The 216,014-nt window shown below is 73.4% G+C and carries 177 protein-coding genes and 2 pseudogenes; 75 read left to right on the forward strand and 104 right to left on the reverse strand.

Annotation, left to right across the window (positions count from 1 at the left end):
* Window positions 1-123: 123 nt before the first annotated feature.
* The 3 genes from ACLJOU_RS36235 to ACLJOU_RS36245 all read right to left on the reverse strand — a co-directional run bounded on the left by ACLJOU_RS36235 (window position 124) and on the right by ACLJOU_RS36245 (window position 3,102).
* Entirely contained in the window at window positions 124-483 is a 360-nt protein-coding gene (locus tag ACLJOU_RS36235; protein ID WP_410573787.1) for a hypothetical protein, read from the reverse strand.
* Window positions 484-715: 232 nt separating this feature from the next.
* On the reverse strand, window positions 716-2,200 hold the full coding sequence (locus tag ACLJOU_RS36240) for a CoA-acylating methylmalonate-semialdehyde dehydrogenase (RefSeq protein WP_410573788.1): 1,485 nt from the start codon (window positions 2,198-2,200) through the stop codon (window positions 716-718).
* Window positions 2,201-2,232: 32 nt separating this feature from the next.
* Window positions 2,233-3,102 carry an aldolase gene (locus ACLJOU_RS36245; RefSeq protein ID WP_410573789.1) on the reverse strand — a complete coding sequence of 290 codons (870 nt, stop codon included), beginning with the start codon at window positions 3,100-3,102 and terminating at the stop codon, window positions 2,233-2,235.
* Window positions 3,103-3,234: 132 nt separating this feature from the next.
* Between ACLJOU_RS36245 and ACLJOU_RS36250 the strand changes: the two genes are divergently transcribed.
* Window positions 3,235-4,011, forward strand: a complete 777-nt coding sequence (locus tag ACLJOU_RS36250) for a GntR family transcriptional regulator (RefSeq protein WP_410573790.1) — start codon at window positions 3,235-3,237, stop codon at window positions 4,009-4,011.
* Window positions 4,012-4,032: 21 nt separating this feature from the next.
* Here the strand turns inward: ACLJOU_RS36250 and ACLJOU_RS36255 are convergent, their stop codons facing one another.
* The 12 genes from ACLJOU_RS36255 to ACLJOU_RS36310 form a co-directional block, all read right to left on the reverse strand.
* Window positions 4,033-4,494, reverse strand: a complete 462-nt coding sequence (locus tag ACLJOU_RS36255) for a hypothetical protein (protein ID WP_410573791.1) — start codon at window positions 4,492-4,494, stop codon at window positions 4,033-4,035.
* Window positions 4,491-6,122: a cytochrome b gene (locus tag ACLJOU_RS36260; protein ID WP_410573792.1), complete on the reverse strand. Its 1,632-nt coding sequence runs from the start codon at window positions 6,120-6,122 to the stop codon at window positions 4,491-4,493. Before ACLJOU_RS36260 ends, ACLJOU_RS36255 begins: the two co-directional genes overlap by 4 nt.
* Window positions 6,123-6,147: 25 nt before the next feature.
* Window positions 6,148-6,348, reverse strand: a complete 201-nt coding sequence (locus ACLJOU_RS36265) for a hypothetical protein (RefSeq protein ID WP_410573793.1) — start codon at window positions 6,346-6,348, stop codon at window positions 6,148-6,150.
* The gene (locus tag ACLJOU_RS36270) at window positions 6,333-6,908 is read right to left on the reverse strand and encodes a hypothetical protein (RefSeq protein ID WP_410573794.1); all 576 of its coding nucleotides are present in this window, start codon (window positions 6,906-6,908) and stop codon (window positions 6,333-6,335) included. The genes ACLJOU_RS36265 and ACLJOU_RS36270 overlap by 16 nt, the downstream gene beginning before the upstream one ends.
* A 13-nt stretch (window positions 6,909-6,921) precedes the next feature.
* Window positions 6,922-8,061, reverse strand: a complete 1,140-nt coding sequence (locus tag ACLJOU_RS36275; protein WP_410573953.1) for a zinc-dependent alcohol dehydrogenase — start codon at window positions 8,059-8,061, stop codon at window positions 6,922-6,924.
* 55 nt (window positions 8,062-8,116) lie between these two features.
* Window positions 8,117-8,827, reverse strand: a complete 711-nt coding sequence (locus ACLJOU_RS36280) for an alpha/beta fold hydrolase (RefSeq protein WP_410573795.1) — start codon at window positions 8,825-8,827, stop codon at window positions 8,117-8,119.
* A 54-nt stretch (window positions 8,828-8,881) separates the two neighbouring features.
* Window positions 8,882-10,072, reverse strand: coding sequence for a PP2C family protein-serine/threonine phosphatase (locus ACLJOU_RS36285; protein WP_410573796.1), 1,191 nt, complete (start codon window positions 10,070-10,072; stop codon window positions 8,882-8,884).
* The gene (locus ACLJOU_RS36290; RefSeq protein WP_410573797.1) at window positions 10,072-11,064 is read right to left on the reverse strand and encodes a SpoIIE family protein phosphatase; all 993 of its coding nucleotides are present in this window, start codon (window positions 11,062-11,064) and stop codon (window positions 10,072-10,074) included. Before ACLJOU_RS36290 ends, ACLJOU_RS36285 begins: the two co-directional genes overlap by 1 nt.
* Window positions 11,061-11,483, reverse strand: a complete 423-nt coding sequence (locus ACLJOU_RS36295) for an anti-sigma regulatory factor (protein WP_410573798.1) — start codon at window positions 11,481-11,483, stop codon at window positions 11,061-11,063. The genes ACLJOU_RS36290 and ACLJOU_RS36295 overlap by 4 nt, the downstream gene beginning before the upstream one ends.
* Complete coding sequence (locus ACLJOU_RS36300) at window positions 11,473-11,865, reverse strand: STAS domain-containing protein (RefSeq protein WP_410573799.1); 393 nt, start codon at window positions 11,863-11,865, stop codon at window positions 11,473-11,475. Before ACLJOU_RS36300 ends, ACLJOU_RS36295 begins: the two co-directional genes overlap by 11 nt.
* Window positions 11,862-12,725 carry an STAS domain-containing protein gene (locus tag ACLJOU_RS36305; RefSeq protein ID WP_410573800.1) on the reverse strand — a complete coding sequence of 288 codons (864 nt, stop codon included), beginning with the start codon at window positions 12,723-12,725 and terminating at the stop codon, window positions 11,862-11,864. The genes ACLJOU_RS36300 and ACLJOU_RS36305 overlap by 4 nt, the downstream gene beginning before the upstream one ends.
* Before the next feature lie 70 nt (window positions 12,726-12,795).
* Window positions 12,796-13,221: a MarR family transcriptional regulator gene (locus ACLJOU_RS36310; protein WP_410573954.1), complete on the reverse strand. Its 426-nt coding sequence runs from the start codon at window positions 13,219-13,221 to the stop codon at window positions 12,796-12,798.
* Window positions 13,222-13,394: 173 nt separating this feature from the next.
* On the opposite strand from ACLJOU_RS36310, the gene ACLJOU_RS36315 reads away from it, so the two are divergent.
* Window positions 13,395-14,606 (forward strand): PP2C family protein-serine/threonine phosphatase, encoded by a 1,212-nt coding sequence (locus ACLJOU_RS36315; RefSeq protein ID WP_410573801.1) that lies wholly within the window; start codon window positions 13,395-13,397, stop codon window positions 14,604-14,606.
* 247 nt (window positions 14,607-14,853) lie between these two features.
* Here the strand turns inward: ACLJOU_RS36315 and ACLJOU_RS36320 are convergent, their stop codons facing one another.
* Both ACLJOU_RS36320 and ACLJOU_RS36325 read right to left on the reverse strand, forming a co-directional pair.
* Window positions 14,854-15,144, reverse strand: coding sequence for a hypothetical protein (locus tag ACLJOU_RS36320; protein WP_410573802.1), 291 nt, complete (start codon window positions 15,142-15,144; stop codon window positions 14,854-14,856).
* On the reverse strand, window positions 15,144-15,581 hold the full coding sequence (locus ACLJOU_RS36325) for an Hsp20/alpha crystallin family protein (RefSeq protein ID WP_410573803.1): 438 nt from the start codon (window positions 15,579-15,581) through the stop codon (window positions 15,144-15,146). Before ACLJOU_RS36325 ends, ACLJOU_RS36320 begins: the two co-directional genes overlap by 1 nt.
* 163 nt (window positions 15,582-15,744) lie before the next feature.
* On the opposite strand from ACLJOU_RS36325, the gene ACLJOU_RS36330 reads away from it, so the two are divergent.
* The gene (locus ACLJOU_RS36330) at window positions 15,745-16,587 is read left to right on the forward strand and encodes an SDR family oxidoreductase (protein WP_410573804.1); all 843 of its coding nucleotides are present in this window, start codon (window positions 15,745-15,747) and stop codon (window positions 16,585-16,587) included.
* Window positions 16,588-16,634: 47 nt separating this feature from the next.
* Here the strand turns inward: ACLJOU_RS36330 and ACLJOU_RS36335 are convergent, their stop codons facing one another.
* From ACLJOU_RS36335 to ACLJOU_RS36355, 5 genes are all read right to left on the reverse strand, one after another.
* Entirely contained in the window at window positions 16,635-16,862 is a 228-nt protein-coding gene (locus ACLJOU_RS36335; protein WP_410573805.1) for a hypothetical protein, read from the reverse strand.
* Window positions 16,850-17,125, reverse strand: coding sequence for a hypothetical protein (locus tag ACLJOU_RS36340; RefSeq protein WP_410573806.1), 276 nt, complete (start codon window positions 17,123-17,125; stop codon window positions 16,850-16,852). The genes ACLJOU_RS36335 and ACLJOU_RS36340 overlap by 13 nt, the downstream gene beginning before the upstream one ends.
* Window positions 17,103-18,875 (reverse strand): cytochrome c oxidase subunit I, encoded by a 1,773-nt coding sequence (gene ctaD, locus ACLJOU_RS36345; RefSeq protein ID WP_410573807.1) that lies wholly within the window; start codon window positions 18,873-18,875, stop codon window positions 17,103-17,105. The genes ACLJOU_RS36340 and ctaD overlap by 23 nt, the downstream gene beginning before the upstream one ends.
* 98 nt (window positions 18,876-18,973) lie before the next feature.
* Window positions 18,974-20,149 carry a zinc-dependent alcohol dehydrogenase gene (locus ACLJOU_RS36350; protein ID WP_410573808.1) on the reverse strand — a complete coding sequence of 392 codons (1,176 nt, stop codon included), beginning with the start codon at window positions 20,147-20,149 and terminating at the stop codon, window positions 18,974-18,976.
* Window positions 20,146-20,595, reverse strand: a complete 450-nt coding sequence (locus ACLJOU_RS36355; RefSeq protein WP_410573809.1) for a hypothetical protein — start codon at window positions 20,593-20,595, stop codon at window positions 20,146-20,148. Before ACLJOU_RS36355 ends, ACLJOU_RS36350 begins: the two co-directional genes overlap by 4 nt.
* A gap of 112 nt (window positions 20,596-20,707) precedes the next feature.
* On the opposite strand from ACLJOU_RS36355, the gene ACLJOU_RS36360 reads away from it, so the two are divergent.
* Window positions 20,708-21,019 carry a hypothetical protein gene (locus ACLJOU_RS36360; RefSeq protein WP_410573810.1) on the forward strand — a complete coding sequence of 104 codons (312 nt, stop codon included), beginning with the start codon at window positions 20,708-20,710 and terminating at the stop codon, window positions 21,017-21,019.
* 60 nt (window positions 21,020-21,079) lie between these two features.
* Here the strand turns inward: ACLJOU_RS36360 and ACLJOU_RS36365 are convergent, their stop codons facing one another.
* The 3 genes from ACLJOU_RS36365 to ACLJOU_RS36375 form a co-directional block, all read right to left on the reverse strand.
* The gene (locus ACLJOU_RS36365) at window positions 21,080-21,520 is read right to left on the reverse strand and encodes an SRPBCC family protein (protein ID WP_410573811.1); all 441 of its coding nucleotides are present in this window, start codon (window positions 21,518-21,520) and stop codon (window positions 21,080-21,082) included.
* A 73-nt stretch (window positions 21,521-21,593) separates the two neighbouring features.
* Window positions 21,594-23,777 (reverse strand): glycogen debranching protein GlgX, encoded by a 2,184-nt coding sequence (gene glgX, locus ACLJOU_RS36370; RefSeq protein ID WP_410573812.1) that lies wholly within the window; start codon window positions 23,775-23,777, stop codon window positions 21,594-21,596.
* A 147-nt stretch (window positions 23,778-23,924) separates the two neighbouring features.
* The gene (locus ACLJOU_RS36375; RefSeq protein WP_410573813.1) at window positions 23,925-24,791 is read right to left on the reverse strand and encodes a manganese catalase family protein; all 867 of its coding nucleotides are present in this window, start codon (window positions 24,789-24,791) and stop codon (window positions 23,925-23,927) included.
* A gap of 180 nt (window positions 24,792-24,971) precedes the next feature.
* Between ACLJOU_RS36375 and ACLJOU_RS36380 the strand changes: the two genes are divergently transcribed.
* The 4 genes from ACLJOU_RS36380 to ACLJOU_RS36395 all read left to right on the forward strand — a co-directional run bounded on the left by ACLJOU_RS36380 (window position 24,972) and on the right by ACLJOU_RS36395 (window position 30,115).
* The gene (locus tag ACLJOU_RS36380) at window positions 24,972-25,193 is read left to right on the forward strand and encodes a hypothetical protein (protein ID WP_410573814.1); all 222 of its coding nucleotides are present in this window, start codon (window positions 24,972-24,974) and stop codon (window positions 25,191-25,193) included.
* Between the two features lie 999 nt (window positions 25,194-26,192).
* The gene (locus ACLJOU_RS36385) at window positions 26,193-27,749 is read left to right on the forward strand and encodes an alpha-L-arabinofuranosidase B (protein ID WP_410573815.1); all 1,557 of its coding nucleotides are present in this window, start codon (window positions 26,193-26,195) and stop codon (window positions 27,747-27,749) included.
* A gap of 142 nt (window positions 27,750-27,891) precedes the next feature.
* Window positions 27,892-28,854, forward strand: a complete 963-nt coding sequence (locus ACLJOU_RS36390) for an arabinan endo-1,5-alpha-L-arabinosidase (protein ID WP_410573816.1) — start codon at window positions 27,892-27,894, stop codon at window positions 28,852-28,854.
* A 22-nt stretch (window positions 28,855-28,876) separates the two neighbouring features.
* Window positions 28,877-30,115, forward strand: coding sequence for a GDSL-type esterase/lipase family protein (locus ACLJOU_RS36395; protein WP_410573817.1), 1,239 nt, complete (start codon window positions 28,877-28,879; stop codon window positions 30,113-30,115).
* A 101-nt stretch (window positions 30,116-30,216) separates the two neighbouring features.
* On the opposite strand, the gene ACLJOU_RS36400 is transcribed toward ACLJOU_RS36395, so the two are convergent.
* Together ACLJOU_RS36400 and ACLJOU_RS36405 are read right to left on the reverse strand one after the other, a co-directional pair.
* Complete coding sequence (locus ACLJOU_RS36400; protein WP_410573818.1) at window positions 30,217-30,360, reverse strand: hypothetical protein; 144 nt, start codon at window positions 30,358-30,360, stop codon at window positions 30,217-30,219.
* A 133-nt stretch (window positions 30,361-30,493) separates the two neighbouring features.
* Window positions 30,494-31,510: a LacI family DNA-binding transcriptional regulator gene (locus tag ACLJOU_RS36405; RefSeq protein WP_410573819.1), complete on the reverse strand. Its 1,017-nt coding sequence runs from the start codon at window positions 31,508-31,510 to the stop codon at window positions 30,494-30,496.
* A 165-nt stretch (window positions 31,511-31,675) separates the two neighbouring features.
* On the opposite strand from ACLJOU_RS36405, the gene ACLJOU_RS36410 reads away from it, so the two are divergent.
* The 5 genes from ACLJOU_RS36410 to ACLJOU_RS36430 all read left to right on the forward strand — a co-directional run bounded on the left by ACLJOU_RS36410 (window position 31,676) and on the right by ACLJOU_RS36430 (window position 37,254).
* Window positions 31,676-32,899: an extracellular solute-binding protein gene (locus ACLJOU_RS36410; protein ID WP_410573820.1), complete on the forward strand. Its 1,224-nt coding sequence runs from the start codon at window positions 31,676-31,678 to the stop codon at window positions 32,897-32,899.
* Between the two features lie 8 nt (window positions 32,900-32,907).
* Window positions 32,908-33,855 carry a carbohydrate ABC transporter permease gene (locus ACLJOU_RS36415; protein WP_410573821.1) on the forward strand — a complete coding sequence of 316 codons (948 nt, stop codon included), beginning with the start codon at window positions 32,908-32,910 and terminating at the stop codon, window positions 33,853-33,855.
* Window positions 33,852-34,661 (forward strand): carbohydrate ABC transporter permease, encoded by an 810-nt coding sequence (locus ACLJOU_RS36420; RefSeq protein WP_410573822.1) that lies wholly within the window; start codon window positions 33,852-33,854, stop codon window positions 34,659-34,661. Before ACLJOU_RS36415 ends, ACLJOU_RS36420 begins: the two co-directional genes overlap by 4 nt.
* Window positions 34,662-34,684: 23 nt before the next feature.
* Entirely contained in the window at window positions 34,685-36,391 is a 1,707-nt protein-coding gene (locus ACLJOU_RS36425; protein WP_410573823.1) for an amylo-alpha-1,6-glucosidase, read from the forward strand.
* A 170-nt stretch (window positions 36,392-36,561) separates the two neighbouring features.
* Window positions 36,562-37,254 carry a glycoside hydrolase family 12 protein gene (locus ACLJOU_RS36430; protein WP_410573824.1) on the forward strand — a complete coding sequence of 231 codons (693 nt, stop codon included), beginning with the start codon at window positions 36,562-36,564 and terminating at the stop codon, window positions 37,252-37,254.
* 91 nt (window positions 37,255-37,345) lie between these two features.
* Here ACLJOU_RS36430 and ACLJOU_RS36435 read toward each other — a convergent pair whose 3' ends face one another.
* A complete protein-coding gene (locus ACLJOU_RS36435) occupies window positions 37,346-37,921 on the reverse strand; it encodes a TetR/AcrR family transcriptional regulator (protein ID WP_410573825.1) in 576 nt (191 codons plus the stop codon).
* 86 nt (window positions 37,922-38,007) lie between these two features.
* On the opposite strand from ACLJOU_RS36435, the gene ACLJOU_RS36440 reads away from it, so the two are divergent.
* Complete coding sequence (locus tag ACLJOU_RS36440) at window positions 38,008-38,904, forward strand: aldo/keto reductase (protein WP_410573826.1); 897 nt, start codon at window positions 38,008-38,010, stop codon at window positions 38,902-38,904.
* Between the two features lie 105 nt (window positions 38,905-39,009).
* Here ACLJOU_RS36440 and ACLJOU_RS36445 read toward each other — a convergent pair whose 3' ends face one another.
* The gene (locus ACLJOU_RS36445) at window positions 39,010-39,657 is read right to left on the reverse strand and encodes a GntR family transcriptional regulator (protein WP_410573955.1); all 648 of its coding nucleotides are present in this window, start codon (window positions 39,655-39,657) and stop codon (window positions 39,010-39,012) included.
* A gap of 115 nt (window positions 39,658-39,772) precedes the next feature.
* Here ACLJOU_RS36445 and ACLJOU_RS36450 point away from each other — a divergent pair, with 115 nt between their 5' ends.
* Together ACLJOU_RS36450 and ACLJOU_RS36455 are read left to right on the forward strand one after the other, a co-directional pair.
* Window positions 39,773-40,762, forward strand: coding sequence for a YbhB/YbcL family Raf kinase inhibitor-like protein (locus tag ACLJOU_RS36450; protein WP_410573827.1), 990 nt, complete (start codon window positions 39,773-39,775; stop codon window positions 40,760-40,762).
* 41 nt (window positions 40,763-40,803) lie between these two features.
* Window positions 40,804-41,745 carry a GlxA family transcriptional regulator gene (locus tag ACLJOU_RS36455; protein ID WP_410573828.1) on the forward strand — a complete coding sequence of 314 codons (942 nt, stop codon included), beginning with the start codon at window positions 40,804-40,806 and terminating at the stop codon, window positions 41,743-41,745.
* Window positions 41,746-41,787: 42 nt separating this feature from the next.
* On the opposite strand, the gene ACLJOU_RS36460 is transcribed toward ACLJOU_RS36455, so the two are convergent.
* Window positions 41,788-42,252: a VOC family protein gene (locus ACLJOU_RS36460; RefSeq protein ID WP_410573829.1), complete on the reverse strand. Its 465-nt coding sequence runs from the start codon at window positions 42,250-42,252 to the stop codon at window positions 41,788-41,790.
* Between the two features lie 93 nt (window positions 42,253-42,345).
* On the opposite strand from ACLJOU_RS36460, the gene ACLJOU_RS36465 reads away from it, so the two are divergent.
* Window positions 42,346-43,332 (forward strand): helix-turn-helix transcriptional regulator, encoded by a 987-nt coding sequence (locus ACLJOU_RS36465; RefSeq protein WP_410573956.1) that lies wholly within the window; start codon window positions 42,346-42,348, stop codon window positions 43,330-43,332.
* A gap of 278 nt (window positions 43,333-43,610) precedes the next feature.
* Here ACLJOU_RS36465 and larE read toward each other — a convergent pair whose 3' ends face one another.
* From larE to ACLJOU_RS36495, 6 genes are read right to left on the reverse strand one after another with little or no spacing between them, the layout of a single operon-like run.
* A complete protein-coding gene (larE, locus tag ACLJOU_RS36470; RefSeq protein ID WP_410573830.1) occupies window positions 43,611-44,405 on the reverse strand; it encodes an ATP-dependent sacrificial sulfur transferase LarE in 795 nt (264 codons plus the stop codon).
* Window positions 44,405-45,535: a nickel pincer cofactor biosynthesis protein LarC gene (gene larC, locus ACLJOU_RS36475; protein WP_410573831.1), complete on the reverse strand. Its 1,131-nt coding sequence runs from the start codon at window positions 45,533-45,535 to the stop codon at window positions 44,405-44,407. Before larC ends, larE begins: the two co-directional genes overlap by 1 nt.
* Window positions 45,532-46,203 (reverse strand): nickel pincer cofactor biosynthesis protein LarB, encoded by a 672-nt coding sequence (gene larB, locus ACLJOU_RS36480; protein ID WP_410573832.1) that lies wholly within the window; start codon window positions 46,201-46,203, stop codon window positions 45,532-45,534. The genes larC and larB overlap by 4 nt, the downstream gene beginning before the upstream one ends.
* The gene (gene larA, locus ACLJOU_RS36485) at window positions 46,200-47,480 is read right to left on the reverse strand and encodes a nickel-dependent lactate racemase (RefSeq protein ID WP_410573833.1); all 1,281 of its coding nucleotides are present in this window, start codon (window positions 47,478-47,480) and stop codon (window positions 46,200-46,202) included. Before larA ends, larB begins: the two co-directional genes overlap by 4 nt.
* Entirely contained in the window at window positions 47,477-48,319 is an 843-nt protein-coding gene (locus tag ACLJOU_RS36490; RefSeq protein ID WP_410573834.1) for an amidohydrolase family protein, read from the reverse strand. Before ACLJOU_RS36490 ends, larA begins: the two co-directional genes overlap by 4 nt.
* The gene (locus tag ACLJOU_RS36495; RefSeq protein WP_410573835.1) at window positions 48,316-49,167 is read right to left on the reverse strand and encodes a fumarylacetoacetate hydrolase family protein; all 852 of its coding nucleotides are present in this window, start codon (window positions 49,165-49,167) and stop codon (window positions 48,316-48,318) included. Before ACLJOU_RS36495 ends, ACLJOU_RS36490 begins: the two co-directional genes overlap by 4 nt.
* A 190-nt stretch (window positions 49,168-49,357) precedes the next feature.
* Here ACLJOU_RS36495 and ACLJOU_RS36500 point away from each other — a divergent pair, with 190 nt between their 5' ends.
* The 6 genes from ACLJOU_RS36500 to ACLJOU_RS36525 are packed head-to-tail and all read left to right on the forward strand — an operon-like array spanning window position 49,358 to window position 55,901.
* The gene (locus tag ACLJOU_RS36500) at window positions 49,358-50,671 is read left to right on the forward strand and encodes an enolase C-terminal domain-like protein (RefSeq protein ID WP_410573836.1); all 1,314 of its coding nucleotides are present in this window, start codon (window positions 49,358-49,360) and stop codon (window positions 50,669-50,671) included.
* Window positions 50,668-51,441 (forward strand): SDR family NAD(P)-dependent oxidoreductase, encoded by a 774-nt coding sequence (locus tag ACLJOU_RS36505; RefSeq protein ID WP_410573837.1) that lies wholly within the window; start codon window positions 50,668-50,670, stop codon window positions 51,439-51,441. Before ACLJOU_RS36500 ends, ACLJOU_RS36505 begins: the two co-directional genes overlap by 4 nt.
* Complete coding sequence (locus tag ACLJOU_RS36510; protein ID WP_410573838.1) at window positions 51,438-52,505, forward strand: sugar ABC transporter substrate-binding protein; 1,068 nt, start codon at window positions 51,438-51,440, stop codon at window positions 52,503-52,505. Before ACLJOU_RS36505 ends, ACLJOU_RS36510 begins: the two co-directional genes overlap by 4 nt.
* Window positions 52,506-52,529: 24 nt before the next feature.
* A complete protein-coding gene (locus ACLJOU_RS36515) occupies window positions 52,530-54,029 on the forward strand; it encodes a sugar ABC transporter ATP-binding protein (RefSeq protein ID WP_410573839.1) in 1,500 nt (499 codons plus the stop codon).
* A complete protein-coding gene (locus ACLJOU_RS36520; protein ID WP_410573840.1) occupies window positions 54,022-55,041 on the forward strand; it encodes an ABC transporter permease in 1,020 nt (339 codons plus the stop codon). The genes ACLJOU_RS36515 and ACLJOU_RS36520 overlap by 8 nt, the downstream gene beginning before the upstream one ends.
* Window positions 55,041-55,901 carry an aldo/keto reductase gene (locus ACLJOU_RS36525; protein ID WP_410573841.1) on the forward strand — a complete coding sequence of 287 codons (861 nt, stop codon included), beginning with the start codon at window positions 55,041-55,043 and terminating at the stop codon, window positions 55,899-55,901. The genes ACLJOU_RS36520 and ACLJOU_RS36525 overlap by 1 nt, the downstream gene beginning before the upstream one ends.
* Before the next feature lie 31 nt (window positions 55,902-55,932).
* Here ACLJOU_RS36525 and ACLJOU_RS36530 read toward each other — a convergent pair whose 3' ends face one another.
* The 3 genes from ACLJOU_RS36530 to ACLJOU_RS36540 all read right to left on the reverse strand — a co-directional run bounded on the left by ACLJOU_RS36530 (window position 55,933) and on the right by ACLJOU_RS36540 (window position 58,483).
* A complete protein-coding gene (locus ACLJOU_RS36530; RefSeq protein ID WP_410573842.1) occupies window positions 55,933-56,646 on the reverse strand; it encodes a FadR/GntR family transcriptional regulator in 714 nt (237 codons plus the stop codon).
* Between the two features lie 148 nt (window positions 56,647-56,794).
* The gene (locus tag ACLJOU_RS36535; protein ID WP_410573843.1) at window positions 56,795-57,226 is read right to left on the reverse strand and encodes an ATP-binding protein; all 432 of its coding nucleotides are present in this window, start codon (window positions 57,224-57,226) and stop codon (window positions 56,795-56,797) included.
* 375 nt (window positions 57,227-57,601) lie between these two features.
* Window positions 57,602-58,483 (reverse strand): hypothetical protein, encoded by an 882-nt coding sequence (locus ACLJOU_RS36540; protein WP_410573844.1) that lies wholly within the window; start codon window positions 58,481-58,483, stop codon window positions 57,602-57,604.
* A 1,034-nt stretch (window positions 58,484-59,517) separates the two neighbouring features.
* Here ACLJOU_RS36540 and ACLJOU_RS36545 point away from each other — a divergent pair.
* Complete coding sequence (locus ACLJOU_RS36545) at window positions 59,518-60,498, forward strand: hypothetical protein (RefSeq protein ID WP_410573845.1); 981 nt, start codon at window positions 59,518-59,520, stop codon at window positions 60,496-60,498.
* A gap of 31 nt (window positions 60,499-60,529) precedes the next feature.
* Here the strand turns inward: ACLJOU_RS36545 and ACLJOU_RS36550 are convergent, their stop codons facing one another.
* The gene (locus ACLJOU_RS36550) at window positions 60,530-60,673 is read right to left on the reverse strand and encodes a hypothetical protein (protein ID WP_410573846.1); all 144 of its coding nucleotides are present in this window, start codon (window positions 60,671-60,673) and stop codon (window positions 60,530-60,532) included.
* 194 nt (window positions 60,674-60,867) lie between these two features.
* Window positions 60,868-62,070, reverse strand: coding sequence for an ROK family protein (locus ACLJOU_RS36555; protein WP_410573847.1), 1,203 nt, complete (start codon window positions 62,068-62,070; stop codon window positions 60,868-60,870).
* Window positions 62,071-62,584: 514 nt separating this feature from the next.
* Between ACLJOU_RS36555 and ACLJOU_RS36560 the strand changes: the two genes are divergently transcribed.
* Window positions 62,585-63,607, forward strand: a complete 1,023-nt coding sequence (locus ACLJOU_RS36560) for a LacI family DNA-binding transcriptional regulator (protein ID WP_410573848.1) — start codon at window positions 62,585-62,587, stop codon at window positions 63,605-63,607.
* A 78-nt stretch (window positions 63,608-63,685) separates the two neighbouring features.
* On the opposite strand, the gene ACLJOU_RS36565 is transcribed toward ACLJOU_RS36560, so the two are convergent.
* Together ACLJOU_RS36565 and ACLJOU_RS36570 are read right to left on the reverse strand one after the other, a co-directional pair.
* A complete protein-coding gene (locus ACLJOU_RS36565) occupies window positions 63,686-63,760 on the reverse strand; it encodes a hypothetical protein (RefSeq protein ID WP_410573957.1) in 75 nt (24 codons plus the stop codon).
* A gap of 67 nt (window positions 63,761-63,827) precedes the next feature.
* Window positions 63,828-64,199: pseudogene (locus tag ACLJOU_RS36570) on the reverse strand (arabinofuranosidase catalytic domain-containing protein); the annotation flags it as partial.
* Window positions 64,200-64,342: 143 nt separating this feature from the next.
* Between ACLJOU_RS36570 and ACLJOU_RS36575 the strand changes: the two are divergent.
* Complete coding sequence (locus tag ACLJOU_RS36575) at window positions 64,343-66,355, forward strand: AMP-binding protein (RefSeq protein WP_410573849.1); 2,013 nt, start codon at window positions 64,343-64,345, stop codon at window positions 66,353-66,355.
* Window positions 66,356-66,422: 67 nt separating this feature from the next.
* Here the strand turns inward: ACLJOU_RS36575 and ACLJOU_RS36580 are convergent, their stop codons facing one another.
* Both ACLJOU_RS36580 and ACLJOU_RS36585 read right to left on the reverse strand, forming a co-directional pair.
* The gene (locus ACLJOU_RS36580; RefSeq protein ID WP_410573850.1) at window positions 66,423-67,814 is read right to left on the reverse strand and encodes an alpha/beta hydrolase; all 1,392 of its coding nucleotides are present in this window, start codon (window positions 67,812-67,814) and stop codon (window positions 66,423-66,425) included.
* Between the two features lie 278 nt (window positions 67,815-68,092).
* Window positions 68,093-68,482, reverse strand: a complete 390-nt coding sequence (locus ACLJOU_RS36585) for a histone-like nucleoid-structuring protein Lsr2 (RefSeq protein ID WP_410573851.1) — start codon at window positions 68,480-68,482, stop codon at window positions 68,093-68,095.
* 2,038 nt (window positions 68,483-70,520) lie between these two features.
* On the opposite strand from ACLJOU_RS36585, the gene ACLJOU_RS36590 reads away from it, so the two are divergent.
* The 6 genes from ACLJOU_RS36590 to ACLJOU_RS36615 are packed head-to-tail and all read left to right on the forward strand — an operon-like array spanning window position 70,521 to window position 112,161.
* Window positions 70,521-88,295 carry a non-ribosomal peptide synthase/polyketide synthase gene (locus ACLJOU_RS36590; protein ID WP_410573852.1) on the forward strand — a complete coding sequence of 5,925 codons (17,775 nt, stop codon included), beginning with the start codon at window positions 70,521-70,523 and terminating at the stop codon, window positions 88,293-88,295.
* Window positions 88,296-88,325: 30 nt separating this feature from the next.
* Window positions 88,326-88,526 (forward strand): MbtH family protein, encoded by a 201-nt coding sequence (locus ACLJOU_RS36595; RefSeq protein ID WP_013224966.1) that lies wholly within the window; start codon window positions 88,326-88,328, stop codon window positions 88,524-88,526.
* Between the two features lie 49 nt (window positions 88,527-88,575).
* A complete protein-coding gene (locus ACLJOU_RS36600; RefSeq protein ID WP_410573853.1) occupies window positions 88,576-89,934 on the forward strand; it encodes a serine hydrolase domain-containing protein in 1,359 nt (452 codons plus the stop codon).
* Between the two features lie 44 nt (window positions 89,935-89,978).
* Window positions 89,979-109,709: a non-ribosomal peptide synthase/polyketide synthase gene (locus tag ACLJOU_RS36605; RefSeq protein WP_410573854.1), complete on the forward strand. Its 19,731-nt coding sequence runs from the start codon at window positions 89,979-89,981 to the stop codon at window positions 109,707-109,709.
* Window positions 109,706-110,959 (forward strand): MFS transporter, encoded by a 1,254-nt coding sequence (locus tag ACLJOU_RS36610; RefSeq protein WP_410573855.1) that lies wholly within the window; start codon window positions 109,706-109,708, stop codon window positions 110,957-110,959. Before ACLJOU_RS36605 ends, ACLJOU_RS36610 begins: the two co-directional genes overlap by 4 nt.
* Window positions 110,956-112,161, forward strand: coding sequence for a cytochrome P450 (locus ACLJOU_RS36615; RefSeq protein WP_410573856.1), 1,206 nt, complete (start codon window positions 110,956-110,958; stop codon window positions 112,159-112,161). The genes ACLJOU_RS36610 and ACLJOU_RS36615 overlap by 4 nt, the downstream gene beginning before the upstream one ends.
* Before the next feature lie 4 nt (window positions 112,162-112,165).
* On the opposite strand, the gene ACLJOU_RS36620 is transcribed toward ACLJOU_RS36615, so the two are convergent.
* A complete protein-coding gene (locus ACLJOU_RS36620; protein ID WP_410573857.1) occupies window positions 112,166-113,338 on the reverse strand; it encodes an MFS transporter in 1,173 nt (390 codons plus the stop codon).
* A gap of 45 nt (window positions 113,339-113,383) precedes the next feature.
* Here ACLJOU_RS36620 and ACLJOU_RS36625 point away from each other — a divergent pair, with 45 nt between their 5' ends.
* The 3 genes from ACLJOU_RS36625 (at window position 113,384) to ACLJOU_RS36635 (ending at window position 115,797) form a co-directional block, all read left to right on the forward strand.
* Window positions 113,384-113,980, forward strand: a complete 597-nt coding sequence (locus ACLJOU_RS36625; RefSeq protein WP_410573858.1) for a CGNR zinc finger domain-containing protein — start codon at window positions 113,384-113,386, stop codon at window positions 113,978-113,980.
* Between the two features lie 43 nt (window positions 113,981-114,023).
* Window positions 114,024-114,887: a hypothetical protein gene (locus tag ACLJOU_RS36630; protein WP_410573859.1), complete on the forward strand. Its 864-nt coding sequence runs from the start codon at window positions 114,024-114,026 to the stop codon at window positions 114,885-114,887.
* A gap of 142 nt (window positions 114,888-115,029) precedes the next feature.
* Window positions 115,030-115,797 carry a sugar phosphate isomerase/epimerase family protein gene (locus ACLJOU_RS36635; RefSeq protein WP_410573860.1) on the forward strand — a complete coding sequence of 256 codons (768 nt, stop codon included), beginning with the start codon at window positions 115,030-115,032 and terminating at the stop codon, window positions 115,795-115,797.
* Here the strand turns inward: ACLJOU_RS36635 and ACLJOU_RS36640 are convergent.
* Both ACLJOU_RS36640 and ACLJOU_RS36645 read right to left on the reverse strand, forming a co-directional pair.
* Window positions 115,787-116,389, reverse strand: a complete 603-nt coding sequence (locus tag ACLJOU_RS36640) for an HD domain-containing protein (RefSeq protein WP_410573861.1) — start codon at window positions 116,387-116,389, stop codon at window positions 115,787-115,789. The genes ACLJOU_RS36635 and ACLJOU_RS36640 overlap by 11 nt on opposite strands.
* 59 nt (window positions 116,390-116,448) lie before the next feature.
* Window positions 116,449-117,120, reverse strand: a complete 672-nt coding sequence (locus ACLJOU_RS36645) for a lytic polysaccharide monooxygenase (RefSeq protein WP_410573862.1) — start codon at window positions 117,118-117,120, stop codon at window positions 116,449-116,451.
* Window positions 117,121-117,492: 372 nt separating this feature from the next.
* Between ACLJOU_RS36645 and ACLJOU_RS36650 the strand changes: the two genes are divergently transcribed.
* On the forward strand, window positions 117,493-117,816 hold the full coding sequence (locus tag ACLJOU_RS36650; protein ID WP_410573863.1) for a hypothetical protein: 324 nt from the start codon (window positions 117,493-117,495) through the stop codon (window positions 117,814-117,816).
* Between the two features lie 223 nt (window positions 117,817-118,039).
* Here ACLJOU_RS36650 and ACLJOU_RS36655 read toward each other — a convergent pair whose 3' ends face one another.
* From ACLJOU_RS36655 to ACLJOU_RS36680, 6 genes are all read right to left on the reverse strand, one after another.
* Complete coding sequence (locus tag ACLJOU_RS36655) at window positions 118,040-118,810, reverse strand: MBL fold metallo-hydrolase (protein WP_410573958.1); 771 nt, start codon at window positions 118,808-118,810, stop codon at window positions 118,040-118,042.
* Window positions 118,811-118,953: 143 nt separating this feature from the next.
* Window positions 118,954-119,598 (reverse strand): DUF3618 domain-containing protein, encoded by a 645-nt coding sequence (locus ACLJOU_RS36660; RefSeq protein ID WP_410573864.1) that lies wholly within the window; start codon window positions 119,596-119,598, stop codon window positions 118,954-118,956.
* Window positions 119,595-120,023, reverse strand: a complete 429-nt coding sequence (locus tag ACLJOU_RS36665; RefSeq protein WP_410573865.1) for a phage holin family protein — start codon at window positions 120,021-120,023, stop codon at window positions 119,595-119,597. Before ACLJOU_RS36665 ends, ACLJOU_RS36660 begins: the two co-directional genes overlap by 4 nt.
* The gene (locus tag ACLJOU_RS36670; RefSeq protein WP_410573866.1) at window positions 120,023-120,880 is read right to left on the reverse strand and encodes a hypothetical protein; all 858 of its coding nucleotides are present in this window, start codon (window positions 120,878-120,880) and stop codon (window positions 120,023-120,025) included. The genes ACLJOU_RS36665 and ACLJOU_RS36670 overlap by 1 nt, the downstream gene beginning before the upstream one ends.
* Before the next feature lie 76 nt (window positions 120,881-120,956).
* Window positions 120,957-121,781, reverse strand: coding sequence for a MerR family transcriptional regulator (locus ACLJOU_RS36675; protein ID WP_410573867.1), 825 nt, complete (start codon window positions 121,779-121,781; stop codon window positions 120,957-120,959).
* Between the two features lie 8 nt (window positions 121,782-121,789).
* Window positions 121,790-122,254, reverse strand: a complete 465-nt coding sequence (locus ACLJOU_RS36680) for an SRPBCC family protein (RefSeq protein ID WP_410573868.1) — start codon at window positions 122,252-122,254, stop codon at window positions 121,790-121,792.
* 124 nt (window positions 122,255-122,378) lie between these two features.
* Between ACLJOU_RS36680 and ACLJOU_RS36685 the strand changes: the two genes are divergently transcribed.
* Genes ACLJOU_RS36685 through ACLJOU_RS36695 form a run of 3 tightly spaced genes read left to right on the forward strand, consistent with a single transcriptional unit; the run spans window position 122,379 to window position 124,339 of the window.
* On the forward strand, window positions 122,379-122,771 hold the full coding sequence (locus ACLJOU_RS36685; protein ID WP_410573869.1) for an STAS domain-containing protein: 393 nt from the start codon (window positions 122,379-122,381) through the stop codon (window positions 122,769-122,771).
* Between the two features lie 30 nt (window positions 122,772-122,801).
* Complete coding sequence (locus ACLJOU_RS36690; protein WP_410573870.1) at window positions 122,802-123,611, forward strand: nucleotidyltransferase family protein; 810 nt, start codon at window positions 122,802-122,804, stop codon at window positions 123,609-123,611.
* Window positions 123,608-124,339 (forward strand): metallophosphoesterase family protein, encoded by a 732-nt coding sequence (locus ACLJOU_RS36695; protein WP_410573871.1) that lies wholly within the window; start codon window positions 123,608-123,610, stop codon window positions 124,337-124,339. The genes ACLJOU_RS36690 and ACLJOU_RS36695 overlap by 4 nt, the downstream gene beginning before the upstream one ends.
* Before the next feature lie 34 nt (window positions 124,340-124,373).
* On the opposite strand, the gene ACLJOU_RS36700 is transcribed toward ACLJOU_RS36695, so the two are convergent.
* Window positions 124,374-124,982 carry an SGNH/GDSL hydrolase family protein gene (locus tag ACLJOU_RS36700; protein ID WP_410573872.1) on the reverse strand — a complete coding sequence of 203 codons (609 nt, stop codon included), beginning with the start codon at window positions 124,980-124,982 and terminating at the stop codon, window positions 124,374-124,376.
* A 55-nt stretch (window positions 124,983-125,037) separates the two neighbouring features.
* Here ACLJOU_RS36700 and ACLJOU_RS36705 point away from each other — a divergent pair, with 55 nt between their 5' ends.
* The 4 genes from ACLJOU_RS36705 (at window position 125,038) to ACLJOU_RS36720 (ending at window position 128,519) form a co-directional block, all read left to right on the forward strand.
* Complete coding sequence (locus tag ACLJOU_RS36705) at window positions 125,038-125,853, forward strand: alpha/beta hydrolase (protein ID WP_410573873.1); 816 nt, start codon at window positions 125,038-125,040, stop codon at window positions 125,851-125,853.
* A 69-nt stretch (window positions 125,854-125,922) separates the two neighbouring features.
* Window positions 125,923-126,885 (forward strand): quinone oxidoreductase family protein, encoded by a 963-nt coding sequence (locus tag ACLJOU_RS36710; protein WP_410573874.1) that lies wholly within the window; start codon window positions 125,923-125,925, stop codon window positions 126,883-126,885.
* Window positions 126,886-126,999: 114 nt separating this feature from the next.
* Window positions 127,000-127,752: an SDR family oxidoreductase gene (locus ACLJOU_RS36715; RefSeq protein WP_378190036.1), complete on the forward strand. Its 753-nt coding sequence runs from the start codon at window positions 127,000-127,002 to the stop codon at window positions 127,750-127,752.
* The gene (locus tag ACLJOU_RS36720) at window positions 127,749-128,519 is read left to right on the forward strand and encodes an SDR family oxidoreductase (RefSeq protein ID WP_410573875.1); all 771 of its coding nucleotides are present in this window, start codon (window positions 127,749-127,751) and stop codon (window positions 128,517-128,519) included. The genes ACLJOU_RS36715 and ACLJOU_RS36720 overlap by 4 nt, the downstream gene beginning before the upstream one ends.
* Window positions 128,520-128,802: 283 nt before the next feature.
* Here the strand turns inward: ACLJOU_RS36720 and ACLJOU_RS36725 are convergent, their stop codons facing one another.
* From ACLJOU_RS36725 to ACLJOU_RS36735, 3 genes are all read right to left on the reverse strand, one after another.
* Window positions 128,803-130,032 (reverse strand): DUF222 domain-containing protein, encoded by a 1,230-nt coding sequence (locus ACLJOU_RS36725; RefSeq protein WP_410573876.1) that lies wholly within the window; start codon window positions 130,030-130,032, stop codon window positions 128,803-128,805.
* Window positions 130,033-130,110: 78 nt separating this feature from the next.
* Window positions 130,111-130,617 (reverse strand): dihydrofolate reductase family protein, encoded by a 507-nt coding sequence (locus ACLJOU_RS36730; protein ID WP_410573877.1) that lies wholly within the window; start codon window positions 130,615-130,617, stop codon window positions 130,111-130,113.
* 55 nt (window positions 130,618-130,672) lie between these two features.
* The gene (locus ACLJOU_RS36735) at window positions 130,673-131,461 is read right to left on the reverse strand and encodes an enoyl-CoA hydratase-related protein (protein WP_410573878.1); all 789 of its coding nucleotides are present in this window, start codon (window positions 131,459-131,461) and stop codon (window positions 130,673-130,675) included.
* A 166-nt stretch (window positions 131,462-131,627) separates the two neighbouring features.
* On the opposite strand from ACLJOU_RS36735, the gene ACLJOU_RS36740 reads away from it, so the two are divergent.
* Entirely contained in the window at window positions 131,628-134,702 is a 3,075-nt protein-coding gene (locus tag ACLJOU_RS36740; protein ID WP_410573879.1) for a glycoside hydrolase family 2 TIM barrel-domain containing protein, read from the forward strand.
* A gap of 41 nt (window positions 134,703-134,743) precedes the next feature.
* Here the strand turns inward: ACLJOU_RS36740 and ACLJOU_RS36745 are convergent, their stop codons facing one another.
* A complete protein-coding gene (locus tag ACLJOU_RS36745) occupies window positions 134,744-135,586 on the reverse strand; it encodes a hypothetical protein (protein WP_410573880.1) in 843 nt (280 codons plus the stop codon).
* Window positions 135,587-135,942: 356 nt separating this feature from the next.
* Here ACLJOU_RS36745 and ACLJOU_RS36750 point away from each other — a divergent pair, with 356 nt between their 5' ends.
* From ACLJOU_RS36750 to ACLJOU_RS36760, 3 genes are read left to right on the forward strand one after another with little or no spacing between them, the layout of a single operon-like run.
* Entirely contained in the window at window positions 135,943-137,595 is a 1,653-nt protein-coding gene (locus tag ACLJOU_RS36750) for an AMP-binding protein (protein WP_410573881.1), read from the forward strand.
* A complete protein-coding gene (locus tag ACLJOU_RS36755) occupies window positions 137,595-138,575 on the forward strand; it encodes a phosphotriesterase (RefSeq protein WP_410573882.1) in 981 nt (326 codons plus the stop codon). The genes ACLJOU_RS36750 and ACLJOU_RS36755 overlap by 1 nt, the downstream gene beginning before the upstream one ends.
* A gap of 14 nt (window positions 138,576-138,589) precedes the next feature.
* A complete protein-coding gene (locus ACLJOU_RS36760) occupies window positions 138,590-139,216 on the forward strand; it encodes a TetR/AcrR family transcriptional regulator (RefSeq protein WP_364275123.1) in 627 nt (208 codons plus the stop codon).
* Here ACLJOU_RS36760 and ACLJOU_RS36765 read toward each other — a convergent pair.
* The 12 genes from ACLJOU_RS36765 to ligA all read right to left on the reverse strand — a co-directional run bounded on the left by ACLJOU_RS36765 (window position 139,213) and on the right by ligA (window position 151,405).
* A complete protein-coding gene (locus ACLJOU_RS36765; RefSeq protein ID WP_410573883.1) occupies window positions 139,213-140,091 on the reverse strand; it encodes an alpha/beta fold hydrolase in 879 nt (292 codons plus the stop codon). The two genes, ACLJOU_RS36760 and ACLJOU_RS36765, sit on opposite strands and share 4 nt — an antisense overlap.
* A gap of 248 nt (window positions 140,092-140,339) precedes the next feature.
* Window positions 140,340-141,446 carry an acyl-CoA dehydrogenase family protein gene (locus ACLJOU_RS36770; RefSeq protein ID WP_410573884.1) on the reverse strand — a complete coding sequence of 369 codons (1,107 nt, stop codon included), beginning with the start codon at window positions 141,444-141,446 and terminating at the stop codon, window positions 140,340-140,342.
* The gene (locus ACLJOU_RS36775; RefSeq protein WP_410573885.1) at window positions 141,443-142,627 is read right to left on the reverse strand and encodes an acyl-CoA dehydrogenase family protein; all 1,185 of its coding nucleotides are present in this window, start codon (window positions 142,625-142,627) and stop codon (window positions 141,443-141,445) included. The genes ACLJOU_RS36770 and ACLJOU_RS36775 overlap by 4 nt, the downstream gene beginning before the upstream one ends.
* The gene (locus ACLJOU_RS36780) at window positions 142,624-143,847 is read right to left on the reverse strand and encodes an acyl-CoA dehydrogenase family protein (protein WP_410573886.1); all 1,224 of its coding nucleotides are present in this window, start codon (window positions 143,845-143,847) and stop codon (window positions 142,624-142,626) included. Before ACLJOU_RS36780 ends, ACLJOU_RS36775 begins: the two co-directional genes overlap by 4 nt.
* On the reverse strand, window positions 143,848-144,864 hold the full coding sequence (locus ACLJOU_RS36785; RefSeq protein WP_410573887.1) for a phosphotransferase family protein: 1,017 nt from the start codon (window positions 144,862-144,864) through the stop codon (window positions 143,848-143,850).
* 103 nt (window positions 144,865-144,967) lie between these two features.
* A complete protein-coding gene (locus ACLJOU_RS36790; protein WP_410573888.1) occupies window positions 144,968-145,420 on the reverse strand; it encodes a MaoC family dehydratase in 453 nt (150 codons plus the stop codon).
* Window positions 145,421-145,425: 5 nt separating this feature from the next.
* A complete protein-coding gene (fabG, locus tag ACLJOU_RS36795) occupies window positions 145,426-146,187 on the reverse strand; it encodes a 3-oxoacyl-ACP reductase FabG (RefSeq protein ID WP_410573889.1) in 762 nt (253 codons plus the stop codon).
* A gap of 201 nt (window positions 146,188-146,388) precedes the next feature.
* Window positions 146,389-147,522: a polysaccharide deacetylase gene (locus ACLJOU_RS36800; RefSeq protein WP_410573890.1), complete on the reverse strand. Its 1,134-nt coding sequence runs from the start codon at window positions 147,520-147,522 to the stop codon at window positions 146,389-146,391.
* 109 nt (window positions 147,523-147,631) lie between these two features.
* The gene (locus ACLJOU_RS36805; RefSeq protein ID WP_410573959.1) at window positions 147,632-148,039 is read right to left on the reverse strand and encodes a YkvA family protein; all 408 of its coding nucleotides are present in this window, start codon (window positions 148,037-148,039) and stop codon (window positions 147,632-147,634) included.
* Window positions 148,039-148,584, reverse strand: coding sequence for a Chromate resistance protein ChrB (locus ACLJOU_RS36810; RefSeq protein ID WP_410573891.1), 546 nt, complete (start codon window positions 148,582-148,584; stop codon window positions 148,039-148,041). Before ACLJOU_RS36810 ends, ACLJOU_RS36805 begins: the two co-directional genes overlap by 1 nt.
* Before the next feature lie 289 nt (window positions 148,585-148,873).
* Complete coding sequence (locus ACLJOU_RS36815) at window positions 148,874-149,311, reverse strand: hypothetical protein (RefSeq protein ID WP_410573892.1); 438 nt, start codon at window positions 149,309-149,311, stop codon at window positions 148,874-148,876.
* A 102-nt stretch (window positions 149,312-149,413) separates the two neighbouring features.
* Window positions 149,414-151,405: an NAD-dependent DNA ligase LigA gene (gene ligA / locus ACLJOU_RS36820; RefSeq protein WP_410573893.1), complete on the reverse strand. Its 1,992-nt coding sequence runs from the start codon at window positions 151,403-151,405 to the stop codon at window positions 149,414-149,416.
* Window positions 151,406-151,505: 100 nt separating this feature from the next.
* On the opposite strand from ligA, the gene ACLJOU_RS36825 reads away from it, so the two are divergent.
* The 5 genes from ACLJOU_RS36825 to ACLJOU_RS36845 all read left to right on the forward strand — a co-directional run bounded on the left by ACLJOU_RS36825 (window position 151,506) and on the right by ACLJOU_RS36845 (window position 156,224).
* A complete protein-coding gene (locus tag ACLJOU_RS36825) occupies window positions 151,506-152,345 on the forward strand; it encodes an LLM class F420-dependent oxidoreductase (protein WP_410573894.1) in 840 nt (279 codons plus the stop codon).
* Between the two features lie 158 nt (window positions 152,346-152,503).
* Window positions 152,504-153,913 (forward strand): DHA2 family efflux MFS transporter permease subunit, encoded by a 1,410-nt coding sequence (locus ACLJOU_RS36830; protein WP_410573895.1) that lies wholly within the window; start codon window positions 152,504-152,506, stop codon window positions 153,911-153,913.
* 4 nt (window positions 153,914-153,917) lie between these two features.
* Window positions 153,918-154,697, forward strand: coding sequence for an isocitrate lyase/phosphoenolpyruvate mutase family protein (locus ACLJOU_RS36835; protein ID WP_410573896.1), 780 nt, complete (start codon window positions 153,918-153,920; stop codon window positions 154,695-154,697).
* Window positions 154,675-155,247 carry a maleylpyruvate isomerase family mycothiol-dependent enzyme gene (locus ACLJOU_RS36840; RefSeq protein ID WP_410573897.1) on the forward strand — a complete coding sequence of 191 codons (573 nt, stop codon included), beginning with the start codon at window positions 154,675-154,677 and terminating at the stop codon, window positions 155,245-155,247. Before ACLJOU_RS36835 ends, ACLJOU_RS36840 begins: the two co-directional genes overlap by 23 nt.
* Entirely contained in the window at window positions 155,244-156,224 is a 981-nt protein-coding gene (locus tag ACLJOU_RS36845) for an RNA polymerase subunit sigma-70 (protein WP_410573960.1), read from the forward strand. Before ACLJOU_RS36840 ends, ACLJOU_RS36845 begins: the two co-directional genes overlap by 4 nt.
* Before the next feature lie 125 nt (window positions 156,225-156,349).
* Here ACLJOU_RS36845 and ACLJOU_RS36850 read toward each other — a convergent pair whose 3' ends face one another.
* Both ACLJOU_RS36850 and ACLJOU_RS36855 read right to left on the reverse strand, forming a co-directional pair.
* On the reverse strand, window positions 156,350-156,700 hold the full coding sequence (locus tag ACLJOU_RS36850) for a bacteriophage spanin2 family protein (protein ID WP_410573898.1): 351 nt from the start codon (window positions 156,698-156,700) through the stop codon (window positions 156,350-156,352).
* A gap of 2 nt (window positions 156,701-156,702) precedes the next feature.
* A complete protein-coding gene (locus ACLJOU_RS36855; protein WP_410573899.1) occupies window positions 156,703-157,626 on the reverse strand; it encodes a TerC family protein in 924 nt (307 codons plus the stop codon).
* Window positions 157,627-157,809: 183 nt separating this feature from the next.
* On the opposite strand from ACLJOU_RS36855, the gene ACLJOU_RS36860 reads away from it, so the two are divergent.
* Window positions 157,810-158,100 (forward strand): helix-turn-helix transcriptional regulator, encoded by a 291-nt coding sequence (locus ACLJOU_RS36860; protein WP_410573900.1) that lies wholly within the window; start codon window positions 157,810-157,812, stop codon window positions 158,098-158,100.
* Window positions 158,101-158,139: 39 nt separating this feature from the next.
* Here ACLJOU_RS36860 and ACLJOU_RS36865 read toward each other — a convergent pair whose 3' ends face one another.
* On the reverse strand, window positions 158,140-159,795 hold the full coding sequence (locus tag ACLJOU_RS36865; RefSeq protein ID WP_410573901.1) for a glycoside hydrolase family 13 protein: 1,656 nt from the start codon (window positions 159,793-159,795) through the stop codon (window positions 158,140-158,142).
* A gap of 38 nt (window positions 159,796-159,833) precedes the next feature.
* Here ACLJOU_RS36865 and ACLJOU_RS36870 point away from each other — a divergent pair, with 38 nt between their 5' ends.
* The gene (locus ACLJOU_RS36870) at window positions 159,834-160,778 is read left to right on the forward strand and encodes an RNA polymerase sigma-70 factor (RefSeq protein ID WP_410573902.1); all 945 of its coding nucleotides are present in this window, start codon (window positions 159,834-159,836) and stop codon (window positions 160,776-160,778) included.
* An 83-nt stretch (window positions 160,779-160,861) separates the two neighbouring features.
* Entirely contained in the window at window positions 160,862-162,034 is a 1,173-nt protein-coding gene (locus ACLJOU_RS36875) for an NAD(P)/FAD-dependent oxidoreductase (protein ID WP_410573903.1), read from the forward strand.
* A gap of 120 nt (window positions 162,035-162,154) precedes the next feature.
* On the opposite strand, the gene ACLJOU_RS36880 is transcribed toward ACLJOU_RS36875, so the two are convergent.
* From ACLJOU_RS36880 to ACLJOU_RS36900, 5 genes are all read right to left on the reverse strand, one after another.
* On the reverse strand, window positions 162,155-164,089 hold the full coding sequence (locus ACLJOU_RS36880; protein WP_410573904.1) for a DUF2264 domain-containing protein: 1,935 nt from the start codon (window positions 164,087-164,089) through the stop codon (window positions 162,155-162,157).
* Window positions 164,086-165,099, reverse strand: a complete 1,014-nt coding sequence (locus ACLJOU_RS36885; RefSeq protein WP_410573905.1) for a hydroxyacid dehydrogenase — start codon at window positions 165,097-165,099, stop codon at window positions 164,086-164,088. Before ACLJOU_RS36885 ends, ACLJOU_RS36880 begins: the two co-directional genes overlap by 4 nt.
* On the reverse strand, window positions 165,096-165,905 hold the full coding sequence (locus tag ACLJOU_RS36890) for a carbohydrate ABC transporter permease (protein ID WP_410573906.1): 810 nt from the start codon (window positions 165,903-165,905) through the stop codon (window positions 165,096-165,098). The genes ACLJOU_RS36885 and ACLJOU_RS36890 overlap by 4 nt, the downstream gene beginning before the upstream one ends.
* A 137-nt stretch (window positions 165,906-166,042) precedes the next feature.
* On the reverse strand, window positions 166,043-166,975 hold the full coding sequence (locus tag ACLJOU_RS36895; protein ID WP_410573907.1) for a carbohydrate ABC transporter permease: 933 nt from the start codon (window positions 166,973-166,975) through the stop codon (window positions 166,043-166,045).
* Window positions 166,975-168,288 (reverse strand): ABC transporter substrate-binding protein, encoded by a 1,314-nt coding sequence (locus ACLJOU_RS36900; protein ID WP_410573908.1) that lies wholly within the window; start codon window positions 168,286-168,288, stop codon window positions 166,975-166,977. Before ACLJOU_RS36900 ends, ACLJOU_RS36895 begins: the two co-directional genes overlap by 1 nt.
* Window positions 168,289-168,397: 109 nt before the next feature.
* Here ACLJOU_RS36900 and ACLJOU_RS36905 point away from each other — a divergent pair, with 109 nt between their 5' ends.
* From ACLJOU_RS36905 to ACLJOU_RS36915, 3 genes are all read left to right on the forward strand, one after another.
* A complete protein-coding gene (locus ACLJOU_RS36905) occupies window positions 168,398-170,218 on the forward strand; it encodes a heparinase (protein WP_410573909.1) in 1,821 nt (606 codons plus the stop codon).
* Entirely contained in the window at window positions 170,218-170,631 is a 414-nt protein-coding gene (locus tag ACLJOU_RS36910) for a DeoR family transcriptional regulator (RefSeq protein ID WP_410573910.1), read from the forward strand. Before ACLJOU_RS36905 ends, ACLJOU_RS36910 begins: the two co-directional genes overlap by 1 nt.
* Window positions 170,632-170,712: 81 nt before the next feature.
* The gene (locus ACLJOU_RS36915; protein ID WP_410573911.1) at window positions 170,713-171,324 is read left to right on the forward strand and encodes a substrate-binding domain-containing protein; all 612 of its coding nucleotides are present in this window, start codon (window positions 170,713-170,715) and stop codon (window positions 171,322-171,324) included.
* Window positions 171,325-171,883: 559 nt separating this feature from the next.
* Here ACLJOU_RS36915 and ACLJOU_RS36920 read toward each other — a convergent pair.
* From ACLJOU_RS36920 to ACLJOU_RS36930, 3 genes are all read right to left on the reverse strand, one after another.
* Entirely contained in the window at window positions 171,884-172,978 is a 1,095-nt protein-coding gene (locus tag ACLJOU_RS36920) for a LacI family DNA-binding transcriptional regulator (RefSeq protein WP_410573912.1), read from the reverse strand.
* Between the two features lie 126 nt (window positions 172,979-173,104).
* The gene (locus ACLJOU_RS36925; RefSeq protein ID WP_410573913.1) at window positions 173,105-174,481 is read right to left on the reverse strand and encodes a serine/threonine-protein kinase; all 1,377 of its coding nucleotides are present in this window, start codon (window positions 174,479-174,481) and stop codon (window positions 173,105-173,107) included.
* 193 nt (window positions 174,482-174,674) lie between these two features.
* Window positions 174,675-176,054 carry a protein kinase domain-containing protein gene (locus ACLJOU_RS36930; RefSeq protein ID WP_410573914.1) on the reverse strand — a complete coding sequence of 460 codons (1,380 nt, stop codon included), beginning with the start codon at window positions 176,052-176,054 and terminating at the stop codon, window positions 174,675-174,677.
* 310 nt (window positions 176,055-176,364) lie between these two features.
* Between ACLJOU_RS36930 and ACLJOU_RS36935 the strand changes: the two genes are divergently transcribed.
* On the forward strand, window positions 176,365-176,784 hold the full coding sequence (locus ACLJOU_RS36935; RefSeq protein ID WP_410573915.1) for an STAS domain-containing protein: 420 nt from the start codon (window positions 176,365-176,367) through the stop codon (window positions 176,782-176,784).
* Between the two features lie 42 nt (window positions 176,785-176,826).
* Here ACLJOU_RS36935 and nrfD read toward each other — a convergent pair whose 3' ends face one another.
* From nrfD to ACLJOU_RS36960, 5 genes are all read right to left on the reverse strand, one after another.
* Window positions 176,827-177,864 carry an NrfD/PsrC family molybdoenzyme membrane anchor subunit gene (nrfD, locus tag ACLJOU_RS36940; protein ID WP_410573916.1) on the reverse strand — a complete coding sequence of 346 codons (1,038 nt, stop codon included), beginning with the start codon at window positions 177,862-177,864 and terminating at the stop codon, window positions 176,827-176,829.
* Window positions 177,865-177,895: 31 nt separating this feature from the next.
* A complete protein-coding gene (locus ACLJOU_RS36945; protein WP_410573917.1) occupies window positions 177,896-178,927 on the reverse strand; it encodes a 4Fe-4S dicluster domain-containing protein in 1,032 nt (343 codons plus the stop codon).
* Window positions 178,924-182,205 (reverse strand): formate dehydrogenase, encoded by a 3,282-nt coding sequence (gene fdh, locus ACLJOU_RS36950; RefSeq protein ID WP_410573918.1) that lies wholly within the window; start codon window positions 182,203-182,205, stop codon window positions 178,924-178,926. Before fdh ends, ACLJOU_RS36945 begins: the two co-directional genes overlap by 4 nt.
* Before the next feature lie 81 nt (window positions 182,206-182,286).
* Window positions 182,287-182,577 (reverse strand): hypothetical protein, encoded by a 291-nt coding sequence (locus tag ACLJOU_RS36955; RefSeq protein ID WP_410573919.1) that lies wholly within the window; start codon window positions 182,575-182,577, stop codon window positions 182,287-182,289.
* A gap of 144 nt (window positions 182,578-182,721) precedes the next feature.
* Complete coding sequence (locus tag ACLJOU_RS36960; RefSeq protein WP_410573920.1) at window positions 182,722-184,230, reverse strand: MFS transporter; 1,509 nt, start codon at window positions 184,228-184,230, stop codon at window positions 182,722-182,724.
* A 192-nt stretch (window positions 184,231-184,422) separates the two neighbouring features.
* Between ACLJOU_RS36960 and ACLJOU_RS36965 the strand changes: the two genes are divergently transcribed.
* A complete protein-coding gene (locus ACLJOU_RS36965; protein ID WP_410573921.1) occupies window positions 184,423-184,836 on the forward strand; it encodes an STAS domain-containing protein in 414 nt (137 codons plus the stop codon).
* Between the two features lie 19 nt (window positions 184,837-184,855).
* Here the strand turns inward: ACLJOU_RS36965 and ACLJOU_RS36970 are convergent, their stop codons facing one another.
* The 4 genes from ACLJOU_RS36970 to ACLJOU_RS36985 all read right to left on the reverse strand — a co-directional run bounded on the left by ACLJOU_RS36970 (window position 184,856) and on the right by ACLJOU_RS36985 (window position 187,743).
* Complete coding sequence (locus tag ACLJOU_RS36970; protein WP_410573922.1) at window positions 184,856-185,410, reverse strand: class F sortase; 555 nt, start codon at window positions 185,408-185,410, stop codon at window positions 184,856-184,858.
* A 2-nt stretch (window positions 185,411-185,412) separates the two neighbouring features.
* Complete coding sequence (locus ACLJOU_RS36975) at window positions 185,413-186,114, reverse strand: choice-of-anchor P family protein (protein ID WP_410573923.1); 702 nt, start codon at window positions 186,112-186,114, stop codon at window positions 185,413-185,415.
* A 482-nt stretch (window positions 186,115-186,596) separates the two neighbouring features.
* Window positions 186,597-187,091 carry a hypothetical protein gene (locus tag ACLJOU_RS36980; RefSeq protein WP_410573924.1) on the reverse strand — a complete coding sequence of 165 codons (495 nt, stop codon included), beginning with the start codon at window positions 187,089-187,091 and terminating at the stop codon, window positions 186,597-186,599.
* 169 nt (window positions 187,092-187,260) lie between these two features.
* Window positions 187,261-187,743 carry a DinB family protein gene (locus ACLJOU_RS36985; RefSeq protein WP_410573925.1) on the reverse strand — a complete coding sequence of 161 codons (483 nt, stop codon included), beginning with the start codon at window positions 187,741-187,743 and terminating at the stop codon, window positions 187,261-187,263.
* A 387-nt stretch (window positions 187,744-188,130) separates the two neighbouring features.
* On the opposite strand from ACLJOU_RS36985, the gene ACLJOU_RS36990 reads away from it, so the two are divergent.
* A complete protein-coding gene (locus ACLJOU_RS36990) occupies window positions 188,131-188,709 on the forward strand; it encodes a helix-turn-helix domain-containing protein (RefSeq protein WP_410573926.1) in 579 nt (192 codons plus the stop codon).
* 59 nt (window positions 188,710-188,768) lie between these two features.
* Here ACLJOU_RS36990 and ACLJOU_RS36995 read toward each other — a convergent pair whose 3' ends face one another.
* Both ACLJOU_RS36995 and ACLJOU_RS37000 read right to left on the reverse strand, forming a co-directional pair.
* Complete coding sequence (locus ACLJOU_RS36995) at window positions 188,769-189,869, reverse strand: serine hydrolase domain-containing protein (RefSeq protein ID WP_410573927.1); 1,101 nt, start codon at window positions 189,867-189,869, stop codon at window positions 188,769-188,771.
* A 215-nt stretch (window positions 189,870-190,084) separates the two neighbouring features.
* The gene (locus tag ACLJOU_RS37000) at window positions 190,085-194,293 is read right to left on the reverse strand and encodes an HAD-IC family P-type ATPase (RefSeq protein ID WP_410573928.1); all 4,209 of its coding nucleotides are present in this window, start codon (window positions 194,291-194,293) and stop codon (window positions 190,085-190,087) included.
* Window positions 194,294-194,423: 130 nt separating this feature from the next.
* Here ACLJOU_RS37000 and ACLJOU_RS37005 point away from each other — a divergent pair, with 130 nt between their 5' ends.
* The gene (locus ACLJOU_RS37005; RefSeq protein WP_410573929.1) at window positions 194,424-195,278 is read left to right on the forward strand and encodes a TIGR03619 family F420-dependent LLM class oxidoreductase; all 855 of its coding nucleotides are present in this window, start codon (window positions 194,424-194,426) and stop codon (window positions 195,276-195,278) included.
* On the opposite strand, the gene ACLJOU_RS37010 is transcribed toward ACLJOU_RS37005, so the two are convergent.
* Entirely contained in the window at window positions 195,271-196,206 is a 936-nt protein-coding gene (locus ACLJOU_RS37010) for a LysR family transcriptional regulator (RefSeq protein ID WP_410573930.1), read from the reverse strand. The genes ACLJOU_RS37005 and ACLJOU_RS37010 overlap by 8 nt on opposite strands.
* Window positions 196,207-196,288: 82 nt before the next feature.
* Between ACLJOU_RS37010 and ACLJOU_RS37015 the strand changes: the two genes are divergently transcribed.
* Genes ACLJOU_RS37015 through ACLJOU_RS37025 form a run of 3 tightly spaced genes read left to right on the forward strand, consistent with a single transcriptional unit; the run spans window position 196,289 to window position 199,657 of the window.
* Complete coding sequence (locus ACLJOU_RS37015; protein WP_410573931.1) at window positions 196,289-196,993, forward strand: succinate dehydrogenase cytochrome b subunit; 705 nt, start codon at window positions 196,289-196,291, stop codon at window positions 196,991-196,993.
* A gap of 1 nt (window position 196,994) precedes the next feature.
* A complete protein-coding gene (locus tag ACLJOU_RS37020) occupies window positions 196,995-198,917 on the forward strand; it encodes a fumarate reductase/succinate dehydrogenase flavoprotein subunit (protein WP_410573932.1) in 1,923 nt (640 codons plus the stop codon).
* On the forward strand, window positions 198,914-199,657 hold the full coding sequence (locus tag ACLJOU_RS37025; protein WP_410573933.1) for a succinate dehydrogenase/fumarate reductase iron-sulfur subunit: 744 nt from the start codon (window positions 198,914-198,916) through the stop codon (window positions 199,655-199,657). The genes ACLJOU_RS37020 and ACLJOU_RS37025 overlap by 4 nt, the downstream gene beginning before the upstream one ends.
* A 116-nt stretch (window positions 199,658-199,773) precedes the next feature.
* Here the strand turns inward: ACLJOU_RS37025 and ACLJOU_RS37030 are convergent, their stop codons facing one another.
* The gene (locus ACLJOU_RS37030) at window positions 199,774-200,481 is read right to left on the reverse strand and encodes an ArsR/SmtB family transcription factor (RefSeq protein ID WP_410573934.1); all 708 of its coding nucleotides are present in this window, start codon (window positions 200,479-200,481) and stop codon (window positions 199,774-199,776) included.
* Window positions 200,482-200,600: 119 nt separating this feature from the next.
* Between ACLJOU_RS37030 and ACLJOU_RS37035 the strand changes: the two genes are divergently transcribed.
* Window positions 200,601-201,797, forward strand: a complete 1,197-nt coding sequence (locus tag ACLJOU_RS37035) for an MFS transporter (RefSeq protein WP_410573935.1) — start codon at window positions 200,601-200,603, stop codon at window positions 201,795-201,797.
* Between the two features lie 228 nt (window positions 201,798-202,025).
* Here ACLJOU_RS37035 and ACLJOU_RS37040 read toward each other — a convergent pair whose 3' ends face one another.
* From ACLJOU_RS37040 to ACLJOU_RS37055, 4 genes are all read right to left on the reverse strand, one after another.
* On the reverse strand, window positions 202,026-202,343 hold the full coding sequence (locus ACLJOU_RS37040; protein WP_410573936.1) for a lycopene cyclase domain-containing protein: 318 nt from the start codon (window positions 202,341-202,343) through the stop codon (window positions 202,026-202,028).
* Window positions 202,343-202,669 (reverse strand): lycopene cyclase domain-containing protein, encoded by a 327-nt coding sequence (locus ACLJOU_RS37045; protein ID WP_410573937.1) that lies wholly within the window; start codon window positions 202,667-202,669, stop codon window positions 202,343-202,345. The genes ACLJOU_RS37040 and ACLJOU_RS37045 overlap by 1 nt, the downstream gene beginning before the upstream one ends.
* A gap of 192 nt (window positions 202,670-202,861) precedes the next feature.
* On the reverse strand, window positions 202,862-203,230 hold the full coding sequence (locus ACLJOU_RS37050) for a hypothetical protein (protein WP_410573938.1): 369 nt from the start codon (window positions 203,228-203,230) through the stop codon (window positions 202,862-202,864).
* Entirely contained in the window at window positions 203,227-203,763 is a 537-nt protein-coding gene (locus ACLJOU_RS37055) for a MarR family winged helix-turn-helix transcriptional regulator (protein WP_410573939.1), read from the reverse strand. The genes ACLJOU_RS37050 and ACLJOU_RS37055 overlap by 4 nt, the downstream gene beginning before the upstream one ends.
* Before the next feature lie 165 nt (window positions 203,764-203,928).
* On the opposite strand from ACLJOU_RS37055, the gene ACLJOU_RS37060 reads away from it, so the two are divergent.
* Together ACLJOU_RS37060 and ACLJOU_RS37065 are read left to right on the forward strand one after the other, a co-directional pair.
* Entirely contained in the window at window positions 203,929-205,947 is a 2,019-nt protein-coding gene (locus ACLJOU_RS37060; protein ID WP_410573940.1) for a phosphocholine-specific phospholipase C, read from the forward strand.
* A gap of 120 nt (window positions 205,948-206,067) precedes the next feature.
* Window positions 206,068-206,364: a DUF1540 domain-containing protein gene (locus ACLJOU_RS37065; RefSeq protein ID WP_410573941.1), complete on the forward strand. Its 297-nt coding sequence runs from the start codon at window positions 206,068-206,070 to the stop codon at window positions 206,362-206,364.
* A gap of 43 nt (window positions 206,365-206,407) precedes the next feature.
* Here ACLJOU_RS37065 and ACLJOU_RS37070 read toward each other — a convergent pair whose 3' ends face one another.
* The gene (locus ACLJOU_RS37070) at window positions 206,408-207,385 is read right to left on the reverse strand and encodes a methyltransferase (RefSeq protein ID WP_410573942.1); all 978 of its coding nucleotides are present in this window, start codon (window positions 207,383-207,385) and stop codon (window positions 206,408-206,410) included.
* A gap of 63 nt (window positions 207,386-207,448) precedes the next feature.
* Here ACLJOU_RS37070 and ACLJOU_RS37075 point away from each other — a divergent pair, with 63 nt between their 5' ends.
* The 7 genes and pseudogenes from ACLJOU_RS37075 (at window position 207,449) to ACLJOU_RS37105 (ending at window position 213,381) form a co-directional block, all read left to right on the forward strand.
* Complete coding sequence (locus tag ACLJOU_RS37075) at window positions 207,449-208,057, forward strand: helix-turn-helix domain-containing protein (RefSeq protein ID WP_410573943.1); 609 nt, start codon at window positions 207,449-207,451, stop codon at window positions 208,055-208,057.
* 52 nt (window positions 208,058-208,109) lie between these two features.
* Entirely contained in the window at window positions 208,110-209,276 is a 1,167-nt protein-coding gene (locus tag ACLJOU_RS37080) for an NAD(P)/FAD-dependent oxidoreductase (protein WP_410573944.1), read from the forward strand.
* The gene (locus tag ACLJOU_RS37085; protein ID WP_410573945.1) at window positions 209,273-209,536 is read left to right on the forward strand and encodes a (2Fe-2S)-binding protein; all 264 of its coding nucleotides are present in this window, start codon (window positions 209,273-209,275) and stop codon (window positions 209,534-209,536) included. The genes ACLJOU_RS37080 and ACLJOU_RS37085 overlap by 4 nt, the downstream gene beginning before the upstream one ends.
* Window positions 209,533-210,816 carry an NAD(P)/FAD-dependent oxidoreductase gene (locus tag ACLJOU_RS37090; protein WP_410573946.1) on the forward strand — a complete coding sequence of 428 codons (1,284 nt, stop codon included), beginning with the start codon at window positions 209,533-209,535 and terminating at the stop codon, window positions 210,814-210,816. Before ACLJOU_RS37085 ends, ACLJOU_RS37090 begins: the two co-directional genes overlap by 4 nt.
* Window positions 210,813-211,724, forward strand: coding sequence for a dihydrodipicolinate synthase family protein (locus tag ACLJOU_RS37095; RefSeq protein ID WP_410573947.1), 912 nt, complete (start codon window positions 210,813-210,815; stop codon window positions 211,722-211,724). The genes ACLJOU_RS37090 and ACLJOU_RS37095 overlap by 4 nt, the downstream gene beginning before the upstream one ends.
* Window positions 211,725-212,726, forward strand: a complete 1,002-nt coding sequence (locus tag ACLJOU_RS37100) for a proline racemase family protein (RefSeq protein ID WP_410573948.1) — start codon at window positions 211,725-211,727, stop codon at window positions 212,724-212,726. It abuts the gene before it with no gap.
* A 47-nt stretch (window positions 212,727-212,773) separates the two neighbouring features.
* Window positions 212,774-213,381: pseudogene (locus tag ACLJOU_RS37105) on the forward strand (transposase).
* Here ACLJOU_RS37105 and ACLJOU_RS37110 read toward each other — a convergent pair.
* The 4 genes from ACLJOU_RS37110 to ACLJOU_RS37125 all read right to left on the reverse strand — a co-directional run.
* The gene (locus ACLJOU_RS37110) at window positions 213,378-213,731 is read right to left on the reverse strand and encodes a VOC family protein (RefSeq protein ID WP_410573949.1); all 354 of its coding nucleotides are present in this window, start codon (window positions 213,729-213,731) and stop codon (window positions 213,378-213,380) included. The pseudogene ACLJOU_RS37105 and the gene ACLJOU_RS37110 overlap by 4 nt on opposite strands.
* Window positions 213,732-213,806: 75 nt before the next feature.
* Window positions 213,807-215,195, reverse strand: coding sequence for a family 2B encapsulin nanocompartment shell protein (locus tag ACLJOU_RS37115; protein ID WP_410573950.1), 1,389 nt, complete (start codon window positions 215,193-215,195; stop codon window positions 213,807-213,809).
* Window positions 215,192-215,359: a hypothetical protein gene (locus ACLJOU_RS37120; RefSeq protein WP_410573951.1), complete on the reverse strand. Its 168-nt coding sequence runs from the start codon at window positions 215,357-215,359 to the stop codon at window positions 215,192-215,194. Before ACLJOU_RS37120 ends, ACLJOU_RS37115 begins: the two co-directional genes overlap by 4 nt.
* On the reverse strand, window positions 215,359-216,014 hold a 656-nt coding region (locus ACLJOU_RS37125; protein WP_410573952.1), incomplete at its 5' end, for a family 2B encapsulin nanocompartment shell protein. The genes ACLJOU_RS37120 and ACLJOU_RS37125, both read right to left, overlap by 1 nt.

Below are 216,014 nucleotides of genomic sequence, written 5' to 3' on the forward strand. Positions count from 1 at the left end.
GAACGCTGCTTCAACCGCCTCAAACAGTTCCGTGCCATCGCCACCCGTTTCGACAAGACCGCTACCTCCTACCGAGGGTTGATCGACCTGGCCACCCTGCTCCTCTGGCTTTGAGGACACGCCCTAGGCGTCGCCGTCGAGGTGGACGGTGACGGTGACCCGGCCCTTGGCATCCCGGCGCGCGACCGCGTGCCCGGTGCGGGCGGTGTCGTCGAGGTCGAGGGTGAGCGGGCCGCCGTCGCCGGTGAAGTTGCGCCACCACGACTTGGCGTCCGGCATCATCACGCCGATGGTCACGACCTCACCGGCCCGCCGATACCCGACGGGCGTGCGGAAGGTGCGGCCCGACCGCCGGCCGGTGTAGGTGATCTCGGTGAGGCGGCGACGGACCACCGGCCCCCAGCGCGGCGACATCCGGAGCGCGCCCACGCAACGGTTGTAGCGGGCGATGGCGGTTTTGGGGAGCGGGCCTCGGTATCCCACGGCAGCCTCCTTCGGCGGGCTGCCGCCACGGTACCGGAAAACGGAGAAGAGTGTTCCGGTTGTCTGAGAGCGGCCGATGGTGGCCGGCCCAGAGTGCGTGGGGGCGGTTGCGGCTCGAGGCTGGCTCGGCCGTGGGCTGGATGCGCCGGTTGCCGGAGGACTGGCCGGATGACCTTCGCCGGGGCCGGGCCGAGCCACCCCGGCTCCGGCCGGTCGTCGCTCGCCGGGTGGGCTAGCTGGACGTGGGGAACGTGAATGCCGCTTCCGTGTGGGGCCAGCGGGTGGTGACCACCTTCGCTCGCGTGTAGAAGCGGACTCCCGCCGGGCCGTGGATGGGGCTGTCGCCGATCAGGGAGTCCTTCCAGCCGCCGAAGGAGTAGTACGACATCGGGACCGGGATCGGGACGTTGATGCCGATCATGCCCACCTTCACCTCGCGCTGGAATCTGCGGGCCGCTTCGCCGCCGGCTGTGAAGAGTGCTGTGCCGTTGCCGTACGGGTTGGCGTTGATGATCGCGATTGCTTCGTCGAGCGTGGCGGCGCGGACGATCGACAGGACCGGGCCGAAGATCTCCTCGCGGTAGGCGTCCATCTCCGGGGTCACCTCGTCCAGCAGGGACGGGCCGACGAAGAAGCCCTCCTCGTGGCCTTCGACCGTCAGGCCCCGGCCGTCGACCACCACCTTCGCACCCTGCTCGGCGCCGCGGGCGATCGAGTGCACCACGCGCTCGCGGGCGGCCTGCGTGACCACCGGTCCCATGTCGCTGGCCGGGTCCGTGCCGGGGCCGACCTTCACCTCGGCCGCCTTGCGTTCGAGGATCTCCACCAGCTTGTCGCCGGCCGAGCCGACCGCGATGCCGACGGAGACCGCCATGCAGCGCTGGCCGGCCGAGCCGAACGCGGCCGCCGTGAGGTGGCCCGCCGCGTACTCGAGGTCGGCGTCGGGCAGGACGACCGCGTGGTTCTTCGCGCCGCCGAGGGCCTGGACGCGCTTGCCCGCCGCGGTGGCGCGCTCGTGCACGTACTTGGCGATCGGGGTGGACCCGACGAACGACACCGCCGCGATGCCCGGGTGGTCGAGGATCGCGTCGACCGTGGTCTTGTCGCCGTGCACGACGTTGAAGACGCCCTCGGGCAACCCGGCTTCGGCGTACAGCTGCGCGACGAAGTTCGACGCCGAGGGGTCGCGTTCGCTCGGCTTGAGCACGAACGTGTTGCCGGTGGCGATGGCGATCGGGTGCATCCACAGCGGGACCATGATCGGGAAGTTGAACGGCGTGATGCCGGCGACCACACCGAGGGGCTGGCGGAAGTCGTGCACGTCGACGTCCCGGGACACCTGGTCGGAGAAACCGCCCTTGAGCGCGTCGGCGATGCCGCAGGCGTACTCGACGACCTCACGGCCGCGGACTACCTCGCCACGGGCGTCCTCGACCACCTTGCCGTGCTCGGCGGAGATGATCCGGGCCAGCTCGTCTTCGTGCCGCACGAGCAGCTCGCGGAAGGCGAACATCACCTTGGTGCGCTGGGACAGCGAAGAGTCACCCCACGACTCGAACGCCTTGCCCGCGGCCGCGACCGCGGTGTCCACATCGGACGCCTCCGCCAGCAGGACCTGTGCCTGCCGCCGCCCGGTGGCCGGGTCGAAGACCGGCGCCGTGCGGGTCGAGCCCGCCGGGGTCGCGGTGCCGTTGATCCAGTGCTCGATGGTGTTCACGGAGTCCTCCGGGTAGTGGCGCCGGTGCGGGTTCACAGCAGTCCGACGGCGGTGTCGACGGCCCGCGCGACGTCGCCGTCGTGCGGGTAGAGCAGTGACCGGCCGACCACCAGGCCCTGGACCGTCGGCTGGGCCAGCGCCCGCTGCCAGGCGGCGAAGGCCGCTTCCGGGTCCGTGACCTCGCCGCCGAGCAGGACGGCCGGCAGCGTCGAGGACGCCAGCACGCGCTCCATGTCGTCGACGACCGGCAGCTTGAGCCACGTATAAGCCGAGGAGTGGCCGAGGCCCGCGGCGATGGTGATCGACTTGCTGACGGCGCCGGGGGACAGGTCGTTCCGGAGCCGCCCGTCGACCCAGGTCGACAGGAACGGCTCGACCAGCGCGATCAGCTTGCGGTCCGCCAGCTCGTTGATCGCCTTCGCGGTGTTCTCGAGGACGCTCGGCGTGGCCGGGTCGGCGAGGCAGATCCGGGTCAGCGTCTTGCCGCCGTCGAAGCCCATCCGTTCGATGGTTTCCGCGTCGTAGCCGGCGAAGCGGTCGTCGATCTCGAAACTCGACCCGGCCAGCCCGGTGCGGTTCATCGACCCCAGCACCGTCTTGCCGTCCAGCACGCCGAGCAGCAGCAGGTCGTCGATGACGTCCGCGGTCGCCAGGACACCGGTGACCCCCGGGCGCTCCAGGGCCAGGCACAGCCGCTCCAGCAGCTCGCCGCGGTGGGCCATCGCCGACGGATCGCCGCCCACCGCGGTCGCCCCCCGGGCGGGGTGGTCCGCCGCGATGATCATCGCGGCGCCCTTGGCGTTGAACGGCGACTCGGCCCGGACGCGGTTCGCGGCCGCCTCGGCGATCGCTTCCGGGTCGTGCACCCGCCGGTCGACGATGCGCCGCACCAAGTCGGTCACAGTCCCGCTCCCCGCTTCCGGTCCTCGAGGCACGCCCTTCGTGTCCCTGCCTGCGACGATTCCAGCGTCGAGGAACTTTGTCAAGACATATGGACATTAGGTCAGCCCGGTGGGGGACGATAGGCTCCGGGGATGAGGAAGCCGGACGTCAACTTTCCGGCCTGGGACGCGGGCCGCGAGATCGTCGTGGACCCGGGCAGCCCCGAGCCGCTGTACTTCCAGGTGTCCCGGCAGCTGCACGCCGCGATCGAAGACGGCAGGCTGCCGGCGGGCGCGCGGCTGGGCAACGAAGTCGACCTCGCCGCGAGCCTCCGCCTCTCGCGCCCGACGATCCGCCAGGCCATCCAGACGCTGGTCAACCAGGGCCTGCTCGTGCGGCGGCGCGGGGTCGGCACGCAGGTGGTCCGCACGAAGGTGGCCCGGCCGCTGCGGCTGAGCAGCCTGTTCGACGACCTCGCCGGGCTCGGCGGCCGGCCCGGGACGGCGGTGCTGGTCAACCGCGTCGAAGCGGCCGGCGCCGACGTCGCCGAGCTGCTGGAAGCACCCGGGCTGACGCAGGTGCGGCGGCTGAAGCGGCTCCGCTCGGCCGACGGCGAGCCGCTCGCCCTGATGAACAACTACCTGCCCGACGGCGTCATCGACCCGGCCGACGACGAGCTGCGCGAACGCGGGCTCTACCAGCTGCTGCGATCGGCGGGCGTGCGGCTGCACGCGGCCGAGCAGAACATCGGCGCGCGCCTCGCGACCGAAGAGGACGCGGAACTGCTGCAGGAGGAGCCGGGAGCCGCGCTGCTGACGACGCAGCGCACGACCTACGACGACGCCGGCCGAGTCGTCGAGTACGGGTGGCACGTGTACCGGGCGTCCCGGTACACGTTCAACCTCTCGCTGACCAACGGGCCCCAGTAGGCGGAAGCCGCACCGGCGGGGTCAGTGACCTCCCAGCGGGATGGTGCCGGCCAGGCAGCCGTTCCGCTCGGCGGGGCGGACCAGCCTGCTCACGTCGTCGATGATCAGGGTGTCTTCGGCCGCGTGGGGGCGGGGTGGCAGCAGCACGAACAGCACCTGCTGCTGCCGGCGCGCGGCCGCGAGCCAGGGCTGGGGCGGCTCCGCGAACCGGAAGCCGACCGTCAGGCAGTGCGCGCCGACGTGCACGGTCACCCCCGCCGGGCGCTCGGCCAGCGCGACCTCGCAGCCCGCCGCCAGCGGCCAGATCCCACGCTCCCACTCCCACGTCGACGGGGACGCCAGGCCCGCTCGGCCCAGGAGCCGGCGCAGCCGCCGGTGGTCGTCCGGGCGGCCCGGCTGCAGGAGCAGCACCGGGTAGGAGTAGTCGTCTTCGTAGACGAGGATGTCGACCTGCCAGCGGGACGGGATCGCCGCGCCGGTCACGACCGGGCCCGCCCGTCCTGCGGTTCGCCGCCGAGGCCGTGGCGCACGTCCCCGCGGCGGGCCGCCGCTTCCAGTGCCGCGGTCTCCTCCGGCGGGTCGGGCCGCAGCAGGCTGCCCGGGAGCGCGTGCCCGGCGGCGCCGAGCTTGTTCGGTTTCTTCGGCACGGACGTTCCCTGGTAGGCCAGGGCCTTGCCGTCGAGCGGCTGGTGAATCTCGACGTAGGTGCCGGCCGGAGAGCGGGTGATGATGCCCGTTTCCAAGCCGTGCTCGAGGACTTCGCGGTCCGACCGCTGCAGGGCGAGGCAGATGCGGTAGGTGATCAGGTACGCGACGGGCGGGGCGAGGACCAGCCCGATCCGGCCCGCCCAGGTGGTCGCGTTGAGCGAGATGTCGAACTGCAAGGCGATGATGTCGTTGAACGACGACAGCGTCAGGACGCCGTAGAGCGCCAGCGCCATCATGCCGATGCTGGTGCGGACCGGGGCGTCACGCGGCCGCTGGACGAGGTTGTGGTGGGCGGTGTCCCGGGACAGCTTCCGTTCGACCCACGGGTAGCTGAGCAGGGCGCCGAAGAGCACCGTCAAGCCGATGACGCCGGCGAAGAACGGCTGCGGGATGGTGTACTTGCCGAGGAACAGCTCCCACGGCGGGTAGACGCGCAGCAGGCCGTCGGCGAACCCCATGTACCAGTCGGGCTGGGAGCCGGCGGAGACCTTCGACGGGTCGTACGGGCCGAACAGCCACACCGGGTTGATCTGGAACAGCCCGGACATCAGCGCCAGCAGCCCGGTGACGAGCGCGAAGAACGCGCCGCCCTTCAGCGCGAACACCGGCAGGATCCGGACGCCGACGACGTTGGTCTCCTTCCGCCGGACCCCGGGGAACTGGGTGTGCTTCTGGTACCAGACCAGGGCGAGGTGCACGCCGACGAGCGCGAGCATGATCCCCGGGATCAGCAGGATGTGGATCGTGTACAGCCGCGGGATGATGACGTCGCCGGGGAATTCGCCGCCGAAGATCGCCCAGTGCAGCCACGTCCCGACCACCGGCAGGGACAGCACGATCCCGGACAGCGTGGCGCGGATGCCGGTGCCCGAGAGCAGGTCGTCGGGCAGGGAGTAGCCGAAGAACCCCTCGAACATGCCGAGGATCAGCAGCAGGGCCCCGATGACCCAGTTGGCTTCACGGGGACGGCGGAAGGCTCCGGTGAAGAAGATCCGGAGCATGTGCACCATCATGGCGGCGACGAAGATCAGCGCCGCCCAGTGGTGCAGCTGCCGCACGAACAGCCCGCCGCGGACCTCGAACGACAGGTCGAGCGTGGTGGCGAACGCCCTCGACATCGGCACGCCCTGCAGGTCCGCGTACACGCCGTGGTAGGTGACCTCCTGCATCGAGGGGTCGAAGAACAGCGTCAGGTACACGCCGCTGAGGAGCAGGACGAGGAAGCTGTAGAGCGCCACTTCGCCGAGCAGGAACGACCAGTGGGTGGGGAAGACCTTGTTGAACTGGTGGCGCAGGCCCGCCGCCACGTGCAGCCGCTGGTCGGCGGCATCGGCCGCCGAGCCTGCCGCACGGGTCGCGCGGCCCGGCCCGCGGGTGGGGGCGGGAACGTGGCTGGGGCTCATGGCCTCTCCCGGAAGTCGGTGACCGTCAGCCGTGCGTACCCGTGCCCGCCCGCCACAACCCCTTTTCTTCCCGGACTCCCGCCTCGGTGCTCAGCTTCCCCTCCACGGCGACGCCGTGCGCCGTCCCGGACGGCGTCGCCTGCCGGTCGAACGCCGGGGCGCAGGCCGCGCAGGCGAGCGAGAGGAGCCCCGCCACCGCGAGCCGTCCGATCACCGGCGACGCCACCGCACCACCTTCCGGGCCGCCGAGTACGCCAGCCCCGCCGCCAGCACCCACGGGCCCGCGACGATGATCGGGTCCACCAGGTGGTGCCCGACGTCCGCGCGCTTGCGGCCCACCCGCGAGGAGAAGCCGTGGCGGGAGAACTCGCTCAGCACGCCGGTCTCGGTGATCGGGTTGTCCGGGCGGAGCGTGGCGAACGAACGCAGGTGGCTCTCCCACGCGTCCACCCGGTCGGCGGCCAGCAGGAGCAGCCAGTGGGCGGCCCGCCCTTCGCTGTACTTGCGGTAGGAGAACTTGCGCAGCGCCCCGGACAGGCCCTTCGGCGGGCACGACGTCCCGAAGACCGGCGTCAGGAACTTGTGCTCGATCGAGCGTTCCCGCGGCCACTTCTCCGGCTGCCGCTCGGGGAAGTCCCAGTGCGCGCCGGTCTTGTCCTCCTGCCACTGCAGCTTCGGGACCGACGGCCGGTCCTTCGGGTCCAGGTCCGCGCCCCAGCCGGGGATCCGCGCGCGCAGGCTGTCACTCGATTCGGCGATCGGCGGCCGCTCCGACGTGTAGGTCATGGTCGTTCCTTCCTCAGCCGGCGTTCGGGACGATCAGCGGCTTGATGCAGCCGTCCAGCTTGGCGGAGAAGATGTGGTACCCCTCGGCGATGTGCTCCAGGGGGATGCGGTGGGTGACGATGTCGCTCGGCTTGAGGTAGCCGTTGCGGATGTGCTCGAACAGCCGCGGCCACTGCCGCTTCACCGGGCACTGGTTCATCCGCAGCGTGAGGCCCTTGTTGAGCGCGTCGCCGAACTTGACGGCGCTGAACATCGGGCCGTAGGCGCCCATCACCGAGATCGTGCCGCCCTTGCGGACGCCGTCGATGCACCAGTTGAGCGCCACCGGCGAGCCGCCCTGCAGCTTCAGCTTGGCCGAGGTGACGTGCTGGGTGAGGTTGCCGTCGGCCTCGGCGCCCACCGCGTCGATGGCGACGTCGGCGCCGAGGTGGCCGGTCAGCTTCTTCAGGTGCACCACGATGTCGTCGTACTCGGTGAAGTTGTACGTCTCGGCGTGCGCGAAGGTGCGCGCCTTCTCCAGGCGGTCTTCGAGGTGGTCGATCACGATGACCCGGCCCGCGCCCATCAGCCACGCCGACTTCGCCGCGAACAGGCCCACCGGTCCGGCGCCGAAGACCACGACCACGTCCCCTTCGACGATCTCCCCGAGCTGGGCGCCGAAGTAGCCGGTGGCGAGCGCGTCGGTGAGCAGGACGGCGTCTTCGTCGTCCAGCCAGTCCGGGATGATCGCGGGCCCGACGTCGGCGAACGGCACCCGGACGAACTCGGCCTGCCCGCCGTCGTAGCCGCCGCAGGTGTGGGAGTAGCCGTAGATGCCGCCGACGGCGGTCGCGTTCGGGTTGACGTTGTGGCAGTTGGAGTACAGCCCGCGCGCGCAGAACCAGCACGTGCCGCAGAAGACGTTGAAGGGCACCATGACGCGGTCGCCGCGCTTCAGGTTCTGCACCCCGGAGCCGACTTCTTCCACGACGCCGATGAATTCGTGGCCGAACGTCATGCCGACCCGGGTGTCGGGCATCATCCCGTGGTACAGGTGCAGGTCCGAACCGCAGATCGCGGCCAGTGTCACCCGGACGATCGCATCACCGGGGTGTTCGATCGCGGGGACGTCCTTTTCTTCGACACGGATCTTGTACGGGCCGCGGTACACCATCGCACGCACAGCGCCTCCTTCCGACGGGTCGTCGGCATACCCGGGGGCGTCGCGGCTAACCGCCGGCGAACCGCGTGATCAACGCCGACGTCGCGCCGCCGGCGCGGGCGGGGAAGGCGTGCGGGCCGGGGACGGTGACGAACTCGCCGCGCGAGGCGGCCGCCAGCGAGCGCGCCCAGGGCTCGGGGCTGAGCGTGTCCCGGCGGCCGCGCACGACCAGGACGGGGCAGCGCAGCAGCGGCATCGCCCGTTCCGGGGCGTCCCGCTGGGCCGAGCGGATCATCCGCAGGAGGCGCCGGGGGCCGGCGCGCAGGTAGTGGGGGACGGTGCCGGGCAAGGCGGACGGCGATTCGTGGACCACGTCGGCCAGGAACGCCGCGGCGAGGGGGCCGAGGCGGCGCAGCCGCGGCGGGAACGTCGGCCCGGCCAGCACGAGCGCCCGGACCAGGTCCGGGCGCCGCACCGCGACGGCGACGGCGACCTGCGCGGCGGTCGAGTGTCCGAAGAGGACGGAAGGGCGGTCCAGCCAGGCGGCGACGGTGCTGGCGATCGCCCCGATCTCCGGCTCGCAGGCGAGCGGCCCGGGCCCGCCGAAGCCGGGGACGTCGAGGAGGTGGGCGCGCGTGGCGGCGGCGCAGCCGTGCAGGGTGTCGGCGAGGTAGCCGGGCGCGCCGAGGCCCGGCAGCAGCACGACCGGCGGACGGCCCGGGCGTTCGGTGCCGGCGGAGAGGACGCGCACGCGGGCGGCGGTGGTCGAGGGAGGCATCGGGGCCGGGTTACCCGGGAACGGCGGGCCCACACGCCCGCGACCCGCCTCGGGTCACCGTGGTGTCGTCCGGCGGAGGACCAGGACCACCGTGTCGTCGGCGTGCAGCACCACGTCGTGCATCCGGGTCACCAGCTCCCGCGGCAGGGCGGCCACCGCCTCGGTGCGGTGGGCCTCCGCCAGCTTCAGCAGCCGGGTCTGGCCTTCGTCGATGTCCTTGCGGCTCTCCACCAGGCCGTCCGTGTACAGCAGCACCGTGTCGCCCTCGGCCAGGACCACCTCGACGAGCTCGCGGGTGCCGGGGTCGGGGAAGCCGACCCCGCGCCCGGGCACCGGGGTGGCGAGCAGCCGCGCCGGTTCGGCCGCCGTGACCAGCACCGGTTCCGGGTGGCCGCCGTTCGCGAACCGGGTGCGGCCCGTGGCCGGGTCGATCCGGGCCAGCAGCACCGTGGCCATCAGGCCCGGCTCGATCGCGGCCAGCGTGTGGGACGCGTGGGCGATCAGGTCGGGGAAGGGGTGTCCCTCCAGGGCGAGCGTGCGGATCGCGTGCGTGACCGTCAGGGCGTGCCGGGTCGAGGTCACGCCGTGGCCGACCGCGTCGACGAGGGTCACGTGGACCTGGCCGTCGGGCAGGACGAACCAGTCGTACAGGTCGCCGCCGGTCGGGGAGTCCTGGTCGGTCGGCGAATAGTGGACCGCCAGCTCCAGGCCCGGCACCACCGGCGGCCGCGGGCGCAGCGCGTCCTCCAGCTCGCGGAAGATGGCCGCGTGGGCGCGGCGGAGCTGTTCGTCCCGCTGTTCCAGCTCGACGTACATCGCCAGCACGCCGCTGTTGGTCTCCGCGAGCTCGTGCTTGAGGTCGCGTTGCTCCTGGGTGAGCGTGTCGGTGCGGGCCACCAGGGCCAGCATCTCCTCGCGCGTCGCCCGGTCGTCGTCGGGGTCGGCCGGGGCGGCCGGCCGCCCGCCGGTGAGGTGCCAGGTGAGCGTCCGGCCGTCGCCGCGCTCGGGCAGCAGCGGCAGGGCGTTGCGCGTGCCCTGGGCGACGGCGTGGTCGAGCTGCACCGTGACCGCCAGCCGCCGGTCCGAAGCCGCCGTCGCCACGTCCACCGTTTCCCCCGCGGTGAGGGCGGGTTCGGCGAGCAGGGTGACGGCGAGGACCAGCCGCCCGCGGTCGTCGGCGGGCACGCCGGCCTCGGTGCAGGCCGTGCGCAGCCGCCGCCGGATCCGGGCCAGATCGGGGCGCATCAGGCGGACCGGTCCGCGCTCAGGGCGAGCATCGCCGCGTCGTCGCGGGCGTTGCGGTGCCGGTGGGCGAGGTCCGCCGCGAGCAGCAGCAGGTCCGGGGCCCGCCCGGGGACGCGCCAGCCGGTGCCGACGCCGTCGGTGTGCAGGACGACGACGTCGTCCTCGGCCAGCGTCAGGTGCCGGACCGGCGCCGACGGCAGCGTGAACCCGACGATGCCGGGGGTGCTGAGCAGCAGCCGGGACGGCCCGCCGCCGATGCTGGCGCCGCTGACGTTGCCGACGCCGCAGAACTCCAGGCGCCGCGGCGCGATCCGCACGAGCGCGACCGCCGCCCCCCGCGTCGCGCGCAGAGCGCGGTGCATGTTCGTGAGCTGGTGGGGCAGCGGGCGGTCGGGGTTCTCGGTGAACACGCGCAGCGCGGCTTCCGCGGCTTCGGCGGCGTCGGGTCCGTGCCCGAGCCCGTCCGCGACCACGGCGGTCCGGCTGCCGGTGACGTCGGCCAGCGCGACGGCGTCACCGCAGTGCTCCTCGCCGTCGCGGGGCAGGCGGAAGTGCCCGATCGCCCGCCGGGGCGGGGGCACGGCGGGGTCGAGCAGGCGGGCGGCGGCGAGCGTGCCGGCCGCCGGCGAGGACGTGATCCGGAACTGCGCCGCCATCCGCTTCACGGCGCCGAGGCCGGTGCCCAGGGTGGCGGTGGTCGTGTTGCCGTCGAGCAGCCAGTGGTCGAGGTCGGCCATGCCCGGGCCGTCGTCGGCGGCCAGCACGTCGACGCCGGGGCCGGTCAGCGACCGCTGCACGAGCACCGAACCGCCGGCGGTGTGCTTGTCGATGTTGCCGGCGAGCTCGGCCGCCACCACCGCGGCGCGGTCGGCCAGCACGCCCGCGAGCCCGGCTTCGTACGCGGCTTCGCGGGCGACGCGGGCGGCGGCGTACGCCGCGCTGGGGTGGTCGACGCGGATCCGGCGCGTCAGGCCGGCGACGGTCGCGGTCATGGCTTCCAGCGCACGACCGTGACGGTGGTGCCGCGTCCGGGCGCGGTGTCGAGGTCGAACTCGTCGACCAGCCGCCGGGTGCCGCCGAGGCCGTGCCCGAGCCCGGCCCCGGTGCTGAACCCGTCGGTCATGGCCTGCTCGACGTCGGCGATCCCGGGACCCTCGTCGCGCACGCACAGCCGGAGCCCGAGCCGTCCGCCCGGGTCCCGCACCTCCTCGACGGTCATCGTGCCGCCCCCGCCGTGGATGTAGGCGTTGCGGACGAGCTCGCTGGCCGCGGTGACGATCTTCGTCTGGTCGACGATCGAAAAGCCGGCGCCGACCGCGGCCGCCCGCACGGCGTGGCGGGCCGCGAGGAGGTCCTCCTCCGCCCGGACCGGGTGCTCGCCGGACGGGACGGTCCGTTCGTCAGGAAGCATGAGGCGCCTCTTCGGCGGCCTCGGCGGGACGGCGCCAGCCCAGCAGCTCCATCGCCTGCTCCGCGTTGAGGGCGGTCCGGACGCCGGTGAGCTGGAGCCCGAGCTCGGTCAGGGTCAGTGCGACGGCCGGGCGCATGCCCGCCACGACCATCCGCGTGCCGAGCAGCCGCCCGGTGCCGGCCAGCTGCATCAGCACGCGCGCGACGAACGAGTCGACGATCTCCAGCCGGGAGATGTCGATGATGACCCCGCGGATGCCCTCGTTCGCGATCCGCTCGGTCAGCTCGTCGGTGAACGCCAGGGCCGTCTTGTCGTCCAGATCGCTCAGCAGGCCGCTGAGCAGGATGTCCCCGAGCCGCAGGATCGGCAGGCCGGCGTTCACCCGGTCACCGCGCCCGGGCGGGCGCTGTCGCCGAGCAGCTGCATCGCCGTCGCCAGCGCGTCGGCCAGCGAGCCGCGGGTGACGATGTGCGAGAGGTCGATGCCCAGCTGGGTGATCGTCTGCGCGATGGACGGGCGGATGCCGCTGATCACGCACTCCGCGCCCATCAGCCGGACGGCGCTGACGGTCTGCAGCAGGTGGTGGGCGACGGCGGTGTCGACGGTCGGGACACCGGTGATGTCGATGATCGCCACCCGCGCCTCGTTCGCCTGGATCGACTCGAGGAGGCTGTTCATCACGACCTGGGTGCGGGCGCTGTCCAGCGTGCCGATCAGGGGGACCGCGAGGACGTGGCGCCACAGCCGCACGACCGGCGTGGACAGCTCGAGCATCTGGCTGTGCTGCTCGCGGATGATCGATTCGCGGCCGGTCGAGTAGACCTCGAACGTGAGCACGCCGGCCCGGTCGAGCAGCTCGTTGACCAGCAGCGCGGCCCGGTAGCGCAGGGCGGAGTCGTCGGTGTGCCGCTCGATCGCGCTCAGCATCGTGCGCTTGAGCGCGAGGATCGCCATGGCGGTGGCCGACGGCTGGGCGCCCGCGCGGGCCCGGCGCTCCGAAAGCGACGTCAGCGCGTCACGCACCGCGGGCTCCTGGTCCACGATCCGGGACACCGGCAGGGTGCCGCTCAGCGCTTCGCGAAGGGCCTCGAGCAGCTCGACGGCCTCGCGCCGGAGTTCCTGCCCGGTCCGGTCGCCTTCGCGCGGCTCCTGCCCGGCCCAGTCGCGGGCCAGCGCCGTGCGGTCTTCCGCCAGCATGCGCGCCAGGACCGTGCGGACCTGGCTGTCGTCCGTGCCCAGCACCGACGCCTCCTCCGTTCGGGGCGCGCTCTGCTGTACGCCGACTAATCATTGCTATATAACAACAGTATTATCAGGCGTGCAAATCCGGGGGATCACCGGCCGCCTCCGCCAGGGCCCGGTACTCCTCCAGCCCGGCGGCCAGCGCGAGCCGCCCCGCGGGGCTCATCTTCGCCAGCAGCGCCTGGACGCGGTCGCGCCGCCGGGCCCGCAGGTCCTGCAGGTAGGCGCGGCCGCGGTCGGACAGCCGCAGCGTCAGCTCCCGGCGGCTGCGGGCGCTGGGCAGGCGCTCGAGGAACCCGACCGCCTCCAGCCGGTCGCAGAGCCTGCTGACCAGCGGCGGCGTCGAGCCCAGCTGCTCGGCCAGTTGCCGGAGGTTGACCCCGTCGTGGCGATCCAGCGCGACGACCGCCCGCAGCTGCGACACCGACAGCGGCCGCGGCGACACGTCCCGTTCGCCCTCGATCACCGACTCGAAGAGACGGGCGAGGTTCGACACGGCAGGCGTCCCGTCCGGGGCGGGCTGCTCGCGGGATCGATCCACGGCGTCCACTCTGGCATCCCTATGCTGAACCGGCAGCACAGCTCGCGCGACTCGCCGTGGACCGGCGCGCCGGAGCGGCGCAGACTCTACGGAACCGGCCCGGCGCGGGCGCGAGCAGGAGGCAGGCGTTGGACAGATCCCTGGCGGTGGAGCGTCTCCTCCGTGACGTACCGCCGCACGACCTGCCCGGCGCCCTGCGCTCGGGGCTCGGCGAGCACTTCGGCGCGGAAGCGGTCGAGCTGCTGATGGCCGACTACGCCCTGACCGAGCTGTGCCAGGTGGGTGAGCAGCCGTACACGGCGGAGCCGATCCCGGTCGAGGGCACGATCCCGGGGACGGCGTTCCTCACGCAGACGGCGACCTTTTCCCGCGACGGCGAGCGCGTCACCGGCTACCTGCCGGTCAGCGTCCGCGGCGACCGCCTGGCCGTGCTGGCCGTCACGCTGTCCCGCGAACCGGAGCCACCGGTGTGGGCCGAGCTCCAGCGGTTGGCCGAGGCGGTGGCCCACGAGCTGTTCGTCGCGGACCGGGACACCGACCTCTACATCCAGGCGCGGCGGTCTTCGCGGCTGACGCTGGCCGCGGAGATGCAGTGGCAGCTGCTGCCCGGGCGGGCCTGCACCCGCGCCGAGTTCGCCCTCGGCGGTCAGCTGGAGCCGGCGTACGCGATCTACGGCGACTGCTTCGACTGGTCGGCGTCCGCGCGGAAACTGGCGGTGACGCTGATCAACGGGATGGGGGAGGGCAGCGAAGCGGCGCTGCTGACGAACCTCGCGGTGAACGCCCTGCGCAACGCCCGGCGTGCCGGGATCCCGCTCGACGCGCAGGCGGAGCTCGCCGACCAGGCGCTCTACGCGCACTACCGCGGCACCGAGCACGTGGCCGCGCTGTTGCTGGAGTTCGATCTGGGCACCGGCGCGGTGGCGGTGGTCGACGCGGGCTCGCCGCGGCTGTGGCGGCTGCGGGACGGGAAGGCCGAGCGGATCATGTTCGACGAGCAGCTCCCGCTGGGGACGTTCGACGGCACGATCTACGTGGTCGAGGGCTTCCAGGCCGTCGAAGGCGACCGGTTCGTGTTCGTCAGCGACGGCGTGTACGACGCCGTCGGCCCGCACGGGGAGCGCTACGGCGACCGCGAACTCGCCGAAGCGGTGACGGCGACGGCGGAGCTCCCGGCGGCGCACGTGCCGGGCGCGGTGCTGCGGGAGCTGTCGACCCGCCGGCACGGCAGCCAGGCCGAGGACGACGCGATGGTGGTGTGCCTCGACTGGTTCGGGTCGACGCCGCTGTCGGGGACGGGCCAGGAGCCGGCCGTGACGGTGCGGCGGACCGAGGGGTAGGCGGCTTGCTCACTCGGGCGGGACGGCCTTGGTTGCGGGCGCTTGGCGGGTGAGCCGGGTCCGGTGTACGGGATGTCGGGCGGCTGAACGGCATCCGTCGCGGTAAGCGGACCCGGATGCGAGGGCGCCCGGCGGAAGACACGGACTCGCGGGGGCGCCCCCCGTTTTCCACGCTACCGGTGACCACCGACAGTTTCGGGCGCCCACCCACGCCGACCCCGCCGCCGGGAACCTCGGCCGGCCCCGGTCAGGCGGCCACCGACGGCTGCCGCTCGCGGGGTGCCGTTCGGCCCACCTCGACGACCGCCGTCAGGACCTCGTCCGCGTTCAGGGCCGGGTCCCACAGCTCGCAGCCGACGACGTGGGCCAGCTTGCGCCGCCGGTGCTGCGGGGTGTCGGTCAGGGCGACCTCGGTCGGGCGGCCCTTCTTCACCGCGTGGACCGCCCGGGTCACCAGGATCGCCTCCTGGCGGGTGGTGCCGAGGTCGGCCGCCGCGGCGAAGATGCGCTCCGCCGCGGCTCGGGCCTCTTGGCGCATCAGGCCTGGATTTCCCTGCGGTCGGACTGCGCGCCGGTGATCTCGATGCGCCGCGGCTTGGCCTTCTCGGCCACCGGGATGCGCAGCGTCAGCACGCCGGCCTCGTAGTCGGCCGCGATGTGGTCGGTGTTGAGGCTCTCGCCCAGGAACAGCTGGCGGGAGAAGACGCCCAGCGGCCGCTCGGAAACCTGCATCTCCACGTCGTTGCCGCCGGGGAGCGGGCGGCGCTCGGCCTTGACCGTCAGCACGTTGCGCTCGATGTCGAGCTCGATGGCGTCCGGGGCGACGCCCGGCAGGTCGAAGCAGACCACGAACTCGTCGCCGGCGCGGTAGGCGTCCATCGGCATCGCCGCCGGCTTCGACCAGGTTCCGGCGGTGCCCAAAACCTGCTGGGTGAGGCGGTCCAGCTCACGGAACGGGTCGGTGCGCATCAACATCGGTGTCCTCCTCCTCACTTCGACGGTGGGTGTCAACACGCACTACTTTTCTAGCATGTCATCCAAACGATGACAAGTGGGAAGTCATCATCAAGATGACGGACTGTTCGGCCGGGGGCCGGGAACACGGAGGGCGATCCGTCACCGCACCCGAGGAGCCACCGTGTCCCAGCAGCCCGCCCAGCAGCAGACCCCGCCCGGGACGACCGCCGCGATGACCCCGCGGCCCGACCACGGCGAGCACACCTACCGCGGCTCCGGCAAGCTCACCGGCAAGGCCGCGCTGATCACCGGGGCGGACAGCGGCATCGGCCGCGCGGTGGCGATCGCCTACGCGCGGGAAGGCGCCGACGTCCTGATCTCCTACCTCGACGAACACGAGGACGCCGAAGAGACGCGGCGCTGGGTGGAGGAGGCCGGGCGCAAGGCGGTCGTCGTGCCCGGTGACGTCGCCGATCCGGCGCACTGCCGGGCCCTGGTCGCCCGGGCGGTCGAGGAGTTCGGCCGGCTCGACGTCCTGGTGAACAACGCCGCCTTCCAGATGACCCACGAGACGCTCGAAGAGATCCCGGACGAGGAGTGGGACCGCACCCTCGCCATCAACCTGAGCGCGTTCTTCCACCTCGCCAAGGCGGCGGTGCCGCACATGAAGCCGGGGGCGTCGATCATCGGCAGCTCCTCGGTGAACTCCGACAACCCGAGCCCGCAGCTGCTGCCCTACGACGTGACGAAGGCCGGCATCGCGAACATGTGCGCGGCTCTGGCGCAGCTGCTGGGACCGAAGGGGATCCGGGCCAACAGCGTCGCGCCCGGGCCGATCTGGACGCCGCTGATCCCGTCCACCATGCCGGAGGAGCAGGTGAAGTCCTTCGGTGAGCAGGTGCCGCTGGGCCGCGCCGGCCAGCCGGCCGAGCTCGCGCCGGTGTACGTGCTGCTGGCCTCCGACGACGGCAGCTACGTCTCCGGGGCCCGCGTCGCGGTGACGGGCGGCGCGCCGATCCTCTGACCCGCCGGGACAGCCGCGGAACCCTGGCTCCGGCGGCTGTCCCGCGCTCAGCCCCCGCGCTGGACGATCGCCGTGGAGAGCGTCGCCGCGATCAGCTCCAGCGGGCGGTCGGCGAGCTGCTCGCGCAGGTCGCCGCGGGTGATCACCTCGCTCGCGCCCGCGGTCCGGTCGCCGGACGGCTCGACCACCAGCCGGCCGCCGGTCAGCACCAGCACCGGGTCCGGCACGCCGGACTCGAGCAGCCCGTTCAGGTCCTCGACGGTCACCTCGGCCATGCGTTTCCTCCTCTGCTGCGCCGGCTCGCCGGCTCCAGGTGCGCGCAGACGGCGAGGTTGCCGGCCACGCAGGCCGCGAACAGCCACGGCAGCGCCACGAAGATCCCGGCGGCCAGCAGCGCGAGCGCGACGGCGTCCAGTGCCGCGCACAGCAGCCGCCGGGCCCGTACGTCCGGCTCCAGTCCCCGCTCGATCCCGCGCAGCCGCCGCCGTTCCCACGCACGCAGCGGCGGCCCCGCGTCAGCGGCCGCGGGGGTCGTCACTGTCGCCCTGTTCGCTGGGCTGGATGGCGCCGGCCACGACCTCCGCCGGGGACGCCTTGCCCTTCGGGTGACCGCGGGTGATGTGGCCTTCGGCGCGCATCCGCTCGACCATGTGCGGGTAGTGCAGCTCGAACGCGGGGCGTTCGGAGCGGATGCGGGGCAGCTCGAGGAAGTTGTGCCGCGGCGGCGGGCTGGTCGTCGCCCATTCGAGCGAATTGCCGTAGCCCCACGGGTCGTCGACCGTGATCGGTTCCCCGTAGCGGTAGCTCTTGAAGACGTTCCAGATGAACGGCAGCACCGACAGGCCGAGGATGAACGCGCCGATGGTGGACACCATGTGCATCCAGGTGAATCCGTCGCTCGACAGGTAGTCGGCGTACCGGCGCGGCATGCCCGCGTCCCCCAGCCAGTGCTGGATGAGGAACGTCGTGTGGAAGCCGATGAACGTCGTCCAGAAGTGCCACTTCGCCAGCCGCTCGTCCATCATCCGGCCGGTGATCTTCGGGAACCAGAAGTAGATGCCGGCGAAGGTCGCGAACACGATCGTGCCGAAGAGCACGTAGTGGAAGTGGGCGACGACGAAGTACGTGTCGTGGATGTGGAAGTCCAGCGGCGGGGACGCGAGGATGATCCCGGTCAGCCCGCCGAGCAGGAAGGTGACGAGGAAGCCGACCGACCACAGCATCGGCGACTCGAAGGTGATCGAGCCCTTCCACATCGTGCCGATCCAGTTGAAGAACTTGATCCCGGTCGGCACCGCGATGAAGAACGTCATGATCGAGAAGAAGGGCAGCAGCACGGCGCCGGTGGCGAACATGTGGTGGGCCCACACCGCCGCCGACAACGCCGTGATGCCGATCGTCGCGAACACCATCAGCTTGTAGCCGAACAGCGGTTTGCGGCTGAACACCGGGATGATCTCGGTGACGATCCCGAAGTAGGGCAGCGCGACCACGTACACCTCGGGATGGCCGAAGAACCAGAAGAGGTGCTGCCAGAGGATGGCGCCGCCGTTCTCCGGGTCGAACACGTGCGAACCGAGGTGCCGGTCGGCCAGCAACCCGAACAGCGCGGCGGTGAGGATCGGGAACGCGAGCAGGATCAGGATCGAGGTGAACAGGATGTTCCAGGTGAAGATGGGCATTCGCCACATCAGCATCCCCGGACAGCGCAGGCACACGATCGTGGTGATCATGTTGACCGCGCCGAGGATGGTGCCGAGGCCGGTGACGATCAGCCCGGCGATCCACAGGTCCCCGCCGACGCCGGGGGAGTGGATGGCGTTGGACAGCGGGGTGTAGGCGGTCCAGCCGAAGTCGGGCGGCCCGCCGGGGGTGGCGTAGGCGGAGAGCACGACCGTGCCGCCGAAGAGGTAGAGCCAGTAGGAGAACGCGTTCAGCCGGGGGAAGGCCACGTCCGGCGAGCCGATCTGCAGCGGGAGGACGAAGTTCGCGAACCCGAACAAGTTGGGCGTGGCGTAGAGCAGCAGCATGATCGTGCCGTGCATGGTGAACAGCTGGTTGTACTGCTCCGGCGACAGGAACTGCAGGCCCGGCCGGGCCAGCTCGCCGCGCATCAGCAACGCCGTCAGGCCGCCGATCAGGAAGAACCCGAACGACGTCGTCAGGTAGAGCACGCCGATCGTCTTGTGGTCGGTGGTGCGGATGGTCTTCAGGATCGTCGCGCCCCGCTGCCCCCGCCACACCGGCCGGTGCGGGATCGGAGCCGGGCGTGTCACCGTGTCGGTCATGGGACTCCCACCTGCTGCGGCCGGGGAATGGACTGTGGGCCGCGCGTACCCCGGGCCCGGCCGGGTTACACGCGGCGAACGGGTTGTCCGGGACGGGTTCAGCCGCCCGGGTGCAGGACCGCGCGCAGGCAGTCGTCCTTCTTGTGCTTGAACAGGTCGTAGGCCCGCGGTCCCTCGGCCAGCGGCAGCCGGTGGGTGGCCAGGTGGCCCGTCGGCAGCTCGCCGCGGGCCATCCGGTCGAGCAGCATCGGCACGTACCGCTGCCCGTGCTGCTGGGCCCCGCGCACGGTGAGGCCCTTGTTGATGATCGCGCCGAGCGGGAACTTGTCGACGACACCCGCGAAGACGCCGAGGACGAACACCGTGCCGCCCTTGCGGCAGGCGTGGATGGCCTCGCGGACGGCGTCCGGCCGGTCGGTCTCCAGCCGCAGCTGCTGCTTGACCTGGTCGTAGGCGTGGTGGACACCGGCGCTGTGCGCCTCCATGCCGACGGCCTCGATGCAGACGTCCGGCCCGCGGCCGCCGGTGCGTTCGCGCAGCTCGGCGCCGACGTCGGTGTCCGAGTAGTCGATCGGCTCCGATCCGATGTGCTGTTCGGTCAGCCGCAGCCGGTAGCCGTACCGGTCGATCGAGAAGACCCGCTCGGCGCCGAGCAGCATGGCCGCCTTGGCCGCCATCTGCCCGACCGCGCCGCACCCCCACACGGCGACGACGTCGCCGGGCCGCACCCCGCCCAGGTCCGCGCCCATCCAGCCGGTCGGGACCGCGTCGGAGGCGAACAGCGCGGTGTCGTCGTCGAGGCCTTCGGGCACCGGGAAGGCGCCGTGGTCGGCGAAGGGGACGCGGACGTACTCGGCGTGGCTGCCGCGGAAGCCGCCCATGGCGTGCGAGTAGCCGAAGATGCCGCCGGGTTCGTAGCCGAACAGCGCCGAGCCGATGCCCGGGTTCGTGTTGCTGTTGTCGCACAGCGACCACAGGTCGTGGGCGCAGTACCAGCAGCGGCCGCAGCCGATGAACGAGCAGACGACCACCCGGTCGCCCACCTTGTGCTTGCGCACCTGCGAGCCGACTTCGACGACCTCGCCGAGGAACTCGTGGCCGAGCACGTCGCCCGCCTGCATCGCCGGGATGTAGCCGCCGATGAGGTGCAGGTCGGAACCGCAGGTGGTGGTCGCGGTGACCTTGAGGAGCACGTCCTGCTCGTTGCGGATCTCGGGGTCGGGGACGGTTTCCACGGAGAGCTGGTTCACGCCCTCCCAGCACAGTGCCTTCACAGCCGTCCCTCCCCGCCCGCGCGCCGGGTCGCCAGGCGCAGGAGCAGCCCGCCGGGGGTCGGCTGCCCGGTCGTCGGCGGGTCCGTGCGGATCACCTCCCCGGTCTCCAGCACGGACTTGATGTCCCGCAGCGCGCTGCGCACGGGCTGCCGGGGGTCGCGGCCGGCCAGCCGCCGGGCGACGCCGGCCGGCCCGGGCACCACCGGCTGCCGCGGCCGGGCCGCCAGTTCCGTGCCGCGCCCGCCGGGGGCGGGACGCACCCGCGTTTCGGCGTCTTCCGAAAGTTCCGCGAAGGCCTCCATCAGCCGCGGGTCGTTTTCGACCGCGTCCGGCGGCAGGTTGACGGTCACGCCGAGCCACCGGTTCGGTGCGGGGGACTTGCGCCGCGCCGCGGCGGTGCCCGCCGCGATCCCCGCCGCGGCGAGTGCGCCGATCGGCCATTTCATGCCGGGTCCTCTCCTCGGGTGCCACGGTCCGGTCTCCGGCTTCCCGGATCGCCGCCGGACACACCCGGGAGCACCGTCCGTTTGCCGGGCGGGGGAGCGGGTACCGGGAGGCATGACCCTGAGCGCATCGAGCACGGTCTGGCAGGTGCGGCCGGCCGGTGGCCTGCGGTACCGGGTGGAGTTCTGCTGCCGCGGCGGCCCCGCCGGCGCCTTCGACGTCGTGCTGACGCCGGGGCTGCGCGAACTCGCCGGGGACACCGGGCTCGTGCTGGGCGCGGCGGGGGTGCTGCTGGACAGTCTGCTGCCGCTCGGGCGCGGCCTCCCGGCCGAGGTGGACCTGGGCACGGCCGACCCTGGCCTGCTCGACGAACTGACCCGGCGCCTGGGCGTCCGCGACCGGCGGGCCACCCCGATCGGGGCCTGACCCGGCCGGCCGGGGACGGCCGCCCGGCTGAGCGCCGTCGTCGCCCGGCCGGTGCCGGCGCTACCGGGTCTCGATGATCCGCTTGAACTCGGTGCAGGCCCGCTCGACCTTGTGCTGCGGGTTCGCCAGCAGGTTGGCGACCGCTTCGCCGAGTTTTCCGCCCGGAAGGGCGTATTCGAGCTCGACTTCCAGCCCGGTGCGGCTGTCGCCCAGGTCTTCGAACCGGACGACGCCGGCGTTGGTGACGTCCGGGTCGGCCTCCGCCACCGTCGTCCAGGCGAGCCGGTGCGGCGCGGAATCCTCGGTGATCCGCGCCTCCCACTCGACGGTGGAGCCCACCGGGCCCGCCACCTTCCAGCGCGTCCGCGTTCCGTCGCCGGTGATCGCCTCGACGGATTCGACGTCGGAGAAGATCTCCGGCAGCCGGGTCAGCGGCCGCCACCAGTCATAGCAGGCCTGGGCCGGGGCGTCGACTTCGATGCGGTACGCCGCCTTGTCCATGGGTGCCTCCCGTTTCACGCGGCGGTAGCCGGGTCGCCCGCCGCCGCGACCCGGCTACCCCCCGTCGACGGCCTTACGCCTCCTGCTCCTTGGTGCGCAGCAGCACGGTCAGCGACCGGCCCGCGACGACCAGTTCGCCGTGGCCCTCGAGCGTGCGGGGCGTGGCCAGCTGATCGCCCGCGACTCCGCCGACCAGGACGCCGCCCACGGACCGGTGGAAGACCTCGCCCGTGGCCGTCTCCAGCACGATCGCCCACTCCGAGCCGTACTCGCCGTCGGGGATCGTCATCGTGATGTCGTCGTCGTGGGCGTTGAAGCAGAGCAGGAACGAGTCGTCCACCACGCGCTCGCCGCGCGCGTCGAGGTCGGGGATCGCCGTCCCGTTGAGGAACACCATGATGCTGCGGCCGAAACCGGCCTCCCAGTCCTGGTCGGTCATCTCGTCGCCGGCCGGGGTGAACCAGGCGATGTCGCGCAGTTCGTCGCCGCGGCGGATCGGGCGGCCGGCGAAGAACCGGCGGCGGCGGAACACCGGGTGCTGGTGGCGCAGGTCGACCACCGCGGAGGTGAATTCGAACAGCTCGCGGTGGCGTTCCAGCTGGGACCAGTCCACCCAGGACAGCTCGTTGTCCTGGCAGTAGGCGTTGTTGTTGCCCTGTTGCGTCCGGCCGAGCTCGTCGCCGTGCAGGAGCATCGGCACGCCCTGCGACAGCAGCAGCGTCGCGATCATGTTCCGGCGCTGGCGCGCCCGGAGGTCGAGGACCTTTTCGTCCTCGGTCGGGCCCTCCGCGCCGCAGTTCCACGACCGGTTGTCGTCGGCGCCGTCGCGGCCGTCCTCGCCGTTGGCCTCGTTGTGCTTCTCGTTGTACGACACGAGGTCGTTCAGCGTGAAGCCGTCGTGGGCGGTGACGAAGTTGATCGACGCGAACGGGCGGCGGCCGTCGTTCTGGTAGAGGTCCGAGGAACCGGTGATCCGGGAGGCGAACTCGCCCAGCGTCGCCGGCTCGCCCCGCCAGAAGTCGCGGACGGTGTCCCGGTAGGCGCCGTTCCACTCGGTCCACAGCGGCGGGAAGTTGCCGACCTGGTAGCCACCCGGGCCGACGTCCCACGGCTCGGCGATCAGCTTCACCTGGCTGACCACCGGGTCCTGCTGCACCAGGTCGAAGAACGTGGCCAGCCGGTCGACGTCGTAGAACTCGCGGGCGAGGGTGGCGGCGAGGTCGAACCGGAAGCCGTCGACGTGCATCTCGGTGACCCAGTAGCGCAGCGAGTCCATGATCAGCTGCAGCGTGTGCGGCTGGCGGACGTTGAGCGAGTTGCCGGTGCCGGTGTAGTCCATGTAGTACTGCGGGTCGTTCTCGACCAGCCGGTAGTAGGCCTGGTTGTCGATGCCGCGCATGGACAGCGTGGGCCCGAGGTGGTTGCCCTCGGCCGTGTGGTTGTAGACGACGTCGAGGATGACCTCGATGCCGGCCTCGTGCAGCGTCCGGACCATCGCCTTGAACTCGTGCACCTCGCTGCCCGGGGTCGCGGACATGATCGAGGCGGCGTACTCGTTGTGCGGCGCGAAGAAGGCGATGGTGTTGTAGCCCCAGTAGTTGGCCAGGCCGCGCTCGGTGAGGGCGTGGTCGTGCAGGAACTGGTGGACCGGCATCAGCTCGACGGCCGTGACGCCGAGGGTCTTGAGGTACTCGACCATCACCGGGTGCGCCAGCCCCGAGTACGTGCCCCGCAGCTCCTCCGGGATGTCCGGGTGGAGCTTGGTCAGGCCGCGGACGTGGGCTTCGTAGACCACGGTCTCGTTGTACGGCACGTTCGGCGGCCGGTCGTTGGCCCAGTCGAAGTACGGGTTGACGACGACCGCGCGGACGGTGTGCGCCGCCGAGTCGTCGTCGTTGCGCTCGTCGGGGTTGCCGAACCGGTAGCTGAACACCGACTCGTCCCAGTCGACCTTGCCGGTGACCGCCTTGGCGTACGGGTCGAGCAGGAGCTTCGCGGGGTTGCAGCGCAGCCCGCGGGCGGGGTCGTACGGGCCGTGGACCCGGAAGCCGTACTCCTGGCCGGGGCCGACACCGGTCAGGTAGCCGTGGTGGACGAAGCCGTCGACCTCCGGCAGCCGGATCCGGGTTTCGGTTCCGTCCGGGGCGAACAAGCAGAGGTCGACGTGGTCGGCGACCTCGGAGAAAAGCGCGAAATTGGTGCCGACGCCGTCGTAATCGGCCCCGAGCGGGTAGGGGGAACCGGGCCAAGGCTGCACTGGGCCTCCACAGGTGCGAGTGATCTTCGACCGGGATACCCAGGCTGACCCCTCCGGACACCGTGACGTCGCCCTCCTCACCCGGACGCACCACCCGGCGCGGGACCGCTGGGGTTCGACGGTCCCGCGCCGATGCGCCGGCAGGCGTCAGGTGAGCTTGTTCTTGATTTCCTTGGCCTTGCCCTTGGCCGTGCCCTTGGCGTCCTGGAGGGGCGCGTAGGTCCCGAACAGGGCCGGGTCCGGCTTCGGCGCGGTGCCCGGGCCGCCGAGCGGTTCGGGGTCCATCAGGTACTCGATGCCGGCGCCGGTCGTCCAGCTGGTGCCCTTGGCGCCGTCCGGGCCGTCGGACAGGTGCCAGATGGTGTGGTTGTGGGTCTGGTCTTCTTCGTCGAGCAGGGCGCCCGGGGCGATGTCGCCTTCCAGCCCGTCGGCCTTGAGCTCTTCGATGGCGGCCAGCCACTGCTTCTGGTGCACGGTGTCGCGGGCGAGGTTGAACTTCAGCATCGCCTTGACACCGGGGTCGTCGGTCATGTTGTACAGCCGGGCGGTCTGCAGACGGCCCTGGGCTTCGGCCGCGACGTTCGCGCGGAAGTCGGCCAGGAGGTTGCCGGAGGCGACGATGTACTTGCCGTTCCACGGGTAGCCGTTGCTGTCGGCGGGCAGCGCGCCGCCGCCGCCGACGATGGCCTGCTGGACGTCCATCCCGCCGATCATCGCGGCCATCACCGGGTCCTTGACCGCTTCGGCCGTGACGGTCGAGGGAGCGCCTTCGAGCAGGCGGGCGACCATGGTGGCGAGCATCTCGACGTGCCCGATCTCTTCGGTCGCCGTGTCCATGATCAGGTCTTTGTACTTGCCTTCGATGCGGCAGTTCCAGCCCTGGAACAGGTACTGCATGGTCACGGTCATCTCACCGAACGCACCGCCGATCAGCTCCTGGAGCTTGCGGGCGTAGACGGCGTCCGGCTTTTCGGGCTTGGCTTCGAACTGCAGCAGCTTCGTGTGACGGAACACGAGGATCCCTCCGTCGTCCGGGTGGTGCCGCCGGGAGGCGGCGGTCCGGGGGGCTTTCCCGGTTAGCGGATGGTTAACCACATCGATCCGGGACGGCCGGCGAGGATGCTCGAGGATCGACAACGCACCGTGGCTGTGATAGTTGAACGCGGAACGTTCGATGGCGAGTGGAGCGATTACGTGAGCGATCACCAGGAGCGGAGGCCGACCTGCCGGCGGTACCAGTGCGACGAGCCGGCCCTCTGGCGGAGGATGTGCGCGGCTCACTGGGCTCGCTGGCAGAACGGGACGGACCCGCTCGACCAGCCGGGGGACGACGGCGAGTCCCCGGCACCCCGGGTGTGGCAGCCGCCGCTGAGGGAAAACAGCGTTTCGCAGCGCAAGCCCGGCCGGCCGGTGTGACGCCGGCGGGGTGCTCCGGCTCGGGGTGCCCCGCCTCGGCGCCGGTTTGAGCGCTCCGCGGGCGGAATGGCCGCCGCCCGGGCTGCCCTGCCTCGGCGACGGCCGGACCGCGCCGGCGCCCTCCGCTCCGGTGACTCCGGGTAGCCGCCGCCCGGGGAGCGGCCATCGTCGCGGCGGTGACTTCCGCGCCCGGTGACCTCGGCCGTGGTGATCCCGGGCGGCCGACGGGGGTGCGTGGGTGATCGGTGGCCCGGCGCCGCGGGCAGAGCCGCGGGACTTCCTGCCTCCGTGTCCGCGGTCTCGGCCCCGGTGACCTCGGGCGGTCGATGGGGTGGGTGGATCGCCGGTGGCCCGGCGCCGCGGGCAGGTCGGCCTCCGCACCGGCGGCCGACGCCGCGAGCGGACCCGCCTCCGCGTCGGCGAGCCCGACCCGATGACCTGAGCGGCCGATGAGAGTGCCGGGTCATCCACAGTCCGGGCGAGCAGCCAGGCCTTCGCCCCGGCGCCCGGCGCCGCGGACAGATCCCGCCCCGAACCGGCGGTCTCGACCCGGATGCTCCCGGGGCGGCCGATGGGGAGTGCGCGGTTGTCGGTAGCTCGGGCGAGCGCGCCCCTCTCCGCGCCGGCGACCTCGGCCCGGTGACCTCAGGCGGTCGATGAGAGCCGGTGGCCCGGATGAGCAAGCCGCCCGGGCGGGCTCATCGGACGGCCGGGCTGAGCGCAGGTGGTCCCGCGGGCGCATACGCTAGGCGCCCTCCCCGGCACTGCGGCTCGACCCCTTGCGGGACAACGGGTTTGCGCCGGTACTCGAAACCGTCGAAGGATCCGAGCGGGAAAACCGGCTCTTGCACCGCCTCGGAGCGAGAGTTATGTTAGCGCTCACAATCGCTCCGCCTGTGCCGTTCCTGCGTGTCGGTGATCGAGGAGGAGGTTGGCACCGTCGCCGGCCCGCGCACCTGTCGATTCGACGTTTCTCCGTACCCCAGCGGGAGATCACCCATGGCACGACAGCCGAGATACGCCCGTCCACGCGCCCTCACCGCGGCCCTCGTCACCGCCGGCACGTTCGTCACCGGTCTGCTCGCCGGTGGCGGCAGTGCCCAAGCGGCCACCCAAGGGCCGTGCGACATCTACGCCGCAGGCGGGACCCCGTGCGTGGCCGCGCATTCCACGACCCGGGCCCTGTACGGCGCCTACACCGGGCCGCTGTACCAAGTGCGGCGCGCGTCCGACAGCGCCACGCGCGACATCGCGCCGCTGGCCGCGGGCGGGGTGGCCAACGCCGCGGCGCAGGACTCCTTCTGCGCCGGGACCACCTGCCTGATCACGGTCATCTATGACCAGTCCGGCCGGAACAACCGCCTCACGCAGGCGCCGCCCGGTGGCTTCAACGGCCCGGCCGCGGGCGGGTACGACAACCTCGCCAACGCCACCTCCGCGCCGATCACCGTCGGCGGCCACAAGGCCTACGGCGTCTACATCGCGCCCGGAACCGGTTACCGCAACAACAACACCAACGGGATCGCCACCGGTGACCAGCCGGAGGGCATGTACGCCATCTTCGACGGCACGCACTACAACGGTGGCTGCTGCTTCGACTACGGCAACGCCGAGCGCAACAGCCGCGACAACGGCAACGGCACCATGGAAGCGATCTACTTCGGCAACATCAAGGTCTGGGGCTACGGCGCCGGCAACGGCCCGTGGATCATGGCGGACCTGGAGAACGGCCTGTTCTCCGGCGTCAACCAGCACTACAACGCCAACGATCCGAGCATCAGCCACCGCTTCCTGACCGCCATCGTCAAGGGCGGTCCGAACCACTGGGCGATCCGCGGCGGCAACGCCCAGTCCGGCGGCGTTTCCACCTTCTACGACGGCGTGCGCCCGAACGTTTCGGGCTACAACCCGATGAAGAAGGAAGGCGCCATCATCCTGGGCATCGGCGGCGACAACAGCGTCGGCGCCCGCGGCACCTTCTACGAAGGCGTCATGACGTCCGGATATCCGTCCGACGCCACGGAAAACGCGGTGCAGGCCAACATCACCGCGGCCGGCTACACCACCGGTTCCGCGGGCACCGGCCTGACCCCCGGCTCGACGGTTTCGCTGCAGGCGACCACCGGCTGCTGCACCGACCGCTACATCCACCACAACGGGTCCGCTGTGGACATCGGGGTCATCACCAGCGGCAGTTCGGCCACGGAAAAGGGCAACGCTTCCTGGACCGTCCGGTCCGGGCTGGCCGACAGCTCGTGCGTGTCCTTCGAATCCCGCAACACGGCCGGGCAGTACCTGCGGCACCAGAACTACCAGGTTTCCCTCCAGGCCAACGACGGGAGTTCGCTGTTCGCCCAGGACGCGACCTTCTGCCCCGAGGCCGGGCGCAGCGGGCAAGGCACTTCGCTGCGGTCGCTGAACTTCCCGGACCGGTACGTGCGCCATTACAGCTACAACGTCTACATCGCCGCCAACGGCGGTTCGAACACCTTCGACAACACCAACGCCTACAACGATGACGTGAGCTGGCTCGTCAGCTCACCGTGGGCAGCCTGATCGCGGCCGCTGTCACGCGCCCGGCCCGCCCGGGCGCGTGACAGCGCTTTCTCGAATCTGTTGCCGCACCGGTTGTCACTGCGTTACCCTCGGCCCGGAGCGCTCCAGCGGAAAGTGTTGTCCTGACCAGGTTGGAGGCAGCATGCTGTCCGCTCGAAGCTCTTTTTCCGCCGGCTCGGCCGCCGTCGCGCTACTGCTGGCCACGGCGCTGCCCGCCGCGGCCGCCTACCCCGATCCCGGCCGCGTCACCGGTGATACCGGCGTGCACGACCCGAGCGTGGTCAAGCGCCCGGACGGCAGCTACCTGGTGGCGCACACCGGGGACGGCATCACGCTGGAGACCTCCACCGACCGCATCGCCTTCCGCGGCGCCGGTTCGGCGTTCCCGGGCGGCGCACCGTGGACCACGTCCTACACCGGAGGCGATCGCCGGCTGTGGGCCCCGGACCTCTCCTACCACAACGGCCAGTACTACCTGTACTACTCGGCTTCGACGTTCGGCTCCAACCACTCGGCGATCTTCCTGGCCACCAGCCCGTCCGGCGGCGCCGGCACCTGGACGAACCGGGGCCTGGTCGTCGAATCCCGCGCGGGTGACGACTTCAACGCCATCGACCCGAACCTGGTCGTGGACGACCAGGGCCGGTGGTGGCTGGACTTCGGCTCGTTCTGGTCGGGCGTCAAGCTGATCCAGCTGAACCCCGCGACGGGACTGCGGCAGGGCAGCGGCCTGACCGGCATCGCCGGCCGCGGCGGCGGCGCCATCGAGGCCCCTTTCATCGTCAAACGCGGCCAGTACTACTACCAGTACGTGTCGTTCGACCTCTGCTGCCGCGGCGCGGCGAGCACCTACCGCGTCATGGTCGGCCGGTCCACAAGCATCACCGGGCCCTACGCCGACCGCTCCGGCGTGCCGATGACCTCCGGTGGTGGCACCGAAATCCTTGCCGGGCACGGCAGTGTCCACGGTCCGGGCCACGAGGCCGTGCTCGCCGACAACGACGGCGACCTGCTCGTCTACCACTACTACGCCGACAACGGCACTTCCCGCCTCGGCATCAACCGCCTGACCTACGACGCGGCCGGCTGGCCGGTCGTCGTCTGAGCACCGGAAAGGACGCTTCGGGATGCCCATCCGCCGAACCGTGCTGGTCCTGGCCGTTTCCGCGTCGCTGCTGAGCCCGGCACCGGCGGGGGCATCGCCCACGGGCGGTGCGCCGCCGGGCCCGGTGACCTTGACCGAGTCCGCGCTGGAAGGCGTGCACGGCACGAGCCCCGACGTCACGATCCGCAACGTGCTGACGGTGACCGCGCCCGGGGCGGCCCTGCGGGTGCGGCTGAGCAACCCGTTCGGCGGCACCGCGATGACCGTGCGGTCGGTGTGGGTCGGCAAGCAGCCGTCGACGAACGCGCCCGCGCTGGTGCCGGGGTCGAACCACCGCGCCACCTTCGGTTTCCGGCACGCGGTGACGATCCCGCCCGGCGCGAGCGCGTGGACCGACCCGCTGCCGCTGGCGGTCCGGCGGGGCGACCACGTCGCGGTGAGCGTGTACGCGCCGGGGGCGCCGGTCAACGACCACACCTTCCCGCCACCGGAGACCGCCACGCCCGGGTCCTTCACCTCCGCCGGACCGGGCGACGCCGGTGGTGACGAGTCGGGGAGTGCGTACGGGCCCTTCGCGCCCGGCGTCCTGTGGTGGGCGGACGCGATCAGCGCCTTCTCACCGGCGCGCGGCACGATCGTCGCCCTCGGCGACTCGATCACCGACGGCTACAACGCCTTCGGCGGCGGCCCGCGCTGGACCGACGTGCTCGCCGAGCGCATGGCGGCCCTCCCGCCGTCGCGGCGGCTGTCGGTGGCCAACGCGGGCATCAGCGGCAACACCGTCAGCGTCCAGCCGAACCCGTACGACCCCACCGGGCAGTGCTGTGGGCCGCCCGCGCCGGCCCGGCTCGACCGGGACGTGCTGTCCCTGCCCGGCGTGCGGTACGTGCTGCTGCTCGAGGGGACGAACGACCTCGGTGGCGGCGACAACGCGCCCCCGGCGCCGGCCGCGCAGGTCATCGCCGCGATGAAGACCATCGCCGGGCGGGTGCACGCGGCCGGCCGCCGGATCGTGGGCGCGACGATCCTGCCGATGTGCAACGCCGCCGGCGGCCCGAAGGAACAGGCCCGGCTCGCGGTGAACCAGTGGATCCACACCTCCGGGACGTTCGACGCGGTGCTCGACTTCGACGCCGTGCTGCGCGATCCGGCGGACCCGACGGTGATCCGCGCGGACCTGCGGACCGACTGCTACCACCCCAACGCCGCGGGCGACCGGCTGCTGGGGGATTCGATCGACCTGGCGGTCTTCGCCCGCTGAGCCGCCGAGCCGCTGAGCCGCTGAGTCGCTGGGTTCCGGGGTGCCGGCCGTCGAGGACCGGCGCCCCGGTGAAGAGTCCAGCGAGGCCGGAGACAGGCCCGCTACGGGGTGCCGGGCGTCGAGGACCGGCGCTCCGGCGGGGAGTCCGGTGGCCGCCGGCCGGGCGCCGGGACGGGCCGCTGCTCCCGGGCCTGGGCCCGGCGGTGGCCGAGGACGGTGACGATCAGGTGGTCGATGGGCGACATCGAGGCCTCTCCGCGAGTCGGTGACCCCCCTCCCGATGTCCAGTTTCCCGTGCCGGGCAAGTGGAAAACGGTGCGGGTGCGCACACCCGGGACGCTCGGACGTTCGGTCGAACCGGTTCGACCATTCGGCGCGTCAGCCGCGGTACCGCCGGGCGCCGGTGCTCGACCGCAGGGAGATCGGCGGCTCCAGGAGTGCGTGCCGCGGTTGCGCTTCCGCGTCCGCGATCTGCGCCAGCAGCAGGTCCACCGCCAGCCGGCCCAGCTCCACCGCCGGAACGTCCGCCGCCGTCAGCGGGGGGTGGAAATCCTCCGCCAGGCGCTCGGCGATCACCCCGGTCAGCGAGAAGTCGCGGGGCACCTCGAGCCCGGCCCGGTGCAACGCGCGCTGGACGCCCGGCAGGGCCGCTTCGTTGATCGTCACCGCCGCCGTCACCGCGGGCCACTGCGCCCGGAGCTGCTCGAAGCAGGCCAGCCCCGCCGCCGCGTCGTCCGCGCAGCACACCGTGCGGGCCGTCAAGCCCCGCGCCTCGGTCGCGTCGAGGAACCCCGTCGCCGAGCGCAGTGCCGGCCCGTACCCGGCCGCGACGAGCTCGGCCGACCGGTTGATCAGCACCACCTCCTCGTGCCCGAGGTCCGCGAGGTGGTGCACGCACCGGGTGATCAGGGCGCCGTAGTCGACGTCGACCCACCAGGACGCGCCCGGGTGCTCCACGTGCCCGATGGTGACGTACGGCAGGCTCGCCTGGCTCAGCCGCTCGACGCGCGGGTCTTCGAGGAGGATCTCCATCAGGATCACGCCGTCGACCCGCCGCCCGGTCACGATGCGTTCGAACGAGCGGTCGTGGTCGCCGCCGCTGGGGGAGAGCAGGACGTCGAGGTCGTGGGCGGCGGCCGCGTCGACGACGCTGCCGACGAACCCCAGCTGGACGTCGGTCAGCCGCCGGCTGGCCGGCGGGACGACCAGGCCGAGCGTGCGGGTCCGGCCTTCGGCCAGGGCGCGGGCGCTGGCGTTGGGCCGGTAGCCGAGCTCGGCGATGACGTCGTTGATGCGCTGCACGGTGGCCGCCGACACCGGGCGCTTGCCGCTCAGCGCGTACGACACGGTGCTGCGCGAGACCCCCGCGCGCCGCGCGATCTCCCCGATGTTCATGCCACTCCTGACCCCGGTGCTCGAAACCGGTTCGATCGTAGTACACGCAGTATTGCGCAGGAGGGTTCGCGGGGTTTACGGTGACGCGGCCTTCGCCATCGAACCGGTTCGATGACGGATCGACCGCCGCCAGGTCGGCGCTGGTGCCGACAGGAAGGACCCCCCATGCCGCGTCATCCGATCGTCCGGCTGCTGTCCGTGGCCGTCACCGCGACGGCACTGGCCGCCTGCTCCTCCGGGACCGCCCCCGCCGCCGGTGCCTTCACCGTGTGGGACCCGTACCCGCAGTTCGACGCGGGGTCCGCGTGGGCGAAGGTCGTCGACAAGTGCGGCGCCGACGCCGGGGTCAAGATCACGCGGCAGGCGTTCGACACGACCGACCTGACCAACAAGGTGCTGCTCGCCGCCCAGCAGAACACCGCGCCCAACGTCCTCGTGGTGGACAACCCCGTGGTGTCCACCCTGGCCGAGGGCGGGGTGCTCAAGTCCAACGCGGACACCGGGCTCGACGCCACGCAGGTCGCGCCCAACCTGCTCGCCGCCGGCGACGTGAAGGGTCAGGTCTACGGCGTCCCGGTCGGGGCGAACACGCTCGCCCTCTACTACAACAAGGCCGTCCTGACCGCGGCCGGCGTCGACCCGGCGTCGGTGAAGGACTGGGCGGGTCTCGACGCGGCGCTGGCCAAGGTGCACGCGGCGGGCAAGAAGGGCATCACGTTCTCGGCGATCGGCACCGAAGAGGGCAGTTTCCAGTTCCTGCCGTGGTTCTGGGGCTCGGGCGCGAACCTGACCGACCTGGCTTCGGCGGACGCCGTCTCGGCGCTCGCGCAGTGGAAGTCGTGGCTGGCCAAGGGATACGCGCCGAACTCGGTGGTCGGCAACACGCAGACGACCAGCTGGCAGGAGTTCGCGACGGGTGAGTACGCCTTCGCCGAGAACGGTACCTGGCAGCTGCAGAACGCGAAGAAGGCCGGCTTCGACTACGGCGTCCTCCCGATCCCCGCGCGCACCGGGGGCGCGGCCCCGGCGCCGACCGGCGGCGAGTTCGTCACCGTGCCCGTCCAGAGCAGCCCGGACGCCGAGAAGACCGCGGGCCGGATCGCGTCCTGCCTGACCAGCCCGGCCAACGTGCTCGACTCCGACACGGCGCTGACCTACGTCTCCGCCGTGCCGCCGGTGCAGGAGAAGCAGGTCGCCGCCCAGCCGGAGCTCAAGGTGTGGGTCGACGCGGTCAAGGTCGCCAAGGGCCGCACCGGCGACCACCTCGGCACGCGGTACCCGCGGATCTCCGAACCGCTCTGGGGTGCCGTCCAGGCCGCGCTCACCGGCGCGAAGGCCCCGGACGCCGCGCTCGCCGCCGCGCAAGCGACCGCCGCGTCGGCGAAGTAGGCGTGGTCGTGCTGGACACCCGCCGACCGGTCACCGCCCGTCCGGCCGCGCGAGCGCCCGGGCGGGCCGGGCGGCGCCGCCGGCAGCAGCTGCTCGCGTGGGCGTTCCTCGCGCCGCTCGTCGCCTACCTCCTGCTCTGCTACGGCTATCCGCTCGCGACGAACATCGATCTCAGCCTGCGCAGCTACACGGTCCGCACCTTCGTGCACGGTGGCGCGCCGCTCGTCTGGTTCGACAACTACGCCGCAGTGTTCACCGAGCCGACCTTTCGCACGGCGCTGGTGAACACGCTCGTCTTCACCGCCGCGTCGCTGCTCTTCCAGTACGGCATCGGCCTGGCGATGGCGGTGTTCTTCGCCCGCCACTTCCGGCTGGGCCCGACGTTGCGCGCTCTGTTCCTCGTGCCGTGGCTGCTGCCGCTGATCGTGTCGGGCTCGACCTGGGCGTGGCTGCTCAACAGCGAATCCGGGGTGGTCAACGCCGTGCTGGGCTGGTTCGGTGCCGGCCGGGTCGACTGGCTGACGTCGCCGTCGTGGTCGCTGGTGTCGGTGATCATCGCCAACATCTGGATCGGCGTGCCGTTCAACCTCGTCGTGCTGCACAGCGGCCTGCAGAACATCCCGGCCGAGGTGTACGAGGCGGCGTCGCTCGACGGCGCCGGGGCGTGGCAGCGGTTCCGGCACGTCACCTTCCCGCTGCTGCGCCCGGTTTCGGCGATCACCCTGCTGCTGGGGCTGGTCTACACGCTGAAGGTGTTCGACGTCATCTGGATCATGACCCGCGGTGGCCCCGACGGGGCGTCGACCACCCTGGCCACCTGGTCCTACCAGCTCGGGTTCGGCAGCCTGCTCCCGCGGTTCGGCCCCAGTGCGGCCGTGGGCAACGTGCTCATCCTGCTGGCCCTGGCGGCCGGCCTGGCCTACATCCGCGCGCAGCGCAGGCAGGAGGAGGCGTGAGCCGCCACTGGCGCACCGCGGTGGGGCTGGTCCTCACCGCCGTGATGCTGTTCCCCGTCTACTGGATGGTGAACGTGTCGCTGACGCCGGCCGGGCGGATGCGCAAGTCGCCGCCCGACTGGTTCCCCGCCGCGCCGACGTTCGAAGGCTACGAGCGGGTGCTGCGCGAGCAGCTCCCGTACTTCGCCACCAGCCTGCTCGTCGCGCTCGGCACAGTCGTGCTGACGCTGGCCCTGGCCGCGCCTTCGGCTTACGCGCTGGCCAAGCTGCGCCCGCGCGGGCACCGGGCGCTGGGTTTCGTGCTGCTCGTCGCCCAGATGATCCCCGGCATCATCATGGCGCTGGGTTTCTACGGCAGCTACGTCTCGCTGGGGATCACGAACACGGCGTGGGGCCTGGTCCTCGCCGATTCGACGATCGCGGTGCCGTTCGCCGTGCTCATCCTGACCTCCTTCATGGCCTCGGTGCCGGACGAGCTCGTCCAGGCGGCCACGATCGACGGCGCCGGCGCGGTGCGCGCGTTCTGGTCGGTGGTGCTGCCCGCGAGCCGCAACGGCGTCGTCACCGCGGGCCTGTTCTCGTTCCTGTGGGCCTGGTCGGACTTCGTCTTCGCGGCGACGCTCGACGGCGGTGGCTCGATGCGGCCGCTGACGCTGGGCATCTACCGCTACATCGGCAACAACAACCAGGAGTGGAACTCCATCATGGCGACGGCGGTGGTGGCCTCCGTGCCGGCCGCGGTGCTGCTCGTGCTGGCGCAGCGGTTCGTCGCCGCCGGCGTCACCGCGGGCGCCGTCAAGGACTGAACCCCTCGGAAAGGACGGTTTCTGTGCCCACGGGCGAGTTTTCGCTGCGCGAGATCCCCTTCAGCCACCCGGGGTCGTGGTTCGGCGTCTCCCCGGTGGTGGCCCAGGCCACCTACGCCGACGACCTGCACCTGGTGTCGCACCGCCACGGCATGCACGCCGTGCTGGCACTGGTGCCCGAACGCGACGGGCAGCGCGTGGCGGTTCCGGTCACCGCCACGCCGTCCGCGCTCACGTGGGGCGGCGGCGAGCAGCGGATCACGGCGGCGTACGCGGCGCCGGACGCGCTCCGGATCGCCGGACACGGCCTCGAACTCCGGATCCGCGCGGCGGAGCCCACGCTGACCCCGTTCACCGGGACGTACTCCTTCGCCGACCCGGTGGGCGGCGCCGCCGTCTTCACCTCCTACGAAACCGGCCAGCGCTACCGCCTCACCGTCCTTTCCGGACACCTGCGGCACGTCGGGGCCGAAGCGCTGGGGACGGCCGAACGCGCCGTCGTCGTGAGCGGTGCCGGCTGGGAGGTGGTGGTCGAGGAGCTGCCCGGCGCCCGGGAGCCGTACGTGCCGTCGGCGACGTTCGACGACGTGGTCACCACCGCCCGGACCGCGTTCGCCGCGTTCGCCGATTCGGTGGCGCCCTGGCGCGGCGAACGCGCTCCCGCGGCGGAGCTCGCCTGTTACGTGCTGTGGTCGGCCATCGTGGCGCCCGCCGGGTTCGTCGGCCGCCCGGCCGTGCTGATGTCGAAGCACTGGATGGACAAGGTGTGGAGCTGGGACCACTGCTTCAACGCCCTCGCGCTGGCCGGCGGACGGCCCGAGCTGGCCTGGCACCAGTTCCAGGTCGTCTTCGACCACCAGGACGACCAGGGCGCGCTGCCCGATTCGGTCACGCACGCCGAGGTGCTGCGCAACTTCGTCAAACCACCCGTCCACGGCTGGGCGCTGAGCCGCCTGCGCCGCCGCCTTCCCGGCGGCCTGCCGGAAACCGGGCCGGCCTACCGGCAGCTGGCGGCGTGGACGACGTTCTGGCTCACGCACCGCCGCGTGCCCGGCCGGCCGCTCGCCCACTACGAACACGGCAACGACAGCGGCTGGGACAACGCGACGCCGTTCGCCGCGCAGCGGCTCGTGCAGACCCCCGACCTGGCCGCGTTCCTGGTGCTGCAGCTGAAGGAACTGGCCGTGCTGGCCGCCCGCGAAGGCGATCCCGAGGCGGCGGCGCGGTGGGACGCCGAAGCCGAGCGCATGCTGGCGGCGCTGCTGGAGGAGCTGTGGGACGGCACGAAGTTCGTCAGCCGCTCGGCCGCGACCGGGGCGGTGCACTCCGGGGCGAGCCTGCTGGAGCTGATGCCGATCGTGCTGGGCGAACACCTCCCGCCCGGCGTCCGCGACCGGGTCGTGGCCGGGCTCGAGGCGCACCTCACCGGCATCGGGCTGGCGACCGAGCGGCCCGCGTCGGCGTTCTACGAAGCGGACGGCTACTGGCGGGGTCCGGTGTGGGCACCCGTCACCGTGCTGATCGAGGACGGTCTCCGCCGCGCGGGTGCCGCCGACCTCGCCGACCGCGTCAGCGCGCGGTTCCGTGCCGTGTGCGAGAAATCGGGGTTCGCGGAGAACTTCGACGCGCTGACCGGCGACGGCCTGCGCGACCGCGCCTACACCTGGACCGCCGCCGCGTACCTCCTGCTCGCCGGCGACGCCGAACAACGGCTGACCTGCGAAGGATAATGCGCCCTGTTGTTCGATCAAATCGACGATCGCCGCGATTGAAATCGTCGATTCCATTGTTCTTCCGGGCCGCGTGTCGGCAAATCACGCACCGAATCTTGACCGGTGCACAACCGGCTGCAATAGTCGTCACCGTCTCCCGTTCCGATTTCCGGGAAAGGACGATTCCCATGCACAACGTGGTGCGTTCGTTGCTCGTCTCACTGACCGCGGCCGCCGTGGTGGCGACCACCGCCGGGGTGGCCGAAGCGGCCACCTGGTCCTCGTCCGACAAGTGGGCGACCTGGTCCAACGGCGGCTACACCGTCCGAAACGACGTCTGGGGCAGCGGTGCCGGCCCGCAGACCATCTGGGCGAACTCCTACAGCAACTGGGGAGTCTGGGCGGACCACCCGAACACCGGCGGCGTCAAGTCGTACCCGCACTCGGCGAAGAACGTCGGCCGGACGCTGAGTTCGCTGCGGCAGGTCTCGAGCAGCTTCAACGTCAACCGGCCGGGCAGCGGCGCGTACGAGACCGCGTATGACATCTGGGCGAACAACAACGCCTACGAAATCATGCTGTGGGTCAACAAGCAGGGTGCGGTCGGCCCGATCGGCAGCAAGCAGACGACGGTGACCGTCGGCGGCCACACCTGGGACGTCTACAAGGGATCGAACGGCTCGAACGCGGTGTTCTCGTTCCTGCGCACGTCGAACACGAACGCCGGCACGGTCGACGTGCTCGCGGTCCTGAACTGGATCAGGGCCCGCGGGTGGTTCGGTGACGTGACCCTCGGCGAAGTGCAGTTCGGCTTCGAGATCACGTCGTCTTCCGGCGGGCTGAACTTCACGTCCAACAGTTATTCCGTTTCCGCGTCCTGACCGCCGTCGCGGGCGCAGCGAAAGCCGATTTTCCCCGAGTCGCCGGGCTGTTCGCGCGCGCTTTCCGGAGGAAAGCGCGCGCGGCAGGCGTTCAGCTTCGCACCCGCAGGGCGTCGACGATCAGGTCGAGCATCCGGCCGGTCCGCTCGGCGTCGGTTTCGCCCGCCGTCGACAGGAACACGCCGAGCACGAGCAGGGTGACGTCCTCCGGGTCGGTGCCGGCTCGCAGCGTGCCCGCCTTCGCTCCCGCGTCGAGGATCGCGCCGATCGCCGCCGTGATGCGCTGCCGGGTCGCGGGGGTCGCGATGCGGCCCGACGCCACGCTCGCCCGCAGGACGTCCGCCATCCCGCGCTTGGTCGCCACGAAGGCCGCGTAGCGGTTCATCCACGCGCGGAGGGCGGCTTCGGGTGCGAGTTCTTCGAGCAGGGCGGGTGCGCCGGCCGTGACGTCGTCGAGTTCCGCCGCGTAGACGGCTTCGACGAGCGCTTCGCGGGTCGGGAAGTGCCGGTACAGGGTGCCGATCCCGACGCCGGCTCGGCGGGCGACGGCTTCGAGCGCGACCGGGCCGTCGGCGGCGGCGAACGCGGCGCGCGCGACCGCGAGAAGCTTGTCCCGGTTGCGGCGCGCGTCGGAGCGCACCGGACGGGCCGGTTCGGGCGAGGACAAAGCGGAGGCACCTCCGGTTGTGCTACGGTCGGGCTTGAGCGGAGGCTCCTCCGCTTCGCCATCATCGCACGAGGACGGGGACACCCATGCCTTCCACCGAACGCGGCGCGCTCGCCGGCCGCTCCGTTTCCCGCGTCGGGTACGGGGCGATGCAGCTCGAGCGCCTGCACGACGACCGCGCCGCGGCCGTCGGCCTCCTGCGCCGGGCGGTCGAGCTCGGCGTCGACCACGTCGACACCGCGCAGTTCTACGGCAACGGCTTCGTCAACGGCGTCATCCGCGACGCCCTCGGCTCCGGCGACGACGTCGTGATCGCCACCAAGGTCGGCGCCGACCCCGACCCCGGCGCCCCGCTCCCGATCCGCCTCGCGCAGCGACCCGAACAGCTGCGGGCCAGTGTCGAGGACAACCTGCGCACGCTCGGTCTCGACCGGATCCCGCTGGTCAACCTGCGCCGGGGCGACCGGCTGCCCGGGCTGGTCGCCGAAGGTGACCAGCGCGTCCCGCTCGACGACCAGCTCGCGGTGCTGACGGCGCTGCGCGACGAGGGCAAGATCGGCGCGCTCGGGCTGAGCGCGGTGACCCTCGACACCCTGCGCCACGCGCTCCCGGCGGGGATCGCCTGCGTGCAGAACGCCTACAGCCTCGTTTCCCGCGACGACGAGGAGCTGCTCGGGCTGTGCGCCGCCGAGGGTGTCGCGTGGGTCCCGTTCTTCCCGCTGGGCGGTGCCTTCCCCGGGGTGCCGAAGGTGACCGACGAGCCCGCGGTCCAGGCGGTGGCGCAGGCGCTCGGCCGCACGCCGGAGCAGATCGGCCTGGCGTGGCTGCTGCACCACGCCCCGAACGTCCACCTCATCCCGGGCACCGCGAGCGCGGCGCACCTGGAGGCGAACCTGGCGGTGGCGGGCATCGCGCTCGACGACGAGGCGCTGGCCGCGCTGGCCGCGGTCCCGAGCCGTCCGATGGACGTCAGCCTGCGTTAGGGGCTCCTCCGTACCGGCTTCGCCCTTGTCCCGGAGGGCTGTGCCCGAGTCGGGGCGCTCTCGCCAGTGGCCGGCCGGCACCGCCCCGAATCCCGGAACGCACGGTCATTCCGGCGGTTCGCCGCCGGTCAGGGCCGTCGTGGTCAGGGTGAGGTGGCGGGTCAGCGCCTCGGCCGCGGCGTCGGCGTCGCGCGCCAAAGCCGTCTGCTCCAGCAGGGCGTGTTCGGCGAGGTGGTCGCGGCCGGGGCTGCGGTGGGCCGACCAGCGGCGGGCCAGTTCGCTCGCCGTCCACATGCGGTCGAACGTGTCCAGCAGCACCGGGTTGCCGCAGCCCTCCAGCAGGGTGCGGTGGAAGATCCGGTGGGCCTCGGCCCATTCGGCGCTGTAGTGGCGGTCCTCGCCGGAGGTGAACGCCGGGGTGCGGGCCAGCCGGTGGTGCGCGGCCCGCACCCGGGTTTCCCAGGCGAGGTCGCCGCGTTCGAGGGACAGGCGCAGCACCAGCGGCTCGACCGTCCGGCGGGCCTCGGCGACTTCCTGCCAGCGGCGGTCGGTGACCGCCGGGACCGCGAAGCCGCGGTTGGGCAGGCGGTCGGCGAGGCCGTCGCCGACCAGCCGGACGAGGGCCTCGCGCACGACGGCCAGGCTCACCCCGTGCCCGGTGGCCAGGTCCTGCGGCTTGAGGGCCTCGCCGGGGGAGTGGCGCCCGCTCAGGATCGCGTCCCGCAGGTGGGCGTAGACCTGCTCGGAGAGCATCTGCCGCCCCGGTGAAGCCGTCTCAGTCACCTCCTCAGCATAGACGATCGGAGAGATAATCGATTATTGGTGTTATGGTCGATGGTGACCGTCAGACCCGGCAGAAAGTGATCCGATGAACGACCCCTTCGCCCGCCTGCCCGAGGTGCCTTCCTTCACCGTCACCAGCACCACGATCACCGAGGGCGCCGCCCTGCCCGCCGAGCACCGGTCCGGGACGGACCGCTCGCCGCAGCTGTCCTGGCGCGGCGCGCCGGCGGGCACGAAGAGCTACGCCGTCACCGTCTACGACCCGGACGCCCCGACCGGCTCCGGGTTCTGGCACTGGGCGGTCGCCGACATCCCCGCCACCGTCACCGAGCTGCCCGAGGGCGCGGGGGACGCCACCGGCGCCGGCCTCCCGGAAGGCGCTTTCCAGCTGCCCGGCGACACCCGCGAAGCGCGCTTCCTCGGCGCGGCGCCGCCGGCCGGGCACGGCCCGCACCGCTACTTCTTCGTGGTGCACGCCCTCGACGTCGAGTCGATCGGCGTCCCGGCCGACGCGACGCCCGCCGTCCTCGGCTTCACCATGGCCGGGCACGTCCTGGGCCGGGCGGTCCTGACCGCCACCGCGGAAACGCCGGGCGAGGACGCCGAACGCCTCGAGGTGTCCCGCGTCGTCCCGGCGCCCGCGGACGCCGTCTTCGCGGTCTTGACCGACCCGAAGGGGCACGTCGACATCGACGCGTCGGGCATGCTCATGGACGCCGAAGGGCCGACGGTCGAGCGGGCCGGCGACCGGTTCGTCGTGCACATGGACCGGGAAGCCCTCGGCGACCTCCCCCTCGGCCGGTACGACGTCGAGGTCGTCATCACCAAGTTCGTCCCGGGCGAGGAGATCGCCTGGACCGTCGAGGGCCGGACCGGCTCGCACGTCCGCCACGTCTACGGCTACCGGCTCGAGCCGGCCGACGGGGGGACGCGGGTGACCTCCTACTACGACTGGTCGGAGATCCCGCCGGAGTGGAAGCGGCGCCTCACCTTCCCGGTGGTGCCGGAGTCGGCCCTCAAGGCGACGCTCGGCATCCTGGACCGCACGGTCCGGCGCCGGTTGGCCAACGGGTAACCGAACGCCTGGATCACGCCACCCGGAGTACCTTCGCCGGCATGTACACGGTGGCGGTGCTGGCCCTCGACGACGTCATCGCGTTCGATCTGGCCACGCCGATCGAGACGCTGGGGCGGGTGCGGCTGCCGGACGGCCGCGGGGGGTACCGGATCGTCGTCGCCGGGCCCGAGCCGGTGGTCGGCGCCGGTCCGGTGCGGCTGGCCGTCGACGTGAGCCTCGACGAGGTGGAACGAGCCGACCTGGTCGTCGTTCCCGGGCGGAACGACCCGGACCGGCCGACTCCCGACGGCGTGGCGGACTTCCTGCGTGCCGCGGTGGCGCGCGGGACGCGGGTCGCCTCGATCTGCGTCGGGGCCTTCACCCTCGCCGAGGCCGGGCTGCTCGACGGGCAGCGGGCGACCACGCACTGGCTCGCCAACGAGAAGCTGGCCCGGCGGTACCCGGCCGTCGACGTCGACCCGGACGCCCTCTACGTCGACAACGGCCAGATCCTGACGTCCGCGGGCGCCTCGGCCGGGCTGGACATGTGCCTGCACATCGTGGAGCGCGACTACGGCGCCGCCGTCGCCGCCGACACCGCGCGGCTCGCCGTCGCGCCCCTGCAGCGCACCGGCGGGCAGGGCCAGTACATCCTGCGCAACCGCCCGACGTACCAGACCGCGACGCTGGAAAAGGCCCTGGTGTGGATCGAAGAGAACGCCCACCGCCCGCTCACCCTCGCCGACATCGCCGACGCGGCGGGCATGAGCACCCGCACGCTGACCCGCCACTTCCACGCCGAGACCGGGCAGAGCCCGATCCAGTGGCTGACCGGCGTGCGCATCCGGCACGCCCAGGAGCTGCTGGAGCTCACCGACCACACGATCGACCGCATCGCCGGGCAGGTGGGCTTTCCGTCGCCGAGCAACTTCCGCGTCCAGTTCGCGCAGACCGTGCGGGTCAGCCCGAGCGCGTACCGGAAGACCTTCCGGCCGCGGTGAAGGGCGGGGTGCGTCCGGGAGCCGGCCGCACCCCGCGCGGGGTCAGCCCCGGTACTCCGCGGCGACGTCGACGATCCAGGTGACGCCGAAGCGGTCCGTCAGCATCCCGAACGCCGGCGCCCACTGAGCCGGGCCGAACTCCTCGATGACGGTCGCGCCCTCGGCGAGGCCCTTCCACACGGGGGAGACCTCGTCGACCGTCGTCCCGCGGACGGACAGGAAGAACGGCTCCTTCGTGATCGTGGTGCCGTTTTCGCGGCGGGTGGTGGGCGCGGCCGGGGCGGCCGGGCCGGTGGTGCCCGGGACGTCGTAGGCCATGACGGTGAAGCCGTTCTCCGCGGTGACCTGCCCGAACACCACCTTTCCGGCGTCGGGCAGCTCGGCAGGCATGCCGAAGTCGCCGTAGGTGACGATCGTGGCCTGGCCGCCGAAGACCGACCGGTAGAACTCCAGGGCCTCGCGGGCCTGGCCGGTGAAGTTGAGGTGGGCGGCAGCGCTGAGCGACATGGTTGTTCCCGTTCTTCAGTGTGTTCCGACGAGACCCACAGTGGCAGCAGTAGCGGTCAGGGAACGTCCGCTTCTCGTGGCATCATGAACGGCGTGCCGGTCGCGTCCTCGACGGCGACTTCGGGTCGCCTGCTCTCGCTGCTGTCCCTGCTGCAAGCCCGCCGGGACTGGCCGGGCGCGCTGCTCGCCGGCCGCCTCGGGGTCAGTGAGCGGACCGTGCGCCGGGACGTCGACCGGCTGCGCGAACTCGGCTACCCCGTCCAGGCGGTGAAGGGGCCCGACGGCGGCTACCGGCTCGAAGCCGGGGGCCGGATGCCGCCGCTGCTGTTCGACGAAGAGCAGGCGGTCGCGCTCGCGGTGGCGCTGCGGATCGCCGTCGGAACCGGCGCGGGCATCGAAGAAGCCGCCGCCCGCGCCCTGGCGACGGTGCGCCAGGTGCTGCCCGCACGCCTGCGGCAGCGCGTCGACGTGCTCGAGATCGCCGCCGCGGGCGGGTCCGCCGTCCAGGTCGCCCCGGACACCCTGCTCGCCCTGAGCTCGGCGATCCGCGCCACCGAAGAAGTCCGGTTCGACTACGAAACACCATCCCGACCGGTGGACGGCGCGCCGCGCCGGATCCAGCCGCACCACCTCCTCGTCCGAAGTGGACGGTGGTACCTGGTCGGCTGGTCCGCCGAGCGCGCGGACTGGCGGACCTACCGCGTCGACCGGATGCGGCTGCGCGTGCCGAACGGGCCGCGCTTCACCCCGCGGGAGGTGCCCGGTGGCGACGTCGCAGTGTTCCTGTCCGCTCGGTTCAAGGGGTCCGACACCGACCGCTGGCCGTGCCGCGGCGAGGTGCTCCTCGACCGGCCGGTCGCCGAAGTGGCCCCGTTCGCCGGGGACGCCGTGGCGGAGGAGGCCACCTCCGGAAGAACGCGGTTGCTGAGCGGATCCTGGTCGTGGGCGGCGCTGGCCGCGAGCCTGCTGCGGTTCGAGTGCGAGATCGAGGTGGTGGGACCACCGCAACTGCGGGCGGCGTTCGCCGAGCTGGCCGCCCACGCAACGAAGGCGGCGGGTGAGGTCAGCCGTCCACGCTGACACGGGCGGCGCACAGCACGCCTGCGGCAGCGCGAAGAGGGCAGAAACGGCACGCGAGGGACAGCAAACAGCGTGACTGGCGCGCCGAAGCATGACCGGCGCCCCCATCCAGACCTCCGCCGCCACCCCGATACGAAGCCGGAAACACCGTCCGTAGTCACAATCGCGCTTCGGGGTGGAGAGGCAGACACAGCCGTGGCGCGGACCTGGGCCGCCGTCGCGTGCCCGGGGCCCACGGCGAGGCAGAGGGCGACCCGCGAGGGCACGCGGCGAGGAGGTCAGTGGTTGAGGGCGCCGGACCGGAAGGTCGTGACGATGACCTCGGAGAACCCCAGTGCCCGCACGGCCCCGAGCAGCCGCTCGTCGTCGTGGACCGCGGCGGCCACGGCGGCGTCGAGCTCGATCCGGGCGGTGCCGCCGAGGTCGCGGACCCGGACGTCCCGGCTGGGCACCCCGCACCCGGCCAGGAACGCACGCACCGCCGCTTCGGCCTGTTCCACCCGCGCGAGCGTGGCCGTGGTGATCGGGATGCCGTAGCGGACGCGGCTCGCCAGGCACGGCGCCGCCGGTTTGTCCGCCCAGTCGAAGCCCCAGCCCCGGGCGATGGCGCGTACGTCCACCTTGGACAGACCCAGTGTCCGCAGTGGAGCGTGTACGCCGAGTTCGTCGCCCGCGCGGATACCCGGCCGGAACGGGTCGGTCGCGTCGTCGGCGTTCGTGCCGGTGGCCAGGGCCGGGAAACCGTGGGCGGCGGCGACTTCGGCGATCGTCGCGAGCACGGTGGACTTGCAGAAGTAGCACCGCTGACGGCCGTTGGCGGCGTACCCGGGCTCGGCCAGTTCGCCGGTCTCCGGGGTGAGGTGGCGGACCTCCAGGTCGGCGGCGATCCGCCGGGCGCCGGCCAGTTCCACCGCGGCCAGGCTCGCGGAGTCCGCCGTCACCGCGAGCACGTTCGCCGGGCCGAGGGCGCGCACGGCGGCCGCGAGCACCAGCGCCGAGTCGGCGCCGCCGGAGAACGCCACGGCGAGCCGGCCGAGGCCGGCCAGGTGCGTGACGAGCCGGGTGCCGTCCATCAGCGCCCCGCCGCGATCGCCGCGACGACCCGCGCCGGCAGTCCGAGCTCGCGGGCGGCGGCGACGACGTCGTCGTGCTCGGGTTTCGCGCCGTGCGGCCCGCGCTTGCGCCGCACCGGGAAGCCCAGGACGTCGACCGTTTCGGTCTCCCGCGCGAGCGCCGTCCGGTGCACCGGGTACTCGCGCAGCCCGAGACTGCCGGTTTCGGCCAGGACCAGCTCGCCCAGCCGGCCGGCGTGCTCGGGGGCCGCGAGCACGTGCAGGACGTGCGCCGGGCGGCCCTTCTTCATCGTCACCGGGCTGATCCACGCGTCGAGTGCGCCGGCCGCCAGGAGTTCGGCGACGACGTGCCCGAGCACTTCGCCGGTGACGTCGTCGAGGTTGGTCTCGAGCACCACCAGGGCGCGGGGCCCGGTGTCCGCCGGCTCGCCGAGGTGCACGACCGCGACGTTCGGGCGGTCCGGCAGCGACCGGGTGCCCGCGCCGTAGCCGGTGACCCGCAGGCGGAATTCCGGCGGCGGCTCGAAACGGGCGTCGACGGCCTTCAGCAGCGCCGCCGCGGTGGGGGTCACGGTTTCGCCGGTCAGGTCGCTCCCGGTCGTCCGCGCGCCCTTCAGCAGCTCCGCGGTCGCGGGGGCGGGGCAGGGGAGGAGGCCGTGCGCGGTCCGGACGGTGCCGGTGCCGAGGGGCAGCGCACCGCAGTACACAGTGGACACGTCGAGGGCGTGGAGTGCGGCGCAGACGCCGACGATGTCGACGAGCGTGTCGTGCCCGCCGAGTTCGTGCAGGTGGACGCGATCGGGAGCCGCCCCGTGCAGTCGCCCTTCCGCCTCGGCGATCGCCCGCAGCGCGGCGACCGCCCGTGCCGCGACCGGCGCGGGTTCGACCCGCCCGGCCATGGCGATGAGTTCGGCCGCGCGGCGGCTGGTGGCGTGGTCGGTGACGGCCACGTGCGCGCGAGCCGCCGTCAATCCGTGGGTGAGCAGGGATTCGACGTGCAGGTCCCACCCGGTCAGCCCGCTCGAGGCGATGGCGGTGCGGACGGGTTCCCGCGGCGCGCCGGCGTCGAGGAGGGCGGCCAGCAGCATGTCTCCGGCGAGGCCGGTGAAGGGGGAGATAACGCAGATCATCGCGGCCGCCGCGTGACCTGGGCGAGCCGGAACGCCGCCATCGCCGCGCCGAAGCCCGAGTCGATGTTGACCACCGTGATGCCCGCCGCGCAGGACGCGTGCATCGCCAGCAGCGCCGTCACGCCTTCGAGGCTCGCGCCGTAGCCGGTCGAGGTCGGGACCGCGATCACCGGGCCCGCGACCAGGCCGCCGACCGCCGAAGCCAGCGCGCCTTCCATGCCCGCGACCACGATGACCGCGTCGGCCTCGCGCAACCGGTCCCGCTCGGCCAGCAGGCGGTCGATCCCGGCCACCCCCACGTCCGTGACCGCCCGCACCGCAAGACCGACGGCCGCGGCGACTTCCGCGGCTTCCTCGGCGACCGGGCCGTCGGACGTGCCGGCCGCGGCCACCGCGACCGTGAAGGCCGTCGCCGGAGCCGGGCGCCAGACCAGCAGCCGCGCGCCCGCGGCGTAGCGGCCGCCGAGCACCTCGGCCAGCACGGACCGGGCCGGCTCGGCTTCGATCCGGGTGACCAGCACCGGACCGGTGTTGTGCGCGAGCAGCGTCCGCACGATGGCCGCGATCTGCGAAGCGGTTTTCCCCGGCCCGTAAACGACTTCCGGAAGTCCTTGGCGGTCTTCGCGGTCCAGGTCGACGCGCGCGAACCCGAGGTCGGCGGCGCTCATGCCGGCACGTACGGGATCGTCAGCGGCCCTTCCGGGAGCACGCAGGCCCGCGCGCCCGGCCCGGCCCGGTCGAGGGCCTCGGCCACCGTGGCCGCGATGTCGGTGGTCCCGGTCAGGTGCGCCGTCGCGAGGTCGGCCTCGCTCAGGAAACCGGTGTGCATGACGACCCGGCACTCGTCCTGGATCTTCGCCTGGATCTGCACCTGCCACTGGTCGGGCACGGTCACCGGGCGGGCCGCGATCTCCGCGAGCAGGGCCGCCGGGGAACTCGCCGAAGCGAGGACCTCGCGGTAGGAGCCGTGGTCGGGGAACCCGTCCCGGCACTCGGCCGCGCAGACGATCGTCCCGCCCGGCCTGGTGATCCGGTGCGCCGCCGACATCCCTTTGACGGCCTGGTAGAGGTTCTGGTCGAGGGGGTACCCGGAGTTGGTCGTCACCACGACGTCGAAGGGCGCCGGCACCGGCCGCATGGCGACGGCGCGGGCCGCGCGGGCCGCGGCCGCGTGCATGTCCGGGAGGTCGCCGCCGAAGGCGCCGATGACTTCCTTGTCCCGGTTGAGGATGACGTCGAGGGCGAAGGTGACGCCGGTGGCCGCGGCGATCGCGCGGACGTCGTCGTGCACGGGGTTGCCTTCGGTGATCCCCCAGGTGGCGTCGGCGTGCCCGATCCGGCGGGCGTCGTGCAGGACCAGCACGGTCTCCAGGGCCGCGAGCCCGGGCGCGACGAGCTTGGGGCCGCCCGAAAAGCCGGCGAAGAAGTGCGGTTCGACGAACCCGGTGGTGATCCGGACGTCGGCGGCCACCCACTCGCTGTTGAGCCACACCGGGACGTCGTCGCCGTGCCGTCCCAGCCAGGTCAGGCTCGCGCGGTCGCGGGCGTCGTGGTTGACGATCCGGACGGCGTCGAAAACCTCGTCGCCGAACATGGCCCGCAGCTCCGCGTCGGTGTTGCCCCGGTGGGTGCCGGTCGCCACCAGGATGACGACGTCCTCGAGGCGGACGACGCCGTCGAGTTCGGCGAGGATCGCCGGGATCATCAGCTCGCGTGGCTGCGGCCGGGTTCCGTCGCACGCCGAGATGGCGACCGTCTGCCCCGGCCGCACCCGGTCCCGCAGCGGCGGCCCGGCGACCGGTTCGCGCAACGCCCGGCGCAGCAGCACGGCCGCGGGTTCGGTGACCGGGTGGTGCACCGGGGTCACCACGGTGGTGACCGCCGGGTCGATGGCCAGGTCGAGGCCGGTCTCGCCGTAGGCGAGCCGGACCGTCGGGGCGGTCATGACGCCAGCCCGTAGACGCGGCTCGCGGTCCCGCCGCGGACGGCGTCGCGTTCGGCCGGGGTCAAGCCGTCGAGCAGACTGTCGGCGGCGTCCATCACTTCCGCGTACGTGCCCGCGAGCAGGCACACCGGCCAGTCGGACCCGAGCATCAGCCGGTCCGGGCCGAACGCGGTGAGCGCGGTTTCCGCGTACGGCCGCAGATCCTCGACGCGCCAAGGGCGGCCGGCTTCCGTCACCAGACCGGACAGCTTCGCGACGACGTTGGGTTCGGCGGCCAGCGTGGCCAGGTCGGTCGCCCACGGTTCGAGCTCTCCGGTGGCGACCGGCGGTTTCGCGAGGTGGTCGAGGACGAAGGTGAGGTCCGGCAGCGCACGGACCGCCGCGGTGGCCGCGGGGAGCTGGTGCGGCAGCACGAGCAGGTCGTACCGGAGCCCGGCGTCGCGCACCGCCGCGAGCCCGGCCAGGACGTCTTCGCGTTCGAGCCAGCGCGGGTCGGGCTCGGCCTGGACGAGGTGCCGGATCCCGGTCAGCAGCGCACCGCCGGGCGCCGACCGCAGCCGGTCGAGGTCCCGGGACGGCGAGCCGGTGAGGTCGACCCAGCCGACGACACCGGCGATGAGCGGCTCGGCGGCGGCGATCGCGAGGAACTCCACCGACTCGGCGAAGTCCGGCAGGACCTGGACGAGCACCGTCGCGTCGATCCCCGCGGCGGCCGCGCGCAGGTCGGCCGGTGTGAAGTCGCGGCGGATGGCCGCGGTTCCGTCGCCGTCCAGCCACGCGTGGCGGCGGACGGAGGTCTGCCACAGGTGGTGGTGCGCGTCGACGCGCCGGCCGGTCACGCCCGGCCGATCCGGTGGTGCTGGCGGCCGAGGCCGTCGATCTCCACGGTCACTTCGTCCCCTTCGGACAGATAGGGGAAGTCGTTGGCGCCGAACGCCACCCCGGCCGGCGTGCCGGTGTTCACGACGTCGCCCGGCTCGAGCACCATGAACTGGCTGAGGTACCAGACGACGTGCCGGACGCCGAAGAGCATGTTTGCCGTGGTGCCGTCCTGGCGCGGTTGCCCGTTGACCGCCAGGCGCAGGCCGAGGTCCTGGGGATCGCCGAGCTCGTCCGGGGTCACCAGCCACGGGCCCAGCGGGTTGAACGTCTCGCACGACTTGCCCTTGGTCCACTGGCCGCCGCGTTCGTGCTGGAACTCCCGCTCGCTGACGTCGTTCGAGACGGCGTACCCGGCGATGACCGCGTCGGCGTCCTCCGGCGTCGCGAGGTACCGCGCGCGCCCGCTGAGCACCACGGCGAGTTCGACCTCGTAGTCGGTCCGGGTGCTGGTCCGCGGGATGAGCACGGAGTCGTGCGGGCCGACGATCGTGTTGGTGGCCTTGAGGAACACCACCGGCTCCGCGGGCGGCTGCGCGCCGGTTTCCGCGGCGTGGTCGGAGTAGTTCAGCCCGATGCAGACCAGGAGGCCGGGCCGGGCCACCGGTGCCCCGACGCGCAGGCCCGCCGGATCCAGCTCCGGAAGGGTGCCTTCGCGCAGCGCCGTCCGGGCCCGCGCGACGCCGTCGGCGGCGAAGAACGCGCCGTCGACGTCCGGCGTCAGCGCCCGCAGGTCCCGCGCCGCACCGGTTTCGTCGAGGACGACGGGGATCTCGTGGCCGGGGTCGCCGAGGCGTTGGAAGCGCATGGCGGGACCGTAGCAGACATATGATGTCTCCTTCAAAGGCTGATGCAGTCAACATACGTAAAAGCACTTTGAGTAGTCGATAGTGACTTAACGTCCAAGTTATTGCCGTGTTACGGACCGAGTCTGGACAATCGCCGAGCCGACGCGTAGCCATACATATGCTGTCTGCGCCGAATGAGAGGGGCCCCCGTTGGCCGAAGTGATCAGCGCCATCGACGCCGTGGACGTGCGCTTCCCGACTTCACTGAGCCTGGACGGGTCGGACGCGATGAATCCGGAACCCGACTACTCGGCGGCGTACGTGACCATCCGCACGAGTGCCGGCGAAGAGGGCTACGGCCTCGCTTTCACCGTCGGCCGCGGCAACGACGTCGAGGTGGCCGCCGTCCGGGCGCTCGTGCCCCTGGTCGTCGGGATGCCGGTGGCCGACGCGCTCGCCGACCTCGGCGGCTTCTCCCGCCGGCTGACCGGGGACAGCCAGCTGCGGTGGCTGGGCCCGGACAAGGGCGCGATCCACATGGCCGCGGCCGCGATCGTGAACGCCGCCTGGGACCTGCGGGCCCGCCGCGAAGGCAAGCCGGTCTGGCGGCTCCTGGCCGAGCTGCCCCCGGAGGAACTGGTCGACCTCGTCGACTTCCGGTATCTGCAGGACGCCCTCACCCGCGACGAAGCCCTCGACATCCTCCGCCGCGCCGAACCGGGCCGCGCGGCCCGCCAGGCCGAACTCCTGGAAACCGGGTTTCCCGCCTACACCACGACTCCCGGCTGGCTCGGGTACTCGGCGGAGAAGCTGGCGGCGCTGTCGGCGGAGGCGGTCGCCGACGGCTTCACCCAGATCAAGCTCAAGGTCGGCGCCGACCTCGAGGAAGACGTCCGCCGGCTGCGGCTCGCGCGGGACGTCGTCGGGCCCGATGTCCGGATCGCCATCGACGCCAACCAGGCCTGGGGCGTCGGCCAGGCGATCGAGTGGCTGCGCCCGCTGGCGGAGTTCGACCCGTACTGGATCGAGGAGCCGACCTCGCCCGACGACGTGCTCGGCCACGCGGCCATCCGCCGGGCGGTCGCGCCGATCAAGGTGGCCACCGGCGAGCACACGCACAACGCCGTGATGTTCAAGCAGCTGCTGCAGGCGGAGGCGATCGACGTCCTCCAGCTCGACGCGAGCCGGGTCGCCGGCGTCACCGAAAACATCGCGATCCTGTTGCTGGCCGCGAAGTTCGGCGTCCCGGTGTGCCCGCACGCCGGCGGAGTGGGACTGTGCGAGATGGTGCAGCACCTGGCGATGTTCGACTTCGTCGCGGTCAGCGGCACCCAGACCGACCGGGTCATCGAGTACGTCGACCACCTGCACGAGCACTTCGTCGACCCGGTGCGGATCGAGCGGGGCCGCTACCTGGCCCCGCGGGAGCCGGGGCTCGGGGCCCGGCTGCACGCGGAATCCGTGGCGCAGTACCGGTTCCCCGACGGGCCGGTCTGGCAGCGGGACGCGGTGGTGGTCGCGTGACGGGCGGTGAGTTCGACGGCGTCCGCGCCGTCGTGACCGGCGGGGCGTCCGGGATCGGGCTCGCCACCGCGACGATGTTGTCCCGGCGGGGCGCGCGGGTCGTCTGCCTCGATCTGAACGACGAGGTCGAGGCGCCGCTGCTCGGCGTGCGGGCCGACGTCTCGGACGACGCTTCGGTACGGGCCGGGATCGCCGCGGCGGTCGAGCGCCTCGGCGGCCTGGACGTCCTGGTCAACAACGCCGGGATCGGGGCACAGGGAACGGTCGCCGACAACGACGACGCGGAGTGGCACCGCGTGTTCGACGTCAACGTGGTGGGGATGGTGCGGGTCAGCCGCGCGGCCCTGCCGCACCTGCGCGAGTCGCCCGCGGCGGCGATCGTCAACACCTGCTCGATCGCGGCCACCGCCGGGCTGCCGCAACGAGCGCTCTACAGCGCCACGAAGGGTGCGGTCCTCGCGCTCACCCGCGCGATGGCCGCCGACCACCTGGCCGAGGGGATCCGCGTGTGCTGCGTGAACCCCGGCACCGCGCACACGCCGTGGATCGACCGGCTGCTCTCGCAAGCCGACGATCCCGACGCCGAGCTGGCCGCGCTCGCCGCGCGCCAGCCCACCGGCCGGCTCGTCACCGCCGACGAAGTCGCCGCGGCGATCTGCTACCTGGCCGGCCCGGCCGCCGGCGCCACCACCGGCACCGATCTCGCCGTGGACGGCGGGATGGCCGGCCTCCGGCTCCGCCCGAAACCTGTCAACGAGGAGAGGTCATGAAGTTCCAGCACCTGCGCGCCGCGACCGTCGTCACCGCCGGCGTCCTGACCGCGGCCGCTCTGGCCGGCTGCAGCGGTGGCGGCTCCACCGCCGCTTCCGGCGGCAAAACCGTCGTGGGCGTCGACTACCCGCGCTCGGACACCGACTTCTGGAACGCCTACATCAAGTACGTGCCGCAGTTCGCCGGGCAGTTCGGGCTCGACCTCAAGACCACCAACTCGCAGAACGACGTCGCCAACCTGACGGCGAACGTGCAGACGATGATCAGCCAGGGCGTCAAGGGCGTGGTGATGGCCCCGCAGGACACCGCGGCGATCATCCCGACCCTGCAGCAGCTCGCGGGCAAGAAGATCCCCGTCGTGTCCGTCGACACCCGCCCCGACCAGGGCAACGTCTACATGGTCGTGCGGGCCGACAACCGCGCCTACGGCGAGAAGGCGTGCCGGTTCCTCGGCACCAAGCTCGCCGGCAAGGGCAAGGTCGTCATGCTGCAGGGCGACCTGGCCTCGATCAACGGCCGCGACCGCACCGAGGCGTTCAACGACTGCATGAAGAAGGACTTCCCGGGCATCACGGTGTTCGGCGAGGCCACCAACTGGGACGCCAACACCGCGGCGCAGAAACTGCAGACCCGGCTGACCGCGAACCCGGACATCAAGGGTGTCTACATGCAGTCCAGCTTCGCCCTCTCCGGCACGCTGCAGCTGCTGAAGCAGCGCGGCCTGGCGGTCCCGGCGAGCGACCCGAAGCACGTGTTCATCGTGTCCAACGACGGCATCCCCGAGGAACTGGCCAAGATCCGGGCGGGGGAGATGGACGCGACCGTGTCCCAGCCCGCGGACCTGTTCGCCAAGTACGCCCTGCAGTACGTCAAGGACGCCATCGCCGGCAAGACGCCCACCCCGGGCAAGACCGACCACGACAGCACCATCATCCAGGTCCGCGACGGCCTGATGGAGGACCAGCTGGCCGCGCCGCTGGTCACCGCGGACGGTGCCACGTTCGGGCCGGTGAGCAGCGTCAAGGTCGACGACCCGTCCCTGTGGGGCAACAGCAAGAGCTGACCCGGCCGGCGAGAGGAAGCGAACATGAGCACCGTGCCGGTCGTCGAGGCGCGCGGAGTGGTCAAGCGCTACGGCGCCACGGTCGCGCTGGACCACGCCGACCTGACCGTCCACCCGGGACAGACGCATGCGCTGGTCGGCCGCAACGGGGCCGGCAAGTCGACCCTCGTGTCCGTCCTCACCGGACTGACCGAGCCGGACGCCGGGACCGTGCGGCTGAACGGGGAACCGGTCCCGGCCCTGGCCGACCGGGACGCCTGGCGGTCCCGGGTGGCGTGCGTGTACCAGCGGTCGACGATCATCCCCGAGCTGTCGGTGGCGGAGAACCTGTTCCTCAACCGGCAGGAGACCCGCGGCGGGTTCGTCCGCTGGGCCGCGCTGCGCCGCTCGGCCGCCGAGCTGCTCGAACGCTGGTCGGTGGCCGTCGACGTGCACCGGCCGGCCCGGGAGCTGAGCGTGGAGCAGCGGCAGTTCGTCGAGATCGCGCGGGCCCTGTCGTTCGGCGCCCGGTTCGTCATCCTGGACGAGCCGACCGCGCAGCTCGACGGGGCCGCCATCACCCGGCTCTTCGGCCACGTCGCCGAGCTGCAGCGCCAAGGCGTCACCTTCCTGTTCATCAGCCACCACCTGCAGGAGGTGTACGAAATCTGCGACACGGTGACGGTGTACCGGGACGCGCGGCACGTCCTCACCGCGCCGGTCTCCGAGCTGCCGAAGGCCGACCTCGTCGCGGCGATGACCGGGGAGAACGCGGTCACGACGCAGGACCGGGCGTCGTCGGCCCGGTACGGCGACGAACCCGTGCTCCGCGTGGCCGGCCTGACCCTCGCCCCGCACTTCGAGGACGTGTCGTTCGACATCGCGCCCGGGGAGGTCGTCGGGCTGGCCGGCTCCGGCAGCAGCGGCAAGACCGAGCTCGCCGAGGCACTGGCCGGGCTGCGCAAACCGACGTCCGGCACGGTGGTCGTCGGCGACCGACGACCCCGGCCCGGTGACGTCCCGGCCGCGCTGGCCGCGGGGGTCGGGTTCGTCCCGGAAGACCGGCACCACCAGGGTTTCGTGCCGGAGATGTCCATTGCGGACAACACGACGATGAGCGTCATGGACCGGCTCGGTCCCGGCATCTTCGTCCGGACCGGCCGGCGCGACCGGCTCGCCGGGTCGCTGATCACGCGGCTGGCGGTGAAGACCCCGGGCCCCGAGCTGCCGGTGTCCGCGCTGTCCGGCGGCAACCAGCAGAAGGTCGTCATGGCCCGTGCCCTGGCGGGTGATCCGCGGCTGCTCGTGCTCATCACCCCGACGGCCGGGGTCGACGTGCGGTCGAAGGAGTTCCTCCTGGGCAAGGTCGCGGAGGCCGCCGCGGCGGGCACCGCGGTGCTGATCGCCTCGGACGAACTGGACGACCTGCGCGTGTGCGACCGGCTGCTGGTCGTGGTGCACGGCCGGCTCGCCACCGAAATCCCCGCAGGCTGGCCGGACCGCGAGGTCGTGGCCGCCATGGAAGGAGTCGACCTCGATGCCTGACAGCCCCGCCGCGGTGGGAGTCCCGCCGCGGACCGGATCTCCCGCCGCACCCCGGCGCATCGCCCTGGCACGCCTGCGCGACTTCGCGCTGGTGCCCGGGATCATCGCGATCGCCGTCGTCGGCCAGCTGGTGAACCCGGTGTTCCTCCAGTACGACAACGTGATCAACATCCTGCAGACGATGTCGGAGATCGCGCTGCTGGTGCTCGCCCAGACGATGGTCCTGGTCGTCGGCAAGATGGACCTCTCGCTGGAATCGACCTTCGGCCTCGCGCCCGGTGTGGCCGCCTGGCTGACGATCGGCGGCGGCCATTCGCTCGGGCTGCTGCCGTCGTGGACCGCGGTGCCGGTGGTCCTGCTGGTCGGCGTGGTGGTGGGAGCGCTCAACGCCCTGCTGATCGTCCGGTTCGGGCTGAGCGGGTTCGTCGTCACCCTCGGCATGCTGATCGTGCTGCGCGGCCTGCTCACCGGGATCTCCGGCGGGCAGACGTTCTTCGGCCTGCCGGATTCGGTGCTCTACCTCGGCACCACGCTGTGGGCCGGGATCCCGGCGTCGATCTGGATCTGCGTGCTGCTGTTCGCCGCCGGGATCGTCCTGCTCGGCTACACCCGGTTCGGCCGCAGCCTGTACGCGATCGGCGGGAACGAGGACGCGGCGAAGGCCGCGGGCATCCGCACCGACCGGATCGTGTGGATCGTGCTGATCGGGGCCAGTGTGCTGGCCGCGCTCGGCGGGCTGCTGCTCTCGGGGCGGCTCGCCTCGGTGGCCGCGGCGCAGGGCAACGGCTACATCTTCACGGTGTTCGCCGCCGCGGTGATCGGCGGGGTGAGCCTGAACGGCGGCCGCGGCACGCTCTTCGGCGCGTTCACCGGCATCCTGCTGCTCTACATGATCCAGAACGTGCTGACCCTGGCCGGGGTGCCGGCCCAGTGGATCGGCGCGCTCAACGGCGCGATCATCCTCATCGCGCTGGTGATGTCCCGCATCACCAGCGGCAAGCGGCAGAGCTGATGGCGGACCTCGGCCTGGGCACCGCGGGCCTGGGCGACGTCTTCGGCGAGGTCGACGACGAAGCCGCCGCGGAGGTCGTCGCCGCGGCGGCCGGTGCCGGGATCCGGTACTTCGACACTGCGCCCTACTACGGCTTCGGGCGGGCCGAACGCCGGCTGGGCCGGGCACTTTCCCGGCTGCCCCCAGGCTCGTTCACCGTCTCGACGAAGGTGGGCCGGACGCTCACCGACGGCGGCTGCGTCTTCGACTTCTCCGCGGCCGCCGTCCGCCGGGGGATCGAAGGCAGTCTCGACCGCATGGGCCTCGACCGCGTCGACGTCGTCTACCTGCACGACCCCGACGATCACGAAGAGGAAGCCGCATCCGAGGCCTGGCCGGAGCTGTGCCGGCTGCGCGACGAAGGCGTGGTCTCCGCGATCGGCGTCGGGATGAACCAGTGGGAAATGCCCGCCCGCTTCGTCGAACGGTTCGACGTCGACGTGGTCCTGCTCGCCGGCCGCTACACGCTGCTCGACCGCAGCGGCGAGCGCCTGCTCGACCTGTGCGGCGAGCGCGGGGTGGACGTCGTGCTCGGCGGCGTGTTCAACTCCGGCCTGCTCATCGATCCCCGGCCCGGCGCCTGGTTCGACTACGCCCCCGCTCCGGCGGACCTGCTGGCCCGCGCGCAGCGCCTGCGGGAAATCGCCGCCTCGGCGGGGTACGACCTGGCCGCGTGCGCGCTCGCGTTCGCCGCCGCGCACCCCGCCGTCTCCTCGGTCCTGGTCGGCGTCACGAGCGCCGGCCAGCTGCGGGCGAACCTCGCCGCGTTCCGCCGCGAGGTGCCGCGCGAACTGCTGCACCGGTTGACATCCGGTGGGTGACGTGCGTCCGGGTGCCGTGACCGGTCGGCGGTCACGGCGCTCCGCCGTCGAACTCCCGGACCTCGGCCAGGTGGGCCCGCAGCCAGCGTTCGGACGTGTCGACGTGCATCAGCGCGGCCGCGGTGGCCACCGCGGGGTCGCGGTCGGCGAGCGCGTCGTAGATGGCCTTGTGCTGGGACAGCGTCACGTGCGTGGCGCCGCGTTCGACGGTGCCGCGCCAGACCCGCGCCCGCAGGGTGCGCGAGGAGATCCCGTCCAGCAGGGCGGTGAGGGTCTCGTTGCCCGTGGCGGTGACGACGGCCCGGTGGAAGGCGGCGTCGAGCACGGTGAGGCGTTCGACGTCCTCGACCGCGTCGTGCATCGCGTCGAGCAGCTCGCCGACGTTCCGCAGCTGCGCGTCGGTGATCCGGGTGGCGGCCAGGCCGGTGGCCGCGGGCTCCAGCAGCCGGCGCACCTCGGTCAGCCCCAGGACGCTGCCGTCCTGCATGAGCGCCACGGCGTTGCCGAGGCCTTCCAGGAGCAGGCTCGGCGCGAGGCTGGTGACGTACGTGCCGTCGCCGCGGCGGACTTCGAGCACCCTGGCCAGCTCGAGCGCCTTCACGGCTTCGCGCGTGGGGCTGCGGGAGATCCCCAGTTCCGTGGCCAGCTCGTGCTCGGGAGGCAGCTTGGCGCCCGCCGGGAACCGGCCGGACCGGACGAACTCCCGGATCCGGTCGATCGCTTCGTCGGTCAACGACCTGGCCATGGCCCTCCTTGGACAGCACACCTGAGCGCTCACTCTAGCAGCCATATGATGTCTGCTCGCGAGGGAGTCGGCTGTGGTCCGCGAGGGGCGGAGATTCACCGGTTTCGAGGGGTAAGTCCGGAGACAGACATGTGATGTCTGCGGTGCCTCAGGTCTGCGCGTCCGGCTGGGCCTCGGGTCCGTCGCAGGCCACGTCGGCCCACACCGTCTTGCCGCCCGTTCCGGGACGGTCCCGCACGCCCCAGCCGACGGCCAGCTTCTCGACGATCAACATGCCCCGGCCGCCGGGGGTGGTGTGCCCGGGGGCCGCGACGACCGGGTGGTCCGGGCAGCTGTCGTCGACTTCGATGTGGACGAGGCACGGCGTCCGGCGGTAGTCCATCCGGACTTCCAACGGCCCCTGCCCGTGGTCGTAGGCGTTGGTGACCAGCTCGGTGACGACCATCAGCACGTCGCCCAGGTGGACGTCGTCGACCTCGGTCAGCGTGCGCGACGCCCACCGGCGCACCTGCACCAGAGCCGGGGCCGAGGACCCGCGCAGATCCCACGACCAAGGCGGCGCTTCCGTCCCGTCGGGCATGGTGACTCACCCTTTCCGGGCTCTGGCGTCCTCGGTGCTGAAGACGTCCGCACCAGGGCGATACCCGAGGGACCGGGCGGCCAAACGCGCCGTTCGGCTGCGCCGATCGGCCGTCACGCCGGACGTCCGGCGGAGCGCGGGCACGGAGTGGTGATCACGCGACCGCCGCGGGTACTCCACCGTGGCGAACGCGGGCCGCGTCCGCCCGGTCATCGGAGGATCCACTGTGGACGATGCCTGGCTGGAGGTGCGCGCCCGGCCGGCGATCGACCGTCGAGCCGGATCGGCCGAGCCGGGCGGCGCCGGGCAAGCCCGGCTCGGGGTAGGTGCGGCGACCGTCCAGTCGCGACCCCTGCCCGCCGCCGCACCGCTCGCTCAGGTCAGCAGCTCCAGCAGGATCCGGCGGGCGTGGGCCAGGCCCGGCGCGTCGGGGCTGCCGATGTCGCGGGCGGTCTGCTCGGCGCGCGCGAGCGTGGCGAGTGCGGTGTGCACCAAGGGGTCGTAACCGGCGCGGGCGGCCAGCACCGGCGCGCCGGGCGGTGGCCGCATGACCTCCCGCCACACCTGCAGGGTCTCGGCCGTGCGCCGGCGGACCTGCTCGTCACCGGCCGTGGTACCCGCCTGTTCGGCGTACAGCACGGCCAGCAGGATGGTCACGACCGTTTCGCTCGTCGGCGGTTTGTTGTTGCGCAGGTTCTCCGAGAGGGTGCTGCGGCAGGACACGGCCCGGTGGTCCAGCCGGCGGGTCTGGTCCTCGATCGCCCGGTAGGTCAGCCCGCTCTCGTCGACGAGCGCCTTGAGGTAGCGGGCGAAGTCCGACCGGCTGGTGATCTGCCGCAGCCGGGGCGCCGCCGGTTCCGGCCGCGGCCGGCGCGTCAGCGGGACCGGCAGCTGCAGCCGCGGGATCGTCGGCGGGTCGTCCGGCGGGGGCGGGGGCGCCGGGGTGCCGTCGAGCCGGCCCCGGGCCGGCGGGTCGAGCACGGCCGCGCCGCGGTCCCGTTCCGCCTTGGCCGCGAGGTACCGGGTGAACACGACCTTGGCTTCGGCTTCCCCGGCCCCGCAGGCCTGCACGATGCCGCGGTAGACGGGCCAGGCCAGCAGCCGCGGCGAGGCGGGGTCGCACGCGGCGTGCAACACGCTGGGCTGGACTTCCGGCATCGTGGAGATGATCGCGAACACGTGGCTGTCGACGGGGAACGTCGCCATCGCTTCGTGCAGGGCCCGCAGCGCCGGGCCGGGCGTGGCCACCGCGGTCACCGGCGCCGCCCCGGGCGGTTCCGGTCGCGCGCGGCGGTGAACACGGCCGCGCGGCCGGGAGCCGGTCCCCGGACCACGAGCAGGGCCGCGGCCCGGGTGCGCCGGGGCCGGTGCGGGGCCGGTGTCCGGCGGGCCACGCCCGGGACGGGGTAGCGGGGAACCCAAGGGGGCATGATCAACCCAATCTCGATGTCTTCGGTGCGGGTGAGCACGTCACCGGCAATGGCGCCCGGCCGTCCGCGGGGCAACGCGGGTTCGACGGCTGGGCGCATTCCGGTGGCGTTCTGAGTTGCCGTTGATCGAACACGAAGAATCGGGTCCGGCACAAGCGCCGAGGTGTCCGGATCTGTCCGGGCCGTAACGGCAGGAAAACCGGCGGAAACCCCACCGCGGCGACCCCGTGATGCGGATCACTCGCCGATTATTCCGTTTCAGCGCTGCCCTCCGGGGTTTTTGCTGGTCAAGCTCGCGGTTGCCAAAAAGGTGACAGACGGTGGTCCCCGGGCCTTGTCCGGTGCCCCGGACGGCGTCTGGCCAGGCGGACACCGGCGCCCTAGATTCGGGACCACGTCGAGGATGTGGACCTCCGCGTCGTCCGACGTCGGCTCGATGCTCCTCCAGCGGGTGGGAATCGAGGGGCCGGGCACTGGAGTACCCCGGGCAAGGGGAACTCCAGCCGCCCGGCCGTTTTGGCGTCCCGGCCCGGCCGGCCCCCGGCAGGCGGCCCGCCGTGCGGTCCGGCATCCGGCAAGTGACCGGCAGGTGACCGCCCGAAGATCGGCAACGGATTTCCGTTCTTTTCCGCCGGGGTCTACGTGCGGTAGTCCCGCCGGGGGAGTACCTTGTCCCAATTCACCGGATACGGTTGCTCTCCCCGGCGGGGCGGCCACCCCGGGTCACGACTCTGTTCCTGAGGGCGCCCGCGCGTGAAGATCCACAATTGAATCTCCCTTGCTCGCAGCCGGGGCGAAGGGGGCCGGAAAAGGGGGGATCCGGTTCGGGGGAGCACGGCCTGGAGTGCGAGGAAAACTGTCATGACCGACCCGGTCGCCGGGTTTCCCCTGGTGCGAGCGGACTGCTCGAGCCGCAAGCGAGGTCAGTCGGCGTTGAGCAGGCTGCCGCACACCGACGCGTTCACCAACCACCGCGTCCTCGGGGTCGCGGACCGGATGCTGATCCTGTTCCTGCTGGTCGTGCTGGCCGACGAGCACGGACGGCTGGCCACGCTGCACCAGCGGCTGGCCCTCGCGGCGGCGCGCGACCCGGACCACTGGGCCGCCGGACGGCCGGCGGACAAGCTGCCGAACTCGACCGCGAAGTGGCTGGGCAAGGCGGCCGTCCGCCGCCCGCCGTGGCCGCGGATCGAGGAGTTCCTGCGGCTGCAGGTGCCGCCGCGGCACCTGGCCCCGGTCCGCGCGACGGCCGCGGGCCTGTTCTGCAAGGCCGACGGCAAGGACCGCCCGGACCCGGACTCCACGGGGCCGGTTCACCTGCCGCCGTGGGCCCGGCACACGCGCGTGACCACCGAGGCGATCATCGCCGACGTGGCCGCCATGCTGGCCCCCGGGCCGGAAACCGCCGCCGGGGAACCGGCGGCAGCTGATCCGGAACCGGCCGCCGTCCGCGCCGACAGTGCCCACCTTGAAACGACGAAGCTGCTCCTCAGCCAGGTCCTGCGCGAATACATGCAGCTGCAACGCGACCACGACCGGCTGCGCCGGGAAGCGGACTACTGGGAAGGCGCGGTCACGGCGCAGGGCGAGCAGTTCGTCGAGCACCACCAGCAGCGGCAGCAGCTGAGGCTGGTGAACCGGCAGTTCCGGGCGTTGCGCCGGCTGCACGTCGACCTGCTGCTGAAGCTGCACCCGGGCCTGTCCGCCGCGACCGCCGAGTCGATCGTCGACGAGCAGCTGCAACCGGCCGCCGTCCCGGGGCCGCGCCCGGACTGGGAATTCACCGGCACCGCCCTCGCCGCGGAAGGGGCACCGGACGAACCGGCGGCCGCGGCCCGGTAGTCCTTCACTTGCCGCGGCCCGGTTCCCGTGGTCAGCCGGTCGTCGAGGTGAGCAGCACGGGAAACAGCTGCCGCTGAACGTGTGGGCCGCCCATTCGCGCCGGGCCGGTGAGCCCGAGGCCGGCGTGGTGGGCCGTGATGGTGGCCGTCGTGCCGCCGCGGTTGAGCAGGACCACCGCCGGCAGTAGCCGCAGCCGTGGCGGCCCGCGTCGGTGGGGATGCCCGCCTCGGCACGGCCGAGGCCGTGAAAGCCAAGGCACAGAAGGTGATCCGGGCCCGGCGCCGTCCGGGGGCACGGAAAGCGGGCGGACCCGCCGGGACCTGCACCCGGCTTCCGGCGGGGAACGCTTCGCCCGGCTGGAACTTCCGGTCAGCGCGAGGCCGCGGCCACCGCGCGGGCGCGGTCGGCCAGCCGCGCGGTGGCGTGCAGGACGGTCACGACCGAGCCGAGCGCGACCGCCCGGTCGCCCAGCTGTCCTTTGCAGACGGTCACCTGCGCACCGGCGAAGGGCAGCGCGTCGCGCATCAGCGCGCTGCGCAGCGGTGGCAGGAGGATTTCGTACGCGGCGGCCAGTTCGCCGCCGAGGATGACCCGGTCCGGGTTGACGAGGTTGCCGAGGACGGCGATCGCGGTACCGAGGCGGTGCCCGGCGTCGGTCAGGACGCGGACGCAGGCGCGGTCGCCCGCGGCGGCGTGCCGGATCAGGTCGCCGGCCGTGAGCTCGGTGCCGTGGCGCGCCCGCAGCTGGTCCAGCAGCGCGGGCAGGCTCACGTAGGTTTCGAGGCAGCCGCGGTTGCCGCAGCGGCAGATCCGCCCGGCCGGGTCGACGGTCATGTGCCCGAACTCCGCCGCCGTGCCGCAGGACCCGCGGAACAGCCTGCCGCCCAGCACGAACCCGGCGCCGACACCGGTGCCGAGCTTGATGTAGACGGCGACCTGGGCGCCCCGGCCCGCACCCCAGGTGACTTCGGCCAGCGCGCCGAGGTTGCCGACGTTGTCGACCACCACGGGCAGGCCGAGCAGGGCGCCGAGCTCGTCGCCCGGGCGCAGCCCGACCCAGCTCGGCGCGATGCTGGACGACCCGACCGTGCCCGTCAGCGAGTTGACCGGGCCCGGCAGCCCGGCGCCGACGCCGATCACCTTGCCCGGCTTGACGCCGGCGGCGGCGAGCGTGTCCCGCGCCAGTGTGGCCGCGATCCGCAGCGAGTCCCGGGCGTCGTGGTCCCGGTCGAGCGGGCGCAGCTGCTCGGCGAGCACCGTGTGGGCCAGATCGGCGACGATCACCCGGATGTGGGTGTGCCCGAAGTCGATGCCGACGACGGCGCCGGCGGCGGGGTTGAGGGTGAGCAGCGTGCCCGGCCGCCCCTGTTTCGGCGGCCCGGGCGGCTCCGGGCCGGCGCTCTCGACGATCAGGCCGTCCCGGTACAGGGCGCCGACGACGTTCGACACCGTCGCCCGCGAAACGTCCAGCAGCCGGGCGATCTCCGCCCGGGTCAGCGGACCGCGGGTGCGCAGGAGCTCGACGACCCGTTCGTGGTTCCCCGGCCGCGCTGCCGGGTGCGGTGGCGCCACACCCGAGATGTACACCGTCACCGCCCGGGGCGACAAGCGCTGAACAAAACCGGTTGCCGGGATTTCCCCCGGACAGCGGGCTGTCGGACGGCGGCGGCGCGGGGCCGGCGGCGGAACTCGACGGCATTTCGACGGAATTCGACGACGGCTTCCGACTTTTCGGGCAGTTTCGTCCAGCCCGTTGACACATTGGGGCCCGGGGTTCCAGCATCAATGCTGCCGAGCGCGGGTCAAAAGATCACCGGATGTGCGGTGGCGGCCGCGGCTCACCCGTTCGAACCACTCTCGCCCGAGGATGTGCGGATGTGACCGAGAACCGGTATCCCGGCGCCCATCGCGCCGGTCCCCCCTAGCCCCGTGGTGAACGCCCGGACCGCCGACACCCCCTCGGTGGCCCAGCTCGTTCTTTCGCTGGAATGTTAGCGCTAACACCGGACGTTTTCCCGTCGAATCCGCGGAACGGGAGCTGTGTTGTTCCCGCGCGCCGGTGCTCGCCGTCCCCACGGAGGTGACCATGACTGTCCTCGACTTTCCCGGTCCGCGGCCGACCCTGGCCGACGTGGCCCGCGCCGCCGGTGTCTCGTCGGCGACGGCGTCGCGGGTGCTCAACGGATTTCCGCAGGTCCGCGCGGAAACCCGGCGTCAGGTCGAACAAGCCGTCCGCACCCTCGGCTACGTCCGGCAGCGCGCGGCCCGGACCGGCGACGGCGCCGCGACGGGCACGGTCGCCGTCGTGGTGTGCGAGGACGGGCTGCGCCTGTTCTCCGACCCGTTCTTCGGCCGGATCATGCGGGGCATCGACCGGGAATGCACCGCGGCCGGCCGGCAGGTCGTGGTGCTGATGATGCAGGCGTCGGCGCAGGCGCCCGCCTTCCGGTACCTCGGCGGCGGGCACGTCGACGGCGCGCTGTTCGTGAGCACGCACGCGCGCTGCACGACGGCGTTGTCCCGGGCCGATTTCCCGGTCGTCAGCGCCGGGCGGCCGATGGTCCCCGACCCGGCCCGCTACACCTACGTGGACGTCGACAACCGCGGCGGCGCCGCGGCGGCCGTGCGCTACCTGCAGGCCGCCGGGCGGCGGCGGATCGTCACCGTGGCGGGCCCGAAGGACATGGCCCCGGGCCAGGACCGCCTCGCCGGCTACGCCACGGCGATCTCCGGAACCCGGGTGGTCGACCCGGGATCGGTCGCCCACGGCGACTTCGGCCAGGCCTCCGGCGAGCACGCGATGTACCGCCTGCTCGACCGCCGGCCGGACCTCGACGCGGTGTTCGCGGCGTCCGACGTGATGGCGGTGGGCGTGCTGCGCGCCCTGCGCCGGGCGGGCCGCCGCGTTCCCGACGACGTCGCGGTCGTCGGCTTCGACAACTCCCCGGTGGCCCTGACGACCGACCCCCCGCTGACGACGGTGAGCCAGCCGGTCGAGGCACTGGGCGCCCGGGCGGCGAGCGAACTGCTCGCGGTGATCGACGGCACGGCGAGCCGGCCGCGGCGCGTGGTGCTGGGGACGAAACTGGTGGTCCGCGAGTCGGCGTGAGGTGCTGTTCGGCTGGACCGCGTTCGCCGTCGCCGTGGCCGAAGCAGCAGTCGCCGCAGACGGGGCCCGGATGCCGTCTCAGCGGTAGCCGGCCGCGGCGACGTCCGCCCCGACCGCGGCGTCGGTCGCGTCCGACGGGTAGCCGGCCACCATCGCGCCCTCGGACGTGCGTGCCGCTGGTCACCAGGTACATGCCTTCCGGCGCGCTGCCCTTCGGGACGCCGGGGGCGGACCCGTCGCGCCGGTAGCTGTTCTTCGGGGCGAGGTAAAGTGAGTACACTTTGGACCCGCCGACGGTCAGCGCTTCGCGGTTCGCCACGGCCGGGGTGTCCTGGCCGCCCGCGCCGCCGGCGCAGAAGGAATCCTGGGCCGCGGCGTCCGCCTGGCCCCCGGTCGTGCGGACGCCGATGTTCCGGGTGGTGCCGTCCGATGAACGGCGGATCTGGTACAGCCAGCCGGTGTAGGCGGCGAACAACGCCCGTTTCGGGGACGCTGAGACTTTCAAGCGGCCACCGTGGTTGTTCGGCGTGAGAAGCGTGTGAAGCATTCCGCGGGTCCCTGGTCTTTGCGCGGGCTTCACGATTGAATACATCGAATCGGGCGACCGCGTGTTGACACGACCGTCCGCGCAAACGGATGCTCGGCGTACCGGCCGAAAGGCCGAACCCCGGACCGACAAGAGGGAGACAGCCGAGCCATGACCACCGTGCCGGCGAACCCTCCCGGTGCGTCCTGATGGAGCCGGACCTCATCGAGATCACCGTCACCGTGCCGCACACCCCCGCGGCCGTGTGGACGATCGTCGGCCGTCCGCACCTGTACCCGCGGTTCGTCCGCGGGATCACCGCGTGCGAGCTGGTTTCCGAGGCCACCGGCCGGGGCGCCCGCTACCGGTACCGCGCCGGCGGCGAGGGCGAGGCCGAGGTCTTCGTCCACCGCCGGGACGAGCACCTGGCGTGGTCGGGCCCGCAGCACCGGATGTCCGTCGTGCTGCGCCCGGTGCCCGAGGGCTGCGCGCTCACCATCCTGCTGACGCTGCTGGACGGCCGGTCGACGGCGGCCCCGCGGATCCGGCAGCGGATCCTGGACGCGGTCGCGGCGATCAGCGACCACCTCGGCGGCGTGCCCGCGGCGGATCCCCTGCCCCCGCGCCCGTCGAAGCGCGAACTCGCGCGGATCCTCGTCCGGGCCGGGGTCCTCACCCCGGCCCAGCCCACCGGGACACTGCGGCAGCTGCGGTCGGTGGGCCGCTGGGGCTCGACGCTGGCCGGCGGCTACGAAGCGGTGGCCCGGCGCGCGCCCGACGCCCTCGCGCTGTGCGACGAGCGGTCCGAGCGGACCTTCGGCGAGGTCGACGACCGCACCACGCGGCTGGCCGCGGTCCTGAAGCGTCACGGCACCACCGAGGGTTCGCGCGTGCTCCTGATGTGCCGCAACCACAACGCGATGGTCGAGGCGATGATCGCCTGCAGCAAGCTCGGTGCGGACGTCGCCCTGATGAACACCGGCCTGGCGCTGGGACAGGCCGCCGAGTTCGCGCTGCGGCACGGATCCCGGCTGGTGCTCGCCGACGCCGAATTCGCGGCCCTGCGCGGGCGGCTGCCGTCGGAGATCCCGCAGTTGTGGACGTGGCCGCCCGGCGGCTGGAACGGGCCCACCATCGAAGAACTCATCGAGGCCGAGCCGCCCGCCCGGATCGCGCCACCGGCGAAGCCCGGCCGGCTCGTCGTGCTCACCTCGGGCACCTCGGGCCCGCCGAAGGGCGCGCGCCGCCCGACGCCGAACAACGTCGCGGACGCCGCCGCGGTGCTGTCGGAAATCCCGCTGCGGGCCGGGGAACCGATCCTGGTGGCCGCGCCGCTGTTCCACACGTGGGGCCTGGCCGCGCTCCAGCTCGGCATGGCGCTGCGCGCCGGGCTGGTGCTGCTGCGGCGGTTCGACCCGGAAGCGACGCTGGCGATGGTCCAACGGCAGCGCTGCACGGCGTTGTTCGCGGTCCCGACGATGCTGCGGCGGCTGCTCGACCTGCCGGAGCGGACCCGCGCCCGCTACGACCTTTCTTCGCTGCGCGTGGTCGCCAGCTCCGGCGCGACCCTGCCGGGCCGGCTGGCCGAGGAGTTCATGGACGCCTTCGGCGACATCCTCTACAACCTGTACGGCTCCACGGAGGTGTCGTGGGCGGCGATCGCCGGGCCGCGCGACCTCCGCGCGGCCCGCGGCACGGCCGGCCGGCCGCCGATCGGCACGGCGATCCGCGTCCTGGACCGCGCGGGCACCCCGGTGCCGCCCGGTGCGACCGGCCGGCTCTACGTCGGCAACCGGCTGCTGTTCGACGGGTACACCGACGGCGAGCAGCTCGACGTCCGCGACGGCCTGATGCACACCGGCGACCGCGGGTACGTCGACGCGAACGGCCTCCTGTTCGTCCAGGGCCGCGAGGACGAAATGATCGTGTCCGGCGGCGAGAACGTGGCCCCGGCCCCGGTGGAAGAGGTCCTGCTCACGCTGCCGGAGGTCCGCGAGGCGGCGGTGGTCGGGGTGCGCGACCCCAAGTACGGCCAGCGCCTGGCGGCGTACCTGGTGCTCGTTCCGGGCGCCCAGCTGGACGCCGACACGGTCCGGTCCCACGTCCGTGAGCGCCTGGCCCGGTTCGCCGTGCCCCGCGACGTCGTGTTCGTCGAGGAGCTGCCGCGCAATGCGACGGGCAAGGTCGTGAAGCGCGCCCTGCGCCGCAGCTACCGCTGGTGACCGGACCGGCCCGTGGCGGTCCCGGCGGCAGTGTCGTGAGTGGACGCCCGAGTACCGGGAGCCGGCGTCAGGCCGGGCAGCTGACGTCGTGCTCAGGGGCCGCCAGCGTGAGCAGGTAGCGGTCGGCGGCCGAGCGGGCGCAGGCGTTGCGCGGGTAGACGCCGTGGCCGGCGCCTTCGTAGGTCAGCAGCGTCGTGTTCGAAGGTGCCTGGCGGTGGATGGCCAGCGCCCAGGCGTACGGGGTCGCCGGGTCGTACCGGGAGTTCAGCAGCAGGATGCGCGGCGCCCGCGGGATGTCCAGCCGGTGCGGCGGGTTCGCCGGCGGACCGTGGACGCCGAGGCACGCCATCGTTTCGCTGTGGCTCAACGTGCTGCCGCGCATGATCGGCCCCCGGCGCAGCTCTTCGGCGTGCAGCGCGGAGTACTGCGCGAAATCCCGGATCCGGAGGTCGAAGTCCTGGCAGACGACGGCCAGCCGGATCGAGGCGTAGTTGTAGGAGAACTGCGCGGTCACCGGCGGGTTCCCGGCCGCGGTTTCGGCGATCGCCTGGGCCGCGTCGGGCCAGTCCGGGCCGTACATGTCCTTCAGCACGCGGTCGCGCAGGTCGCTCCGCTCCGGCGCTTCGGTCACCGCGAGGGCTTTCTGCCAGACGGCGAAGACGTCCTGGCCGTGCAGCGCGCAGGTCGTCGTCCGGTCGCACCACGCGGCGAACCGGCGGAACGCCCCGTCCGCGGCGGCGGCCCGGTCACCCAGGAACCGGTCGAGGCCGGCGCTGTGGTCGATGGAGCTGTCGAGCACCATCGCCCGGACCCGGTCGCCGTGCAGTTCGGCGTACTGCTGACCGAGCAGCGTGCCGTAGGAGAGGCCGAGGAAGCTGAGCCGGGGCTCGCCGAGCGCGCGGCGGAGCGCGTCCATGTCCCGGGCGTTGGCCGCGGTGTCCGCGTGGTCGAAGACGGGCCGGTTGCGGGCCCGGCAGGTGGAGACCGCCCGCTCGCTGTACTCGCGGAGCGCGGCGAACGCGGCGCGGTCGGCGGGCTCGTCGCCCGGCGGCCTGCCGGTGTCCGGGCACTCGATGAACTCGCTGTGTCCGGTGCCGCGCACGTCGAAGCCGACGACGTCGAACCGGGCCTGGACCTCCGGGCTGAAGAAACCGGGTGTCAATGCGAATTCCGCATTCGACGAGCCGGGGCCCCCGAGATCGGCCAGCAGCACTCCCATGCGGTGCGCGGAATCCGTGGCGCGGTGCCGGGCCACCGCGAGTGCGATCGACGGCCCGCCGGGGGAGTTCCAGTCCAGCGGCACCCGCAGCGTGCCGCACTCGCCGTCCGGCGGGCCGGGGCTGTCGGGGTCGTCGGGGCAGGCCGTCCAGACGATCGGGGCCGGTGTCCAGTTTTCGCCGGTCACGGCGGGAATGGCGCCGGTGAGCAGGAGTGCGCTCGCCAGAACGGTTCCCAGCACCCCGCGGCTCCTCTCGGCGCAAACCCCGACTTCGCCGACCGTAGGGCGTCCGGGGTCCGGCCTGCAAGAGCCGATCGGCCGGTGGGAGCGTTCCCGGCCGTCGGCTGCGGTGCTATTCCGGCGCGGTCGTTTCCCGGGGCACGCTCAAGCGCCCGCTGTCATCCGGTGATCGGTGACATCGGAGCGAAACGGTCTTCTTCTTTCCGGCCTCGCTTCTTTCCGGCGCCGCGCGACACCGTTCGTGCGGTCCGCGCGGCAGGAACTGCCGTAATCGGGAGTCAGGCGGCGGCTTTCCTGCGCTTTCGCGAAGAGGGCGCGGACGATTCCGGCTCGCTGCCGTGCACCCGCTCGAAGGCGGCGACGACTTCGGAGGAGAGCCGGCCCCGCTCGGAGACGTCGTAGCCGTTCGCGTTCGCCCAGGCCCGGATCCGCTGGTTGCGCTCCCGATCGGCGGCCGTGGTGGACTGCCCGGTGGCCACGCGCACCTTCCGCCCGCCGACGCGCCGGCCGGCGCCGATGTAGCGCGCCAGTTCGTGCCGCAGGGCGGACGCGTTCCGGTCCGAGAGGTCGATTTCGAAGGTGACGCCGTCGAGGCTGAACTGGACGGTCTGGGCGGCGGTGCTGCCGTCGAGGTCGTCGAGGATCTCGACCGAGACTTTCTGGGCCACTTGGGTGCTCCTCCGGTGGATGTGCGCTCGAGAACGCGAACAGCACAATGCGTTCGCCGGAAGTGTATCCACAACCGGCGCGAAAGGGAATTCAACTCACAGGGAAAGGGTGCGGTCCGTTCGGCGTAATTGCCCGGCATCGGACCAGGAAGCAGGCACGGGAGCCGATCAGCGCGGCGGCGGGGAAATGGGCGAAGTCGCCTCAATGGGTGAAGAACGCCTCCGGCTGGGGGCCGCGGGCCGGGGTCGCGGCGTGGCTGTCGCGGGGGTGAACGTGCTGGTGGGATGGGTCTACTGTGGACGTCCATTCGGGATCGTGGCCGGTGACGATCGGGTGGAGGCTGAGTCTTTTGCGGCATTGCGTTCCCGGAATGTCGCTGGGGGTGGGTGACGGGTGGGAGTGCGGAAACGGGGAGGTGGTGGGCCCGTCGCCGCTGCGGCGGGTGCCCGGGGTGCGCCCGCCGGGCGTGCCTTGCGTCGGCTCGCGTCGACCGTCCGCAGCCTCGGTGGCGATCTGTGGGGCCGGGTGCCTCTGCCTCCGCCACCCCGCGGACTTCGCCGAGGCGCCCATGGCTACACCGAGATGCGGCGCCGGGTGTCGCAGACAGCCGTTCGCGTTCCGTCACCCCGCCGGCGCCGCCCGCGGCCCCGTCACCTCCCGGCGCTGCCCGCGGCCCCGTCACCCCGCCGGCGCCGCTCGCCGCCCCGTCACCCCGCCCGCGGCCGCGCCGGGCCCGGTGGCTCCGCGCTGCCGCGTCGGTTGCCCGAGCTCCGCGCCAGCCCCTGTGGGGGTCCTGCGGATCCATGGGGCACGCAGGTCCGCACGCACGCGGCGCCCCGGCCGAGTCCTTCCGGGTCTCTCGCCGACTCTCGCCCGCGCTGCGGTCCCATGCCCTCATCCGTGGCCGCTTCCCTACTGGCCGCGCGCCCCCGGCGCCCGGGGCGTTCCGGGGTGCTCGCCGGCTACCGCGCGGGGCCGCTCTCGATCCACGCGGCCCTCCGTCCGTCGCGCGAGCTCTGCGTCGGTCCGGGTGGCGGCACCCTCACTCGTCCCCGGGGCGGCCGGGGGTGACGACAGGCGGACCGGCTCGGAGATCAATATCCCCGTGGCCGCCGAACGGAGACGCCCCGCGATCTTGGGCGCGCTACCGAACCGGGCGCGGACTCCAAGCGGGCGAACGGGTCCCGCTGCGGAAGGGGACGTTAACCTTCCGGTTCGCCGATCCGAACCGAACTGGATGCCCAAGGCCGCCGCCGTTCAAACCGCTTCCCACGCCATTCCCGCGTCACCTTTGTCCGCTTGACGACTTCCCGTGCAGGATCTGCGCCTGCGGCCTGTTGGATCGATCATTTCACCGAACTGGCCCTTCCTTCCGCGTTACCCGCCAATCGGGTGACGTGCAGTAAGCTGAAGCACAACTGTCGAAACTTGCGTACCTTGCCCCGTGGGGCCGGTAGCCACCCGAGTGCCGAGGTGTCTTCGCAGGTGAGCGCCTTGCCGTAAAGTCAAACCTCCCAATCGAGGTAACATTTTCCGGCAGAAGAGTGAACATTAATCAACGGTGTACTACTCGCTGTCCGGGTAAAGCCGCGCGATTTTTGGACATTTTCGCCAATGCTCCGTTCGGCGGTACGAGCAACGCGTTCACTCGGTAGCGTGATGCCAATCCGGCTGGTCTTGGGGGTTCTCGACTGCCGGGTGACCGACCTGTTGCACGAAGAACGCCGGTTGTCGCGAGCGTTCGGCGGTCGCTGGGGCCTAATCGGCACAGCGGGGGTGCCGTCGAAAACGGAACTGTTTCCGGGTGTCGCCACGCGGCTGTCACGGTGGAAAGGATCAATGTGTCTCGCGCTCGTTCCTGCAGGTTCGCCCGGTGGGGGGCACCCCGGGCGGATTTGTTGAACGAGTGGCAAAAAGCCGCCCGCCGGGGTGGGGGCGAAGGCCCGGTTTTCCCGGTCGCCGGCCACACCTGCGTGTCGTCTCCCAGCGCCCGGACGCGCCTGCGCTGACCTCATCCGTGCTCGAAAGGTTCCTGCAATGCCGCGATACGACGTCTCGGTTCCCGACGCCGACGACGACAGATCGGTCCCCGCGCGTACCCTCGCCGGGCTGTTCGAAGCGCAAGCCGCGCGCACCCCGGCGGAACCGGCCCTGACCGGCGCCGACGGCACCCTGACCTACGCGGCGGTCAACGCGCGGGCGAACCGGCTGGCGCGGCTGCTGATCCGGCACGGTGCCGGCCCGGAACGGGTCGTCGCGCTCGTTTTGCCGCGGTCGGCCGACCTGGTCGTCGCCGAGCTGGCGGTGGCCAAGGCCGGGGCCGCCTTCCTGCCCGTCGACCCCGACCAGCCCGCCGAGCGCATCGCCTTCGTGCTCGACGACGCGGACCCCGTGCTCGTGGTCACCCGCGAAGCCACCCACGAAGTCACCCGCGAAAGAACCGGCAGCACCACCCTCGACCTCGGCGAACCGGGCCTGCTCGACGACACGGGAAGCGATCCCGACGCCGACCCCACCGACGCCGACCGCGCCCGCCCCCTGCACCTCGACCACCCGGCCTACCTCATCTACACCTCCGGCTCGACCGGCGTGCCCAAGGGCGTGCTCGTCACCCACCGCGGCCTGGCCGGCTTCTTCGCCGCGATGCGCGAGCACTACGACGTGCGCCCCGGCGACCGGGTCCTCGAGTTCTCCTCCCCGAGCTTCGACGCCGCCATCCTCGAGCTCGGCATGGCGCTGCCCCACGGGGCCGCCCTGGTCGTGCCCCCGCCCGGCCCGCTGCTGGGCGACCGGCTTGCCGACGTCCTGGCCGAACACGAAGTCACCCACGCGCTCATCCCGCCCGTCGCGCTGGCCACGCTGCCGAAGCACGCGCTGCCGGCCTTCCGCACGGTGATCGTCGGCGGGGACGCCTGCCCGCCCGAACTGGTCCGGACCTGGGCGCCCGGCCGCCGGATGATCAACTCCTACGGCCCCACCGAGTTCACCGTCGTGGCCACCTGGAGCGACCCGCTCGTCCCCGGCGGCACGCCGCCGATCGGCCACCCGCTGCCGGACGCCACCGCGTACGTGCTCGACGAGGCCCTGCGCCCGGCCGCCACCGGCGAGCTCTACGTCACCGGCCCGGGGCTGGCCCGCGGCTACCTCGACCGGCCCGGCCTGACCGCGAGCCGGTTCGTCGCCGACCCCTTTGGCGAGCCCGGCGCCCGGATGTACCGCACCGGCGACATCGTCCGCCGGACCGCGGACGGCGAGCTGGAGTTCGTCGGACGGGCCGACCACCAGGTCAAGATCCGGGGCTTCCGGATCGAACCCGGTGAAATCGAAGCGCTGCTCCTGCAGCAGGAAGGCGTCCGCGAGGCCGTCGTCGTCCCCCGCGAGGACCGCGTCAAGCGCCTGGTCGCCTATTTCGTCGGGGACGCCGATCCGGCGGACCTGCGCGCCGCCGCGGCCGACCGGCTGCCGCCGTACATGGTCCCGGCCGCCTTCGTCGTGCTCGACGCGATGCCGCTGACCCACCACGGCAAGCTCGACCGCGACGCGCTGCCCGAACCCGACTGGCAGGCCCAGGTCCGCGCGGCCCACACCGCGCCCCGGACCCCGGCCGAGCACGCCCTCGCCGAGATCTGGGCCGACGTGCTCGGTGTACCGGAGGTCGGCGTCGACGCGGACTTCTTCGAACTCGGCGGCGACTCGATCCTCGGGGCACGCGCCCTCGCCCGCATCCGCGCCCGCTTCGGGGCGGAGCTCTCCCCGCGGGTCGTGTTCGACGCCCGCACCATCGCGAAACTCGCCGAGCTGCTGCCCGACGACGGCGTCCCGGCCGGCGGGATCGAGCCGGTGACCCACGACGCCGTGGTGCCGCTGTCGCCGGTCCAGCGCCGCCTGTGGGTCCTCGACCAGCAGAACCCCGGCAGCACCGAATACAACGCCGGGGTCGGCCTCACCCTCGAAGGCCCGCTGGACCGCGACGCCCTGCGCGCCGCGCTGGACGCACTCGCCGCGCGGCACGAGTCACTGCGGACGACGTTCCGCACCGTCGACGGCGAGGGCGTCCAGGTCGTCGCCGACGACGGCACCATCCCGCTGCAGGAGGCCGACGCCGAGGCGGACCTGGACGCGCAGCTCGCCGCCGAGCTGGACCGCCCCTTCGACCTGGCCACCGGGCCGCTCACCCGCGCCCTGCTGATCCGCCGCGGCCCGGACGAGCACCTGCTCCTGCTCTGCCAGCACCACATCATCACCGACGGCTGGTCGGTCGGGCTGCTGGTCGACGAGCTCGCCGCGCTGTACGCGGGGGAGAAGCTCGATCCCCTGGAGATCGGCTACCGCGACTTCTCCCGCTGGCACCACGACCGGCTGGCCGGCTCCCTGCGGGAGGAGCAGCTGGGGTACTGGCGCGCGCAGCTCGCCGGCCTCGAACCGCTCGACCTGCCCACCGACCGGCCCCGCCCGCCCGTGCGGGCCACCGAGGGCGCGATCCGCCGGTACACCCTGCCCGCGGACCTCGCCGGGCAGCTCGCCGAACTCGGCCAGGACACCGGCGCGACCCTGTTCACGACGCTGACCGCGCTCGTCCAGGTGCTGCTGGCCCGCTACGCCGGGCAGGACGACGTCGCCGTCGGCACCGCGGTGTCCGGCCGCGACCACGACCAGCTCGAACGGCTCGCCGGGTTCTTCGTCAACACCCTCGTCCTGCGGTCCGCGGTGGACCGGGGAGAACCGTTCGACCACTTCCTCGGCCGGGTCAAGGAGACGACGCTGGCGGCCTTCGCCGCCGCCGAAGTCCCCTTCGACCAGGTCGTCGACGACCTGCGGCCGGCCCGTGACCCGAGCCGGACCCCGCTGGTGCAGGTCCTGCTGGTACTGCAGCAGGACCTGGTCCGGCCCCGGGAGGCGGGCGCCCTCCGCCTGGGCGAGCACGACCTGCCCCGCCCCCGGGCCCGGTTCGACCTCGTGCTGGAGTTCCAGCCGCAGGGTCGCAGCTTCGCGATCGAGTACGACACCGCGCTCTTCGACGCCTCGACGATCGACCGCTTCGCCGGGCACCTGCGGGTGCTGGCCGAGGCCGTGGTCGCCGAGCCGCACCGGCCGGTGGCCGAGCTGCCGCTGATGGGGGCCGCCGAGCTGGCCCACCTGCGCGAGCTGGCGCACGGGCCGGTGCTCGAAGCTCCGGCCACCACGCTGCCGCAGCTGTTCGAGGCCCAGGCGGCCCGCACCCCGGACGCGGTCGCGGTCGTCTGCGACGGCCGCTCGCTGACGTACCGGGAGCTCGACGCGCAGGCCAACCGGCTCGCCCGGGTCCTCGTCGAGCGGGGCGCCGGGCCCGAACGGTTCGTCGCCGTCTCGCTGCCGCGCACCGAGCGCATCCTGGTGGCCCTGCTCGGCGTGCTGAAGTCGGGCGCCGCTTACCTCCCGGTCGACCCGGCCTACCCGGCCGACCGGAAGGAGCTGATCCTCGAGGACGCCGCCCCGGCCCTGCTGCTCACCCCGGACGGCCGCGGCCCGGGCTCCGTGCCCGCCCTCGCGTTCGACGACCCCGCCCTGCTCGACGGCCGGGCGGACTCGCCGCTGGGCCGCGCGACGAACCCGGACCACCCCGCCTACGTGATCCACACGTCCGGCTCGACCGGCCGGCCCAAGGGCGTCGTGATCGCCCACCGCAGTGCCGCGAACCTGATGGCCTGGGCCGAACGCGACTTCAAGGACGTCTTCCGCCCCGGGTCCACCGTGGTCGCGTCGACGTCGCTCAACTTCGACGTCTCCGTGTTCGAGGTCTTCGCGCCGCTGATGACCGGCGCCACCGTCGAGGTCGTGCGGGACGTGCTGGCCCTCGGCGAAGGCGAGCAGGACGGCCGGCCGGTCGGCCTGGTCAGCGGCGTGCCTTCGGCGTTCGCCCAGCTGCTGGCCCAGGGCGCGGTGTCGGTGCGGCCGTCCACTGTGGTCCTCGCCGGTGAGGCACTCACGCTGCACGCGCTGCACGACATCCGGAAAGCCCTGCCGGACAGCCGGATCGCGAACATCTACGGGCCCACCGAGTCCACTGTGTACGCCACCGCGTGGTACCACGACACCGACCGCACGCCGCCGATCGGCCGCCCGATCGCCGGGATCCGCGCGTACGTGCTCGACCGCGGGATGCGGCCGGTCCCCGTCGGCGTTCCCGGCGAACTGCACCTCGGCGGCGCCGGCGTGGCCCGCGGCTACCTCGGCCGGCCGGGCCTGACCGCCGGCCGGTTCGTGGCCGACCCGTTCGGCGAGCCGGGGATGCGGATGTACCGGACCGGCGACGTCGTGCGCTGGACCGCCCGCGGCGAGCTGGAGTACCTCGGCCGGGCCGACGACCAGGTCAAGATCCGCGGGTTCCGGATCGAGCCCGGCGAGGTGGAAGCCGCGCTGCGGAAGCACCCGGACGTGACCGAGGCGGTCGTGGTCGCGCGCACCGACGCCGGGCACCAGCGGCTGGTCGCCTACGTCGTGCCCGCCGCCCCCGCCGACCTGCGGGAGTTCCTCGGCGCTTCGCTGCCCGCCCACCTCGTCCCGTCGGCGTTCGTGCCGCTGGACCGGCTGCCGCTCAACCCCAGCGGCAAGCTCGACCGGCGCGCCCTGCCCGCCCCGGACTTCACCGGCGGCGCCACCCGCGTCGCGCCGCGCACCGAGACCGAACGGCTGCTGGCCGCCATCTGGGCCGACGCCCTCGGCCTGCCCGAGGTCGGCGTCGAGGACAACTTCTTCGAACTCGGCGGCGACTCGATCCTCAGCATCCGGCTCGTGTCCGAGGCGGCCAAGGCCGGCCTGCGGATCACCACCAAGGACGTCTTCCGGCACCAGACGATCGCCGCGCTCGCCGCGGCGGCCGGGGTGGCCGAGCCCGCGGCGCCCGCGGCCGAGCGGCCCGCGGCGAGCGGCGAGGTGGTCGTCACCCCGATCCAGCACTGGTTCCTGGACACCGACCCGGCCGACCCGGACCACTTCGTCCAGCAGCTGAGCGTCCGGCTCGCCGACGACGTCGACGAAGACCGGCTGCGGGCCGCGGTGAACGCGGTCGTCGCCCACCACGACGCCTTCCGGCTGCGGTTCCGCAAGACGGCCGGCGGCTGGACGCAGGAACACGCCGAACCGGGCGAGGCCGACGTCTTCGGCGCGGAGATCGACGTCGAGCACGGCCCGCTGGTCAGCGCCGAGCTCACCGGCACGACCCTGCGCCTGGCCGTGCACCACCTCGTGGTGGACGGCGTCTCGTGGCGGATCCTGCTGGAGGACCTCGACCACGCCTACCACGGCCGCGACCTCGGCCCCCGGACGACGTCGTTCCAGGAGTGGGCCGCCCGGCTCGCCGGGCACGACTTCGACGGCGACCTCCCGTACTGGCGGGCGGTCGACGGCGCCCAGATCCCGCTGGACACCGACGGTGCCGGCACGGTCGCGAGCACCCGGACGGTGACCACCCGCCTGGACGCCGAGCTGACCCGGGCGCTGCTGCAGGACGTCCCGGGCGTGTACCGCACCCAGGTCAACGACGTGCTGCTGACCGCCCTCGGCGGGGCCCTGCGCCGCTGGACCGGCGCCGGGAAGGTGCTGGTCGACCTCGAAGGCCACGGCCGGGAGGACCTGTTCGACGACGTCGACCTGTCCCGCACGGTCGGCTGGTTCACCTCGATGTTCCCCGTCGCGCTCGACGTCCCGGGCGGCGACATCCCGGACGGCGACATCCCGGACGGCGACGTTGCGGCGCGGCTCAAGTCCGTCAAGGAGCAGCTGCGGGCGATCCCGGCCCGCGGCCTGTCCTACGGCGTGCTGCGCCACCTCGCCGGGACCGCGCCCGCGGTGACGCCCCGGCTCAGCTTCAACTACCTGGGCCGCTTCGAGGCCGAGGGCGAGCTCTACCGCGGGCTCGAGCGGGAACTGGAACTCGAGCAGCACCCCGCCGACGTCCGCGCGCACGCCGTCGACGTCGTCGCCCGGGTCACCGACGGCTGCCTGGAGATCTCCTGGTTCTACTCCGACCGGCTGCACGACGAAGCCACGATCCGCACGGCCGCCGACGATCTCGTCGACGGGCTGGCCGGGATCGTCGCGCACTGCACGCGACCCGGGGCCGGCGGCCGCACGCCGTCGGACTTCCCGCTGGCCGCCCTCGACCAGGCCGCGGTGGACCGGCTCGCCGGCGACGGCCGCGACGTCGAGGACATCTACCCGCTCACCCCGGCCCAGGCCGGCATGCTCTTCCACCGGCTCACCGGCGGCGGCCGGCACGCCTACCTCCAGCAGGTGACGTTCGTGCAGAGCGACGTCCCCGACCCCGAAGCGCTGGGCCGCGCCTGGCAGCGGGTGGTGGACCGCACCCCGGTCCTGCGCACCCGGGTGGTCTGGGACGGCCTCGACGAGCCCGTGCAGGTGGTCCACCGGCAGGTCATCCTGCCGATCGAGTACCGCGACTGGACGAGCGAGGCCGCCGACCTCGACGCCGTGCTGGCGGCCGACCGGGACGCCGGCCTGGACCTGGGCGCACTGCCGCTGATGCGGCTGCTGCTCGCGCGCGTCTCGGCGACCGAGGTCCGCGTGGTCTGGACGTTCCACCACCTGCTGCTCGACGGCTGGAGCCTCTTCCAGGTGCTCTCCGACGTCGCGGCGGCCCACGCCGGGCGCGAGCTGCCGTCGCGGCGGCCGTTCCGCGACCACGTCCGGTGGCTGTCCGAACAGGACGGACTGGCGGCGGAATCCTACTGGCGCGAACGGCTTTCCGGGCGGCCGGAGCCGGCCCGGCTGCGCACCGACCGCGCGCCGGGCGGGCACGCGGTCGAATCGACGGCCTCGCTGCGGATCGAGCTGCCCGCCGGGCCGCTGCGCACCGCCGCGCAGCGCCACGGGCTGACCCTCAACACGCTCGTCCAGGGCGCCTGGGCGGTGCTGCTGGCCCGCCACACCGGACGGCCGGAGGTCTGCTTCGGCACGACCGTCGCCGGACGGCCCGCGGAACTGCCCGGGGCCGGCGAGATCACCGGCATGTTCATCACCACGCTCCCGGTCGTCGCCGACGTCGACGAGCGCGCGGCGGCCGTGGACTGGCTGCGCGCCCTCCAGGACACCCAGGCCGAGGCCCGGCGGTTCGACCACCTTTCCCTGGCGCGCCTGCAGAACTGGGGCGGGGAGTTCGACACGCTGCTGGTGTTCGAGAACTACCCGGTCACCGCGGAACTCGGGCTGCGCGACCTGCGGGGCGTCGAGACGACCAACTACCCGCTCAGCGTCGTCGCCTACCCCGGACCGGAGCGCCTGGAGTTCCTGTTCGGCTACGACCCGCAGCTGTTCGACGCCGAGACGGTCGCCGGGTTCGCCGGGCACCTGCAGACCCTGCTGTCCGAGTTCGCGACCCGGCCGCAGGAGCCGCTCGCCCGGCTGCGCATGCTCACCGGCCCCGAACAGCAGGACGTCCTGGGCCTCGGGACCGGTGCCGCGCTGGACCTCCCGGACGCGACCGTGCCGTCGCTGTTCGCCGAGCAGGTCCGCCGCACGCCCGACGCCGTCGCCGTCACCGGCGGCGAAACCCTGACCTACGCGGAGCTGGACGCCCGGGCGAACCGGCTGGCCCACCGCCTGCTCGCCCTCGGCGCGCAGCGGGACGGACTGGTCGGGGTGCTGCTGGGCCGCTCGGCCGACGTCGTCGTCGCCGAACTGGCGGTCCTCAAGGCCGGGGGCGCGTACCTGCCGCTGGACGCCCGCGCGCCGCGGAGCCGGCTGACGGCGCTGCTCGACGGCGTCCGCGTGCTGGTCACCGACGACGCCGGCCGGGCGCTCGCCGAAGACGTCCACAGTGGACCGGTGGTGGCGGTCGACGAGGCCGGCGACGAGCCGTCCGAGGCGCCGGATGTCCCGCTGCGGCCGGAAAACCTCGCGTACGTCATGTACACCTCGGGGTCGACGGGCACGCCCAAGGGCGTCGCCGTCAGCCACCGGGCCGTCGTCGGCCTGGCCGGGGAGCGGTCCTTCGCCGACCCGGCCCACCGGACCGTGCTCATGCACTCCGCGCTGGCCTTCGACGCCTCTACGTACGAGCTGTGGGTGCCGTTGCTGAGCGGCGGCCGGGTCGTCGTCGCCCCGCCGGGGGACGTCGACGCCGACGTGCTGCGCCGCGCGATCACCACGCACGGCGTGACCGCGCTGTTCATCACCGCGGGGCTGTTCCGCGTGCTGGCGCAGGAGGACCCCGGCTGCCTGCGCGGGGTCCGCGAGGTGTGGACCGGCGGCGAAGTGGTCCGCCCGGCCGCGGTGCACCAGGTCGCGGAAGCCTGCCCGGGCCTGACCGTGGTGGACGTCTACGGGCCCACCGAGACCACGACGTTCGCCACCCGGTTCCCGCTGCCGCCGGGCGAGCCGGTGCCGGACGTGCTGCCGATCGGGCGGCCGCTGGACGACACGGCGGCCCACGTCCTCGACCACGGGCTGCGGCCGGTGCCGCCGGGTGCCGTCGGCGAGCTGTACCTGGCCGGCAGCGGGCTGGCCCGCGGCTACCTCGGGCAGCCGGGGCTGACCGCGGAACGCTTCCTGGCCGACCCCTTCGGCACGCCGGGCGCGCGGATGTACCGCACCGGCGACCTCGTGCGGTGGACCCACGCCGGGGTCTTGGAGTTCGTCGGCCGCGCCGACGACCAGGTGAAGATCCGCGGCTTCCGCGTCGAGCTCGGGGAGATCGAGACCGCGCTGACCGCGCACCCCGAGGTGACCGAGGCCGTCGTCGTCGCGGTGGAGTCCGGCGGGACCAAGCGGCTCGTCGCCTACGTCGTCGCGACCGGAACGCCGGACCTGCGCGAGTTCCTGCTGCGGTCGCTGCCGGACTACCTCGTCCCGGCCGTGTTCGTGCCGCTGGAGGCGTTGCCGCTCAACCGGAACGGGAAGGTCGACCGCCGGGCGCTGCCGGCCCCGGACTTCGTCTCCGGGCTGGGCTACCGCGCGCCCGCCACCGAGGCCGAGCGGCTGCTCGCCGGCATCTGGGCCGAGGTGCTGCGGGCGGAGCGGGTCGGCGCCGACGACAACTTCTTCGAACTCGGCGGCGACTCGATCCTGAGCATCCAGGTCGTCTCCCGGGCCCGCCGGGCCGGCCTCGACCTGATGCCCGGCCAGGTCTTCGACCACCCGACCGTCGCCGCGCTCGCCCTCGCCGCCACCCCGGCCGCCCCCGCCGCGGCCGTCGCCGACGCCGGGCCGGTGACCGGCGAGGTCCCGCTGACGCCGGTGCAGCACTGGTACCTCGACCCGCGGCCGGTGCACCCCGAGCAGTTCGTCCAGTCCGTTTCGGTGGAGCTGCCCGCTGCGCCGGACCCGGCGCTGCTGCGCCGCGCGCTGCGCGATCTCCAGCTGCACCACGACGTCCTGCGGCTGCGCTTCACCGCCGACGGGCAGCACCACGCGCCCGACGCCGTGGACGTCCTCGACGCCACCATCGACCTCGAGCAGGGCCCGCTGCTGCGCGCCGAACTGTCCGGCACGACGCTGACGCTGGCCGCCCACCACCTGGTCGTCGACGGCGTTTCGTGGCGGATCCTCCTGGAGGACCTGGAAACCCTGCTGGCCGGCGGCGAACTCCCGGCCAAGACGACCTCGTTCCGCGACTGGGCCCGCACGCTGGCCCGGCACGCGGCCGACGGGTTCTTCGACGACGAACTCGCCCACTGGACGGCGATCGACGCCGACCCGGCCCTGCCGGTCGACGCCGGCGGCGAGAACACCTACGGCGCGGCCCGCTCGGTGGTCGTGCGGCTGCCCGCCGGGCCCACCCGCGCGGTGCTGCACGACGTGCCGGGGGCGTACCGGACGCAGGTCAACGACGTCCTGCTGACCGCACTCGGCCGTGTCCTGGGGGACTGGACCGGCCGGGACCGCGTGCTCGTCGACCTCGAAGGCCACGGCCGCGAGGACCTGTTCCCCGGGATCGACCTGTCCCGCACGGTCGGCTGGTTCACCTCGATCTTCCCGGTCGAGCTGACCTCGTCCGGCGAGGACTGGGGCGACGCCCTGAAGACGACGAAGGAACGGCTCCGCGCGATTCCCCGCCGCGGCCTCGGCTACGGCGCCCTGCGTCACCTCACCGGCACCGCCCCGCGCCTCGAACCCCGGATCAGCTTCAACTACCTGGGCCGCTTCGACCACGGCGGCGGCCTGGGCGGCGCCGCGCACCCCGCGCAGACCCGCGCGCACCAGCTCGACGTCGTCGGCGCGGTCGTCGGCGACGAGCTGGAACTGACCTGGCACTACGCGGAAGGCGTGCACACCGAGGCCACCGTGCGCCGGCTCGCCGAGGCCCTCCTCGAAGCGCTCGCCGGGATCGTCGCGCACTGCGCCCGGCCGGACGCGGGCGGCCGCACGCCCTCGGACTTCCCCCTCGCCCGCCTCGACCAGGCCGCGGTGGACCGCCTCGCCGGCACCGGCCGGACGGTCGAGGACATCTACCCGCTCACCCCGATGCAGTCCGGCATGGTCTTCCACAGCCTCGTCGACGGGGCGGGTGGGACGTACCTCAACCAGGTGCGGCTGCGGCTGACCGGTGTCACCGACCCGGAGCGGTTCGCCCGGGCCTGGCAGCAGGTCGTCGCGGACACGCCGGTGCTGCGCACCCGGGTCGTCTGGGACGGCCTCGACGAGCCCGTGCAGGTCGTCGAGCGGTCCGTCACCGTCCCGGTCGTGCACCTCGACTGGACCGCACTGGACGACGACGAGCGCGCCCGGGAGCAGGAGCGGTACCTCGAAGCCGACCGCGCCGAGGGCTTCGACCTGACGGCGGCCCCGCTGCTGCGGCTGGCGTTCGCCCGGCTGCCCGGCGGCGACGTCCTGCTCCTGTGGACCTTCCACCACGTGCTGCTCGACGGCTGGAGCGCCGCGCAGGTGTTCGGCGAAGTGTGCGCGCGCTACGCGGGTGCCGCCGGGACCGGGCACCGCCCGCCGTTCCGCGAGTACCTGCGCTGGCTCGGCGAGCAGGACACCACGGCCGCGGAAATCCACTGGCGCGAGCAGCTCGCCGGCCTGCGGACCCCGACGCCGCTGCCCTACGACCGCCGTCCGGTGGAGGCCCACCGCGCGCGGTCGGCCGCATCGGTCCGGGTGTCGGCACCCGCCGACGGGCTGCGGGAGCTGGCGCGGCGCGCCGGCCTGACGCTCAACACGATCGTCCAGGGCGCCTGGGGCCTGGTGCTGTCCCGCTACAGCGGCGAATCCGCCGTGGTCTTCGGCACCACCGTGTCCGGGCGGCCCGCCGAGCTGCCCGGCGTCGAGTCGATGGCCGGGCTGTTCATCAACACCCTGCCCGCGCCGGTGACCGTCCACGACGGACTGACCGTGGCGGACTGGCTGCGTGACCTGCAGGCGGCCCAGGCGCGCTCGCGCCGGTTCGACTTCGTGTCACTGGCCCAGCTGCAGACCGGGGCCGGCGGCAGCACGCTGTTCGACAGCATCCTGGTCTTCGAGAACTACCCGTTCGACACCGAAGCCGTGGCCGCCTACGGGATCGGCCTGCACGAGGACGGCGAACTGCAGCCGACCAACTACCCGCTCAGCGTCGTCGTCGCGCCGGGGGAGCGGCTGACGGTGTCGTTCGACCACGACCCGGACCTGTTCGACCGGGCCACGATCGAGCGCCTGGCCGGCCAGCTCGTGCTGGCCTTGGAAAGGCTCGGCGCGAACCCGGAAGCGCGGGTCGGCGAGCTCGACCTGCTCACCGAGGACGACCGCGAGCGCGTGCTGCGGACGTTCAACGACACGGCCCACCCGGTGGCCGGCGCCACGGTCGTCGGCCGGTTCGCCGAGCAGGTCCGCCGGACGCCGGACGCCCTCGCGGTCGACGACCTGACCTACACCGAGCTGGCCGCCCGCTCCGACGGGCTCGCGTGCCGGCTGGCCGAGCTGGGGGTCGGGGCCGAGGACCGGGTCGGGCTGCTGCTCGAGCGGTCGGCCGACGTCGTCGTGGCCGAGCTGGCGGTGCTCAAGGCGGGCGCGGCGTACGTGCCGGTCGACCTGCGGGCCCCGGCGGCCCGGATGCGCCTGGTGCTGGCCGAAGCCGACGTCGCCGTGGTGATTTCCGACCGGTCCTGTTCGGACGTCCACACCGGACCGGTGGTCCGGGTCGGCGAAACCGGCCACGGTGCGGTGCCGGAGGTCACCGTGCGCCCGGAAAACCTGGCGTACGTGATGTACACGTCCGGATCGACGGGCCAGCCGAAGGGCGTGGCGGTGACCCACCGCGACATCGTGGCCCTCGCCTCGGACCGCTCGTTCGCGGGCGCGGCGCACCGGACGGTGCTGCTGCACTCGCCGCAGGCGTTCGACGCCTCCACCTACGAGGTCTGGGTGCCGCTGCTGAGCGGCGGCCGGGTGGTCGTCGCCCCGCCCGGCGATGTGGACGCCGACGTCCTGCGCGAGGTCGTCGCCGGGCGGGGGGTCACCGCGCTGTGGCTGACCGCCGGGCTGTTCCGCCTGCTGGCGCAGGAGGACCCGGCGTGCCTGCGCGGGGCCGGGGAGGTGTGGACCGGCGGTGACGTCGTCCCCGCCGCCGCCGTGCGCCAGGTGCGCGAAGCCTGCCCCGGCCTGACCGTCGTCGACGGCTACGGCCCCACCGAGACGACCACCTTCGCCAGCCGGTTCTTCGTGGCGCCGGAGGACGCGGTGCCGGAGGCGATGCCGATCGGCCGGCCGCTGGACAACATGGCCGCCTACGTCCTGGACGCGGGGTTGCGGCCGGTCGCGCCGGGCGTGGCGGGCGAGCTGTTCGTCGCCGGGGCCGGGGTGTCCCGGGGGTACCTCGGCCGGCCGGGACTGACCGCGGACCGGTTCGTGGCCGACCCGTTCGGCGCGCCCGGCGCCCGGATGTACCGCACCGGAGACGTCGTGCGCTGGACTTCGGACGGCGTGCTGGAGTTCGTCGGCCGCGCCGACGACCAGGTGAAGATCCGCGGTTTCCGCATCGAGCCGGGCGAGATCGAAACGGCACTGGCCGCCCACCCGGAGGTCGCCGAGGCCGTGGTGATCGTCCGCGACCGGCGCCTGATCGCCTACGTCGTGACGGCCGGGCAGCCGGACCTGCGCGGGTGGCTGCAGCGGGACCTGCCCGACTACATGGTGCCCTCGGCGTTCGTCACGCTCGACGCGCTTCCCCTGAGCGCCAACGGGAAGGTCGACCGCAAGGCGCTCCCGGAACCCGCCGCCGAGCCGGCGGCCGGGTACGTGCCGCCGCGCACGGAGACCGAACGCGTGCTCGCCGGGGTCTGGGCCGACGTGCTCGGCGTGCCCGGCGTCGGCGTCGAGGACAACTTCTTCGAGCTCGGCGGCGACTCGATCCTGTCCATCCAGGTCGTCTCCCGGGCCCGGCGGCACGGTCTCGCGCTCACCCCGCGGGACCTGTTCGCCCACCAGACCGTCGCCGCGCTGGCCGTCGCGGCGGGCTCGGCCGCGGTGACCGTGGCCGAGCAGGGCCCGGTCACCGGCTCCGCCGCGCTGACCCCGATCCAGCACTGGTTCTTCGCCGGGGACTTCGGCGACCCGAACGGGTTCACGCAGTCGGTGCGGATCGAGCGGGCCGAGCCCTTCGACGTCGACACCCTGCGCGCGGCCCTGGCCACCCTGGCCGGGCACCACGACGCCCTCCGGATGCGGTTCACCGGCGGTGGCCAGGAGAACGCCCCGATCGAACCGGCCGAGTTCCTGGGCGCCGGGATCGACGTGACGAGCGGGCCGCTGCTGACCGCCGAACTGCTGGAGCCCGCGATCCTGCGGCTGACGGTCAACCACCTCGTCGTCGACGGCGTCTCGTGGCGCATCCTCCTGGAGGACTTCGAAACCGCCTACCGCGGCGGCCCGCTGCCGCCGAAGACGACGTCGCTGCGCGACTGGGCCAACCGGCTCGCGGAGCACGCCGAGGCGGGCGGGTTCGACGACGAACTGCCGTACTGGCGCACCGCGCTCGCCGTCGACCCGGCCCTGCCGGTCGACAGCGAAGCCACGGGCGAAGGCGCCGGCACGGTGACCACCCGCCTGGACGCCGAGCTGACCCGGGCGCTGCTCCAGGACGTCCCGGGCGTCTACCGGACGCAGGTCAACGACGTGCTGCTGGCCGCGCTCGGCCGGGTGCTGGCCCGCTGGACCGGCCGCGACGGCGTGCTGGTCGACCTCGAGGGGCACGGGCGCGAGGACCTGTTCGCCGACGTCGACCTCTCCCGCACGGTCGGCTGGTTCACCTCGCTGTTCCCGGTCGCGCTGCGGATCGAGGAGGGCTGGGGCCCGCTGCTCAAGTCGGTGAAGGAACAGCTGCGCGCGGTGCCCCGCCGCGGTGTCGGCTACGGCGCGCTGCGGTACCTGACCGGGACCGCGCCCGCGCTCACGCCGGAGATCAGCTTCAACTACCTGGGCCGCCTCGACGGCGCGGCCGGCAGCCTCGACTCGGCGGTCGGGGACGGCGCGGGCCGGGCGCACCTGCTCGACGTCGTCGGCCGGGTGGACCGGGACTGCCTGGAACTGACCTGGTACTACGCCCGCGACACGCACACCGCCGCCACGGTGGAACGGCTGGCCGCCGAACTGGTGGCCGCACTGGGCGAAGCCGTCGCGCACTGCGCCGAGCCCGGCGCGGGCGGCCGCACGCCGAGCGACTTCCCGCTGGCCCGGCTGGACCAGCGGCAGGTCGACCGGATCGCCGGCGACGGCCGCGGGGTGGCCGACATCCACCCGCTCACCCCGATGCAGGCCGGGATGGTCTTCCACGGGCTGTCCCAGGAGTCCCAGGGCGTCTACTTCGAACAGGTCACCGCGGTCCTCGACGGCGTCGCCGAGCCACGGGTCATGGCCGAAGCCTGGCAGCACGTCGTCGACCGGACGCCGGTGCTGCGCGGCGGCATCGTCTGGGAGGACGTCGCCGAGCCGCTGCTCGTGGTCCACCGCGAAGCGCGGGTGCCGGTCACCGAGCTCGACTGGCGGGACCGCGACCGCGAGGAGGCCTTGCGCGAGCTGCTCGCCGAAGACCGCGCGCGGCCGTTCGACCTCGCGGCGGCCCCGCTGCTGCGGGTCACCCTGGCCCGGCTGCCCGGGGACGCCGTCCAGCTCGTCTGGACCTTCCACCACGTCCTGCTGGACGGCTGGAGCGTCTTCCAGGTGCTGTCCGACGTCTGCACCGCCTACGCGGCCCTGCGCGACGGCACGCCGCCCGCCCTGCCGCACCGCCGCCCGTTCGGGGACTACGTCACGTGGCTGAGTGGCCAGACCGCCGAGGGCGCCGAAGAGTACTGGCGCCGCGAGCTCGCCGGCGTCACCGAGCCGACACCGCTGCCGTACGACCGCGTGCCCGCGTTCGCCCACGAGACGAGCTCGTCGACGTGGGTGGGCCGCGACCTCGGTGAGGCGGCGACCGGCCGGCTGGCGGCGTTCGCCCGGCGCGAGCGGCTCACCGTCAACGCCGTCGTGCAGGGCGCCTGGGCGCTGCTGCTGGCCCGGCACAGCGGCGAGGACGACGTCTGCTTCGGGGCCACCGTGTCCGGGCGCCCGGCCGGGCTGGCCGGCGTCGACGACATCACCGGGATCTTCATCAACACGCTGCCGGTGCGGGTCACCGCCGACCCGGCGGCCCCGGTCGCCGGCTGGCTGCGCGGCCTGCAGACGGCCCAGGCGGAATCGCGCCGGTTCGAGCACGTCCCGCTGACCGCGGTGCAGGCCTGGAGCGGCGTCGAGGGCGGCCGGAACCTGTTCGACAGCCTCGTGGTCTTCGAGAACTACCCGGTCACCGCGGACGACGTGGCGGCGCACGGGGTGCGGCTGCGCGAGCTGCAGGCGATGGAAACGACCAATTACCCGCTCACCGTGGTGGCCGCGCCCGGCCCGCGCCTGTCGCTCGGCCTCGGCTACGACCCGGCGCTGTTCGACGAGAGCACCGTCGAGCGGCTGGCCCGGCAGCTCGAACACCTGCTGGAAGCGATCGCCGACGACCCGGCCCGGCCGCTGCGGGAGTTCGACGTCCTCGACGCCGCCGAACGCGAGCAGGTCCTCGTGGCGTTCAACGACACCGCCCACGAGGTGCCGCCGGTCACGCTGACCGAGCTGATCGAGGCCCAGGCGGCCCGCACGCCCGACGCCGTCGCGGTGGTTTCGCGCGAGGAGCGGCTCACCTTCGCCGAGCTCGACGCGCGCGCCGACCGGCTGGCCCGGCTGCTGGCCGCCCGCGGAGCCGGGCCGGAGCGGATCGTCGCGCTCGCGTTGCCGCGATCGGTGGAGATCGTCGTCGCGCAGCTGGCCGTGCTGAAGACCGGCGCCGCCTACCTGCCGGTCGACCCGGACTACCCGCCCGAGCGGATCGCGTTCATGCTCGCCGACGCGAAACCGGTCGTGGTCGTGGCCCGGCCGGGCACGCCGCTGCCCGTCGACGACGTGCTCGTCCTCGACGGCCCAAAGGTGGACGGCCCAGAGGTGGACGGCCCAGAGGTGGACGGCCCCGGGGCCCAGGGCCCGGCTGCCCCCTTGGGCCGGTCGGTGCCGCTCTCCGCACCGGCGTACGTCATCTACACCTCGGGCTCGACCGGCACGCCCAAGGGCGTCGTCGTCACCCACGCCGGCCTGGCGAGCTTCTCGAGCGCCGAAATCGCCCACTTCGACGTCCGGCCGGGCGACCGCGTGCTGCAGTTCTCCTCGCCGAGTTTCGACGCTTCGGTGCTGGAACTGTGCATGGCGCTGCCCGCGGGGGCCGCGCTGGTCGTGCCGCCGCCCGGGCCGCTGCTCGGCGACCACCTGGCCGCCGTGCTGCGCGACGAAGGCGTCACCCACGCCCTCGTCCCGCCGGTGGCCATGGCGAGCGTGCCGGACGTCGAGCTGCCCGCGTTCCGCACCCTGGTGGTCGGCGGCGAAGCCTGCCCGGCCGACCTGGTCGCCCGCTGGGCACCGGGGCGCCGGATGATCAACGCCTACGGGCCCACCGAAACCACCGTGGTCGCGACGTGGAGCGAACCCCTCGAACCCGGGGCCACCCCGCCGATCGGCCGCCCGATCCGCAACACGCGCGTCCGCGTCCTCGACGCGGCCCTGCGCCCGGTGCCGATCGGGGTCGCGGGGGAGCTGTACGTCTCCGGCGCCGGCCTCGCCCGCGGGTACCTCGACCGGCCGGGGCTCACCGCCTCGCGGTTCCTCGCCGACCCGTTCGGGGCGCCGGGGACGCGGATGTACCGCACCGGCGACCTGGTGCGGTGGCGGGCCGACGGGACGCTGGAGTTCCTCGGCCGGGCCGACGACCAGGTCAAGATCCGCGGCTTCCGGATCGAGCCCGGCGAAATCGTGGCCGTGCTGCGCAAGCACGAGGGAGTCCGTGACGCGGCCGTCGTCGCGGACGGCCAGCGGCTGATCGCCTACGTCGTCGGCGAAGCGGGTCCCGGCCTGCGCGAACACGTCGCCGCCACCCTGCCGGCCCACTACGTGCCCGCCGCCTTCGTCCCGCTCGACGCGCTTCCGTTGACGGCCAACGGAAAGCTCGACCGGCGCGCGCTGCCCGCCCCGGAGGTTCCGGTGGACAGCGCGGAGTACGCGGCCCCGGAAACCGAGACCGAAGAGGTCCTCGCGGCCATCTGGGCCGAGGCGCTGGACCTCGACCGGGTCGGCGTCCTGGACAACTTCTTCGCCCTCGGCGGCGATTCGCTGCGCAGCCTGCGGATCACCTCGATGACGAAGTCCGCCTTCGACGTCGAGCTCACCCCCAAGGACGTGCTCACCGCCGGCACCGTGCTGGCACTGGCGGAGCTCGTCGAAGAACGGGTCCTGCAGGACCTCGAGCGGCTCGCCGCCGGCCAAGACCACTGAGCAAACCCCGTTACGGAAAGGAACAGACCCATGCAGGACGACGCCGAATTCCAGGTGCTGGTCAACGACGAGGGCCAGTACTCCCTGTGGCCGGTGGCGAACGAGGTACCCGCGGGCTGGCGCGCCGACGGGTTCCGCGGCGGCCGCCAGGAGTGCATGGACCACGTCGACGAGGTGTGGACCGACATGCGGCCGCTGAGCCTGCAGCGCCAGATGGCCGCCGACGGCTGAGCCGCCGCCCCTGCCGTCCCCACCGAACCGACGCGGAAGGTCCCACCCCATGCCCTCGCCATCGACGTTCTTCCAATCCATACCCGTGGTCCGGGACGTCCCGGGCCAGCGCTCCACCCCCGACGGGCGGCTGCAGCGGCTGCTCACCGGCCTCGCCCACAAGCACGGCGTCCCGGCCGCGCAGCTGGTCGTCGCCGACGGCGGCCGGACGGACTCCGCCACGGCCGGCGGGATCACGGCCGCGGCGAAGGTTCCGGCCGGCTCCATCACCAAGGCCTTCACCGCGGCACTGGCGATGCTGCTGGTCGCCGACGGCGACCTGGACCCGGACGACTCGCTGGGCGAGCACCTGGACGGGCTCGGCCCGCAGGTCGGCAGACCCACGATCCGGCAGGTGCTCAGCCACACCGGCGGGCTGCCGGCCGCGCTCGGCGCCGCCGCCGACGGGGCCGGGTCGGCCCGCCGGTACCTGCGGGCCTGCCGCGACGCCGGGCTCGTGCAGCCGCCCGGGCTGGGCTTCTCCTACTCCAACGTCGGGTACGTGCTCGCCGGCTACGTGGTCGAGGCCATCACCGGGATGAGCTGGTGGGAGGCGATGGACACGCTGCTGCTCGGCGAACTCGGCATCGACGCCGCGTTCGTCGTGGAGCCGGGTGCGCGGCACCGGACCGGCGCCCACCTCGGCGGGCACGCCGTGCACGCGGCGACCGGCCGCGCCCGGCCGGTCGCGCAGACCCTGACCGCCGCCGAGGCCGCGGCCGGGGCGCTCGCCTTGAGCGCCGAGGACCTCGCCGCCTTCGGCCGGATGTTCTGCGGCGGCGAGAGCCCGCTGCCGGCGGACCTGCTCGAGCTGATGCGCCGTCCGGTGCCGGGCGCGGAACCGTTCGGGCTGGCCGACACCTGGGGCCTGGGCCTGGCCGGCTACCGCGGCGCCGACGCCGACTGGACCGGCCACGACGGCACCGCGGACGGCACCTCCTGCCACCTGCGGATCGACGCCGAGCACGGGCGGATCGTCGCGCTGACCACCAACGGCAGCACCGGTTCGGCGCTGTGGACGGACCTGGTCGCCGCCCTGCGCGCCGACGGTCTCCCGGTCGGCGACTACGAGCTGCCCGGCGAGCTCGACCGCGCCGCCCGCCCGGTCGCCGACCTGACCGGCCACTACACCAACGGCGACCTGGAGTACCGGGTGGACGTCCGCGCGGACGGCGGCACCGTGCTCGTCGTCGACGGCGAGGTCTACCCGGAACTGGCGCTGCTGCGCGACGGCTCCTTCTCGGTGCGCGAACCGGGCACCGGCCGCCGGATCATCGGCGGCCGGTTCCTGACCGACCCGGCCACCGGCACCGTCAGCGCGATGCAGGCCGGCGGCCGCGTCGCCCGGCGGCACCGCCGCGCCTCCTGAGCTCCTCGTCCCACCCCGACTCGTGTTGTGAGGAAAAGAAACCGATGACCACCTCGAGGAAGAGCCGCATCGACGCGCTGCCCGCGGAACTGCGGGAGACGCTCAAGCGCCGGCTGGCCGGGCGGGCGGAGCGGTCCGACGTCATCGGCCGGGCGCCGCGGGAGCACGCCCTGCCGCTGTCGTTCGCGCAGCAGCGCCTGTGGTTCCTCGACGAGTTCCGCCCCGGGGACGCCGAATACAACAGCGCCGTGGCGCTGCGGCTGACCGGGCCGCTGGACACCGGTGCGCTCACCGGTGCGCTGGCGGAGCTGGTGGTCCGCCACGAGGCCTTGCGCACGACGATCGACGACGCCGGCGGCACCCCGGTGCAGGTCGTCCACCCGGCGCCGGAGGTCCCGGTGCGCACGGTCGACCTCACCACCGATCCCGCGCTGCGGCCCGCCGACCTCGACGAGGTGCTCGGAACCGAGTACAGCCGGTCGTTCGACCTCCGCCGCGGCCCGCTCGTGCGGCTGCTGCTGGTGCGGGTGGCCGAGGACCACCACGTCCTGCTGATCACCGCCCACCACGTCGTCACCGACGGCGAATCGATGGGCATCCTGGTCGGCGAGCTCGGAGCGCTGTACGCGGCCGCCGTCCGCGGCGAACCCGCGGACCTGCCCGAGCCGGCGGTCCAGTACGCCGATTTCGCCGTCTGGCAGCGGAACCGGCTCACCGGGCCCGCCCTCGACCGGCACCTCGCCTACTGGACGACGCAGCTGGCCGGCGTGGAACCCCTGGACCTGCCCGCCGACCGGCCGCGCCCGGCGGTCCGCACGACCGCCGGGGCCGTGCACCACTTCAGCGTCCCGGCCTCCGTCGCGGCCGGGCTGGCCGAGCTGGCCCGCGTCCACGACACGACGCTGTACACCGTGCTCGTCGCGGCCTGCCAGGTGCTCTTCGCCCGCTACACCGGCCGCAGTGACATCGCCGTGGGCACCGTGGTCTCCGGCCGCAACCGGCCCGAACTGCAGCGCACGGTCGGGTTCTTCGTCGACACCGTCGTCATCCGGTCCATTGTGGACCGGGCCGCGCCCTTCGGGACGTTCCTCGACGCCGTCCGCGGCACCGTGCTGGAGTCGTTCGAGCACGCCGAAGCCCCGTTCGAAAAGCTCGTCGAAGCGCTGCGGCTCGAGCGCGACCCCAGCCGCACCCCGCTGTTCGACGCGATGGTGCTGCTGCACGGGAGCCAGGGCGGCCCGATGGACTTCGCCGGGCTGACGGCCGAGCCGGTCGAGGTGGCCCGCCGCGCGGCCAACTTCGACCTGACCGTCGAGTTCCAGCCGGCCGCGGACGCGCTCGAAGGTTCCCTCGAGTACAACACCGACCTGTTCGACGAGCGGACCGCCGTCGCGCTGGGCGAGCACCTCACCGTGCTGCTGACCGCGATCGCCGCCGACGCGCAGCGGCCCGTCGGCGACCTGCCGCTGCTGACCGGACCGGAGCGGGACCGGCTGCTCACCGGGTGGAACGACACCGCGCTGGACGTCCCGGCGGCGACCGTCACCGAGCTGTTCGAGTCGCAGGCCCAGCGCAACCCGGACGAGACCGCGCTGGTCGCCGGGGACATCGCGCTCAGCTTCGCCGAGCTCAACGCGATGGCGAACCGCCTGGCCCGCCACCTCGTCTCCCTCGGCGCCGGGCCCGAACGGGTGGTGGCGCTCGCCCTCCCGCGCACCGCCGACGCGATCGTGGCCTTCCTCGCCGTGCTGAAGGCCGGTGCGGTGTACCTGCCGATCGACCCCGCGCTCCCGGAGGACCGGAAAGAGCTGCTGCTGCGCGACTCCGGTGCCGAGCTGGTGCTCGGGCCGGCGGACCTCGCGGCCGTGCCGCCGGAGTACTCCGCCGCCGACCTCACCGACGCCGACCGGACCGCGCCGTTGCGGCCGGACAACACGGCCTACGTCATCTACACGTCCGGCTCGACCGGCCGGCCCAAGGGGGTGGCGGTCCCGCACCGCAACCTCACCAACCTGCTCTTCAACCACCGCAACGACTTCGCCGTGCCCGGGCGGCGGCTGCGGGTCGCGCTGACCGCGACGCTGTCGTTCGACACGTCACTGGAAGGCCCGCTGCTCATGGCCGACGGCCACGAGCTGCACCTGATCGGCGACGACGTGCGCCTCGACGCCCACGCGCTCGTCGACCACATCGCCGAGCACCGGATCGACTTCCTCGACCTCACCCCGACCTACCTGCGCCGGCTGATCCCCGCCGGGCTGCTGACCGACCCGCGGCACCGGCCGAAGATCCTCATGCTCGGCGGCGAAGCCCTCGACGACACGCTCTGGCGCGAGCTGGCCGCCGCCGAAGTGACCGTGGCGCACAACTTCTACGGCCCGACCGAGTACACAGTGGACGCCGTCTCCTGCCGGGTCGGCGCAACGGCCCGCCCGGTACTGGGCCGTCCGCTGGCGAACACCCGCGCCTACGTCGTCGACGAGGACCTGCGGCCGGTGCCCACCGGCGTGCCCGGCGAGCTGTGCCTCGCCGGGGCCCAGCTCGCGCGCGGCTACCTCGGCCGGCCGGGCCGGACCGCCGGCAGCTTCGTCGCCGACCCCTTCGGCGCGCCGGGGGAGCGGATGTACCGCACCGGCGACCGGGTCCGCTGGACCGCCGACGGGCAGCTGGAGTACCTGGGCCGCCTCGACGACCAGGTGAAGATCCGCGGCTTCCGCGTCGAACCGGGCGAGGTCGAGGCCGCGCTGGTGCGCCTGCCGGACGTCGCCGCGGCCGTCGTCGTGGCCAACCGGCCCGACGGCGGGCACGCCCGGCTGGTCGCCTACGTCGTCGGCGCCGGCGAGGTCGCGCCGACCGCCGACGGGCTGCGGGCGGCGCTGCGCGCCACGCTGCCGGACTACCTGGTGCCCTCGGTGTTCGTCCCGATCGACGCGATCCCGTTCACCCCGCAGGGCAAAGTCGACCGCCGGGCCCTCCCCGCCCCGGACGCGCCCCCGGACGGCGGGCAGACCTACGTCCCGGCACGGACCGCCGTCGAGCACCAGCTGGTGGCGATCTGGTCCGAGGTGCTCGGCCAGGACCGCATCGGCGTCGAGGACAACTTCTTCGGCCTCGGCGGCGACTCGATCCTCAGCATCCAGGTGGTCGCCCAGGCCCGCCAGGCCGGCCTGCGGCTCACCTCGCGGGACATCTTCCTGCACCAGACCATCGCCGGGCTCGCGACCGCCGTGCAGACGGCCGCGGTCCACGCGCCGGCGGCGGGGCCGATCGCCGGACCGGCGCCGCTCACCCCGATCCAGCACTGGTTCTTCGCCACCCACGGGCCGCAGAACCACTTCACCATGTCGCAGCTGCTGGAACTGCCCGCCGACGTCGACCAGCAGGCGCTGCGGACCGCCCTCGACGCCGTCGTCGCCCACCACGACGCCCTGCGCACCCGGTTCTTCACCGTCGACGGGCAGTGGCGGCAGGAGGTCGTGCCGGAGCCGCCGACCGGCATCCTGCGGATCCGCGACCTGGCCTCCCTCGGCGACGCCGGGCAGCGCGCCGGCATCGAGGCCGCGGCCGCGCAGGTGCGCGCCGGCCTGGACCTGGCCACCGGCGCCCTGATCGGCGCGGCGTTCCTCGCCCGCGGCACCCGGCCGCCGCTGCTGTTCCTGGCCGCGCACCACGTGGTGACCGACGGCGTGTCGCTGCGGCTGCTGCTCGGCGACCTCGAAACCGCCTACGGCCAGGTCGTCGCCGGTGCGCCGGTCCGGCTCGCGGCCACGGCGACGCCGTTCACCCAGTGGGCGCACCTGCTGGAGCAGCACGTCCGCGGGGGCGGGTTCGACGACGACCTCGAGCACTGGACGCGCGTGGCGAGCCGGGTCCCGGCGGCACTGGTGGCCGACCACGCGGGTGCGGGCACCACCGGCTCGGCCCGCACCCTGACCGTCACCCTCGGCGCCGAGGACACCGACGCGCTGCTGCACCGCGTGCCCGCCGCCTACCGGACCCAGGTCAACGACGTGCTGCTGAGCGCGCTCGGCCGCGCACTGGCCGACCGCACCGGGCAGGACGGCGTCCTGATCGCGCTGGAAGGCCACGGCCGCGAGGACGTCCTCGACGGCGTCGACCTCTCCCGCACGGTCGGCTGGTTCACCACGCAGTTCCCGGTGGCACTCGACCTGCCGCCGTCGCGGGACTGGGGCGCCACCCTCAAGGCGGTCAAGGAACAGCTGCGGGCCGTGCCGCGCCGCGGCCTCAGCTACGAGGCGCTGCGGTACCTCGGCGAACCCGGTGCGCCGGGGCACGCGCTGCAGGCGTTCCCGCTGCCGCAGATCTGCTTCAACTACCACGGCCGGTGGGACGCCCAGGGCGCGGCCGACGGCCTGTTCCGCGGCCGGCACGACAGCCCGGGCGCGGACATCGCCCCGGACGAAGCCGGCACCTACCAGCTCGACGTGACCGGCGTGGTCGAGTCCGGCGCGCTGTCGCTGACGTGGTCGTACTCGGACCAGGTCAACGACGAGGCCACCGTCCGCGACCTGGCCGAAGCGATGCTGACGGCGCTGCGGGAGATCGTCGCCCACTGCGCGCAGCCCGGCAGCGGCGGCCGCACGCCGTCGGACTTCCCGCTGGCCCGCCTCGACCAGGCGGCCGTGGACCGGCTGGCCGGCGACGGCCGCGAGGTCGACGACATCTACCCGCTGACCCCGCTGCAGGCCGGGATGCTGTTCCACAGCCTGCTCGATCCCACGGCCGACGCCTACGTCGACCAGGCCCGGATGCTGCTCGACGGCGTCCGCGACCCCGACGCGTTCGCCCAGGCCTGGCAGCAGGTCGCCGACCGGACCCCGGTCCTGCGGACCGAACTGGTCTGGGACGGCGTCGAGGAACCCCTGCAGGTCGTGCGGCACCGGGCGGTCGTGCCGATCACCCGCCACGACTGGCGCGGGCTGTCCGAAGCCGAGCAGGAGGAACAGCTGGCCCGGCTTTCGGCCGAGGACGCCGCCACCGGCCTGGACCTGAGAACCGCGCCGCTGATGCGGCTGGCCGTCATCGCGTTGACCCACGACCGGGTGCTCCTGATGTGGACCTCGCACCACATCGTCCTCGACGGCTGGAGCCTCGCCCAGATCTTCACCGAGGTGTGCGAGCAGTACGCGGCCCTGACCGAACACCGGGCGCCGCGGGTGCCGGCCCACCGGCCGTTCCGCGACTACCTCGGCTGGCTCGCCGCCCAGGACGTCACGGCCGCCGAAGACCACTGGCGCGCGGTGCTGTCCGGCTTCGCCGCCCCGACCCCGCTGCCCTGGGACCGGTCGCCGGACCGGGCCCACCGGACGCGCTCGTCGCGGACCACCCGCACCTCATTGTCCACGGAGGACACCGCCCGGCTGCGGGCCGTGGCCCGGCGCCACAGCCTGACCGTCAACACGCTCGTGCAGGGCGCGTGGGCGCTGCTGCTGGCCCACTCCAGCGGCGAGTCCGACGTCGTGTTCGGCACCACCGTCTCCGGCCGCCCCGACGACCTGCCGGGTGTCGAGACGATGATCGGGATGTTCATCAACACCGTCCCGACGCGCACGCACGTCGACAGCGGCGAGCCGGTGCTGGCGTGGCTGCAGCGGCTGCAGGACGAGCAGAACCAGGCGCGCCGGTACGACTTCGTCGCCCTCGGGAAACTGCGGGCGCTCAGCGACGTCCCGTCGGGCGAGAACCTGTTCGACAGCATGGTCGCGTTCGAGAACTACCCCTTCGACGAGAACGCCGCCGCGCAGGCGGGCGTGACGCTGCGGGAGGTGACCGCGCTCGACGCCACGACGTTCCCGGTCACCCTGCGCGCGTACGTCGACCGGCGGCTGGGCTTGGAGCTGGCCACCGACCCGGCCCTGTTCGACGACGAAACCGCCGCCGCACTGGCCGCCCGGCTGGAGACCCTGCTGCTCGGGATCGCCGAAAACCCGGACCGCCCGATCGCCCGGCTGCCGTGGCTGTCGGCCGGGGACCGCGCGCAGCTGGTGGCGGACGAGCCCGGATCGCTGCCCGCGCCGACCATCACCGAGCTGTTCGCTGCCCAGGTGAGCGCGAACCCGGACGCCGTCGCGCTCACCGCCGAGGGCACCGCGCTGACCTACGCCGAGCTCAACGCGCGGGCGAACCGCCTGGCGCACCGGCTGATCGAGCTCGGCGCCGGACCGGAACGGTTCGTCGCACTGCGCCTGCCGCGCTCGGCCGCGCAGGTCGTCGCCATCCTCGCGGTGCTCAAGGCCGGGGCCGCGTACCTGCCGATCGACCCCGCCATCCCGGCCGAACGCGTCGAGCGGATGCTCGCCGACACCGATCCGGTCGCCGTTCTCGCGCCCGAAGACGTCGACGTCGAAACCGGTCCGGACACCGACCCGCCGCTGCGCTGCACGCCGGAGCACCCCGCCTACGTCATCTACACCTCCGGCTCGACCGGGCTGCCCAAGGGCGTGGTGATCCCGCACCGCAACGTCACCCGCCTGCTCGCCGCGACCGCCGCCCGGTTCGGGTTCGGCCGCGACGACGTCTGGACGCTGTTCCACTCCTACGCCTTCGACTTCTCCGTGTGGGAGATCTGGGGGCCGCTGCTGCACGGCGGCCGGCTCGTCGTCGTCCCGCACGCGGTGTCGCGCTCGCCGCGGGAGTTCCTGCGCCTGCTGGCCGACGAGCGGGTCACCGTGCTCAACCAGACGCCGTCGGCGTTCTACCAGCTCATCCGCGCCGACGAAGACGACCCCGGCGCCCGGCTCGCGCTGCGGTACGTGATCTTCGGCGGCGAAGCCCTCGACACGCGCCGGCTGACCGGCTGGTTCGCCCGCCACGGCGACCGCGCGCCGCGGCTGGTGAACATGTACGGCATCACCGAGACCACCGTGCACGTCACCCACCACGACCTGGCGTCTGATGTGGACACTCCTGGTGTCATCGGCGAGGTGCTGCCCGACCTGCGCGGGTACGTCCTCGACGCCGACCTGAACCCGGTCCCGGCGGGCGTGCCGGGCGAGCTCTACGTGGCTGGCGACGGCCTGGCCCGCGGCTACCTCGGCCGCCCCGGGCTGACCGCCGCCCGGTTCGTCGCCGACCCCTTCGGCGCCCCCGGCACCCGGATGTACCGCTCGGGCGACCGCGTCTCCCGCACCCGCGACGGCGCCCTGCGCTACCACGGCCGCGCCGACCAGCAGGTGAAGATCCGCGGCTTCCGGATCGAACCGGGCGAGATCGAGGCCACCCTGCTCGCCCTGGCCGACGTCGGCTCGGCCGCGGTGCTGGCCCGCGAGGACGAACCCGGCCGCAAGCGGCTGGTCGCCTACGTCGTCCCGGCGACACCGGACGCCCCGCCGAGCGCGGCCCGGCTGCGCGAGCACCTGGGCCGGACGCTGCCGGAGTACATGGTGCCGTCGGCGTTCGTCACGCTCGGCGAACTCCCGTTGACCCGCAACGGGAAGCTCGACCAGCGGGCGTTGCCCGCGCCCGCCGCGACGGGGGTGGAAAGCGCCGAGTTCGTCGAGCCCCGCACGGAAACCGAACGCACGGTCGCGGCGGTCCTGGCCGCCACCCTCGGCCTGGACCGGGTCGGGGCGGACGGCAACTTCTTCGAGCTGGGCGGGGATTCCATCCTCAGCATCCGGTTCACCTCCGCGCTGCGCGAGGCCTTCGGCGTCGAGGTGTCCCCGCGGACGGTGTTCGACCACCCGACGGTGGCCGCCCTGGCCGCGGCCCTGCCCGCCGCGTCCGCCACGCCGCTGTCGGCGTCGATCACCCCGGTGGGCCGCGACGGCGAACTGCCGCTGTCGTTCGCCCAGCAGCGCCTGTGGTTCCTCGACGACTTCGCCCCCGGCAGCACCGACCACGTCACCGTCTTCGGCGTGCGGCTGCGCGGAGACCTGCGGCCGGACGCACTGGCCCGCGCGCTCACCGCGCTCGTCGCCCGGCACGAGTCGCTGCGCACCACGTTCCCGGCCACCGACGGACGGCCCCGGCAGGAAGTGGGCGAGCCGTGGCAGGTCGCGCTGCCGGTGACCGACGCCGCCGGGCCGGAAGACCTGCAGCGGCTGCTGGCCGAGGACCTCGCCCGGCCGTTCGACCTGGCCCGTGGCCCGCTGCTGCGTGCCCGGCTGGTCCGCCTGGCCGCCGACGACCACGCCCTCGTCCTGGCGCTGCACCACATCATCACCGACGGCTGGTCGATGGGCGTCCTGGTCGGCGAGCTGGCCGCGCTCTACGGTGACGAGCGGGCCGAACTGCGCCCGCTTCCGGTGCAGTACGCGGACTTCGCCGCGTGGCAGCGCGAGCGCCTCACCGGCGAGTTCCTCGACGAACAGCTGGGTTTCTGGCGGCGCCAGCTCGACGGCCTGCGTCCGCTCGACCTCCCCACCGACCGCCCGCGGCCGGCCACCCGGACGGCGAACGGCGCCGAACACGAGTTCACCCTGGGCGCCGAGGCCCTCGCCGGGCTGCGCCGGCTGAGCCACGACCGCGACACGACCCTGTTCACGGCACTGGTCGCGGCCTGCCAGCTGGTGCTGCGCCACTGGTCCGGCCAGGACGACGTCGCCGTGGGCACGATCACCTCCGGCCGGGACCACCCGGAGGTCCAGGACATCGTCGGCCTCTTCGTCAACACCGTCGTGCTGCGGTCGCAAGTGGACGGACGACGGGGTTTCGGGGAGCTGCTCGGCGCCGTCCGCCGGACCGTCCTCGACGCGTTCGCCCACCAGGAGGTGCCGTTCGAGCGGATCGTCGACGAGCTGAGCCCCGACCGCGACCCCAGCCGCACCCCGCTGTTCGAGGTCCTGGTCACCCTGCAGAACGCGGGCAACCGCCTGCCCGCCCTCGCCGGGCTCACGGCGAGCGAGCTCACGCTGCCGATGACCACCGCCGGGTTCGACCTGAGCGTCGAATTCGAAGAGCGCCCGGACGGCCTGCGCGGCCTGCTGAACTACAACACCGACCTGTTCGACGCCGCGACGATGCGCCGGTTCGCCGAGCACCTCACGGTCCTGCTCACCGCCGTCACGGCCGACCCCGGCACGCCCGTCGACGCGCTGCCGATGCTGCCCGCGGCCGAGCGGGAATCGGTCGTCGGCACGTGGAACGACACCGACCGGCCGGAGCCCGGCGCCACCGTCGTCGAGCTGTTCGAATCCCTGGCCGCCCGGACGCCGGACGCGACCGCCCTGGTCTGCGGCGGGACGACGCTGACCTTCGCCGAGCTCAACCGGCGGGCCAACGGGATCGCGCGCGACCTCGTCGCCCGCGGCGCCGGGCCCGAGCGGCTCGTCGCCGTCGTCCTGCCGCGCTCGGCCGACCTGGTCGTCACCCTCCTCGCCGTCCTCAAGACGGGTGCCGGGTACCTGCCGCTGGACCCGGAGCTGCCCGCCCGGCGGCGGGAAGCGCTGCTGGCCGACGCCCGGCCGGTGCTGGTCGTCGACGAACCGGTCGCCGCCGACGAAGCGGACCGGGACCTCACCGACGCCGACCGGCTCGCGCCGCTCACCCCGCACCACGCCGCCTACGCGATCTACACCTCCGGCTCCACCGGAACGCCGAAGGGCGTGGTCGTCACCCACCGCGCACTGGCCAACTTCGCCGTCGACCACGCGGACCGGTTCACCGCGGCGGCCGGGAAGGACCGGCTGCGGGTGGCGCTGACCGCCGCGTTCACCTTCGACGCGTCCTGGGAAACCGTGCTGCTGATGCTGACGGCCGGGCACGAACTGCACGTGATCGACGCCGACACCCGGCTCGACCCGGCCGTGCTCGCCGGCTACGTCGCCGAGCACCGGATCGACCTGGTCAACTCGACGCCGTCGTTCGTCCGCCACCTCCTCGACACCGGGTTCGGGGACCACCGGCCCTCGGTGCTGCTGATCGGCGGGGAAGCCGTCGGCGAAGCGCTCTGGCGCGAGCTGAGCCACCTCGACGGCGTCACCGCGTTCAACCTGTACGGCCCCACCGAGTGCACGGTCGACGCCACCCTGTGCCGGATCGGCGAGACCGCCCGCGAAGTGATCGGCCGCCCGCTCGGGAACGTGCGGGCCTACGTCCTCGACGAGCAGGTGCGCCCGGCTCCGATCGGCGTGCCCGGCGAGCTCCACCTCGCGGGCGTCCAGCTGGCCCGTGGTTACCTCGACCGGCCGGGACTGACCGCGGATCGCTTCCGCGCCAACCCGTTCGGGCCGCCCGGGAGCCGGATGTACGCCACCGGTGACCGGGCCCGCTGGACCGCCGATGGCCACCTGGAGTACCTCGGCCGCGCCGACGACCAGGTCAAGATCCGCGGCTTCCGGATCGAGCCCGGCGAGGTCGAGGCGGCCCTGCGCGCGCTGCCCGAGGTCGCCGACACGGTCGTCGTCGCCCGCCGCGACGACGGCCACGCCCGGCTCGTCGCCTACGTCGTCCCGGCCGACGGCTCGGCGGCGGACGCGGCCCGCCTGCGGACGGCGCTGAAGTCGACCCTCCCCGACCACCTGGTGCCGTCGGTGTTCGTCGCCCTGGACCGGCTGCCGCTGGCCACCAGCGGCAAGGTCGACCGCCGCGCGCTGCCCGCGCCCGCCGTTCCGGCGACCCCGGCCGCGGGGCGGACCGCCCCGCGCACGGACACCGAACGGCTGCTGGCGGCGATCTGGGCCGACGTCCTCGGCGCCGCGGAACCGGGCGTGGACGACAACTTCTTCGCCCTGGGCGGGGATTCGATCCTCAGCATCCAGGTCGTCGCCCGCGCCCGGCGGCACGGCCTGCGGCTGACCTCCCGGGACGTCTTCCGCCACCAGAGCATCGCCGAGCTGGCGCTCGTCGCCGGCGCCGAAGCGGCCGCCGAGCCCGAGACCGGCTTCACCGGCGCGGCGCCCCTCACGCCGATCCAGCGGTGGTTCTTCGAGACCGGCCACCACGACCACTTCACGATGTCCACGCTCGCCGAACTCGACCCGGACGTGGACCTGCCCGCGCTCGAGACCGCGTTGGGGGTGGTGCTGGCCCGGCACGACGCCCTGCGCACCCGCTTCACGCGCACCGATGGCGGCTGGCGGCAGGAATTCCGGCCCGACGCGGAGATCCCGGCCCTGCGGCACGTCGAAGGGTCCGATGTGGACACCCGCGTGGTCGCGGCCGGAGCGCGCGCCACGCTGCGGGCCGAGCACGGCCCGCTCGTCGCGCCCGTGCTGATCACGTCGCCCGGGCGGCCGCCGCGGCTGCTGCTGGTCGTCCACCACCTGGTGGTCGACGGCGTGTCGTGGCGGATCCTGTTCGACGACCTGGACACCGCCTACCGCCAGGTGGTTTCCGGGCAGCCGGCCGACCTCGGCCCGGCGCCGGTCAGCTACCTCCGGTGGGCGGACCGCCTCGCCGGGCACGCGTTCGACACGGAACTGCCGTACTGGACCCAAGCGCTGGACGGCGTCGACCCGGACCTGCCGGTGGACGCGGCGGGGGAGAACACCGCCGGGAGCGCCCGCACGGTCACCGTCCGCCTGGACGCCGACACCACCGACGCCCTGCTGCACCACGTACCCGAGGTCTACCGGACGCAGATCAACGACGTCCTGCTGAGCGCGCTCGGCCGGGTGCTGGCCCGCTGGACCGGCCGCGACCGCGTGCTCGTCTCGCTGGAGGGCCACGGCCGCGAGGAGATCTTCGACGACCTCGACCTCTCCCGCACGGTCGGCTGGTTCACCGCCGAGTACCCGGTCGCCCTCACCCTGCCGGCGGACGGCGACTGGGGCCCGACGCTCAAGGCGGTCAAGGAACAGCTGCGGGCCATCCCCGGCAAGGGCATCGGCTACGGCGCCCTGCGCTGGCTGACCCCCGATTCGCCCCTGCGCGACGGCCCGGTGCCGCAGGTTTCCCTGAACTACCACGGGCAGTGGACCGCCGGCGGTGACGGCGACGGCCTGTACCGGGGCTGGGGCGGCGACCTCGGCGACGACATCGACCCCGCGCGGCCGCGGACGGCGCTGCTCGACGTCGTCGGCATCGTCGACGGCGGCGCGCTCGAACTGGCCTGGACCTACGCACCCGGCGTGCACCGCGAGGACACCGTGCGCGGGCTCGCCGAGCAGGTCCTCACGGCGCTGCGCGAGATCGTCGCGCACTGCGCCACCCCGGGTGCCGGCGGCCGCACGCCGTCGGACTTCCCGCTGGCCCGGCTGAGTGCGGCCGAACTGGACACCGTGGCCGGCGACGGCCGCGCGGTCGAGGACGTCTACCCGCTCACGCCGCTGCAGGCCGGGATGGTGTTCCACACCCTGGTCGACGACGGCTCCCCGGCCTACTTCGAGCAGGTCCGCATCCGCCTCGCCGGCGTCACCGACCCGGCCGCGCTCGCCGCCGCCTGGCAGCGGGTGGTCGACCGGACCCCGGTGCTGCGCACCCGGCTCGTCTGGACCGGTGTCGAGGAGCCCGTCCAGGTGGTGGACCGCACCGCGACCCTGCCGGTCACCCAGCACGACTGGCGCGATCTCGGCCCGGCCGAGCGGGAAGCCGCACTGGCCGACGCCCTGGCGGCCGACCGGGCGGTCCCGTTCGACCTGACGCGGGCCCCGCTGACCCGGCTGACGATCGCCGCCCTGCCCGGCGGCGAAGTCGACCTCGTGTGGACGTCCCACCACGTGCTGTTCGACGGCTGGAGCTCCGCGCAGGTGTTCGCCGAGGCCTGCGAGCTGTACGCCGCCACGACCGCCGGCGTCCGGCCCGCGCTGGTCAGCCGGCGCCCGTACCGGGACTACCTCGGCTGGCTGGCGGCCCGCGACCAGGCCGCCGCCGACGAGTTCTGGCGGGCCGCCCTGGCCGGCTTCGACGCGCCCACGGCGTTGCCCTACGACCGCCCGCCGGCCGAAGCCCACCAGTCCCGGTCCACCGACTCGGTCCGGATCGAGCTGCCGCCGGCCGCGACGCTGCGGCTGCGGGAGTTCGCCCGGGCGCAGGGCCTGACCGTCAACACCGTCGTGCAGGGCGGCTGGGCGCTGCTGCTGGCGATGCTCTCCGGCGACCGTGACGTCGTCTTCGGCACCACGGTTTCCGGGCGCCCGGCCGACCTGGCCGGCGTCGAGACCATGATCGGGTTGTTCATCAACACCATCCCCACCCGCGTCCGGGTGGACGCCGCGCTGCCGGTCGCGCGGTGGCTCGGGCAGCTGCAGACGGCCCAGAGCGAGGCCCGCGACCACGACTTCGTGTCGCTGGCCCGGCTGCGCCCGCTCAGCGACGTCCCCGCGGGGCAGAACCTGTTCGACAGCATGGTCGTGTTCGAGAACTACCCGATCAGCGAGCCGGCCACCGCGGGCGCGCCGCGGGTGGTCGAGGTCGCCTCGGCCGACGCCACGAACTTCCCGCTGTGCCTGCGCGCGTCGCTGGACGACGGCCTCGCCCTCGACCTCGCCTACGACCCGGCGCTGTTCGACCCCGCCACCGTCACGGCGATGAGCGACCGGCTGGTGCTGCTGCTCGACGCCGTCACCGCGGACGCCGACCGGCCGCTGGCCCGGGTGCCGTGGGTCGGCGCGGCCGAACGCGCCCGGGTGCTCGCCGACGCCCACGGCCCGGGCGCCGCCGGGACGCCGTCCACCGTGCCCGCGCTCTTCGCCGCGCAGGTGCAGCGCCGTCCCGACGACCCGGCCGTGCTCGCCGGCGACCGGACCCTGACCTACACCGAGCTCGACGAGCGGGCCAACCACCTGGCCGGGCGGCTGGCCGAGCTCGGCGTCGGCGTCGAGGACCGGATCGGGCTGCTGCTCGAGCCGTCGGTCGAGCACGTCGTCGCGGAACTGGCCGTGCTCAAGGCCGGTGCGGCGTACGTGCCGCTGGACACCCGGGCGCCGCACGAGCGGCTGCGTGCCGTGCTGGCCGAGGCCGGGGTGTCGGTCGTGGTGGCCGGGGACACCTGGGTGCCGACGGCCGAAGCCGTCCACAGTGGACCGGTGCGGACCGTGGGCGAACAGCGGTCGCGCACCGCACCGGAACCGTCCGTGCGGCCCGAAAACCTGGCCTACGTCATGTACACCTCCGGGTCGACCGGCGTCCCCAAGGGTGTCGCCGTGCGCCACCGCGACATCACCGCGCTGGCCCAGGACGGCCGGTTCGCCGGCGGCGCCCACACGCGGGTGCTCGCGCACTCGCCGCTGGCCTTCGACGCCTCCACCTACGAGCTGTGGGTCCCGCTGCTCAACGGCGGCGCCACGGTGCTGCCCGACGGGCCCGACCTGACCGTCGAAGCGTTGCGGCGCGCGGTTTCCACCCACGACGTCACGGCGGCGTGGCTGACCGCCGGGCTCTTCCGGCTGCTCGCCCAGGACGCCCCGGACGGCCTGCGCGGCCTGCGCGAGGTGTGGACCGGCGGCGACGTCGTCCCGCCCGCCGTGGTGCGCGCGGTCCAGGCCGCCTGCCCCGGCCTCGTCGTGGTCGACGGCTACGGGCCCACCGAAACCACCACCTTCGCCACCTCCTACCGGATCACCGGCGAGCACGTGCCCGAGCCGGTGCCGATCGGCCGACCGCTGGACGGCATGCGCGCCTACGTGCTCGACGCCGAACTGCGCCCGCTGCCCGCCGGCGCCCCCGGCGAACTCTGCCTGGCCGGCGCGGGCCTGGCCCGCGGTTACCTCGGCCGGCCCGGCCTGACCGCCGAGCGGTTCGTGCCCGACCCGTTCGGCGCGCCGGGGGAGCGGATGTACCGCACCGGCGACGTCGTCCGCCGCGGGCCCGACGGCGAACTGGAGTTCCTCGGCCGCTTTGACGACCAGGTCAAGCTGCGCGGGTTCCGGATCGAGCTCGCCGAGGTCGAGGCCGTGCTGGCCGCGCACCCGGCCCTCGCCCAGGCGGTCGCCACGGTGCACACGGACAGCGCCGGCACCCGGCGGCTGATCGCCCACGTCGTCCCTGCACCGGGACGGGCCGCGGACCCGGCCGAGCTGCGCGCGCACGCCGCGGCCGCCCTGCCGGAGTACATGGTCCCGGCCGTCGTGCTGGTGCTGGCCGAACTCCCGTTGAACCGCAACGGGAAGGTCGACCGCCGGGCCCTGCCCGCCCCGGACGGGCCGCTGACGGCACAGCGGCCCTACGTCGAGCCGGCCACCCCGACCCAGCGCGCCGTCGCCGGGATCTGGCAGCGGCTGCTCGGCGTCGAGCGGGTCGGCGCGACGGACAACTTCTTCGAGCTGGGCGGCGATTCGATCCTCAGCATCCGGCTGGTGTCCCGGCTGCTGGCCGAATGCGGCGTGTCGCTCTCGCCGCGGGCGGTGTTCGCCCACCCGACCGTCTCCCGGCTCGCCGCCGCGATCGAAACCGTCGGGGCCACCGCGCAGGACCCGATCCCGGCGGTGCCCCGCGACGGCGAGCTGCCGCAGTCCTTCGCCCAGCAGCGGCTGTGGTTCCTCGACGAGTTCGAGCCGGGCGGCACCGAGTACGTCACCAGCTCCGCGGTCCGCCTGCGCGGCGCACTGGACGTCGACGCGCTCGCCGGGGCGTTCACCGCGCTGGTCGCCCGGCACGAGCCGCTGCGCACGACGTTCGGCTCGGCCGACGGCCACGGGGTCCAGATCGTGCACCCGCCGTCGCCGGTCCCGCTGCCGGTCGTCGACGCCCGCGAAGAGGACCTCGCGGAAATCCTGCGCGCCGACGGCGAACAGCCCTTCGACCTGAGCGATGGGCCGCTGCTGCGGGTGAAGCTGATCCGGCTCGCGCCCCAGGAACACGTGCTCACGGTGGCCGTGCACCACATCGTCACCGACGGCTGGTCGAACGGCCTGATCGCCGAAGAGGTCGGCGCGTTCTACGCGGCCGCGCTGCGCGGCGAACCGGCGGACCTGCCGCCGCTGCCGGTGCAGTACGCGGATTTCGCGGCCTGGCAACGCGGCCGGCTCGCCGAGCGGGTGCTGGCCGGCCAGACCGAGTACTGGACCGAGCGCCTGCGCGACCTCACCCCGCTGGAGCTGCCGACCGACCGGCCCCGCCCGCCGGTGCGCACCACCCGCGGCGCGACGCGCGAACTCGTCGTCCCGGCGGGGGTGACCGCGCGGCTCGAGCAGGTGAGCCGCCAGCGCGAGACGACCCTGTTCACCACGCTCGTCGCGGCGTGCCAGGTGCTGCTCGGCCGCTGGGCCGGCCAGGACGACGTGGCCGTCGGCACGGTCACCTCCGGCCGCGAGCGACCCGAACTCGAGGGTCTCGTCGGGTTCTTCGTCAACACGCTGGTGCTGCGGTCGCAGGTCCGCCCGGACCTGGCCTTCACGACGTTCCTGGACGAGGTCGGCGCGGGCGTGCGAGCGGCGTTCGACCACCAGGACCTGCCGTTCGACCGGGTCGTCGACGCGGTCCAGCCGGGCCGCGACCCGAGCCGCACCCCGCTGTTCCAGGTGATGGTGGTGCTGCAGAACGGCCCCCGCGAGACGGCGAAGCTGCCGGGCTTGGAGACCGAAGAGCTCCCGCAGCCGGCGACGGCCGCGAACTTCGACCTCACCCTGGAGTTCCAGCCGGACGGGGAAGTGCTGCGCGCGGCCCTGACCTACAACACCGACCTGTTCGACGCGGCCACGATCGACCGGCTGGCCGCCCACCTGGGCGTCCTGCTCGCGGGTGTCGCCGACAACCCGGACCGGCCGCTGTCCCGGCTGCCGCTGATCGGCGCGGCCGAGCGCGAACTGGTCCTGGGCGCCTGGAACGACACGGCCCGCCCGGTGCCGCCGCACACGCTGCCCGAGCTGATCGCGGCCCGTGCCCGGCGGACGCCGGACGCCCCGGCGGTGATCGCGGGCGAGACGCTCACCTACGCCGAACTGGACGCCCGCGCTTCCCGGCTGGCGCGGGTGCTGGCCGGGCACGGCATCGGCCCGGAGCGGATCGTGGCGCTGGCGCTGCCGCGGTCGGTGGAGATCGTGGTCGCGCAGCTGGCCGTGCTGAAGGCGGGCGGAGCGTTCGTCCCGGTCGACCCGACCTACCCGGTCGAGCGCATCACGTTCATGCTGGCGGACGCCCGGCCGGCCCTGGTCCTGACCCTGCCGGAGCTCGCGCCGCCGGTGCCCGACGGCGTCGAAGTGCTGACGCTGGACGACCCGCGGCTGTTCGAGGGCGAGCCCGCTGCGCCGGTCCCGGTGCGGCCGGAGCACCCCGCCTACGTCATCTACACCTCCGGTTCCACCGGGCGGCCCAAGGGCGTCGTCGTCACCCACGCCGGGCTGGCGTCCTTCGCCGCCGCCGAAGCCGAGCACCTCCAGGTCGCCGAGGACGACCGGGTCCTGGCGTATTCGTCGCCCAGCTTCGACGCGTCCATCCTGGAACTCTGCCTGGCGCTGCCCGCGGGTGCCGCGCTCGTCGTCGTGCCGCCCGAGCCGCTGCTGGGCGAACCCCTCGCCGAGTTCCTCGCCGCCCACCGGATCAGCCACACGCTGATCCCGCCCGCCGCGCTGGCCACCGTCCCGGCGGTGGACCTGCCGGACCTGCGCACGCTCGTCGTCGGCGGGGACGCGTGCCCCCCGGAGCTCGTCGACCGGTGGGCCCCCGGGCGGCGGATGATCAACGCCTACGGCCCGACCGAGTCGACGATCGTGGCCACCTGGAGCGAACCCCTCGTCCCGGGCACGCCGCCGCCGATCGGGCGGCCGATCCCGAACACGCGGGTCTACGTGCTCGACGCCGCCCTCCAGCCGGTGCCGGTCGGCGTGGCGGGGGAGCTGTACGTCGCCGGGCCGAGCCTGGCCCGCGGCTACCTCGACCGGCCGGGCCTCACGGCCGACCGGTTCACCGCCAACCCCTTCGGCGCGCCGGGCGAGCGGATGTACCGCACCGGCGACGTCGTCCGGTGGACCGCCGCCGGGCACCTGGAGTTCGGCGGCCGGGCCGACGACCAGGTCAAGGTCCGCGGCTTCCGCATCGAGCTCGGCGAGGTCGAGTCGGCGCTGACCCGGCACCCCGGGGTGGCCGCCGCGGTGGCCGCCGTCCAGCAGGACTCCTCGGGCCACAAGCGCCTGGTCGCCTGCTTCGTCGCCGCACCGGGGACGGACCCGGTCGGCGCCGGAGAGCTGCGCGAGTTCCTGGCCCGCTCGGTGCCCGGGCACCTGGTGCCCTCGGCGCTGCTGGAACTGCCCGCGCTGCCGCTCGGGCCCTCCGGCAAGGTCGACCGCCGCGCCCTGCCCGTGGTCGCCGCCGCGGCCGAGCCGGCCGGCCGCCACGTCGAGCCGGTGACCCCGGCCGAGCGGGTGCTCTGCGAGATCTGGGCCCAGGTCCTCGGGCTGGACCGGGTGGGCACCGCCGACAACTTCTTCGAGCTGGGCGGCGATTCCATCCTCAGCATGCAGGTCGTGTCCCGGGCCCGGCAGGCCGGGCTGCAGCTGTCCACAAAGGACATCTTCCTGCACCAGACGGTCGCCGCACTGGCACCCGAAGCGGGCGCGGTGGCCGAGCAGGCGGAACCGGACGGCCCCGTCGTCGGGCCGGCGCCGCTGACCCCGATCCAGGACTGGTTCTTCGCCACCCACACCGTCAACCCGCACCACTTCAACCAGTCGATGCTCGTCGAGCTCGCGGACGGCTTCGACGCCGCCGCCCTGGCACAGGCCCTCGCCGCGGTGTGGACCCACCACGACGCCCTCCGCATGCGGTTCACCCGCACCGAAGCGGGCTGGGAGCAGCACAACGCCGACGTCGACCCGGTGCCCGGGCTGCGCCACGAGGACCTGACCGCCGTGCCCGCGGCCGACCGGGCGGCCGCGCTGGAGCGGATCGCCGACGGCGTCCACGCCGGGTTCGACCTCACGCGGGGGCCGCTGCTGGCCGCCGTCCTGGTCACCGCCGATCCGGCGTGGCGGCCGCGGCTGTTCCTGGCCGCGCACCACGTCGTGGTCGACGCCGTCTCGTGGCGCATCCTGCTCGACGACCTCGACACCGCCTACCGGCAGGCCGCCCGGGGCGTCCCGGTCGACCTCGGCCCGCGCACGACGTCGTTCCGCGACTGGGCGCACCGCCTGCGCGAGCACGTCCGCGCCGGCGGCTTCGACGACGAACTGGCGTACTGGACCGGCCTGCCCGCCGCGGGCGCGCTGCCGGTCGACCACGACGGCACCGGCACCGGCACCGGCACCGGCACCGCGGAGGTCACCGTGGCGCTGGACGCCGCCGACACCGACGCCCTGCTGCGCGCGGCACCGGCGGCCTACCGCACGCGCGTCAACGACGTCCTGCTCACCGCCCTGGCGTGGGCGCTGGCCCGGTGGACCGGGCGCCCGGACGTGTCGATCGCGCTGGAAGGCCACGGCCGGGAGGACGTCCTCGACGGCGTCGACCTCAACCGGACGGTCGGCTGGTTCACGACGCTGTTCCCGGTGGCGCTGACCGTCGAGGACACCGACTGGCGGACGCTCGTCAAGGCGGTCCGCAAACAGCTGCGGGCCGTGCCGGGCAACGGGTTCGGCTTCGGCGCCCTGCGCCACCTCGGCGACCCGGAGGTCCGGGAGCGGCTGGCGGGCCACCGGCCGGAGATCTCGTTCAACTACCTCGGGCAGTGGGACGGGGCCGGCGGGACGACGGCGGCCGACAGCCTCTACGCCGCGGTCCGCGGGTCGCTCGGCCGCGACCACGACCCCGCCGAGCACCACCCGCACCTGCTCGACCTGGTCGGCGCGGTGCAGGACGGCGAGCTCGTGTTCTCCCTGATCTACCAGCCTGCCCGGCACGACCGGCGGACCGTCGAAGCGGTGGCCGGCGACTTCGCGGCCGCGCTGCGGCAGATCGCCGCCGACGCGAAGGCCCCGGCCCGCCGGAAGGAGCGGCGGTGACCACGCGGCTTTCCCGTAACCGCAACTACGGCCTGCTGTGGGTCAGCCAGGCGCTGTCCGAAGCCGGGTTCAGCGCGTCGATGATCGCGTTGCCGCTGCTGGTCCTGGCGGTGACCGGCTCGCCGGCGCTGTCCGGGCTGGTGCTCGGCGTGGACGCGATGGCCCAGCTGGTCGCGGGGCTGCCCGCGGGCGCGCTCGCCGACCGGTGGGAGCGCAAGAAGATCCTGCTCGGCTGCGAGGCGGTGTACGCACTCGCGGTGGCGAGCCTGGTGGCGGCGATCTGGTGGAACGGGGTGAGCGTCCCGCACGTGGTCGCGGTCGCGGCGGTGATGGGCTGCTGCCGCTCGCTGTTCGGCCCGGCCGAAGGCGCCATGCTGGCCGGCGTCGTCCCGGCGGCCCAGCTGCCCACGGCGGTGGCGATGAACTCCGCCCGCGGCGCGCTCGGCCAGCTCTCGGGCACCGCGGTCGGCGGGTTCCTCTACGGCGTCGCGCGGGCCGTCCCGTTCGCCTTCGACGTGCTCGTCCACCTCGTCTCGCTGGTCGCGCTGATGTTCGTCCGGGCGCCGCGCCGCGAGGCCCCGCCGGCCGGTGGTGGCCACCTCCTCAAGGAGATGGCCGAAGGGCTGCGCTGGGTGTGGAGCGAACGGCACGTGCGCGTGACGGTGGCGTGCGCGGTGAGCCTGAACTTCTTCTTCAGCGCCTACTACATCGTCATCATCGTGCTGGCCAAGGAGCGCGGCGTCACCTCGGGCGAGATCGGCGTGATGGCCGCGATGCTCGGGGTCGGCGGCGTGGTGGGGTCGCTCATCGCGCCCTACCTGCAGCGGCGGCTGCGGCCCTACATCTCGATCGTCAGCGTGTTCTGGGTGCTGACCCTGCTCACCCCGCTCGCGGCCGTCATCCACGACGGCTACCTGCTGGGCGCGCTGTTCGTGGCCATGGCCCTGCTCCCGCCGACGGCCAACACGACGATCGGCACCTACCAGCTGCTGCTCACCCCCGACCGGCTGCGCGGCCGCCTGACCAGCGTGATGGGCGTGATCGGCGGCGTGTCGGCCGCGACCGGGCCCGCCTTCGGCGGCGTGGTGGTGCAGGCGTTCCCCGGCACCGACGCGGTCCTGTTGTGCGCGGCCGGGATCGCCCTGGTGACGCTGGTCGTCACGGTCAGCCCCACTCTGCGCCGGTTCCCCCGCGCCGACACGCTCGTTCCCGCCCCTGAGCCGACGACGACCGAGGAGAAAACCTCATGACAACCCAGGAATCCGGCCTCTCCTTCGCTTTCGAGGAGCTGCTGGCCCGTGCCGCCGAGCTGCGTGAACGCGGCCCGGTGCACCACGACGAGGAGCGCGGCCTGTGGCGGGTGCTCGACCACGCCTCCGTGTCGCGGGTGCTGTCCGACCCGGCGGTGTTTTCGTCGGACTTCAGCGGGCTCACGCCGGTCCAGGAGGACTTCGAGACCTTCCGCAAGGGCAACTTCGTCGGGATGGACCCGCCGGACCACCGCAAGCTGCGCACGCTGGTCAGCCAGGCGTTCACCCCACGTGTGGTGGCCGGCCTCGAGCCCCGGATCCGGGACATCACCGGCGAACTGCTCGACGAGGTCGCCGGGGAGTCCCGCTTCGACCTGGTCGACGTGCTCGCGTACCCGCTGCCGATCATCGTGATCGCCGAGCTGCTGGGCGTGCCGGTGGCGGACCGCCCGCTGTTCACCCGCTGGGCCCAGGTGCTCTTCAGCGGCGACCAGCTGGGCGAATCGGCGGACATGGCGGACATCCAGCGCGCGCTGGACGCGATCGCGCCGACGATCCGCGAGATGAACGCCTACATCCTCGACCACATCCGCCACCACCGCGCCCACCCCGGGCCGGGCCTGACGAGCCGGCTCGTCGAGGCCGAGTTCAACGGCGAGCGCCTCGAGGACCAGGAGATCGTGGGGTTCGTCGCCCTGCTGCTGATCGCGGGCCACATCACGACGACGGCCTTGCTGGGCAACGCCGTGGTGACGTTCGACCGCAACCCCGCCGCGGCGGCCGGGTTGCGGTCTTCAGCGGCCGCCCTGCCGCCGGCGCTGGAGGAGGTGCTGCGGATGCTGCCACCGTTCCCGGAGCTGGGCCGCCGCACGACCCGCGAGGTCGAGCTGGGCGGCCACCGCATCCCGGAGAACTCGATCCTGATGGCGGACCTGGCGGCGGCCAACCGCGATCCGGCCTCCTTCGACCGGCCGGAGACGTTCGACCCCGCGCGGAACCCCAACCCGCACCTGACGTTCGGCCACGGCATCCACTTCTGCTTCGGCGCCCCGCTGGCGCGGCTGGAGGGCCGGATCGCGTTCGAGGTGCTGTTCGAGCGCTACCGGGACATGGCGGTGGCCACGGACGCGCCGGTGGTGTTCCAGAACCCGTCGGTGATCGTGAGCGTCCGGCACCTGCCCCTGGACGTGCAGCGCGCCTGACCCGTCAGGGCGCCGGGACGAACGCGGGGGCGAGCTTCCCGTCGACCCGGGCCGCGACCACCGCGAGACCGGTGGTCGCGGCCGCGGCGAGCAGCAGGGCCTGGCCGCCGAAGCCGCTCGCCGCACCCGCGAGGGCGGCCCCGGCCGCCGCCGACGTCACCTTCAGGCCCGCGCTCGTCACGAACACCTGCGCCTGCGCGCCCGCCGGGGCGTAGGCGCCGCGGGCGGCCAACGTCGCCGTGAACGACACGGCGTTGAGCACGCCCAGCACCGCGAAGCCGGCGATCGCGACGGCGTAGCCGGGGGCGAACGCGCACGCCGCCGTGGCCACCGCCATCGCCGCGAACAGCCGCGCGGCCTGCACTTCCGGCTCGCCGCGCAACGGCCACGCCGTCACCAGGGCCGAACCCAGGAGACTGCCCGCGCCGTAGGCGACCGTGAGGGTCGCGCCCGCCGCGGCCGTGCCGTGCAGCTCCGTGCCGAAGCGCACGGCCACGACCGGGAGCGCCCCCAGTTGAAGTGCCGCCAGCAACGTCAGCAGCGTCACCCGGCGCAGCGGCCCGCGCCGGATCAGGACCGCCAGCCCGGCGCGCAGGCTCGCCGCCTCCTCCGGCCGGGCCGCGCCGGCCGCCGGCAGCGTCACGACCAGCGCTCCGGCGGCCACGGCCGCGACGGCCAGGGCGAGCACGGCGCCGAGGGGACCGGCCGACGCGGTGAGCGCCGCGGCCGCCGCCGGGCCGGCCGTGCCGCCGACGCCGTAGGTCAGCGCGTCCCAGCCCCGGCCGCGCCGGCTGCGGGTGACGTCGTCCAGCACGCTGCTCAGCCCGCCGGTGAGCAGCGGTCCGCAGCAGCCGGCGACCGCCACCGCGGCGAGCGCCGCGGCCGCGGGCAGCCGTCCGACCGCCAGCGCGCCCGTGGTCAGCGCGACCCCGTACACCAGGTACGCGAGCGCCAGCAGCCGGCGCCGGTCGCGCGCGCGGTCGAGGCGCACGGCCAGCCACGGGCCCACCAGGTGCGGCGCGGTGAGCGCGGCGACCAGCAGCCCGCCGGTGGCCGCGGACTGGTGCCGGTCCGCGGCGAGCAGGAGCAGCCCGACCGTCGCGCCGCTGTCGGCGCCGCGGACCAGCACCGCGGCGGTCAGGTACCGCGTCAGCCCGGACATCGCACCCCCCGTCATCCCAGTCGTCACCCCAGTCGTCACCTCACTGTCTGGTGACGCAGCTTGGCAGACATCCGCGTCACCGGTCAATATGGTGACGTGTTCACCTTCCTCGCCGGCCGCCCCTGTCTGGACCTGACGACCACGCTGCAGGTCCGCCACCGGGAGCACCCGCGCGAGCTGCTGACCGCGCCCGCCGACGTCACCCGCTGGCTGGCCGAAGCCGGGTTCGGCACCGGCATCGCCGTCGACGACGACGGGCTCCGCCGGACCGTCGCGCTGCGCGAAACCGTCAACCGGCTGTGCCGGCGGGCCCCGCGGGACACCGATCGCGCGGAGCTGAACGCGTTCGCCGCGCGGCCGCCGCTGGTGCCGCACTGGACGGGCGCGGCGGTCGAGTACCGCGGCGACCTCGGCCAGGCCCTTTCGACGCTCGCCCGGGACGCGATCGACCTGCTCACCGGCCCGCACGCGTCCCGGATCCGAGAGTGCGCCCACCCGGACTGCAGCCGCCTGTTCCTCGACGCCTCGCACGCGGGCCGCCGCCGCTGGTGCGACATGACCGCGTGCGGCACGAAGGCCAAGTCGGCGGGGTACCGGCAGCGCCGTCGGATGGCCGACGTTCCGGATGCGCCTTCTCTGGGTAGCCCCCGGGTGTGAGCTGAGCAGGTGACGCCTGCTGCGACGAGTGAGAGGTGATCACATGAGCCAGGGCGACGCCCCGGTCGGGCGATCGGTGAAGACGGCGGCGGCCGGCGTACGGGACCTCGCCGCGGAAGCCGCGCGGGTGGGTGCGGCCGCGGCCGCACGGGCGGTCGAAATCACCGACCGGAAGCTGGCCGAGGGCAAGGACGAACTCGCGAAGGTCGGCCGGGCGGCGACGAAGGACCTCGACAAGAGCACGCGGTCGTCACGCCGCGACGTGGTGTCCCACTCGGGCGCCGCTCGCGACGAGGTCCTGGCCCGTGCGGCGAAGCTGCGCGACCCGGGCCGCAAGGCGGCCCAGGCGGTGGCGACGGTGGTGAGTTCCGCGGGCGAGTCCGGCCGCAAGCGCCGCAAGACCGTGGCGACGGCGAAGCGTGACTTGGCGGTCGCGCTGCAGGAGGCCAAGAGCGTGGCCCGCGGCGAGCGGACGAAGCGGTCCCGTTGGCCGTGGCTGGTGGCGTTCGGCGCGGTGGCCGCGGCGATCGTGGCGGTGGTCAAGATCCGCCGGCCGAACCCGTTGGCGGAGGCGGAGAAGAACGCCTCGGTCGATACGGAGAACAAGCCGGCCCCGACCCCCGCTACCCCGACCCCCGCTACCCCGACCCCCGCAGCCCCGACCCCCGCGGCCGGGACCCCCGCGGCCGCGAAGCCGGCTGCTGCGACGCCGACCCCGGCCGCCGCGGCCCCGACGACGCCGGAGGTCAAGCCGGCTACCCCGGCTGCCCCGGTTGCACCGAAGCCGGCGCCCGCACCCGCGCCGGCCAAGCCGTCGGCGGAGAAGCCGGCCCAGCAGGCGGCCAAGGCCGCCGACGGAGCGAACGGCCGCGCCCCGGCCGGTCGTGGGCAGAACAAGGCCCACTAGCCAGGGGCCCGGTGCCCGCACCCGAGGTGATCACGGGTGCGGGCACCGCCATGCCCGGGACGAGCGAGCCCGAAGGTCCGTAGGGGCCGCCCTGCTCCCTGAAAGCGCTTACACTTCCCTCACCCGAGCGGGGAGGTCGTCGATGGGCTGGCAGTTCGCCGTGAGCACCCTGGGCATGCCCGGCGTCCCCGTCCGCGAAGCCGCGCGCATCGCGCGCACCCATGGCTGCGCCGGCCTCGAACTGCGCGTGCACCCCGACGAAGAGGTCCACTTGGGACTCTCCGGGCCCGCCACCGATGCCGTCCGGGCGCTCCTCGACGGCGAAGGCCTCGCCGTCTCCTGTCTGGCCGGATACGCCAAAGTCGCCGCTCCCGGGGCGGACCGGCCCGTCGTCGACGAACTCAAGGCCCTGATCGCCCTCGCGCACCGGATCGGCGCGCCCGCGATCCGGGTCTTCCCGGGCGGGGACGGCGGGGACGGGGATGCCCGGCCCCGCATCGCCGCCGTTCTCGACGAGTTGCGGGCGGCCCGGGTGCGGCTGCTCGTCGAGACGCACGACTCGCACCCCACCGGCGCCGCCGCCCGGCGGCTCGTCGACGGGTTCGAGGCACCCGACCTGGCCGCCGTGCTCTGGGACGCCGTCCACCCGTGGCGGGCCGGTGAGGCACCGGCCGCCACCCGGGCCGCGCTCGGGCCCTACCTCGGCTACTTCCAGGTCAAGGACGTCGGCCGCCGCGAAGACCCGACGCCGGTGCCGCCGGGGGAGGGCGCCGTGCCGCTCGGGGAGTGCCGTGAACTGCTGCGGTCGTGGTCCGGCTGGGTGTCACTCGAATGGGAGAAAGCCTGGTACCCCGACCTCCCTCCGGTCGACGTCGCGTTGCGCGCCGCCGCGGAGTGGGTCAGCCGGTGACGGTCCGCCCCTCCAGCGGGTTGGCGGCCATGCGGGTGGCGAGGTCGTTGCGCATCGCGGCCGCGGCCAGGCTCTGCGGCTTGCGGGCCGCCTGGTCGCCGAAGCAGCGCAGGAACTCCGTCACCAGGTCCAGCCGCGGGTAGCGCTCGAGCACCTCCGCGCGGAAGTCCGCGGGCAAATCCGCCACGTCGCGCCCGGCGATGTCGGCCGCCGCCGCGCGGGACAGCAGGAAGCCTTCCGGGTCCTCGGCCGGGTCGACCTCCGCCTGCATGTGCCGGACGATCACCTCCGCCAGCCGCGCCCGCCGCTGCGGCGGCCAGCCCGCCCCGGCGGCGAACACCCACCCGACGTGCCCGCCGGCCACCTCGAACGGCTCGGTGTGGCTGTCGAACACCGCGGCCAGCCCAACGTCGTGCAGCATGGCCGCGACGAACAGCAGCTCGGGATCGAAGTCGACGTGGTGGACGCCACCCAGCGCGACCGCCCAGGCGTACACCCGCAGCGAATGGTTGAGCAGGGACGGCGACGAGTAGGCCGTCGCGACCTCGGTCGCGTGCTCGCACGCCGGGCCGCCGGGCAGCGTGAGTTCCATGCCCCGCAGCTTACGACCGCCGACCGGCCCCGCGGGCGGACCCGCGGGGCCGGAGACGATCAGCGACCCGAGAAGTTCACGTCACTGCAGAAGTAGTACGACTGGTCGAGGTGGCTCGCCTGCCAGATGGTGTAGACGACGTGCCGTCCGGTCCGGGTGCCCGCGTTCACCGCGACCTGGTACTGCCCGGCGGGCGCGTAGCGGCCCGTCTGGGCGACCAGTTCCAGGTTGCCCCAGCCCAGCGGCTGGGTCGCGGGGTCGAAGCCCTGTTTGGTGATGTACACCAGCAGGTAGTCGGCACCGTGGTGCGCCTGGTCGGTGACGGTGAGGGTGAACCGGTTGTCCTTGTTCGCCATCTGCCACGCCCCCACCGTGTCGAGGGCGTTGTACCGGGGCGCCTGCGTGCGGCCGCCGCTGCACAGCGTCCCGTCCGGGATCGCGCCCTGGTGGTTGCCCTTGACGCCTTCGCGGTAGAGCCCGTTCCAGTTCCACATCGCGTTCGGGTCGGCCTGCCAGGCCTGCCAGCACATCGGGTCCTTCGTCGCCATCGCCGGGTTCTGGAAGTCGCTGCCCCAGCGGTTCCAGCAGCCGTAGTTGCGCGAGGGCGGATCGGTGGCGGACCCGTGCGCGTCGGCGACGCCGGTGAGCACGCCGCCCAGCAGCACGGCGGTCACGGCCGTCACCACCAGGGAGAGCAGGGTCTTGCGGGGGCGGATCCGTCGGGGAACCACACTGTCCTCCTTCGTCGGGGCCGGTTTCGGGGAGCGCTCCCGAGGTCGTGACCATACGCCCCCGGCCGGTGCGTGCTCTCCCGAAACCGTTGCGGTGCGCCGCTTTCCGCCGACGAACCCGGACTGAACGGTCACTGAACGGCGCAGGTGCGCGGGTGCCGGGCCGCCCGATCGGTCCCGCGCCGGGAACGCCTGGTGAACGCCGGCCCGGCCGGCTGCTCCGCACGGGTGCATCCGGAAAAATCCTCACCGCCGGGTGCGCTGGGCCGCCGTCGGTTGCCGTCCTTTGAGGACTTGAACCGATCTCCGTCCGGTGCTATACGAATACCAGGACCTGGTGACATCGCGAGACGATCCGGGGAGTGGACGACGATGCCGGACAAGAGCGCCCGTTCGGCCGCGGCCGACGCGTTCAGCGAGCTGGTGCTGGCCGACCCCGAGTGGGTCCGGGCGGAGTTCGACGCGATCGTGGCCGCGAACTTCCGCCCACCGCCACCGCCACCGCCACCGCCGGTGCCGCCCGCCCGCCGCGGTCCGGGGCTGCCCCGCCGCCCGGCCGCGGTCGCCGGTGGGCCGCGCCGGTGCCCGGGTGCCCGGCGGCTCGCCGGGAAGGGGCCGCGCCGGGAGCGAGCCCCGCCGCGGCGCACGGAAAGCGCGCAGGGAACGAAGAACGAGGAAAGGGGAGTGATGCCGTGACGGCACCCGGCTGCACTCCGTCGCCGGCGTACGCCGCCTGCCCCGACAGCGGCCGGTGAGACCCAGCGAAGGCCCGGCCACCGCGCCTCCAGGCGCATCCTGCGGCAGCGACGCCGGCGTGCCGGGAGCCGTCGAGTTCGCGCAGGGCACGGACAACGGTTTCGACACGCAGGTTCCTCCGGAGGTCCCGGTGCCGTCCACCGGCACCGGGACCGCACCGGGTTCACAGGGAGAGGAATTCGCCCCGCTGCAGCAACTGCACCCGCGTCGGCGGGCGCCGCTGCCGGACCTCTTCGAGGAAGTTGGACACCGGCGAGTGGAACAGGCCGTAGTCGTCGAAGTGCACGGGGACCGCACGCCGGGGTTCCAGCAGGTTCAGCAGGTCCACCCCGCCGCGGTGGTCGAGCGTGACCAGCACGCCGAACGCGCGCGTGCCACCCAGGTGCACCACCGCGAGGTCGAGGTCGGGGAAGTGCTCCCGGATCCGCCGGAGTTCGTCGTGGATCACCGTGTCGCCGCTGAGGTAGATCCGCAGCGGGCCGGTTTCCGGCGTCGCGCGGTACTCCAGGACGCTGCCCATGACCGGCGGGAGCAGCCGCCGCACCGGGCCCGGGGCGTGCCGCGCCGGCACGGACGTCACCGTCAGCCGCGCGTCCCCGTCGGTGAAGGTCTCCGTGGTCCACGTCGGCAGCGGGAGCGGGGCGTGGAAGCCCCGCCGCAGCAGCCGGGTGGCCGCGTGCTCGGTGGTCAGGATCGGGGTGTCGCGCGGGAGTTCACGCGAGGCGATCCGGTCGAAGTGGTCGCCGTGCAGGTGCGAAAGGATCACGGCGGTGAGCGGCGGCAGGTCCGCCGGCTGCAGCGCGGGTTCGGTGCGCCGCCGGGAAAACAGGCCCTGGCCGAAGTAGGACCACTGGCCGCGGTGCAGGAAGTTGGGGTCGGTGAGCAGGGTGAACGGGCCCAGCCGCAGCACCGTGGTCGCGGTCCCGACGAACATCAGCGAGTCACCGCCGGGCGGGTCGAACGCGGGCGGGTCCAACGAGGGCGGGTCCAACGAGGGCACGGGCAGTCCTTTCCACCGGTACTCCGGGTACCCGGGGATCCGGGTGGGGCGCGGCCGGGGTGGCCGCGCCCCGCGGCTCAGCTCTGCGACCGCACGTTTTCCCGGGCCTCCTGGGCGCGATCGGTGACGTCCCCGGTCGCCGACTGCGCTTCGTCCTTGACCGTCGACACGGCGTCGGCGGCTTCGGACTTCACCGACTCGGCCGCCTGCTGCGCGGGTTCGCGCAGGTTCTCCTTCAGCTCCTCGGCCGCGTGCTGGGCCACCGGGGCCACGTGCTCGCGGGCGAGGTCGGTCGCCTGGCTCGCGAGCTTGCGTTCCGGCTCGCTCGCGGGCAGCAGCGACGACACGAGCCAGCCGGCGCCGAAGGCGATCAGGCCCGCGGCCAGCGGGTTGCCCTGCGTGCCGCGCTGGATCGCCGCCGGGGCCTCGCCGACGGCGTCGGCGGCGGAACTGACCTTGTCGCCGACGGTGCCGGCGGCGGAACTGACCTTGTCCCCGGCGGTGGACGCGACCGAACCCACCTTGTCGCCCGCCGCGGAGGCGTGGTCGGTCGCGGTGCCCATGACGCGGTTCCGCGCGTTGCCGAACGCCGTGCGCACCCGGCCGACGCGGCGTTCGACGATCCGGCCGGGGCTCACCTTTTCGGTGAGCGCGTTGACGTCCGTGCTGAGATTGCGTTGCGTGCCTTCGATTTCACGCCGGATGCGCTCCGGTTCGGTCATGGTCGTTCGCCTTTCAGTGCGTCCGGGACCTGCTGGAGGGTCTCGACGGTGCGTTCGGGTTTCGGGTTGACCCGGCGGACTTCGCGCCGCCCGGTCGTGTAGAGCACGGCGCCGGCGATCGCCCACACGACCGCGACGATCAGGGCCGCCCAGCCCGCGTCCATCACGTTCGCCAAGCCCTGCCACAGGGCGATGGAGAGGAACAGCAACACCATGTAGCCGGCGAACCCGGCCCCGCCGAGCATGCCCGCGCCCTTCGCGGCCTTGCCCGCTTCGGCCTTGACTTCGGCCTTCGCCAGCTCCGCTTCCTGCCGCACCAGGGTGGAAATGTCCTTCATGACGTTCGACATCAGCTCGCCGACCGAGGTGTCGGCGACGTCGACGGGTTCACCGGCGCGGGGCGCGGGTCCGGGTGCCTGGGTCATCACGGCACCTGCCCCGGCCCGGAGAAGCGGGGACCCGGCTGCGGAAGGTGTTCCGGCGGCTGCGGCGCGTTGTACCCGCCCGGCGCGGCGCCCGGACGGCTCGGCTGCGGAAGGCCTTCCACCGGCTGCGGCGCGTTGTAGCCACCCGGGGTGGCATAGCCCGGCTGGGGGAGACCGCCGGCGGGCTGGGACGCGGGGTACCCGCCGGAGGCCGCGTAGCCCGGCTGCGGGAAACCCTGCTGGGGCGTCGCGTACTCGGCGTCGGCCGGCTGGGGCACCGGCGGGGTCGCGGCGGGACCGGCGTGCTGCGGCGGGATGCCCGCCCCGGTGTCCGAGGAGTCCTCCTTATGCTGCGCGACGACGCCGCGGGTGAGCCGCCCGACGAGGGCACCGGCGACGGCCGCGCCGACCAGGAACGTGCCGGGACGGCGGCGGGCGAAGCGCCGCACCTCGTCGAGGAGGTCACCGGGTTCGCGGTGCTCGAGCCAGTCGGCGACCGTCCGCGTCCGGTCGGACACCTGGCGGGCGACGTCACCGGCCAGGCCGGGCGAGTCGGTCTGCTCCGCCATCCGCTCGAGCTGACCGGCCAGCTGGTGGAGGCTCTCGGCCGCCTTCCGCTGGCCGTCCCTGGCCTGCGCCTGCAGCTGGTCCCGGCCCTCGCGGACCAGGTCGCGGGCTTCCTGCTGGGCGTGCGCGGCGACGTGTTTCGCTTGGTCCGCGGCCGTCTGCGCGACTTCGCCACCCCGGTCGGCGGCCGTGGTGGCCACCTCGCGGGCTTCGTCCTTGGCGGTTTCCGGCATCGACGGCGATCCGGAGGCGTGCTGCGGCGGTGACTGACCACCGGGTCCCTGAGTCATCTCGACCTCCTGCGCGAGAGGCACTTGGCGCGCCTTCGTGGTGCCGATGCGAGCATCGGCCTGGTAAGGCGGCTGGCTACCCGGGTGGCCGTGGCATAAACCGGACGGCGGCGTCGCTCGTCAGCAGCGACACGGCGTCGCGGAGGCTGCCCGGCCCGCCGGCTTCCGCCGGCCACCCGGGGCCGGCCAGGACGAGCCGCGGCACCGGGAGGCCGCGCGGGGGCGTTGCCGGCTGGCTGCTCCACAGCACGAGCGCGGCGGGCCGGACCCGGTCGATCGCGTGCCGGAGGGCGGTTTCCGGCACGGAAGCGCCCAGGAAGAGGGCCTCGCGGCCGTGTTCGGCGAGTGCCGCGCGCAGGGCCTCGAGCGGCAGCGTGTGCCGATCACCGTCCACACAGGCCAGCAGGGCCGCGGGCGCGGCGCCGGTGGGTGGCGGAATGCGGTGCAGGGCGGCGGCGATGGCCCAGGCCAGCCCGTGCACGAGGTCGATGCAGCGGTCGGCGTCCGGGCCGCAGAGTGCGGTCAGCGCCGGGCGGCAGAGGTCGTCCCAGGTGGCCGGGACGCCGCGGTCGGCCAGGTGCGCGTCGAGGAGCGCGGCCACGGTGTCGATCTGCAGGCGCCGGACGGCGGTCAGCAGCGTGCCGACGTCGGTCGCGCCGGGGTGGAACGCCCGCGCGGCCGCCGTTTCCGTGCTGAGCCCGTGTTCGATGAGGTGCTGCATGCGCAGCAGCGCTTCGATGTCCGCCCGGCCGTAGCGGCGGTGGCGGCCGGGCTGCGGTGCGGACAGCGGGAGGTCGTAGCGGCGGTGCCAGGCGCGCAACGTCGACGCGGGCACGCCCAGCATGCGCGCGACCGCCCCCGCCGTCCAGGTGACGGCGGGGGCGGTCGCGGGCCGGTCCACCGGCAGGCTCAGTTCCCGGGGCGGGCGACATCACCCCGCCAGGCGCCGGTCTCCCGGCCGCCGCGCTCCTCGATGAAGGTCTTGAACCGGCCGAGGTCGCCCTTGACCCGCCGGTCGAGGATGCCGAGCTTGTCGGCGACGTTCTCGACGAAGCCGTCCGGGTCGATGTCGAGCTGGACGGTGACGCGGGTCTGCCGGTCGTCGAGGCGGTGGAACGTCACGACGCCGGCGTGCGTCGGGCCGGAGTCGGCTTTCCAGGCGACGCGCTCGTCCGGGTGCTGCTCGGTGATCGTCGCGTCGAACTCCCGGGTCTGCCCGCCGACGCTGATCTTCCAGTGGGTGTGGGTGTCGTCGAGCTGCCGGATCTCGTCGACGCCCTCCATGAACTGCGGGAACGACTCGAACTGCGTCCACTGGTTGTAGGCGGTCGTGACGTCGGTCTCGACGTCCACGGATTCGGTGACGGTGCTCATCGCGGCTTGTCCTCTCCTCGTTCGGTCGTACTGCCGGTCTGGTCCCCGGGTTACCCGGGCAAATCGATGACAAAACGATGCAACACCTTTAGGGTCGAACATCAGCGACGGAAAGGAGCCCCCCGTGACCGACGAACGGACGTCCGCACTGACGGTTCGCGTCCGCACCGTGCCCGAGGCCGTCGTGGTCGCGGCGGCCGGCGACCTGGACCTCGGCACCGCGCCGGTGCTGCGCACGCGGGCGCGCGACGCGCTGGCCGGCCGGCCGGGCGCGCTCATCGTGGACCTCGGCGCGATCACGTTCTGCGGCTCGGCCGGGCTGCAGGTCATTATCGAACTCGCCGGCGAAACGGCGGCGGCCGACCTGCCGTTCGCGGTGGTCGCCGCCGGGCGTCCGGTACTGCGGTCCCTGCAGGTCACCCGGCTGGACGGCGCCCTCGCGCTGCACCCGACGGTGGACCGCGCCTGCGCGTGGATCCGGCAGCGGCCCGGCGCTGCCGGGGTGGCCGGCGGTTAGGGCGGGGCCGGTCGCGGGTAGTCCTCCGCCATGGAAGCGGAGGCGCTGCTGCAGAGCCTGACCCGCGTGGTGACCGCCCTCGACGGCACCGGCATCCGGTTCGCCGTCGCCGGCGGCCTCGCCGTCTACGCCCGCGGGGGCCCACCGTCGGACCACGACGTCGACCTGTTCCTCAAGCCCGGTGACGCGGACCGCGCGGCGGAGGTGCTCACCGCCGCCGGGCTGCGCCGCGTGCACCCGCCGGAGGACTGGCTGACCAAGGTCTACGACGGCGACATCCTCGTCGACCTCATCCACGGCCCCAACCACCGGCCGGTGACCGACGAACTGCTCGACCGCGCCGCGCTGATGCGGATCGGGTCCACCGCGGCGCCGGTCGTCTCCGGCACCGACCTGCTGGTGGACAAGCTGCTCGTGCTGAGCGCGCACCGGTGCGACTTCGCGCCGCTGCTGCGGATCGCCCGGGACCTGCGCGAACAGGTCGACTGGACCGACGTCGCCGTGCAGGTGTCGGCGTCCCCCTACGCCCGGGCGTTCCTGGCGCTGCTCGGCGACCTGGCCGTGATCGACCCGAAGGAGGCACTCGTGCCCGAACCACCGCAGTACCTCGTCGCCCGGCTCAGCCGGGCCCTCGCCGAAGACCCGCGCACCGCCGAGCTCGGCGTGCACGTGACAGTGCGGGGCGAGCACGTCCACCTGACCGGCGAAGTCGTCTGCTCCGAGCGCAAGGCGGAGGTGGACGCCGTCGTCGGCGAGTACCTGACCGGGGAGCTGGTGCACAACGACGTCCGGGTCGCCGACGTCCGCGAACCGGCGAGCGCGGAGGAGATCGGCCGATGAGGATCGCCGCGGTCGGGGACGTGCACCTGGGCGAGGACTCCCGCGGCCTGCTCCGGCCGGCCCTGGAGCACCTCGCGGGTACCGCCGACGTCCTGCTGCTCGCCGGGGACCTCACCCGGCACGGCACCGTCGAGGAGGCCCGCGTGGTGGCCGAGGAGCTCGCCGGGCTCGGCGTGCCGGTCGCCGCGGTGCTGGGCAACCACGACCACCACAGCGACCGGGGCGAGGTCATCGCGAACCTGCTCCGGGAGACCGGCGTCGAGGTGCTGGAGGGCGACGCGGTCCGCTTCGACCTGCCGGACGGCTCCCTGGGGGTCGCCGGGGTCAAGGGCTTCGGCGGCGGGTTCGCCGGCAAGTGCGCCAGCCGCTTCGGCGAGCGGGAGATGAAGGACTTCGTCGAGACCACCATGGCGTCGGCGGATTCGCTGCGCAAAGCGTTGCAAAGCCTCGACACGGACGTCGTCGTCGCGCTGACGCACTACGCGCCGATCCCGGGCACCCTGCACGGCGAGCCCCCCGAAATCCACCCGTTCCTCGGTTCGTACCTGCTGGGCGAGCCGATCGACGAGGTGGGCGCCGACCTGGCCCTGCACGGCCACGCCCACTTCGGGTGCGAGCAGGGCGTGACCCCCGGCGGCGTGCGCGTGCGGAACGTGGCGCAGCCGGTGATCCGCAAGGCGTACGCCCTGTACGAGCTGCACCCGGCGGAGCTGTCCACGCGCCGCTGACCCGGTCACGAGACCGGCGTGCCGCGGAACTCCCTCAGGCCGCGAGGTGCGCGGCCGCGGCGAGGACGTGCGGCGCCAGGCCTTCGGCGATCGCGGCGTAACCGGCCGAAGAGGGGTGAAAGCGGTCGGCGGAGAACAGGGCCGGTTCGGCGGCGAAGCGGGCGGCCAGTTCGGGACCGGCGGTGGCCACCGCACCCCCGGCCCGGATGGCCGCTTCGGCCTGGGCCTGTGCGTAGTGGCCGCTGGCCGCGGAGACCAGCTGCCGGTACGGCCCGGGCACCCGCGCCACGATGCCCAGGTCCGGCGCCGGGACCACGATGACCCGGGCGCCGGCGCGGACCAGCCGCGCGACGGCGTCGTGCAGCTGCCGCGCGCCGACGGCGGGGGAGACGAACCCGGCGAGGTCGTTCGCGCCGATCACGATCAGCGCCAGGTCCACGCCCTCGCCGAGGGCGACGCCGACCTGGCGCTCGAGGTCGGCCGAGCGGGCCCCGGGTACGCCGAAGTTCCGCAGGTGCACGGGGTGACCGGCGTCGCGCAGCCGTCGGGAGAGCCGGCGGCCGAGGGTGTCGTCTTCCCGGCTGCTGCCGACGCCGGCCGCCAGCGAGTCCCCGAGGACGCAGAATCGGAGTGGTTGAGTCATCACCGGGTACAACGTGGCCGGCCCGCCGTTGTTTCCCGTCGCGCTGGAGGTCACGGTGACCAGGACCGTGTTGCTGCGCCTGCTGCTGGTGGTCGTCGTGGTCGTGGTGCTGCTGCTGGCCGCCTTCTGGGCGGTCCAGCGGCGGCTGATCTACGTCCCGGACGCCGCGCCGGTGCCCGCGGCCGCGAGCGTGCTGCCCGGTGCCGAGGACGTCCGCCTCCGCACGGCCGACGGCCTCGAGCTGGGCGCCTGGTACCTGCGGCCGGCCGGCCGGGATCCGGCGGCGACGGTGCTGGTCGCGGGCGGCAACGGCGGCAACCGGGCGGGGCGCACCCCGCTGGCCGCGAAGCTCGCACAGGCCGGACTGGCCGTGCTGCTGCTCGACTACCGCGGGTACGGCGGCAACCCCGGCAGCCCGAGCGAGGACGGCTTGGCCCTCGACGTCCGCGCCGCCCACCGCTTCCTGACCGAGGACCGGCGGGTGCCGCCCGGGCGCCTGCTGTACTACGGCGAGAGCCTCGGCTCCGCCGTCGTGACCGGGCTGGCCCTCGAGCACCCGCCGGCGGGGCTGCTGCTGCGGTCGCCGTTCACGGACCTCGCGGCCGTCGGCGCGCGGCTCTACCCGTACCTGCCGGTGCGCCTGCTGCTGCGTGACCGCTTCCCGGTCGAGGAGCAGGCGACCCGCCTGCGCGTGCCGGCCGTGGTGGTCGTGGGCGCGCGTGACTCGCTCGTCCCGCCGTCGCAGAGCCGGGCGGTGGCGGTCGCGGCGTCGGCCCGGCTGGTGGAGGTCCCCGGCGCCGACCACAACGACCCGGCGCTGCTCGACGGTCCGCAGCTGGTCGGGGCGGTGCTCTCGCTGGTTCCGCGCTGAACCTGGTCCTGGCGGACCCAGGCTGAGCCGGACCTGGCCCGGTGCCCGCGGCCGCCGCAGGATCAGGGCATGACGAACAGCATGAAGGCGATCACCATCCCCGAGTTCGGCCCGGCCGAGGTCCTGCGGCTCGACGCCGTCGCGGTCCCGGAACCGGGCCCGGGCGAGGTCTCGATCGACGTCGCCTACGCCGGCGCGAACTTCGCCGAGGTCCTCTACCGGCAGGGCGTCGTGGACGTCCCGCTGCCCTTCGTCCCGGGCATCGAGGTTTCCGGCCGGATCCGCGCGCTGGGCGAGGGAGTCTCGGGCCTGACGGTGGGACAGCCGGTCGCCGCGTTGACGATCGTGGCGAGCGGCGGCTACGCGGAGGTCGTCACCACCACCGCCGACCTCGTCGCGCCCCTGCCCGGGACCGGGTTCGAGGTGGCGGCCGCGGTGCCGTCCAACAGCACCACGGCGTTCCTCGTGCTGGAGCGGGTGGCCCGGCTCGCGCCCGGCGAGCGCGTGCTCGTGCACGCCGCCGCCGGCGGGGTCGGCAGCCAGCTGGGCCAGGTCGCGCGGCTGCTCGGGGCCGGCCGGGTGGTCGGCACGGTCGGGAGCGCCGCGAAGATCGCCGCCGCGAAGGCCTTCGGCTACGACGAGGTCGTCCTGCGCGACGAGGTCGAGGGCACCGGCGAGTTCGACGTCGTGGTGGACATGGTCGGCGGGCCGGCGCGCCGCGCGAGCCTGGACCGGCTGGCCCCGATGGGACGCCTGGTGGTCATGGGCAACGCTTCGGGCGCCGAGGACGTCGGCATCCCGGCCAACGAACTGTGGTTCACCAACAAGACGGTGTCCGGCTTCAACCTGGCGGCCTTCGCCGGCTTGGCGCCGGCCACCGCGGGGCAGGCCCTGCGCCGCGCCGTCGCGGCGGTCGCCGACGGCACCTTGCGCGTCGACGTCGAGCCCCTGCCCCTGGCGGACGCGGTGACCGCGCACCGCCGCATCGAATCGGGATCGACGACCGGCAAGCTGGTGCTCCGCGTGCGGTGAACGGCCGGATGTGACGGGCGTCCGGCTTGAGACCGCGGCCGCATCGCGCATAATGGGCCACTGACCGACTGCTTGGTATGTGCCGGGCACCACAGCCGAAGGAGACACCCTGCCGTGAACTCGTTCAAGGATCGCGTCGCGATCGTCACCGGGGCCAGCCGGGGCATCGGCCTGGGGATCGCGAAGACGCTCGTCGAGCGCGGCGCCAAGGTCTGCCTCACCGCGCGCAAGCCGGAGGCCCTGGAGGAGGCCGTCAGCTCGCTCGGCGGCCCCGACGTCGCCATGTTCGTGGCCGGCAAGGCCGACGACACCGACCACCAGGACGAGACGGTCGCCAAGACGATCGAAACCTTCGGCCGGCTCGACTACCTGGTGAACAACACCGGCATCAACCCGGTCTACGGCCCGACTCTGGACATCGATCCCGCCGCGGCGGCGAAGATCCTCGGCGTCAACGTCCTGGCCCCGCTGGGCTGGACCAAGCGCGCCCGCGACGCGTGGATGGGGGAGCACGGCGGCGCCGTGGTCAACGTCGCCTCGGTCGCCGGGCTCGGCGCTTCGCCGGGCATCGGCATGTACGGCGTCAGCAAGGCGGCGCTGATCCGGCTGACCGTCGAGCTCGGCGCCGAGCTGGGCCCGAAGATCCGCGTCAACGCCGTCGCGCCGGCTGTGGTGAAGACGAAGTTCGCGACCGCGCTGTACGAGGGCCGCGAAGAGGAGGTCGCCTCGGCGTACCCGATGAAGCGGCTCGGCGTGCCGTCGGACATCGCGGGCGCGGTGGCGTTCCTGCTCTCCGACGACGCGGGCTGGATCACCGGCCAGACGGTGGTCCTCGACGGCGGCGTGACCCTGGGCGGTGGCCTGTGACCGGCGTCGTCGTCACCGGGGGTGGCGGCGGCATCGGCGCGGCGCTGGCCCGCCGGTTCGCCGCGGACGGAGCGCGGGTCGTCGTGGCCGACCTCGACGGCGACAAGGCCGCGGAGGTGGCCGCCGAAGTGGGCGGGACGGCGTTCGCCGGAGACGTGGCGAGCCTCGAAGGCGTCTCGAAGCTGATCGACAGCGCACGCTCGACGCTGGGCGAGATCGACGTCTTCTGCGCGAACGCGGGCATCGCGCCCTTCGGCGGCGCCGAAAGCGGCGAGGAGGTGTGGGCGCGCACCTGGGAAGTCAACGTGATGTCCCACGTCCGCGCGGCGAACCTGCTGCTGCCGGCGTGGCTCGAGCGCGGCCGTGGCCACTTCATCGCGACGGTGTCGGCGGCGGGCCTGCTGACCAGCCTGGGCTCGGCGCCGTACTCGGTGACCAAGCACGGCGCGTTGGCGTTCGCCGAGTGGCTGTCGGCGACCTACCGGCACCGCGGGCTCACGGTGCAGGCGATCTGCCCGCAGGGCGTGCGCACGGCGATGCTGGAGAGCACCGGCACGGCGGGCCAGCTGCTGATGGGAGCCTCGGCGATCGAGCCGGAGCAGGTGGCGGACGCGCTGTTCGCGGCCATCGAGGAGAAGCGGTTCCTGGTGCTGCCGCACCCCGAGGTAGCGGGCTACTACGCGGCGCGCGCCACCGAGACCGACCGGTGGCTCGGCGGGATGAACAAGCTGCAGCGCAAGGTCGAAGAGGCCGTCGGAGAGCTGTGACGCGTCGGCCGTTCCTGCCCTCCGGCCGGATCGGGAAGTGACAACCCGGATCGAGGACGCGGCGACGGCGGTGTACCGGGCCAGGTGTCGATGGCGGACGTGATCGTCTCCCGCGAGACACGAGCCCGGTCGTGCGAGTGGTGCACCCTGACGCGACACTGCCGAAGCCGGATGGGCGGCCGTCGCTTCGGTATGCGGCCGCAAACGGGGTCCCGGAGTGTCTTCTTGGGTGCGCACGTGGGTGTGGGCCCGTAGCCGTCTGGCTGCGGGCCTTTCCCGTTGTTCAGGCTGCGTGTGGGAGTGGTTGGTGGAGGTTGTTGCGTCGGGGTTTTCGGCGTTTGTCGAGGAACACCGGCGGCAGGAACTCGGGCAGGCCGTCAGGGGCGATGCGGACTTCCCAGCCGGAGCGGTGCAGGAGCCGGTGGTGGTGGGCGCACATCAGGACGAGGTTCGCCAAATCGGTGGGGCCGCCGTCGGCCCAGTGGTGGATGTGGTGGCCCTGGCAGTGGCGTGGTGGGCGGTGGCAGCCGGGGAACGCGCAACCACGGTCGCGCAGGAACAGGGCCCGGCGTAGGCCGGGGGAGATCAGGCGGCGCAGTCGGCCGAGGTTGAGGGGTTCGCTTTTCTCCCCCAGTACCGCGGGGATGATCATCGCGTCGCAGGCGTGCACCCGCGCCTCAGCCGCCGTCATCTGCCCGGTGTCGCCGAGGGTGGCCTGGCCGAGGCCGGTCTTCAACGAGTCGAGGGAGACCGCGACCATGACGTGGGCTCGTTCCCCGGCTTGCATCGGCAGGGTAGGGGACTTCAACGCGAGGTCGATCGCGTCGGAGAAGGCATCACCGTAGCGTTGGGGGTGGGTGCGGGTGTCGGGCCCGTCGTCGCTGGTGCGGCGTTCGGCCAGGGCATCGAGGAGGGCGCTGGCGCGGGTGCCGGTTTCGTCGTCGAACCGGCCGGTCAGCTCCCACACCCCGGTTCTTTTCCGGCGCAGGAACAGTTCCCGCGTGGGAACGGCAGGTTCGGTGTCGTCGGGCTCGGCGCCATCGGGAACCAGATGGGCCAGAATCCGGGCCCCAAGAGCAGCGACCTGCCTGTATCCGGCGGTTTCGGCGAAGGTCAGCAGGTGCTGCTCAGCACTGTCCTGATGCTCGGCCGGGACTTGGGTGAGGACTCCGGTGATCACGTCGATCATCGGGTCACTCAACCGCCCCGCCAGTGCCGCAGCACCGGTGGCGGGAGCGACCGCGGGAATCGGGGTCCCGTCCAAAGCCCGGCCTGGGTTGAGTGTCCGAGCCCGTTGCACCAGCCGCTCCGCCGCTGACTTCGGGATATCGGCCAGGTGTTCCAGCAGCTGCGTGACGGACCGGTAGCCGAACAGCTCCAGCACGCCACGCTGCTCGATCTCCACTACGAGCGCGCCGATTTCGGCTTCGGTGGCCCGCTTGCGCGCGAGCAGCTCACCGAAACGGTCGGCGAGAGCCACCGCTTCAGGCGAGGGAGCCGCGTTGCTGGTCATACCGCCAAGCTACCGGGATTCGAACACCTGTCATCACTCGATCGGGCAAAGAATCCACGCCACGGCGAAGCCGTATCTCTAAGAAACGACCCGATACCAGCAAGGTCCCACTTGAGAGAGCCGAACAGCAGGACCGACCCGCGAGAACACCCGGACCCCGGACCCCAGCAGAACCGGCACAGGCAAAGCCAGCACCTCATCGAGCAAACCGGCATCGAGACACTGCCGAGCAACATCAGCCCCGAGAACGTTGACGTACTTCTCCCCGGCAGCAGCGGAAGCGGCGGAAACAGCCGAAGCCAGATCGCCGACGAAACTCACCCCGGCAACCGGCTCGGCCGGCCGATGGGTGAGCACGAACTGCGGCCCCTCCCAGCCACCACCGAAGGCCTGCCCCTCACCCGGCCCACCCCGGTGCGGATCGTCGCCGTCGAAGGTGTGGCGGCCCACCAGCAGGGCCCCGATGCGGGGGACGAGGTCCACCGGCGGCGGCCCCAGGTACGGCGTCAGCCACGACATGTCCCCACCCGGGCCGGCGATGAAACCGTCGATCGAACAGCTGAACGCGTAGAGCAGTTTGGCCATGGAACCCACCTCCGTGTCGTCGGACGCAGGTACTGACGGCCGGTCCCGCGAAAACTCATCGGTCGCGAGACAGCGGGGGGAACCGCGGCGGACGGCGCTCGTTCCAGCTGGCCAGCCCCTCGGCCAGCTCGGGACGGCCGAAGGACTCCAGCATCAACGCCGTCGCTTCGCGGGCGGCCGAGTCGAGCGGCAGCAGCGGCTCGCGCGCGAGCTGCTCCTTCATCACCGCCATCGACCGCGGTGCGCTGTGCGTCGCCAGTTCGGCCGCGTACGCGTGCGCGCGCCCGGCCAGCGAGCCGGCCGGGACGACCTCCTGGACCAGGCCGTACTCCAGCGCCTGCTCCGCGGTGAACGTCCGCCCGGACAGCAGCAGGTCGCGGGCCCGGCCCTGGCCGACGAGCTCCGGGAGCAGCTTCGCGATGCCGTACTCGGCGATCAGGCCGCGCCGGGCGAACGCGGTGGTGAACTTCGCGCCCGCGGCCGCGAACCGGACGTCGGCCGAACACGCGATGACGAACCCCAGGCCGGCGCAGCCGCCGTTGATCGCCGCCACCACCGGGACGCTCGCCGAGGCCGCCGCCAGCACGTCGCGGAAACCGTTTTCCACCGGGGGTCGCGTGGCGACGGTGTCCAGCAGCCCGAGGTCGGCGCCGGGGCAGAACGCCCGGCCCGCGCCCGTGACGACGACCGCGCGGACCGCCGGGTCGGCGTCGGCCTGCCGCAGCAGGGCGCCGTAGCGGGCTTGCATCGGCATGTCCATCGCGTTGCTGCGGTCCGGTCTGTCGAACGTGCACGTCGCGACCGCGCCGTCCGTCTCGTACCGCACACCGTCCACAGTGGACATCGCCGCCTCCTCGATGGTCGGCCATCATACTAAGCGGTCGCTTGGCGTAAAGTCACGTCCGGAACAGGTCCGCGGTTCGAAATCATCGAACCCTTTGGTCGTCCGGAAAACTCTGTGCCATAGTGCGTTCCGCCCGCACGTCGCCGCGCTGGAAGGGGCTCGCCCGATGCCGGAAGCAGAACCGAGCGGACTTCGCAGACGAGTCGTCCTGGGCGGGGCCGGCGCCGCCGTCGCCACGTCGGTCATCGCGCCGGTCGCCCGGGCCGCCGACGCGCTCACGCAGCCGGGACAGGCGCGGGAGACCGACTTCGGCACCGGCTGGCGGTTCGCCCTGGCCAACCCGGACGGCGTCACCGATCCCGGCGGCCGGTTCGCCGACGCCCCGAAGCCCGGCTTCGACGACTCGAAGTGGCAGGTCGTCGACGTCCCGCACGACTGGAGCATCGAGCTTCCCCCGACGGACAAGGGCACCGACAGCGGTTCCGGCTTCTTCCGCGGTGGCCTCGGCTGGTACCGCAAGACCTTCACGCTGCCGTCGTCGCTGGCCGGCAAGCGCGTGTCGGTGGAGTTCGACGGCGTCTATTCGGACGCCCACGTGTACCTGAACGGCGAGCTGCTCGGCCACCACCCCTACGCCTACACCGGGTTCGCCTTCGACCTCACCGGACGGCTGCACACCGACGGCCGCACGCCGGACGTCCTCGCCGTGCGCGCCACGAACCCGCTGCCGAGCAGCCGCTGGTACTCCGGCAGCGGGATCTACCGCCGCGTCCGGCTGGTGGTCACCGAGCCGGTGCACGTCGCCCGGCACGGCACGTTCGTCACCACGCCCGACATCGCCGCCGGCCGGGGCACCGTGCGGGTGGCCACCGACGTCGTCAACGACTCCGGCGCCGCGGTCACCGCGGAGGTGCGCACCACGGTCACCGATCCGGCGGGCCGCGAGGTGGCGACCGGCTCGACGACCGTCGCGACGGAAAAAGGGCAGACGGTGACCGCGGTGACGGCGCTGCGGGTCGAGCGCCCGCAGCTGTGGTCGTTCGGCACCCCCCGGCTGTACCGGCTGCGCACCGACGTCGTCGTGGCCGGGCGCGTGCTCGACACCACGACCACGGACTTCGGCTTCCGCTTCACGGAGTTCCACCCGGACCACGGGTTCTCGCTGAACGGCGTGCCGGCGAAGCTGCGCGGGGTCAACCTGCACGCCAGCCAGGGCGCGCTGGGCGCGGTGATCGACCCGGCCGCGCTGGAGCACCAGATGCGGCTGATGCTCGCGATGGGCGTCAACGCGCTGCGGACCGCGCACAACCCGCCGGACCCGCAGCTGGTGACGGTCTGCGAACGGCTCGGGATCGTCATGATGGTCGAGGCGTTCGACTGCTGGCGGACCGGCAAGCTCGAGTACGACTACCACCGCGACTTCGACGAGTGGAGCGGGCGCGACATCGCGGAAATGGTGCACGCGGCCAAGAACTCGCCCGCGGTCGTGCTGTGGTCGATCGGCAACGAGGTGCCGGACGCGTCGATGGCCGGCGGCCCGGAGATCGCCGCCGGGCTGATCGCCGCGGTCCGGGCGATCGACCCCACCCGGCCGATCGTGATGGGCTCGGACCGCTACCGCGGGGTGCCCGCGCCCGGGTCGCCGCAGGACCTCATCCTGAAGCAGCTCGACGGCCTCGGCGTCAACTACAACACCGCCCAGTCCCTCGACGGGCTGCACGAGCGGTACCCGGACAAGTTCTTCTTCGAGTCGGAGTCGTCGTCGGCCACGTCGACGCGTGGCGTCTACCAGGAACCGGACCTGCTCAACACCGGCGAAAACCACACGCCGGGCAAGCGGGCGACGTCGTCCTACGACAACAACCTCGCCTCGTGGACCTTCAGCGGCGAGTACTCGCTGAAGAAGGACCGCGACCGCAGGTTCTGCCAGGGCCAGTTCCTGTGGTCGGGGCAGGACTACCTCGGCGAGCCGACGCCGTACGACGTCTTCCCGGTCAAGACGTCCTTCTTCGGCGCGGTGGACAGCGCCGGGCTGCCCAAGGACGCCTTCCACCTGTTCCGCAGCCAGTGGACGACCGCGCCGATGGTGCACCTGGTCCCGATGGACTGGACGAACCACCGGCCCGGCGAGCCCGTCGCCGTGTGGGTTTACTCCACTGTGGACACCGTGGAGCTCGTGCTCAACGGGAAGTCACTCGGCGTCCGGAAGTTCGACCGGAAGACTACAGTGGACGGACGGCCGTACCTGGAGACGAGCGAGCCGTCCGGTGACGACAAGAACGACCCTTCCGGCAGCTACACCAGCCCGAACGGCGGCACCGGCAAGCTGCACCTGAGCTGGACCGTGCCCTTCGAACCCGGCACGCTGACCGCGATCGCCCGGGCCGGCGGTCGCGAGGTGGCCCGCGACGAGCTCGTCACGGCCGGGCCGCCGCGCGCGGTCGAGCTGAGCGTCGCCGCGCCGGGCAACCGGGTGGTGGCCGGGGCGATGACGTTCGTGACGGCGTCGGTCGTGGATGCCCACGGGGTCGTCGTCCCGGGCGCCGGACCGGTGCTGCGGTTCACCGTCGCCGGGCCCGGCCGCGTCGCCGGCGTCGACAACGGGCGGCAGGAATTCGCCCAGAGCTACCAGCAGCCCACGATCCCGGCGTTCAACGGGCTGGCCGTCGCCGTCATCGCGGCCACCGGCGGGCGGGGGTCGATCACCGTGACGGCGAGCGCCCCGGGCCTGGCACCGGGGAAGCTGAGCCTGCCCGGCTCCTCCCTCGGCCGGCGCAACGGCCCGGGAGCGCGCGCGATCGAGACGCCGGTGGTGCCGGCCGCTTCGACCGCGGACGCGAGCTACTCGGGCGCCCCGGACACGCTGCCGGCCGCGATGCTGGACGGCAACCCGGCCACCGGCTGGTCCAACTACTACGTCAAGCAGGCGACGGCGACGCTGAACGCGGTGAGCCGGCCGCGAGCGCAGGACTGGGTGTCGTTGGCGTGGCCGGCGGCCCAGCGGATCAGTGCCGTCACGGCGAACTTCGTCGTGGACGCGAAGCTGGCGCTGCCGTCCGCCGTCGAAGTCGTCCACCGCACGGCCCGGGGCTTCGAGCCGGTGCGGAACCTGCGGATCACGTGGGGGACCGGGTCGAACGACCCGACGTCGTTCGCGTTCGATCCGGTCGTCACCACGGAGGTGCGGGTGACGATGACCGCGCGCGGCTTCCTGCGGATCAGCGCACTGCTGGCCCGGTGACCGCGGGCCCGGCGGGGCGCACCCCCCGCCGGACCCGGTGGTCACCGGCTGCAGGGGGCCAGTGCGTCGAGACCCTGCGGCTTGGCCGCGGTGCGGCCGATGGCGGTGGCGATCCGGTTGATCGTCGCCACGCGCTTGTCTTCCAGCGGGCCGAGGATGGCGTTCTGGACGAAGTTGGGGCCGCCCTGGCCCACGGTCGTCTTGAGGCGGTTGTTGGCTTCCGCGATCTGCGTGTTGAGCAGCTCGAGGTTGCGCGTCACTTCCGCCTGCGCCTGGGCGGGGATGGCCGGGAGCTTGCTCGCCACGTCGGGGCAGGAGATCTGGCCGACCCCGGCGTTGCCCGTGTTGCCGCTGTTCCCGTTCTGGCCGTTGTTGCCGTTGTTCCCGTTCTGGCCGCCGGTGCCGGTGCCCTGGGCGGGTGCCGGGGCAGCGGCACCCGCGCCGCCCACGGAGCAGGTGGCCAGGCTGTCGAGGCCCTGCGGCTTCTCGGCCCGGCGCCCGATCGAGATGGCGATGCGGTCGATCGTGGACTTCCGCTTGTCCGCCAGGGGACCGAGGATGGCGTTCTGGACGAAGTTGGGGCCGCCCTGGCCGACGCTCGTGCGGAGCCGGTTGTTGGCTTCGTTGATCTGGGTGTTCAGGAGGTCCAGGTTGCGTTGCACCTCGGCCTGGGCTTGGGCGGGGATGGCCGGGAGCTTGCTCGCCACGTCGGGACAGCTGATCTGGCCGGCCGCCGCCTGACCGCCCGAGGCGGCGTTGGCGGCGCCGGGGTCGCCGAAGGTCGTGGCGACCGCCAGTGCGCCGCCCGCGATCGCCAGGGCGAAGACCCCGGTCGCGATCTTCGTCCGCCGGGACAGGCGGTGTCGTCCACCGGAAGCAGGCATGAATGACTCCGTTTTCGTGCGTGAGTTAGCGTGAACATATGGGGTACTCCGCCGCCTTCGGGGGATACGGCGGGGTTTCTGATGGGGCGGGCCGAACTGGTCGCCGTCGCCCATGGTGGCCTCTGGACCAGGGGTTTGTCCAGTGTGATCGGGTCGGAAAAGAAGATGTGAACCATTCCGAACCGCGGGACGTGTATCCCGGTGACGGCGGCATCTGGCTGCGTTTTTTCGGCCCGGTTTTGGCGCACGAGAATTGTCGTGCGCCATTTCGGCGTGCTGGGCCGGGCTTGACGCGGGCCGCCGTGTCCTCCTAGCGTCGGCATACCGACCGGTCGGTGTCCAAAGGAGGTCGCTGGATGAGCTGGTACGACGCGAAGCCCTGGCTCGCGAGCTACGACGAACGCGTGCGGGACGCGGAACCGGCGAAGCCGACGACGCTGCCCGAGGCGTTCCGCCGGGCCGTGGACCACGTTCCGGACCGGGCCGCGATCGCCTACTTCGACGCCCGGCTGAGCTACCGCGAGGTCGACGAGCTCTCCGACGGCGTCGCGCGGTACCTGAGCGCCCACGGCTTCGCCCGCGGCGACCGGCTCGCCCTGGTGCTGCAGAACATCCCGCAGTTCGTCATCGCCCTGCTCGGCGCGTGGAAGGCCGGCGGGATCGTGGTGCCGGTCAACCCGATGTACCGCGAACGCGAGCTCACGCACGTGTTCACCGACGCCGGGGTGAAGGCGGTCGTCTGCTCGCAGCGCGGCTGGAACGCCTACATCGGTGAAACCGCGGCCGCGAACGGCGTCGGCATCGCGCTCACCACCAGCGAACTGGAGTTCCAGACCCGCGACGACGAGCGCGTGCTCGCCAAGGTCGACCGCGAGGAGACGCCGGGAGCGACCGAGCTCCTCGAAGCCGCCGCGACGCCGGGGCCCAAGCCCCCGGAGCCCGCCTTCGCCCTCGATGACACGGCGCTGATCAGCTACACCTCCGGCACCAGCGGCGCGCCGAAGGGCGCCACCAACACCCACGGCAACATCGGCACCAACGCCGCCGGGCTCGGTTCGTTCAGCGGCCTGCCCGCCGGCTCGACGCTCTTCGGGCTCGCACCGCTGTTCCACATCACCGGCATGGTCTGCGAGCTCGGTTCCGCGATCGACATCGAAGGCACCCTGGCCCTGGCCTACCGCTTCGAACCGGGGGTCGTGCTCGACGCGTTCCTCGAGCACAAGCCGTCGTACACGGTCGGGCCGTCGACGGCCTACATGGCGCTGATGGCGCACCCGTCGTTCAGCCGCGCGCACTTCGAGTCGTTCGCGCTGCTGTACTCCGGGGGCGCCGCCCTGCCGCCCGCCGTCGTCGAGGCGTTCCGCGCGAAGACCGGGCACTACATCCACAACGGCTACGGCCTCACCGAAACCACGGCCGGCTGCGTCGTCGTCCCCGGCACGCTCGAGGCGCCGATCGACCCGGCGTCCGGCACCATCTCGATCGGCCTGCCGGTGCCGGACACCATCGTCCGGATCCTCGGCGAGAACGGCGAAGAGCTGCCGCCCGGCGAGGCGGGCGAGATCGCCGTCGAGGGCCCGATGGTCGTTTCGGGCTACTGGAACCGCCCGGACGCCACCGCGGAATCCCTGCCCGGCGGGCGGCTGCTCACCGGCGACATCGGGTTCATGGACGAGCGCGGCTGGGTCTACGTCGTCGACCGCAAGAAGGACATGATCAACGCGTCCGGCTTCAAGGTCTGGCCGCGCGAGGTCGAAGACGTGCTGTACACGCACCCGGCGGTCCGCGAAGCGGCCGTCGTCGGGATCGCCGACGAATACCGCGGCGAGACGGTCAAGGCGTACGTCAGCCCGGCGCCCGGCGCGACCGCCGATCCCGCGGAACTCGTCGCCTGGTGCAAGGAACGGCTCGCCGCCTACAAGTACCCGCGCACCATCGAAGTGCTCGACGAGCTGCCGAAGACCACCAGCGGCAAGATCCTGCGCCGCGAGCTGCGGGCGCGCGGCTGATGATCGAAACGGTTCGCGGCGCGATCGCGCCGGAAGCGCTGGGCCGGGTGCTGATGCACGAACACCTCTTCGTGCTCAGCCCCGAGTTCGTCCAGAACTACCCCGAACACGAAGGGTTCCGCGAAGACGAACACGTCCCGGAAGCGATCCGGCGCCTGACGGAGCTGAAGGACGCCGGGATCGACACGATCGTCGACCCGACGGTGATCGGCCTCGGCCGCTACATCCCGCGCGTGCAGCGGGTCGCCGCCGAGGTCGACGTCAACATCGTCGTCGCGACCGGCCTCTACACCTACAACGACGTGCCGCACTACCTGCACTTCCGCGGGCCGGGCACGTTGCTGCAGGGCGAGGACCCGCTGGTCGGGATGTTCGTCGGGGACCTGCGCGACGGCATCGCGGGCACCGGCGTCAAGGCCGGCCTGCTCAAGTGCGCGACCGACGAACCGGGCGTGACCCCGGGGGTCGAACGCGTGCTGCGCGCGGTGGCCAAGGCGCACGTCGAGACGGGCGCGCCGATCATGACCCACACGCACGCGGGCACCCGCCGCGGGCTGGAGCAGCAGGAGGTCTTCGCGTCCGAAGGCGTCGACCTGAGCCGGGTGCTCATCGGGCACTCGGGCGACTCGACGGACCTCGGGTACCTCACCGAGCTCGCCGACCGCGGCTCGCTGCTCGGGATGGACCGCTTCGGGCTGGACCTGCTGCTGCCGTTCGAGGAGCGGGTCGACACGGTCGCGGCGCTGTGCGAGCGCGGTTACGCGGGCAGCATGGTGCTTTCGCACGACGCGTCCTGCTACATCGACTGGTTACCCTCGGCGCAGCTGCCCGAGATCGCGCCGAACTGGCACTACCTGCACATCACCCGGGACGTGCTGCCGGCGCTGCGGGAGCGTGGGGTGTCCGAAGCGGACATCACGACCATGCTGGTGGACAACCCGCGGCGGTTCCTGTCGTGGCGTTATCCTGGTGCGTCCTGAGAGGGGGTACTGCGGTGACCCGAGCAAGCACCCGCAAGCCGGGCGAGGCCACCGGCGACGACCAGGCCGCCGTGCCGCGGCGGTTGCTGGAGCACGCCACGAAGCTGTTCGCCAAGAAGGGCTTCGACCGCACGTCGGTCCAGGAGATCGTCGAGGCGGCGGGCGTCACCAAGGGCGCGATGTACCACTACTTCGGCTCGAAGGACGACCTGCTCTACGAGATCTACGCGCGCGTGCTGCGGGAGCAGACCCGCCAGCTGGAGAGCGTGGCCTCTTCGGACGCACCGCTGCGCGAGCGGCTCGCGGCGGCGGCGTCCGACGTCGTCGTGTCGAGCATCGACAACCTCGACGACAACACGATCTTCCTGCAGTCGATGCACCAGCTGTCCCCGGACAAGCAGAAGGCGGTGCGGGCGGAGCGCCGCAAGTACCACGAGCGGTTCCGCGGCCTGATCGAGGAGGGCCAGCGGTCCGGCGAGTTCCGCACGGACAAGCCGGCCGACGTGGTGGTGGACTTCTTCTTCGGCTCGGTGCACCACCTGGGTTCGTGGTACCGCCGCAGCGGCTCGCTGACGGCTCGCCAGATCGGCGACCACTACGCGGACCTGCTCCTGGACGCCCTGCGGCCGCCGGTGGCCTAGTGCCGCCGGAGGTGGTCCAGCAGCAGGGCGCTCACCTCGTCCGGGGCCTCCATCGCCATCCACTGGCTCGCGCCCTCGATGATCTGGAAGCGGTACTCCGCGTCGATGTGGTGGACCGTCTGCTCCGCCGCGCTCTGGCCCAGGTACGGGTCCTCGCGGCCCCACAGGTACATCGTCGGGACCTTGATGCGGCCCGCCGGGATGTCGAAGTCGTCGTTCGTCGCCCCGCGGTACCAATTCAACGTCGCCGTCAGGGCGCCCGGCTGCGAAAGGCGGGTCACCGTGCCTTCGACGATCGCCTTCGGAATGCGGCGGTTGTAAACCGCGCGTAATTGCGCGGCTTCGTCGCGTAAGAGGTATTTCTCGGCTTTCCCCGCGGCGCGGCGGAAGAAGCGGATGTAACCGAGGTCGTGGAACTGGCCGTCGTCGGTGGCGACCGCGCGCTGGAGGGCGCTCGGGTGGGGCGTCGAGAGCACCGTCAGCGACCGGAGGCGGTCCGGGTGCGCCGCGGCGAGGGCCCAGGCCACCATGCCGCCCCAGTCGCGGGCGATGAGGTGGAACCGGTCCGCGCCCTGGCTGCCGGCGAACGCGAGGGCGTCGCCGACCAGGTGCTCGAGCGTGTAGTGCTCGACGCCCTCCGGGCGCGCACCCTCGGCGTAGCCCCGCTGGTCGACGGCCAGCGCGCGGTAGCCGGCCTCGCCGAGGGCGTGCAGCTGCTCGGTCCAGGCGTCGGCGAACTCGGGCCAGCCGTGCAGCAGCAGGGCCAGCTCGCCCGAGGCGGGCCCGGCCGCGAGTGCGCTGTGGTGGTGGTCGCCGACCGTGACGGTCACTCGCTCCAGCGCGCCGGGATCGGCCGGCGCGACGGCTGTTTCCATGGCGCACAGGTTAGATCCGACCGTCGACGAGAACCATGGGAAGACGGGCATTTTTGTCACCCTTTTGCCCGCGAAGTGGCCCGGCTCACAAAAATCTCGCTCAGATGAGCAAAGTGATCCCAAGAAACTGAATGTTCTTCATGAAAGCGGCGTGTTGCGGCCGTCGGCGTTCGGGCGCGACGCCGGATGAGTGGCGGAACGCGGAAGCGGCCCGTTCCCCCGGGGGAACGGGCCGCTTACGGAAGCACTCAGGCAGGCAGGTCGACCAGCTCCGCGAGGCGGGCGCGGTGCCGGCCCGGCGTGCCGAGGGCGATCTCGTCCGCCTTCGCCCGCTTCAGGTACAGGTGGGCCGGGTGCTCCCACGTCATCCCGATGCCGCCGTGCAGCTGGATGGCCTCTTCCGTCGCCTTCACCGCGATCGGCGCGTTGCGGGCCTGCGCGACGGCCACCGCGATCGGCACGTCGGTGCCGGTGGCCAGCGCGTCGGCGGCGTTGCGGGCCGCCGCGCGGGCCAGGACCAGGTCCGTGTAGAGGTTCGCCAGCCGGTGCTTGAGCGACTGGAACCCGCCGACCGGGCGGCCGAACTGGTACCGGCCCTTGAGGTAGGAGACCGTCTCGGTGAGCGCCCACTCGGCCACCCCCGTCTGCTCGGAGGCGAGAATGCCCGCCCCGAACAGCAGCGCCTGCTCCAGCGCCGCGGCGGCTTGCGGACCGGAGGCGACCAGCGTGGCCGCGGCGTCCGAAAGCGTCACGTCGGCCACGCGACGCGTGAGGTCGAACGACACCAGCTCCGACACCGTCGCGGCCGACGCCTCGACGACGTACAGCGCGGGGCCGTCCGGGCCGGCGGCCGGGACGACCAGCAGGTCCGCCACCGACGCGTCGGCGACCGTGCCCACCCGGCCGCTCAGCTTGCCGTCCGGAGACGCCGTCACCGACGACGGGAAACCCGCGCCCGGCGCCGTCGACAGCGGCACGGCCAGCGCGCCGATCGCCTGGCCCGCCGCCAGCTTGCCGACGAAGTCGCGGGCGCCGACGGCCACCAGCGCCGTCGTCGCGAGCACGACGCTGCCGAGGAACGGCACCGGCGCCACGCTGCGCCCCAGCTCTTCGGCCACGACGGCGACCTCGCGGGCCGACGCGCCGTGCCCGCCCAGGTCCTCCGGCACCGCCAGCCCGGCCACGCCCACCTCGTCGGCCAGCGTGCGCCACAGCTTCAGGTCGTACGGCTCGGCCGTCTCCACGCGCGCCAGCAGCGCTTCGGCGCCGGCCTTCGCCTTGAGCAGGTCGCGGACCGAGGCCCGCAGGTCCTCTTCGACGTCTGAATACAGCAAGTCGGGCGGTGTTTGACTCATCGGGGGAGGTCCTTCCAGGCGACGTCCTTGTCGACGCGCGGCTCCGAGGGCAGCCCCAGCACGCGCTCGGCGATGATGTTGCGCAGGACCTCCGAGGTGCCACCCTCGATGGAGTTGCCCTTCGCGCGCAGGTAGCGGTACCCGGCTTCGCGGCCGGTGAAGTCGACGATGGCCGGGCGCCGGAACGTCCAGTCGTCGTAGGCCAGGCCCTCTTCGCCGAGCAGTTCGACCTCCAGTCCGGTCAGCGCCTGGTTCAGCTCGGAGAACGCGACCTTCATGGCCGAGCCCTCCGGGCCGGGCGCCCCCGCCGTCAGCTGCTGGCGCAGCCGGGTGCCGGCCAGCCGCAGCGTCTCCGCCTCGACCCAGTGCTTCACCAGCCGGTCACGCAGCTCCGGCGTCCGCAGCTCGGGCCGCTCGCGCCAGGTCTTCGCGACGATCCCGATCAGGCCGCCCTCGCGCGGCAGGACGTGCCCGCCGATCGCGACGCGCTCGTTCATCAGCGTGGTCTGCGCGACCTTCCAGCCTTCGCCGACCGCGCCGAGGCGCTGGGTGTCCGGGATCCGGACGTCGGTCAGGAAGACCTCGTTGAACTCGGCCTCGCCGGTGATCTGGCGCAGCGGCCGGACCTCGACGCCGGGGGCGGTCATGTCGCACAGGAAGTACGTCATGCCCTGGTGCTTCGGCACGTCCGGGTCGGTGCGGGTGACCAGGATCGCCCACTGCGACTCGTGCGCGCCCGACGTCCACACCTTCTGGCCGGTGACGATCCAGTCGTCGCCGTCGCGGACCGCCCGCGTGCCGAGCGCGGCGAGGTCGGAGCCGGCGCCGGGTTCGGAGAACAGCTGGCACCACACCTCCTCGCCGGTCCACAGCGGACGAAGGAAGCGCTCGCGCTGCTCCGGCGTGCCGAAGGCGAGGATGGTCGGCGCGGCCATGCCGAGGCCGATGCCGATCCGGCGCGGGTTGTTGTCCGGCGCACCCGCCTCGGTGAACACGGTGTCCACAACGGACTGCAGCGCGCGCGGGGCGTTCTGCCCGCCGAGCCCGGCGGGGAAGTGGATCCAGGCGAGCCCGGCGTCGAACCGGGCCCGGAGGAACTCCAGGTGGTCGGTCGTCTTCGGGTCGTGCGTGGCCAGGAACCCGGTCGCCTGGCGGGTCAGGTCTTCGGCGGTGACAGTCACTTCGCGCCCTCCGAGAGGTACTTCTTCAGTTCGCGCCGGGCCAGCGAGCGCTTGTGGACCTCGTCCGGGCCGTCGGCCAGGCGCAGCGTGCGGTTGCCGGCCCACATCGCGGCCAGCGGGAAGTCCTGGCTGACGCCGCCCGCGCCGTGCACCTGCACGGCCTTGTCGAGGATCCACTCGACGGTGCTCGGGGTGGAGATCTTGATCGCCTGGATCTCGGTGTGCGCGCCCTGGTTGCCGACGGTGTCCATCAGCCACGCGGTCTTGAGCACCAGCAGCCGCTGCTGCTCGATCTTCACGCGGGACTCGGCGATCCAGTCCTGCACCACGCCCTGCTGGGCGATCGGCTTGCCGAACGCCTCGCGCGAGATCGCGCGGCGGCACATCAGCTCCAGCGCCCGCTCGGCCATGCCGATGGCGCGCATGCAGTGGTGGATGCGGCCGGGGCCGAGGCGGGCCTGGGCGATGGCGAACCCGTCGCCCTCGCCGGCGATGAGGTTTTCCACCGGCACGCGGACGTCCTCGAACAGCACCTCGGCGTGACCGCCGTGGTCGCTGTCGTCGTAGCCGAAGACGTGCATGCCGCGCTTGACCGTGACGCCCGGCGCGTCGCGGGGGACCAGGATCATGCTCTGCTGCTTGTGCGGCGCGGCTTCGGGATCGGTCTTGCCCATGACGATGAAGATCTTGCACGCGGGGTTCATCGCGCCGGAGATGTACCACTTGCGGCCGTTGACGACGTACTCGTCGCCGTCGCGGCGGATCGCGGTCTCGATGTTGCGGGCGTCGGAGGAGGCGACGTCCGGCTCGGTCATCGCGAAGGCGGAGCGGATTTCGCTGTTCAGCAACGGTTCCAGCCACTGCTTCTGCTGCTGCTCGTTGCCGAACATGGCCAGCACTTCCATGTTCCCGGTGTCCGGCGCGGCGCAGTTGAGCGCGGTCGGCGCGAGCCGGATGCTGCGGCCGGTGATCTCCGCCAGCGGCGCGTACTGCAGGTTCGTCAGACCGGCGCCGTGGTCGCCGGGGAGGAAGAAGTTCCACAGCCCGCGCCTGCGCGCCTCGGCCTTGAGCTCCTCGACGACCGGCGGAATGGCCCACGGGTCGTCGCGTTCGGCGAGCTGCTGCTCGAACACCGGCTCGGCGGGGTAGATGTGGGAGTCCATGAACTCGAGGAGCTGCCCGCGCAGCTCCTCGGTCTTCTCGTCGAACGCGAAGTCCATTTAGTTCTCCTCTTTGAGAATCTCGTTGCCGTGCGCGACGAGCGGCGCGACCCCGGCCCCGACGCCTTCGAAACCCGCCCCGACCGTCTGGCCCTTGCTGAAGCGGTAGTAGATGCCCTCCAGGATCACGGCCAGCTTGAAGAACGCGAAGCCGACGTACCAGTTCAGCTGCGAGACGTCCCGCCCGGAGCGTTCGGCGTAGCGGGCGATGACCTCGTCGGTGCCGGGGTAGCCCGGCGCCGAGCTGGCGTTGGAGACGAACGGCAGCGACACCTTGTCGCGCTCGGCGTAGGCCACGAGCAGCGCGACGTCGGTCAGCGGGTCGCCCAGCGTCGACATCTCCCAGTCGAGCACCGCGGAAATGGTGTCGTTTTCGTCGACCAGGACGTTGTCGAGGCGGTAGTCGCCGTGGACGATCGCCGGCGCGCCGGACACCGGGACCGCCGTGGCGAGCCGGTCGTGCAGCTCGTCGATGCCCGGCAGGTCGCGGCTGCGGGAGGCGTCGAGCTGCTTCTTCCAGCGCCGCAGCTGCCGCTCCAGGAAGCCGTCCGGGCGGCCGAAGTCGCCCAACCCGACCGCGGCCGGGTCCACCGCGTGCAGGGCGACGAGTGTGTCGACGAGCGCGTCGGCCATCGCCCGGGTGCGGTCCGGCCCGAGTTCGCTCAGCTGGTCCGCGGTCCGGTACGGCGTGCCCTCGACGAAGCTCATCACGTAGAACGGCGCCCCGACGACGTCGGCGTCCTCGCACAGCAGCAGCGCTTCGGGCACCGGCACGGCGGTGTCGCGCAGCCCGGAGATCACCCGGAACTCGCGGCTCATGTCGTGCGCGGTCGGCAGCACGTGCCCCAGCGGCGGCCGGCGCACCACCCAGCGCGACCGCCCGTCACCCACGACGTAGGTGAGGTTCGACCGGCCGCCCTCCACGACGTCCGCGGACAGCGGTCCGGCGACCAGGCCGGGCCGGGCCGCGTCCAGGTGGGCGCGCAGACGGCCCAGGTCGAGTCCTGGCGGGTTCATCCAGCCTCCTCTTCGTCGAAGGGAGCATACCGACTGGTCGGTATGACGTACAGAGGCCACCGGGAAGCGGCACCTTCCCGGGAAAGTGCCGCTTCCCGGAGCGTCACGCGAGGAACCGCGTCACCCATTCGGCGACGCAGGCGGGCTTCGCTTCGCCGTCGATCTCGACCGTCCACTTGGACACCGCCTGCTTGCCGCCCGGGATGTCGGTGATCTCCACCAGCTCCGCCCCGGCGCGCACCTTCGAGCCGACCTTCACCGGCTGCGGGAAGCGGACCTTGTTGAGGCCGTAGTTGATGCCCATCCGGATGCCGTTGACCTTGTAGATCTTCGGGCCGAACGCCGAGAGGAGCGAGAGCGTCAGGAAGCCGTGGGCGATGGTGCCGCCGAACGGGCCCGCGGTCGCCATCGGCTCGTCGACGTGGATCCACTGGTGGTCGTCGGTGGCGTCGGCGAACTGGTTCACCCGGTCCTGGGTGATCTTCAGCCATTCGCTGTAGCCCAGGTGCTCGCCGGCCGCGGCGGCGAACTCGTCGAGGTTGGAGAATTCCCGCATCGGCCTCAGTCCTTCGGTCCGCCGGCGACGTAGATGACCTGGCCGGAGACGAACCCGGCGCCCTCGCTGACCAGGAACGAGGCCAGGTGGGCGATGTCGTCGGGCGTGCCGACGCGCTGCACCGGGATCTGCGACGCGGCCGCCGCCTTGAAGTCCTCGAAGCTCATGCCGAGCCGCTCGGCGGTCGCGGCGGTCATGTCGGTGGCGATGAAGCCCGGCGCGATGGCGTTGGCGGTGACGTTGAACTTGCCCAGCTCGATCGCGAGGGTCTTGGTGAAGCCCTGCATGCCGGCCTTGGCGGCGGAGTAGTTGACCTGGCCGCGGTTGCCGAGCGCCGACGTGCTCGACAGGTTGACGATCCGGCCGTACTTCTGCTCGGTCATGTGCTTCTGCACCGCGCGGGTCATCAGGAACGAGCCCTTGAGGTGCACGTCGAGCACGGAGTCCCACTCCTGCTCGGTCATCTTGAAGATCAGGTTGTCGCGGGTGATGCCGGCGTTGTTGACCAGCACGACCGGCGGCCCGAGCTCGTCGGCGACGCGGGCGACGGCGGCTTCGACCTGCTCGGCGTTGCTGACGTCCAGGGCGACCCCGATGGCCTTGCCACCCTTGGCGACGATGGCTTCGGCGCCCTGCTTGACCCCGGTCTCGTCCAGGTCCAGCAGCCCGACGGCGAAGCCGTCATCGGCCAGCCGCGCGGCGACGGCGGCACCGATGCCGCGGCCGGCACCGGTGACCACGGCGACACGGGAAGGGGAATCGGTCACGGGGGACCTCCTCGTCGTTGAGAAGCGGGCTCGTACCCGCGAGCCTACTAAGCGGTTGGTCACAGACGATACGGGTCGCGGCCCGCATTCCGGTGTCAACGTACGCAGATTTCCGGGGCGTCGCCTGGTCCGGCCGGGTTTGCCGAGGAAACCGGGACACCGCGGGGACGCCGGTGGCCAACGTCACACGCCGGTCCCGGCTCAGCCGACCTGGGCCGGGGGCATCGCCCGGAACCGGTCCAGGACGGCGGGATCCTGCAACGACATCCACTCGGTCACTTCGGCGTAGGTGGCGCACACCGTCTCGGGTTTGGTGCACACCTCGCCCATGAAGCCTTCCGCGGCGCGCGAGAACGCCCCGCCGGCCCAGTCGTTGAAGTGGTTGCCGATGACGAGCGGGGCGCGGTTGCCGTCGAAGGCGGCGCGGTAGGCGCCGCGGTAGGTCTCGAGCGTGGCCTGGGTGTACTGGCCGGTGTCGTTCTTCGCGTGGCCCAGCTGGTACCACAGGTTGTAGTCCATCATGATGACCTTCTTGTGCAGCGCGGGCACCTTCACGTACGGCATCCAGAACTCCCAGATGCCGTCGAGCCGGGTGGGCCACTTGACGCCGTCGGACGGCTGGCTGGAGTCGAAGGTGTAGCCGGCGGCGCGCATGGCGGGAAACGCCTGGGCCCAGTTGCCTTCGAGGCACGGCGTCCGGCCGCCGGTGACGTCCTTGGCCGACAGGTGCAGGCCCAGGTGCGCGTGGGCGTCGTCGACGAAGCGGCTGAACTGCCCGATTTCGCCGGTCCAGCCCGGCGTCGTCCAGCGGCCGACGCTCGGCTCGGCGCCGGTGCAGAAGTGCCCGTTGTAGTGCGTGCCGATCTGGTGTCCCGCGGCGACGGCGGCGTTGAGGTCCCGGACGCGGGTGGCCACTTCCGCCGCACTGCCGCCGAAGCCGATCGAGGCGGTGCCCGGTCGGTGGCCGGGTCCGGTGTAGTGCGCGCGCTGCTCGTCGGTCAGCAGGTAGATGCCCGAGAGCAGGCCGCTGAAGTGGGCGTGGACCGATTCGGCGAGGGCCAGGTAGCGGCTCCAGTGTTCGTGCGAACCGGCCCCGTCGAAGGAGAAGAGCACGAACTGCGGCGGTTTTTCGCCCGGGCGCAGCGGACGCATCCACTCGGGGGCCTGGACGGCGGGCGGAGCCGTGGCCGACGTGGTGGGAGGCGCGCCGCCGGCCGCCGAGCCGGGCTCGGGCTGCCCGCGGTCGAGGTGCACGATCAGCACCACGGCCAACACCAGCGCGACGGCGACGGTGAGCCAGGTGCCCGGCCGCCGCACCATCCGTGACGCGAACATCCGGTTGCCTCCCCCTGCTACATACGGTTACAGGGAAGACGTCGAACGGGGCATTCGGGTGCATCGCGGGTGAGATCGGTTACCCATGCGCAACCATGCCCGCGTCGGATCACGGTGTGGCGGAGCCGAGCCGGGTCAGCCGGACCAGGGCGGCGAAGCCGTCGTCGGTGCCGGGCCAGTGGGCGCGGACGGCGTCGAGCCCCGCGCGCCGGACGACGCCGCGCAGGACGGCGGTGACGACGATGGCGTCGTCGGCGTACCCGAGGACGGGGATGAAGTCGGGCACGAGGTCGATGGGCAGCGCGAGGTAGGCGAGCAGCAGCCCGAGCCGGACGCGAACGCCGCGGGGGAGGGTCCGGTCGGCGGCCAGGCGCCGGATGAGCCGCAGGACGTCGGGCAGCAGCCGCACCGCCTCGCGCAGGAGCCCGCCGCGCGGCCGGGCGACGAGCAGGGCCGCGATCAGGACGAGCCAGGTCAGCAGCAGCGCACCGCCGAGACCGAGCAGCAGTTCGCCGATCACGGGTGCTTCACTTCGGCACGCAGCGCGGCATCTTCGAAGACGGCGAGCTCGGCGGCGGCCTGTTCGACGGCGTCCCGGGCGGCTTGCCCGCCCGGCGCCCCGAAGTAGTCCCGCGCGGCGATCTTGGCCAGCCAGCTGCGGAACCGCTCGAGGTCGGCCTCGGATTCCTCGACCTCGGCGTAGGTGGCGTTGCCGCGGGCCCGTTCGTCGGCGAGTTCCTTCCGCAGTTCGGGCAGCCGGTCGAGAACCTCGGCGTACTCGGCGTCCCGGGCCGCATCGAGTTCGGCGATCACGGACTGTTCCTCGGCGGGATCGGTGAAGGCCATGGACAGCACCCGCGCGGTCCCACCCTGGTGGCGAACCCGATCGGCGAGGCGGCGGACGTCCCGCACCACCGGCGGTTTCGCGGGCAGCAGGCACACCGACTGCTGCAGGTAGAGGGCGCCGAGGGAGCGGAGCTTCCGCCACACCTGGACGCGAAGCGAGTCGGGAGCGCCGGCGGTGGAGACGCTGATCAGCAGCCAGTCGGGTTCGGAGGTCACACGGTGACGTTACGGGCGTAACATCGGTCGGTCCAGGGGTGGGTCACCCTCGGCAGGTCGGCAGGTCGGCAGGTCGGCCGGTCGGCCGGTTGCGCCCGGGGAGGCCGGGTTTTCCGGCGGCCGGGCGCGGGCCGGTGGGCGCTCGCCGGCCGCCCATCTGGCGGCTCGGCGCCGGGTTTGGTGGCGGCGGGGTGCGAAGTCGCGCCTTGTCCGCTCCCGGCCGCCCGGCGCCCGTTCGCCCAGCCACCCTGCGTCCGGCCCGGCTACCCGGCCATCCGCCCAGCTCGGGTCACCGCTTGCAGGGCCCGAAGTAACGGCACTCGATCAACGCTCGCGGGTCGAGTTCTCGCGCGCGGGGCTCCAGCTTGTCCAGCTCCGTCGCGATCTCCTCCAGGTCCACCACACCCGCCGCCGTGAAGGGGTAGAACCTCTCCTGGGTGTCGTGCTCCGGGCAGCCGCTTCCGCGGAGGTTGCCCGCCGGGACGAGGGTGAAGACTTCGTTGCCCTCGTTGTCGAACGTGAAGTAACTCTGCAGGCGGACCGGTGTCGTGTCGGCGACGTCGTTGATCTGCCGGCCGCCGTAGGTGTGCGGGTAGTGCCAGCCGGCGTGGACGTCGTCGGTGAACCAGACGCGGGCGGGATCGCTGTCGCCGTCGAGGAGCCAGCCGCGGGCGGTGAGGAACTCGTGCACCCCGAGCTGGCGGGCGACCATGAGGTCGGTGGTCATCGCGGTCCCTTCGGACGAAGTCGGGTACTCACGCTCAGTGTCGCGCCCGGGTGGTTTCCACGACCGGGTGACCCGCGTCCGAGAAGCGAGACACCGGGCCGGCTACACGATGCCCGCCGCGATGAGCAGCGGCCAGATCTCGCCCTGGTCGACCACCTCGACGCCGTGCTTCTCGGCCTTGGTGAGCTTGCTGGCCCCGACGTCCGCGCCCGTGATGAGCAGGTCCGTGCTCGCCGAGACCGACGTCGCCGTGGTCGCGCCCGCCTTTTCGCAGAGCCGCTGGAACGTCGGGCGCGGCACCTTCTCGCCCGAACGCGGGTCGCTGATCGCGCCGGTGACCACCACCGTCTTGCCCGCCAGCGGCGCGCCCGCCGCCACGACCGGCGGGAGGTCCTCCTCGCGCACGTCCAGCGAAACGCCCGCTTCCCGCAGGCGCGCCAGCTCGGGGCGCAGCCGGGTCAGGTGCTCGATCAGCGACGCGGCGACCTTCGGCCCGATGTCCTCCACGGCCACGAGCCCGTCGACGCCCGCCTCCGCCACGTCCTCCAGGGAGCCGAACCCGGCCCGGCACAGGCGGGCCGCCGTTCCCTCCGACGCCATCGGGATCGCCAGCCCGATCAGCGCCCGGCGCAGGCCGACCGACCGGCTCGCGTCGATCGACTCGATCATCCGGGTGGCCGACACCTCGCCGATGCGCTCGAACTCGAGCAGCTTCTCCTTCGTCAGCCCGTAGAAGTCCGACGGGTGCTCGAGGATCCCCGCCTCGGCCAGCCGCTCGATCCACACGCCGCCGATGGCGTCGATGTCCGCCGCCGCCCGCGACGCCCAGTGGATCAGCCGCCGCACGGTCTGGGCCGGGCAGGAAACGTTGGTGCAGAACAGTTCCCGGCTGTTGCCCTGCTCGGTCAGCGGCTGCCCGCACGACGGGCACGCGCTCGGCGGGACGATCTCCCGCTCGGCGCCCGTGCGCTTCGAGGCGTCGAGCACCCCCGCGACGAACGGGATGACGTCACCGGCCCGGCGCACCAGCACGGTGTCGCCGATCTTGATGCCGCGGGCGCGGATGACCTCCTGGTTGGCCAGCGTCGCGCGGGTGACGGTGGTGCCGCCCACGAACACCGGTTCCAGCCAGGCGACCGGCGCGATCTTGCCCGTCTTGCCGACGTCCCAGACCACATCGGACAGCACCGTGGTCTTCTCCTCGGCCGCGAACTTGAACGCCAGCGCGCCGCGGGGCGAGCTCGACCGGGTGCCGGCCGCCGCGTAGGCGTCCCGGCTCGCCAGCCGCAGCACGGCACCGTCGAGGTCGTAGTCCAGGTCGTTGCGCTGCCGCTCGATCTCGCCGATCACCTCCTGCGCCGCGGCGGCGTCGGCGCAGCGGCGCATGTCGGCCGCGGTGAACCCGAGCGTGTGCAGCGCCCGGCCGAGGTCGGTCTCCGCGCTGTCCGGCTCGGTGTACAGGTCGAAGGCGAAGAACCGCAGCCGCCGCTCGGCGACGGTGGCGGGGTCCTTCGCGCGCAGGGTGCCGGCCGCGGCGTTGCGCGGGTTGATCAGCGGCTTGTCCGGGTGGGCGGTGTTGTACGCGGCGAAGGTGGACCGCAGCATGACGGCCTCGCCGCGGACCTCGACGCGGCCGGGCGCCTCCACCTGCTCCGGGATCCCGTCGGTCAGGGCCCGCACCAGCACCGTGACGTCGTCGCCGGTCGTGCCGTCCCCGCGGGTGACCGCCCGGGCCAGGCGCCCGTTCTCGTACACGACGGCCAGCGAAAGCCCGTCCAGCTTCGGCATGACCACCACCGGCTGGCCGGGGAAGCGGTCGAAGAACGCCTCGACCTGCTCGGGTTTGGTCGCCTTCTCCAGCGACAGCATCGGGCGCGAGTGCCGGATCGGCGCGTGCAGCACCGCGGGCGCGCCGACCTGGTCGAGCGGGTTCGGGTCGGGCGCGAGCTCGGGGTGCGCCTCGATCAGGCTCCGCAGCTCGTCCTCGGCCACGTCGTACTCCGCGTCGGCCACCAGCGGCGAGCCGCGGTAGTAGGCGTCACGCAGCACCACGACGCGGTCGGCGAGTTCCCGGATGCGTTCCTGAGCGTTCACGCCGAGGACGTTACCGCCCACCACCGACAAAACCCGATCGCCGTCGCTCCGGCCGGTGGAACGGCCGTCCCGGAGCCGCTCCGGGGTTAGGGTGACGATCATGCGATTCGCCTTCAAGACTTCGCCCCAGAACACCGAATGGGCCGACATGCTCGCCGTGTGGCGGGCCGCGGACGAAATCGAGCTGTTCGAGTCGGGCTGGACGTTCGACCACTTCTACCCCATTTTCTCCGATTCGACCGGCCCCTGCCTCGAAGGCTGGGTGACGCTCACCGCGCTCGCGCAGGCGACCGAGCGGCTGCGGCTGGGCACGCTGGTCAGCGGCATCCACTACCGCCACCCGGCGCTGCTGGCGAACATGGCGGCGACGCTCGACATCGTTTCCGGCGGGCGGCTGGAAATCGGGATCGGTGCCGGCTGGAACGAAGAGGAATCCGGCGCGTACGGCATGGAGCTGGGCTCGGTCAAGGAGCGCAGCGACCGGTTCGAGGAAGCGTGCGAGGTGCTCGTCGGCCTGCTGACGCAGGAAACCACGACGTTCCGCGGGGAGCACTACCAGCTGACCGACGCCCGCTGCGAGCCGAAGGGCGTGCAGCGCCCGCACCCGCCGATCTGCATCGGCGGCAGCGGCGAGAAGCGCACGCTGCGCACGACCGCGAAGTACGCCCAGCACTGGAACTTCGTCGGCGGCACACCCGAGGAGTTCACCCGCAAGCGTGACGTGCTGCACCGCCACTGCGCGGACGTCGGCCGCGACCCGGCCGAGATCATGCTGTCCTCGCACGTGCGCCTCGGGCCGGACCTCGAATACGCGAAGGTCGCCGCCGAGGCGGCGGCGCTCGGGGAGGCGGGCGTCGACCTGGCGATCGTGTACCTGTCGCCGCCGCACACCCCGGCGGTGCTCGAGCCGCTGGCGAAGGTGCTCGAGCCGCTGCGCTGACCGGCGCCCGCCGGGGCAAGCCGCCGGACGCGGGTTCCCGGATCAGCCGATCCGGTGACGCCGCCGTGTGCGCGGAACACCGATTCCTCCGGGGCCCGCGCGATGTCCATGTCTTCGGAAGCGGCACGACGCCGGTGACCGGAGGCAAGGAGACGCGAGTGCACACCAGGACTTCACCCACGCCGGTGACCCCGGCCGCGGGGCCGGCGCAGCGAAGATGGGTACTGGCGATCGCGTCGGTGGCGTCGCTGATGGTCGTCCTCGACGCGCTGGTCGTGGCGACCGCGCTGACGGCGATCCGGACCGACCTCGGCGCGTCGGTCACCGAACTCGAATGGACGGTCAACGCCTACGGCCTGAGCTTCGCCGTCCTGCTCATGACGGCCGCCGCGGCCGGGGACCGCTGGGGACGGCGCCGCGTCTTCGCCGCCGGGCTGACGCTCTTCGCGGCGGCGTCGCTGGTCTGCGCGATCGCCCCCGGCGTCGAAGTCCTGATCGCCGGGCGCGTGCTGCAGGGCGCCGGGGCCGCGTTCGTCATGCCGCTCGCGCTCGCCCTGCTCGGGGCCGCCTTCCCGGCCGAGCTGCGGCCGAAGGCCCTCGGGGTCTTCGCGAGCGTCAGCGGGGTGGCGGTGGCCCTCGGCCCGCTCCTCGGCGGCGCCGTCGTGGCCGGCGTCTCGTGGCCGTGGATCTTCTGGATCAACGTCCCGATCGGCCTCGCGCTGGCCGGCTTCGCGCTGACCCGGATCGGGGAGAGCCACGGCCCGGACGCCGCCCTCGACGTCCCCGGCCTGGTGCTGGCCGGCGCGGGCTCCTTCGGCGTGGTGTGGGCCCTGGCCCAGGGCAACTCGGCCGGCTGGACGAGCGGCGCGGTGCTGGGGCCGCTCGCGGCCGGCCTGGTCGCCTTCGGCGTGTTCGTGGCGTGGCAGCGGCGGGCCGCGCACCCGATGCTGCCGCTGCACCTGTTCCGCTCCCGCCGGTTCGCCGCCGGCAACGCCGTGATCTTCTTCCACTGGGCGTCCGCGCTGGGTGCGGTCTTCTTCATGGCCCAGTTCCTGCAGGACGGCCTGGGGTACGGGCCACTGGCCGCCGGGCTCGGGCTGGCGCCGTGGGGGCTGACGACGACGGTCGTCCCGCAGCTGGCGGGCCGGCTGGCCGGCCGGTTCGGCGAACGGCCGTTCATCGTGGCGGGGCTCGGGTTGCACGCCCTCGCCATGCTCTGGATCGCCGCGGTCGCCGGGCCCGCGACCGGTTACGGAGCACTCGCCGGGCCGCTCGTGGTGTCCGGCACCGGGATCGCGATGTGCCTGCCCGCGGCGCAGAGCGCGGTGCTGACGTCGGTCCCGCCGCGGTTGCTCGGCAAGGCCTCCGGTGCCTTCAGCGCGATGCGGCAGCTCGGCGGGGCGTTCGGCGTCGCGGTCCTGGTCGCGGGCTTCTCGCTGGCCGGCAGCTACGCCTCGAGCGCCGCGTTCTCCGCGGGCTTCACCGCGGCCGCCGTGGTCAGCGCCGTCCTCGCCGCGGCGGGCGCGCTGGCCGGTTCCGTCATCCCCCGCCGCCGAATCGAGGAGTGAAGCGATGTCGAACGCCGATCTGCTGCGCGAACTGCACCACGGGAAGCTGCTGGTGCTGCCCAACGCCTGGGACGAGGCGAGCGCCGAACTCGTGGTCGAGACCGGGTTCCCGGTCGTGGCGACGTCGAGCGCCGCGGTCGCGGCCTCGTTGGGACACGAGGACGGCGAACGGGCGCCGTGGCGGGAGATGTTCGCGGTCGTGGCGCGGATCGCCCGGGCCGTCCCGGTTCCGGTGACGGTCGACGCCGAAGCGGGCTACGGCCTGGAACCGGAACGGCTGGTGGCGGAACTGCTGTCCGCCGGGGCGGTGGGCTGCAACCTCGAGGACACCGACCACCGGGCCGGGGGACTGGTGGACGCGGCGGCCCAGGCGGACCGCCTGGCCGGGGTCCGCGCGGCGGCCGACGCGGCCGGGGTGCCGCTGGTGCTCAACGCGCGGATCGACACCTTCCTGCCGCCGAGCGGGTTTTCCGGCGCCGTGCGGGTGGCCGAGGCGATCCGGCGCGGCCGGCTCTACCGCGAGGCGGGGGCGGACTGCATCTACCCGATCGGGGTGTCGACCGCGGCCGACCTCGAACGGGTGGTGGCCGGCGTGCCGGGGCCGGTCAACGGGAACACGGGCGCGGAGCTCGACTTGGACACCCTGGCGTCGCTGGGGGTCGCCAGGGTGTCCTTCGGGCCGCGGTTCCACCGCGCGGGGTGGGCATCGATGCGCAGCGGCCTCGAAGAACTGCGCCGCGCGGCGGGGCTGGAGGTGCCCGGTGCCCGGCCGGCCGGCCGATGAGGCGATGCTCGCCGCCGCGCTCGACTACGCCGTCGCGGCGGCCGCCGGACTCCGGCTGGCGGACCTCGGGCGCCCGTCGGCCTGTACCGGCTGGACCGTCGCCGAGGCGCTCGCGCACCTCACGCGCTCCCTCCGCAGCGTGACGGCGGCGCTCGCCGCCGGTGCCGTGCCGCCGGCCGCGTCGCCGCGAAGCCGGCCGGCCACCGCTCGGACCGTCCGGCGCGACCTCGGCCGGGCCGCGGCCGCGCTCGGTGCCGCCGCGGGAGACCTGCGCGGCCGGCGCGCGGTCGACGTCGGCGGGCTGCCGCTGCCGTGCCACCAGCTGATCGTCGTGGGTGCCCTCGAAGCGGCCGTCCACGGCTGGGACGCCAACCCGGCCGCGCCGATCCCCGGCGAGCTCGCCACCCGGTTGCTCGCCGAACTGCCGTCGGTGCTCGACGGCGGCATCCGCCGGGGCCTGTTCGCCGAGCCCGTCGCCGTGCCGCCGGGGCGCCCACCCGGCGTCCGGCTGCTGGCCGCGCTCGGGCGGGATGACCGACGATGTCCATGACGAACGAGGAGCGTGTGGTGTCTTCCCGTGTGGTGTCTTACGAGGAACGGCTGCGGGACGAGTTCGGCTCGCTGCGCCCGGCGCTGGTCGCGCACTGCTACCGGATGACCGGGTCCCACCAGGACGCCGAAGACGCCGTCCAGGAGACCTACCTCAAGGCCGTGCGGGGGGTGGACGCCTTCGAGGGGCGGTCGTCGCTCAAGACGTGGCTCTACCGGATCGCCACCAACACCTGCCTCACCGAGCTGAACCACCGCAGCCGCCGGGTGCTGCCCGCCGGGCTCGGCCCGCCGTCCGGCGATCCGCGGACGCCGGCGTTCGCCGACGACTCGGTCGCGTGGCTCGGACCGCTGCCCGACGCCGTGCTCGGCGACCCCGGGGAGGTCGTCGTCCGGCGCGAGTCCGTCCGGCTCGCGCTGGTCGCCGCGCTGCAGCACCTGCCGGCGCGGCAGCGCGCGGCGTTCCTGCTGCGTGAGGTCCTGTCGTGGTCGGCCGCCGAGATCGCGGACCTCCTCGGCCTCAGCGTGCCCGCGGTGAAGAGCCTCCTGCAGCGCGCCCGCGCCCGGCTCGACGAACTCGACCTGGACGACCGGCCCCCGCCGGAGCCGGCGGACGAGCGCGCGCTGCTCGACCGCTACATCGCGGCGTTCGAGGCCGAGGACACCACCGCGCTGCGGGCGGTCATCCAGGACGACTTCAGCCTCGAAGCGGTGCCGCACCCGGTGTGGTTCCGGGGCGTGGCCGTGTGCCTGCCGTTCCTGGACCGCGTGTTCGCGGCACCGGGCGGCGCGGCCCGGCTGCGGCCCACCCGCGCGAACGGCCAGCCGGCCGCGGGCAGCTACCGGCTCGGCGACGACGGAGTCCGGCGGGCCGACGGGCTGTGGGTGTTCACGGTGACCGGCGGCCGCTTCTCCCGGGCGGTCAAGTTCCACGATCCGGGGTTGGTGACGGCGGCGGGGCTGCCGGGCCGGCTTTAGCGCCGCATGCGCCCGCGGACCCGGTGGATCGCGAACACCCCGACGGCGAGCGCGGCCCCGGGATCCCGAGTGGTTCCATGAGCCCGATGGCCCACCCGGCGACCCCGGCGGCCGCGGCCGTCGGGTCACCCGGCGCAGGCCTTCGTCAGCGCCGCCACCTGGTCCGCCTTCCGCTGCACCCACTCCGCCGGCGTCTTCACCAGCTCGTCCACCGTCGTCTCGCGCAGCGTCGTCGCCAACCCGTTGATCGCCTCGGCTGCCGTCGTGTTCGCCGCCTTGGCGGCCAGGCCTGTCAGCTCGGCCGCGGCCCGGGGGTCGGCCGGGTCCGGGGTGGCCGTCGCGATCCGGACCGCGTCCGCGCAGACCGCCGCCGTCGAGGCCGCGTTGCCCACCTGGCCCGCCGTTTCGGCGGCCACGCCGCAGCCGGCCAGGGTGAGCAGGAGTCCTCCGGCGAGGACCGTCGTGATCAGGCGCATCGTCATTCCTTCCGGGAGAGAGCCGAAGTCTTGAGGAGGCTGGCGGCGACCGCCGTCGCGAGGATCGCGCCGACCACGCCGAGCGAGAGGGCCGTCGGGATCTTCCAGACCTCCAGCAGCAGCATCTTCACGCCGACCCAGACCAGCACCAGCGCCAAGCCGAGCTTCAGGTAGACGAACCGGTGCATGACGTCGGCGAGCAGGAAGTACATCGCCCGCAGGCCCAGCACCGCGAAGGCGTTGGACGTGAACACCAGGAACGGTTCCTGGGTGACCGCGAAGATCGCCGGGATCGAATCGACCGCGAAGACGACGTCGGTGACCTCGATCAGGACCAGCACCGCCAGCAGCGGCGTGGCCACCCAGCGGCCGGCCTGCCGCACCAGGAACTTCCCGCCGTGGTCGCCGTCGGTGGTCGGGACCAGCCGGCGGAACACCCGCAGCACCGGGTTGCGCCCGTAGTCGACCGTGCCGTCCCGGTGCAGCGCCATCCGCACGCCGGTGATGACCAGGAACGCGCCGAAGACGTAGAGGATCCAGGCGAAGCTCGCGATCAGCGCCGAGCCCGCGGCGATGAACACCGCCCGGAAGACCAGGGCGCCCACCACGCCGTAGAACAGGATGCGGTGCTGGTACTCGCGGGGGACGGCGAAGTAGCCGAAGATGATCGCGAACACGAAGACGTTGTCGACGGCCAGGGACTTCTCGATGACGTACCCGGCGAAGTACTGGCCCGCGAACTCCGCGCCCCAGACCCACCAGACGACGGCGCCGAAGGCGAGCCCGAGCACCACCCACGCCCCGGACCACGCCAGCGCCGACCGGACGCCGACGACGGGCGTCCTGCGGTGGGCCGCCAGGTCGATCGCGAGCATGGCCAGGATGACGCCGAGCACGGCGGCCCAGGCCCAAAAGGGGACGGTCATGCACACTCCTCCGGTTCGGTGACGAACCGGAGGTCTCCCCGGTCACCCGAAGGTGACGCCGGCACCGGACTGCACTGGGGCAGCCGGATTGACGATGCCGGACCGGGCGGGTACTCCCCTCCGCCCCTCCAGAATGACGAACTGCACTTCGTCTGTCAAGTTCGGACGTCTACTGTGGCCGGTATGGCATCGTGGACGTTCCTCAGCAACCACGCGCACGTCCTGCTGTGCGTGGCCGCGGATCCGGACCGCACGCTGCACGACATCGCCGAGCGGGTGGGGATCACCGAACGCGGGGTGCAGCTGATCCTCGCGGACCTGATCGCGGAGGGCTACCTCGAGCGCGAGCGCGTCGGGCGGCGCAACCACTACAAGATCCACCCGGAAGGCCGGCTGCGCCACCCGCTGGAGGCGCACCACCGGGTGGCCGACCTGGTCGCGGCGCTCGGCGTCGAACCGGCGGCCCCGGCGTGAAACCCGGGCGGTGAAGAGGTTTCCGGGGGCCGTCCGTGCTCACTCACCGTCCGGCTCCGAAACGAACCACGCCGCCGAATCGCCCGGCACGCCGTCCGCCGCGGCGCTGCCCAGCACGACTTTTCCCCACTCGGCCGGCGCGGTGAACGGCGTGCTCCCCGTGTTGACCGCGCACACCAGCGCGCCGCGCCGGAACGCCAGCACCGCGTCGTCCGCCGTCTCCAGCCACTCCACCGGGCCGGGGCGCCCGAGGCGCCGCTCCCGCCGCAGCCCGACGGCCCGGCGGTACAGGTGCAGTGTCGACTTGTCGTCCTTCTCCTGGACGTCGGCCGCGTACCGGGCGAACCACGCCGGCTGCGGCAGCCACGGCACCCCCGTGCCGAACCCGAACGCCGGGGCGTCCGCCGTCCACGGCAGCGGGACCCGGCAGCCGTCGCGGCCCTTTTCGCGGCCGCCCGTGCGGTGGAACACCGGGTCCTGCCGGGCTTCGTCCGGGAGGTCCTGGACCTCCGGCAGGCCGAGCTCTTCGCCCTGGTACAGGAACACCGAGCCGGGCAGGGCCAGCACCAGCAGCAGTGCGGCGCGGGCCCGGCGCTCGCCGAGGTCCGCGTCGACTTCGCCGCGGGGGCGCATGAGAGCGGCGAACGCGTCGTTGCTGGCCGGGGCCGGTTCCGGGCGGACGATGCCGTAGCGCGTGACCGCCCGGTGGACGTCGTGGTTGGCCAGCGTCCACGCCGCCGGGGCGCCGTGCCCCGCCGTGCGGGCCGTGGCGCGGCCGATCGCCGCGCGCAGCGCCCGCGCCTCCCACGGCTGGACCAGCAGGTCGAACGAAAAGGCCTGGTGCAGCTCGTCGGGGCGCAGGTAGCGGTCCAGGTCGGCCGGGTCCGGCACCCAGACCTCGCCGACGAGCAGCAGGTCGCGGTCCGGGCCGTAGCCGGCGGCGAGCGCGTGCCAGCGGCGGAAGATGTCGTGCACCTCCGGCCGGTTCCAGCTGTAGGCGTTGTAGCTGCCCTCGGCCGGGTCCCAGTCGCGCAGGGCCGCGTCCTTGACCAGCCCGTGGCAGACGTCGATGCGGAACCCGTCCACGCCGCGGTCGAACCAGAACCGCAGGACGTCGTCGAAGTAGGCCAGGACTTCCGGGTTGCGCCAGTCGAAGTCGGGCTGCTCGCGGGTGAACAGGTGCAGGTACCACTGCCCGGCCGTGCCGTCGGCCTCGGTGACGCGGGTCCACGCCGGCCCGCCGAACACCGACTGCCAGTTGTTGGGCGGCTCGTCGCCCCGGCCGTCGCGGAAGACGAACCGCGCCCGCTCGGGCGAGCCGGGGCCCGCGGCCAGGGCCGCGGTGAACCACGGGTGCCGCTCCGAGCAGTGGTTGGGCACCAGGTCCATGAGGATCCGCAGGCCGCGGTCATGGGCCTCGGCGACCAGGCGGTCGAACGTCTCGAGGCTGCCGTACTCCGGGTTGACGCCGTGGTAGTCGGCGATGTCGTAGCCGTGGTCCGCCTGCGGCGAGGGGTAGCAGGGGTTCAGCCAGATCGCGTCGGCGCCGAGCCCGGCGATGTGGCCGAGCCGCCCGATCACCCCGCCGAGGTCGCCGACGCCGTCACCGTCGCTGTCGGCGAACGAACGGACGTAGAGCTGGTAGACCACCGCGTCGTCCCAGAACGAGCGCGGGCGGGGTGAAGTGGAAGACACTCCCGGATCTTCGCACGCGCTGGTGGTTCACTGGGGGCATGTCGGTCGCCGTGCACGAGGTCGAGGTCTTCGAAAGCGCCAGGGCGAGGCTGGAGGCCATCGCCTACCGCCTGCTCGGCTCGGCCAGTGATGCCGAGGACGCCGTGCAGGACACCTTCCTGCGCTGGCAGTCCGCCGACCGGGAGCGCATCGAGACGCCCGAGGCGTGGCTGACGAAGGTGCTCACCAACCTCTGCCTCAACCGGCTCACCTCGGCGCGGGCGCGCCGGGAGACCTACGTCGGCCAGTGGCTTCCCGAGCCGGTCCTCGCCGGGGACCGGATGCTCGGCCCGTCCGACACGGTCGAGCAGCGGGAATCCGTCTCGATCGCGATGCTGACGCTGATGGAACGGCTTTCGGCCAAGGAACGCGTCGTCTACGTGCTGCGTGAGGCGTTCGGGTACGCGCACGCCGAGATCGCCGAGGTGCTCGACCTCACCGAAGCGAACTGCCAGCAGATCCACCGGCGGGCCAAGCAGCACCTGGCCGCCGACCGGCGCCGGGTCGAGGTCGACGCGGCTGCCGCGCGCAAGATCGTCGAAGAGTTCCTCGCCGCGGCGCTCAGCGGCCGCACCGACTCGCTCGTGAAGCTGCTGACCGACGACGTCGTCAGCGTCGGCGACGGCGGCGGTGTCCTCTTCTCGCTGCCGCGGCCGGTCACGGGCGTGGTCCGGGTGGCGCGGTTCCTGCGCGGGCTGTTCGAGCCCAGCGAAGCCAAGTGGGCGATGATCGGCGGCCGGCCGGTGCTGTACACCGCGGTCGTCAACGGCGCGCCCGCGCTGGTGCTCCTCGTCGACGGCCGGCTCGCCGGGGTCGTCACGCTGGACGTGACGACCGAAGGCATCGCGGCCGTCCACGCCCAGGTCAACCCGGCCAAGCTCGAGCGCGCGGCCGGCCGGTGGGCCACCGTCGAACACGCGGAGCCGCTGCCCGACATCTGGTGACGCAGGTCACAGCGGGGACCTGTCAGGTTTTCCGCCGCTGCCCGGTTCAGGAGGCACACACCGACCGGACAGGAGGCAAACCAATGAAGCACCGCATCGTCGTCCTCGGCGCCGGGTACGCCGGAGCCAACGCCGCCGCGCGCCTCGCCAAGCGGCTGCACCCGGCCGACACCGAGATCACCCTCGTCAACGCCGACCCCGAGTTCGTCGAACGCGTCCGGATGCACCAGCTGGCGACCGGCCAGAACCTCAAGCCCCGCCCGCTGAGCGAGCTCTTCGCGGGCACCGGCGTGCAGGTGCGGGTCGCGCGGGTCGCCGCCGTCCACGCCGAGGCCAAGACCGTCGCCTTCGCCGGCGGCGGCGAGCTCGGCTACGACACGCTCGTCTACGCCCTCGGCAGCACGGCCGCCGAGAGCGGTGTTCCGGGGGTCGCCGAGCACGCCCACCACCTCGCCGGCAAGGAGGCCGCGCTGCGGCTGCGGGCGCGGCTGGCCGAGCTCCCCGCGGGGGAGACCGTGCTCGTCGCCGGCGGCGGCCTCACCGGCATCGAAGCCGCCACCGAGATCGCCGAAGCGCGTCCGGACCTCGAGGTCGCCCTCGTGACCCGCGGTGGCCTCGGCGACTGGCTGAGCGAAAAGGCGCGGACCCACCTGCGGAAGGCGTTCGACCGGCTCGGCGTCACCGTGCACGAGAACACCGGCATCACGGCGGTCGAGCCGGCCGCCGCAATCGTCGACGGCGGCGCCCGGATTCCCGCCGGGGTGACCGTTTGGACGGCCGGTTTCGCCGTCCACCCCATCGCCGCGGCCACGACGCTCACGGTTTCGGAGACCGGGCAGATCGTCGTCGACGAGACGATGCGGTCGGTTTCGCACGAGGACGTCTACGCCGTCGGCGACGCCGCCCTGGCCCCGGGCGCGAACGGCGCGCCGCTGCGGATGTCCTGCGCCTCGGGCGTCCCGTCGGCCTACCACGCGGCCGACGTCATCGCCGCCCGCCTGACCGGCCGCCCGGTCCCGGAGAACAAGATCGGCTACACCGCCCAGTGCATCAGCCTCGGCCGCCGCAACGCGGTCGTGCAGTGGGTGACCCCGGACGACCGCCCGAAGCCGTCCGCGGTCACCGGCAAGCCGGCCGCCCGCCTCAAGGAGATGATCTGCCGGAGCGCGGCGTGGAGCGTCACCCACCCGACGGCGATGGCGCCGACCCGGCGCCGTCACATCGTCCCGGCCGAGGCGCCGCTCGCGGCCGCTTGACCGGCCCGGCCCGGGCAGCACGCGTGATCCAACGGTCAGCACGCGTGATTGGAGGGTCAGCACGCGTGATTGGAGGGTCATCTCGTGGGATCGAGCGGGCATCGCCGTGATGCCTCTCGATCACGGGAGCTGCTCCGGGGCGGGCAAGGCGACTCGGGCGGTGACGCCGTCGGGCCACGTCAGCGTGGCGGTGCGGCCGTCGGCGGCGATCGTCAGGGCCGGGTCGGGTTCGTCCGGGCCGTCGCGGTCCAGGACCACCACGGCGGCGAGCACCGCTCCCGGCCGGGGGTTTTCCCTGGCGACGTAAGGGATCGCGGTCCACTCGCCCAGTGGCGACGTGCCGGGCTCGACCGCCACGTCCGCCGTCGTGAAGCCGCGCAGGGGACGGACCGCCGACCGGAGGTCCGGTGTCCGCGCCGCGGCGACGCCCGCTTCGGTCACCGGCCGGGTGGCGGCCGACACCGGCCAGCCGCTGAGGCGCAGGGAGCGGACGGGGCCGTCGGCGGTGTCCAGGCGCGCGAAGCGCACCTCGATGCCGCCCCGCACCACGGAAGCCACCGTCAGCACCGGCCCCGGCACCACCGGGCCGCTGCGGCCGGCGCCGTGGTCGGGGGAGTCGTCGGCCGACGTGTCGACCCAGCGGACCCGGCCCTGCGACGCCGCGGCCAGCACCCCGCCCGGCAGCTCGATCGCGTAGCACGCCGAGAAGCCCGCCCGGTCGCTCGCCCGGCCGTCGGCGTCCAGGACGGCCACCGTGTTGTCGGGGACGGAACCCCGCGGTGGCACCGTGGCCGTGGAGTAGCCGAGCCGGGCGTAGAGCGGCGAGTCGGCGCGCGGGTCGCCGGGGCGGGCGTGGTCCGTGCCGTGGTTGACCACCAGCGCGATGCCGTCGCGGCGCCGTCCCGAAACCAGCCAGCCCGGGGCGGCGATGACCCGGGAGACGTCCCCCGTCTCGATCGGCAGCGGCTCCTCGACGTCCGTCCACACGGGATGGTCCGCGGGGAGGGCGAGGCCCAGCAGGCCTTTCGCCGCCCAGTACGGCGAACCGGGTCCGGAGTAGGCCTGGCGCATCGCGGGCCAGGGGTGGTGCCAGCCGAGGGAGAGCAGGCCGTCGCCGGAGCCGCAGCCGCGGTCGGCGAAGTGCCGCACCATCCCGCCCGCCACCCGGCGCGTCAAGCCGGGGGACAAGGCGGACGTCCCGGTGACCGCGCCCACCCAGAACGGCGCCGCGGCGGCGAAGCGGTAGACCAGGCTGCGGCCCTGCAGCAGCGGCGAGCCGTCGCTGCCCACCAGCCGGACGGCGTCGTCGAGGTACCGCCGCAGGTCCGCCGCCCACCGCAGGCGCACGGAACCGGGGCAGAGGGTGCCGGTGACGTCGAACAGGTGCGTCCACAGCAGCGGGTACAGGTGCAGGGCCCAGCCCGTGTAGTGGTCGTAGGCGCGCTCGTCGCCGTCGCTGAGCCAGCCGCCCGGCCGCCGCAGCGACGCGTGCACGGCGAGGTCCTCCTCGACGTCGGCCGCCGACCACGGCCCGCCCGCCTCGCGCAGGAACGACTCCACGACGATCCGGAACCACACCCAGTTGATCGGCGGGTAGGGCTGCCCGATCACCGTCGCCAGCCAGGCGACGACCCGGTAGCGGACGGCGTCGGCCAGGCGGTCCCACAGCCACGGCCGGGTCAGCTGCAGCACCAGCGCGATCGACGCGGCCTCCACTTTGGACTGGCCGAGCTCGTCGGGCCGCGGCCAGGCTTCGGGTGACGCCGGATCGGTGCCGGCGGCCAGCCCGCGCGCGTAGTGCTCGAGAAAGCCGCCCGGATCCGCGCCGCCCTCCCCGGCGACGCGGAACCCGGCGATCAGGAAGGTCCGGGCGAACCCTTCGAGGCCGTCGGAGGCCCGGCCGTTGCGGCTGGCCGGACCGGGCAGGTCGATCCGCGCCCCGGTCGGCGAGCGGTACCGGCCGGCCGCGGTGAGGAGCCGGTCCGCCAGGGCGGCGTAGTGCTCGCGGGTCCAGCCGGTGTACGGCGAAAGCCGCCGGTCTTCGGCGGCGGTCATGCCTGCACCGCCAGGGAGTGCCGGGTCACCGGGGCCCGGGGCGGCAGGCCCGCGGCGTAGCGCTCGAGCTCGCCCAGCGCCTCGGCGCTCATCCGGCGGGTCTCCGCGCCCAGCGAGCCCGCCACGTGCGGGGTCAGCACCACGTTGGGCAGCGCGTACAGCGGCGAGCCGGCGGGCAGCGGCTCGGGCTCGGTGACGTCCAGGACCGCGTGCAGGCCGTCGGCGGTGCAGGCGTGCTCGAGCGCCGCGGTGTCGACCAGTGCCCCGCGCGCGGTGTTGACCAGCACCGCGCCGGGTGGCAGGGCGGCCAGCTCGGCGGCGCCGATCAGGTGCCGCGTCTCCGGCAGTGAGGGTGCGTGCAGGCTCAGCACGTCCGCCCGGGGCAGGGCTTCCACCAGTGACGCGGGCTCGGCCCCGGCCGCCCGGATCTCGGCCGGGTCGATCACCGGGTCGACGACGAGCACACGGGCCAGGTCCAGCAGCCGCAGCAGCGCGGCGACGCGGCGGCCGACGCGGGAAAACCCGACCAGGACCACCGTCCGGTCGCGGCCGGACAGCTCGCCCCGGCGGTCGCGGTAGCTCCAGTCCTCGCGGAACTCCCGGGCGTCGGCGGCGAGGAACGGCACCTTCTTGAACGCCCACAGGATCGCGCCCAGCGTGTACTGGGCCACCGGTTCGGCGTTGGCGTCGGCGGCCGTGGTGACCAGCAGGCCCCGGTCGAAGACCGCCGCGCCGACGTGGTCGCGGACGCTGCCCGCCGCGTGCAGCACCGCCCGCAGGCGCGGCGCGGCCCGCAGGACCGCGTCGTCGAGCGGCGGACAACCCCACGACGTGAGCAGCACCTCCACCTCGGCCAGCCGCGCGCGCACCGGCGCCGAGCCGAGCTCGTCGGTGCACACCGGCTCGCCCAGCCGGGCCGTGGCGCGCAACCGGGCCAGTTCCGCGGGCCCGAACTGCACCGCCATCGTGTCCCGCGCCATCACCAGCAGGGTCTCCGGGCGGCGGGTCACTTGACGCTGCCCGCCGCCAGCCCGGACCGCCATTGCCGGTGCAGCAGCACGAAGGCCACGGCCAGCGGCAGCACGGCCAGCAGCGAGCCGGTGATGACGAGCGGGTTGTACTGCGGGAACTGGGTCACGCGCGTGCTCCACTGGTAGAGGCCGAGGCTCATCGGGAACAGCTTGGGATCGGTCAGCATCACCAGCGGCAGGAAGAAGTTGTTCCAGATCCCCACGAACTGGAACAGGAAGATCGTCACCAGCCCCGGCCGCATCATCGGCAGCCCGATGGTGAAGAACGTCCGCAGCTCGCCCGCGCCGTCGGTCCGGGCCGCTTCGAGGACCTCGCCGGGCACCGCGGCCTCGGCGTAGACGCGGGCGAGGTAGACCCCGAAGGGGTTGGTGAGCAACGGGATGAACACCGCCCAGAAGGTGCCGACGACCTCCAGCTGCGACGCCAGCAGGTACAGCGGCAGCGCGAGCGCGGTCGTCGGCACGAGGACCCCGGTGAGCGTCACCGCGAACAACGCGCGGCGGCCCGGGAAGTCGAGCTTCGCGATCGCGTACCCGCAGGCGGCGCAGATCAGCGAGCCGAGCACCGCGCCGAGGCCCGCGTAAAGCAGCGAGTTGCGGATCCAGGCGAGGAAGACGCCGTTCTCCTGGGTGAACAGCGCGCTGAGGTTGGTTCCGAGGTTGAACTGCCCGAACTCGAACGCCCCGGTCGTGGAGAAGTCGCCGACGGACTTGGTGGCCGAGGTGACCAGCCAGACCAGCGGCAGGACCGCGTACAGCGCGGCCAGCACCAGCAGGACGTGCACGACCGTGCGGGACGTCCACCGCGAACCTGCTTTCCGGGGGTTCCGGGTGGCGGCGCCCCCGGCCCGAGGCGCAGCCCCGGATGTCACAGCACCGGATGTCACAGCACCGGATGTCACAGCACCGCCAGGGGACAGGGTCACCGGGACCTCCGGTTCGACAGGCGCATGACCAGCGCCGAGAGCAGGGCGGACACCAGCGCCAGCAGCACGGACGCGGCGGCCGCGCGGCCGTAGTCGTTGGCGATGAACGCGGCTTCGTACACGTACAGGCTCGGGGACCACGTGCTCGTCACCGAGCCGGTGAACCCGCGCAGCACCAGGGGTTCGGTGAACAGCTGCAGGGACCCGATGACGGTGAACACGAGGGCGACGAACCCCGTCGGCCGGATCATCGGGACCTTGACCGACCACGCCGTCCGGAGGCCCCCGGCGCCGTCGGCGCGCGCGGCTTCGAGCACGTCCCGCGGGACGGCCTGCAACGCGGTGTAGAAGATGATCATGTTGTAGCCGACCCACTGCCAGGTCGCGATGTTGACGATCGAAGGCAGGATGCCGCTCTTGCCCAGCGGGTCGAGCGGCAGCAACGCGGTCAGCCCGGAATTCGGGCTGTACAGGTAGGCCCAGACGAGCCCGGTGATCACCGTCGGCACCGCATACGGCAGGAAGACGGCCAGGGACCACAGGCGCTTGAGCCGCACGACGGCGGAGTCGATCAGCAGGGCCAGCACCAGCGCCAGGCCGAGCATGACGGGGATGTGCACCACCACGAACAGCGCCACGTTGCCGAGGCTCGCGTGGAACGCGCGGTCGGTGAGGACGTCGGCGTAGTTGCCGAGCGCGATGAACGCCTGGTGCGGCCCCGAGAAACCCAGGCCGGACAGGCGATCGGTGAACAGGCTCAGGTAGAGCGCGTACCCGATCGGGACGAGGACGGTGGCGGTCAGCAGGATCGCGAACGGCGCCGCCAGCACGAGCCCGGCGTGCCCGCGGCCCCGGCGGTTCCGCTTCGGGACGCCGGAACGCGGCGGCGCCGGGACGTTCGTCGCGCGTTCGGGGGTGACGACGGTCATCAGGCTTTCCCTTCCAGCACGGTCAATCCCCGCTCGCGCAGTTCGGCGACGACGCCGGTCTGCGTCTGCCGGACGGCGGCGGCCAGGGTCGTGCCGCCCGTCTTCACCCCGCCCATCCGGTCGACGACGGTGGAGAACGTCCGCAGCGCGTTCGGGCCCCAGGTCCAGTCCGGAACGCGCCGGGCGGCTTCGTCGAGCACGTCGTACACCGGATCGCCGAGGAAGTACCCGCCCTTGTAGGCCCTGCGGGCGATGTCCCGGCTCGGCAGGTAAGCCGGGAACGGGGTGGTGAACGTGGTGCCGAGCTTCGCGACGGCGGGGTCGGTGCTCAGCCAGCGCAGGAACGCCACGGCCGCGGTCGGCACCTTGCTCTCGGCGGAAACGGCGAACGCGCTGCCGCCCTGGACGCCGTTGGCCGGGACGCCGTCCCAGGTCGGCATGGTGGTGACCGCCCACCGGCCCTTGTCGTTCGGAATGGACTTGACCAGCGAGCCGACGCTCCAGGACGCGCCGAGCAGGCCCCAGAGCCGTCCGGTGTGCATCGCCCCGATCCAGTCCTGGTCACCGGTCGGTGCCGTGGCGACCAGGCCGTCGCGGATCAGGCCCTGCCAGTAGTCCGCGGTGCGGAGGGTGCCGGGGCCGTCGATGTCCACCCGCCACGAGCCGCCGTCGACCCGCCACCAGGGATCGCCCGCCTGCCAGCACATCCCGGCGAAGAACGAGCCGTCGTTGAGCGGGAACGTCGTCACGCGCGCCGCCGGGTCGGCCTGCCGCACGGCCTGCGCGGCGGTGCGGAATTCCGCCCACGTACGCGGAACCGCGACGCCGTGGCGGTCGAACAGGTCCTTGCGGTAGTAGAGCACCATCGGGGCGAGGTCCATCGGGACCGCCCAGGTGCGGGCCCCGGGCCGCACGCCCTGCCAGGCGGCGGGGGAGTAGCCGCGTTCGAGGTCGGCGAGGTCGTCGGTGAGGTCACGCAGGCCGCCCGTGGTGAGCAGCTGGGGCAGGCCCTGGTACTCGGCGTGCAGGATATCGGGGGCGTTGTGGGCGCGCAGGGCGTTGGCCTGCTGGGCGTAACCGCCCTTGAGACCGGACGCGATCACGTTGAGCTCCACCGAGATGCCGGCGTGCGCGGCGTTGAACGCGGCGACGTACTTGTCCATGCCGGTGAGCCACGACCAGATGGTCACGCGGGTGGCACCGGAGGCCGTGGTCGTCGACGCGCAGCCGCCGAGCAGCCCGCCGGCCGCGAGCCCGGCCGTGGCCGAAAGGAACGTCCGGCGGCCGAATCCCGCCGATCCCCGAAGCGTCATTGCTCCTCCGTCGAAGTGATGGCTGTCACTGTCGGGGTGTGCCATAGTTCGAGTCAACAATTCTGGTCAAAACCGATCAGAACCGATCAGGACCGAAGGGAACGCCGTGGTGTTGCGCGCGCTCTTCGAGGGCCGTCGGGTGGTGCGGCCCGCCTTTCCGGACGTCCGCGACCGGGCCGTCTGGGCCGCCGCCGACGGTGTCGCGCTGCTCGCCGAAGCCCGTGCCGTGCTCGCCCGGCCCGCGCCGGTCCTGACGGCCACGGCGTGGGCCCGGACGTTCCGCGACGGTGTCCGGACCGACTACGAAGACGCCGCGCGCGAGCTGCGCGACCGCGTCACCACGCTGGTCCTGGCCGCCGTGCTGACCGGCGAAACGCCGCCGGCCGACGTGCCGTTCCTGGACGGCGCGATCGACGGGCTGGTCGCCCTCGCCGAGGCGACCACCTGGTGCTGGGCGCCGCACGACCGGCACGCGGCCGGCCGCGGGGAGGTGCTGGCCGACCCCGACGACCCCTTCCTCGACCTGGGCGCGGCCGAGGTCGCGTCCCTGTTCGCCTGGGCCGACCAGGTGCTCGGCCCGCACCTCGACCGCCGCGCCCCGGGCCTGCGCAAGCGGTTGCGCCGGGAGGTCGACCTCCGCGTCCTGACGCCGTTCGAGCGGATCCGCGACTGGCACTGGCTCGGCCTGGACGGCGACGCGCACAACTGGAACCCGTGGATCCACAGTGCCGTCCTCACCGCCGCGCTGCTGCTCGTCGACGACGAAGCGCAGCGCGGGCGGCTCGTGCGGCTGGTCGTCGAGGGCCTCGGCCACTACGTCGCCGTGCTGCCCGACGACGGCGGCATCGACGAGGGAGTCGCCTACTGGTGGCACGGCGCCTGCCGGCTGCTGGAGTGCCTCGACCTGCTGGCCGGTGCGACCGGGGCCGACGCGCGGGACCTCCCGGTGCTGGCTCCGCTGGTCCGCTTCCCGCACCGGATGCACCTGGGCGGCGACGCCTACGTCAACGCCGGGGACGCCCCGGGCCGCCTGCCGCCGGCCCAGCCGTGGCACGTCCTGCACCGGTGGGGCGAGCGGCTCGGCGACGCCGACGTCCGGGCGCACGCGGTGAGCCGGGCGCGGGCGGGCGGACGGCTCGTGTGGCCGTCGGCCGGCCTCGGCCGCGCCTTGGCCGCCTTGGCCGACCCGGGCTGGCGGACGGCACTCGCGGACGACCCGCGCGGAACCTGGCTGGCCCGCGAACAGTGGCTGCCGCGCGTGCAGGTGCTCGTCGCCCGGGAGACGGCGGGCACGTCGAGCGGGCTGACCGTGGCGGTCAAGGCCGGGCACAACGGCGAGCGGCACAACCACCTCGACGTCGGGTCGTACTGGGTGGCGGTCGACGGGGTGCCGGTGGTGGCCGACGTCGGCCAGCCGACGTACACGGCGGCCAGCTTCGGGCCGGACCGGTACCGGGCCTGGCCCGTGCGCAGCGAGTGGCACAACGTCCCCGAGCCGGGCGTCACGCAGGAACCCGGGGCGGCCTTCGGGGCACGGGACGTCCGGGTCGAGCTCACCGCGGCCGCAGCGGTGCTGTCGGCGGACCTCGCCGGGGCGTACCCGGGAGTGCCGCGCTGGCTCCGTTCGGTGCGGCTGGTGCGCGGCACGCCGGCGCACGTCCTCGTGGCGGACGACGACAGCGTCCGGCCGGTCCGGCTCCGGCACGTCTTCGCGGGCGAGGTCGAGCTGCGGGCGGGGGAAGCGTTCGTGTCGCGGGCGGGTCGGCGGGTGCTGCGGCTGAGCTGGGACGCCCGGTCCGCCACCGCCGAACTCGAGCGGCGGCCGCTGGACGACCCGCTGCTGCGGGCGTCGTGGGGCACGCACCTGAGCCGGCTCACCCTGGTCGTGTCCGCGGGCCCGGCGCGGGTCCGGCTGGAGCAGGTCCGGTGATGCTCGCCTCCGAACGGCACCAGCTGATCCTCGCGCTGGTGCGCGAGCACGGCGCGGTCCGGCTCGCCGAACTGGTCGAGCGGCTGGGCGTCACGGCGGTCACCGTCCGGCGGGACGTCACCGAGCTGGCCGACCGCGGCCTGCTGACGCGGGTCCACGGCGGGGTCACGCTGAGCCGGCCTCGCGGCGGGCCGCCGGAGCCGGGCCGCGCCGCTTCGGTGTTCGGCCCGGCCGCGCCCGGCGCGCTGGTCGGCATGGTCGCGCCGTCGGTGGAGTACTACTGGCCCGCGGTGATCCAGGGCGCGCAGGCCACGGTGGCCGCCGCGGGCGGACGGCTGGTGCTGCGGGCGTCGAGCTACGAAGCCGGGGAGGACCGCCGCCAGGTCACCACGCTGCTCGAGCGCGGCGTGTAGACGCTGCTGGTCGCGCCGGCCACCCGCGGCCGCGGCGCGCTGGACCTGCTGCGCTGGCTGGGTTCGCTGAGCGTCCCGGTGGTGCTCGTCGAACGCCTGCCGCCGCCCGAGCTGCCCACGCTCGCCCTGGACGCGGCCACGACGGCGCACGCGCTGGGGGCGGGCCTGGCCGTCCGGCACCTGGTTTCGCTCGGCCACCGCGCGGTCGGGCTGGTGACGTCCCGGTCCAGCCCGACGAGCCGCGCGCTGCGCACCGGCTGGCGCGAGGCGATCGCCTCCCTGGGCCTGGACACCGCGGCGGCGCCGGACCTCGACGTCCCGGTCTACGGCACCCCCGGCTGGGCGGTGGAGTACGACACGCTGCTGGACCGCTGCCGCCGCGACGGCGTCGGCGCCCTGCTCGTGCACGCCGACCGCGAGGCGATCGGCCTGCTCCAGCGGGCGCGTGACGGCGGCATCGCGGTCCCGGGCGAGCTGGCGGTGGTCTCCTACGACGACGAGGTGGCGGCGGCTTCGGACCCGCCGCTCACGGCGGTGTGCCCCCAGAAGCACCGGCTCGGCGCGGTGGCGGCGGAGCTGGCGCTGGCCCGCCTGGCGGAGACGACCGAGCGTCCGGTGCACCGGGTGCAGCTGTGGCCGACGCTGGTGGTGCGGGAATCGTGCGGGGGTGCGGCGGAATCGCGGCACGCGTGAATCGGCCGGATTTTCCCGGAGACGGCCGGAATGGCGATCCGGTGTTCCGGAACGAATAGCGGCGCCGGGTCAGGAAGCGAGACGGCGCCGGGCCGCGTGCGTCGTGACCGCCGTGCCGAGGGCGACGACGAGCACGGTGCCCACCAGGACACGGGCCCGCGCCCTCCGGCCCGGCGGACGGGAAACCGTGAGCTCGACGAGCCGCCGCTCGGCGGCCGGGCCAAGGAGCGGCCTCCGTCACCACGTACGGCGTCAGGTCGTGCTCGAAGACGTCGTGCACGACGACGTTGGGGTGGTACAGCCGGACGGCCACGCGCGAGTCGCGGATCGCCCGGGCAGCGTCGAACGGGCAGCCGGTCGATGACGACGGACCAGTCCAGCAATTCGTCCCTGGCCCGCCACGCCGTCCCGCCGGGTGTGACCGGCCGGTTCGAGCAGCCGGTAACGCCCGGCGAGAGTTCCCTTTTTCGCTGCCAGCCGTAAACCCCTCTTCGACGCCTACCGCCCTCGAAGAGAAATACGGCCGAAACGCGCAGCGGGTTCGATTCGCCGGGAATTCTCACCCGCGGGACAGCGTCGCCCCTTCCCGGACCGCAGCGGTGCTTTCCCCGGCGACGAACGCGGGGACCACGGTGGCGGGCTCGGCGTCCGGACCGCCGTCGAGCTGGTGCACCGCCCGCCGGACGGCGAGCTCGCCCAGCTCGGCCGCCGGGACCACCACCGCGGTGGGCCGGAGCCGCTGCTGCCCCGCCACGGTGGCCGAGCACACCGCGACGACGGAGACGTCGCCGGGGACCTCGCGTCCGCGCTGCCGGAGGGTGCCCATGACGAGCGGGAGCGCCGCTTCGTCGGGCACGACGAGCGCGGTGGGACCGCCGTCGGCGAGCAGCTTGTCCAGGCTCCGGCCGACGCCGTCGGCGGTCGGCGCGCACGAGTGGGAAACCGCTTTCACCCCGTGTTCCGCCGCGGCGGCGTGGAAGCTGGCCACGAACTCCGTCAGGTACCGGAGCCGGGGGCCGGGCGAGGTGGCCGGCGGCGCGAGGTACGCGACCGACCGGTGGCCGAGCCCGGCGAGGTGGGCGAGGCAGGCCCGCCCGGCCGGCGCGAGGTCGAGCGGCACCGACGCCAGGCCGCGGTGCCGGGCCGGCGCGCCGACCAGGACCGCGGGGCGCCCGGAGGCCAGCAGGACGGGCACCCGCGGGTCGTCGTCGCCGGCGTCGAGCACGATCACCGCGTCGGCCAAGGCGGCCGCCGTCACCCGGTGCAGGCCGGCGGTGCCTTCGTCGCCGGTGACCAGGAGCAGGTCGAAGCCGAGCTCGCGGGCCGCGCCCGCGGCCGCGGAGAAGAACTCCATCTCCATGCCCAGCTGCCGGTCCCCGAGCAGCGGCACCGCCACCGCGAGGACACCGGCGCGGGGCGACGGCGAGCCGCCGCGGCGCCGGTAGCCGAGGGCGCGGATGGTTTCCTCCACCCGGCGCCGGGTGGCGGGGGAGATCGTCCGCTTGCCGGTGATCACGTAGGAGACCGTGCTCGCCGAGACGCCGGCCGCGTTCGCCACGTCGGTGATCGTCACCGCGCCGCGGCCGCCGCCGGATGGCTCGTCCGCCACGTCGCGGAAATTCGTCATCTTCGTGAGGACTTTCTCGAGACCCATTGTCCGATCCGTTGTCCGGTCGGAAGTTAGCGCTAACAGGAAGGGGTGGACGTCGACCATAATGCCGCTCAACGCGACCGGTCAAGACACCTTCGTCGGATGATCGAAAACGGCGCGGGCGTCGATTCACGCCCCGGGACGGCAGTCGGTCACCGGCATCCCGCGGTTGCCGCCGCGGGCCAGGGCGATGAAGCCGAAGGTGGTCGATTCGCCCGGCTTCAGGGCCGCATTCCATTCGGCGTTCGCGATCGCCGAGGTGGTGCCGGTCCGCACGAGCCTGCCGTTCCAGAGGTCGTCGATGCTCGTCCCGGCCGGCGTCGCCCAGCTGACCGTCCACCCGCTGACTTCGGCCCGTCCGCTGTTGCGGACGGTCACCAGGCCCTGGAAGCCGCCGTTCCACGACTTCACGACCTGGTAGCGCGCGGCGCAGGCCGGCGGGGCGGCGGACCGGGTCGTGAGCGGCGCCGTCAACGGGGTCACGGACGGGTTCACGGACGGGGTCACGGACGGCGCCGAAGCGAGCTGGGCCGCCGCACTCGCGGGTTCCCGGCCGGGCGGGAGCGACGTCGCCGGCACCACGGCGGCCGCGGCCAGGACCACCGCCGTCGCGGCGAAGACCACCCGGGAACGGCGACGGCGGACCGGTGCGGGTGTGTGGCCGGCCAGCGCCGCCACCGGGGCCACGACGGGCGCGGTGGCGCGGCTCAGCAGCCGGGCCGCCCCGGCCATCGCGGGCCGGGCGGCCGGGTCCCGGTGGAGCAGCCGGAGGACGGCGTCGGTGACCGGGCCGCTGGTCGCGGGCGGGCGGATGTGGCCGGCGCCGACGCGCTTGAGCAGAGCCAGCTGGTTTTCGTCGGTGCCGAACGGCGGCCGTCCTTCGAGTGCCGTGTAGAGGGTGGCGCCCAGTGAGTAGACGTCGGCGGGAAAGCCGGGCTCGGCGCCGTCCGCGACCTCCGGGGCGAGGTAGGCCGGCGTGCCGACGACCAGCCCGCGCCCGGTGGCGGTGCCTTCGCCACGCGCGTGGGCCACGCCGAAGTCGGTGATCTTCGCCGAGCCGTCGGTGGTGACGAGGACATTGTTGGGACTGATGTCGCGGTGCACCACGCCTTCCGCGTGCGCCGCGGCCAGCGCCGACGCGAGCTGGGCGCCCAGCTCGGCCGCGTACTCCGGCACCAGCGGGCCGTGCTCCTCCAGCAGGTCGGTCAGCGTGCGGGCGGGCAGGTACTCCATCGTGATGTAGGCCGCGGTGCCCTCCTCGACGACGTCGTGGACGACGACCGCATGCGGGTGGCGCAGCCGGGCGGTGACCCGGGCCTCCCGGATCGTCCGCTCGCGCGTGCGCTCCGCGGCCGCGGGGTCGGCGGGGGAGTCGGGGAAGAGCTGCTTGATCGCCACCAGGCGGTCGAGCCGTTCGTCCTTCGCCCGCCAGACGGCCCCCATCGCGCCGTGCCCCGCCCGGCCGAGCACGCGGTAGCGGCCGGCGATCACTGCCCCTTCGTGCACGGGCACGCTCCCCTCTCTTCGTTCGTCGTGAAGGGACACGGCCGGTCGCGACGCGCAGTTCGGCGCGTCGGCCCGATTCACTCACCCGGGTGGGGCCGAAAATTGCGTTCGACGTATTCGTTCCGGATGCCGGAAAACAGAGCGGGCGCTACGGAAGAAATGGCGATCCGGTTGTGACGGATCGATAACGGTCTCAGTTCGTCCGGCAGCCGACGACCGGAACGCCCGGGTGCCCGGCCGTGATGTCCTGGTTCAGCCCGAACGTGGCCGAGCCGCCGGGTTCGACGAGGGCGTTCCAGCCCGCGTCGGTCACGGTCACCGACGAACCGGTCCGGGCCAGGGTGCCGTTCCACAGGTCCCGGATGTCGGCCCCGCCGGGCTGCACCCAGGTCACCGTCCAGCCGGTGAGCCGCGTCGGCCGGTCGTTGTGCACCGTCACCTGCGCCTGGGCGCCGCCCGGCCAGGCGTTCGTGACCTCGTAGCGGGCGGTGCACCCCGGCGTCGCGGCGGAGGCGGGCGGGGTGGAGTGCCGTGCCGGCCCGTCGGACGCGCGGGCCGGCACCGGCGCGGGGGCCGTGGTGGTGCTGCGGACGGTGTGGTCGGCGGTGACGGTCGCGGGCGGCGCCTCGACGGGGGCCGCCGTCGTGGTCCCGGGCCGGTCGGCGAGGGCGAGGCCGGCCGCCACGCTCACCGACGCCAGGCACGCCGCGGCCCCGGTGACGGCGGCGCGGCGCCACCCGGACCGGCGCCGCGGCGCGGCCGTGGCCGGCCTGCCCACGGCGGCCAGGAGTTCCACCGCCTCCTGCATCGACGGGCGCGCGGCCGGGTCGCGTTCGAGCATCCGCAGCAGCACGGCGGTCAGCGGACCGCCGTGGGGTGGCGGGCTCAGCTGGTTCTCGGTGATCCGCCGCAGCAACGTGATCGGGTCGTCGCTGGTGCCGAACGGCGGGGTGCCCTCGAGGGCGGTGTAGAGGGTGGCGCCGAGCGAGTAGACGTCGGACGGCAGGCCCGCCTCGCCGCCCCCGGCGACTTCCGGCGCCAGGTAGGGGAGCGTGCCGACGATGACGCCGTCGTCGGCCGCCGGGTGCTCGCCGAGGGCGCGCGACACGCCGAAGTCGGTGATCCGGGCGGTCCCGTCGGCGGTGACGAGGACGTTGTTGGGCGTGACGTCCCGGTGCAGGATCCAGTCGCCGTGCGCGGCGGCGAGCGCGGCGCCGACCTGCCGCCCGAGCCGCAGCACGTCGCAGCGCGGCAGCGGCCCGCGGTCGAGGAGGAGCTCGGTCAGGGACCGGGCGGGCACGTACTCCATGACCAGGTACATCGAGCCGGCGTCTTCGAACACGTCGTGCACCGCCACGGCGTGCGGGTGGCGCAGCCGCGACGCCAGCCGCGCCTCGCGGATCGCCCGCTCGCAGACGTCGCCGCCCGCGCCCGGCTCGTGCAGGAACTGCTTGACGGCCACGACGCGGTCCAGCCGCTCGTCCCTGGCCCGCCACACGAGGCTCATCGCGCCGCGGCCGAGGTGCCCCAGGAGCCGGTAGCGCCCGTTGACGAGCTGTTCCTCGAAAGCCACCCGTACCCCTGCGTCGTCGGCGAAACGAGGCACTTTCTAGCAGAAGACGGCGGTGCGGTGGGCGTTCGGAGTCGACTGGATCGGCAACCGTTACCCGCACCGGCGGCCGCCCGATCCGGGCATGCGCCGCACCCGGGTCCGAATTCGACGAATTCGGTGGCGGGGCGGAAGTCGCGGCCGTGGAGGCGTACGGTGTGGGGCATCGCGGTTCAACCGGCAGCCGCCCGCCAGCTCGCCCGTGCGTCCGTCCCGTGGGTGGGCCGGGAGGCGGAGCGCCTTCCCGGCCGTCCCTCGCTTCGAGGAGGCCTGTGTGCTCGACCAGATTGCCGCTCCCCGGTTCCGCGTCGACGTCCCGTCCGCGATGACCCTGCGGGTGACCGCCACGGCGGAGGCGACGATCGTCGCGGTCCGCGGCGAGATCGACCTGCCGGTGCTGGGCCGGCTCCGGACGCGGCTGGGCGAGGAGATCGACCTCGCGCCCCGGGCGCTGGTGCTGGACCTGTCGGAAGTGTCGTTCTGCGGCGCGGGCGGGGTGACGGAGCTGCTGGTGGCGGCCTCGGAGGCGCACGTGAGCGGGGTGCCGTTCGCGATCGCGGCCCGGGGACGCGCGGTACTGCGGCCGCTCGAGGTCCTCGGCCTGGAGCAGGTGCTCCCGATCCACCGCGATGTCGAAGCGGCGGCGGACTGGCTGGCCCTGCTGCCCCGCCTGCGGGCCACCACCCGCGGCTGACCGCAGTCCGACCCGTCCGGGTACGCGGGCTCGCCGCGGTCGTCACCGCCGGTTCAGGCGCTCCCGCTGGGGCACGACGACGTACTTGGGGTCCTTCGTGGACTCGACGCCGGCCTCGAACACCCCGAAGCGCTGCAAAGCGCTCCCGGCGAACAATGCCGAACCGGCCGCCACCGACAGCGCGCGGCTGCGGTGCCCGAACAGCGCGCCCAGCAACCCCGCCGCGGTCAGGCGTTCCGACCACTTGCGCAGCCGGTGCGCCTTGCCCGTCGTGTACGCCTCCGCCGTGAGGCCGAGCCGCTTCTCCAGCACCTTCGCCGCCACCAGTTCCGTCGCCGCGCCGAGGGCCGCCAATGTGCGGGCCGGGCCCGCCTCCTCGACGGGGACGAGCACCATCGCGAAGCCGCCGGAACTCGCCGCCGCCGAGCCGGTGAACACGAACGGCAGTTCCGCGTGGGCCTCGTGCCACGCCGGAACCGCCGTCTGCGACAGCAGGACGGCCGTGTAGGACGCGACGGCCGGGGCGACGACCGCCGACGACAGCCCCGCGGGCCGGGCCAGCGCGCCCAGGAGCCGGCCGGGCAGCGAGCGGCGCAGCCCGGCGGGCAGCACCTCGGCGGCCGCGGCGACGCCCATCCCGGGCCCGAACGCGCTCAGGATCCACGTCCCCACGCTCATCGGCGACGTCGGTTTCGCGACCCGCAGCATGTGGTGGAACCGCTCGGGCCGCCCGAGGTCGGCGACGAGCAGGTAGACACTGGCGAGCAGCGCCGCCATCGACCCCGTGCGGCCCACCCGGCGCAGCGCGGGACGGCCGGTCAGGTCGGCTCCGGCGGCCAGCAGCGACGTCCCCGCCGCGAGCCCGCCGGTGAACAGGTACGCCGGCACCTTCCACTCCCACACCGGCGGCTTGAGCACCGGCCGCCCGTAGTAGGAGCGGAATTCGGCGCGCGGCACCATGGATTCCTCGCGCGTGCCGTCGCCACCGCCGCGTTTGCGCCGCCGCCCGAAGACACGGGCGCCGGTGTCCGCGGCCTGGGCGTCGCTGCGGGGTTCGCGCAGCAGGGGGTCTTCACTCATCGGCGGTGTCCTCCGAATGCGGCGTGCGGGGTCACCGGCGCCTCCGGCCGAACGACGCGACCGCGGCGGCGAGCAGTGCCGAGGCCGCCATCCCGGCGTACTTCCACATCGCGGGCAGGTCGCGCGTCGGCACCACTGGATCCGGCGGCAGCCCGTAGACCTCGGGCTCGTCCAGCAGCAGGAAGAACGCGCCGTTGCCGCCGACGCCGTCGGCCGGGTCGTGGCCGTACAGCCGCGCTTCCGGCACCCCGCGTTCGTGCAGCTGCTCGACGCGACGGGCCGCCCGCTCGCGCAGCTCGTCGAGTTCGCCGAACTGGATCGAGTCCGTCGGGCACGCCTTCGCGCACGCCGGTTCGAGACCGTCGTGGAGCCGGTCGTAGCAGAGCGTGCACTTCTGCGCCCGCCCGTCGTCCGGGCGCCGGTCGATGACGCCGTACGGGCAGCCGGAAACGCAGTAGCCGCAGCCGTTGCAGATGTCCTGCTGCACCACGACCGTGCCGAACTCGGTGCGGAACAGCGCGCCCGTGGGGCAGACGTCGAGGCAGCCGGCGTGCGTGCAGTGCTTGCACACGTCCGACGCCATCAGCCAGCGGAAGTCGGTCCGGCCCTCGGCCCCGGTCTGCGCGCCCGGCAGGTCGAACGACGGCATCCCGAGGTTCTCCGGCGCCCGCGGCAGGGGCGTGGTGCCCAGCCCGCCGCCACCGCGCGGGGCGTCGCGCAGCTCGTCGGCCACGAAGGCGGTGGTCACGTCGATCGCGGACGGGCCGGTCGGCAGCCCTTCGAGCCCCGGCGACTGCTCCCCGAGCGGGCGCTGCTGCTCGATGAAGGCCACGTGCCGCCACGAGTTCGCGCCCAGCGCGCCGGTGTTGTCGAACGACATCCCCAGCAGGTCGAGCCCGTCTTCCGGGACGTTGTTCCACTCCTTGCAGGCGACTTCGCAGGCCTTGCAGCCGATGCACACCGACGTGTCGGTGAAGAACCCGACCCGCGGCGGGTGCCCGGTGTGCCCGGCCTCGCCGGCGACGTCCGGCAGCGGCCCGGACAGCCGGTCTTCGATGCTCATGGTCGGTCCTCCGTGGCGTGACCGGGTTCGACGTGCCGCGTGTCGTGCACGGTCGCGACCTGCGTGCCCGTTTCCGGCGTGATCCCCGCCCGCGTGCGGTACTCCTCGAGCAGCGCGAGCAGCTCGCCGCCGCGCGGCCGCCGTCCGGGCCGGACGTCGCACGTGGCGACCTTGCTCTCCTGGATGAAGACGTTCGGGTCCACCACCACGCCCAGCAGGTCGTTGACGACGTCGCGGGAGACCAGCCCGGAGCCGCCCCAGTGGTAGGGCATCCACACCTGGTGCACGACCTGGTCCTGTACGCGCAGCGGCGCCATCCGGTCGGTCACGAACACCCGCGCCTCCACGGCCGCCCGCGCGGTGACGACGTGCGCCCAGCCCAGGTGCGAGAGCCCGCGCAGCTTGGCCAGCTCGGGGGAGACCTCGACGAACAGGTCCGGCTGCAGCTCCGACAGGTAGGGCAGGGTGCGGCTCATCCCGCCCGCGGTGTGGTGCTCGGTCAGCCGCGCGGCGGTGAACACGAACGGGAACACCTCGCCGTGCGCCTCGGGCGGCGACGGGTGCGACGGGTTGTCCTTGCGCCCGTAGACCTTCCGCGTCGGATTGGCCTGCTGCGCGTAGAACGGGTTGCGGAACGGCGATTCGTGCGGCTCGTAGTGCGTCGGCAGCGGCCCGTCGGCCAGCCCCGTCGGCGCGAACAGCCAGGCCTTGCCGTCGGACTGCATGATGAACGGGTCGTCGCCGCGCAGGGCGGCCGGGCCGACGGCGTCCGGCGGCGGGACGTGGTCCGGCGGCTTGGTCTTTTCGAAGTCGGGGACGTCGTGACCGGTCCACTCGCCGCGCTCGGCGTCCCACCACACGAGGGCCTTGCGCTCGCTCCACGGCCGCCCCTGCGGGTCGGCCGAAGCGCGGTTGTAGAGCACCCGCCGGTTCAGCGGCCACACCCAGCCCCACTCCCGCGCGTACAGGTCCTGCTCGAAGCGGGACTTGCGGCGCGCGGCCTGGTTGACGCCGTCGGCGTAGACGCCGCTGTAGATCCAGCACCCGCAGGACGTGCTGCCGTCGGCCTTGAGCTCCAGGTAGCCGCCGACCTCCTTGCCGGTGGTGAGGTCCCGGCCGCTGATCCGCCGCAGCACGTCCTCGGCGGACGGTTCGTCGCCGTGGACCGCGTAGTCCCAGGAAAGGTCCAGCACCGGCCGGTCGCGCTCGTCGGCCGACCCCGCCAGCCGGTCACGGACCAGCCGGCCCAGGTGGTAGAAGAACCACAGCTCCGAGCGCTGGTCCCCGGCCGGGTCGACGGCTTTCTCGCGCCACTGCAGCATGCGCTGGGTCTGGGTGAACGTCCCTTCCTTCTCCACGTGCGAGGCGGCGGGGAAGAAGAACACCTCGGTCCGGCACTGCTCGGTGACGATCTCGCCGGTCTCGATCTCCGGCGAGTCCTTCCAGAAGGTCGCGCTCTCGATCATCGTCAGGTCCCGGACGACCAGCCAGTCGAGGTTGGCCATGCCGAGCCGCTGCAGCCGGCCGTGCGCCGATCCCACGGCCGGGTTCTGCCCGAGCAGGAAGTACCCGGACACCTTCCCGTCGACCATGTCCATGACCGTGCGGTAGGTGCCGTGGTCGCCGTTGATCCGCGGCAGGTAGTCGAAGCAGAAGTCGTTGTCCGCGGTGGCTTTTTCGCCCCAGTACTCCTTGAGCAGCGAGACGGTGTAGGCGTCGGCGTTGCGCCAGAAGCCCTTCTGCTTGTCGCCGCTGACGGTGTCCAGGTAGTCGGCCAGCGTGGCCTGTTCGGGCGTGGGCATCGGCAGGTAGCCGGGCAGCAGGTTGAACAGGGTCGGGATGTCGGTCGAGCCCTGGATGCTCGCGTGCCCGCGCAGCGCGAACACCCCGCCGCCGGGGCGCCCGATGTTGCCGAGCAGCAGCTGGATGATCGAGCCGGCCCGGATGTACTGGGCGCCGACGCTGTGCTGCGTCCAGCCGACGCTGTAGACCAGAGCGGCGGTGCGTTCCCGGCCCGAGTTGCTCGTCCAGGCGGCACAGACGCGCTGGAACAGCTCCTTCGGCGTCCCGCAGGTCGCCTCGACCATCTCCGGCGTGTACCGGGCGTAGTGCCGCTTGAGGATCTGGAACACGCAGCGGGGGTGCTGCAGCGTCGGGTCGGCGGCGATCTCCTCGCTGCCGCCTTCGAGCACCGGGCCGCCCGAGCCGTGCTGGTCGGACGCCGACGTCTCCTTGCCGTGCCCGCCGCCTTCCTTCTTCGCGATGCTCTCGTAGTGCCAGGTCGCCGGGTCGTAGGCGGCCTTGGCTTCGTCATAGCCGCTGAACAGGCCGTCCAGGTCCTCGGTGTCCCGGAAGTCCTCGCTCACCAGGAAGGAGGCGTTGGTGTAGGCGACCACGTACTCGCGGAAGTCGAGGTCGTTGCTCAGGATGTGGTTGATCACGCCGCCGAGGAACGCGATGTCCGTGCCGGCCCGCAGCGGGACGTGGGCGTCGGCCAGCGCGCTGGTGCGCGTGAACCGCGGGTCGATGTGCAGCACCTCGGCCCCGCGGGCCTTCGCCTCCATCACCCACTGGAACCCCACCGGGTGCGCCTCGGCCATGTTCGAGCCCATGATGACGACGCAGTCGGAGTTCTGCAGGTCCTGCTGGTAGTCCGTCGCGCCACCGCGACCGAAGGAAGTCCCCAGACCGGGAACCGTGGCGGAGTGTCAAATACGCGCCTGGTTTTCGATCTGGATCGCGCCCAGCGCCGTGAAGAGCTTCTTGATCAGGTAGTTCTCTTCGTTGTCCAGGGTGGCGCCGCCGAGGCTCGCGAGGCCCATCGTGCGGCGCAGCGGCTTGCCGTGCTCGTCGCTGTCCTGCCAGCCCTTGCGGCGGGCATCGAGCACGCGGTCGACGACCATGTCCATGGCCGTGGCGAGATCCAGCTCGGTCCACTCGGTGGCGTACGGCGCGCGGTAGCGGACCTTCTGCTCGCGCTGCGGGCCGGTGACCAGCTGCTTGCTCGCCGAGCCCTTGGGGCAGAGGCGGCCGCGGGAGATCGGGCTGTGCGGATCGCCTTCGATCTGGACGACCTTCTCGTCCTTGACGAAGACCTCCTGCCCGCAGCCGACGGCGCAGTAGGGGCAGACGGACTTGGCGACCCGGTCGGCGCTCGCGGTGCGCGGGGTCAGCGCCGCCGAGTGCGGGGACTCCGCCGCCTTGCCCCGGCCGAGCGGATCCGTGCCGGTCAGCTGGCGGTAGACGGGCCAGGACTCCAGCCACTTCCGTGGTCCCACGCCCACCTCCCGAACCGTGCCCGGCGCCGCTTCTCCGACGGACGGCTACCCGGGTGCCCCCAGCTTAAACCGATCCGGCCGTCACGGCCGGGGATGGACACGCGTCCACCGCCGTCCGGGGCGGTCCCCGGCCGCCGCGGCGCACCGGTGGCAGAGGACGATCCGCTCCTCGGTCGTCTCCGCCAGCCACCGCGCGTCGATCCAGAGGACGTGCGGGAAGCGCTGCAGGCCGGCCTTGTGCAGCGGGACGCCGCAGAGGGTCTGGTTGGTGCCCGGCCGCCAGGCGTGCACGGACCCGCCGGGTGCGCGGACGCCGTCCTCGTCGACCCACCGGTCGGAGGCGGCCACGGCCGGTTCGGTGCGCCTGCTCATGTCGGCCCTCCGTTCCGCGGGTGGGCGGGGGATAACCCCGGACGGGTCCGGGAAACGGAAAAGGCCGCCACCGGGGCAACACCGGTGGCGGCCTTTTCCGCGTGGGTCGTCAGGCGTGGGTCGTCAGGCTTGGGTCGTCAGGTGTCAGGTGGAGAAGGGCGACGACGCCCCTTCCGCCCGCGTCCGGCCACGGCGCCCGGCGGCCGCCAGCGGCTGGGCGACGTCCTCGAGGGACTTGCCCTCCGCGTCCACCGCCAGGAACCGGGCCACCAGGCCGCCCGCGACCATCACCGCCGCGCCCAGCAGATAGCCGACGAACAGGCGGGCCGGGTGGTCGCCCGTGCCGATCAGCGCGCCGTAGATCACCGGGCCCAGCGCACCGAAGCACTGCGCGATCGCGAAGAACACCGCGATCGCCTTCGCCCGGACTTCCAGGGGGAAGATTTCGCTGACCGTCAGGTAACCCGCGCTCGCGCCGGCGGAGGCGAAGAAGAAGATCACGCACCAGGCGATCGTCTGGGTGATCGCGTTGAGCGCGCCCGCGTAGAAGAGCACCGCCGTGATCGCCAGCAGGACGCCGGACACGATGTAGGTCCCGGAGATCATCTTGCGCCGGCCGAGGGTGTCGAACAGGTGCCCGATGGCGAACGGGCCGACCAGGTTGCCCACCGCGAACGCGATGAGGTAGATCGGCGTCGCGGCCGACGACACCCCGTAGAACTTGCCCAGCACCAGCGTGTAGGTGAAGAAGATCGCGTTGTACAGGAACGACTGGCTGATCATCAGCGAGGCACCGAGGACCGCCCGCGACGGGTATTCGCGGAACAGCACCCTGGCCAGCGCCACGTACCCGATCTGCTCGGCGGGCGTCACCTCGATCGCCTTCTTCTCGTCGACCGGGGGCAGGGTACGGCCGCCGTGCTCGACCTCCTGCTCGATCTGGGCGATCGACTCCTCGGCGGCGTCGGCCTTGCCGTGCATGATCTGCCAGCGCGGGCTCTCCGGCAGGTGCCGCCGCACGAGCAGGATGACCAGCCCGAGCACCGGGCCGATGAGGAAGCCCAGCCGCCAGCCCAGCGACAGGTTCAGCTGGTTGAGCAGGATGAACGTGCCGAGCGTGCCGAGCACCGCGCCGGCCCAGTAGGTGCCGTTGACGGCGATGTCCACCCGGCCGCGGTAGCGGGCCGGGATCAGCTCGTCGATGGCGGAGTTGATCGCGGCGTACTCGCCGCCGATGCCCATGCCGGCGACGAACCGGGTGGCGTAGAGGAAGATGACCCAGCCGACACCGTTGCCCAGGGTCAGCGCGGTGAGCCCGCTGCCGACCAGGTAGACGGCCAGCGTCAGCATGAACAGGTTCCGCCGGCCCAGCTTGTCGGAGAGACTGCCGAAGAACAGCGCCCCGACCACCTCGCCGGCGAGGTAGATCGTCGCGAGCAGCCCGACGGCCGCCGACGACATGTGCAGCGTCTCGGGCTTGGTCAGGGTGTCGGCGACCGCGCTGGCCACCGTGATCTCCAGGCCGTCGAGAATCCAGGCCACCCCGAGGGCCACGACCATCCGGGTGTGGAACGGGGACCAGGGCAACCGGTCGATGCGCGCCGGGATGAGCGTGCGCACCCCGGTCGGCGCCGGATCGGGTGTTGCCGCCATGACAACCTCCTTGAGAGCAGATCGCCCCGCGTGACTTCCCCCCGCTTGCCCTGGTGAAACACGATCGGGTCGAGTCGCGTGGTCACGGCTTGTGAGCAGCTGGTGACCGTCATTAACCTGGCGCGGGCGGGTGGCGCCGGAGCCGCAGTCCCCGAACCCGGCCGGTCTCTTCCGAAGATGGGGTGTTTTCGCGTGGCGTCCTCAGGTTCCCCGACCCGGCGGCTGCGGGTTTCGTGCTCGCACGGCGAGCCGGCGTTCCTGGCCCTGGCCGGCGAGCTCGACGCCGGGACGGTGCTCGTCGTCGTCGGGGCGGTGGCCGCGGCGCTGGCCGTGAGCCCGGAACCGCAGGTGATCGTGCTGGACCTCGGCGGCCTGCAGTTCCTCGGCGCCGCGGGGGTCCGGGTGCTGAGCGCGGTGACCGACCGCGCCGCCGCCCGCAACGCCCGGCTGCGGGTCGTCACCGGCGGCAACGCCGTGGTGAGCCGGGCGCTGCGGCTGACCGGGGCGGAGCGGGTGCTGGACGTCTACCCCGATCGCGATACCGCACTGAGCGCCGGCGACGGCCGCGAATTCCTCCGGCTGGCCGCCCGGATGTGGCACAGCTGACCGTCCACATCGGACGTTCTCACCGCTTGAGTTCCGCGTAGGCGATGACGTTGTCGAGGTAGTTCCGGTTCGCCGCGTCGTACCGGCCGCCGCAGGTGATCAGGCGCAGCTGCGGATCGGGCGTGTCGCCGTACACCGCTTCGGTCGGGAACGCGTCCTTCGCGACCTGCTCCACCTTCGTCACGGCGAACGTCAGCCGGCCACCGTCGGCGCGGTCGACGTACACCTCTTCGCCCGGCTTCAGCTCGTGCAACCGCCAGAAGATGCCCTTCCGGTGGCCGCCGTCGATGTGGCCGAGGAGCACCGCGGGCCCGGTTTCGCCCGGCGCCGGGCCGTACTCGTACCAGCCGGCCTGCAGTGGCCGGTCGACCGGCGGGACCTCGACCGTGCGGTCGGGGTTGAGGCCGAGCGGCACGAGTGACGACTGGGCGCCGATGGCCGGGACGTCGAGCGCGGACGGCAGGGACCGCGCCGGTCCGGCGGGCACGGGTGCCGGCGGCGGCGTGGGTGCCGCCGGCGCGGCGCACCCGGAAAGGACCAGGGCCAGGAGGATCGGAATGGCGCGGCGGAACACGGTCAGCCCTCCGCGGCGAGGCTGCCGTCACCGGTCTGCGGCGCCCCGGCGGGGACGACGGTGACCTGCCGGGCCTGGTCGGGCCGCGGCGGCGCCGCGGGCGCGCGTTCGCCGGACGGGCCGCAGACCACCGAGGCCAGCTTCACGTCCCCGCGGCCGAGCTCGCCGCCGAGCAGCTTGATGTGCAGCGCCGTCACCTCGAGGTGGCCGTCGTAGCGCTGGAGCTGTTCGTTGACGATCACCTCCGCCACGCCCGGGACGCCGAGCCGCTGGTTCGGCGTGGTGGCCGCGGGCAGCGTGCCCAGGCGGCCGAGGGTGGCGCCGGCGAGGTCACTGCCGCCGGTGACGTGGCCGTCGGCCGCCGCACAGCGGGCGCTGACCAGCCGGATGGCCGGCACGCGGCCGGCGACGGGGCCGAGCAGGGGCAGTGCCGCCTCGGCGACCGCGGCCTTCGCCGCCGTGGAACCGGCGCCGGTCACCACGGAACTGGTGATCGCCTTCGCGGTGACGAGGCCGGCGAGGGGCGCGTCGACCGCGCTGGCCGAGGCCGGGCCCCGGCTGCTGGACGCGGCCAGCGGGCCCGTGCCGGTCGCTTTGCCGCCGGGCGCCAGGGAAACGCTCGCGGAAGCGCCGAACGCCGACCCGCTGACGGCGTCGTCCGCCGCCGCGGTACCGGCGGAAGCGGCGAGCACGGCAGCAGCCACGCCCCCGGCCCGGAGCAGAGTGGTGCATGAGGAATTCCTTTCCGCGGCAACGGATGCCGGAACACGAGCGGGGACGCGGCACCGGTGACGACGACCGGTTCGCCGGAGAAGCTCGGCCAAGCTACCAAAATCGCCGATGCGGGCAAGGAAGTCGCGGGGTGGCGGAGGCGGAGGTGGGTGCGCGAAAAGTGATCACGCACTCCGGCGCCACCGTGAAGTGGCCGTTCTCGCCGGGGTTTTCCCGGCGTTCGCCGACGGTCGGTAGTGCGCGCTGCGGCATCCGGGGGAGGCGGACGGCGGATCCGACACGGTCGGGTGATTGCCGGGACGGGGGCCGGAAAACACGGACCGTGATGTGACCGCCACGGAATTCCCGCCGTGGAAGGGAAATCGGCTTGCGCCGGAGCGGGATCTTTTGTCTGTCCGGCGAAAGCCGTGGTGATCCGCGCGGCGGTCCGCACCGGGCCGCCGCGCGGGTCCGGTCAGCGCGGGGCCTTGGCCGCCGCGAAGTAGGCGTTCGAGGGACCGGTGAACGACAGCACGACACCGACCACCGCGGCGAGCACCGCCAGGTAGCCGCCGATCGTGCTCTGGCCGATCAGCAGCGAGAGCAGCTGCAGGGCGGTGAGCACGGTCAGCACGATGCGCGCCCAGTTGCGGCCGGCGCGCAGCTTGAAGGCGAACAGCACGTACAGCGCGGCGAAGATCACCGCGATCACGACCGCCGTGATCATCGTGACGTTCACCGCCTGGTCGATCTGCGCGTCGGTCAGGTTGCCGCCGCGCTGCCGGTTCGTGTCGCGGAGGGTCGCGGCGATCTGGTCCCGGCTGGCGAAGATCAGCAGACCGCCGATCAGCCCGATGACCGGGGCCGCGATGAACGCCCAGAAGGCTCCTTCGACCGTGCCCGGCCGGGCCGGGGCGGTCGCCGGCTCGGCCGACGAGGACGACTGCGGGTAGTTCAGTGATTCACTCATAACGGATCAAATAGCACTCCTCCGGGTGATCCGCACGGCGAGCCGTAGCGGCCGGCTCGGCCGGACGCCGTCCGCGCTCCGGAATTCCCCGTCCGGTCGCCCGTTCCACAGTGGAATCGCCGCCGGCGCCCGCCCGGAAGGCGAAACGCGCAAGATCGGCCGAGTGCGATCAGCGGCCGGTGCTGCCGTCGATCAGCTCGCGCAGGATGTCCGCGTGCCCGGCGTGGCGGCCGGTCTCCTCGATCATGTGCACCAGCGCCCAGCGCATCGACGGCGCGCCGCGGCCGGGGCGCGCCACCGGCTGCGTCAGGTCGGTGCAGGCGTCGATGACGGCGTTCGCCCGCTCGCCGGCGGCGCGGTAGTCCGCCACCACCGAGGCGACGGTTTCCTCCGGCCGCGGCCGGAAGGTGCCGGGCCAGTCGGCGACGTCCTCGCCGAGGAAGGTAAAGCGCTCGACGTGCGCGAGGTGCCGCACCAGGCCCAGCAGCGACGTGCCGGACGGCACACCGGGCGTCCGCACGGCGGGTTCCGGAACGTCCAGCGCCTTGGCGGCCACGGCGGCCCGCAGGTGGTCGAGGAAGCCGCGCAGCACGTCCTTTTCGGCCGGTCCGGTGCGCGGCGGCGGGGTGTCCCGGCGGCGGGTTCGGGGCACGGGTGGTCCTTTCGGCGGGAGGTGGTCGCTGGTTCGATGGTCGGGATGGCTCGGCCGGTGGGGACTGGGGCCGCCGGGTCGGGGCCTCGGCGGGTCCGGCGGATCAGCGGCAGGTGGTTGCTCGTTCGTGGGTCGGGATGGTTCGGCCAGTGGGGAGTGCGTCCGCCGGGTCGGGGCCTCGGCGGATCAGCGGCCGGTGGTCGGCGACCTCGGCGGTCCGGGCCGGTGGCGCGCCGGTGTCGGCGCGCGGCTCGCCGTCCGGGAGGCGGCTCGCCTGGTCGCCGTCCCGGGCCGGGGCGGTTCGGTGTCCGATGCGGTCATGGCCCCACCTTGACCCGGCGGCGGCCGGATCGGCACGCGTTCTTGCGGTTCCGGCAAGATGGCCGGATGGGCGACGACTTCGAGGACGTGCTGCAGGCGGTCGGCCCCCGGCTGCGGGCGCTGCGCCGGCGCCGCGGGATGACGCTGGCCGACGTCGCCGCGGCCACCGGCGTGTCGGAGAGCACGCTGTCGCGGCTGGAGAGCGGGCAGCGGCGGGCCGGCCTGGAACTGCTGCTGCCGCTGGCACGCGCCTACGACGTCCCGCTCGACGACCTCGTCGGCGCGCCCCCCACCGGCGACCCCCGCATCCACCTGACCCCGATCCACCGCCACGGCATGACCTTCGTGCCGCTGTCCCGGTGGCCGGGCGGCATGCAGGCGTACAAGATGATCATCCCGGGCACCGGCACGCCGCCGGTTCCGGAGCACCGGACCCACGAAGGCCACGAATGGCTCTACGTGCTCCACGGGAACCTGCGGCTGGTCCTCGGGGAGCACGACCTGGTGCTGCCCGCGGGCGAGGCGGCGGAGTTCGGCACGACGATCCCGCACTGGCTCGGCAGCGCCGACGGCAAGGCGGTCGAGCTGCTGATCCTGTTCGGCAGGCAGGGGGAACGCGCCCACCTGCGCGCCCGCGCCCGGTGAGGCACGCCCGGCACTTCGGGGAGCCGCCGGTCGCCCGGCGTCGAGTGGGAGCCGCGCGGTCAGCGGCAGAACGCCGCGTCCACTGTGGACAGCACGGCCTGTGCCGCCCGGTCGGAGTCGCCGAAGGTGCCCGGGAGCGCCGTCACCGCCAGGGCGACCGAGCGGCCGTCCTCGGTGGCGCCGCCGCGCGTCTCGAAGCCGTGGATGTCGCCGCCGTGGCCCCAGTACTCGCCGCCGCAGCTCAACGGGACGCGGAACAGGCCGAGGCCGTAGCGCCAGCCGGGCAGCAACGGCGCTTCGACCGTCTTGCGCATCTCGGCCAGCTGGGGGGCCGGCAGCAGCGTGCCGTCCAGCAGCGCGCGGGAAAACCGGGCGAGGTCGCCGGGGGTGGAGATCAGCTGGCCCGCCGCCCAGCCCCACGACGGGTCCAGCTCGGTCACGTCGATCACCTCGCCGCCCGACCGCGCGTACCCCTGCGGGTGCGGGCCCCGGATCCCCTCGTCGCCGACCTGCGGCCAGTACGTGTTCCGCAGCCCCGCCTTCCGGATCACGCGCGCGGTGACCTGCTCCGCCACCGGCCGGCCGGTCACCCGCTCGATCAGCAGCCCCGCCAGCACGTAGTTCGTGTTGCTGTACTCCCACTTCGTCCCGGGGGCGAACTTCGGCGGGTGGGCCAGCGCCACGGCGAGCAGCTCGTGCGGCTCGAAGTACCGGTGCCGCAGCTTCGCGATGTCCTCGAGGCCGAGGTACTCGGTGTAGTTCGGCAGGCCGCTGGTGTGCTGCAGCAGCTGGCGGACGGTGATCGCCGACCCGCCGGGCACCAGACCGGGCAGGTACCGCTCGATCGGCGCGTCCAGCGCCACCTTCCCCTCGGCGACCAGCTGCAGCACGACGACCGCGGTGAACGTCTTCGTGTTGCTGCCCGCCCGGACCCGCCCGTCGGCCGGGACGGGGACCCGGCTGCCGAGCCGCGCGGAGCCCGCGACCAGCGACTCCGTGCGGCCGCCGCGCGTCACCGACGCGAGCGCGGCCGGGAACTGGCCCACCAGCGCGTCCAGCTGCTCCTGGAGGACGGGGTTCCGCGGCGGCTTCGCTTCGGCCGCCGTGGCCGTCCCGCCCAGCAGCCCCGCCACGGTCAAGATCGCCACCACTTTGCGCATCTTCTGTGCTCCTTCGTCACCGGAATCGGACATCACCCACGATGCCGGGATCCGGCCCGAAGATCAGGAGTGCCTGCCACCGAAGGCGGGGTAGCGCCAGCGCTACCCCGCGACTCGCGTGCCCGGACCCGTCAGCCGCGTGATCGAAGCCGGAACTCGCGTGATCGAAGCCGTTCCGGCCGCCATCACGCGAGTTACGGGGCTGATCACGCGGGTTACGGCCGGTGCAGGATCGGCAGGGACGACGTCAGCGCTCCCGTGGCCACGCCGGCACCGACTCCGGCCCAGGCCAGGGGGCCGAGCGGGGTGCAGCCGAAGAACTGGCTCACCCCCGGGGTCTGCACGATCGCCGCCAGGGCGAGGGCCGAGCCGACCGCCGTCCCGACCACCAGGGGACTGCGGCGGCGGCCGCGCAGGGTCTGGGCCAGCTGGGTGCCGACCAGGCCGCACAGCGCCATCGTGCTCGTGCGGCGCACCGTTCCCGGGGTGAACCGGCCGATCAGCCACGCCGTCGTCGCGCCGACGCCGGTCGTCACGCCGCGGCTGGTGATCGCGCGCGTCAGGTCCTCGCCGAGGCCGCCCGGCGCGGAACCGCCGTCGTCGTCCGGGCGGGTGACCGCCACCGCCATCGCCGGGAACAGGTCGGTCAGCAGGTTCACCAGCAGCAGCTGGCGGGTGCCCAGCGGCGAATCGCCGGACAGCAGCGTGCCCAGCACCGAGAAGCCGATCTCGCCCGCGTTGCCGCCGACCAGGATCACCACCGCGTCCGACACGCTCCGCCACAGCGCGCGGCCCTCGGCGACCGCTTCCAGCAGGACGGTCAGGTCGTCGTCGGTCAGCGCGACGTCGGCCGCGGTGCGGGCGGCGGTCGAGGCCCGGGCGCGGACGCCGATGCCGACGTCCGCGGCGCGGATGGCCGCCGCGTCGTTCGCGCCGTCGCCGACCATCGCCGTCACCCGGCCCGCCTCGCGCAGCGCCTCGACGACCTGCAGCTTCTGCTCCGGTGCGACGCGGGCGATCACCCCGGCGCCGTCGAGCAGCCGGGCCCGGCCGGCGCGGTCCAGCGCCGCCAGCTCGTCGCCGGTGACGACCGGGGCGTCGGACGGCCAGCCGAGCGACGTCGCGATGGCCCGCGCGGTGTTCGGGTGGTCGCCGGTGAGCATCACCGGGGACACGCCGGCCGCGCGCAGCCCGCCGATCAGCGGCCCGGCCGTGGGCCGCAGCGTGTCGGCCAGCCCGAGGAAGCCGAGGAACTCCAGGTCCGCCAGCACCTCCGCGTCGTCGTCGCCTTCGAGCGACGGCCCGGCCTTCCGGGACGCCACCGCCAAGACGCGCAACCCGTTGTCCGCCAACGCTTCCGCGGCCCGCGCCAGCCCGCCCGCGCCGGCGCAGGCGGGCAGGACGATCTCCGGGGCGCCCTTGACGACCAGCGTCACCTCGCCGTCCCCGTCCCGGCCGACGGTCGCCGAGTAGCCCCGGCTCGCTTCGAACGGCTGCCCGGCGAGCTCGGTCCAGCCCTCGTCCGGGCCGGCGGCGTCCAGCACGGCGTGGTCGGTGGCGTGGGCCCGCACGTGGGGGTCGTCGAGCGTGCCCGGGCACGCCCGGGCGGCGGCCCGCAGCACGACGTCGCCGGGTTCCGGCTCGCGCGCGTGCCCGTCGGGCCCGGTCGTGGTGACCACGCGCAGCCGGTTCTCCGTCAGCGTGCCCGTCTTGTCGAAGCACACGACGTCCAAGCGGCCCAAAGCTTCCAGCGCCCGCGGGGCGCGGACCAGGATGCCGCGCGCGGACAGCCGGCGCGCGGCCGCCCGCTGGGCCACGGTGGCCACGAGCGGCAGCCCCTCGGGGACCGCGGCGACGGCGATCGCCACGCCGCCGGCCAGCGCCCGGCGCAGCGGGCGGCCCCGGATCGCCGCCAGGCCGGTGACGAGCGCGCCGCCGAGCATCGTCAGCGGCAGGGCCCGGCGGGTCAGGTCCTGCAGCCGTGCCTGGATACCCACCGCCGCGGCGGTCCGGGTGGCCAGCTCGACCGCCCGGCCGGCCACGGTCTCCGTGCCGACCGCCACGACCACCGCCGTGCCTTCGCCGCTGACCACCGTCGTGCCGGCGAAGACCAGGCAGCTGCGTTCGGCCATCGGCGCGCCCGGCACCGGGGCCAGCTGCTTGGCGACCGGGAGCGACTCGCCGGTCAGCGCGGATTCGTCCGCTTCGAGGTCGTGGGCGGTCAGCAGCCGGGCGTCGGCCGGGACGACGTCGCCGACCCGCAGTTCGATCCGGTCGCCGGGCCGCAGCGCCCGCGCGTCGACGACCCGGCCGCCCTCCCGGCGCGCCCGCGGCCGTTCGCCGTCCTGCAGCTTCGCCAGCGCGCGGCGGCCGCGGAACTGCTGGGCCCCGCCGACGACGGCGTTCAGGCCCATCGCCGCGGCGACCAGCAGCGCGTCCACCGGCGAGCCGACCACCGCGGACGCGACCGCGCCGAGGGCCAGCACCGGGGTGAGCGGGTCGTTCAGCTCGGCGACGACGTCGGCGGCGAAGCCCGTCCCGAACCGCACCGGCGCCGCGGCCGGGTGCCGGGCGACCGCGCCGGCCACCGCCCGCACCCGCCGGGTCGTGAGCTCCCGCTGCGTCGGCTCGGTTTCCGCGGCGGCGAGCCGCCGGAGGACTTCCTCGCCGGTCAGCTCGTGCCAGGCGATCCGCGGCCGTCCGGCCGGGGGCCGGGCCGCGGCCACCCGCACCGCGGCGAGCGTGCCCATCACCAGCCCGGTCAGGCCGCCGGCCAGCACCGGGTCGAGCCGGGGCACGAGCGGCACCAGCGTCCGGCGGCGACGGGACATCAGCAGCAGGCCCCCGATCAGGCCGCCCGCGGTGGCCACCCGGGTGGCCCGCTTGCTGTTCGCCCGCGCCGCGCCCGCCGCCCGCAGGACCCGCCACACCCCCGGCAGCCCCGCCGGGACGATCAGGTCGGCGCCCCACAGCACCGGCGCGCCGCGGTCGGCGAGGGCGACGCAGAGGTCACCGGCCAGCAGGCCCGCGACCTCGTCGCAGTTCGGCGTGCAGCGGCCGGGCGGCCGCCCGACGGTCAGCACGACCCCGCCTTCGTCCTGCAGCCGCGTCACCAGCCCGAAGAAGGGTTCCTCGGCGACGTCGTCGGCGAGCGCGGCGAACTCGCCGAGCCGGTCGCGGGCGCCGTCGCCGGTGATGACCACCCGCGCCTCGGCCCGGCGGGCCGCGTCCAGCACGGCTTCGGCGTGCGGGTCCAGGCCGTCCTTTCCGTGCAGCGCATCGGCGTGCAGCACCACGGTGTCCACTGTGTCCAGTGCCTTGACCCGGTCCGGGTCGCGGACGAGCACGCCTTCGCGCGCGAACGCCGTGCCCATCGCGGTGTGGAAGGCGGTGTCGGCGTACCGGGCGGGCAGCGGGGACGCCGCGAGGAACGCTTCGGCGGCTTGACGCGGGTTGCGGCGCACCACCAGGTCGGCGAGCGCGGCGAGCAGGCCGCCACCGACGGCGTTGCGGGCGTAGTCCTCCATCGGGATCCGGACCCGGCGCGGCGGCGGTGCCACGCCGAGGCTGGGCCGCGCCGGCGAACAGAGGTCGTCGTGCGCGGCGTCGAACGCGGTGAGGCGGGCGATCGCCTCGGTGAGCTGCCCGGCGCGCAGGACGGCGTCCAGCGCCAGTTCGAGGGGGTCCTGGCTCAGCCCCCGCACCGCGGCGGAGACGCCGGAGCGCGCCAGTTCGGCCGTGTACCAGCCGAACCGCTCGTCCAGTGCCGCGCGGACGGCCGGGTGTTCCCGGGCCGCGGAGGCGGCCGCGCGCACGGTCTCGTGCAGCCGCCGGGAGCGCGCGGCGCGGGTCCCGACCGAAACGGCCAGGCCGGCGACGTCCAGCGCCAAGGCGAGCGCCGCGGTCCGCACCCCGTAGGTGTCACCCGGGTGGGCGGGGGCGCAGTCGCCCGGCTCGGCCGGGGTCAGCCCGTGCCGCCCGCAGCGGTCGGCGACCCGGGCGAGCACGCGCCCGGCCGCCGCCTCTTCGGCGAGGTGGAGGACCACGCTGCCGAGCCCGCCGTCCCAGTAGGCACCGGCGACGTCGGCGTGCTCCGCCAGCTCGGCGGCGAACGCGGCGCCGTCCGGGCGGCCGGCCCCGCAGTGCCGTCCGGCGGGCCGCAGCGGGACGTGCAGCCGCCGTCCGGCCCGCCAGACGGCACTGCGGGGCCCGGCGGCGTTGCGGACGACCCGCGTGGCGCGCACGGCGGTGCGGCTGCCGGTCCGGGTCGCTTCCGCCGCGGTCCCGGCCGTGCCCGCGGCCAGTTCCCCGGCGAGCGGGGCGACCGCCGAAACCGCCTTCTTCGCCTGCTGCGTCACGAGGACCGGGCCGGCCAGGGCCAGCACCGCCCCGGCCTTGGTCACCGCGAACAACCCTCCGAGCACCCGAACCTCCGCCTGCCGACCGTCCACCCGGCGTTCCCCGGCGGGCGGTGGCCAAACTCCGGGCCGCCCGATCGCGCGACCCCCGTCCGTTGTTGCCTTGCCGTCGGCGTCAACGTTTAGCGTCGGGGGCGTGGAGTTCGGGATCAGTTACAGCACCCCCTTTTTCGGCGCGGACCCGGAAGTGCTCGCCGGGTTCGCCCGGGACGCCGAGGAGTGCGGGTTCGAGTCGTTGTACCTGCCGGAGCACGTCGCGCTGTACCCCGGCGCGAAGATCGGGCCGATGGAGCTGCCGCCGTCGCTTCCGTACCCCGACCCCCTGGAGTGCCTGACCTTCGTCGCCGCCGTCACGCGCCGGATCCTGCTGGGCACCGGCGTCCTGCTGCTGCCCTACCACCACCCGGTGGTGCTGGCGAAGCGGCTCGCGACGGTCGACGTGCTCTCCGGCGGCCGCATGCGGCTGCTCACGGTCGGCGTCGGCGCCCTGCCCGGCGAGGCGCGTGCGGCCGGCGTCGACTTCGCCACCCGCGGCCGCCGGGCGGACGAGGCCATCGACGTCCTGCGGCTGCTGTGGGCCGGCGGCGAAGCCGGGGTCAGCCACGACGGCGAGTTCTTCTCCTTCGAGAACGTCTGCAGCTTCCCGAAACCGGTGGGCGGGCGGGAGCTGCCGATCCACGTGGGCGGTTCGAGCGCGGCCGCGGCCCGGCGGGCGGGCCGGCGCGGGAACGGCTACTTCCCCGGCGGCCGGCTGACGGCCGACGAGCGGCGCCGCCAGTTCGAGCTCGCCAGGTCGGCGGCGGCGGAGGCGGGCCGCGACCCGGACGGCCTGGCGCACACGCGGTGGGGGACGCTCGAGATGTCCACAGAGGACGTCGAGGAGCTCGCCCGGCAGGGCGTCACCCGCATCGTCGTGACGCCCGGCACGGCGGAACCCGGACGGCGGCGGGCGGAGATGGCGGCCTTCGCCGCGCGGTTCGGCCTCAGCTGACGTCGTCCACAAGGGACTCGATGCCCGGCGGCAGGCTCGCCCGCCGGGCCGGGTCCGCGACGAACCCGGCGATCGCCGAACGCAGCGCGCGCACCGCCCGCGTGGGTTCCACGTCGGCGCGGTGGGCGAGCTGCACCACGCGCGTCATCCCCGCGTCGGGGGTGAACCGGGTCCTCCGGAACCGGCCGCTCGCCACGGTGCTCGGCACCACCGCCGCGCCGACGCCCGCGTGCACCAGTTCCAGCACCGCGTCCATCTCGCCGCCCTCGATCGCGAACGACGGTTCGAACCCCGCGGCCCGGCAGGCGTTGACCGTCGCTTCCCGGACGTCGTAGCCGCGGCGGAACATCACGAGCGGGACGTCGGCCAGTTCGCCGATGCCCAGGCGGTCACCCGCGACCGGCGCGTCCGGAGCGGAGATCAGCACCAGCTCTTCGAGCAGCAGCGGGGTCGCGGCCAGACCGGCGTCCGCGCTCGTCCGGGCGCCGGCCAGCAGCGCCAGGTCCAGCGCGCCTTCGGCCAGCCGCTGCCGCAGATCGCCCGAGCCGCTTTCGTGCAGCTCCAGCCGGATGCCCGGGTACCGGCGGCGGAACGCGGCGAGCATCGCGGGCAGCAGGCCCGTGCACAGGCTCGGCGGCGCGCCCAGCCGGACGCGGCCGCGGTCGAGCTCGTCCAGCTCCCGGATGGCCAGCCGGGCCGTTTCGGTGTCGGCGAGGATCCGCCGCGCGATCGGCAGCAGGGTCTCGCCGGCTTCGGTGAGGGTGACGTTGCCGCGGATCCGGTGGAAGAGCGGGGCGCCCAAGTCGTGTTCGAGCGCGCGGATCTGCTGCGACAGCGACGGCTGGGCCACCCGCACCTGTTCGGCGGCGCGGGTGAAGTGCCGCTGTTCGGCGACGGCGACGAAGTAGGCGAGCTGGTGGAACTGCATCCCCTTACCATAGCTGTTGCCTATCGAGCGCAGAGTCATCATGTCTTTGACCTCTGGTCCGTCCGCTCCTAACGTCGATCGGGTGGTGACCACGCTCGCCCCGCACCGGCACTCCGCCGTCCGGCGCTTCTGGGCTTCGACGATCGGCAAGAAGGCCGTGATGGCGGTGAGCGGCCTGCTCCTGCTCGCGTTCGTGTTCGCGCACATGGTGGGCAACCTCAAGACATTCCTCGGCGCCGCCGAGCTCAACCACTACGCGAGCTGGCTGCGCACGATCGGCGAACCGGTGCTGCGCCGCGAATGGTTCCTCTGGCTCCAGCGCGCGGTGCTGCTCGCCGCCCTGGTCCTGCACGTCACCGCGGCGGTGCAGCTGGCCCGGCGGGACCGTCGGGCGCGGCCGGTCCGGTACGTCCACCGGCCGCCGGCGCGCGCGACCTTCGCGGTGCGAACCATGCGCTGGGGCGGGGCGACGCTCGCGGTGTTCGTCGTCTGGCACCTGCTCGACTTCACCGTCGGCGCGGTGAACCGCGACTTCGTCCCCGGCGACCCGTACCACAACCTGGTCGCGGACTTCCGGGTCTGGTGGGTGAACCTGGTCTACCTCGCCGCCCTGGCCATGCTGGGCCTGCACATCCACCACGGCTTCGCCAGTGCCGCGCGCACGCTGGGCCTCACCCGCCCGCGGCGGGAACGGGCGATCAAGATCTTCGGCAGCACGACGGCGGTCGTGGTCGCGGGCGGGTACGCGCTCGTCCCGATCGCGATCATGACGGGACTGGTGCACTGACATGGACACCCACCGCGTGGGCGACCCGATCGCCGACACCAAGGCACCGGCGGTGCCGCTCGAAAAGCGCTGGGACGAACGGAAGTTCGCCGCGAAGCTGGTCAACCCGGCGAACCGGCGGCGGCACCGGGTGATCGTCGTGGGCACCGGGCTGGCCGGCGGCTCGGCCGGGGCGACCCTGGCCGAGCAGGGCTACCACGTCGTGCAGTTCTGCTTCCAGGACTCGCCGCGGCGGGCGCACTCGGTCGCGGCCCAGGGCGGCATCAACGCGGCGAAGAACTACCGCAACGACGGCGACTCGGTGTACCGGCTCTTCCACGACACGGTCAAGGGCGGCGACTTCCGGGCGCGGGAGTCCAATGTGTACCGGCTGGCCCAGGTCTCGGCGCAGATCATCGACCAGGCCGTGGCCCAGGGCGTGCCGTTCGCCCGCGAATACGGCGGCCTGCTGGACACCCGGTCCTTCGGCGGTGTGCAGGTGCAGCGCACGTTCTACGCCCGCGGCCAGACGGGCCAGCAGCTGCTGATCGGTGCGTACCAGGCGTTGTCCCGGCAGATCGACGCGGGGAACGTCGAACTGCACGCGCGCACGGAGATGCTCGACCTCGTCGTCGCCGACGGCCGCGCCCGCGGCATCGTCGCGCGCGACCTGGTCACCGGCGAGATCACCACGCACCTCGCGGACGCCGTCGTGCTCGCCACCGGCGGCTACGGCAACGTCTTCTACCTCTCGACGAACGCGAAGGGCTCGAACGCCACCGCGATCTGGCGGGCGCACCGGCGCGGCGCCTACTTCGCGAACCCGTGCTTCACCCAGATCCACCCGACGTGCATCCCGCGCTCGGGCGAGCACCAGTCGAAGCTGACGCTGATGAGCGAGTCGCTGCGCAACGACGGCCGCATCTGGGTTCCGAAGCGCAAGGGCGATCCCCGGCCGCCGGGGGAGATCCCCGAGGACGAGCGCGACTACTACCTCGAGCGCCGGTACCCGAGCTTCGGCAACCTCGTCCCGCGGGACATCGCCTCACGGGCGGCGAAGAACGTGTGCGACGCCGGGTTCGGCGTCGGTCCCGGCGGTCTGGGCGTCTACCTCGACTTCGCGGACGCGCTCGCGCGCCTGGGCCGTCCGGCGATCGAAGCCCGCTACGGCAACCTCTTCGACATGTACCGGCGCATCACCGCGGAAGACCCGTACGCGGTGCCGATGCGGATCTACCCGGCCATCCACTACACGATGGGCGGGCTGTGGGTGGACTACGACCTGCAGAGCACGATCCCCGGGCTGTTCGTGATCGGCGAGGCGAACTTCTCCGACCACGGCGCCAACCGGCTCGGCGCGTCGGCGCTGATGCAGGGGCTCGCCGACGGCTACTTCGTGCTGCCCACGACGGTGAACGACTACCTCGGCAGCACGCGGCTCGGCGACGTCTCCGCTTCCGCGGTCGGTGCCGTGGAGGCCGAGGTACGCGAGCGGATCTCCCGGCTCCTGGCGGTGCAGGGCACGCGCACGGTCGATTCGTTCCACCGCGAGCTGGGCCTGCTGCTGTGGGACCACTGCGGGATGTCCCGCACGCGCGAAGGCCTGCGCAAGGCCCTCGACCGGGTGCCCGAGCTGCGCGCGGAGTTCTGGCGGGACGTCCGGATCCCCGGCGGGGGCGCGGAGTTCAACCAGGAGCTGGAGAAGGCCCACCGCGTCGCCGACTTCCTGGAGCTGGCCGAGCTCATGCTCGTCGACGCGCTCGCCCGCGAGGAATCGTGCGGCGGCCACTTCCGCGAGGAACACCGGACCGCCGAAGGCGAAGCCCGGCGCGACGACGAGAACTTCGCGTACGTCGCCGCGTGGGAGTACGGTCCCGAGCCGGTGCTGCACCGCGAAGAACTGGTCTTCGACCACGTCCACCCGACCCAGCGGAGTTACACATGAACCTCACCGTCCGCGTCTGGCGGCAGGCCGGGCCGGCTGCCGAAGGCCGGCTGGTCGCCTACCCGGTGGAAGGCATCAGCCCGGACATGTCGTTCCTGGAGATGCTGGACGTGCTGAACCAGCGGCTGATCGAGGCCGGCGACGAGCCGGTGGCGTTCGACCACGACTGCCGCGAGGGCATCTGCGGGTCGTGCGGCGTGGTGATCAACGGCCGGGCCCACGGCCCCGAGCGCACGACGGCGTGCCAGCTGCACATGCGCGCCTTCGCCGACGGCGACGTCGTCGACGTGGAACCCTGGCGCGCCCGGGGGTTCCCGGTCGTCAAGGACCTGGTGGTCGACCGGTCGGCGCTGGACCGGATCGTCCAGGCGGGCGGCTACGTCACCGCCCCCGCGGGCAGCGCCCCGGACGCGCACGCGACACCGGTCTCCAAGCCGGACGCGGACCTGGCGTTCGACAACGCGACGTGCATCGGCTGCGGCGCCTGCGTGGCAGCGTGCCCGAACGGCTCGGCCACCCTCTTCACGGCGGCGAAGGTGACCCACCTGAGCCTGCTGCCGCAGGGCGCCCCGGAACGCGCGAGCCGGGTGCTCGACATGGTGGACGCGATGGACGCCGAAGGTTTCGGCGGCTGCACTAACACGGGGGAGTGCGTGGCGTCGTGCCCGAAGGGGATCCCGTTCGCGAGCATCGCGTCGCTCAACCGGGAGTTCCTCGCGGCCACCCGCGGCCGCCGCTGAGGGCCGGTCGAACCCCGCCTGCCGCGCGGCGAACCGCGGTGGCTGCTTGGGGAGGCGGAGCTCCCGGTTTTCGGGCTGAGCGGACGGTGTTCGGCGGCAACCAGCACCGGCAGCCGTCAGAATCCCGGCAGCAGCTCGGCGAACCGCCGCCGGCCGCGCGGGGTGATCCGCAACTCGCGGTCCTCCACCCCCCGCTTCACCAGCCCCCCGGCCAAAAACGCCGCCAACACCTCGTGGCCCAGGACGCCGCCCAAGTGGGGGACGCGGTGGGTGCGGTCCAGGCACGCCGTGGCCGGGCGGCGGCGGCCCGGGGCCACCTCCGCCGGGGACACACCCAGGTCGTGGAACGCCGACAGGTCCTCGCCCAGCTCCACCTCGGGGGCCGAACCGTCCGGCGGCCGCAGGGCTCCGCGCGACACGAGCAGGGCGAACACCGCCACGCCGAGGCGTCCCGCCGCGTGGTCGTAACACGTGTGGGCGATGTCCGCGCCCGAGGCGGCGCGATCCGGCGGGGTGATGCCTTCGTTGCCCGCGTAGTGCGCGAGGGCGGTCAAGACCCCCAGCAGGTCCTCGCGGCCGACGCGGTACAGCGCGTGCCGTCCGGTGTGCTCCACCGTCACGAGCCCGGCGGCCCGCAGCCGCGCCAGGTGGTTGCCCAGGCGGGGGGCGGTGACGCCGAGCGCGTCGGCCAGCTGCACCATCGTGTGCGGTCCTTCGGCCGCCAGCACCTGCAGGGCCGTCAGCCGCACCGGGTCGGCCAGTTCGCGCGTCAGCTCGACGATCGCGCCCTGGACCGCGTTGCCCGCATCGACCAGCCCGCCCATCACGTTCCCTTCCGACGGCCTCCGGCCGCGATCCTAACACGCTTCACGACTCCGTGAATGGTGATTGCGCAGTCCGAATCCGTTTCGCTACCATTCACGTCTTCGTGAAGGGTGGATGTATGAGAAGCCTCCTTTGGGGCCGCGGGGTTTCCGCGCTCGGCGACGGTCTCTGGTTCACGATCTGGGCGCTGTACCTGACCCGGATCGCCGGGCTCCCGGCCGTCACGGTCGGGGCGGGACTCGCCGTGGCGAGCGCCGTCGGCATGGTCGCCGCGGTGCCGCTGGGCGCGTTCGCCGACCGCGCCGGCGCGCGGCCGGTGCTCGTCGTCCTCACGCTCGTCCGGGCGGTCGCGATGGCGGGGTACCTCGCGGTCGGCGGCACCTGGTCGTTCCTCGCCGTGACCGTGCCGTTCACCGCCTTGGCGACCGGCGGCACCGCGGTGCGGACGGCGCTGGTCACCGGCCTGGTCGCCGAGCCCGCCGAGCGGGTGCGGGCGCTGGCGCGGCAGCGGGTGGCCCAGCACGTCGGGTACGCCGCCGGCGCCGGGCTGGGTGCCCTGGTGCTGACCGCCGACACGCGGTGGGCGTACACCCTGGCCATCGCGGGCAACGCCGTCAGCTTCCTGGTGCTCGCCGGCGCGACCCTGCTCGTGCCCGCGCCCGCCCGCACCCCGGGAACCGCGGAACAGCCGGCGATCCGGGTGGTGCTCGGCGACCGGCCCTACCTGGGCGTCACCGCCGCCACGGCCGTGCTTTCCCTGTGCTGGGCCATGTTGTCGACCGGGCTGCCGCTGTGGCTGTCGGGCCGCACCCACCTCCCGCTGGGGCTGGGCGGGGTCGTGGTCGTCATCAGCTCGTTCGGGATCGCGGTGTTCCAGGTCCCGTTCGCGCGGTTCGCGCGCACCGCGGGCCAGGCCGCCAGGACGGCGGTGGTGTCCGGCGGGGTGCTGGCCGCGAGCTGCGCGCTGCTCGCCACGACCTCCGGCGGGTCGGGGACGGCTGCCGTCGCGGTGGTGGGGCTGGCCGCGCTGCTGCACGTCCTCGGGGAGCTGGGGTACGTGGCCGCCAACTGGGGTCTTTCCGTGCGGCTCATGCGCGAAGACGCCAAAGGCGCCTACCAGGGCGCGACCGAGGCCGCCACGGCCACCGTGCAGATGGTGGGGCCCGGGGTGTTCACCCTCGCGATCGGCGGCCTCGGCGGCGCGGGGTGGCTGCTGGTCGCCGTGGTGTTCCTCGCGGCCGTCGCGCCCGTGCCCGCGCTGACCCGCTGGGCGGTCCGGACGCGGCAGCCGGCCGAACCCGCGCCCGCGCGCTGAGCGACGCACGTCACCCCCGCGGTCCGGAACACCGACGGGGGCAGGACGTTGTACAGGGTGTCGGTACGGCGGTGCCCCCGGGCCTCACCCCTTGCCTTCACGGAATACCGGTGACGCTGGAGCCGTGTTGAGCCTTCCGCCGCGAGGCGGCCCCCGTACCGGCTTCAAAACTCCCGTCTCCGCTCGCAGGTCGACCCCCCTCGGACCTCCGCTGAGCGGAGGCGGGCCTCAACTCCCGTCCTCCCGGGACTTTCCGCGCTCCCACAACAACAGCACGGCGGTCACGAGGGCGTAGCCGAACAGGAAGTCCTCGACCGGGATGTCCCACGGGAACCGCCAGCCGGTGATGCCGTCCGGGGCGTACCGGACGACCGGCGCCGAAAGCTTCGTGAGCCAGCCGTCCACCGGGATCTGGAACGCGACGACGATCGCCATCGTGATCCAGTACGCCGGCCGCCGGAACAGCCCGGTGCGCAGGAGCAGCAGCTCCGCCGCGACCACGACGAGCACGGCGGCGACGGCCGGAACCGTGTAGCCCCAAGGCATCAGCGCCGCACCCGCCGCAGGAACCGCCCGGTCAGCTCGACCCCTTCGTAGGTCAGGACCCCGCACACCGGGATGACGGCGAAGAAGAGCACTTCTTCGAGCGGGACCCCGAACGGGACGCGCAGCCCGGTGACGAACGCCGGGTCGAAGTGCCAGGCGCCGGCGGCGATGGCCAGGGCGTCCCAGACCAGGAACACCGCGGCCACCGGCAGCACCGCGCGCGCCAGCCGGCCCGGCCGGCGGTACACCCGGGCGCCGGCGAGCTCGATCGGCAGGGTCACCAGCACGCAGGCGCCGAGGACGAGCAGGTATTCCGCGCGGCCCACGTCAGCGTGCTCCGGAACGCAGGGGACAGCGCGGTTCGTCGGGCACACCGGGATTCTGCCCGGCATCGCCGGATTCCGCAGCCGGATTCCGCAGCCGGACCGCCGCGAAGGGCGGTGGCCGGATCTCGCCCCGGGCCCACCGGGCGGCGGTCACCCGCCCGTGGTCTCCGCGCCACCCGGCCCCCGGGCGGGTCACCGCTGCACGGCCGCCATCAGCGGGTGCCAGCGCGTGGCGTCGAAGATCAGGGTGATGGCTTCGATCTTCCCGTCGCGCAGCCGGAAGTGCTCGGCGGTGTGCTGCACCCCGACCGGGGTGGCGGTGTGCACGTCGTAGACCAAGGTGGCTTCCGTTTCGCCGTAGAGCTCGCTGATCATGTCCACCCCGGTGACGATCCCGACGAACCCGGCCAGCTCGTCGAGGTGGCCGCGGGCGTCGGCGGACTCGATCAGCGGGCTGCGGAAGGTGAACGTGCCGGCCAGCTGCGCGGCCGCGGCGGTCACGTCGCCGCCGAAGCGGGCGCGGTGGTAGGCCTGCACGGTTTCTCTGGTCGCGGTGGTCATCGGTCCTCCAGGTGGCGGGTGAGGTGGTACTGGTTCTCGGCCAGCCGCAGGCACAGGTGCCGCAGCTGGGTGGTTTCGGCGGCGGTGAACCCCCGGAAGAGGGCGGCCATGGCCCGTTGCGAGGGCCGGCGGAACTCCTCGAGCCAGGTCCGGCCCTCCGGGGTGATCCGGACCTGCACCGCCCGCCGGTCGCGCGGGTCGGGGCCGCGCTCGGCGAGCCCGGCGCGTTCGAGGGTGTCGACCAGGCCGGTCACGTTCCGCGAACTCACCCCCGCGGAGGCCGCGAGGTCCTTGATGTTCGAGCTGCCGGCGTGAAGCCGCATCAGGATGTCCAGGGCGCCGGGGCTCAGGCCGCGGCTCCCGGTGCCCCGGGACCGCAGCGCCTCGAGGCTGCGCGCGGCCGCGCGGACGGCGGCCGCCGCCTCGAGCACGCCGGTGTCCTCACCGGGGGCGAACCCGGCCAGCGCGCTGCGGACCTCGGGGGAGTAGAGCCGGTCGTCCGCGTCCCGGGCGAGGTTGGGTACGTCGTTCATAGTGAAGAGCTACATTAGTACGTACTTCCGTATCTCTGTCAACGGCCTGTCCGCTCGCAGGCGTTAACCAGGGTTTCGCCCGACGTTAGCCTCGGTCCCGGGACAGGTTCGCTCTTCGCCGCCCATACTGACCCGGCTCGCCACCACGACACCCCCGGAGTCCCCATGACGGACGTCAACCGACGACGTTTTCTGCAGCTGGCCGGCGGTACCGCCGCCCTTTCCGCGCTGTCCACCAGCATCGCCCGCGCGGCGGAGATCCCCGCGTTCCACCGGACCGGGACGCTGCGGGACGTCGAGCACATCGTGGTGCTGATGCAGGAGAACCGGTCGTTCGACCACTACTTCGGCACGTTGCGCGGGGTCCGCGGCTTCGGCGACCCCCGGCCGGTCACGCTGGCGAACGGGAAGCCGGTCTGGGCGCAGTCCGACGGCAAGCGCGACATCCTGCCGTTCCGCCCCGACGCGGACAACCTGGGCCTGCAGTTCATCCAGGACCTGCCGCACGGCTGGAACGACACGCACGCGGCCTGGAACGGCGGCAAGTACGACAGGTGGGTGCCCGCGAAGGGCTCGACCACGATGGCGTACCTGACCCGCGAGGACATCCCGTTCCACTACGCCCTCGCCGACTCGTTCACCATCTGCGACGCCTACCACTGCTCGTTCATGGGCTCGACCGACCCGAACCGCTACTACATGTGGACCGGGTACACCGGCAACGACGGTCAAGGCGGCGGTCCGGTCCTCGGCAACGACGAAAAGGGCTACTCCTGGACGACCTACCCCGAGCGCCTCGAGCAGGCCGGCGTCTCGTGGAAGATCTACCAGGACGTCGGCGACGGCCTCGACGCCGCCGGCGGCTGGGGCTGGATCGACGACGCCTACCGCGGCAACTACGGCGACAACTCGCTGCTGTACTTCGATTCCTACCGCAACGCCAAGCCCGGCGACGCCCTCTACGAGAAGGCCCGCACCGGCACGAACGCCAAGGCGGGCGAAGGCTACTTCGACCGGCTGCGCGCCGACGTCAAGGCGGGGAAGCTGCCGCAGGTCTCGTGGATCACCGCGCCGGAGGCGTTCTGCGAACACCCGAACTGGCCGGTGAACTACGGCGCCTGGTACATCGCGCAGGTCCTCGACGCGCTCACCGCGAACCCGGACGTGTGGAGCAAGACCGCGCTGTTCATCACCTACGACGAGAACGACGGCTTCTTCGACCACGTCGTCCCGCCGTACGCGACGGCCGGTCAGTCCACTGTGGATACCGCGGGGGAGATCTTCGCCGGGTCGGCCGCGAACCCGGCCGGCCCGTACGGGCTCGGCCAGCGCGTGCCGATGCTCGTGGTCTCGCCGTGGAGCAAGGGCGGTTACGTCTGCTCGGAGACGTTCGACCACACCTCGATCATCCGGTTCATCGAGCGGCGGTTCGGCGTGCACGAGCCGAACATCACCCCCTGGCGCCGGTCGGTGTGCGGAGACCTGACGTCGGCGTTCGACTTCGCCCGCACCGACGCGCGGGTGCCCGCGCTGCCGGACACCGCGGGCTACGAGCCGCCGGACCGCAAGCGGCACCCGGACTACGTGCCCGCGGTCCCGGCGCACGCCGTGTTGCCGAAGCAGGAGCCGGGAGTGCGGCCCGCGCGGGCGCTGCCGTACGACCTGGCCGCCGACGCCCGGCTGGGGACGGCGTTGAACCTGACGTTCGTCAACCAGGGCGGGGCGGGCGCGACGTTCTACGTCACCTCTCCGGGTGGCGAGCCGCGGACCTACACGGCGGGCGCCGGGGCGTCGCTGGCTGCCGCGCTGCCCGTCTCCGGCGGGTACGACCACACGGTGCACGGGCCCAACGGGTTCGTCCGGCAGTTCCGCGGCGGCGCGGTGGCCGGGCCCGAGGTCAGCGCCCGTCCCGAGGGGCGCAGCGGGAACCTCGCGCTGGTCCTCACCAACAGCGGTCCCACGCCGGTGCGGCTCACGCTGACCGACGCGTACGGCCGCCGCTCGACGTCCCGGCTGCTGCGGCCGGGCGCGCGGGTGGTCGAAGTGGTGGACACGCGGCGCAGCGGCAACTGGTACGACGTCTCGATCGTTTCCGACCGCGATCCGCGGTTCCTGCGCCGCCTGGCGGGGCACGTCGAGACCGGGCGGCCGAGCACGAGCGACCCGAACACGCTCTCGCACTGAGGTTTCCGCTCGATCGGGGGCGTTTGTCACCCGGCCGTGGCGGCGTCCGTTGCGAGGCCCGGGTCCGGGTGGGAGCGTCGGGGAACCGACTGTTTTCCCACCACGGAACCAGGAGAGCGGATGACCACCACCGAGATGCCGGCCGTGCACGAGTGCACGGTCAGCGGCTGTTCCTACAACCACGACGGCTGCCACGCCTTCGCGATCACCGTCGGCGGCGGCAACGGGTCGGCGGACTGCGGCACGTTCGTCCCGCTGAACACGAAGGGTGGCTTGGACCGGGTAGTGGCCCAGGTCGGCGCGTGTTCCCGGACGGACTGCCGGCACAACTCGTCCCTCGAGTGCACGGCGGACAGCATCCGGGTCGGCCCGGGCGACGGCGGCCACGCGGCCAACTGCCTGACCTACAGCAGGTAGGGGTTCGGCCGGGGATCCCCCGCGGTGATCGCGCCGCGGGGGATCAGCCGGGTCCGGGTGCTGTCCCGAACTCCAGGGCCGTCCGGCCCTCCGCCACTTCCGTCGTCGTGCGCAGCACCAACCCCGCGGCCGCCGCCAGGTCCGCCAGCTCCGCCGCCGTCCGCTCGCGGCCGCCGAAGCACATCAGCATGAACAGGTCCATCGCCGTGCCCGCGGCCGCGCGGAGCGGCTCGATCACCACCACCGTGCCCTGCTCGCCCGCCGCTTCGCGGCAGCCGGTCAGGATGCGGTGGGCGTGGTCGTCGTCCCAGTCGTGGAGGATGTCGGACAGCACGTACGCGTCCGCGCCCGGCGGCAGCGGGTCGAAGAAGCTGCCGGCCACCGCCTTCGCCCGGTCGGCGAGGCCCTCGGCCGCGAACCGCTGCGCCGCCGCCCCGGCCGACGGCGCCAGGTCCAGCACCTCGCCGCGCACCGCCGGGTGCGCGCGCAGGATCTCCGCGAGCACGGCACCGTCCCCGCCGCCGACGTCGACGATCCGGCCGAACCGGCCCCAGCCGAATCGCGCGGCGATCTGCGGCGCCTGCACCCGGAACCGCCAGTTCATCTGCGCGTCGAACGACCGCCGCAGCCGCGGGTCGGCGTCGATGTCCGCCCAGAAGTCGCGCCCGTACCGGTGTTCGTAGGCGGGCCGGCCGGTCGTGATCGTCTCGAGCAGGTCGGCGAAGGCGAGGTCCGCGCGGCCGCCGGCGGAGCGGATGTCGAGCAGGCGCCGGGCGCCTTCCGAGCGCAGCTGCGTCCCCAGCTCCGTGGGCCGGTAGCGGCCGGACTCCGCGTCGAACGCGAAGACCCCGGCCGTGACGAGGTGGTCGAGCAGGCAGGCCAGCGCCGGGGCGGACGCCCCCGTCGCGGAAGCGAGCTCGACGGCGGTCGCTTCCCCGTGGTCCGCGAGACCGAGTGTCGCCGCCACCCGGACGGCCATGGGCGTGGCCAGATCGGCCAACGCGAGGATCGGCTGCTGCACCGGGGCAGCCTAGCGCCGTGGCATCATGACGTCGATCGGCAAACCGAACGAAAGAGCCGACTGATGGACGCTTTACCGAACGACAGCCCCTCGATCCGTGACATGCTCGCGGAGAACCTCCGGGCCGCGCGGGCGGCGCGCGGCCTGTCGCTGTCCGAGCTGTCGCGGCGGTCGGGCATCGGCAAGGCGACGCTGTCGCAGCTGGAGGGGGGCACCGGCAACCCGACCATCGAGACGGTGTTCAGCCTCTCCCGGGTGCTGGAGGTGGCGATCTCCGACCTGCTCGACCACCGGCCGCGCGGCGGCCTGACCGTCGTGCGGGCGGCCGAGGTCGAGGTGCTCCGCGGCGAAGGCGTCGACCTGCGGCCGCTGCGCCGGATCGACGCGGAGAACAGCGTTTTCGAGGTCTACGACCAGCTCGTCCGCGGGGACGCGCCGCAGCGCTCGCAGGGGCACGTCGGCGTCGAGCACACCATCGTGCAGACCGGCGGCCTGCGGGTCGAGGTCGGCGGCCGGACCGTGGACCTCGGGCCCGGCGACTACGTCGCGTTCGACGCCCGCGAGCCGCACAGCTACACCGCTCCCGACGGTCCCGTGCAGTCGGTGCTGCTGCTGCAGTACCGCGCCGGTGAACGGCTCGACGGCAGGCCGCACCCCGTCCTGCAGGATTGACACGGCTCTCGACCGAGACCTATCGTTCGCTATACCGAACGCTGGAGGGTCGATGAACCGAACGCGGGTGGTGGTGATCGGCGCCGGCATCGTCGGCGCGGCGTGCGCCCGGGAACTGGCCCTGGCCGGCTTCGACGTCCTGGTCCTCGACCGCGGCCGTCCGGCCGGCGGCACCACCTCGCACGGCGAAGGCAACCTCCTGGTTTCCGACAAGGGCCCCGGTGCCGAACTCGCGCTCGCGCAGCTGTCCGCCCGGCTGTGGCCGCGGCTGCTGGCCGAAATCGCCGAAGACGACCCGCGCGCGGCCGCCGCGACGGAGTTCGACCCCAAGGGCGGCGTCGTCGTCGCCACCACCGAGGCCGGTGGCGCCGCACTCCTCGCGTTCGCCGAGGCGCAGTCCGGCGCGGGGGTGCGCACCGAGCGGCTGTCCGCGGCGGCGGTCGCGGCCGCCGAACCCGCGCTGACCCGCGAGGTGACCGCGGCCGTCCGCTACCCGCAGGACGCCCAGGTGCAGCCGGCCGGCGCCGCGCTCGCGCTGCTGGGCTCGGCGCTGCGCCACGGCGCCCGCCTGCGCACCGAGGCCGAAGTGACGGGCCCCCGGGTCCGGGGCGGCCGCCTCACCGGGGTCCGGGTGGCCGGCGGGGTGGTCGACGCGGACGTGGTGGTGAACGCGGCCGGACCCTGGTCGGGACCCGTGTCGGCCCGGCTGGGCGCCCCGATCGCGGTCCGGCCCCGCCGCGGCGAAGTCCTGGTGACCACGCCGATGCCGGGCGTGGTGCGGCACAAGGTCTACGACGCGGACTACGTCGGCGCCGTCGGCACGGGCAGCGGCGAGCTGCAGACGTCGGCGGTGGTGGAGTCGACCTGGGGCGGCACGGTCCTGATCGGCTCGTCCCGCCGCCGCGTGGGCTTCGACGACACGATCCGCCCGGCCGTGCTGGGTGCGATCGCCGCCAAGGCGGTCCGGCTGTTCCCGGCCCTGGCCGACGCGGCGGTGATGCGCGCGTACGGCGGCTTCCGGCCGTACGTCGACGACCACCTGCCGGTGCTGGGCGAGGACCCGAGGCTCCCCGGCCTCTGGCACGCGACCGGGCACGAAGGGGCGGGGATCGGCCTGAGCGTCGGGACGGCCCGGCTGGTGCGCGAGCTGCTGACGGGGGAGCCGCCGTCGCTGCCGGTGCAGGAGTTCACCGTGGACCGTCCGGCGGTGCTGGCGTGAGCCGGCCGATCGCGATCACCGTCGATGGCGAGACGGTGACCGGCGTCGCCGGGCAGACCGTCGCCGGCGTGCTCCTCGCCGCCGGGCGGCTGTCCTGGCGCACCACCCGGTCCGGAGCGCCACGCGGGGTGTTCTGCGGGATCGGGGCCTGCTTCGACTGCCTGCTCACCGTCAACGGCGTCGCCGACGTCCGCGCCTGCCGCCGCCGGGCCGCCGACGGCGACGAGATCCGGACCCAGTCCCGGGAGGAGCGCGCGTGACGCACGTCGTCATCGTCGGCGCCGGGCCCGCCGGGCTCGCGGCCGCCGGGCACGCGCTCGCCGCCGGAGCCCACGTCACCGTCCTCGACCAGGCGGACGCGCCGGGCGGGCAGTACCACCGGGGCGCCTCGCACCGGTTCGAGGGCCTCCTGGCCCGGTGCGCGTGGTGGCCGGAAAGCACCGTCTGGGCCCTGGAAGGCCGGCGCGTGCACGTCCTGCGCGGCCCGGCCGACGGGACGGACCGGCGCCGCCGCACCCTCGAGCCCGACGCGCTCGTCCTGGCCACCGGCGCCCACGACCGCGTCCTGCCCTTCCCGGGCTGGCAGCTGCCGGGCGTCTTCACCGCGGGCGCCGCGCAGGCACTGGCCAAAGGCGAGGGGGTCGCCGTCGGACGGCGGGTGCTCGTCGCCGGAGCCGGACCGTTCCTGCTGCCCGTCGCCGCGTCCGTGCTGGACGTCGGCGCCGGAATAGCCGCCGTCCTCGAGGCCAACCCGGCCCGCACTGTCCTTCGTGGATGGTCGTGGCGAGCGGCCGCGCACGCCGGCAAGGTGACCGAGCTGGTCCGGTACGCCGGCACGCTGGCCCGGCACCGCGTGCCGTACCGCCTGGGCCGCGCGGTGGTCGAGGCCCGGGGCGACGACCGGGTCCGCGAAGCCGTCACCGCCCGCGTCCGCGCCGACTGGTCGGTCGTCCCCGGCACCGAGCGCACCTGCGAAGTCGACGCCCTCTGCGTCGGGCACGGCTTCGTGCCGCAACCCGAACTGGCCGTCGCGGCCGGCTGCGTCCTCGACGGCGGCTTCGTGCGGGTCGGCGACGACCAGCGCACCAGCGTCGACGGCGTGTTCGCGGCGGGCGAGATCACCGGCATCGGCGGGGCGGGCGCCGCCGCGGCGGAAGGCGCGGTCGCCGGGTGGGCCGCCGCCGGCCGCACGCCGGACCGGACGCTGCTCGAGCGGCGCGACCGCACCCGGGCCTTCGCCCGCCGCTTGGCGGCCGCGCACCCCGTGGGCGGGGCGTGGCCCGGCTGGCTACGCGAGGACACCGTCGTCTGCCGCTGCGAGGAAACCACCTACGGCGAACTGAAAACCGCCGTCACGCACCCCACCGCGCCCGGGCCGCACGCGCTCAAGCTCGGCACCCGCGCCGGCCTCGGCCCGTGCCAGGGCCGGATGTGCGGCGCGAGCGTCGCCGACCTCGGCGGGGGCGCCGAGCGGCACCACCGTCCGATCGCCCAGCCGATCCGCCTGGGCGAACTCGCCGAGCCGAAGGAGAACCCATGAGCACCCGCGACCTCGGCGGCGTGGTCGTCGCCGCCGCGCTGCCCTACCGGGCCGACGACGCCGCGCCCGCCGGGCTGGCCGTCGACTACGACGCCTACGCCGAACACTGCCGGTGGCTCGTCGCGAACGGCTGCCGCGGCGTCGGCCCGAACGGCTCCCTCGGCGAGTATTCCTCGCTCACCGACGAGGAACGCCGCCGCGTCGCCCGCACCGCGATCGAAGCCGTCGGCACGGACGGGATCGTCGTCGTCGGGGTGCACGGCCCCGGCGCGCACCAGGCTCGGTACTGGGCCGAGGCGGCGGCCGAGGACGGCGCGCACGGTGTCCTCTGCTTGCCGCCGACGCTCTACCGCGCCAACCGCGGCGAGGTGCTCGCCCACTTCGAAGCGGTGGCGTCGGTGGGGCTGCCGGTGATGGTCTACAACAACCCCTTCGACACGAAGGTCGACCTGACGCCAGACCTGCTGGCCGAGATCGCCCGGATCGACAACGTCGTGGCGGTCAAGGAGTTCTCCGGCGACGTCCGCCGCGTGCTGGAGATCCGCGAGCGCGCGCCCGGGCTGGCCGTGATCGGCGGCGCCGACGACGTCGTCCTCGAAAGCCTGCTGATGGGCGCCACCGGCTGGTTCGCCGGGTTCCCCAACGTCTTCCCGGCCGAGTCGGCGCGGCTGTACGAACTGGCCACGACGGGCAAGTTCGAGGAGGCCAAGGCGCTCTACGAACCGCTGGTGGCGGCGTTCCGCTGGGATTCGCGCACCGAGTTCGTGCAGGCCATCAAGCTCGGCATGGACATGGTGGGCCGCCGCGGCGGGCTCTGCCGTCCGCCGCGCGGACCGCTGTCGGCGGTCCACCGCGAACAGGTCCGCGCCGACCTGGGCCGCGCGCTCGCGGCGCTGGGGGTGGCGTAGATGCGGTCTTCGCGCGCGATCACGGCGGTCGATTCGCACACCGAGGGCATGCCGACCCGGGTGGTGACCGGCGGCGTCGCCCCGATCCCGGGCGCCACGATGGCCGAGCGGCGCCGCTACTTCACGGCGCACCTGGACCACCTGCGGCAGTTCCTGGTGAACGAGCCGCGCGGCCACTCCGCGATGAGCGGCGCGATCCTGCAGCCGCCGTGCCGGGAGGACGCCGACTGGGGCGTGGTGTACATCGAGGTGTCCGGCTGCCTGCCGATGTGCGGCCACGGCACGATCGGCGTGGCGACGGTGCTCGTGGAGACGGGCATGGTCGAGGTGACCGAGCCGACGACCGTGGTGCGCCTGGACACCCCGGCCGGGCTGGTGCACGCCGAGGTCACCGTCCGGGACGGGCGGGCTGAGCGGGTCAAGCTCCGCAACGTCCCGTCGTTCCTCGCCGAGCGCGACGCCGTGGTGTCCGTGCCCGGTCTGGGGAGGGTCCGCTACGACCTCGCCTACGGCGGCAACTTCTACGCCATTCTGGAGCTGTCCCGAGTGGACATCCCGTTCGACCGGGCCGAGCAGGCCCGGATCCTCGACGCGGGCTTGGCGATCATGGCCGCGATCAACGAGCAGCGGCCACCGAAGCACCCGGAGGACCCGCTGATCGGCGGGTGCAAGCACGTGCAGTTCCTCGCGCCGGGCTCGGACGCGCGGGCGTCGCAGAACGCGATGGCGATCCACCCGGGCTGGTTCGACCGGTCACCCTGCGGCACGGGAACGTCGGCCCGGATGGCGCAGCTGCACGCCCGCGGCGAGCTGCCGCTGCACACGCCGTTCGAGAACTCGTCGTTCATCGGCACGACGTTCACGGGTGCGCTGGTGGCGGAGACGACGGTGGGCGGGGTGCCGGCGGTGGTGCCGGAGTTTTCCGGCCGGGCCTGGATCACCGGCACGGCAACGTACCTGCTCGACCCGTCCGACCCGTTCCCGGCGGGGTTCGTGCTCTAGGCGTGTCCTGTAAGCGGTGGAGCTGAACCTCTGGCAGTTGTGCCCGGGTGGTTGGCCGTGGTGAGTTGACGGGCAAGGCGTGGGCGGTGTTCGAGCCGCTCCTGCCGCCTGTGCAGGGTGGTGGGCGGTGGCGGGATCACTGCCAGGTGATAAACGCGTTCCTGTGGAAGCTGCGCACCGGCGCACCTTGGCGGGCCTGCCCGAGCACGCCAGCACTCGGCTGGCCCGGGAAAAGGGGGATGCGGCGACGGAATCGAAGCCCTCGCCCTCGACGGGGAAGGACTTGGGCGGTCCCGTGGCGGGCTGAGTACCAAGATCCACCTGGCCGTGGATGGGCGGGGCTTGCCGTCGCGGACAAGGAGTACTCACATCCCTCGACCCGCGAGGCGATGCGGGACCGGCAGATCGCCTTCGTCAGCCCGGAGCGGGATGACCAGATCGCCCGCCGCGCCGCCAAGGCTCCCGCGGCGGGCGACCGCCCGTCTTCGATGCCGAGGTTTACCAGCAGCGCAACGTGGTCGAACGCTGCTTCAACCGGCTCAAGCAGCTCCGTGACCTGGCCACACGCCACGCCAAACGCGCAGCCTACTACCAGGCAGAACTCACTGTCGCCGCAATCGTGCTCTGGCTCCGATGGCTTACAGGACAGCTCTAGGCGGGCTGCCAGAGTTCGATGCGGTGGCCTTCGGGGTCGGTGACCCAGCCGAACCGCCCCACCCCGGCCATGTCCTGGACGTCGTCGGCGACGTCCGCGCCGCGGGCGCGCAGCTGGTCCAGCATGGCGTCCAGGTCGCGGACCCGGAAGTTCAGCATCGTCTGCTGGGTTTCCGCACCGAAATAGTCGGTCCCGGCCTCGAACGGCGCGAAGACCGTCGGGCCCGGTTCCTGCTGCCAGACGCCGTTCTCGTCGGTGTCCAGGCCGAGGCAGTCGCGGTACCAGGCGGCGAGGGCCGCGGGGTCCGCCGCGCGGATGAAGTACCCGCCGATTCCGAGCACGCGTTCCATGCCGCGATCCTGCCAGCCCGCGCACCGGCCGGGGCCGTGACACGCGGGGGGAGCGCCGTCGACCGCCGCGGCGGTTCAGTGGCCGATCTGGACGTCGTCGAGGATGCCGAGGGCGTCGGGGACGAGGACGGCGGCGGAGTGGTAGGCGCTGACGAGGTAGGAGGTGATGGCGCGGTCGTCGGTGCCCATGTAGCGGATGTTGAGGCCGGGTTGGTGTTGGTCGGGGAGGGTTTTGGGGCGCAGGCCGATGACGCCGGCGTCGTTTTCGCCGGTGCGCAGGGCGAGGATGGAGGTGGTTCCGGTGGTGGTGATGGGGATTTTGTCGGAGGGCAGGATCGGGACGCCGCGCCAGGTGGTGACGGGTTTGCCGTCGAGGAGGGTGGTGTCGGGGTAGATGCGGTGGGCGGTGCATTGGCGGCCGAAGGCGGCGATGGCTTGGGGGTGGGCGAGGAAGAAGCGGGTTTTGCGGCGGCGGGAGAGCAGGTCGTCGAGGTCGGGTGGGGTGGGTGGGCCGGTGCGGGTGGGGATGCGGTGTTTGAGGTCGGCGTTGTGCAGGAGCCCGAAGTCGGTGTTGTTGATCAGTTCGTGTTCTTGGCGTTCCCGGAGGGCTTCGATGGTGAGGCGGAGTTGTTGTTCGAGCTGGTTCATGGGTTGGTTGTAGAGGTCGGTGACGCGGTTGTGGACTCGCAGGAGGGTTTGGGCGACGGCGAGGTCGTATTCGCGGGGTGTGGGGTCGTAGTCGACGTAGGTGCCGGGGAGGAGGGGTTCGCCGTCGTGGCCGGCGGCGAGGTCGATGGCGGCTTCGCCTTTGGCGTTCTGGGGTTTCTGTGGCCGGGCCAGTGTTTGGGCGACGTGTGTGCGCAGTGTGTGGGAGCGGCCGTTGAGGCGGGCGTAGGTGGCGGCGGGCAGGACGAGTGCGATGACGCGGGTGGCGGCGCGGGCGGTGTAGGGCCAGGTGCCGGGGTCGGGGCCGAGGAGTTCTTCGCCGAAGTGGTCGCCGTCGGTGGCGGTGCCCAGGTGTAGTTCGTCGCCGTAGGGGCCGGTGCCGTGGCGGGTGACTTTTCCGTGGGCTATCAGGAACAGCGTGTCCAGTGGGGTGCCGGCGGTGAAGAGTGTCACTCCGGGTTCGTACTCGCGTTGTTCGAACGCTTCCGCCAGTGCGCCGAGGGCTGCTTCGTCACCGAAGTCGCGTAGGAGGGCGAGTTCGGTGAGTTCGGCGGGGATGACGTGGGTGCGGGCGCCGGTGGTGTAGAAGGAGAGTTTGCCGTCGCCGAGGGTGTAGGTGAGGCGGCGGTTGACGCGGTAGGAGCCGGCGGGGACGTCGACCCAGGGCAGCTGGGTCAGCAGCCAGCGGCTGGTGATGCCGCGCATCTGCGGCGGGGTCTTGGTGGTGGTGGTCAGCGTCCGCGCCGCGCGGACACTGAGCGACAACTGGACCGAGGTGGTCTCTTCGGTGACGGTCACCGGGTCACCCGCCGGTCAGGGTCGGGTGGGCGGACGTCGCCGGTTTTCGGCACGATCCGGGCGGCGGCGGTGCCCAGCCCGGTCGGCCCGAACGCCGAGGCCGGCAGGGCGGGCGGGCGGCCGGGTGCGTCGGGTGGGCGTGGCGGCGTGACGGGCTCGGGCATCATCCCTCCCGGCCGAGTTCGGCGCTTTCGAGGACGGCGAGGGCGTCGGGGACGAGGACGGCGGCGGAGTAGTAGGCGGAGACGAGGTAGGAGATGATGGCTTGTTCGTTGATGCCCATGAAGCGGACGTTGAGGCCGGGTTGGTATTCGTCGGGCAGGCCGGTTTGGTGGAGGCCGACGACGCCTTGGGCTTGTTCGCCGGTGCGCATGAGCAGGATGGAGCTGGTGCGGGTGCCGGTGATGGGGATTTTGTTGCAGGGCAGGATGGGGACGCCGCGCCAGGAGGGGACTTGGTGGCCGCCGAGGTCGACGCTGGTGGGGTAGATGCCGGCTTTGGTGCATTCGCGGCCGAACGCGGCGATGGTTTTGGGGTGGGCGAGGAAGAAGCTGGGGTCTTTCCAGACGAGGGTGAGCAGGGCGTCGAGGTCGTCGGGGGTGGGTGGGCCGGTGCGGGTGGGGATGCGCTGGGCGAAGTCGGCGTTGTGCAGCAGCCCGAAGTCGGTGTTGTTGACCAGTTCGTGTTCCTGCCGCTCCCGGAGGGCTTCGACGGTGAGGCGGAGTTGTTGTTCGATCTGGTTCATGGGCTGGTTGTAGAGGTCGGCGACGCGGGAGTGGACGCGTAGCACGGTCTGGGCGACGGACAGTTCGTATTCGC

The organism is Amycolatopsis sp. cmx-4-61 (assembly GCF_046548775.1).
Taxonomy (GTDB): domain Bacteria; phylum Actinomycetota; class Actinomycetes; order Mycobacteriales; family Pseudonocardiaceae; genus Amycolatopsis.

Bases quoted from the DNA above. Each gene is read 5' to 3' on its own strand.
- ACLJOU_RS36780 (WP_410573886.1), bottom strand. From the start codon at position 143,847: ATGGACTTCGCGTTCGACGAGAAGACCGAGGAGCTGCGCGGGCAGCTC.
- ACLJOU_RS36855 (WP_410573899.1), bottom strand. From the start codon at position 157,626: ATGACCGTCCCCTTTTGGGCCTGGGCCGCCGTGCTCGGCGTCATCCTG.
- ACLJOU_RS36660 (WP_410573864.1), bottom strand. From the start codon at position 119,598: ATGACCGAACCGGAGCGCATCCGGCGTGAAATCGAAGGCACGCAACGC.
- ACLJOU_RS37040 (WP_410573936.1), bottom strand. From the start codon at position 202,343: ATGCCTTGGGGCTACACGGTTCCGGCCGTCGCCGCCGTGCTCGTCGTG.
- ACLJOU_RS36290 (WP_410573797.1), bottom strand. From the start codon at position 11,064: ATGACCGCGACCGTCGCCGGCCTGACGCGCCGGATCCGCGTCGACCAC.
- ACLJOU_RS36980 (WP_410573924.1), bottom strand. From the start codon at position 187,091: ATGAGTGAATCACTGAACTACCCGCAGTCGTCCTCGTCGGCCGAGCCG.
- ACLJOU_RS36740 (WP_410573879.1), top strand. From the start codon at position 131,628: ATGCCGGAAGCAGAACCGAGCGGACTTCGCAGACGAGTCGTCCTGGGC.
- ACLJOU_RS36395 (WP_410573817.1), top strand. From the start codon at position 28,877: ATGCCCATCCGCCGAACCGTGCTGGTCCTGGCCGTTTCCGCGTCGCTG.
- ACLJOU_RS37055 (WP_410573939.1), bottom strand. From the start codon at position 203,763: ATGAACGACGTACCCAACCTCGCCCGGGACGCGGACGACCGGCTCTAC.
- ACLJOU_RS36615 (WP_410573856.1), top strand. From the start codon at position 110,956: ATGACAACCCAGGAATCCGGCCTCTCCTTCGCTTTCGAGGAGCTGCTG.
- ACLJOU_RS37065 (WP_410573941.1), top strand. From the start codon at position 206,068: ATGACCACCACCGAGATGCCGGCCGTGCACGAGTGCACGGTCAGCGGC.
- ACLJOU_RS36280 (WP_410573795.1), bottom strand. From the start codon at position 8,827: ATGCCTCCCTCGACCACCGCCGCCCGCGTGCGCGTCCTCTCCGCCGGC.
- ACLJOU_RS36670 (WP_410573866.1), bottom strand. From the start codon at position 120,880: ATGACTCAGGGACCCGGTGGTCAGTCACCGCCGCAGCACGCCTCCGGA.
- ACLJOU_RS36790 (WP_410573888.1), bottom strand. From the start codon at position 145,420: ATGCGGGAATTCTCCAACCTCGACGAGTTCGCCGCCGCGGCCGGCGAG.
- ACLJOU_RS36665 (WP_410573865.1), bottom strand. From the start codon at position 120,023: ATGACCCAGGCACCCGGACCCGCGCCCCGCGCCGGTGAACCCGTCGAC.
- ACLJOU_RS36275 (WP_410573953.1), bottom strand. From the start codon at position 8,061: ATGGTGTACCGCGGCCCGTACAAGATCCGTGTCGAAGAAAAGGACGTC.
- ACLJOU_RS36430 (WP_410573824.1), top strand. From the start codon at position 36,562: ATGCACAACGTGGTGCGTTCGTTGCTCGTCTCACTGACCGCGGCCGCC.
- ACLJOU_RS36910 (WP_410573910.1), top strand. From the start codon at position 170,218: ATGCTCGCCTCCGAACGGCACCAGCTGATCCTCGCGCTGGTGCGCGAG.
- ACLJOU_RS36260 (WP_410573792.1), bottom strand. From the start codon at position 6,122: ATGAGCCCCAGCCACGTTCCCGCCCCCACCCGCGGGCCGGGCCGCGCG.
- ACLJOU_RS36825 (WP_410573894.1), top strand. From the start codon at position 151,506: ATGCGATTCGCCTTCAAGACTTCGCCCCAGAACACCGAATGGGCCGAC.
- ACLJOU_RS36680 (WP_410573868.1), bottom strand. From the start codon at position 122,254: ATGAGCACCGTCACCGAATCCGTGGACGTCGAGACCGACGTCACGACC.
- ACLJOU_RS36325 (WP_410573803.1), bottom strand. From the start codon at position 15,581: ATGTTGATGCGCACCGACCCGTTCCGTGAGCTGGACCGCCTCACCCAG.
- ACLJOU_RS37095 (WP_410573947.1), top strand. From the start codon at position 210,813: ATGAGCACCCGCGACCTCGGCGGCGTGGTCGTCGCCGCCGCGCTGCCC.
- ACLJOU_RS36285 (WP_410573796.1), bottom strand. From the start codon at position 10,072: ATGCGCCCCGATCTGGCCCGGATCCGGCGGCGGCTGCGCACGGCCTGC.
- ACLJOU_RS36750 (WP_410573881.1), top strand. From the start codon at position 135,943: ATGAGCTGGTACGACGCGAAGCCCTGGCTCGCGAGCTACGACGAACGC.
- nrfD (WP_410573916.1), bottom strand. From the start codon at position 177,864: ATGAGTGAAGACCCCCTGCTGCGCGAACCCCGCAGCGACGCCCAGGCC.
- ACLJOU_RS36400 (WP_410573818.1), bottom strand. From the start codon at position 30,360: ATGTCGCCCATCGACCACCTGATCGTCACCGTCCTCGGCCACCGCCGG.
- larC (WP_410573831.1), bottom strand. From the start codon at position 45,535: ATGATCTGCGTTATCTCCCCCTTCACCGGCCTCGCCGGAGACATGCTG.
- ACLJOU_RS36815 (WP_410573892.1), bottom strand. From the start codon at position 149,311: ATGACCACCGACCTCATGGTCGCCCGCCAGCTCGGGGTGCACGAGTTC.
- ACLJOU_RS36545 (WP_410573845.1), top strand. From the start codon at position 59,518: ATGACCGACCCGGTCGCCGGGTTTCCCCTGGTGCGAGCGGACTGCTCG.
- ACLJOU_RS36730 (WP_410573877.1), bottom strand. From the start codon at position 130,617: ATGGCCAAACTGCTCTACGCGTTCAGCTGTTCGATCGACGGTTTCATC.
- ACLJOU_RS36900 (WP_410573908.1), bottom strand. From the start codon at position 168,288: ATGACGCTTCGGGGATCGGCGGGATTCGGCCGCCGGACGTTCCTTTCG.
- ACLJOU_RS36440 (WP_410573826.1), top strand. From the start codon at position 38,008: ATGCCTTCCACCGAACGCGGCGCGCTCGCCGGCCGCTCCGTTTCCCGC.
- larA (WP_410573833.1), bottom strand. From the start codon at position 47,480: ATGACCGCCCCGACGGTCCGGCTCGCCTACGGCGAGACCGGCCTCGAC.
- ACLJOU_RS36450 (WP_410573827.1), top strand. From the start codon at position 39,773: ATGAACGACCCCTTCGCCCGCCTGCCCGAGGTGCCTTCCTTCACCGTC.
- ACLJOU_RS36960 (WP_410573920.1), bottom strand. From the start codon at position 184,230: ATGGCGGCAACACCCGATCCGGCGCCGACCGGGGTGCGCACGCTCATC.
- ACLJOU_RS36530 (WP_410573842.1), bottom strand. From the start codon at position 56,646: ATGGCCAGGTCGTTGACCGACGAAGCGATCGACCGGATCCGGGAGTTC.
- ACLJOU_RS36560 (WP_410573848.1), top strand. From the start codon at position 62,585: ATGACTGTCCTCGACTTTCCCGGTCCGCGGCCGACCCTGGCCGACGTG.
- ACLJOU_RS36835 (WP_410573896.1), top strand. From the start codon at position 153,918: ATGTCGAACGCCGATCTGCTGCGCGAACTGCACCACGGGAAGCTGCTG.
- ACLJOU_RS36575 (WP_410573849.1), top strand. From the start codon at position 64,343: ATGGAGCCGGACCTCATCGAGATCACCGTCACCGTGCCGCACACCCCC.
- ACLJOU_RS36410 (WP_410573820.1), top strand. From the start codon at position 31,676: ATGCCGCGTCATCCGATCGTCCGGCTGCTGTCCGTGGCCGTCACCGCG.
- ACLJOU_RS36630 (WP_410573859.1), top strand. From the start codon at position 114,024: ATGAGCCAGGGCGACGCCCCGGTCGGGCGATCGGTGAAGACGGCGGCG.
- ACLJOU_RS36875 (WP_410573903.1), top strand. From the start codon at position 160,862: ATGAAGCACCGCATCGTCGTCCTCGGCGCCGGGTACGCCGGAGCCAAC.
- ACLJOU_RS36455 (WP_410573828.1), top strand. From the start codon at position 40,804: ATGTACACGGTGGCGGTGCTGGCCCTCGACGACGTCATCGCGTTCGAT.
- ACLJOU_RS37120 (WP_410573951.1), bottom strand. From the start codon at position 215,359: ATGCCCGAGCCCGTCACGCCGCCACGCCCACCCGACGCACCCGGCCGC.
- ACLJOU_RS36655 (WP_410573958.1), bottom strand. From the start codon at position 118,810: ATGTTCGTCGGGACCGCGACCACGGTGCTGCGGCTGGGCCCGTTCACC.
- ACLJOU_RS36385 (WP_410573815.1), top strand. From the start codon at position 26,193: ATGGCACGACAGCCGAGATACGCCCGTCCACGCGCCCTCACCGCGGCC.
- ACLJOU_RS36695 (WP_410573871.1), top strand. From the start codon at position 123,608: ATGAGGATCGCCGCGGTCGGGGACGTGCACCTGGGCGAGGACTCCCGC.
- ACLJOU_RS36850 (WP_410573898.1), bottom strand. From the start codon at position 156,700: ATGCGCCTGATCACGACGGTCCTCGCCGGAGGACTCCTGCTCACCCTG.
- ACLJOU_RS36495 (WP_410573835.1), bottom strand. From the start codon at position 49,167: ATGCGCTTCCAACGCCTCGGCGACCCCGGCCACGAGATCCCCGTCGTC.
- ACLJOU_RS36745 (WP_410573880.1), bottom strand. From the start codon at position 135,586: ATGCCTGCTTCCGGTGGACGACACCGCCTGTCCCGGCGGACGAAGATC.
- ACLJOU_RS36590 (WP_410573852.1), top strand. From the start codon at position 70,521: ATGCCGCGATACGACGTCTCGGTTCCCGACGCCGACGACGACAGATCG.
- ACLJOU_RS36595 (WP_013224966.1), top strand. From the start codon at position 88,326: ATGCAGGACGACGCCGAATTCCAGGTGCTGGTCAACGACGAGGGCCAG.
- ACLJOU_RS37035 (WP_410573935.1), top strand. From the start codon at position 200,601: ATGAGAAGCCTCCTTTGGGGCCGCGGGGTTTCCGCGCTCGGCGACGGT.
- ACLJOU_RS37030 (WP_410573934.1), bottom strand. From the start codon at position 200,481: ATGGGCGGGCTGGTCGATGCGGGCAACGCGGTCCAGGGCGCGATCGTC.
- ctaD (WP_410573807.1), bottom strand. From the start codon at position 18,875: ATGACCGACACGGTGACACGCCCGGCTCCGATCCCGCACCGGCCGGTG.
- ACLJOU_RS37010 (WP_410573930.1), bottom strand. From the start codon at position 196,206: ATGCAGTTCCACCAGCTCGCCTACTTCGTCGCCGTCGCCGAACAGCGG.
- ACLJOU_RS36945 (WP_410573917.1), bottom strand. From the start codon at position 178,927: ATGAGCATCGAAGACCGGCTGTCCGGGCCGCTGCCGGACGTCGCCGGC.
- ACLJOU_RS36445 (WP_410573955.1), bottom strand. From the start codon at position 39,657: ATGCTCTCCGAGCAGGTCTACGCCCACCTGCGGGACGCGATCCTGAGC.
- ACLJOU_RS36250 (WP_410573790.1), top strand. From the start codon at position 3,235: ATGAGGAAGCCGGACGTCAACTTTCCGGCCTGGGACGCGGGCCGCGAG.
- ACLJOU_RS36600 (WP_410573853.1), top strand. From the start codon at position 88,576: ATGCCCTCGCCATCGACGTTCTTCCAATCCATACCCGTGGTCCGGGAC.
- larB (WP_410573832.1), bottom strand. From the start codon at position 46,203: ATGAGCGCCGCCGACCTCGGGTTCGCGCGCGTCGACCTGGACCGCGAA.
- ACLJOU_RS36320 (WP_410573802.1), bottom strand. From the start codon at position 15,144: ATGCGCCAAGAGGCCCGAGCCGCGGCGGAGCGCATCTTCGCCGCGGCG.
- ACLJOU_RS36525 (WP_410573841.1), top strand. From the start codon at position 55,041: ATGGCGGACCTCGGCCTGGGCACCGCGGGCCTGGGCGACGTCTTCGGC.
- ACLJOU_RS36365 (WP_410573811.1), bottom strand. From the start codon at position 21,520: ATGGACAAGGCGGCGTACCGCATCGAAGTCGACGCCCCGGCCCAGGCC.
- ACLJOU_RS36920 (WP_410573912.1), bottom strand. From the start codon at position 172,978: ATGGGTCTCGAGAAAGTCCTCACGAAGATGACGAATTTCCGCGACGTG.
- ACLJOU_RS36725 (WP_410573876.1), bottom strand. From the start codon at position 130,032: ATGACCAGCAACGCGGCTCCCTCGCCTGAAGCGGTGGCTCTCGCCGAC.
- ACLJOU_RS36635 (WP_410573860.1), top strand. From the start codon at position 115,030: ATGGGCTGGCAGTTCGCCGTGAGCACCCTGGGCATGCCCGGCGTCCCC.
- ACLJOU_RS36520 (WP_410573840.1), top strand. From the start codon at position 54,022: ATGCCTGACAGCCCCGCCGCGGTGGGAGTCCCGCCGCGGACCGGATCT.
- ACLJOU_RS36700 (WP_410573872.1), bottom strand. From the start codon at position 124,982: ATGACTCAACCACTCCGATTCTGCGTCCTCGGGGACTCGCTGGCGGCC.
- ACLJOU_RS36770 (WP_410573884.1), bottom strand. From the start codon at position 141,446: ATGAGTCAAACACCGCCCGACTTGCTGTATTCAGACGTCGAAGAGGAC.
- ACLJOU_RS36355 (WP_410573809.1), bottom strand. From the start codon at position 20,595: ATGAAATGGCCGATCGGCGCACTCGCCGCGGCGGGGATCGCGGCGGGC.
- ACLJOU_RS36955 (WP_410573919.1), bottom strand. From the start codon at position 182,577: ATGAGCAGGCGCACCGAACCGGCCGTGGCCGCCTCCGACCGGTGGGTC.
- ACLJOU_RS36295 (WP_410573798.1), bottom strand. From the start codon at position 11,483: ATGCTTCCTGACGAACGGACCGTCCCGTCCGGCGAGCACCCGGTCCGG.
- ACLJOU_RS36870 (WP_410573902.1), top strand. From the start codon at position 159,834: ATGTCGGTCGCCGTGCACGAGGTCGAGGTCTTCGAAAGCGCCAGGGCG.
- ACLJOU_RS36785 (WP_410573887.1), bottom strand. From the start codon at position 144,864: ATGAACCCGCCAGGACTCGACCTGGGCCGTCTGCGCGCCCACCTGGAC.
- ACLJOU_RS36735 (WP_410573878.1), bottom strand. From the start codon at position 131,461: ATGTCCACTGTGGACGGTGTGCGGTACGAGACGGACGGCGCGGTCGCG.
- ACLJOU_RS36270 (WP_410573794.1), bottom strand. From the start codon at position 6,908: ATGACCTACACGTCGGAGCGGCCGCCGATCGCCGAATCGAGTGACAGC.
- ACLJOU_RS36755 (WP_410573882.1), top strand. From the start codon at position 137,595: ATGATCGAAACGGTTCGCGGCGCGATCGCGCCGGAAGCGCTGGGCCGG.
- ACLJOU_RS36335 (WP_410573805.1), bottom strand. From the start codon at position 16,862: ATGGCCGAGGTGACCGTCGAGGACCTGAACGGGCTGCTCGAGTCCGGC.
- ACLJOU_RS36880 (WP_410573904.1), bottom strand. From the start codon at position 164,089: ATGACCGCCGCCGAAGACCGGCGGCTTTCGCCGTACACCGGCTGGACC.
- ACLJOU_RS37110 (WP_410573949.1), bottom strand. From the start codon at position 213,731: ATGGAACGCGTGCTCGGAATCGGCGGGTACTTCATCCGCGCGGCGGAC.
- ACLJOU_RS36710 (WP_410573874.1), top strand. From the start codon at position 125,923: ATGACGAACAGCATGAAGGCGATCACCATCCCCGAGTTCGGCCCGGCC.
- ACLJOU_RS36990 (WP_410573926.1), top strand. From the start codon at position 188,131: ATGGGCGACGACTTCGAGGACGTGCTGCAGGCGGTCGGCCCCCGGCTG.
- ACLJOU_RS36605 (WP_410573854.1), top strand. From the start codon at position 89,979: ATGACCACCTCGAGGAAGAGCCGCATCGACGCGCTGCCCGCGGAACTG.
- ACLJOU_RS36895 (WP_410573907.1), bottom strand. From the start codon at position 166,975: ATGACCGTCGTCACCCCCGAACGCGCGACGAACGTCCCGGCGCCGCCG.
- ACLJOU_RS37100 (WP_410573948.1), top strand. From the start codon at position 211,725: ATGCGGTCTTCGCGCGCGATCACGGCGGTCGATTCGCACACCGAGGGC.
- ACLJOU_RS36995 (WP_410573927.1), bottom strand. From the start codon at position 189,869: ATGCGCAAAGTGGTGGCGATCTTGACCGTGGCGGGGCTGCTGGGCGGG.
- larE (WP_410573830.1), bottom strand. From the start codon at position 44,405: ATGGACGGCACCCGGCTCGTCACGCACCTGGCCGGCCTCGGCCGGCTC.
- ACLJOU_RS36620 (WP_410573857.1), bottom strand. From the start codon at position 113,338: ATGACGGGGGGTGCGATGTCCGGGCTGACGCGGTACCTGACCGCCGCG.
- ACLJOU_RS36460 (WP_410573829.1), bottom strand. From the start codon at position 42,252: ATGTCGCTCAGCGCTGCCGCCCACCTCAACTTCACCGGCCAGGCCCGC.
- ACLJOU_RS36510 (WP_410573838.1), top strand. From the start codon at position 51,438: ATGAAGTTCCAGCACCTGCGCGCCGCGACCGTCGTCACCGCCGGCGTC.
- ACLJOU_RS36860 (WP_410573900.1), top strand. From the start codon at position 157,810: ATGGCATCGTGGACGTTCCTCAGCAACCACGCGCACGTCCTGCTGTGC.
- ACLJOU_RS37075 (WP_410573943.1), top strand. From the start codon at position 207,449: ATGGACGCTTTACCGAACGACAGCCCCTCGATCCGTGACATGCTCGCG.
- ACLJOU_RS37025 (WP_410573933.1), top strand. From the start codon at position 198,914: ATGAACCTCACCGTCCGCGTCTGGCGGCAGGCCGGGCCGGCTGCCGAA.
- ACLJOU_RS37020 (WP_410573932.1), top strand. From the start codon at position 196,995: ATGGACACCCACCGCGTGGGCGACCCGATCGCCGACACCAAGGCACCG.
- ACLJOU_RS36650 (WP_410573863.1), top strand. From the start codon at position 117,493: ATGCCGGACAAGAGCGCCCGTTCGGCCGCGGCCGACGCGTTCAGCGAG.
- ACLJOU_RS36765 (WP_410573883.1), bottom strand. From the start codon at position 140,091: ATGGAAACAGCCGTCGCGCCGGCCGATCCCGGCGCGCTGGAGCGAGTG.
- ACLJOU_RS36405 (WP_410573819.1), bottom strand. From the start codon at position 31,510: ATGAACATCGGGGAGATCGCGCGGCGCGCGGGGGTCTCGCGCAGCACC.
- ACLJOU_RS36535 (WP_410573843.1), bottom strand. From the start codon at position 57,226: ATGCCCGACGGGACGGAAGCGCCGCCTTGGTCGTGGGATCTGCGCGGG.
- ACLJOU_RS36690 (WP_410573870.1), top strand. From the start codon at position 122,802: ATGGAAGCGGAGGCGCTGCTGCAGAGCCTGACCCGCGTGGTGACCGCC.
- ACLJOU_RS37050 (WP_410573938.1), bottom strand. From the start codon at position 203,230: ATGACCACCGCGACCAGAGAAACCGTGCAGGCCTACCACCGCGCCCGC.
- ACLJOU_RS36640 (WP_410573861.1), bottom strand. From the start codon at position 116,389: ATGGAACTCACGCTGCCCGGCGGCCCGGCGTGCGAGCACGCGACCGAG.
- ACLJOU_RS36390 (WP_410573816.1), top strand. From the start codon at position 27,892: ATGCTGTCCGCTCGAAGCTCTTTTTCCGCCGGCTCGGCCGCCGTCGCG.
- ACLJOU_RS37060 (WP_410573940.1), top strand. From the start codon at position 203,929: ATGACGGACGTCAACCGACGACGTTTTCTGCAGCTGGCCGGCGGTACC.
- ACLJOU_RS36360 (WP_410573810.1), top strand. From the start codon at position 20,708: ATGACCCTGAGCGCATCGAGCACGGTCTGGCAGGTGCGGCCGGCCGGT.
- ACLJOU_RS36800 (WP_410573890.1), bottom strand. From the start codon at position 147,522: ATGTTCGCGTCACGGATGGTGCGGCGGCCGGGCACCTGGCTCACCGTC.
- ACLJOU_RS36515 (WP_410573839.1), top strand. From the start codon at position 52,530: ATGAGCACCGTGCCGGTCGTCGAGGCGCGCGGAGTGGTCAAGCGCTAC.
- ACLJOU_RS36845 (WP_410573960.1), top strand. From the start codon at position 155,244: ATGACGAACGAGGAGCGTGTGGTGTCTTCCCGTGTGGTGTCTTACGAG.
- ACLJOU_RS37080 (WP_410573944.1), top strand. From the start codon at position 208,110: ATGAACCGAACGCGGGTGGTGGTGATCGGCGCCGGCATCGTCGGCGCG.